208 protein-coding genes and 1 pseudogene are annotated in these 230,686 nt (G+C 43.2%); 168 read left to right on the forward strand and 41 right to left on the reverse strand.

What is annotated here, in order from left to right; translation table 11 throughout:
• Positions 1-46 precede the first annotated feature (46 nt).
• From V6W81_RS11855 to V6W81_RS12135, 57 genes are all read left to right on the forward strand, one after another.
• Complete coding sequence (locus tag V6W81_RS11855) at positions 47-481, forward strand: DUF6557 family protein (RefSeq protein ID WP_145048177.1); 435 nt, start codon at positions 47-49, stop codon at positions 479-481.
• Between the two features lie 165 nt (positions 482-646).
• Positions 647-1,303: a nucleoside deaminase gene (locus V6W81_RS11860; protein ID WP_338543341.1), complete on the forward strand. Its 657-nt coding sequence runs from the start codon at positions 647-649 to the stop codon at positions 1,301-1,303.
• Positions 1,304-1,325: 22 nt separating this feature from the next.
• Positions 1,326-1,874, forward strand: a complete 549-nt coding sequence (locus V6W81_RS11865) for a GrpB family protein (protein WP_338543986.1) — start codon at positions 1,326-1,328, stop codon at positions 1,872-1,874.
• Positions 1,875-2,099: 225 nt separating this feature from the next.
• Positions 2,100-2,609: a GNAT family N-acetyltransferase gene (locus V6W81_RS11870; RefSeq protein WP_338543343.1), complete on the forward strand. Its 510-nt coding sequence runs from the start codon at positions 2,100-2,102 to the stop codon at positions 2,607-2,609.
• 56 nt (positions 2,610-2,665) lie between these two features.
• Positions 2,666-3,139, forward strand: a complete 474-nt coding sequence (locus V6W81_RS11875) for an NUDIX hydrolase (protein ID WP_338543344.1) — start codon at positions 2,666-2,668, stop codon at positions 3,137-3,139.
• A 47-nt stretch (positions 3,140-3,186) separates the two neighbouring features.
• The gene (locus tag V6W81_RS11880) at positions 3,187-3,747 is read left to right on the forward strand and encodes an AAA family ATPase (protein ID WP_338543345.1); all 561 of its coding nucleotides are present in this window, start codon (positions 3,187-3,189) and stop codon (positions 3,745-3,747) included.
• Between the two features lie 169 nt (positions 3,748-3,916).
• Positions 3,917-4,441 (forward strand): HAD family hydrolase, encoded by a 525-nt coding sequence (locus tag V6W81_RS11885; protein ID WP_338543987.1) that lies wholly within the window; start codon positions 3,917-3,919, stop codon positions 4,439-4,441.
• A gap of 50 nt (positions 4,442-4,491) precedes the next feature.
• Positions 4,492-4,797 carry a hypothetical protein gene (locus V6W81_RS11890; protein ID WP_338543346.1) on the forward strand — a complete coding sequence of 102 codons (306 nt, stop codon included), beginning with the start codon at positions 4,492-4,494 and terminating at the stop codon, positions 4,795-4,797.
• A gap of 31 nt (positions 4,798-4,828) precedes the next feature.
• On the forward strand, positions 4,829-5,272 hold the full coding sequence (locus tag V6W81_RS11895) for a hypothetical protein (protein ID WP_338543347.1): 444 nt from the start codon (positions 4,829-4,831) through the stop codon (positions 5,270-5,272).
• 8 nt (positions 5,273-5,280) lie between these two features.
• Positions 5,281-5,796, forward strand: a complete 516-nt coding sequence (locus V6W81_RS11900) for a phosphotransferase-like protein (protein WP_338543348.1) — start codon at positions 5,281-5,283, stop codon at positions 5,794-5,796.
• Positions 5,797-5,860: 64 nt separating this feature from the next.
• Positions 5,861-6,433: a class I SAM-dependent methyltransferase gene (locus V6W81_RS11905; RefSeq protein ID WP_338543349.1), complete on the forward strand. Its 573-nt coding sequence runs from the start codon at positions 5,861-5,863 to the stop codon at positions 6,431-6,433.
• A 275-nt stretch (positions 6,434-6,708) separates the two neighbouring features.
• Positions 6,709-7,158, forward strand: coding sequence for a DUF1569 domain-containing protein (locus tag V6W81_RS11910; protein WP_338543350.1), 450 nt, complete (start codon positions 6,709-6,711; stop codon positions 7,156-7,158).
• 24 nt (positions 7,159-7,182) lie between these two features.
• Entirely contained in the window at positions 7,183-7,536 is a 354-nt protein-coding gene (locus V6W81_RS11915) for a phosphotransferase (protein WP_338543351.1), read from the forward strand.
• A gap of 107 nt (positions 7,537-7,643) precedes the next feature.
• Positions 7,644-8,222, forward strand: coding sequence for a histidine phosphatase family protein (locus V6W81_RS11920; protein ID WP_338543352.1), 579 nt, complete (start codon positions 7,644-7,646; stop codon positions 8,220-8,222).
• A gap of 24 nt (positions 8,223-8,246) precedes the next feature.
• Positions 8,247-8,666 carry a DUF4279 domain-containing protein gene (locus V6W81_RS11925; RefSeq protein ID WP_338543353.1) on the forward strand — a complete coding sequence of 140 codons (420 nt, stop codon included), beginning with the start codon at positions 8,247-8,249 and terminating at the stop codon, positions 8,664-8,666.
• A gap of 173 nt (positions 8,667-8,839) precedes the next feature.
• Positions 8,840-9,325, forward strand: a complete 486-nt coding sequence (locus V6W81_RS11930) for an AAA family ATPase (protein ID WP_338543354.1) — start codon at positions 8,840-8,842, stop codon at positions 9,323-9,325.
• A 218-nt stretch (positions 9,326-9,543) separates the two neighbouring features.
• Entirely contained in the window at positions 9,544-10,077 is a 534-nt protein-coding gene (locus V6W81_RS11935; RefSeq protein WP_338543356.1) for an SAM-dependent methyltransferase, read from the forward strand.
• A 43-nt stretch (positions 10,078-10,120) separates the two neighbouring features.
• Positions 10,121-10,702 (forward strand): hypothetical protein, encoded by a 582-nt coding sequence (locus V6W81_RS11940; protein WP_338543358.1) that lies wholly within the window; start codon positions 10,121-10,123, stop codon positions 10,700-10,702.
• A gap of 82 nt (positions 10,703-10,784) precedes the next feature.
• Positions 10,785-11,186: a nuclear transport factor 2 family protein gene (locus V6W81_RS11945; protein ID WP_338543359.1), complete on the forward strand. Its 402-nt coding sequence runs from the start codon at positions 10,785-10,787 to the stop codon at positions 11,184-11,186.
• 125 nt (positions 11,187-11,311) lie between these two features.
• The gene (locus V6W81_RS11950; protein WP_338543360.1) at positions 11,312-11,773 is read left to right on the forward strand and encodes a GNAT family N-acetyltransferase; all 462 of its coding nucleotides are present in this window, start codon (positions 11,312-11,314) and stop codon (positions 11,771-11,773) included.
• A 104-nt stretch (positions 11,774-11,877) separates the two neighbouring features.
• Entirely contained in the window at positions 11,878-12,849 is a 972-nt protein-coding gene (locus V6W81_RS11955; protein ID WP_145048214.1) for a phosphotransferase enzyme family protein, read from the forward strand.
• Positions 12,764-13,021, forward strand: coding sequence for a DUF4085 family protein (locus V6W81_RS11960; RefSeq protein ID WP_338543361.1), 258 nt, complete (start codon positions 12,764-12,766; stop codon positions 13,019-13,021). Before V6W81_RS11955 ends, V6W81_RS11960 begins: the two co-directional genes overlap by 86 nt.
• A 121-nt stretch (positions 13,022-13,142) precedes the next feature.
• Positions 13,143-13,682: a GNAT family N-acetyltransferase gene (locus tag V6W81_RS11965; protein WP_338543362.1), complete on the forward strand. Its 540-nt coding sequence runs from the start codon at positions 13,143-13,145 to the stop codon at positions 13,680-13,682.
• Positions 13,683-13,905: 223 nt separating this feature from the next.
• On the forward strand, positions 13,906-14,697 hold the full coding sequence (locus tag V6W81_RS11970; protein WP_338543363.1) for an aminoglycoside phosphotransferase family protein: 792 nt from the start codon (positions 13,906-13,908) through the stop codon (positions 14,695-14,697).
• 141 nt (positions 14,698-14,838) lie between these two features.
• Positions 14,839-15,024 carry a hypothetical protein gene (locus V6W81_RS11975; RefSeq protein ID WP_338543364.1) on the forward strand — a complete coding sequence of 62 codons (186 nt, stop codon included), beginning with the start codon at positions 14,839-14,841 and terminating at the stop codon, positions 15,022-15,024.
• A gap of 58 nt (positions 15,025-15,082) precedes the next feature.
• Complete coding sequence (locus V6W81_RS11980) at positions 15,083-15,643, forward strand: GNAT family N-acetyltransferase (protein ID WP_338543365.1); 561 nt, start codon at positions 15,083-15,085, stop codon at positions 15,641-15,643.
• A gap of 68 nt (positions 15,644-15,711) precedes the next feature.
• On the forward strand, positions 15,712-16,653 hold the full coding sequence (locus V6W81_RS11985) for a GNAT family N-acetyltransferase (RefSeq protein ID WP_338543367.1): 942 nt from the start codon (positions 15,712-15,714) through the stop codon (positions 16,651-16,653).
• A 40-nt stretch (positions 16,654-16,693) separates the two neighbouring features.
• Positions 16,694-17,347 carry a hypothetical protein gene (locus V6W81_RS11990; RefSeq protein ID WP_338543369.1) on the forward strand — a complete coding sequence of 218 codons (654 nt, stop codon included), beginning with the start codon at positions 16,694-16,696 and terminating at the stop codon, positions 17,345-17,347.
• 187 nt (positions 17,348-17,534) lie between these two features.
• Positions 17,535-17,774: a DUF3977 family protein gene (locus V6W81_RS11995; protein WP_145048233.1), complete on the forward strand. Its 240-nt coding sequence runs from the start codon at positions 17,535-17,537 to the stop codon at positions 17,772-17,774.
• A gap of 27 nt (positions 17,775-17,801) precedes the next feature.
• Positions 17,802-18,179, forward strand: coding sequence for a hypothetical protein (locus V6W81_RS12000; protein ID WP_186380935.1), 378 nt, complete (start codon positions 17,802-17,804; stop codon positions 18,177-18,179).
• 39 nt (positions 18,180-18,218) lie between these two features.
• Positions 18,219-18,764 carry a hypothetical protein gene (locus V6W81_RS12005; protein ID WP_338543372.1) on the forward strand — a complete coding sequence of 182 codons (546 nt, stop codon included), beginning with the start codon at positions 18,219-18,221 and terminating at the stop codon, positions 18,762-18,764.
• A 60-nt stretch (positions 18,765-18,824) separates the two neighbouring features.
• The gene (locus V6W81_RS12010) at positions 18,825-19,250 is read left to right on the forward strand and encodes a GNAT family N-acetyltransferase (RefSeq protein WP_338543373.1); all 426 of its coding nucleotides are present in this window, start codon (positions 18,825-18,827) and stop codon (positions 19,248-19,250) included.
• Positions 19,251-19,303: 53 nt separating this feature from the next.
• Positions 19,304-19,981, forward strand: coding sequence for a hypothetical protein (locus V6W81_RS12015; RefSeq protein WP_338543375.1), 678 nt, complete (start codon positions 19,304-19,306; stop codon positions 19,979-19,981).
• Between the two features lie 199 nt (positions 19,982-20,180).
• Positions 20,181-20,753 (forward strand): hypothetical protein, encoded by a 573-nt coding sequence (locus V6W81_RS12020; RefSeq protein WP_338543377.1) that lies wholly within the window; start codon positions 20,181-20,183, stop codon positions 20,751-20,753.
• A gap of 38 nt (positions 20,754-20,791) precedes the next feature.
• Positions 20,792-21,058: a hypothetical protein gene (locus V6W81_RS12025; RefSeq protein WP_338543379.1), complete on the forward strand. Its 267-nt coding sequence runs from the start codon at positions 20,792-20,794 to the stop codon at positions 21,056-21,058.
• 31 nt (positions 21,059-21,089) lie between these two features.
• Positions 21,090-21,830 carry an ATP-grasp domain-containing protein gene (locus tag V6W81_RS12030; protein WP_338543380.1) on the forward strand — a complete coding sequence of 247 codons (741 nt, stop codon included), beginning with the start codon at positions 21,090-21,092 and terminating at the stop codon, positions 21,828-21,830.
• Positions 21,831-21,849: 19 nt separating this feature from the next.
• Positions 21,850-22,389, forward strand: coding sequence for a hypothetical protein (locus tag V6W81_RS12035; protein ID WP_145048248.1), 540 nt, complete (start codon positions 21,850-21,852; stop codon positions 22,387-22,389).
• Positions 22,390-22,437: 48 nt separating this feature from the next.
• On the forward strand, positions 22,438-23,415 hold the full coding sequence (locus tag V6W81_RS12040; protein ID WP_338543381.1) for a phosphotransferase: 978 nt from the start codon (positions 22,438-22,440) through the stop codon (positions 23,413-23,415).
• A gap of 29 nt (positions 23,416-23,444) precedes the next feature.
• Positions 23,445-24,248, forward strand: a complete 804-nt coding sequence (locus V6W81_RS12045) for a GNAT family N-acetyltransferase (RefSeq protein WP_338543383.1) — start codon at positions 23,445-23,447, stop codon at positions 24,246-24,248.
• Positions 24,245-24,598 carry a hypothetical protein gene (locus V6W81_RS12050; RefSeq protein WP_338543384.1) on the forward strand — a complete coding sequence of 118 codons (354 nt, stop codon included), beginning with the start codon at positions 24,245-24,247 and terminating at the stop codon, positions 24,596-24,598. Before V6W81_RS12045 ends, V6W81_RS12050 begins: the two co-directional genes overlap by 4 nt.
• A gap of 66 nt (positions 24,599-24,664) precedes the next feature.
• On the forward strand, positions 24,665-25,147 hold the full coding sequence (locus tag V6W81_RS12055; protein WP_338543386.1) for a hypothetical protein: 483 nt from the start codon (positions 24,665-24,667) through the stop codon (positions 25,145-25,147).
• 25 nt (positions 25,148-25,172) lie between these two features.
• Positions 25,173-25,694, forward strand: a complete 522-nt coding sequence (locus tag V6W81_RS12060; protein WP_338543388.1) for a GNAT family N-acetyltransferase — start codon at positions 25,173-25,175, stop codon at positions 25,692-25,694.
• A 1-nt stretch (position 25,695) separates the two neighbouring features.
• A complete protein-coding gene (locus V6W81_RS12065; RefSeq protein WP_338543390.1) occupies positions 25,696-26,838 on the forward strand; it encodes a hypothetical protein in 1,143 nt (380 codons plus the stop codon).
• Positions 26,839-26,867: 29 nt separating this feature from the next.
• A complete protein-coding gene (locus tag V6W81_RS12070) occupies positions 26,868-27,560 on the forward strand; it encodes a hypothetical protein (RefSeq protein WP_338543392.1) in 693 nt (230 codons plus the stop codon).
• A complete protein-coding gene (locus V6W81_RS12075; RefSeq protein ID WP_338543394.1) occupies positions 27,557-27,859 on the forward strand; it encodes a hypothetical protein in 303 nt (100 codons plus the stop codon). Before V6W81_RS12070 ends, V6W81_RS12075 begins: the two co-directional genes overlap by 4 nt.
• Positions 27,852-28,178 carry a hypothetical protein gene (locus tag V6W81_RS12080; protein ID WP_338543396.1) on the forward strand — a complete coding sequence of 109 codons (327 nt, stop codon included), beginning with the start codon at positions 27,852-27,854 and terminating at the stop codon, positions 28,176-28,178. Before V6W81_RS12075 ends, V6W81_RS12080 begins: the two co-directional genes overlap by 8 nt.
• A 19-nt stretch (positions 28,179-28,197) precedes the next feature.
• Positions 28,198-28,758: a GNAT family N-acetyltransferase gene (locus tag V6W81_RS12085; RefSeq protein WP_338543398.1), complete on the forward strand. Its 561-nt coding sequence runs from the start codon at positions 28,198-28,200 to the stop codon at positions 28,756-28,758.
• The gene (locus V6W81_RS12090) at positions 28,755-29,258 is read left to right on the forward strand and encodes a DUF6886 family protein (RefSeq protein ID WP_338543400.1); all 504 of its coding nucleotides are present in this window, start codon (positions 28,755-28,757) and stop codon (positions 29,256-29,258) included. Before V6W81_RS12085 ends, V6W81_RS12090 begins: the two co-directional genes overlap by 4 nt.
• A gap of 45 nt (positions 29,259-29,303) precedes the next feature.
• Complete coding sequence (locus tag V6W81_RS12095) at positions 29,304-29,780, forward strand: GNAT family N-acetyltransferase (protein WP_338543988.1); 477 nt, start codon at positions 29,304-29,306, stop codon at positions 29,778-29,780.
• Between the two features lie 36 nt (positions 29,781-29,816).
• Entirely contained in the window at positions 29,817-30,290 is a 474-nt protein-coding gene (locus V6W81_RS12100; RefSeq protein ID WP_338543402.1) for a GNAT family N-acetyltransferase, read from the forward strand.
• A complete protein-coding gene (locus V6W81_RS12105) occupies positions 30,280-30,771 on the forward strand; it encodes an NUDIX hydrolase (protein WP_186380936.1) in 492 nt (163 codons plus the stop codon). Before V6W81_RS12100 ends, V6W81_RS12105 begins: the two co-directional genes overlap by 11 nt.
• A 154-nt stretch (positions 30,772-30,925) precedes the next feature.
• Positions 30,926-31,474 carry a glutathione peroxidase gene (locus V6W81_RS12110; RefSeq protein WP_338543404.1) on the forward strand — a complete coding sequence of 183 codons (549 nt, stop codon included), beginning with the start codon at positions 30,926-30,928 and terminating at the stop codon, positions 31,472-31,474.
• A gap of 147 nt (positions 31,475-31,621) precedes the next feature.
• Positions 31,622-32,473: an AraC family transcriptional regulator gene (locus V6W81_RS12115; protein WP_145048274.1), complete on the forward strand. Its 852-nt coding sequence runs from the start codon at positions 31,622-31,624 to the stop codon at positions 32,471-32,473.
• A 165-nt stretch (positions 32,474-32,638) separates the two neighbouring features.
• Complete coding sequence (locus V6W81_RS12120; protein WP_145048276.1) at positions 32,639-32,878, forward strand: hypothetical protein; 240 nt, start codon at positions 32,639-32,641, stop codon at positions 32,876-32,878.
• Between the two features lie 168 nt (positions 32,879-33,046).
• Positions 33,047-33,649 carry a nitroreductase family protein gene (locus V6W81_RS12125; RefSeq protein ID WP_128101566.1) on the forward strand — a complete coding sequence of 201 codons (603 nt, stop codon included), beginning with the start codon at positions 33,047-33,049 and terminating at the stop codon, positions 33,647-33,649.
• Between the two features lie 116 nt (positions 33,650-33,765).
• Positions 33,766-35,400 carry an S-layer homology domain-containing protein gene (locus V6W81_RS12130; RefSeq protein WP_338543408.1) on the forward strand — a complete coding sequence of 545 codons (1,635 nt, stop codon included), beginning with the start codon at positions 33,766-33,768 and terminating at the stop codon, positions 35,398-35,400.
• Between the two features lie 173 nt (positions 35,401-35,573).
• Positions 35,574-36,503 carry an NAD(P)/FAD-dependent oxidoreductase gene (locus V6W81_RS12135; protein ID WP_338543410.1) on the forward strand — a complete coding sequence of 310 codons (930 nt, stop codon included), beginning with the start codon at positions 35,574-35,576 and terminating at the stop codon, positions 36,501-36,503.
• A 135-nt stretch (positions 36,504-36,638) separates the two neighbouring features.
• On the opposite strand, the gene V6W81_RS12140 is transcribed toward V6W81_RS12135, so the two are convergent.
• Positions 36,639-36,824 (reverse strand): hypothetical protein, encoded by a 186-nt coding sequence (locus V6W81_RS12140; protein WP_338543412.1) that lies wholly within the window; start codon positions 36,822-36,824, stop codon positions 36,639-36,641.
• Between the two features lie 126 nt (positions 36,825-36,950).
• Here V6W81_RS12140 and V6W81_RS12145 point away from each other — a divergent pair, with 126 nt between their 5' ends.
• The 7 genes from V6W81_RS12145 (at position 36,951) to V6W81_RS12175 (ending at position 42,714) form a co-directional block, all read left to right on the forward strand.
• Positions 36,951-38,492 (forward strand): FAD-binding oxidoreductase, encoded by a 1,542-nt coding sequence (locus V6W81_RS12145; protein WP_338543413.1) that lies wholly within the window; start codon positions 36,951-36,953, stop codon positions 38,490-38,492.
• On the forward strand, positions 38,392-38,937 hold the full coding sequence (locus V6W81_RS12150) for an MFS transporter (RefSeq protein ID WP_145048282.1): 546 nt from the start codon (positions 38,392-38,394) through the stop codon (positions 38,935-38,937). The genes V6W81_RS12145 and V6W81_RS12150 overlap by 101 nt, the downstream gene beginning before the upstream one ends.
• Before the next feature lie 96 nt (positions 38,938-39,033).
• Positions 39,034-39,378, forward strand: a complete 345-nt coding sequence (locus V6W81_RS12155) for a DUF3243 domain-containing protein (protein WP_338543414.1) — start codon at positions 39,034-39,036, stop codon at positions 39,376-39,378.
• A 272-nt stretch (positions 39,379-39,650) separates the two neighbouring features.
• Positions 39,651-40,217 carry a hypothetical protein gene (locus tag V6W81_RS12160; protein ID WP_145048284.1) on the forward strand — a complete coding sequence of 189 codons (567 nt, stop codon included), beginning with the start codon at positions 39,651-39,653 and terminating at the stop codon, positions 40,215-40,217.
• 236 nt (positions 40,218-40,453) lie between these two features.
• Positions 40,454-41,311, forward strand: a complete 858-nt coding sequence (cyoE, locus tag V6W81_RS12165; protein ID WP_338543415.1) for a heme o synthase — start codon at positions 40,454-40,456, stop codon at positions 41,309-41,311.
• A 155-nt stretch (positions 41,312-41,466) separates the two neighbouring features.
• Positions 41,467-41,949 (forward strand): tetratricopeptide repeat protein, encoded by a 483-nt coding sequence (locus V6W81_RS12170; RefSeq protein WP_145048288.1) that lies wholly within the window; start codon positions 41,467-41,469, stop codon positions 41,947-41,949.
• Between the two features lie 24 nt (positions 41,950-41,973).
• Positions 41,974-42,714, forward strand: a complete 741-nt coding sequence (locus tag V6W81_RS12175; protein WP_338543419.1) for an AAA family ATPase — start codon at positions 41,974-41,976, stop codon at positions 42,712-42,714.
• 8 nt (positions 42,715-42,722) lie between these two features.
• On the opposite strand, the gene V6W81_RS12180 is transcribed toward V6W81_RS12175, so the two are convergent.
• Complete coding sequence (locus V6W81_RS12180; RefSeq protein WP_338543420.1) at positions 42,723-43,598, reverse strand: LysR family transcriptional regulator; 876 nt, start codon at positions 43,596-43,598, stop codon at positions 42,723-42,725.
• Between the two features lie 165 nt (positions 43,599-43,763).
• On the opposite strand from V6W81_RS12180, the gene V6W81_RS12185 reads away from it, so the two are divergent.
• From V6W81_RS12185 to V6W81_RS12195, 3 genes are all read left to right on the forward strand, one after another.
• Complete coding sequence (locus V6W81_RS12185; RefSeq protein WP_338543421.1) at positions 43,764-44,711, forward strand: DMT family transporter; 948 nt, start codon at positions 43,764-43,766, stop codon at positions 44,709-44,711.
• 221 nt (positions 44,712-44,932) lie between these two features.
• Complete coding sequence (locus V6W81_RS12190) at positions 44,933-45,958, forward strand: LacI family DNA-binding transcriptional regulator (protein WP_338543422.1); 1,026 nt, start codon at positions 44,933-44,935, stop codon at positions 45,956-45,958.
• Positions 45,959-46,206: 248 nt separating this feature from the next.
• Positions 46,207-48,753, forward strand: coding sequence for a beta-mannosidase (locus V6W81_RS12195; RefSeq protein WP_338543423.1), 2,547 nt, complete (start codon positions 46,207-46,209; stop codon positions 48,751-48,753).
• Positions 48,754-48,920: 167 nt separating this feature from the next.
• On the opposite strand, the gene V6W81_RS12200 is transcribed toward V6W81_RS12195, so the two are convergent.
• Both V6W81_RS12200 and V6W81_RS12205 read right to left on the reverse strand, forming a co-directional pair.
• Complete coding sequence (locus V6W81_RS12200) at positions 48,921-49,592, reverse strand: hypothetical protein (RefSeq protein WP_338543424.1); 672 nt, start codon at positions 49,590-49,592, stop codon at positions 48,921-48,923.
• Between the two features lie 55 nt (positions 49,593-49,647).
• Complete coding sequence (locus V6W81_RS12205; RefSeq protein ID WP_056701010.1) at positions 49,648-50,169, reverse strand: hypothetical protein; 522 nt, start codon at positions 50,167-50,169, stop codon at positions 49,648-49,650.
• Between the two features lie 342 nt (positions 50,170-50,511).
• Between V6W81_RS12205 and V6W81_RS12210 the strand changes: the two genes are divergently transcribed.
• The 5 genes from V6W81_RS12210 (at position 50,512) to V6W81_RS12230 (ending at position 54,808) form a co-directional block, all read left to right on the forward strand.
• Positions 50,512-51,189, forward strand: coding sequence for an SOS response-associated peptidase (locus V6W81_RS12210; protein WP_145048304.1), 678 nt, complete (start codon positions 50,512-50,514; stop codon positions 51,187-51,189).
• A 391-nt stretch (positions 51,190-51,580) separates the two neighbouring features.
• Positions 51,581-52,711: an NADH-dependent flavin oxidoreductase gene (locus V6W81_RS12215; RefSeq protein ID WP_310139144.1), complete on the forward strand. Its 1,131-nt coding sequence runs from the start codon at positions 51,581-51,583 to the stop codon at positions 52,709-52,711.
• Between the two features lie 184 nt (positions 52,712-52,895).
• Entirely contained in the window at positions 52,896-53,663 is a 768-nt protein-coding gene (locus tag V6W81_RS12220; RefSeq protein ID WP_338543426.1) for a DeoR/GlpR family DNA-binding transcription regulator, read from the forward strand.
• Between the two features lie 39 nt (positions 53,664-53,702).
• Positions 53,703-54,161, forward strand: a complete 459-nt coding sequence (locus V6W81_RS12225) for an OsmC family protein (protein ID WP_338543427.1) — start codon at positions 53,703-53,705, stop codon at positions 54,159-54,161.
• Between the two features lie 59 nt (positions 54,162-54,220).
• Complete coding sequence (locus V6W81_RS12230) at positions 54,221-54,808, forward strand: DUF2062 domain-containing protein (RefSeq protein ID WP_338543428.1); 588 nt, start codon at positions 54,221-54,223, stop codon at positions 54,806-54,808.
• On the opposite strand, the gene V6W81_RS12235 is transcribed toward V6W81_RS12230, so the two are convergent.
• Positions 54,786-55,715: an AEC family transporter gene (locus V6W81_RS12235; RefSeq protein WP_338543429.1), complete on the reverse strand. Its 930-nt coding sequence runs from the start codon at positions 55,713-55,715 to the stop codon at positions 54,786-54,788. The two genes, V6W81_RS12230 and V6W81_RS12235, sit on opposite strands and share 23 nt — an antisense overlap.
• Before the next feature lie 212 nt (positions 55,716-55,927).
• Here V6W81_RS12235 and V6W81_RS12240 point away from each other — a divergent pair, with 212 nt between their 5' ends.
• From V6W81_RS12240 to V6W81_RS12295, 12 genes are all read left to right on the forward strand, one after another.
• Positions 55,928-57,010, forward strand: coding sequence for a lactonase family protein (locus tag V6W81_RS12240; RefSeq protein WP_338543430.1), 1,083 nt, complete (start codon positions 55,928-55,930; stop codon positions 57,008-57,010).
• Between the two features lie 390 nt (positions 57,011-57,400).
• A complete protein-coding gene (gene hxlA / locus V6W81_RS12245) occupies positions 57,401-58,033 on the forward strand; it encodes a 3-hexulose-6-phosphate synthase (protein WP_056701023.1) in 633 nt (210 codons plus the stop codon).
• Between the two features lie 4 nt (positions 58,034-58,037).
• Positions 58,038-58,601, forward strand: coding sequence for a 6-phospho-3-hexuloisomerase (gene hxlB / locus V6W81_RS12250; protein WP_056701179.1), 564 nt, complete (start codon positions 58,038-58,040; stop codon positions 58,599-58,601).
• A gap of 334 nt (positions 58,602-58,935) precedes the next feature.
• The gene (locus V6W81_RS12255; protein ID WP_338543433.1) at positions 58,936-59,292 is read left to right on the forward strand and encodes a winged helix-turn-helix transcriptional regulator; all 357 of its coding nucleotides are present in this window, start codon (positions 58,936-58,938) and stop codon (positions 59,290-59,292) included.
• Positions 59,293-59,575: 283 nt separating this feature from the next.
• Complete coding sequence (gene pepF, locus V6W81_RS12260) at positions 59,576-61,378, forward strand: oligoendopeptidase F (protein WP_338543435.1); 1,803 nt, start codon at positions 59,576-59,578, stop codon at positions 61,376-61,378.
• A 127-nt stretch (positions 61,379-61,505) separates the two neighbouring features.
• On the forward strand, positions 61,506-62,000 hold the full coding sequence (locus tag V6W81_RS12265) for a DUF2500 domain-containing protein (protein WP_338543436.1): 495 nt from the start codon (positions 61,506-61,508) through the stop codon (positions 61,998-62,000).
• Between the two features lie 250 nt (positions 62,001-62,250).
• Entirely contained in the window at positions 62,251-63,744 is a 1,494-nt protein-coding gene (locus V6W81_RS12270) for a rhamnulokinase (RefSeq protein WP_338543437.1), read from the forward strand.
• Between the two features lies 1 nt (position 63,745).
• On the forward strand, positions 63,746-64,507 hold the full coding sequence (locus V6W81_RS12275; protein WP_145048322.1) for a DeoR/GlpR family DNA-binding transcription regulator: 762 nt from the start codon (positions 63,746-63,748) through the stop codon (positions 64,505-64,507).
• 18 nt (positions 64,508-64,525) lie between these two features.
• Complete coding sequence (locus V6W81_RS12280; protein ID WP_056701033.1) at positions 64,526-65,254, forward strand: (Fe-S)-binding protein; 729 nt, start codon at positions 64,526-64,528, stop codon at positions 65,252-65,254.
• Positions 65,251-66,765, forward strand: a complete 1,515-nt coding sequence (locus tag V6W81_RS12285; RefSeq protein WP_338543440.1) for a LutB/LldF family L-lactate oxidation iron-sulfur protein — start codon at positions 65,251-65,253, stop codon at positions 66,763-66,765. Before V6W81_RS12280 ends, V6W81_RS12285 begins: the two co-directional genes overlap by 4 nt.
• Positions 66,758-67,483 (forward strand): LutC/YkgG family protein, encoded by a 726-nt coding sequence (locus V6W81_RS12290; protein ID WP_338543441.1) that lies wholly within the window; start codon positions 66,758-66,760, stop codon positions 67,481-67,483. Before V6W81_RS12285 ends, V6W81_RS12290 begins: the two co-directional genes overlap by 8 nt.
• 719 nt (positions 67,484-68,202) lie before the next feature.
• Positions 68,203-71,379 (forward strand): bifunctional cytochrome P450/NADPH--P450 reductase, encoded by a 3,177-nt coding sequence (locus V6W81_RS12295; RefSeq protein WP_338543442.1) that lies wholly within the window; start codon positions 68,203-68,205, stop codon positions 71,377-71,379.
• Positions 71,380-71,587: 208 nt separating this feature from the next.
• Here the strand turns inward: V6W81_RS12295 and V6W81_RS12300 are convergent, their stop codons facing one another.
• Positions 71,588-71,986: a hypothetical protein gene (locus V6W81_RS12300; RefSeq protein ID WP_338543443.1), complete on the reverse strand. Its 399-nt coding sequence runs from the start codon at positions 71,984-71,986 to the stop codon at positions 71,588-71,590.
• A gap of 122 nt (positions 71,987-72,108) precedes the next feature.
• On the opposite strand from V6W81_RS12300, the gene V6W81_RS12305 reads away from it, so the two are divergent.
• Positions 72,109-72,453, forward strand: a complete 345-nt coding sequence (locus V6W81_RS12305; RefSeq protein WP_145048334.1) for a hypothetical protein — start codon at positions 72,109-72,111, stop codon at positions 72,451-72,453.
• Between the two features lie 61 nt (positions 72,454-72,514).
• Here the strand turns inward: V6W81_RS12305 and V6W81_RS12310 are convergent, their stop codons facing one another.
• On the reverse strand, positions 72,515-72,967 hold the full coding sequence (locus V6W81_RS12310) for a hypothetical protein (RefSeq protein WP_338543445.1): 453 nt from the start codon (positions 72,965-72,967) through the stop codon (positions 72,515-72,517).
• Between the two features lie 139 nt (positions 72,968-73,106).
• Complete coding sequence (locus V6W81_RS12315) at positions 73,107-74,051, reverse strand: glycosyl hydrolase (protein ID WP_338543447.1); 945 nt, start codon at positions 74,049-74,051, stop codon at positions 73,107-73,109.
• A 292-nt stretch (positions 74,052-74,343) separates the two neighbouring features.
• Here V6W81_RS12315 and V6W81_RS12320 point away from each other — a divergent pair, with 292 nt between their 5' ends.
• The 6 genes from V6W81_RS12320 to V6W81_RS12345 all read left to right on the forward strand — a co-directional run bounded on the left by V6W81_RS12320 (position 74,344) and on the right by V6W81_RS12345 (position 80,088).
• Positions 74,344-74,790: a RidA family protein gene (locus tag V6W81_RS12320; protein WP_338543448.1), complete on the forward strand. Its 447-nt coding sequence runs from the start codon at positions 74,344-74,346 to the stop codon at positions 74,788-74,790.
• 99 nt (positions 74,791-74,889) lie between these two features.
• Positions 74,890-75,702, forward strand: coding sequence for a phosphotransferase family protein (locus V6W81_RS12325; RefSeq protein WP_338543450.1), 813 nt, complete (start codon positions 74,890-74,892; stop codon positions 75,700-75,702).
• A gap of 33 nt (positions 75,703-75,735) precedes the next feature.
• Positions 75,736-77,871 (forward strand): class I SAM-dependent methyltransferase, encoded by a 2,136-nt coding sequence (locus tag V6W81_RS12330; protein ID WP_338543451.1) that lies wholly within the window; start codon positions 75,736-75,738, stop codon positions 77,869-77,871.
• A 7-nt stretch (positions 77,872-77,878) separates the two neighbouring features.
• The gene (locus V6W81_RS12335) at positions 77,879-78,466 is read left to right on the forward strand and encodes a histidine phosphatase family protein (RefSeq protein WP_338543452.1); all 588 of its coding nucleotides are present in this window, start codon (positions 77,879-77,881) and stop codon (positions 78,464-78,466) included.
• Positions 78,467-78,485: 19 nt separating this feature from the next.
• On the forward strand, positions 78,486-79,154 hold the full coding sequence (locus tag V6W81_RS12340; RefSeq protein ID WP_338543454.1) for a 3'-5' exonuclease: 669 nt from the start codon (positions 78,486-78,488) through the stop codon (positions 79,152-79,154).
• 16 nt (positions 79,155-79,170) lie between these two features.
• A complete protein-coding gene (locus V6W81_RS12345) occupies positions 79,171-80,088 on the forward strand; it encodes a type II CAAX endopeptidase family protein (RefSeq protein ID WP_338543989.1) in 918 nt (305 codons plus the stop codon).
• A 121-nt stretch (positions 80,089-80,209) separates the two neighbouring features.
• Here the strand turns inward: V6W81_RS12345 and V6W81_RS12350 are convergent, their stop codons facing one another.
• Together V6W81_RS12350 and V6W81_RS12355 are read right to left on the reverse strand one after the other, a co-directional pair.
• Positions 80,210-80,845: a TetR/AcrR family transcriptional regulator gene (locus V6W81_RS12350; RefSeq protein ID WP_338543455.1), complete on the reverse strand. Its 636-nt coding sequence runs from the start codon at positions 80,843-80,845 to the stop codon at positions 80,210-80,212.
• Positions 80,838-82,040 (reverse strand): MFS transporter, encoded by a 1,203-nt coding sequence (locus V6W81_RS12355; protein ID WP_338543456.1) that lies wholly within the window; start codon positions 82,038-82,040, stop codon positions 80,838-80,840. The genes V6W81_RS12350 and V6W81_RS12355 overlap by 8 nt, the downstream gene beginning before the upstream one ends.
• Positions 82,041-82,532: 492 nt before the next feature.
• Between V6W81_RS12355 and V6W81_RS12360 the strand changes: the two genes are divergently transcribed.
• From V6W81_RS12360 to infC, 8 genes are all read left to right on the forward strand, one after another.
• On the forward strand, positions 82,533-84,221 hold the full coding sequence (locus V6W81_RS12360) for a putative PEP-binding protein (protein ID WP_338543457.1): 1,689 nt from the start codon (positions 82,533-82,535) through the stop codon (positions 84,219-84,221).
• 132 nt (positions 84,222-84,353) lie between these two features.
• Positions 84,354-84,920, forward strand: a complete 567-nt coding sequence (locus V6W81_RS12365) for an HAD-IIIA family hydrolase (RefSeq protein WP_338543458.1) — start codon at positions 84,354-84,356, stop codon at positions 84,918-84,920.
• A 182-nt stretch (positions 84,921-85,102) separates the two neighbouring features.
• Positions 85,103-87,040, forward strand: coding sequence for an LTA synthase family protein (locus tag V6W81_RS12370; RefSeq protein ID WP_338543459.1), 1,938 nt, complete (start codon positions 85,103-85,105; stop codon positions 87,038-87,040).
• Between the two features lie 211 nt (positions 87,041-87,251).
• The gene (locus V6W81_RS12375) at positions 87,252-88,259 is read left to right on the forward strand and encodes an LLM class flavin-dependent oxidoreductase (RefSeq protein ID WP_338543460.1); all 1,008 of its coding nucleotides are present in this window, start codon (positions 87,252-87,254) and stop codon (positions 88,257-88,259) included.
• A gap of 168 nt (positions 88,260-88,427) precedes the next feature.
• Positions 88,428-89,165, forward strand: coding sequence for a metallophosphoesterase family protein (locus V6W81_RS12380; protein WP_338543990.1), 738 nt, complete (start codon positions 88,428-88,430; stop codon positions 89,163-89,165).
• Positions 89,166-89,264: 99 nt separating this feature from the next.
• Positions 89,265-89,588 carry a (2Fe-2S) ferredoxin domain-containing protein gene (locus V6W81_RS12385; protein WP_338543991.1) on the forward strand — a complete coding sequence of 108 codons (324 nt, stop codon included), beginning with the start codon at positions 89,265-89,267 and terminating at the stop codon, positions 89,586-89,588.
• Between the two features lie 170 nt (positions 89,589-89,758).
• Positions 89,759-90,691, forward strand: coding sequence for a manganese-dependent inorganic pyrophosphatase (locus V6W81_RS12390; RefSeq protein ID WP_145048366.1), 933 nt, complete (start codon positions 89,759-89,761; stop codon positions 90,689-90,691).
• Positions 90,692-90,794: 103 nt separating this feature from the next.
• Complete coding sequence (infC, locus tag V6W81_RS12395; protein WP_338543461.1) at positions 90,795-91,286, forward strand: translation initiation factor IF-3; 492 nt, start codon at positions 90,795-90,797, stop codon at positions 91,284-91,286.
• 16 nt (positions 91,287-91,302) lie between these two features.
• On the opposite strand, the gene V6W81_RS12400 is transcribed toward infC, so the two are convergent.
• The gene (locus V6W81_RS12400; RefSeq protein ID WP_338543463.1) at positions 91,303-92,127 is read right to left on the reverse strand and encodes a protein-glutamine gamma-glutamyltransferase; all 825 of its coding nucleotides are present in this window, start codon (positions 92,125-92,127) and stop codon (positions 91,303-91,305) included.
• A 273-nt stretch (positions 92,128-92,400) separates the two neighbouring features.
• On the opposite strand from V6W81_RS12400, the gene V6W81_RS12405 reads away from it, so the two are divergent.
• On the forward strand, positions 92,401-95,154 hold the full coding sequence (locus V6W81_RS12405) for a PAS domain-containing hybrid sensor histidine kinase/response regulator (protein WP_338543465.1): 2,754 nt from the start codon (positions 92,401-92,403) through the stop codon (positions 95,152-95,154).
• 118 nt (positions 95,155-95,272) lie between these two features.
• Here V6W81_RS12405 and V6W81_RS12410 read toward each other — a convergent pair whose 3' ends face one another.
• Positions 95,273-95,485 carry a hypothetical protein gene (locus tag V6W81_RS12410; RefSeq protein WP_056701081.1) on the reverse strand — a complete coding sequence of 71 codons (213 nt, stop codon included), beginning with the start codon at positions 95,483-95,485 and terminating at the stop codon, positions 95,273-95,275.
• Positions 95,486-95,623: 138 nt separating this feature from the next.
• The gene (locus V6W81_RS12415; RefSeq protein WP_338543467.1) at positions 95,624-96,358 is read right to left on the reverse strand and encodes a hypothetical protein; all 735 of its coding nucleotides are present in this window, start codon (positions 96,356-96,358) and stop codon (positions 95,624-95,626) included.
• A gap of 714 nt (positions 96,359-97,072) precedes the next feature.
• Between V6W81_RS12415 and V6W81_RS12420 the strand changes: the two genes are divergently transcribed.
• The 6 genes from V6W81_RS12420 to V6W81_RS12445 all read left to right on the forward strand — a co-directional run bounded on the left by V6W81_RS12420 (position 97,073) and on the right by V6W81_RS12445 (position 106,877).
• Complete coding sequence (locus tag V6W81_RS12420) at positions 97,073-98,767, forward strand: M3 family oligoendopeptidase (protein WP_145048376.1); 1,695 nt, start codon at positions 97,073-97,075, stop codon at positions 98,765-98,767.
• Positions 98,768-98,916: 149 nt separating this feature from the next.
• Positions 98,917-99,771, forward strand: a complete 855-nt coding sequence (locus V6W81_RS12425) for a GNAT family N-acetyltransferase (protein WP_338543469.1) — start codon at positions 98,917-98,919, stop codon at positions 99,769-99,771.
• Positions 99,772-99,987: 216 nt separating this feature from the next.
• Positions 99,988-101,139 carry an iron-containing alcohol dehydrogenase gene (locus V6W81_RS12430; protein WP_145048380.1) on the forward strand — a complete coding sequence of 384 codons (1,152 nt, stop codon included), beginning with the start codon at positions 99,988-99,990 and terminating at the stop codon, positions 101,137-101,139.
• 557 nt (positions 101,140-101,696) lie between these two features.
• Positions 101,697-102,866 carry a glucose-1-phosphate adenylyltransferase gene (locus V6W81_RS12435; protein WP_338543992.1) on the forward strand — a complete coding sequence of 390 codons (1,170 nt, stop codon included), beginning with the start codon at positions 101,697-101,699 and terminating at the stop codon, positions 102,864-102,866.
• Positions 102,867-102,892: 26 nt separating this feature from the next.
• A complete protein-coding gene (gene glgD, locus V6W81_RS12440) occupies positions 102,893-103,996 on the forward strand; it encodes a glucose-1-phosphate adenylyltransferase subunit GlgD (protein ID WP_145048382.1) in 1,104 nt (367 codons plus the stop codon).
• 448 nt (positions 103,997-104,444) lie between these two features.
• The gene (locus tag V6W81_RS12445) at positions 104,445-106,877 is read left to right on the forward strand and encodes a glycogen/starch/alpha-glucan phosphorylase (protein WP_338543471.1); all 2,433 of its coding nucleotides are present in this window, start codon (positions 104,445-104,447) and stop codon (positions 106,875-106,877) included.
• A gap of 155 nt (positions 106,878-107,032) precedes the next feature.
• Here the strand turns inward: V6W81_RS12445 and V6W81_RS12450 are convergent, their stop codons facing one another.
• On the reverse strand, positions 107,033-107,707 hold the full coding sequence (locus V6W81_RS12450; RefSeq protein WP_338543472.1) for a pentapeptide repeat-containing protein: 675 nt from the start codon (positions 107,705-107,707) through the stop codon (positions 107,033-107,035).
• Positions 107,708-107,917: 210 nt separating this feature from the next.
• Between V6W81_RS12450 and V6W81_RS12455 the strand changes: the two genes are divergently transcribed.
• The 10 genes from V6W81_RS12455 (at position 107,918) to V6W81_RS12500 (ending at position 129,594) form a co-directional block, all read left to right on the forward strand.
• Positions 107,918-108,784 (forward strand): AraC family transcriptional regulator, encoded by an 867-nt coding sequence (locus V6W81_RS12455; RefSeq protein ID WP_338543473.1) that lies wholly within the window; start codon positions 107,918-107,920, stop codon positions 108,782-108,784.
• 44 nt (positions 108,785-108,828) lie between these two features.
• Positions 108,829-109,293: a VanZ family protein gene (locus V6W81_RS12460; protein ID WP_338543475.1), complete on the forward strand. Its 465-nt coding sequence runs from the start codon at positions 108,829-108,831 to the stop codon at positions 109,291-109,293.
• A gap of 271 nt (positions 109,294-109,564) precedes the next feature.
• Positions 109,565-111,253 (forward strand): glycoside hydrolase family 13 protein, encoded by a 1,689-nt coding sequence (locus tag V6W81_RS12465; protein WP_338543477.1) that lies wholly within the window; start codon positions 109,565-109,567, stop codon positions 111,251-111,253.
• Between the two features lie 122 nt (positions 111,254-111,375).
• On the forward strand, positions 111,376-112,068 hold the full coding sequence (locus V6W81_RS12470) for a metal-dependent hydrolase (protein ID WP_338543478.1): 693 nt from the start codon (positions 111,376-111,378) through the stop codon (positions 112,066-112,068).
• A gap of 457 nt (positions 112,069-112,525) precedes the next feature.
• Positions 112,526-114,250 (forward strand): alpha,alpha-phosphotrehalase, encoded by a 1,725-nt coding sequence (gene treC / locus V6W81_RS12475; protein ID WP_338543480.1) that lies wholly within the window; start codon positions 112,526-112,528, stop codon positions 114,248-114,250.
• Positions 114,251-114,331: 81 nt separating this feature from the next.
• Positions 114,332-116,344, forward strand: a complete 2,013-nt coding sequence (gene treP / locus V6W81_RS12480; protein ID WP_338543481.1) for a PTS system trehalose-specific EIIBC component — start codon at positions 114,332-114,334, stop codon at positions 116,342-116,344.
• 271 nt (positions 116,345-116,615) lie between these two features.
• Positions 116,616-117,470, forward strand: coding sequence for a chemotaxis protein (locus tag V6W81_RS12485; RefSeq protein WP_338543483.1), 855 nt, complete (start codon positions 116,616-116,618; stop codon positions 117,468-117,470).
• Between the two features lie 26 nt (positions 117,471-117,496).
• On the forward strand, positions 117,497-117,751 hold the full coding sequence (locus V6W81_RS12490; RefSeq protein ID WP_338543484.1) for a YkgJ family cysteine cluster protein: 255 nt from the start codon (positions 117,497-117,499) through the stop codon (positions 117,749-117,751).
• A 1,020-nt stretch (positions 117,752-118,771) separates the two neighbouring features.
• Entirely contained in the window at positions 118,772-124,741 is a 5,970-nt protein-coding gene (locus V6W81_RS12495; RefSeq protein WP_338543486.1) for an ATP-binding protein, read from the forward strand.
• Positions 124,742-125,781: 1,040 nt separating this feature from the next.
• A complete protein-coding gene (locus V6W81_RS12500) occupies positions 125,782-129,594 on the forward strand; it encodes a hypothetical protein (protein ID WP_338543488.1) in 3,813 nt (1,270 codons plus the stop codon).
• A gap of 946 nt (positions 129,595-130,540) precedes the next feature.
• On the opposite strand, the gene V6W81_RS12505 is transcribed toward V6W81_RS12500, so the two are convergent.
• Together V6W81_RS12505 and V6W81_RS12510 are read right to left on the reverse strand one after the other, a co-directional pair.
• The gene (locus V6W81_RS12505; RefSeq protein WP_338543489.1) at positions 130,541-131,680 is read right to left on the reverse strand and encodes a hypothetical protein; all 1,140 of its coding nucleotides are present in this window, start codon (positions 131,678-131,680) and stop codon (positions 130,541-130,543) included.
• Entirely contained in the window at positions 131,673-133,610 is a 1,938-nt protein-coding gene (locus tag V6W81_RS12510; RefSeq protein ID WP_338543490.1) for an AAA family ATPase, read from the reverse strand. The genes V6W81_RS12505 and V6W81_RS12510 overlap by 8 nt, the downstream gene beginning before the upstream one ends.
• Positions 133,611-134,283: 673 nt before the next feature.
• Between V6W81_RS12510 and V6W81_RS29175 the strand changes: the two are divergent.
• Positions 134,284-134,424: pseudogene (locus V6W81_RS29175) on the forward strand (hypothetical protein); the annotation flags it as partial.
• 592 nt (positions 134,425-135,016) lie between these two features.
• Here the strand turns inward: V6W81_RS29175 and V6W81_RS12515 are convergent.
• From V6W81_RS12515 to V6W81_RS12525, 3 genes are all read right to left on the reverse strand, one after another.
• Positions 135,017-136,147 (reverse strand): AbrB family transcriptional regulator, encoded by a 1,131-nt coding sequence (locus V6W81_RS12515; protein ID WP_338543492.1) that lies wholly within the window; start codon positions 136,145-136,147, stop codon positions 135,017-135,019.
• Between the two features lie 167 nt (positions 136,148-136,314).
• Entirely contained in the window at positions 136,315-137,631 is a 1,317-nt protein-coding gene (locus V6W81_RS12520; RefSeq protein WP_338543494.1) for an MFS transporter, read from the reverse strand.
• 92 nt (positions 137,632-137,723) lie between these two features.
• Positions 137,724-138,413, reverse strand: coding sequence for an O-methyltransferase (locus tag V6W81_RS12525; protein WP_338543496.1), 690 nt, complete (start codon positions 138,411-138,413; stop codon positions 137,724-137,726).
• Positions 138,414-138,541: 128 nt separating this feature from the next.
• Here V6W81_RS12525 and V6W81_RS12530 point away from each other — a divergent pair, with 128 nt between their 5' ends.
• Positions 138,542-139,444: a LysR family transcriptional regulator gene (locus V6W81_RS12530; protein WP_338543498.1), complete on the forward strand. Its 903-nt coding sequence runs from the start codon at positions 138,542-138,544 to the stop codon at positions 139,442-139,444.
• Positions 139,445-139,452: 8 nt separating this feature from the next.
• On the opposite strand, the gene V6W81_RS12535 is transcribed toward V6W81_RS12530, so the two are convergent.
• Both V6W81_RS12535 and V6W81_RS12540 read right to left on the reverse strand, forming a co-directional pair.
• A complete protein-coding gene (locus tag V6W81_RS12535) occupies positions 139,453-140,175 on the reverse strand; it encodes a YoaK family protein (protein WP_338543500.1) in 723 nt (240 codons plus the stop codon).
• 83 nt (positions 140,176-140,258) lie between these two features.
• The gene (locus V6W81_RS12540) at positions 140,259-141,071 is read right to left on the reverse strand and encodes an alpha/beta hydrolase family protein (protein ID WP_338543501.1); all 813 of its coding nucleotides are present in this window, start codon (positions 141,069-141,071) and stop codon (positions 140,259-140,261) included.
• A 305-nt stretch (positions 141,072-141,376) separates the two neighbouring features.
• Here V6W81_RS12540 and V6W81_RS12545 point away from each other — a divergent pair, with 305 nt between their 5' ends.
• Both V6W81_RS12545 and V6W81_RS12550 read left to right on the forward strand, forming a co-directional pair.
• Positions 141,377-142,123, forward strand: a complete 747-nt coding sequence (locus V6W81_RS12545) for a GTP pyrophosphokinase (RefSeq protein ID WP_145048657.1) — start codon at positions 141,377-141,379, stop codon at positions 142,121-142,123.
• A 4-nt stretch (positions 142,124-142,127) separates the two neighbouring features.
• A complete protein-coding gene (locus tag V6W81_RS12550; protein WP_338543502.1) occupies positions 142,128-143,360 on the forward strand; it encodes a multidrug effflux MFS transporter in 1,233 nt (410 codons plus the stop codon).
• Positions 143,361-143,475: 115 nt separating this feature from the next.
• Here V6W81_RS12550 and V6W81_RS12555 read toward each other — a convergent pair whose 3' ends face one another.
• Entirely contained in the window at positions 143,476-144,078 is a 603-nt protein-coding gene (locus tag V6W81_RS12555) for a hypothetical protein (protein WP_338543503.1), read from the reverse strand.
• 395 nt (positions 144,079-144,473) lie between these two features.
• On the opposite strand from V6W81_RS12555, the gene V6W81_RS12560 reads away from it, so the two are divergent.
• The 6 genes from V6W81_RS12560 (at position 144,474) to V6W81_RS12585 (ending at position 151,785) form a co-directional block, all read left to right on the forward strand.
• Positions 144,474-145,469 carry an ABC transporter substrate-binding protein gene (locus tag V6W81_RS12560; RefSeq protein ID WP_338543505.1) on the forward strand — a complete coding sequence of 332 codons (996 nt, stop codon included), beginning with the start codon at positions 144,474-144,476 and terminating at the stop codon, positions 145,467-145,469.
• Between the two features lie 208 nt (positions 145,470-145,677).
• Complete coding sequence (tnpA, locus tag V6W81_RS12565) at positions 145,678-146,166, forward strand: IS200/IS605 family transposase (RefSeq protein WP_090915317.1); 489 nt, start codon at positions 145,678-145,680, stop codon at positions 146,164-146,166.
• Between the two features lie 219 nt (positions 146,167-146,385).
• The gene (locus V6W81_RS12570) at positions 146,386-147,006 is read left to right on the forward strand and encodes a flavin reductase family protein (RefSeq protein ID WP_145048421.1); all 621 of its coding nucleotides are present in this window, start codon (positions 146,386-146,388) and stop codon (positions 147,004-147,006) included.
• Between the two features lie 223 nt (positions 147,007-147,229).
• A complete protein-coding gene (locus V6W81_RS12575) occupies positions 147,230-149,404 on the forward strand; it encodes an MMPL family transporter (RefSeq protein WP_338543508.1) in 2,175 nt (724 codons plus the stop codon).
• A 110-nt stretch (positions 149,405-149,514) separates the two neighbouring features.
• The gene (locus V6W81_RS12580) at positions 149,515-150,540 is read left to right on the forward strand and encodes a dienelactone hydrolase family protein (protein ID WP_338543510.1); all 1,026 of its coding nucleotides are present in this window, start codon (positions 149,515-149,517) and stop codon (positions 150,538-150,540) included.
• Positions 150,541-150,609: 69 nt separating this feature from the next.
• Complete coding sequence (locus V6W81_RS12585; protein ID WP_338543511.1) at positions 150,610-151,785, forward strand: rhamnogalacturonan acetylesterase; 1,176 nt, start codon at positions 150,610-150,612, stop codon at positions 151,783-151,785.
• Positions 151,786-151,871: 86 nt separating this feature from the next.
• Here V6W81_RS12585 and mnhG read toward each other — a convergent pair whose 3' ends face one another.
• The 6 genes from mnhG to V6W81_RS12615 are packed head-to-tail and all read right to left on the reverse strand — an operon-like array spanning position 151,872 to position 157,780.
• Positions 151,872-152,264, reverse strand: coding sequence for a monovalent cation/H(+) antiporter subunit G (gene mnhG, locus V6W81_RS12590; RefSeq protein ID WP_145048429.1), 393 nt, complete (start codon positions 152,262-152,264; stop codon positions 151,872-151,874).
• Positions 152,248-152,532 carry a Na(+)/H(+) antiporter subunit F1 gene (locus V6W81_RS12595; RefSeq protein WP_056692373.1) on the reverse strand — a complete coding sequence of 95 codons (285 nt, stop codon included), beginning with the start codon at positions 152,530-152,532 and terminating at the stop codon, positions 152,248-152,250. The genes mnhG and V6W81_RS12595 overlap by 17 nt, the downstream gene beginning before the upstream one ends.
• The gene (locus tag V6W81_RS12600) at positions 152,532-153,008 is read right to left on the reverse strand and encodes a Na+/H+ antiporter subunit E (RefSeq protein ID WP_056692370.1); all 477 of its coding nucleotides are present in this window, start codon (positions 153,006-153,008) and stop codon (positions 152,532-152,534) included. The genes V6W81_RS12595 and V6W81_RS12600 overlap by 1 nt, the downstream gene beginning before the upstream one ends.
• Before the next feature lie 6 nt (positions 153,009-153,014).
• Positions 153,015-154,493, reverse strand: a complete 1,479-nt coding sequence (locus tag V6W81_RS12605) for a Na+/H+ antiporter subunit D (RefSeq protein ID WP_338543516.1) — start codon at positions 154,491-154,493, stop codon at positions 153,015-153,017.
• The gene (locus V6W81_RS12610; protein WP_056692365.1) at positions 154,486-154,824 is read right to left on the reverse strand and encodes a Na(+)/H(+) antiporter subunit C; all 339 of its coding nucleotides are present in this window, start codon (positions 154,822-154,824) and stop codon (positions 154,486-154,488) included. Before V6W81_RS12610 ends, V6W81_RS12605 begins: the two co-directional genes overlap by 8 nt.
• A gap of 1 nt (position 154,825) precedes the next feature.
• Positions 154,826-157,780, reverse strand: coding sequence for a Na+/H+ antiporter subunit A (locus tag V6W81_RS12615; protein ID WP_338543993.1), 2,955 nt, complete (start codon positions 157,778-157,780; stop codon positions 154,826-154,828).
• Between the two features lie 297 nt (positions 157,781-158,077).
• Here V6W81_RS12615 and V6W81_RS12620 point away from each other — a divergent pair, with 297 nt between their 5' ends.
• Together V6W81_RS12620 and V6W81_RS12625 are read left to right on the forward strand one after the other, a co-directional pair.
• Entirely contained in the window at positions 158,078-159,721 is a 1,644-nt protein-coding gene (locus V6W81_RS12620) for a sensor domain-containing diguanylate cyclase (protein ID WP_338543518.1), read from the forward strand.
• A 66-nt stretch (positions 159,722-159,787) separates the two neighbouring features.
• Positions 159,788-160,309 (forward strand): hypothetical protein, encoded by a 522-nt coding sequence (locus V6W81_RS12625; protein WP_310139289.1) that lies wholly within the window; start codon positions 159,788-159,790, stop codon positions 160,307-160,309.
• 140 nt (positions 160,310-160,449) lie between these two features.
• Here the strand turns inward: V6W81_RS12625 and V6W81_RS12630 are convergent, their stop codons facing one another.
• Entirely contained in the window at positions 160,450-161,508 is a 1,059-nt protein-coding gene (locus V6W81_RS12630; protein ID WP_338543520.1) for a GGDEF domain-containing protein, read from the reverse strand.
• 299 nt (positions 161,509-161,807) lie between these two features.
• On the opposite strand from V6W81_RS12630, the gene V6W81_RS12635 reads away from it, so the two are divergent.
• From V6W81_RS12635 to V6W81_RS12650, 4 genes are all read left to right on the forward strand, one after another.
• A complete protein-coding gene (locus V6W81_RS12635; protein WP_430701351.1) occupies positions 161,808-168,524 on the forward strand; it encodes a DUF7507 domain-containing protein in 6,717 nt (2,238 codons plus the stop codon).
• On the forward strand, positions 168,521-170,215 hold the full coding sequence (locus V6W81_RS12640; protein WP_338543523.1) for a DUF11 domain-containing protein: 1,695 nt from the start codon (positions 168,521-168,523) through the stop codon (positions 170,213-170,215). Before V6W81_RS12635 ends, V6W81_RS12640 begins: the two co-directional genes overlap by 4 nt.
• 197 nt (positions 170,216-170,412) lie before the next feature.
• The gene (locus tag V6W81_RS12645) at positions 170,413-170,673 is read left to right on the forward strand and encodes a YolD-like family protein (protein WP_145048441.1); all 261 of its coding nucleotides are present in this window, start codon (positions 170,413-170,415) and stop codon (positions 170,671-170,673) included.
• 95 nt (positions 170,674-170,768) lie between these two features.
• Complete coding sequence (locus V6W81_RS12650; RefSeq protein ID WP_056692350.1) at positions 170,769-170,888, forward strand: hypothetical protein; 120 nt, start codon at positions 170,769-170,771, stop codon at positions 170,886-170,888.
• A gap of 60 nt (positions 170,889-170,948) precedes the next feature.
• On the opposite strand, the gene V6W81_RS12655 is transcribed toward V6W81_RS12650, so the two are convergent.
• Positions 170,949-172,208, reverse strand: a complete 1,260-nt coding sequence (locus V6W81_RS12655) for an amino acid permease (RefSeq protein ID WP_338543526.1) — start codon at positions 172,206-172,208, stop codon at positions 170,949-170,951.
• 171 nt (positions 172,209-172,379) lie between these two features.
• Between V6W81_RS12655 and V6W81_RS12660 the strand changes: the two genes are divergently transcribed.
• The 3 genes from V6W81_RS12660 (at position 172,380) to V6W81_RS12670 (ending at position 174,996) form a co-directional block, all read left to right on the forward strand.
• Entirely contained in the window at positions 172,380-172,883 is a 504-nt protein-coding gene (locus tag V6W81_RS12660; RefSeq protein WP_056692344.1) for a ferritin, read from the forward strand.
• 392 nt (positions 172,884-173,275) lie between these two features.
• Positions 173,276-174,013, forward strand: coding sequence for a polysaccharide deacetylase family protein (locus V6W81_RS12665; RefSeq protein WP_145048444.1), 738 nt, complete (start codon positions 173,276-173,278; stop codon positions 174,011-174,013).
• A 56-nt stretch (positions 174,014-174,069) separates the two neighbouring features.
• Positions 174,070-174,996 (forward strand): hypothetical protein, encoded by a 927-nt coding sequence (locus V6W81_RS12670; RefSeq protein ID WP_338543528.1) that lies wholly within the window; start codon positions 174,070-174,072, stop codon positions 174,994-174,996.
• 145 nt (positions 174,997-175,141) lie between these two features.
• On the opposite strand, the gene V6W81_RS12675 is transcribed toward V6W81_RS12670, so the two are convergent.
• The 3 genes from V6W81_RS12675 to V6W81_RS12685 all read right to left on the reverse strand — a co-directional run bounded on the left by V6W81_RS12675 (position 175,142) and on the right by V6W81_RS12685 (position 178,077).
• Complete coding sequence (locus V6W81_RS12675) at positions 175,142-175,741, reverse strand: response regulator transcription factor (RefSeq protein ID WP_128102469.1); 600 nt, start codon at positions 175,739-175,741, stop codon at positions 175,142-175,144.
• Positions 175,738-176,886 (reverse strand): sensor histidine kinase, encoded by a 1,149-nt coding sequence (locus V6W81_RS12680; RefSeq protein WP_338543994.1) that lies wholly within the window; start codon positions 176,884-176,886, stop codon positions 175,738-175,740. Before V6W81_RS12680 ends, V6W81_RS12675 begins: the two co-directional genes overlap by 4 nt.
• A 132-nt stretch (positions 176,887-177,018) precedes the next feature.
• Positions 177,019-178,077 carry a fatty acid desaturase gene (locus tag V6W81_RS12685; RefSeq protein ID WP_338543531.1) on the reverse strand — a complete coding sequence of 353 codons (1,059 nt, stop codon included), beginning with the start codon at positions 178,075-178,077 and terminating at the stop codon, positions 177,019-177,021.
• Between the two features lie 391 nt (positions 178,078-178,468).
• Between V6W81_RS12685 and V6W81_RS12690 the strand changes: the two genes are divergently transcribed.
• The 11 genes from V6W81_RS12690 (at position 178,469) to V6W81_RS12740 (ending at position 194,073) form a co-directional block, all read left to right on the forward strand.
• Positions 178,469-179,308 carry a YitT family protein gene (locus V6W81_RS12690; RefSeq protein WP_338543995.1) on the forward strand — a complete coding sequence of 280 codons (840 nt, stop codon included), beginning with the start codon at positions 178,469-178,471 and terminating at the stop codon, positions 179,306-179,308.
• 165 nt (positions 179,309-179,473) lie between these two features.
• Entirely contained in the window at positions 179,474-181,057 is a 1,584-nt protein-coding gene (locus V6W81_RS12695) for a hypothetical protein (RefSeq protein ID WP_338543533.1), read from the forward strand.
• A 191-nt stretch (positions 181,058-181,248) separates the two neighbouring features.
• Entirely contained in the window at positions 181,249-182,442 is a 1,194-nt protein-coding gene (locus tag V6W81_RS12700) for an ROK family transcriptional regulator (RefSeq protein WP_338543534.1), read from the forward strand.
• A gap of 36 nt (positions 182,443-182,478) precedes the next feature.
• Positions 182,479-183,555 carry an ROK family protein gene (locus tag V6W81_RS12705; protein ID WP_338543535.1) on the forward strand — a complete coding sequence of 359 codons (1,077 nt, stop codon included), beginning with the start codon at positions 182,479-182,481 and terminating at the stop codon, positions 183,553-183,555.
• Positions 183,556-183,689: 134 nt separating this feature from the next.
• Positions 183,690-184,901 carry an MFS transporter gene (locus V6W81_RS12710; RefSeq protein WP_338543536.1) on the forward strand — a complete coding sequence of 404 codons (1,212 nt, stop codon included), beginning with the start codon at positions 183,690-183,692 and terminating at the stop codon, positions 184,899-184,901.
• A 96-nt stretch (positions 184,902-184,997) separates the two neighbouring features.
• Positions 184,998-187,238, forward strand: a complete 2,241-nt coding sequence (locus tag V6W81_RS12715) for a helix-turn-helix domain-containing protein (RefSeq protein WP_338543537.1) — start codon at positions 184,998-185,000, stop codon at positions 187,236-187,238.
• 468 nt (positions 187,239-187,706) lie between these two features.
• The gene (locus tag V6W81_RS12720) at positions 187,707-189,308 is read left to right on the forward strand and encodes an extracellular solute-binding protein (protein ID WP_338543538.1); all 1,602 of its coding nucleotides are present in this window, start codon (positions 187,707-187,709) and stop codon (positions 189,306-189,308) included.
• 117 nt (positions 189,309-189,425) lie between these two features.
• Positions 189,426-190,328: an ABC transporter permease gene (locus V6W81_RS12725; protein ID WP_338543539.1), complete on the forward strand. Its 903-nt coding sequence runs from the start codon at positions 189,426-189,428 to the stop codon at positions 190,326-190,328.
• A gap of 76 nt (positions 190,329-190,404) precedes the next feature.
• Positions 190,405-191,277 carry a carbohydrate ABC transporter permease gene (locus V6W81_RS12730; RefSeq protein ID WP_338543540.1) on the forward strand — a complete coding sequence of 291 codons (873 nt, stop codon included), beginning with the start codon at positions 190,405-190,407 and terminating at the stop codon, positions 191,275-191,277.
• Positions 191,278-191,302: 25 nt separating this feature from the next.
• Complete coding sequence (locus tag V6W81_RS12735) at positions 191,303-192,988, forward strand: hypothetical protein (RefSeq protein ID WP_338543996.1); 1,686 nt, start codon at positions 191,303-191,305, stop codon at positions 192,986-192,988.
• 119 nt (positions 192,989-193,107) lie between these two features.
• On the forward strand, positions 193,108-194,073 hold the full coding sequence (locus V6W81_RS12740; RefSeq protein ID WP_338543541.1) for a sugar phosphate isomerase/epimerase family protein: 966 nt from the start codon (positions 193,108-193,110) through the stop codon (positions 194,071-194,073).
• A gap of 116 nt (positions 194,074-194,189) precedes the next feature.
• On the opposite strand, the gene V6W81_RS12745 is transcribed toward V6W81_RS12740, so the two are convergent.
• The 4 genes from V6W81_RS12745 to V6W81_RS12760 all read right to left on the reverse strand — a co-directional run bounded on the left by V6W81_RS12745 (position 194,190) and on the right by V6W81_RS12760 (position 200,221).
• A complete protein-coding gene (locus tag V6W81_RS12745) occupies positions 194,190-194,825 on the reverse strand; it encodes a response regulator transcription factor (RefSeq protein WP_338543542.1) in 636 nt (211 codons plus the stop codon).
• Complete coding sequence (locus V6W81_RS12750) at positions 194,818-197,160, reverse strand: sensor histidine kinase (protein ID WP_338543543.1); 2,343 nt, start codon at positions 197,158-197,160, stop codon at positions 194,818-194,820. Before V6W81_RS12750 ends, V6W81_RS12745 begins: the two co-directional genes overlap by 8 nt.
• 145 nt (positions 197,161-197,305) lie before the next feature.
• Positions 197,306-199,327 (reverse strand): serine hydrolase, encoded by a 2,022-nt coding sequence (locus tag V6W81_RS12755; RefSeq protein WP_338543544.1) that lies wholly within the window; start codon positions 199,325-199,327, stop codon positions 197,306-197,308.
• Positions 199,328-199,636: 309 nt separating this feature from the next.
• Positions 199,637-200,221: an AAA family ATPase gene (locus V6W81_RS12760; protein ID WP_310139347.1), complete on the reverse strand. Its 585-nt coding sequence runs from the start codon at positions 200,219-200,221 to the stop codon at positions 199,637-199,639.
• Between the two features lie 252 nt (positions 200,222-200,473).
• On the opposite strand from V6W81_RS12760, the gene V6W81_RS12765 reads away from it, so the two are divergent.
• Both V6W81_RS12765 and V6W81_RS12770 read left to right on the forward strand, forming a co-directional pair.
• Positions 200,474-200,809, forward strand: coding sequence for a PadR family transcriptional regulator (locus V6W81_RS12765; protein WP_338543546.1), 336 nt, complete (start codon positions 200,474-200,476; stop codon positions 200,807-200,809).
• Positions 200,806-202,140: an FtsW/RodA/SpoVE family cell cycle protein gene (locus V6W81_RS12770; protein ID WP_338543547.1), complete on the forward strand. Its 1,335-nt coding sequence runs from the start codon at positions 200,806-200,808 to the stop codon at positions 202,138-202,140. Before V6W81_RS12765 ends, V6W81_RS12770 begins: the two co-directional genes overlap by 4 nt.
• A gap of 61 nt (positions 202,141-202,201) precedes the next feature.
• On the opposite strand, the gene V6W81_RS12775 is transcribed toward V6W81_RS12770, so the two are convergent.
• The gene (locus tag V6W81_RS12775) at positions 202,202-204,016 is read right to left on the reverse strand and encodes an ABC transporter substrate-binding protein (RefSeq protein ID WP_338543548.1); all 1,815 of its coding nucleotides are present in this window, start codon (positions 204,014-204,016) and stop codon (positions 202,202-202,204) included.
• A gap of 111 nt (positions 204,017-204,127) precedes the next feature.
• On the opposite strand from V6W81_RS12775, the gene V6W81_RS12780 reads away from it, so the two are divergent.
• The 3 genes from V6W81_RS12780 to yidC all read left to right on the forward strand — a co-directional run bounded on the left by V6W81_RS12780 (position 204,128) and on the right by yidC (position 207,020).
• Positions 204,128-205,747, forward strand: coding sequence for a DUF4153 domain-containing protein (locus V6W81_RS12780; protein ID WP_338543550.1), 1,620 nt, complete (start codon positions 204,128-204,130; stop codon positions 205,745-205,747).
• Positions 205,748-205,839: 92 nt separating this feature from the next.
• Positions 205,840-206,190 carry a hypothetical protein gene (locus V6W81_RS12785; protein WP_145048479.1) on the forward strand — a complete coding sequence of 117 codons (351 nt, stop codon included), beginning with the start codon at positions 205,840-205,842 and terminating at the stop codon, positions 206,188-206,190.
• Positions 206,127-207,020, forward strand: a complete 894-nt coding sequence (gene yidC, locus V6W81_RS12790) for a membrane protein insertase YidC (RefSeq protein ID WP_338543552.1) — start codon at positions 206,127-206,129, stop codon at positions 207,018-207,020. The genes V6W81_RS12785 and yidC overlap by 64 nt, the downstream gene beginning before the upstream one ends.
• A 68-nt stretch (positions 207,021-207,088) precedes the next feature.
• Here the strand turns inward: yidC and V6W81_RS12795 are convergent, their stop codons facing one another.
• Entirely contained in the window at positions 207,089-208,210 is a 1,122-nt protein-coding gene (locus tag V6W81_RS12795) for a helix-turn-helix transcriptional regulator (RefSeq protein WP_338543553.1), read from the reverse strand.
• 275 nt (positions 208,211-208,485) lie between these two features.
• Here V6W81_RS12795 and V6W81_RS12800 point away from each other — a divergent pair, with 275 nt between their 5' ends.
• The 10 genes from V6W81_RS12800 to V6W81_RS12845 all read left to right on the forward strand — a co-directional run bounded on the left by V6W81_RS12800 (position 208,486) and on the right by V6W81_RS12845 (position 220,240).
• Positions 208,486-209,199 carry a class I SAM-dependent methyltransferase gene (locus V6W81_RS12800; protein ID WP_338543554.1) on the forward strand — a complete coding sequence of 238 codons (714 nt, stop codon included), beginning with the start codon at positions 208,486-208,488 and terminating at the stop codon, positions 209,197-209,199.
• Positions 209,183-210,280 (forward strand): saccharopine dehydrogenase family protein, encoded by a 1,098-nt coding sequence (locus V6W81_RS12805; RefSeq protein WP_338543555.1) that lies wholly within the window; start codon positions 209,183-209,185, stop codon positions 210,278-210,280. The genes V6W81_RS12800 and V6W81_RS12805 overlap by 17 nt, the downstream gene beginning before the upstream one ends.
• Positions 210,281-210,357: 77 nt before the next feature.
• Positions 210,358-210,651, forward strand: coding sequence for a hypothetical protein (locus V6W81_RS12810; protein ID WP_056692285.1), 294 nt, complete (start codon positions 210,358-210,360; stop codon positions 210,649-210,651).
• Between the two features lie 154 nt (positions 210,652-210,805).
• Entirely contained in the window at positions 210,806-212,098 is a 1,293-nt protein-coding gene (locus V6W81_RS12815; RefSeq protein ID WP_338543556.1) for an amidohydrolase, read from the forward strand.
• A 213-nt stretch (positions 212,099-212,311) separates the two neighbouring features.
• Positions 212,312-213,694, forward strand: coding sequence for a dockerin type I domain-containing protein (locus V6W81_RS12820; RefSeq protein ID WP_338543557.1), 1,383 nt, complete (start codon positions 212,312-212,314; stop codon positions 213,692-213,694).
• Between the two features lie 50 nt (positions 213,695-213,744).
• Entirely contained in the window at positions 213,745-215,706 is a 1,962-nt protein-coding gene (locus V6W81_RS12825; protein ID WP_338543558.1) for an S-layer homology domain-containing protein, read from the forward strand.
• 425 nt (positions 215,707-216,131) lie between these two features.
• Positions 216,132-217,967 (forward strand): UbiD family decarboxylase, encoded by a 1,836-nt coding sequence (locus V6W81_RS12830; RefSeq protein WP_338543559.1) that lies wholly within the window; start codon positions 216,132-216,134, stop codon positions 217,965-217,967.
• 292 nt (positions 217,968-218,259) lie between these two features.
• Complete coding sequence (locus tag V6W81_RS12835) at positions 218,260-219,348, forward strand: HD-GYP domain-containing protein (RefSeq protein ID WP_145048497.1); 1,089 nt, start codon at positions 218,260-218,262, stop codon at positions 219,346-219,348.
• 200 nt (positions 219,349-219,548) lie between these two features.
• The gene (locus V6W81_RS12840) at positions 219,549-220,070 is read left to right on the forward strand and encodes an SRPBCC family protein (protein WP_338543561.1); all 522 of its coding nucleotides are present in this window, start codon (positions 219,549-219,551) and stop codon (positions 220,068-220,070) included.
• A gap of 14 nt (positions 220,071-220,084) precedes the next feature.
• Entirely contained in the window at positions 220,085-220,240 is a 156-nt protein-coding gene (locus V6W81_RS12845) for a hypothetical protein (protein ID WP_186380949.1), read from the forward strand.
• Positions 220,241-220,276: 36 nt separating this feature from the next.
• Here V6W81_RS12845 and V6W81_RS12850 read toward each other — a convergent pair whose 3' ends face one another.
• Positions 220,277-221,500, reverse strand: a complete 1,224-nt coding sequence (locus V6W81_RS12850) for an MFS transporter (RefSeq protein ID WP_338543562.1) — start codon at positions 221,498-221,500, stop codon at positions 220,277-220,279.
• A 219-nt stretch (positions 221,501-221,719) separates the two neighbouring features.
• Here V6W81_RS12850 and V6W81_RS12855 point away from each other — a divergent pair, with 219 nt between their 5' ends.
• Together V6W81_RS12855 and V6W81_RS12860 are read left to right on the forward strand one after the other, a co-directional pair.
• Positions 221,720-222,313 carry a TetR/AcrR family transcriptional regulator gene (locus tag V6W81_RS12855; protein WP_338543563.1) on the forward strand — a complete coding sequence of 198 codons (594 nt, stop codon included), beginning with the start codon at positions 221,720-221,722 and terminating at the stop codon, positions 222,311-222,313.
• 179 nt (positions 222,314-222,492) lie between these two features.
• A complete protein-coding gene (locus V6W81_RS12860; RefSeq protein WP_338543565.1) occupies positions 222,493-222,756 on the forward strand; it encodes a hypothetical protein in 264 nt (87 codons plus the stop codon).
• 35 nt (positions 222,757-222,791) lie between these two features.
• On the opposite strand, the gene V6W81_RS12865 is transcribed toward V6W81_RS12860, so the two are convergent.
• Entirely contained in the window at positions 222,792-223,826 is a 1,035-nt protein-coding gene (locus V6W81_RS12865) for a LacI family DNA-binding transcriptional regulator (RefSeq protein WP_338543567.1), read from the reverse strand.
• A gap of 366 nt (positions 223,827-224,192) precedes the next feature.
• Here V6W81_RS12865 and V6W81_RS12870 point away from each other — a divergent pair, with 366 nt between their 5' ends.
• From V6W81_RS12870 to V6W81_RS12890, 5 genes are all read left to right on the forward strand, one after another.
• Positions 224,193-225,242 (forward strand): 2,3-butanediol dehydrogenase, encoded by a 1,050-nt coding sequence (locus V6W81_RS12870; RefSeq protein WP_338543568.1) that lies wholly within the window; start codon positions 224,193-224,195, stop codon positions 225,240-225,242.
• 249 nt (positions 225,243-225,491) lie between these two features.
• Positions 225,492-226,811, forward strand: a complete 1,320-nt coding sequence (locus V6W81_RS12875; protein WP_338543569.1) for a hypothetical protein — start codon at positions 225,492-225,494, stop codon at positions 226,809-226,811.
• 536 nt (positions 226,812-227,347) lie between these two features.
• Entirely contained in the window at positions 227,348-228,733 is a 1,386-nt protein-coding gene (gene nagZ, locus V6W81_RS12880) for a beta-N-acetylhexosaminidase (protein WP_338543570.1), read from the forward strand.
• A gap of 88 nt (positions 228,734-228,821) precedes the next feature.
• On the forward strand, positions 228,822-229,526 hold the full coding sequence (locus V6W81_RS12885) for a response regulator transcription factor (protein ID WP_145048513.1): 705 nt from the start codon (positions 228,822-228,824) through the stop codon (positions 229,524-229,526).
• The gene (locus V6W81_RS12890; protein ID WP_338543572.1) at positions 229,523-230,506 is read left to right on the forward strand and encodes a sensor histidine kinase; all 984 of its coding nucleotides are present in this window, start codon (positions 229,523-229,525) and stop codon (positions 230,504-230,506) included. The genes V6W81_RS12885 and V6W81_RS12890 overlap by 4 nt, the downstream gene beginning before the upstream one ends.
• The last annotated feature ends 180 nt before the right edge of the window (positions 230,507-230,686 follow it).

The raw sequence follows: 230,686 nt of genomic DNA on the forward strand, positions 1-230,686 counted from the left end.
AGAGAAACTATTGAAAGCCGTCTGTTAAGAGTAGGAGTTTGATTACATGATTATTTTTAAAAAAATTTTAGATAATGTTAACTTTGAAGCAGTTTGGATTAAGTTGATTGAATATTATCCAGATATGTCTCAAACAAAGAATAAATACTTAATTGTGTATGAATCATTGCTATCACATAACCCAGCAAGGAATATAGAAGAAATGACTATTTATATAGATGCGGTTGATTCTGATGATTCTATCAATGATGGCAACAATGAATATCGTGTGCATGGTAAAAATAATTCTCTCGATTGGAAGGGATTCTGGGATCTTTCTGCGAGTAATTGGGAGGATTGGCTAGGATTTTATGTGGATCAGCAAGTACTTGATAATTTTTCAAGCGAACAAATTATGGCACTCTGTTTATATGAAATGACTTGGTTTGGTTTTTCTGAAGCACAAATAAAGCATAAGGCTGATAATTTTGAAAATAAATGACTGAGTGTATTCATGCAATCCAAAATTTGGTATCAAATGACATAACACTCAAGCTGCGGGAAGCCGATCTGATTCTGCAATAGCCGGGTACCCGGATACTTAATTTTCCCTGTTTCGCGTAATGTCATATGAAAGGCCTAATCCGTCAATTATGGGGTGTTGAGTGTGTGGGAGAAACTATCAGATTGCTGGAAAGCTAGTTTTGAAGAGGCATGGGAAGCTTATGCTCACGGTTCAATCCCTATCGGTGCAGTTATAGTTGATGCCAATAATAAAATAATTAGTCGAGGTAGAAATAGAATCAATGAAACAGCTGCTCCAAACAAGCAAACGTGCTCGAATAGATTAGCGCATGCAGAGATAAATGCTTTGTTACAAGTAGATAATTTAGATTCAGAAGATTACAAAGGCTATACACTTTATACAACGACAGAACCCTGTGTACTTTGTTTTGGTGCAATTATCATGTCAGGAGTTAGGAAAGTAAGATTCGCTGCAACTGATCCTATTGCAGGAGGAGCCAATCTAAATGATGCAGAAAATTCATTCATCAAGTCAAGAAACCTCGATATCAAATGTGCTGAGACATATTTAGGAGAACTACAACGCGTGTTAAGAACTGATCAGGTTATAAGGGCTTTAGGTGAAGAACAAGCAAGTAGATTTTTGGATAAGTACAAAATGAAATACCCTGAAGCTATTGATTTAGGAATAAAATGGAATAGAGAAGGCAGATTGCAAGAAGCACTGAGAAATAACGATCCCGTTGGAGTAATTATTAATAATATATCAGAAGAGATTAATATTTCTAAAGATAAATAACGTAGGAAAGTGGGGGATGAAAATGGAAGAGGTCAATATATCTGAATACAATCCAGATTGGAATATTGAATTTGAGGATGAAAAAAATAAAATACTACATGCTTTAAGTAACCTGGAAGTAGTTATCGAACATATAGGTAGCACATCAGTATTGGGATTAGGGGCAAAACCGACGATTGATATTATGGCGGGATTACCTAGCTTAGGTTTAATGGACGAATTCTATATTAAAAGCTTAGGTGATATTGGCTATGAATATGTTCATAAACCTGAATTTCCTGAGCGATTATTTTTCAGAAGAGGATTATGGCGAGCAGGAACACATCATTTACATATATATAAATTCCGAGAGCAAAATTGGAACGAGAATGTGTTGTTTAGAGAGTATTTAAAGCGATACCCTGAAATCTTGAACGAATATTATAATCTCAAAAAGAGACTCGAAGAACAATTTAAATATGATAGAGTCGCTTATACGATGGGGAAGGCAGATTTTATCCAAGAAGTGATTAACAAAGCTAGTAATGATGAAGAACTAATGAGGCTTCTCCAAGAAAGAGGATCACTTTAATAGAACCTTTTCTTGCATCAGTCATTTCCCTCACTTTCCAGTGAGGATAACTAAGATTAGAGGGCTGCCTTGGAAAAACAAATTAAAGGATTCTTAAAGATGTTCAGCAAGTACCCCGACATGAAATATAAAATATATTAAACATACTCCTTCTGGAAATCTAATCACTTGTTACAATAAGGTTCTGATATGTAAAGAAGATATTACAAATAAAGGAGCGTTAAAATGTTAGAAGTTTTGCAAGTTCCGTATGAAGACAAAAGTATCCTAAGCAATATGATTCAGTTCTATCGGTACGATTCGAGTGAATTTGATCAAAATGAACTGACTAATCATGGAATTTATCTTTACAAATACTTAGATCACCAGTGGACAGATGAATATCGAAAGCCATTTTATATAAAGGTTGATGGAGAGTTTGCAGGTTTCGTTCTTGTTTTAAAAGATATTCCCAAAGAATATGTAAAGGTAAGCACAGCAGTTCAGACAAACATAATTAGTGATTTTTTTATAATGCGTAAATTTAGAAATAAGGGATACGGACAACAAACAGCGAATTTCATTTTCAACACTTTTAGAGGTGCGTGGGAAGTAAGACAGACACCACAAAATAAACCAGCTAATTTATTTTGGAAGAAAGTAATTAATGATTTTACGGATGGAGATTATGAAGAATTTATTTTAGATAATGAGAAATGGAAAGGGTCTGTTCAAGTATTTGAAAATAAAGATTAATAATACGATCAAATGAGAACGCTTAATTTAGAGGTATATAGAAGGGATATGATTTAGTGAAAAGAGTTGACGTCGTTTACTCACTAATAACAGACCAGTTTAAAACTAAAGTTCTTGCAGTGAAAAATGCTGATCGAGCAAGTTGGTCTCCTCCTGGGGGAGCCGTTGATTTAAATGAAACATTAGATCAAGCTGCGATTCGCGAGGTAAAAGAAGAGACAGGACTTGAAGTTAAAGTCCATGGGATTGTTGCCATCAATGAGTGCAAATTTGAGGACATTAATGAACATGTCATTTTTTATACGTTTAGGGCAGAGATTGTAGGTGGCGAAGAACAGATCATTAGACCAAATGAAATTTCAGAAATTGCATGGTTGGATATTGAACAAGCAAATGAGTTAATGCCTTATTATAAAGGTGGATTTAAAAAGTTAATTCATGGAAATGAAAGTATGTATTTTAATGAAGGAAGAAAGGTACTGCAGGGTCGATTAGATTTGAATATGCCGAGAGATTGGTGTTTCTCATAGACACAAATTTACGAATTAGCAATAATATCTAAAGGAGGCATATTTACATGAAGTTAGTTATACTCTTTGGTCCTCAAGCTGTAGGAAAGATGACGGTGGGTCAATGTTTAGAAGCTAAAACAGATTTGAAATTATTTCATAATCACATGTCTATTGATTTTGTGTCTGCTTTTTTCGATTATGGGACACCTGCTGGAAAGCGCTTGGTAAATGTGATTCGGCATGAGATATTTGAAGAAGTATCGAAGAGTGAAATGGAAGGACTTATATTTACGTTTGTATGGGCATTTGACCTTCAGAGTGATTGGAACTATATTGAGCAAATTTCAAGCCTATTCGAATCAAGAGGCGGGACGATATATTTAGTTGAACTAGAAGCCGATTTGGAAGAACGCAAAAAACGTAATACGACTGAAAATAGATTGGCACATAAACCTACCAAACGAGATGTGAAATGGTCGGAGGCCGAACTGATTAAAACTTATGAAAAGCATAGGCTGAATTCAATGCCAGGGGAGATTACCAAACCCAATTATATGAGAATGAATACCATTGGACTAGAAGCAGATCAGGCAGCCGAGCTGATTAAAAAAGAATTTAATTTGTAAGATAGAAACTCTATTAAAAAGGGTGGAATATATGATTAAAGGAATCTTGTTTGACTTGGATGGAACATTGCTTGATCGTGAGCAATCATTAATTGCCTTCGTTCGAAATTAATATTATCGATTCCAAGCTTTTCAAAATGTTGAGGAACAATTATTTGTACAGAGATTTATTGAATTAGATCTGAAGGGTTATGTCTGGAAAGACAAAGTTTATCAAACGCTAATCAATGAATTTAATTTGGATCTGAACTGGGACGAATTATTGGAGGATTATATTCAATCATTTCAATATCATTGTATTGGTTTTCCAGGATTAATAGAGGTTCTTGATTATTTGAAAGGCAAACAAATGAAATTAGGTATTATAACGAACGGGTTTGGTAGATTTCAGATGAATAATATTAAAGGACTAGATATTGATCATTATTTTGACGGAATATTCATTTCTGAAATTGAGGGTTTGCGTAAGCCAGACATTAAGATTTTTAATAGAGCTTTAGATCGATTAGGATTAGAACCTCAAGAATCGATATTTATAGGAGACCATCCAGTCAATGATGTCGATGCAAGTATTCATGCGGGTATGAGAGGAATTTGGAAAGAAGATGATTACTTTGGTAAACCTTCAACAGATTATATGTCCATTAAGGACTTAGTAGAAATAAAGAGCATCATAGAACGTATTTCAAAGTGAATTATAATTATACCGGAGGGATACATATACAGAAATAGAGAGGTGACTGTTTGAAGGTATTTAGGAAGCAAGTTCGGAAAATAACTATAGACGGTGTTTTATACTTATATGTAGTCGATGAACAAGATTATAATATCGTTTTGCGCATCTATTCGAATCAATTTAAATCCACATTTGCTGAATATTTCATTCGTTGGGGAGATCGCTGGGATATTGGTGTTTACGAGCCAAAGTTGATTGCAAGACTAATCGATTATGCAGAATCAATCGGCTGGGAGAGTAATACAAGAAATAATAAAATAAAAATTGAGAACGCTTCAATACTTATAAGAGAAATGCTGAAAGAAAATTTATAATCTTTAAGGGAAATTAACAAGGAGCAAACCAATGAAAATGATCACTCTGGAAGAGGCAAAAAGCTTAGGTGTAGAAACAGCATACCACCTTATGGATAATGGAGAAAAGCGATTTAGATTAATCAATAATGATGGCAGCTCATATATCCGCACCGAAGGTTCCGAGAATGGCTCATGGCAGAACAGTCACTATCACCAAGCATTAAAAGAATTATATGTTGTACAACAAGGTTGGATTGCTTATGCAGAACTTGATGAACAGAATCGATATTCTTTGAGAATCTTAGAGAAAGACGACAGCGTCATGGTTCCTCCATTAAGACCGCATAACATCTACATGTCAGCGTTAGCCGTTACACATGTTATTAAATTTGGTGGAGATTGTGAGATTAAGCCAGATTGGTTTGCTTCACCTCAATTGGATCTTCTGACCAAGCATATTTCCGTGATAGACTTACTTACAAGTAAAGGATGATAAGAGAAATGGAAAAAGGAAAAATTATATTTTTGAATGGTGTAACCAGCTCAGGCAAAACATCCATCGTAGAAGCAATGCAATCATACACTGAGCCGTTTTTTTATGTTGTAGCTAATGATCTTTTTGAAAATACGATTGGGGATAAGCATCTCCAAACAGACTACTGGAAGTACTTAAGTGAAGCGATTATTATGATGTATCACACAGCAAAACTATTTTCAGATCATGGAAAGCACGTATTAATTGACGGAATACTGGTTGAAAGACCAGAGTTACAACCGCATTATGAACAAGTCCAAGAGATTTTTGCAGGGTATCCTCTGGATATCGTTGAGGTGCATTGTCCATTAGATCTATGTCGTAAGCGAAATGTCGAGCGTGGTGATCGTGGTGAAGAGCAATCAGATGAGCAACACAAATTAATGGCTAAAAACATTCATTATAGCTATTCCATAGATACAAGCTTGAACACGCCAGAAGAGTGTGCTGACAAGATTATCAAGCATTATTTCCACAGTTAAGTTATTATTCGAAAGATTTCGAGGAAATCTATGTGAATGAAGAGAAATAAAAGGAGCGAAGCATATGATAGATATCTCTCATATTGCATTAACAGATCCAATTAGAATAATTATTGGTGCTTCTTCACAAAGTTATGAAGGGTGGATACAAACTCAAGAGAATGAATTGAATTTGCTGCGATTGGAAGATTGGGTGCAAAGTTTCAAAGATCGAAGAATCGAAGCCATCTTATCAGAGCACGTCTGGGAGCACATGACTTACGAAGAGGGAGTTCAAGCCGCTAAGATCTGCTATAAGTATCTACATACGAAAGGGTATATTCGCTGCGCGGTTCCGGATGGTTATTTTGCAAATGAAGATTATCAGAATCTAGTTAAGATTGGCGGCCCAGGACCTCTCGATCATCCAGCGGCAAGTCATAAGATCGTACATAATTATAGGACAATCACCCAGATGTTTGAGGAAGCCGGCTTTGATGTTGAGTTATTGGAATACTGGAACGAAGATGGACGTTTTTATTTTCAAGATTGGAATCCTGAGAAGGGATTTATCTATAGGTCTAAGCGATACGATCATCGAAATCAGGATGGCAATTTAGGTTTTACCTCTCTAATTGTAGATGCAATTAAGAAATAGTTACTTTAAAGCTTGCCGTCTCCAGAGGGGTTATGGTTGTACCATCCTGTGATACATACCGTTCTTCATAGTAGTCATTTCAGGAAACCTCCCACTATCATAAATCTCCGTAATCTTCTTTACATTCATAGAATTCCTTAACTTTGATATTTCGTTATTTTTCAGATTTTAATTATAATTATGATTAAACCATAAAATGGATTTTTAACACTGTTTAAAATTGAGACGCTATCACGAATAAACATAGTAATAACGATGTTCTTGGGAGGGTTGAAATGAACAGCCTATTTGAACAAGTTCATGCTAATGAGATTGTGGAGCGTCTCAACCAATTACATCCGGATGCGCAGGCCCGATGGGGTAAGATGAATGTTTCACAAATGCTGGCTCACTGCTCAGGTTTTCAGGAGATCGCAATGGGGAACTCTACATCTGCAAGAAGCTGGCTAGGACTAGTCATCGGTAAACTAGTGAAACCCGTATTTTACAACGATAAGCCACTGCCGCAAAATATGTCCACGATCCCTGAGATTATGATTGTAGATGAGAGGGAGTTTGAATTAGAAAAGAAAATGTTAATCCAGAAGATAACTACGTTCCAACATGATGGGCCTGAGAAATGTACAAGAAAACCGCATCCTTTCTTTGGCAAGCTATCTCCTGAAGAATGGGGTAAGGGGCTCTATAAACATCTAGACCATCATTTAAAGCAATTTGGCGTGTAGGTAAACGAAAGAAGGGGCTATGTGATGGCGAATGAGATCCTGTTACGTAAATTTCCAAATGTTAAACTAACTGAACTTACAGGCGGGTACACCAATAAGACATTATTACTAGATGGTTCTGATCCACTTATGGTTGCGAAAATTTTTCATAAAAATAATAAGGATGCTAGGAATGAAATAAGTATTCTACATCTCTTGAACGGTTCAGATGTATCTCCCGGCATCCATGATTATTTTGAGGACGACACCTCGCTGTACATTATCATGGACTACATACAGGGGGGCAATGGGCAGCGATTTCTAGATTCAAATGACATGGATACTGCTAGAGAAATTTACAGGTTGCTGGGCATTCAGTTATCATCCGAAATTCATTAGATACAGTGGAAAGATCATGCATCATGGGATATATGAGCTGAAGACAAGGGCTTTTTAATGGTAGATCAATAGTGGACATTAAAAAATAACATGAAAGGGGAACTTCTATGACGGTATTTGGACTTATACGACATGGTGTAACGGATTGGAACTATGAATTTAGAGCGCAGGGACATATGGATATACCTTTAAACGACGAGGGAAGAAGACAAGCGGAATTACTTGCTAGACGAATGGAGAACGAAAAATGGGATGTTATATATTCAAGTGATTTATCTAGAGCACTCGAAACGGCAGAAATGGTAGGCAAACTGAAGAACATTGAAGTGAGAATCGACTTACGTTTGAGAGAAATGAATGGCGGACTTATTGAAGGCACAACCGAACAAGAGCGAGTTAATCGGTGGGGATATAGCTGGTCGAAGCTAGACTTAGGTATAGAGCCACAGGCTGATGTTATTGCAAGAGGAGTAGACTGCCTCGCGGATCTAGCTGAGAGACATCGTAATCAAAAAATACTGATCGTAAGTCATGGTGCAATACTTGGGTTGACCTTGAAAAAACTCATTCGGCATGTGGATACGGCAGAAAATCTTCATAACACATCGGTAAGCATAATAAATAAAGAGCAAGTGAGATGGAATTGTGAACGTTATAACTGTATATCTCATTTAGACGGTGCTTAACATTCATATGTATAGGGAGAGACGATGAATAAAACTCAGGTAAAGGCTTATTACAGCCTATTTGGTGATTATTTTGATCCGGATGAAGTGACCTCGAAACTTGAAATTACCCCAACCAGCGTTACCAGAAAAGGGGATATCATTAATGTGAAACATAGTCATCAAGAAACATCCTGGACAGTAGGTACTGAATATGAAGAGTCTCTCGATGTAAATGACCAGTTGATCAAAGTTATGAATGTATTAAAAGAGAAAACAGACGAAATCAATACAATCCAGGCACAAAATCAATTGAAGTCTAAATTTTATATTGTTATCGTGATGGAAGAGGGTTACACACCTGCTCTATACTTTGACTCTAATTTTATTAAGTTCGCTGATTCAATTCATGCTGAAATTGATGTCGATCTGTATGCAAATCCATACTCAGCGGATACAGTCTGAACGAAGGTGAAAGAGGAGATGAGTTAATAAACTTTGGGTCAAGACAGGATATTAATCTTAATCGAATGGGTTTTCCATCAGATATTACAGAAGAAGTAGGTGTTACGTTGATAGGGAAGACGTTATATAAAGGTTAGTTACATATTATTTTTTTACTGAGAGGATGAAGTTATATGAGTAAATTGCCTTTATTTGTTGTTACAGGTGCCAGCGGAACAGGTAAAACTACGATTTGTGCACTGGTGCGTGAGAGCCTTCCTGAATTTGATGTATTTGATATGGACATTATCGATAATGTCGACTGGCAAATTGCAAAAGCAAATTGGCTCAGAATTGCTTATAGTATTTCATTAAGTGGTCGCGGCACTGTGCTCTGTGGAACGATGGTTCCAGAAAACATTGAATCTGCTGACCACAAGGATAAGTTTGAGACAATTCACTACATTAACTTACATTGCGAAGACGAAACACGTGCAGCAAGATTGTTAGCGCGAGGCTGGGGGAATGAAGCTGTCCAAGAACATAAGAATTTTGCCAATTGGTTGGTGCAGAATGCAAGTATAGCTTTTACCCCTCCAATGCCAACAATCAACACAAGTGAACTTACACCTGAAGAAGCAGCAAAAGAGATTAAAGATTGGGTTTTAAGTAACTGGTGATTATGAAAATCCATCATTCCTTGAAAGTGAGTTGAGTAGCTATGGCTTCCTCTGGCATTGGACTTGATCTAGAACGTATCATTTTCATTGGAAGAACTTTTGAGGAATATAGGGATATATTTAATCTGTCCAACGAGGATATTCTCAATAACAAAATACTAGATTGCCCTGCTGGCGCTTGTTCCTTTACCTCTATAGCGAATCGGTTAGGAGGAAATGTGACAGCTGCTGATATTGCATATTCTCATCCGGTTCAGCAGCTTAAGAACAAAGGGCTGTTAGATATAGAACATGGCATTGAGAATATTGGAAAGGTTAAACAAAATTATGTTTGGAATTATTTCAAAACAGTTGATGAGCTGAGATCAAGTCGGATGAGAGCTTTGACAGACTGCACTGATGATATGTGTGTAAATTCTAACCGTTATCTTGCAGCAACTTTGCCGCAACTACCATTTCAGGATAATCAGTTTGATATCACGTTGTCGGCGCATTTCTTGTTTATGTATTCAGATCGACTAGACCTGAGCTTTCACCAAGCGACCACACGAGAACTTATGAGAGTAACGCGCAAAGAAATTCGAGTGTTTCCTATTGTGGATTTAGCAAGTGAAAGATCAGCACATTTGGATCCTATTATCAACTTGATCGAAGGTGCCGGATGGCATTACGAAATCCAGAATACAGGTTATGAGTTTCAGCGAAATGTGAATCAACTGTTGCGGATATACAATAAGGATAACAGCATTTAAATAGAGAACTTTAGTATAGTTCCACATGTTTGGAGTGTATACGATGTTAATGTCCTATCAACTAGAACGAGCAAAAGTACGGATGAAATCGAAAGAAATAACCGTCGTTGTATTACAGCAAAAAGATATAAATGTTGAAATAAGAGAAGAGCTAGGTCGAATATTGCTAATGGATGCTGCTGACTGCCAAGAGATGTTTCTCTTATCAAGTCTTTTTAGGCATAGTATGCAAACTCATGATGTTATATTTTTAGAACGTGATAAGGATTCGAATATGGATTTATTTATTTTCAACGGAGCTATCCACCCACTCACAATGAAGGATCTAAGAAAAATCAAGGCTTCTACTCGATTCACCAAAGCAGAGGTATACCGCCTAACTCTAGAAAATAGTCATGATGATTCAATGTGGGACACGTGGGAGCATTGGAAGTACGAAGAACAATTGAGGATTAAGACTGATCAAGATATCGGAGTCATCAATGCATCGCAACTGGGATTGGAACTTTTGTTTCATCAATGCGCCTATCTTGCGAGTTCATTTACGGGACATTCTCATATGGATTGGAATTCCACCCAATCCTCCATTGAATTAATCATTCGAAATATAGCTCGAAATGATTAATAGCGACGCTAGGTTGGATTGAACGCATAGAATCTGCAGGCAACACCATGATGTGTATCCGTTGCTTAAGGGGAGATAAACATTGGAACGAGAAACGGCAGTCGAAGTTATTAATCAATATTTCAGATCATGGGTTGAGAAGGATTTTAATCTCTTTGTCGGAAGCATTCATGAAGAAGCAATTGTAAGGGAGTGCACGGGAGAAGTAATTCAAGGTCGAGATGAACTGAATCGATGGTTTAAACAGTGGAACGGTAGCGACAATGAGGTTATGTATTGGGATATTCATAATATCGGCTTCGATTACGAGCAGATGACAGCTTTTGTTGAATGGAAGTTCAAATGCAAGTATAAGGGCACAACGTATGAATGGGATGGCACTAGTATAGTTTACTTTGAGAACTCATTAATTATAGAACTGAATGAATATGAGATGAAGAAAGATAAATCTTATCCATACAAACAAGATAGCGTTGCTATCTAGTAATCTGAGTTCTACTGAATTGTTTTGGAAATAAGCTCTCCGCCCTTAAAGCGTATGGGATTGTGAACTAGGGTTTTTAATAGATTGGACTGAACAATATAGTTTCATCAAAAGGAGGTCATCTATTGTCTTATTCAATAAATGAAATGACCGTAGGATTTGCTGAAGAGATACTGCATTGGAAATATGAACAACCGTATGATTTCTATGATAATGAACTTTCATTAGAGGCATTGGATGAATTAATAAATAGCTCCTATTACGTTCTTTTAGATATTCATGATGAACTGATTGGGTTTATGTGTATGGGGAGTTCAGCTCAGGTTCCGAATGAAACTTATGTTTATGGTGAAAATTACATCGATCTTGGAATAGGCATGAATCCAGAATTAACTGGAAAAGGGCAGGGAACTTTATTTTTCTCAAGTGTATTGAGTTTCATCGTGGATACATTTGAACATAGTGCTTACCGCTTAACAGTCGCAGCATTTAACCAAAGAGCAATTCATCTTTACCAGAAATTCGGATTTATTACTGTGGATCGATTTAGTAAAGGAGATTATGAGTTCATTGTCATGATCAAGTGAATAAAGACATTTAGTGCGTAATGAATAATTAAACGCAAGTTGAGTTGTTTTGAGAGAAGCAAGCACATGCCTTAGTGGAAAATCGAAAAGGAGCTTGATTTGAGATGACCAATGAACAGCTAATGCTTCTGCTAAATAATTACGATGTGGATCGGCCAGAACTGACGTTTCTAAGACATAACGAAAATAGGACTTACCGGGTTCAGGACAGCGCTGGCAAACAGTACCTACTTCGTATTCATGATCCCTTTGTGCAGGAGATGAAGGGATTACAGCACACTGAAGCAGGTGTTTTGGCAGAACTGGATATGTTGGAGCGATGGGGTCAATGGTACAAGGATGAAGTGCAGAAGCCAGTGCGGAACCAAAGCGGCCAACTTGTCACGACTTTTGAAGGAGATGGATACAAACTGAATGCATCGCTTCTTACTTGGATGGAAGGTCGTGATCTGACTAAGGAAGATACACAAAATGCAGCAGTTATCAAGAAACTGGGCACGCATATGTCAGAGCTGCATGCCTTTTTTAATCAGTACATTCCAGTCGGTATGGAAGCACGACCGAGCCAGGGGAAAGCCTACAACGAACGAATGGCACAGGTAATCTATTCAGGTGTTCCTCAAGGTCTTTTTACATCTGCGGATGCGGTAATTATTGATAATACGTTACGATTGATAAACTCTCGTTTGTCGGATGAAGGTGGGAATGAAGGGCCAGATCTTATTCACGGCGATGTAGGCTTGGGGAATGCGATTTGGACAGCGAATGGCGACTTACGGTTTATCGACTTCGGGTTCTATGGAAAGGGATACGCCCAAACAGATGTGGCAATGGGGGCTTTGATGCTACCTTCAGATCGCCGTGATGCTTTTCTTGAGGCGTATTATGGTGGAAAGGGTTGCTCAGAGAATGAGTTGTTGCAGTTGGAAGGTTTTATGCTCGCAGCGATCATCGGGTTCTATGTTTTTCAGTTTGGGAACGAGAAAATGCATGATTGGATGCGTGAGCGAATGCCGATATTATGTGCCGAACGCTGCAAACCTTTTTTACGAGGAGAACGGATTTTATATCAATAATGGATTTTCTAAAATACTTATTAAACAAGAGGGACAAATCGTAGGCAGTTACTGGATTTATGACGAATTGTATCGTACAGATCGTGGATATGAAGTGCATGTACTTTTTTCTGGTGTAGGAGATCCCGAATGCATTATTCGTTGTGAGGATATTATTATAGCAGAAGAGTGAACAACATTTTAATGATAAATTTTACATAAGCATGATCCAGATTTCATTAAATTCTACACCACCTTGGATATACTTAGTTTGCTTGAATATAGCGAATGAAAAGGACTAGGTGGTAGAAAAAATGTTGAAAAAACGTGACTTACACGAATGCCATTCACTTTATAGCTTGATGACAGATCCTATGGTGTTTCCTTACGTTCGTTATGCATGTCAGACCTATGAAGAATACTTGTTTGTAACGAAACAGTTGATTGCTGAAGAAGAACAAAATACATCTATTTCGAGAACCATTCTGAATGAAACGGGATCTCCTATTGGTACGATTGATCTATATCATATTGTGAATAAAACGGGCTTCTTGGCCACATGGATTGGTAGTCCGTATTTTGGAAAAGGGTATAACCAAAGAGCGAAAGAATCTTTTTTGGTTGAACTGTTTCTTGAACATCATATTGAGACGGTATTTATCAAGATTCGTGAGCAAAATATTCGTTCGAGAAAGGCAATAGAGAAATTACCTTACGTGAAGCTAGCGAATGAATTATATCCTGCTGTCTATCAAACGATTAATCGAACGGAGAAGATCTATGATCTATACCGTGTCGAGCGTGTAGATTTTATAGGAAACAGTAAGGAGATCCAGCACGAGATCGCTACGTAACAGCAATTTCAAAAACGCATAAGTAGCGAATAGAGCGGATCATAATAAAGTACCAAGGAGCGTCGTCAGAGTTGACGGCGTTATTTGCTTTTTCAACAAAATGGACGGTAATTCTATTAATATATGTGCTATAGGAAAAATTAGGTTTATAATAACATAAATATAAAAATCAATATGAAACTGGAATGTATGAGAGCCCTATTAATGGCAAGGAGGGTTAGTCTTGACGGATCATGAAGAGGTGCTTGCGGGTGGTAACGTGAACGAAGTGATCAAAATTGGGGACACCGTTCGCCGTAACTCACAAAATGCATACGTGAATGCATTACTGGTGCATCTTGAAAAGGTTGGGTTGCCTACTGTACCTAGATATCTAGGTGTAGATGTACTGGGAAGAGAAATCTTTTCTTATCTTGAGGGAGTAGTTCCCGGTAACCAGTATCCTGAGATGGAAAGGTATATGTGGTCAGACGAAGTTCTAATACAACAAGCGAAGCTTCTGAGGAGCTACCATGATGCAACTGTCGGATTTACAACATCACTGAAGTCTCAGAATGATTATCCTGATTCAAGCCAACATGAGGTTGTCTGCCATAACGACGCTACACCCTACAATATGGTGTTTCAAGACAAGCTTCCTGTGGGAATCATTGATTTTGATATGGCGGGCAAAGGGCCGCGGATATGGGACATCGTTTATACACTCTACACTTCTGTTCCACTTGCTGGGTTCTCGCCAGGTGAGGCTGATTGCATTGTGGTTCCCTATGACCCAGAAGAGCATGCCCTTATGCGGAAAAGAAGAATTATGTTATTTTTTGATACCTATGGTATAGATATACCAACAGACCTTAAACAGTGGGTTATACGGCGCATCCACACAATGTGTAATACACTAATTTCTCGCGCAGCATCCGGAGATCCAGCTTTTGTTAAACTCATTGAAGAAGGCCATCTAGCTCATTATGAGGAAGAAATACGATTTCTTGAAAAGCATTTTGATGACTGGAGCTAAATTAACAATTCATCAATCGTACAGGACAATTCATATCAGACTAACTCCTCTACAATCTTGTTTGTATTATGAGAATAATGAATGATGAATAAATACACAAGTGAAAGATAACTCCGGTAAAATAAGTAAGGAGTGAGAACAATGTACAATAAAAAATCTACAATGACATGGATCTGGATTATTGTATTAGCTGTAGAGTTGTTGTTGATGTCTGGATTGACTCAGCGAGTTCATTCGATGGAAGAGTTTATATTTCATATTACTTTAATTGTGGTGACTTTAGTGGTAGGTAGCGTAATTGTGTTGTCAACAGGAAAGAAATCATGAAGGTCTTTTAAACAACTATAATGATACAACTGCTATTTAAAATGAAGGAGCTAATCGTATGAATCCAATCTTAATGGAGTTCCCAGACCAATTTACTACCGAACGATTGTTGATTAGATGCCCTCTACCTGGGGATGGAAAGGTTGTCTATGAATCGATCATTTCGTCCATTCAGGAGTTGAGAGAATGGCTCCCTTTTGCTCATAAGGAGCAACGAGAAGAAGTGGTGGAAGCAAATCTGAGAGAAGCTCGGTTAAACTATTTGAAGAGGGAAGACCTTAGATTGCTTATTTTTCATAGGGAGACTAATGAATTTATCGGATCATCTGGGTTGCATCATCCAAATTGGGATGTTCCCAAATTCGAAATAGGTTATTGGATCGATAGTCGTCACAGTGGGAAAGGTTACATGACTGAGGCGGTAGAAGGCATTACAGAATTTGCATTCAATGAATTGAAGGCGAGAAGAGTACTTATACGCTGTGACACATTGAATAACAAGAGTAGAGCGATCCCAGAGAGGTTAGGCTTCACATTAGAAGGTATATTGCGAAATGATGATACAAGTGTAGATGGAAGTACTCTTCGAGATACATGCATATTTGCCAAAGTGAAATGAAGAGACTGGAAGTGGAAGATGATTCAGTTTACTCATCAATTTGCTTGGATGCTAGGGAGGAATGACTTATGCAATATAGAGGATGGTCTGGAGATATTCATGAATACGCTTTATCAAGTGAATACACTATTCAATTAGCGGATCCTGAAGAGTGGGGCAAGTTTTGCTCCGTTTATTATAACATTCGTTATATCGGTTTCTTTAGGGAAGAGGGCTTTAACTCTTCTCAACGAAATACGTACTGGATCTATCGAGGAGAGTCAAGAGTAGGTGGAGTACGAATAGAGCCTAATGTTATATATCATTTATTCTACATCCCTCCATTTCTCGATTCATTTAAAGTATTGAGTCTTCTTAAACAACTATTAATGAGTTGGTCTGACCGAACTAAACCTATTAAAACCTATGAAATTCTTTCGGATCAGGTTGATTTATACGCTAGAGCTGGGTTTTGGCCAGATGAATTCAGGTGTCGATGGATGCAGCGTCCCACGGAACAGTTCAACATCGTATGGGATCATAATTTTAGTATTGAAAGCCCACTGATTATTGACAATCAGCAGGGAGCTAAGAAATTTAGTAAAGAAGACGAAATTGCAAATTGTGATTTTAATAGCTTTGTAGGGAGCCTAGAGGCAGTAAGGAGAAAGAAGTTCTTGCTTGAAGATTTTGTCCCTCATGAAGATCCTAATTATACAAATGAGATATTAAATCAGGCGTCTACCCTTGTGTATGATCAAGAAACGGGTCAGCTTATTGCGAATTGTCGGCTTTGTTTGCAAGATAATCAAGCGGCTGTTTACAGTGTAGGCGTCATTCCTGCTTACCGAGGAAGAGGGATTGCTACACGTATGTTGCAACGAGCCTTGACGGTCATTAAAGATCATTATCCAGTACTGAGATTGTATGTGATGGAGGGTAATGATGCGGAGTCTTTGTACTACAATCTCGGCTTTGTTCAAGGCGAGTTGGAGGTACAAACGATGTACATACCTGCGATTGAATCATAGGTACATAATGATGCTGTCTACGAACATGAGGAGGAACGAAATGAACAGTAGATTGATTCTCATTGATGGGATGCCTTGTTCGGGTAAATCCACAACAGGACTTGCTATACAAGAGCAATTGAATGAGCTAAATATCTCCAATGTATTCTACCATGAATTAGATGATCACCACCCACTTCGCATTTACGACCGACAATTCACTTCATTTTCTATTGTAGAGGAGGCAGAATGGTTTATTGCAAAAGTGGAGCAGTTGTTTACTGACTTTGTCAATAATCCAATTCATCGTAATCAGATTACAATTGTGGAGAGCAGCACTTTTCAAAATACAATTGGCTTCGCATATAACATGCAAATGAGCGAAGATCGAATAATGGATCTGACCCGGAGGATTCAAAATATACTTAGCGCTCTTAACCCTGAACTTATCTATGTATATCAAGATAATGTAGAGCAACATTGGAGATGGATATGCGATGTTCGTGGACCTGAGTTTACGCAAGGTCGTTGCGGGCTCTATTCCGATGATGACTTTGTTGAAGCAGGGAAGTTTTGGACGAAAAATCAAGATTTCGTTTGTAATATCGTTCAGCATTGGGATATTCCCAAACTCATCATACAGAACAAAGGATATAAGTGGGATGAATACAAGCTCAACATATTTGAATTTCTAAAGTTAGCAGATTCTAAATAACAGTCGAGTCGATAATACAATTTCAGTAGGAGCATAGCCAATGAATTTAAAAGAAAAGTTAATCTTGATTAAGAAAAATGATTACGAAGCACCTCCAGATGCCTTCCTATTGGTACAAGAAATGATCAATTAACCAGCTTAGAAAGTGGTATAGCCAGCAGAGCTGAGCAAGTAAAGGAGAACCAGGTTGAAGAAATACATTGAAATTGGTGTAGGCAATACATGGTTTATTCGAACTGAATTGGAGCATGAAGATGGAACAGAAACGGAAATTAAGGGAATCTATTCGCCTTTCCAGCTGAAATCAATATATTTCCGAGTATGGTTCGGTAAACGAGTGTTCATCATGGATACGAGAGAAGGCATGAAGTTAGCAAAGAAAGATAAGAAGAAATACAAGCTCATTCTTGGGTTTTACGGCATATAGATCACGAATTGGAAAGGGGAAAAGATGATGAGAGCCATTAAACAATCGCTGCGGATCTGTATGGCACTTTTTCTCGCCATCATCGTAATTTCTGGATGCCGAGCAATGGATGATAGTACCGGTTCAATTTCTAGCTGGGCGTATTCGTTTGTTGTGTGGAACAATCACACGTATAGCATTACCAATGAAACACTACTAAGAGAAGAGATCGATCATGACATAGGTCAAGTGAAACATTATTCTGACAAAGAAGGGTCATATAGAGATGGCTTCTCCAACAAATATCCAGTAGGCACGAAGTTATATAAGATCAAGGATGTAGAGACAACCGAATATATAGCTGTAGAAATACAAGAAGATCAATTCATCAAAGCTACCAATGAAAATTTATCCGGGGATAAGTAGCGCTTGGAAGGAGAAATGAATACATTCGAGGAGTGGAAGATGAAAAGAACAATCATTGGATTATTCAGTGTAATTATTGCGTCTAATGTCGTTTGGGGCTGGCTGTACTTAAATAAGGTGAATGAGCAACCCAACCATAGTTCAAGTAATATAGCAAACAAAGCTGTACAAATGTATGAATTGAATGGAACAGGAGATATGTGGGACGTTTCGGACTATAAAATTATTATCACACCGAATCAGATCCAACGAGGTCATGCAAGCTTAACGTTTAAAGGTGACCCAAGAAGTATCAGTGACAGCAACTACTATAAATTAGATATACAGGAGAAAGATCCTGAAGGTAATTATAGTAAGATGCTTTCGCATGTAGCCACCTCTCACGATGGTCCTATTACAATTCTCAATAATGATAATCTTAAGAATATAGGCTATGTAACTAGTGATTATGCGTATGATGAGCTGAAGAAGGATCGACAGAATTATGCGAGTACGTTTCTTAGGGTCACATGGAATGATAATGACGGAAAGCTACATTCTGAGGATATTTACCTTACGATAGAAAATGAAATCATGCTGGAGTAACCAGTGGGAATGAAGATTATTGAACAGTCTATTACATTGGGGGAGAAAAGGAGAATAACAATGACGTTACATATAACCAATGTGAACAATGATGAAATGAAAAATTTTGTGAGAGACCATGTGTTCTATTATAACATGGATCATTTTCCAGACGAGATCAAAGGCAGATATCAAGAGATACACCTATTTCTTCAAGATGAAGAAGGTCAAGTCTATGGTGGAATCCTGGGTGAGACGTGCTGGAACTGGCTTGAGATTCATTATTTATTTGTCGAACCTAGCCTAAGAGGCCAGGGGTATGGGAGGAAACTGATTCAAGAAGTAGAGAAGATAGCTCTGGAGAAAAAATGTGATTTCATCAAAGTAGACACATTAAGCTTTCAAGCCTTGGATTTTTATAAAAAAGAAGGCTACGAGGTGTATGGCAAGATTGAAAATGCAGGAGGCTACACACATTATTATATGAAAAAAGAATTGAATTCATAAAAAATAGGTGACAAGTGCAGTTGTTAAAGCGTTCTAGTATAGAGGTGAAAAATATGAGAAAAGGTAAGTTCTTCATCATCGTTGTACTTCTATTCATATTATCAGGCACATTGAACGTATTTCAGTATGACCGAGCTAAAGAACATGAGAATTACGAAACGGCTGTCGAAATTGCCTTGAGTTATTTTAACTCACAATATAGGGTGGGAGCGCTTCACGAAAATTTAGCTTACGCAATATCTAACAACAGGTTATACATTGGTGATCGGGGCGGATCTAGCAATGTCGTGTCCAGGGATTTGCAACACTTAAGTGTGATGCACCGTGAATTAACACTACTGTACGGGCCGATCAGCTCTTACACGAATTATAATGATGTTAGTAGTTTCAGGGAGAATAGTATATTTAGTATGTATGTCGATTTTTCATTATTTTTTGAGTGCTTAGGTGTGCAGCAAGAATGGATTGTATCGGACACTGGTGGGCGGTATATCGACCTAGAAGGACTGAGTAATGAATTATATCGTGGAGTACGGATTATAGAAGAAATTACGGGTCAACTCGAATCGATCCGAAGTCGTAGCTATGAGAACCAAACGGGCAGTGATCAAGAGGCATTAGCAGATTATTTAATTCAAAGCGCAGCATACTTCAAGTCCCAAGAAGTTCAGGAGCATTATCAATCCATCCTAAAGATGAATAAAGAATTGATTGCGATAACGAGTAGTTAATTGATCCGAGCATAACATCAGTAATCTGATAGCTAGAGGATTAAGTGCGGATGAAGCCAAGCGACAATATGAGGCTGAACTCGCCTTCCCTCCGTTTTCAATCCAGATTCTTGGTTGATGTATGCACCGAATATGAAAATTTCGTTTGGTACGGTGATGAGTTTAGAATGAAGAAAAGAATTGAATGAAGGAGTTAGTTATGAACCTTCCATCTAATAGCAATCAAGAAAAACGCAGTGATTCTCAATTAAATCTGTTATATCGAGCACAAGAAATGATACCTACTAAACCGCCAGAGCCTTGGCGTAATGAAGTGGTGATCCAAGCGGCAGGTTGTATAGCTTGCGGTTGGAACTCAGATGAGAACCTAGTGTTGATTAGTAGTTCAGGCTACAGCTTGAATGATTCTGATACAGGTCTAACCATCCATAGGGATCGAGATGCCAACAACACCTATGACAGTATGAGTCCAGATCAGTTAACATTCCGTATCCCATATAATGACGAATGCATTTCTATTTTTGGATTTGACTCCGGCGATGGGAATCACGTCACTCATGACGGTTGGAGTGTGGAAGTGATCTATCCTTGGTGGCCACTAGCATCAGTCATTATAGAAAATGTATTTCACCCTAACTATAACTATCTAGAGAGTGCCACGATGATAGATTTGAATCGACTGGATGGCTCGGTTAAATGTGGTTTTTCCCCTTCTGGGAATAAGCTCGTCATTCTGGGTTCTGGTGGAGCGCTGATCTATACAAGAGAGTAATGGATTAAACAGGTCAGAGCAGAAGATTGGAGCAGGTGATGTTTACAATCGAAGTTGAAGATGTTTTTGAAGCCCAAGGTAAAGGTGGAGTGATTGCGGGTAGAATTTTGAACAAGAGTTCGATACTGAAGGTTGGAGATAATCTGATTAGTTCAGAGGATGATGGAGTCAGCATTCCCGTAAAACAAATCCAATTGATGAATTATGAAGTAGGCATACAGAATATAAAACATATAGGTATTTTAACCAATGTGTCGGTTACTAGTTTGAGAGAACATGTTGGAAAAAGGCTTCATAAGAAATAGGAAAACGAACAACATGAAGGACGTGACAAGGGTGAGAGCATATATACAGGTGAATCAGGATGGTATGTTCTACAATGTGAATGCATTTATTGCATATGAAGGCTTTGCTTCATTGGGATGGGAGATTGTTAAGTTCAAAGATATCCAAGAAGTTGATGAGAAGAATCCAGAACATATCGTTGTAGGTGGAATTGGTAATGTTAGAAAACGTCTTGAGTTATTGGGAATCGAGAGAAAGCAAGGAGAAATTGATTATCCACCGTCCTTATCCAAGTATTATGGTCGAAAAATATGGAGCACAACCATCCAAGACATTTTTGCCAATCCTCAGAATTGGAATGTATTTATTAAACCCAAGGATACAACGAAAAAGTTTGCTGGAAAAGTAGTGAGAGAATACAAAGATTTTATAGGACTTGTTGAAGAAAACGAAGATACGACCATTTGGTGTTCGGAGATTGTGGATTTCAAAACAGAGTGGCGTTGTTTTATCCGATACGGACAAATTCTTGATATTAGACAGTACAAGGGTGCATGGGATTCCACATTAGATGTAAGTGTGGTGCAACGTGCGGTTAAAGATTTTGTGGATGCGCCTGCTGCTTATGGAATGGATTTTGGTATAGATCAGTATGGACATATGAAACTGGTCGAGATAAACGATGGGCATTCTCTAGGATCATATGGGATCAGCTCGTTAAATTATGTGAAATTTCTTGCAGCTCGATGGTCAGAACTGACAGGCACTACGGACGAATTGAGACATATGTAGATTGGTAGGTGGTATGGAAGTGCAACCTGATAAACTTATTCCGATAATACAGAGGTTGGAAGAGCACGATATCATGTATTCGCTTGGTGGCAGTGGATTATTGTACTATTTGAACCTGGTTGAATCCATCAATGATTGGGACATCACGGTAAATTGCCCTAAACAGGAATTAATGAAAGTGCTCCATGGTTATGAATGTTTAGAGTTAGAAAGTGGGGATTATCCCTTTGCGAGTCAATATAGGATGAGTATTGAGACACATCATATAGACTTTATTGGTGGATTTGCCTTATATGCCGAGAAAGGAATACTTCATTTACCACTGGAGCGTATGGGAGAATGGGACGGAATTCAAATGGCAAGTCCTGAGGTGTGGTATGTAGCTTATTATTTAATGGGGCGACAATCCAAAGCAGATTTACTGTTACATTATCTTCAAAATAATGCTTGCAAAATAAACTATAGTTTAATTGAAGATCTTCTAAATAGTACTTCACTAGGTCATGAATTGAGACAATCTCTTATTTCGCTTGTTATAGAAGCTAAATCATATAAATAACTGATTGAATCGTTTGAAATTTTGCTTTGCTAAGTAAGGAGAGTGTTCATGGAACTAAAGTCATCGGATGAAATATTAAACGAGATAATAGCGCAGGTTGAAAAGATTTATGGCTGGACTACGTATCGTGCCGAACCTAATCATTTTGGATACGCCAATCTCAAATGGAAGTTACATACGGATGCAGGAATACGCTTTGTGAAGCAATATAACGCAGTACGATATTCAGATCAATTGTTGCATTCAGTTGAAACGGCATTAGGATTACAAGATAGATTACATCAAATCGGAATTCCGTGTCCTAAGATTTTCTCTGATCAAGGGCGTTATATTCAACGAACTCCATCTTGTGAACGATTCATGGTCACAAATTATTGTGATGGCTATATGGTAAACCCAGGAGAGGTAAATGTAGATCAGATGTATGATTTAGGTCAAATTACAGGTAGGCTGCATCAATGGCTCCGTTTATATGCTCCATCCAATTTTCCTTTGCATTGGCAACCAGAGTCTAAGGCATCCACGTTAGCGACTTGGGAGAAGAACTGGAATGATGCCCATACTGTAGGGGCGAATAAGTACATTTCTGCATTAAAGACACAGCGGAAAATTATAGATGGATTTAACCTCAATACGTTTCAATCGTGTGAAGAGGGTTGGGTTCATTGGGATCTATTTGTAGATAATATTTTGTTCCATTCCAATCAGGTTTCTGCCATTTTGGATTTTGATCGAATGCACTATATTTATCCGGAGTTTGATATTTCGAGAGCTATTCTATCAGGTGCTATATTAGAGAATAACATCAATGTAGAATCAACAAAGGCATTTGTAGTGGGGTATCGTGAGAGCAGTCCGTTAACTGTAGCCAAACTCATTCGATCTATCCAGTTGACGTGGTGGAAGGAAGCATCCTGGTTAAGTATTAAGTCGGAGGAACATCGAACCTTACGGAGATTTGCCCATGAGTTAATGTGGGTGAGTGATAACTGGTTTGCTCTAGAAGAGATATTTAATGAGATATAGTAGAGCATCACTAAGAAAGTAGGGAAAGCATGTACGAACTTCGTAAAGAACAATTTACCCTTGTTCTACCCTGGTTAGAAGATATTCGAAACAAAGCAGTGTATGCGTTCTCGGTTATTGAACTGATCCAAGAGGGCAGGGTGTTTGTGAATCATCTAGACAATCCGACAGCTTGTTTTATAACAAATTCAGGTGGCTTTTATTGTTTGGCTGGTAGAGAAGATGATGCCCTTTTCAATCAAGCAGTTATTTGTTATATGAACAATTCCGTGCATCACAACGGATTTTTTGCATTAGGTGTGTTTACGGATGCTTGGGAATTTGAAATAAGTAAATATACAATACATCATTCGATTCGAATTTCACGATCTTACTTCAGTTTTAATCGGGATAAATTTCTTCATACATATCCAGATACAGATATGCCACTTAATAAAGACTACGACTATATTCCTCTGAATGAACAGATTTCAAAAGAATACAGGGAGCACTTCTATCCATATTACAAGCTAGCCTGGAGTTCCAATGCCCAATTCTGTGATTTTGGAGTAGGACATTTTCTTAAATATAAACAAGACCTAGTCAGTGTGTGCACGTCACCATACATTGGAGGGGGATTTGCTGAGATTGATATCATTACAATTGAATGCTTCAAGAGAAGAGGTCTTGCAACATGGATGGGAATTGAGTTTATTAAAGATTGTCTCCATAAACAATTGACACCTAACTGGTGCTGTCATTCAGATAATGTGGAATCTAATCATCTAGCTGTTAAACTATGTTTTGACAAAATAGATGAGAGTCCCATGTATTGGTACCATAACGAGTCATGAAAGAAAAAATAGTTATAGACTCCATAGACGAATTGGTCAGCCACATCATCAATGCCGGATTAACAGATATCGACAAGAATGAGTTGATTAACCGGACCGACTCAATTGGGTTACACTTCACATTAGGAATGTATATTCGTAATCATTATGAGTTGTTCGATCCTATGACAGTACCTAATTTAATTCGAGAATACAAAATACTCAATCACATTCCTTTAAGTTATGAGGATGTAGCTGAAGAGGAAAGAGGATTTCACGAATTTATAGACAATATGAATGTCAGTGAGGATGCAATCTCTCACTTCATCGTAAATGTAGTTTGGCAAAAGTTAAAACAGCTGGATAATTGAAATGAGTAAGATCTCCATGTTTATGGATTGAATTACTCATTTCGTATGGTAAAGGGGGAAGATTCCATGAACCAAAGGATGTGTATTCTCCTTCTATTTTTACTACTGTTGGGTTGCGATACCTCGAAAACAATTGGAAACGATCTCATGGTTGAACAATATGTACTTGATCGAGGGTATGCGATTGTTCATAATGAGGGCATTGTCCATGAATACACGTTACATAAGAAACAACTGGTGGAGATGCCTTATGTTCAATATTGGAGCGTTCAGGATGTAGATCCCTTAATGTATGTTGGTGAGAAGATTAGCACAAGTAAGTTCATAGTGTCGGGTCATCCGCTAGATAATAATAGTAAGAACGAGAACCAACAAACTAATGTTTATATTATAAGTTCAGCCACGGGGATCATTGGTGGGTATAGCTATCCTGCGCACAGTGAGATGAACGACGGATGGGTATATACCATAGATGGTCAAACACTTGAGCAGCACACGGAAATATCTTATAGTGCCTGGTTAGAACAATGGCAGGATAAATATAAATAATGTTTAGTAGGAAAGAAGGTAAGTAATGAAAGACTACGCCCAGATCGTCAAAGTTTCAGAGGATGAGAAGTCCATACTAAGGCAACTTATCGAATTATATGAATACGATTTCAGTGAATTTAATGGAGCTGATGTGAACGCTCAAGGCTTCTATGGGTATAGCTATCTGGATCATTATTGGACGGAAGAGAACCGACAAGCGTACTTTGTAAAAGTTGATGGACAGTATGCAGGTTTTGTACTGGTCAATGATTTTTGCTATCTAATTCAGGATCATGCTAGATCCATTGCTGAATTTTTTATTATGCGAAAGTACCGTCGGAATGGAGTAGGCCAACAGGTTGCTAGATTGGTTTTTGATACACATAAGGGGAATTGGGAAGTTCTTCAGCATGGAAATAATGACGCTGCACAACTCTTCTGGAAACGAGTCATTCAAGAGTATACGAACGGTGACTACCGTGTGGAGGATGTGAGAACAGAGTATTGGGAAGGTAAGGGGATGGTGTTCAACACATCTGCAGAACTAGGGAAAGGCGACGATTAGAATGGGACTCGACTATCGTTATGTGCTTGTTATTCAAGAAAATCAGCAAGCAGAGTTGCTGAAGTATGTCAGTGAACATGGAGTTATTAATGGGACAGATTGCTTATCCATATGTGTTGAGGTAGATTCTTCTGTTCTGAAATATGTAGAAGGTGGGTTCGGTTGGAAGCCTAAGGATGATCAAGATGAGGTTAAGCATTATTTCAATGCAGATCACCAAGCCCAAATAGGTTGTATCTATTATTCTATTGAGAAGATGGATACGAACTGCAATGAGCTCATCGTTAGTTTCACCGCAGCAACAACGGATATGAGTCTATTATTTGAAGATTCGAAGGTAGTACAAAAATGGTTTATCGCCTTAAGTCAATATCTCGATGCTCGAATTGCTTACTTAGATATGGAATCTGAGGGACATAGAATCCTCTATCTGAATGGCAGTGAAACATGGTTGGAATTTAAGGGTGAAGGTTTCTTTTACATGAAAAAAGAGAACTACCTCAGCATTATGGATGAGTTTAGTATGCATCTCCCGGGTATGCTCCGCTCTTATGTAGAGAACAATTACAAGTTTGAAAAGAAGTATTCAATCGTCATGAGTAAAGATCATGTTGACCAGTTGTATCACTATATTGAGCAGCATGGGCATTGGGACCAGGAACAGAATCAGCTTGGGCTGAAGGTAGATGTAGACTCTACCATACTCAAATATCTGGAAGATGTTCACGGGGAAAGGGAATATGGTATATCTCAAGGGGTGATCCCCCGTTTCCGCAAAGAACTCGTCTATAAATACATCGATTCCAATCATCAAGTGCAGTTAAGTGCAATTGAATGTACTCAAGAACTCGTACCTGAGGATGAAGAGAACATCGTTGTACATTTTACACCAAAGAAATGGCAAGTGGATCAATTGTTTGAACAATCCCTGTCCATTCGCCAATGGTTTGTAAATCTCAGTCTCGCCGTTTCAGCCAAGATGACTTTCCAAACTTTATGGCTAGATGGATATGCTCATCGAATCATTGTTTATGAAGGTGAAGAGACGGATGTTGCATTCACAGGACATTACGATCTAGAGGTTGAAACTTTCAATGGGATCTACAACGCACTGGCTAATGTAATCAAGCATTTCCATGACTAACAGTGGCGACAACCAAATAAGATAATGAGTTGGAAGAAGGCGGTGAAGTACTCATTAACAGTCTGTTGAATCCAATTAGATCGGTGCAACCAGCAACAACTAAGAAAAAAGTGGTTTCTATCCTGTATACAATCCTGTTGGGCGTTATTATGGGTTTAACAGCCAAGCTTGTTGATGCACCAGGAATTAATCCGATATTTGACGATATCGGTGGACGTCTTGGCATATGGGTATTCGTAGCAACGCTGTTATCGGTGTTCAGTTATTCTCCTCGCGTGGCAGCAGTTAAAGTCTTTGCATTCTTCGGCTCTATGCTTACGGTGTATTATATTTATACCGTATGGATTCTACACTTTTTTCCAGAAAGGGAAATGCTATTCTGGGGAATATGCATGGTGATCTCTCCGCTTTGTGCCTATCTAATGTGGTATGCACGTGGTCATGGTTTATTTTCAACAATCATCGCTTCTTTTCCGATCACCGTTATATTATCCGAGGGATATCAATTGCGCTACGCTTATCTCCCTATTCACACACACTACTACTTAATTCCATTTCTAATGGGAATCTATCTGATCATGATCGCTGTATTACTATTACTCATTCCAAAGGACAAAAAGAAAGGAATTTTAATCCTAACTTTGACTATAATCTTATCCAGTATCTTTATCTATTTTAATGTGTTAGGAAGGATATTTGGTGGAATGAATGGATTTTTATGAAGAGTGATGATTTGGTAGACCCAAAATATGTGTGCGGCGTATGGTTGGAGAATGGAATTTTGGCACGGTATATTAAACAAAACCTGGGTCTGGAGCATTGTGATTATAAACCGGATTTAGCCATGCTAAAAATGATGTATACATGGACAAGTAACTTTGAACATAATAGGCCTGCTTTTGAAGCGAAGTTGAATCTCTACAGTCATAAAGTTACGAGAGTCACGAATAGTGAGGCATTAGATAAGGTACTGCGGAATGAAAGAGTCGTAGAAGACAGTGAAGGAGTTATACATGGATGATCTAAAAGTAAAGGCATATAAGAGTATTTTATTTCAAGCATTGCTGGACATCAGACAGCTTTCTGGAGGAATCGTATGGGACGGGCAACTAGAACCGGAAGAGGGAGTACAGCAATCTACGGAAAATGTAGTTCAACATGCTCAGGAAATTTTCCATATCAGCAATGCTTATCACAACTTAGCCGATGCATTGATTGATGATTTAGCTCATTTTAATGAAGAGAATTTTTGGAATCAGATTGATCATTTAAGCAACACCTTTGCAAGCTTCAAGCATTATAAGTTGTTGTATGAACAATATTTGATGAAGCAAAAATGATAGTTTAGGAGGTTTCGGTATGCGTAACTTACCCACAGTGACACTTGAGCGACTCTTATTACGTCCGTTCCAGCTGCATGATGCAGATTCCGTTCAACAGTTAGCAGGGGATCCTTATATCGCGGAAATGACACTCTATATCCCTCATCCGTATGAGTATGGTGTGGCTGAGGAATGGATTCGCACACATCATGATCAATTTATTGAAGGAAAATCAGTTACATTAGCTATTGTACACAAAGAGGAATCATATCTAATTGGTGCAATAACGATAGCGCTCCATACTAAGTTTAATCACGGTGAACTGGCGTATTGGATTGGTGTTCCATTTATGAATAATGGCTATAGTACAGAAGCGGCCAGAGGCGTGATGGGGTATGCGTTTGACGAATTAAAGTTAAATCGTGTGTACGCTCGTCACCTAGGTAAGAATCCAGCTTCAGGTAAAGTGATGGAGAAATTGGGCATGAAGTTTGAAGGATGCTTAAGGCAACATGTTACAAAGGGAGATACGTATGAGGATCTCGCATATTATGGTCTACTTCAAGAGGAGTATCTGACCGAAAGGAGATCAATATGAAGCTTTATCATTTTAGTGAAGAATCTGATATTACATTATTTGAACCAAGAACGATTTATAATCAGACGGATGCCAAAGTGTGGACAATTGATGCGGATCATGCTGCACATTATTTTTTCCCAAGAGAGTGTCCGAGAGTGTGTGTATGGTCTAAGGAAGATGCAGAAGAACTCATTTTAGCTCGGGAATTAGGCTTAACTTCCACCAAACGTATGATTGCGATTGAATCGGATTGGTATGACCGGGTGCGCGAAGGACAGATCTATAGATATACTTTCGAGGATGAGCGTTTTGAGTTAGAAAACGAAGATGCAGGTTATTACACTTCGAAATGTACAGTTCAACCAATCGCTGTGGAACGCATGGATGATTTAATCGGTGCAATTTTAAAAGAGGATATTGAGTTCAGAGTCATGCCTTCACTGATGCCTTTGAAACAAAAAGTGCTTGAGTCGAATGTACAATTTTCGATGATACGAATGAGAAATGCAAAGGAGTGATTACGAATCGTTAACTTTCCAAGGATTGAAACGGATCGATTAGTACTGCGAGAACTGACTATGTCGGACGTTCAAGCGGTGTTCCAGCATTTCTCGGATGCAACGGTGACTCAATTCATGGATATTGAGCCTTGTGTGAGCCTTACTGAAGCAGAAGAGATCATCCAATTTCATATTGACGATTCAGGTTGTAGATATAGTCTGTTTCATAAGCTGAACCAGAAGCTTGTAGGCACGTGTGGGTTCCATTGTTGGAATCAAGGGCAGCCTTCCAAAGCGGAGATTGGCTTCGATTTGTCTGCATCCTATTGGGGTCAAGGTCTAATGTATGAAGCACTGACCGAGGTCGTCAAAATCGGCTTTGACCTCATGAAAGTTGATTATATTGAGGCAACGGTGGAGCAAGAAAATGCTCGATCCATTAGACTCCTGCAGAAGATGAATTTTCATAAACATGATGAGCTTGTTGACAAGCTACTCTATTATACGTTAACTATGAAAGAAGCAGCAGGTACTTCGTAGCACACGAATCTAATAAAAAAGGAACAGGTGAAAGTTATGAACTCGCCCAATATCACATTACGACGTATTACAAAAGAAAATGAATTAGCTTGTATAGCTCTCAAACCGCGAGAAGATCAATTATCACTCGTTGCTACTAACGCTGATTCACTTGTACATGCGGTAAAAGAGGTTACTTCGATACCTCACGGAATCTATGCAGATGATCTTATGGTCGGGTTTGTCCTATTTGACAACGAAATGTATTCAGATGGATACTATTGGATTTTGCGGCTGATGATTGACGAAAAATATCAGGGGCAGGGTTATGGTAGAAGTGCGATCAAGGAAATTATGAATCAATTGAAAGATAGAACGGATTGTAGACAAATTAGAGTGTCACATGTGCCTCACAATACAGTAGCTAATCGCTTATACAAGCGGTGTGGATTTCAAGAAACAGGTGAGTTTGAAGACAATGGAGACATCATTTTGAGCTATTCATTTGAGGTGAATGGACATGGTGATTAGAACAGTTTCGCTATGTCTAATTCGTAAAGGGGATAACATTTTAGTTCAGGAAATCGTTGATCCAGTTGTTAAGCAAACCTTCTATAGACCCATTGGCGGAACCGTAGAGTATGGTGAGAACAGCAAAGATACAATTATCCGAGAAGTAAAGGAAGAAATAGATGCGGAGATCAAAGAGCCAAAGTTGCTGTTCGTTATCGAAAATATTTTTGCATACTTAGATAATGTAGGACATGAAGTTGATTTTATATATGAAGCGGAATTAGTTGATCGAAGTTTGTACGATAATAATGAAATTCAAGGCATAGAAGGGACTACTCCGTTTAAAGCGGTATGGAAATCGATCCATGAACTCTCATCACTTACGTCACATGCACAAGCGAAACTTGTCCCCGATGGGTTGTTAGATTTACTGTTATCGGGTACCTCGGATCCAAGAAATACTGTTGAACATTATAGAAGTAGCTCAATAAGGACTTAACCAGATTATAAACGAATATGTGTTAACTGCATTTTCGACTATGGCTAACGGTGTATCCATACGATATTTAACCAACACAAGTGATTGGGTTTCATATATAATGAAACTGTATTCCAACATACATATACTATCAATCGCGAGGAGCACCACACACATGCCAACCATCTATGATTTTACTGTGACCAAAACGAGCGGGGAACGTTTCCCACTCTATCAATATGAGGGTAAGCCTGTGTTGATCGTGAATACAGCAAGCAAATGTAAGTATACCCATCAGTTTGATGATATGCAGAAGCTGTTTGATCAGTACAAAGATCAGGGCTTACAAATTATTGGTTTTCCTTGTAATCAGTTTGCAGAACAAGAGCCGGGAAGTAGTGCAGAAGCAGAATCCTTCTGTCAGATTAATTATGGTGTGAAGTTCCCGATGTTCTCCAAAATGGACGTGAACGGTGAAGCGGCTCATCCATTGTATGACTTCCTCAAAAAGTCGGGACCATTCGCAGGTTTTGATGAGACAGATGTGCAAGCGAAGTTGCTGAAGCTAATGGTTGCGGATAAGGCTCCAGAGTGGCTACATGGAGATGCGATCAAATGGAATTTCACTAAATTCCTGATTGATAGCGAGGGTCGTGTTGTTAAACGTTTTGAGCCGATTGATTCCATAACTGATATCCAGACTAGCATTGAGCAACTTCTGTAATTGGACAAGGGGCAGAGTGCGTTAGCATTAGTTTATAATACATGCTGTTCCATAGAGGCCATGACACGTAACGTATTCATTATATGTGTTCATGGCTTCTGTTCGCTGTAAGGAACCAAAACCTCTCTCCAACAGGAGGTATTATTGATGCCACGAATGATGCATTTTACGAACCCGCTTGAATATAGTTATCGCTCTACCAGTTTATTTAACGTGGGGAAGTCGGATGGATTCCATGCGCACGCTCAGTATGAGATCTATTATTTTCACGCTGGGGAGTGCACGTACATCATTGGAGATCGTGTCTATGTGCTAGCGCCGGGAGACTTAGTTCTAATGCATGGCATGACGCTCCACAGACCCCATCCTATTGCGGGTAAACGCTATGAACGAACGACGCTGCACTTCGATCCCTCGGCAGTTCGCAGCCATTTACATCCAGATCGAATGGATGAAGTGCTTCAGCCTTTTGAGGAGTTAGGGAATTGCCGTATTAATCTAAAAGGGGAAACCCGAGCAGAGTTTGAACAATTGTTATTGCAGCTTCATCAACTTTCATTGCTTTCAAGCTCCTTCGTACAGGAACGGTTGAACATTCGATTATGCGAACTCTTATATGTTATTGCTGGCATCTGTCAGGGTAATCTGGAGGAGCATCGCCCTTCTTCGGATAAAGAACGACATGTTCAACATATCATTCGATATGTAGACATGCATTATATGCATGATATTAGTCTAGATGATCTGGCGAATGAGCTTCATTTATCGAAGCCTTATATGGCGGGTTTGTTCAAGGAAACGACAGGCAGTACGATCTTTAAATATCTGTACGACCGCCGGATCAACCAGGCAAAGGTATTATTCCAATTTCAACCCGGCATTAGTGTAACCGAAGCTGCACGACTGTCTGGGTTCAAGCGCTTGTCTCACTTTAGTCGTATCTTCAAACAAAGTGTAGGTTGTGGCCCGGATCTGTACCGGACTCGTTTACATCAGTGACATAGTTAAGGTCGGTCAGCTTATGCTGGTCGGCTTTTTTTTGTTATAGATGATGATGCTCACTAAGCTGCAGATACGCGATTGCATTTGTTTAGAAGACAAGCAGAAAAGGTAAAGAAAGGATAAAGAGAAGATCAGCATCTCAATTCGAAGGAGGCGTTTAGAATGGAAAACAACAAAGTGGGCGATACTACATCATCGAAACAGAAATACACGAGAGACCATCCAGAGCAGTATGCCACCGAAAAGGAAAGTTTGTTCGATAAATATGAAGAGGAACAGACGGTAGATCCGATTCCGATGGAGGATCTGAATATGGAGAAGCAGGAAGAGAAACGCAAGGATCAGACGAAGAGCAATTCGTCCACAGAAGAAAAATACCGCGCAGATTATCGGAAATCGTAAGGTTTTGATGGATGTTATAGCTTCGAGAATATGCATTGTATTGTAATGAGGGATCACAGAGTTTGTATATTTAGTGAAAATAAAATAGTTTATTGACTAATGTTTGTTACTATATTATAGTTACTAATGTTGGTATGATGAATGACAAATTTAGGAGGCGAATGTGTAATGTCTACAACTTTCTTTGACGCATTGAAAAACAGAAGATCTTATTATGGAATCAGTAAAGAATCCACTATCTCGGATGCTAAAATCCAAGAGATCGTAGAAGAAGCGGTGAAATACACGCCAACTTCATTCAACTCACAAACATCCCGCGCAGTGGTATTGCTGGGCGAGCAACATGATAAATTGTGGAATCACACAGAAGAAATTTTGCGTGAGGTTGTAGGTAACGAAGAAGCATTCAAATCTACAGCTGAGAAAATGGCAGGATTCCGTAGCGGTTATGGTACGGTTCTGTTCTTCGAAGACAACAACGTAATCGCACAACTTCAACAGAACTTTGCAGCTTATGCGGATAACTTCCCAATCTGGGCTAACCAATCCAACGGTATGTTGCAACTGGTGATCTGGACAGCATTGGAACAAGAAGGATTGGGCGCTTCTCTGCAACACTACAATCCACTGATCGATGAGAAAGTTAAACAAGAGTGGAACATTCCAGAAAACTGGAGACTGATTGCTCAGATGCCATTTGGTAAACCGACAGCTACACCAGGTGAGAAGGAATTCCAACCGATTGAAGAGCGTGTAAAAGTACACAAATAAGCTACATTACTTTTAGCTGCTTTCAATCCAATTCCCAACATTTAACCACATACGGCCTCGCTTCAATTTGGTACGATGATCTATGATCGTACTCCAATGAAGCGAGGCTTTTTAATTTGATAAATGGAAAAAAGAAATTAACCTATAAACGGATATTAACGCTGGTATTGAGTGGAGTGGTTCTACTTGGCTCGGTGACGAGCTACAACATTAACGCGGCTCAAGCTGCGGGTGCTACGCAGCAATTTCAAGACATCAGTAATAGTTATGCTCGTGTTGCTATTATGAATCTAGTAAACAAGGGAATCGCCGCGGGTACCACCGACCGTACTTTTGAGCCTAAGAAAGCAGTGACCCGAGCAGAGTTTGCCACTTTTGCGGTTAGAGTACTGGGATTGAAGCCAGTGAAAAACAATCTAAATCCTTATCAGGATACGAGTTCAAATGCTTGGTATTATGGCAATATCTCTGCGATGACAAACCTTAATATTATGGAAGGAAAGGGTCAGGGGATATTTCAACCTAATGCCAACATTACGAGAGAGGAAGCAGCAACACTACTCGTAAGAATGCTGAAGCAACAGGCAGGCTCTACAGGAATACTTCCTTATACTTATGCAGATGCATCTCTTATATCAAGTTGGGCCAAACCTTATGTACAAGCAGTCTACCAATTAGGTTTAATGCGAGGCAGTGATGGATACTTCCGACCACACGATCAGGTGACTAGAGAAGAAGCGGCGGTTATGCTTGATGCGATTCTGCAGAATAAAGCATGGTCTGAGCAGCTGCAAACACCAGATCAATTGGGGATTCAACTTGGCTGGCAATATGACTCAACGACAGCAGAATTTAAGCAACAGGTGCAACAATCGGAAGTGAACACACTCGTGCCGCGATGGTTCTTCCTGAATAGCAGTATGCAGGTGACCGACCATACCGATTCAACATTGTTAACGTGGGCAAGGTCTACGGGACGGGAGGTATGGCCTCTTCTGGGGAACCGTTCGAATCCGACACTGACCCATCAGATGTTATCTAGTGCTACGAATCGAGCTAATGTGATATCCCAGGTGGTTGCTTATGTGAAAAAATATGATTTACATGGCATTAATGTGGATTTTGAAAATGTACAGCCTGCCGACCGAGAGGGGTTGACTTCGTTTGTCACATCCCTGGCGGCATCTCTACATGCCATAGGTGCGGTTATATCTGTGGATGTGTCCCCTAATCTCGGAACCGATTGGACAGCGGCATTTGATTACGCTAGGTTAGGGGCAGTATCTGATTATATGGTGCTGATGGGATATGAAGAGCATTGGAATGGTGACCCCATTGCTGGTTCGGTTGCATCGCTATCATGGGTAGAACAAGGATTAGACACCATGCTTACTGATGTTGTACGCTCCAAAGTAATATTGGCACTTCCGCTCTACACACGGGATTGGTCATCACGGAACCCGGCTACAAGTTCATGGGATATTACGCTCGGGGAGCAAGGCATGCGAGCCAAGGCCCAAGGCTCTGTGAGACAATGGAATGCTAGTTTGGCACAGTATGTTATTGGTTATTCAAGCAGCGGTATTCCACGATATATCTGGGCAGAAGATAGCCGATCTTTAACTGCGAAAGTGAGGATGAGCACAGCAAGGAATATTGCTGGTTTAGCGTACTGGTATATGGGTGGAGAAACCTCAGATGTATGGAACGCCATCTCGAATGCTAATCGCTTTGAGTCATATGTATTTTGAATATCTACAAACAACCCAAATGAACCGAGTTGCTCGCGGACGGTTTGGGTTGTTTGCTTTGGAACAAACTATAGGTAGGCGTTTGAGTTAGTGTAGTTAGTTTAATGTATATAAGGGTTTTATGAAACTACACATAAAAGAATAGAAGATGATAGCATTGGAGGAGAGAGAGCATGCAGAATTATGATTGCATTATTGTAGGCGGAGGAATTGCAGGGCTTCAGGCAGCGATCCAGCTGGGACGCTATAGCTCACATCGCGTGCTTGTAATTGATGCGGGAGAAGGACGATCCACCCTGTGCCGTACCTATCACAATATTCTTGGTTATCCTGACGGCGTCTCTGGAGAAGAGTTACGTGCCAAAGGTAGAATGCAGGCAGAACGAACCGGAGTTGAATTTCAAAAGGGGCGTGTGATCGAAGCTAAGCGGAAAGGGGAACGTGTTCAGCTTATCAGTGATAATGGGATGATCTTTGAAACGAGCACCGTTCTACTAGCAACTGGACTTTCTGATCGAATACCGGATATTCAGGGGTTAAATCCAACACTTGGCAAGACGGTGTATGTGTGCCCAGATTGTGATGGCTATGAAATCCAAGATCGTAAGACCGTCTTATTAGGTTCTGGAGAAGCTGGTGCGAATATGGCACTAGTATTAATTGAACGAACCAACGATCTGTTATATGTGAATCATGAACATAAGCAGATCTCGGCTGATCTTCATCGTAGAATGAAGGAAGAGGGAATTCGTTATCTGGAAGCCACTGTACAGGAAGTGCAGCAATCAGAAGAGGGTTATATTACAGGAATTCTAACAGATGATGGTCAAATGTATGAATCTGAGCGCGGTTTTATCGCTTTTGGAGGCAACCGGGTACACTATGAATTAGCAGAGCAATTGGGTGCAGAGATTGCTGACAATAGACATGTGAAAGCTGACCCACGTACAATGATAGCAGCTCCGAATGTTTGGATTGCAGGGGATCTCGGTGTGCACGCCGAACAAGCGACAGTAGCGATGGGAGAAGGAGCCATTGCGGCGATCTGGATTCACAAGGAATTGCAGCGTATTGCTAAGGAATCAAAGGTAAGCCAGTTCTGATCAGGTGAAAATTCCTGTAATTGATATCTCAAAAATCTGTAATCGATATCGCAAAATAATCAAGAAGAAAAAAAGAAAAAGTCCTTTTACCCTGGATAGGATAGAAGGGCTTTTTCGATTCTGTAGCCAGTTTTATCAATCTTTTTTATCAATTTGTTCATTTTTGGAATTCTTTTTGGGGTGAGCTATATTGTCTACAATGTCCCCAACAGCATTCTCGATCATGTCCGTTGGCCCCGGATTATCTTGGTCTGGGTGTAAGATGGTGTTTACACCAGGTTTGAGATTGTTATTCGTTTTATCTTTTTTTGACTCACTCATCATTTGTTCCTCCTTCTGATATGAAGTACAAGGTATACCTAACATCTGCAATTGTTGTAATCTATATGTAAACGATTAACCAATTCGTTTCATTTGAAACGTGGTAAACGGAGGGATCGAGTGTAAGTGGTCAAAAAAGGTATGATACTCCTATTACTGGCGATGTTATGTATTTGGTCTTACTGGAGAACGAGTGGAAGTGATCAAGACCCTTATCTAATCACTGATTATAGTCGTCTGCATCCTGTAAAGGTGGAGCGTATTGTACCAGGACAAGAGGAAGAGCAGCTAATTCAGCTACTACAGGACGCCAAAAGGCATAATCTGACCGTATCGATTGCTGGACAACGACATAGTCAGGGAGGCCATACTTACTACGAGGATGGAATTGTTATTGATATGACATCGTATAATCGGGTGCTTGAGATTCTGCCTGATGCGAAGAAAATGACAGTACAGGCGGGAGCTACCTGGGCGGATGTACAACGGGCGATTAATCCCTATGGGCTATCTGTGAAAAGTATGCAGTCCCAAAACATATTTACGGTGGGTGGCTCGATTAGTGTAAATGCACATGGACGTGAACTTCGTAATGGAACATTGATGGAGAGTGTTGAATCCTTTCGGTTGTTAACAGCAGATGGCCAGATTCGCGAAGTCAGTCGTACGCATAATGAAGAACTCTTCTCTTTGGCCTTAGGTGGATATGGGTTATTTGGTGTAATTCTAAACGTCACGTTAACGTTAACTGATGATGAATTGTACCGTTTGACCACAGATCAGGTTCTCGTTGAAGATTATCCGGCGTATTTCCGTAAAGATATCTTAGGGGATTCGAGTATGCGGATGCATCTGGCACGCATTTCGTTGATACCGGGTGAAGGCTATTTTCAGAATATGTATGCCATCAATTACGCTTTAGATTCTGAAGGTGACTTGAATGATTACAATCATCTTGCCAAGCGAGAGCAGGGTGTATTACCAGCCAAAGTCCTGTTTAATCTAAACCGAGAATTTCCGTGGGCAAAGGACTGGTTCTGGCAATTACAGCAACGATATTTTGAGTCTCAGGATGGTCAGCGGATCAGCCGCAATAATGCCATGGCATCTCCGTCCGCATTTATGGAGTATCATCAGCCTGGAAGTAATGACCTGCTTCAAGAATATTTTATCCCGATTGATGAATTTCCGGCCTTTGTGCAAGAGATGGGGAAGATTGTAACCGAACAAGAATTAGACTTGCTCAATATAACGGTACGTTACGTGAAACAGGATGAAGAGGCTATGCTCTCGTATGCGACACAGGATATGTTTGGTCTGGTCTGTCTTTTTCACGCTTCATTATCGGAGGAAGAACAGACTACGTTCAAATCTGGTCTTCAGCGGATCATTGATGCAGCTATTGCGCACAACGGTACATATTATTTGCCTTACGAGGCTTATGCCACGTCAGAACAATTCGAACAAGCCTATAAGCATAAGCAGGCTTTTTTTGCGGCCAAAGAACGATATGATCCTGAGCATCGGTTTATGAATTATTTTATGGAGCAGTATGGGGGGAACGTAAATGAGTATTCAATGGCTTGTTCGCTCACAGAGCATCGTCACCTTGGCATCAGGCATGATCTACCCGTATTATTTGCTTTTTCTCAAAAATCTAGGCAATAGCTTCTCGAAATACGGTTTAGCCTTTGCCGTTTTTACGATCAGTTCCGCTGCTGCTTCCCAATGGCTCGCACCTCGTCTAGATCAACATGCGAAGCAATGGCTTATTGTCAGTTCACTAGGCATGGCGGTCGCCATGATCGCTTTTCCATGGGTCTTGTCGTATATATGGGTATTGATATTACAGATGGTCATGGGCTTGTGTAATGCAATGCAACGTATGAGTGAGCGTACATTACTAGCGGATCATACCTTACCGGGTCAGCGTGGACAGGCTATGGGGAACTATCATTTTTGGACATCGGCGGCTTCAGGCTTTGCTGTCATTTTGGGAGGCGTGCTGATTGATTGGCTCACGATTGATGTACTATTTTATCTGAGCGCAGCATTATACGTAGGTGGGGCATGGGCTGTGGGGAGATCCACATCCTCCGTGGAAACGAAGTGATGGTAAAAAGTAGCACGTAGCACTGGCTGATTAATCTTTGAGCAGAGGTTTATATTATAAGTAGTTATATTAATCACACTCAAGGAGGAATTCCGAATGACTGAAAACAACCATGTTATTCATAAAGATGGGCAGGTCGCTACAGAACAAGTAGAAGGTGCAATCAACAAAATTCCTTCCGAACAGAGGGATAACATTTTAGAAAACTTTGATGCCTTTAAGGAATACCTTGGAAAACGTATTGCCGTTGGAGAGTCCATCGGACTGGGTGAAGAACAAATGGCCAAAATCGCTGAGAAAGTAGCCGATTATCTGGCTGCGAAGGAAGAGCCCCGCAACCGGGAAGAGAAATTGCTGCAGGAGCTATGGAATGTGGGTAAGGAAGAAGAACGTCATTTGCTTGCTCATATGCTCGTCCGCTTAGCGCAGCATGCACAATAGTCGATAACAATAGAGACCTTGGATGAGAACATCCAAGGTCTTTCATTATTCTGACTTCATTACCGTTCTCAGTATTGTCCGTTCGTTATCGTAACTAAGGAGAGCAGTGGTAACGTTCATTGTAACTATTTTTCATCTGGTTGATACTTTTGCAATATCGACTTCACGTATGATATAGAAAGTTAGAATCAACCGATTAACTCATGTAGCGTTTGAGATGGAAGGCTTACGGTTAAGGAATAGTAACGTTCATATAAGGAGAGATGCTGCCTATGAAGAACGCGGCGAAACAATGGAAACTACGAATGCTGGGTATTGCGGTTGCGGTGCTGGGCATGATTGTGATTGCTACATATGTATTAACACCTGCTAACGCAGAGGAGAATGCAACTGCTACTCCGGCTGCTGCCAAGCAAGTTCAGGCTAACAATTCTGAGATGTTTACAGCATATGTAGACGATCTACAGCAGGAGAACGGCAAACTGTATCTTGTGGTCGATAAAATTGGCTGGTATCAAGGTGAAGAAGCAGATAAAGTGTTTGAACAACGCAATCCGAACTCGGGTCTAGACGGTGCTCCGGATGGGTATTATATCGTCAATGATAATGAGGAGCAGGAGAAGTTTGAAGTGAGTGCAGATGCTGAGGTATTGATGCAACTGTATGATCGGGATGGAACAATTCAGGGTGCTGACATTCAATGGAATGAGCCAATTGAACTGAGTAAATTCGAAGCTCTGTATGATAAAAAAGATATTTTGGATCTTGCTGTATTTCCATATCACCTGACGGTGCAAGACGGCAAAGTGGTGAAAATTGTTCAACAGTATATTCCTTAAAGGTAAAGGACAAGATTGAAGCATTCCTTCCGTTCGACAAGAGCGGTTAGGAATGCTTTTTTGGTTGGAACCATTCTAAAATACCTTCAGCTACTTCCAAGTCGTTACAAAATCAATGATAAATACGCAATAAAATGGATTCAGTTATGACAAATAATCGAAGAAGATTGTAATTCATTGTAGGTACAGTTATCATTAGAAGAATGGTTTTTTTACATATTTTCAGGGGGATGGTCATGCTTAAAGACATGATTGCTTTAACAAAACCAGGATTGCTGCGGTTGAATGTATTTGCGGTAGCCGTAGGCTTCTGGGTCGCTTCAAAGTGGGATATTTCTTGGTTATCCTTGTTCATGGTCGTGATTGGATCTACATTGGTCATTGCCTCAGCTTGTGTTATTAATAACTATTGGGATCGAGAACTTGATCAGAAGATGGAACGGACGAAGAAGCGGATTGAGTATATCAATCATCTGAGGCCGGCATTTGTGCTCTGGTACGGAATTGTACTTGGTGTCGCAGGGTTCATTGTATTGTATATTATGGTTAATCCGTTGTCGGCATGGCTCGGCCTGGGTGGATGGTTTGCTTACATTGCGATCTATACCATCTGGCTGAAACGCAGCTCGACCTGGAGTACATCCCTTGGGGGAATCGCAGGTGCAATGCCACCCGTCATTGGTTACTGTGCTGTTACGAATCAGATTGATATCGGTGCATGGTTGCTCTTCGCTCTGTTATTTCTCTGGCAGCCGCCCCATTTCTGGTCACTTGGCATTCGGCGGGTGGAGGAATATCGCGCGGCTGGATTCCCCTTGCTGCCTGTTGTCAAAGGGGTAAAGCGCACGAAGCTACAGATGATTCCTTATGTATTGCTGCTGTTACCCTCGGTGTTTCTACTGTACTACTATAACTATGTAGGGTTGGTATTTCTGATCGTAGCTCTAGGCGGCGGACTTCTCTGGTTAATTCATACGTTGAGTGGTATTAGAACGAAGGATACAGAGAAATGGGCGAAAATCAATTTTTTGATCTCGGTCAATTACCTGATGGTGGTATTTATCGTGATGGTGGCTAATACGACTTGGTCGTAACATAGATCCCAGGTGAACAACCTTTAAAAGCATTCTATGGAGAATAGATGGACAACCTTTGTTGTCTTGAGATACTCCTTGGGGTGCTTTTTTAGTATATGATATAATGATAAGATGTACATAAAAGGATGTTTTTGGGAGAATGGAGTATCGAGATGAACGAATTACAGCAGGCTATTGCGTTAAGACAAGAGGGGAAAGCCGAAGAGGCGATTGTGTTATTAAAAATAATAACGGATCAGGAGCCGGCTCATGCTCAGGCATGGTATCAGCTCGCATGGGCACATGACAACCTAGGGTTGGAGCGGGAAGCTGTTCCTTACTACGAAAAGGCGATACAACTCGGACTAGATAAGGAAGATCAAGCTGGTGCTATTCTTGGTTTGGGGAGTACCTATCGAACATTAGGGGAGTACACAGAGGCTGAGAAGTGGTTGGCGCAAGGGATCAAGTTATTCCCTGAACGGCGTGAATTTGAAGTGTTTTATGCCATGGTTTTATATAATCTCGGTAAACATACCGAAGCAATGCAACGTCTGCTCATCCAATTAGCAGATACGTCTAACGATACCAATATCGTTGATTATCAGAAAGCTATTCGTTACTATGCAGATCAGCTTGATCGCGTGTGGGAGTAATACTTAAATTCGGGAGGTATTCGCATGCCTTTTCTTAAAAAAGTCGTAATTCGCTGGCACGATTGTCCACCGGAACAACAAAACGTGTTTCCCTATCAAATTCCCGCATTACGTCATCTTGATGAACTGGAATTCAGACATAATGTAACCTTCTTGGTGGGGGAGAATGGTTCAGGCAAATCGACACTGCTCGAAGCAATCGGCGTAAGCTGTGGTTTTAGCATTGTTGGTGGCAAGGATCTGGTTATTACGAAAGAAAAAGACGATGCCTCGTTATCAACTATTCTGAACCTGCAATGGATGCCGAGAGTTAAACAGGGGTTTTATTTTCGAGCTGAAACCTTTGATACATTTGCCAAGTATATCGATGAACTCGCTGATGATCCTGACGTTGGCAAGAGCGCATACGCGCCGTACGGGGGGAAGTCTCTGAATGTGCGATCACATGGGCAGGGATTTCTTGAATTTCTGACCAATCGTCTGAGTACAAAAGGATTATATTTATTGGATGAGCCCGAATCTGCTCTATCGCCTCAGAACCAGCTTGTCTTGTTACGGATGATCCATGAGATGGAGAGTAGTGGGTCGCAATTTATCATCGCGACGCACTCCCCTACATTAATGTCTTATCCAGGTGCTTGCATATACGAGTTCAGCGAGGAAGGGATTATGGAAGTGGCATATGAAGATACGGAGCACTTTCAACTGACCCGTGACTTTCTTAACTACCGAGAACGGTACTATAAGCAGTTGTTCGAGGACTAGGGCATGTCCTAGTTGAATTGTGGCAACCATTCTTGTACCGTTTCGATAAACCGACGTGATGCGGGTGCAAGATTACCGAGTGAGGTACAGGCGATGCCAATGGTGCGATAAGGCTCACCTGTGATGGGAACAAGAGCGAACTCATCGGTGTGACCTTGTACCACCATTTCGGGCAGCAGGCTGATTCCAAGCCCATTTCGAACCATTGCCATGATGGCTTGATCCTCGGCTACTTCGTAGATCACGTTCAGTTTCACGGCATGCATGCGAATTAAACGTTCAATTTCGTTGTCACCGCCCCACTTCGGCAGAATGAAAGGTTGTTCCTGTAATACATCGAAACTAACAGATGTGTTGTGAGCCAGGGGATGATCTAGAGGCAGGATGCACATCATCCTGTCTTTTTGTAATGGGATCGTTTCATAGGGTGTAGTTTCACCAAGGGACAAAAATCCAAGATCAATCGCTCCACCGGCAAGCCAGCCCTCGATTTCTGCATAATCACCCTCCCATAGCTTGATCTCAATTCCGGGGTGACGCAGCCGAAATTGCGTAAGGATTCCAGGCAGCCATTGCGTTGACACACTGGCGAATGTTCCAATGCGAACGGTACCCACCTCAGCCCCTCGGATCAGGGAAATCTCTTGATTCATTAATTCTGTCCAGCGCAAAATCTCACGTGTATATCCTAGAACTCGTTCACCCTCAACTGTAATTCGAACCCCTGACCGTCCTCGAGTCAGTAGAGGGAATCCACATTCTTTCTCAAGACTAGCGATCGCATGACTAACTGCCGATTGCGTGATATTCAGTGCTTCTGCTGCTTTGGTAAGGCTGCCATATTCCACGATGGTATTGAAAATTTCGTATTTAATTAACGACATGAGCACATGATTCCTCTCATTTCAAATTACATGAAATTAATTCATGTATATCATTATAATTATTCATTTTAATAATGCAAAGAGATCGTTTATACTTGCCAAGGCGAATTCATTTGCACTGACAGATAAGCATATAAGATCATACAGAATGAAGGTAGACGTAGAATGAGTAGAGTTAGCACTAGACCCATTAATGGTGCGAGAAGAGCTGACATTCAGATGTTGCTTGCAACCGTTATTTGGGGATCATCGTATTTATTTATGAAATCTGGACTGGAATCGATGCAGGAATTAAATTTAGTTGCTTTCCGGTTTGCAATTGCATTTATTGCCGCCGCCGTTATTTTTCACCGCAGGTTATTCCGAATGGATGTCGGTACACTTGTAGCAGGAGCGGTTATGGGAACAGCATTATTTGCAGCATTTGTGTTCATTACATATGGTGTTCAGCGAACAACGACATCACAGGCTGGTTTTTTGATTAGTTTAGCTGTTATTTTTGTACCGATTCTAACAACCATTATTCATAGACGTATGCCAGATAGACGTCTCATGATGAGTATCATTGTTGCCGTTACTGGGCTGGGATTGTTGACTCTTCAGCACGAGCTCAGCTTACATACAGGAGATATTCTATGTATTGTTGCAGCATTGATCTACGCGATCTACATCATGATTGCTGGTAAATTCACACCGAAGCATGATCCTTTAACGCTGGGAACGGTGCAACTAGGGGTTGCTGCTATATGGGGGATCGCGGCAACCTTGTTGTTCGAGAGTCCTCGTCTGCCGGATTCACCTGAGTCTTGGGCGGCCATTCTAGGATTGGGTGTGTTGTGCAGCGGTATAGGTTATATATTGCAGACATTAGCACAGCGTCATGCTTCACCGACTCGGACAAGTCTAATATTCTCTTTAGAGCCGCTATTTGCCGCTGCGTTTGCTTTTAGTTTTCAAGGTGAAACCTTAACGCTACAAGGATACACGGGAGCAGCACTCATGTTGGTTGGGGTATTAATTACCGAGATCAAAGCCGTTGAACTGATGTTCTGGCGTCGCAAGCAACCTAGTATACCCACAGAATTTGGAGAACGGGGAGCACCTGGCGTGTAGGATCGTATCATTAGCGATATATAAGGAGTGGGGAATCTTTTCGTTCAAATGAAGAGAGCCCCACTTTTTTTGTTTTGCATGTTCAATCTAATAATGGATTATTAAATATGCTTTTTCGAAAAAAATATTACCCTAACAACCAAACAAAATAATAACTTGTTTTGTTGAATCTTAGTTTTTGTGCTACACTGGATGAAAATAAGGGAAAACGGGTGAGTCGTATGGCTAAAAAGGTAACGATGCAGCAAATTGCCGATGCTGCCGGGGTATCGAAGTTTGCTGTCTCTCGTGCTCTAACAGGCAAGCCGGGGGTAAGTGAGTATACACGGGAGATGATTATTAAGACGGCAGCTCAATTAGGTTACTTCAAGGCTGAACCGAAACGTTATCCGATAGAACAGGCAGTGGAGCAGGATCATATTGCAGATAACACAGGAACCATTTTGGTGCTGTTCCCTAATATTCGATCACAGAATCGCTCTTCCCTCTACTGGGGGCCAGTTTTCGACGGTATTTCAGCTCGCTTGAATGAGAAGGGGTTAGACATATTAACCCTAACGGAACCTTCATCGGATCGGATGTTCTCTGTGCTGAATCCAGAAGCAATCAGAGGAATTATCACGGTGGGTGCAATCTCTACTTCTGTATTACTGGAGATCTATCGGTTGCGAATTCCGCTTGTGATGGTGGATCATGAGGAACCGGCGGTTCATGCAGACACTGTGTTCACGGATAATGTGAAATGTATGAGGGAACTCGTGCTTATGCTGATTGGCAAAGGGTACAGGCACTTTCAGTTTGCTGGCGAGCTGCCTGATGCAGCGAGTTTCAGAGAGCGCTGGTTTGGCTATCGTTCCGTGCTGGAAGAGATGCAGATTCAATCCAATCAGCAGCCTGGACTGCTTGGGCCAAACAATGAACATATTCGCAAAGCAATTGAAGAAATGGAGATTGAAGATCTTCCCGAGGTCTTTGTCTGTGCCAATGATTTTACAGCTGTGGTCGTGCTACGTGCCCTTAAGAATAGAGGGATTGATGTCCCAGAACGCTGCTCTGTTACTGGCTTTGACAATACAAGGGCTGAGGAGCCAATAATGGCTTCTATCCATATTGATAAGGAGCATCTGGGTAAGAGAGCGGTTGATCATTTATTATGGCGGATTGAACACCCTGATCAGCCTTTTGAGCGCAAGTTAATTTACTCAGAGTTAGTTGTACGTGATATGCATCAGACGAAACTACTGTAGAATAAGCGCATAGGCTTTACAGCATAAATGAACAGAAGTTCCACAAAGACATAGGCATGTTGCAGCCTAATGTCTTTTTTTGTTTGCCTGAATTAACCTAATGTAGACCAATCACAAAACCACTGTTGACTATTCTGAGGTTGTCGTGTTATTTTTGTTTTGTAAGTTATTCATTTTATAATAACAAAACCTAACAAAATGTTTTTCTAATGTTTGCAAAAAAAACTTTATTCATAACGGAGGCCATGATGAGTACAATACAATCACAGGTTTTTCAGAACTGGACGTTTAAGGCATGCGAGGATCAAGAATGGTTACCCGCACAGGTGCCGGGCTGTGTACATACGGATTTGCTGAAGCTGGGGAAGATTCCAGATCCGTTCTATGGAACAAATGAGAAAGAGGTTCAATGGATTGATAAGAAAGATTGGGAATACCAAACGAAATTTGATGTTCAAGAGAAGTTATTTGCACAGGAGCATCTGGAGCTTGTATTCGATGGACTAGACACCTATGCCGATGTGTATGTGAATGAGCAACATGTGTTGTCTGCTGACAATATGTTTCGTGTGTGGAACGTTGATGTGAAAGCGGTTGTCAAAGCGCAAGATAATGTACTTAGAATTCGTTTCCGTTCTCCGATTCAGGAAGATCTGCCTAAGCTTGAGAAGCTTGGATATGCACTGCCAGCAGCGAATGATCAATCCGATGTAGGCGAACTTGGAGACAAAAAGGTGAGTATTTTTGCTCGGAAGGCTCCATATCACTATGGATGGGATTGGGGTCCACGGTTCGTAACAAGTGGCATCTGGCGTGAGGCTCGGTTGGAAGGCTGGTCTGAGGTGAGAATTAATGATGTATTTATCCAGCAACAGGACGTGAGCGCTTCGGTCGCTTCATTAACCGCTGTAGTAGAGATCGATGCAGACCATGCGGGTGATACCGTCATTCGGATCAGTACAGATGGTCAGGTCTGGGAACAGACTGTAACGTTAAAGGCAGGCCTACAGACCGTAGAAGTTCCTGTTACGATTGATCAACCGAAGTTATGGTGGAGCCGCGGACTTGGTGAAGCACATTTGTATTCTTTTGTGACAGAGGTGCTTGCTGGAGAGCGTGTGTTGGCGGAGTCAACGGTTAAGACGGGGATTCGTTCGATTCGTTTGGTTCGTGAGAAAGATGAGGTTGGGGCATCCTTTTATTTTGAGTTAAACGGCGTGGCGGTTTTTGCCAAAGGAGCTAACCATATTCCGAACGATAGCTTCATTACCGAAATTACGGCTGAACGATATCGCCATGAGATTGTCTCCGCTGCGGAGTCCAATATGAATATGTTAAGAGTATGGGGCGGGGGTATCTACGAAGAGGATGTATTCTACGATTTGTGTGATGAATACGGTCTATTGGTATGGCAGGACTTCATGTTTGCGTGCAGTATGTACCCTGGAGATGAAGCGTTCCTAAATAGTGTGAGACACGAAGCTATTGATAATGTTAAACGTTTGCGTAATCACCCTAGTATCGCATTATGGTGTGGTAACAATGAGATCGATTCGGCGTGGGCTCACTTCAATGAGAATGGTGGCTGGGGCTGGAAGAAAGACTTCAATACAGAGCAACGCGAGAGCATCTGGGCAGATTACAAAGCCGTTTTCCACGATCTATTGCCAGAAGTAGTGGAAGCCTATGCACCTGGTATTGATTATTGGCCATCTTCACCGCTAGTATCTCTGACAGATGATGAGAAACAACATGCTCATCCTTCTACATCCGAAGGAGATATCCATTACTGGGGCGTATGGCATAGTGTTGAACCATTTGAGAACTATAACGTTCACGTTGGCCGCTTCATGAGTGAATACGGATTCCAATCCTTCCCTGAATATAAATCAGTGCGTACTTATGCCGAGGAAGAGGATCTGGCTCTTGAATCCGAAGTGATGCTGGCTCACCAGAAGAACGGAGCAGGCAATCGTCTGATCAAACAATACATGGATATGTACATGCACGAACCGAAGGATTTCCCATCCTTCCTGTATATGAGTCAAGTTCTTCAAGCAGAAGCGATGAAGACAGCTATTGAAGCGCATCGTCGCCGCAAACCTTACTGCATGGGCACGCTCTACTGGCAAATGAATGATTGTTGGCCTGTAGCTTCATGGGCAGGTATGGACTATCTCGGTCGTTGGAAAGCATTACAGTACTACGCGAAACGTAGCTTCAGTGATGTACTGATTTCAGTAGATGGTACCAAGGAAGATACAACGGATATCTACCTAATCTCTGATCAATTAGAGGCAGTGGAAGGAACATTGCAACTACGGCTCATCGGATTTGATGGAACTGTGCATCGTGAAGAAGAGCATGAGGTAACGCTTGCGCCGAATTCCGGCCAACAGGTGCTTTCGCTCAATCAAGCAGAATGGTTACAAGGGCATAGTCCAGCGACAACGTTACTACGACTTGATCTGAAGCAAGAAGGACAGGCGGATATTGTGCAAGAGCACTATTTTGCTCCATCGAAGGATATCGGCTTGAAGCAGGCTGAGATTCAGGTAAAAGAAGTTAAGGAGAACGATGCGGTGTATCTCGTACTTGAAAGTGATGTTCTTGCGAAACAAGTATGGATCTCGTCAGAAGCAGAAGGCGTTTTCTCGGATAATTTCTTCGATCTCATTCCAGGTATCCCTGTTAAGGTGAAGTTTACGTCGAGAGCCGGACTACAAGATTCAAGTGCAGTATCGTCTGCGGGTACCATTCAGGTTCGTTCGATGGCTGATTTTATTAAGCTATAATCACATGAATAAAAATTATTCAGCTTCAGTATTCAATGTTAAAAACGTGCTGCTTCGTTTTCACCGGAGCAGCACGTTTTCTTATATGTAAAACTCATCGTGTGGGGGAGAGAAAGTATCCGCCGTAAAAGAACATTAGGCAGGACTTAGCGCTTGCAAGCCTGCAGTTATTTACTCTGTTCTTCACTTTGAATTTGGTTCAATTGATCGAGACTTAATGTAAGGTCATTTTCGGGATTGGCACTTACAATCACTGGAGATGAGGTCTGTTCTGTAGACTGACTGGATTTGCTCGCCGGTTTGATCACATACAGACTTTGAATGGAGTTCAGGAGACTGGCGGGTGTGTCTTCATAGGTTTCGAGAAAGAGTACATAATCCTTCGTAGGAATAAGCGAGACGTGGTCATCATTGATAATCTCTGTGTTATTCAGTTGTCCTCCCAGTTGTTTAACTTCAAGCGTATCCCCCGCTACGAATGCACCTTTGTAGGATTCGGCAACTTGAATCGTATGAATGGTGTAGATTTTGTCAAAAGCAAGCTCTTCATTTCCAGCATCTAACGTAACCTCTTGGCTATTCTCCTGATCAGCTTCGGAAGCTTGTACCCTATCATTCAATGCTTCTACACGAGTTTGGATCACATTACCCTTAATAATAGTATCCGCTCGATCAGAGAGGTCGTTGATGCTTGGATAGTTGGGAAAGTCTTCAGAAGCAATTACAGTGATCGGAGCCTGAGGCGTTGATGCCGTTTGGGTCGTGACAGAAGAGCAACCTAGTGTGGACAGAATGAAGATTGAAGAGGCTAACAGGGTTAATATTTGGATTTTTCTCATGGATATCGTTCCTCCTTGGAATAGGTTTAGTAGAGAGAGGTATTAGAACGAGGCGTTAGTATCTGGATCTAACATTGTTGATATCAAAGGTCTGCGGCTTGGTCATAGAATTGCGATTACGGGTGTAGGACATGATGGAAGGGCTAGACGTAGTGGGGTTATCTCCAAGCCAAACGGAGTGGCCTAGTTCGTGCACGAACACGCTCTGAATGAAGTTAGATAAGTTGGTTGCGTCTGCTGATATGGTAGAAGCGTTGAGTTCAATTCGGAAGCTTACGACTTGACTACCTGATACAGAAGCATAATTGACACCATAAGCAGTGTTATTGAAGTTTCCGGCGGTGATGGTATTAGGGGAATTGTTTGATTTGGTGAACTGTACTTTGGCACCTGCGTTATTCCAGTTGGTGATAGAAGCGTCCATCGGGGCTTGCCATGTAGAGGTGTAATTATAAGGACGAATAGGAATAGTGGAGCTGGGATAGCCATAATTCAAGAAGGTTGCGGCATAGATTGTACTGCCAAACATCGCAAGGGCTGAGAACAACATGATGCTCATAAGAATTTTCCTTTTCATACTTAAAACCTCCAATAAATGTATTATTTTACTCTATTAGAGTAACAGGGAATTCAGCTATTGAAATGAGTCTCAAGTCATTGTTTTGAAGGATAAATCTCTCTTTTTTTCATTAAAATTAAGCTTATTTCGTCTAAATATCTGGATTGTTGTCGAATCATAACAGGCGTAGAAACATGGTGAGGGACACCGAAACTGTGATTATTAACAATCGATGTAAGCTAGAAGTTCAAGAAGAAGCATGAAAATAAGACGAGTATTTTGTACAGTTATACATGCATAATTTCCCTCCGAATACAAACAATACAAACAACTTAGAGAGGGAAAGGAAGTGCCTTGAGCATGTGCAACCGATTTTCGTTGGCAGCAGATTTAGATGAGGTTAGAGATCATTTCAAAATACAGCGAGTGATGTATTATTACAAAAACCGTTATAATATCAGTCCTACCCAGCATACGCCAATCATTCTTCATCAGGATGGGGAGCGTGTATTGGATGAGTTTCGTTGGGGGTTCATTCCATTTTGGGGACGTGATGCGGTGAATGCGAACCTGATGACTGTGCATGATAATCCTTCGTATTACAAACTGGTGGAAACGAAGCGGTGCGTTATTCCATGCAACGGTCTCTTTTACTGGCGTCAAGAAGGTAAAAAAAGCTTTGCTGTGCGTGTTGTTATGCCAGATCGCGGATTGTTCGGCATTGCCGGATTGTATGAGATCTGGAAAGACACACGAAAACAACCGCTTCGCACCTGCACAATGCTAATGACGGGAGCCAACATGGTTACGCGGGAGTTCGGTAGCAAGATGCCTGCGATCTTGTCCGAAACAGAGATTGATACATGGCTAGATCCGGCTAACACTCGTGTAACGCAACTTCTACCACTCTTGAAATCTTACAATAGTTCAGACATGCATCTATACCCAGTGACACCAATGGTTGCGAACGATGAACATGACTGTTATGAATGCGTAGAAGAGGTAGAACAGAAGCTTGCGTATGTGCGCAGCTACTAAACCAGCTCAACCAATATAGAGCCCATTAAAGGCGGAAAGTCTCTAAGGTGTGCCTGATAACTCCGAAGGACGCAGAATTATCCGAATTTTCGTTCCAAGCAAGGAAGTTTTCTGAAGACGTGCCGGGGCACGTCAAGGGAAAATGACGAAGCAGGGAGCCAAAATATGGTGAAAGATGCACTTCAGCGAGTTTTGAGATACGTCCTATGCTTTCCGCCTTTTGTTGAGGTTTGAGAGACTGAATTTCCGTTTAATGGAGAGGGTGCTCGTTCTGCTGAGAAAAGAAAAGTTGAAATGCAATCGAATAGTAACTATAATAATTACAGTAAAAAGAAATACGTATTCATATATCTATTAAAAGAGATATTTATATTCAGGAGGGAAACCCAAAATGAATCCAAAATTCAACAAAATGTTTGAACAAGTCTCTCTACCCAATGGCATTGCTCTCAAAAACCGGATTGTATTGGCACCAATGACACATATGTCTTCCAACGCCGATGGCACCGTATCCGATGCGGAGCTTGAATATTATGCTCGTCGTACAGGTGGTGCCGGCATGTCTGTAACAGCTGTAACCTATGTCACACCGAACGGTATCGGCTTCCCTGCACAATTTGCAGCTTATGATGACAGCTTCATTCCTGGACTGAAACGTCTGGCAGATACAATTAAACAACAAGGCTCCAAAGCCGTATTGCAAATCTTCCACGCAGGTCGATTGACTCCTGAACAAGCTGTTCCAGCAGGTCAAGTGGTAGCTCCAAGTGCAGTTGCCAGTGAGCGTCCAGGCTCTCCATTACCAAGAGAACTATCCGATGAAGAGATTACGTCAATTATTAAGGATTTTGGTGAAGCTACACGTCGCGCGATTGAAGCTGGATTCGACGGTGTTGAAATTCATGGTGCGAACGGATATCTGATTCAACAATTCTTCTCGCCACATTCGAATCGCCGTGAAGACCGCTGGGGCGGTAGTGTTGAAAAACGTCTGACGTTCCCACTTGCGGTGGTTGATGAAGTTCAAGAGGTTGTGGCAAAACATACCAAACTACCATTCATCGTTGGTTATCGTTTCTCACCAGAGGAACCGGAAACACCGGGTCTGACAATGGAAGAGACGTATGCACTGATCGATGCATTGAAAGAGAAAAACTTAGATTATTTGCACGTATCCCTGAACGAGTTCTGGTCTAAACCAAGACGTGGTGAAGCAGATACACGCTCTAGAATGGAGTTTATCCTTGATCGTGTAGGCGGGAAATTGCCAGTTATCGGTGTAGGTTCAATCCATACAGCGGATCAAGCAGCTGAAGCGCTCGAGAGTGGTGTACCTTTGCTTGCCATTGGACGTGAGCTGATTATCGAGCCAGATTGGGTAGAGAAGATTGAAAGTGGCCGTGAGGAAGATATTGAGACCATTCTGACCAAATCGGATCAGGAGCGTCTAGTCATTCCAGATGGCTTGTGGAATGCTATTATCCATACACCGGGATGGTTCCCAATGGCTGATGACAAATAATGACCGATTTCATTAGAATCGATCATAGTTGATTCTGTCCAGTAATGCAGGACACATGAAGATTAAGGGGGAGCAGAGGCTCCCTCTTTTTTGACATGGTTTCGAAATTCTCCTTCGAAGAGCACTGTGGTATGATGGATGAACAGAAATGTCTTGGATAATCAACGGTTTGGAGTGAAGGAATATGCTCGTTGCGGAACGGTATGAGAAAATAGTGGAATGGGTGGACGCCCAAGGGAGCATGCGCGTTACAGAGCTAAGTGAGCGCTGCGGTGTAACCGAAGAGACGATACGGCGAGATCTGGACAAGCTGGAGCAGGCGGGCAGACTCAGGCGGTCACACGGTGGAGCGGTTACGATTAAATATAAAGATGAGGGACAGCCGGAGATTCCATATCCGGAGCGGGCTGTAACCCATGCCGAGGAGAAGCGTAGAATTGCAGATGAAGCAGTCAAACTGGTCGAGTCTGGCGATCGAATTGCCCTCGATGCGAGTACGACAGCTTGGTATATGGCGGCCGGATTACCGAATATCCCACTCACAGTTCTAACGAATTCGATTAAAGTGGCGGCAGAGCTTAGCAACAAGGAACAGATTCGCGTGATTGCGACAGGAGGTCAATTAGCCTCAAAGTCCCTGTCTTTTGTAGGGCCGCTGGCTGAGCGTTCATTGGACGCATATCATGTGGACAAGGTGTTTTTATCATGTAAAGGTGTGCATCTAAGCAAGGGCATTAGCGAATCGAATGAATTGCAGGCTTTGGTGAAGCAAAAGATGATAAGTATTGCGGATGAGGTCATTTTGCTGGCAGATTCGAGCAAGTTCAATATACAGGCGTTTACTCGGGTCGCACAGATTGATAGTGTGTCGAAAGTAATCACGGATCATGGTTTGGATCCAGAGCAGGTTAGTATGCTAGAAGAACAAATGATTGAATTAATACGAGTCTAATCGTTGACAATAACTATTGTTGAAAGGAATGAATGTGTAATGAAGCATCCTTTTCATTTAAAGGCTGTATGGAATGGTGGACGCAACAGTGAGGGACATATTGATGCTGGCGGATTGAAATCCGTCATCTCCATTCCGCAGGAGATGGGTGGCCCCGGAACAGGCACGAACCCAGATGAAATGCTACTCGGAGCGGCCGCTACCTGTTACGTCATTACGCTGGCGGCGATGTTAGAGCGTTCTGATATTACGCCTCATGAATTGACTCTGGAATCAGAGGCAACGGTGGATGTAACGAATAACATTTTTACGTATGAGCGTATTGTGCATCGACCTAGAATTGTACTGCAAGCAGATGCCACCGAGTCTGATGAAGTGAAGGCAGAGCGACTGGCTCACAAGGCGGAGGAATCTTGTATGATTTCAAGAGCTGTAGCAGGAAATGTAATCATTGAAACAGAGCCCGTAATTGTTAAAGCAAGTGTTGGCCCGATGTGACCAACTGAAGAATAGACGGCAATAGCCGTCATTTTGGGTAAGATGAAGGGAAGTTCAGTATGAGTATACAGAAAAATAAAACCACCCGATTTGCACGGTTGCGACGTGCCATGAAGCTGAATTTCCTCAAATTGTTACGTGCTCCAGGTGGTGCTCACAAAGTATCGACGGGGTTCGCCATAGGCTTTGGGCTGGAACTGATCGTTATTTCTACCGCATCCCTAATTTATCTGGTGTTCTACCCGATTGTTCGGCTATCTGGTGGGTCTTTGCCAGCCGCAATTGTAGGGAATGTTGTTGGTAAGCTTACATTCTTACCCATCATTCTAATGCCGCTCGCGAAGCAGATTGGTTCTTGGATCCTACCAGCACATAGCATGGGGAACGGGATTGTGCATGAGAGTGCATGGATGGAATTGTTCCGTGGGAATTGGTCAGCACTGAGCGAGCTGTTATTAGGTGGACTTGATATTTTGGCAGGCATGTCGATCTTTGGGGCAACGCTGGGGTTGATTTCTTATTTTATCGTGAAGTTCTTCTATGTAAGAGCGCTAAAGCGTCGGTATGAACGCCGATTGGAGAAACGCCATCAAGCGGCGTCATCTCCATCGACTGCCGTACTAATTAGGAAACCATCACAATCATGATAGGCAGTATGCCCATGGAAGCGACGGTTGTCCACAGAATGCAGCGCGACACAAACTGAGGCGAGGCATTGAATTGTTCTGCGAGTATGACTGCGTTTACTGCCGTTGGCATAGATGACAGGATTAGCAGAACGCTGAATAACGTTCCCTCAACTTGAAGCGCACGAAGGATCAAGTAGGAGAGTACTGGTGCTGCGGCTAGGCGCACGACAAGTCCTGTCCAAAAAGCGCGGTGAACGTTCGAAGGCCATGGTTCCGTTGATCCACGTGGACGTAGCATTTGGGCTCCAAGGATGGCGAGCACAACGGGAGCGTATCCTGTTGCAATCAGGGAGATTCCTCCATCTAACGCTTCGGGCAATCGAAGATCGGATGTACGAAGGAGAATAGCGATGGTTGCCGCATAGATCGAAGGCATACGAAAGACGGACAACATAGCCTTTTGGACTGTGAATTCAGATCGTGCTGCAAAAAAGATACCTACCGTATTTACAATAATCATCTGTCCAATCACATAAACCGAAGCCTTATCTAGTCCAAGCTGGCCAAAGGCTAACAGTACAAGCGGGAGCCCGTAATTCACACAGTTCGTAAACGTGGAGACGAGGGTAAGTCCCGCTTTTTCGCTTGCCCCAAGCTTAAAGACACGGCTCAGTAACTCGGCAAGGAGCCAGAGTGCGATAAGATTAATAATTGAAAACCAGAGGGTGCTTGTAACGTCTGTCCATGTAATTTCGGCGTGAAGCAATGTATCAAAGATAAGAGCTGGGCTCAAAATATAGAGGGAAAAGGTGGATAGTGGCCTTGTGTCCCAATTCTTGAATCGTTTGAGTAGAAGACCTGCAATAACAGGAAGTGAGATCGGGAGAAATACGTGATATAGCGTCAACATAAATGAATGCAGCAACGTTGTTCAGTCCTTTCTAGATGTCAAACCTCTCTCATCATATCAGAAATGCATCTTAGGATGAATGGATTGGCTATAATCCATGGAATGTGGGTACTGTAATATGGCTTGTCTCCAGTGTATGGAGAGAGGGTGGATTGCTATTTTGATATGACAGATTTATTATAGAAGAGGTGCAACAAGATTACATACACATAGAGGAGGAAACTATAATGAGTGAATCTAAACGCTTGATCGTACTGACTGGCTCTTATGCCGAAGCTGAGAATGAGGGCATTTATGCATATGAATTGAATGAGGATACAGGAAGTCTGGCGAAGCTAGACGGCATCTCTGGGGTGAAAAACCCAACGTTTGTTAACGTTGATGCAGAAGGCAACAAGCTGTATGCGATTGGTGAAGCAACTTCTGCTGAAGGCAACAAAATGTCTGAAGCGGTAGCACTGAGCATCGATCCTGCGACAGGCAAGTTGTCCTTGCTGAATCGCAAAAACTCCATTTCCGCTCCTCCTTGTCATATCCAGCGCGACCCATCCGGACGTTACTTGATTCTGTCGAGTTACCACGGTGGATTGGTTGGTCTGCAAGCTGTTACGGATAACGGTGAAATCGGTGAGCTATTGGATGAGAAGAAACATGAGGGTCAAGGCGCACACCCTGAACGTCAAGACAAACCACATGTACACTCTGCATTCTTCAGCCCTGATGGCAAATATATGATGGTACAAGATCTCGGTGCAGATAAAATTGCAATCTATTCCATTGATGCAGACAAGAATGAATTGGTACTGCACAGTGAAACGAAAACTCACGCGGGTGCAGGCCCACGTCATTTGGCGTTTCATCCAAACGGTCAATTCGCTTATGTAATCAATGAGGTGGATTCTTCGATTACATCTTTCCGTTATGATGCCGCTGCGGGTACGTTGACAGAAGTATCTACGGTATCTACATTGCCAGATGGTTACGACGGTAAGGAGAATACAACAGCTGAAATTACGGTTTCTAACGATGGACGTTTCGTCTATGGTTCCAACCGTGGTCATGACAGCATCGTTGTGTATGCTGTGGATGCTGATGCTGGACATCTGAAACTGGTGGAGCACGTATCGGCAGAGGGTGAACACCCGCGTCATTTCGCGTTGACTCCAAACGGCAAATTGCTGATTGCAGCTAACCGTGACACAAACAACATTGTGACGTTCACTGTAGATCAAGAGAGCGGACGTTTGAAATACACAGGACACAGCACAGGTGTATCCAAGCCGGTATGTGTGAAGCCTATATATCTGTAAGTTTCCTTTAAGCTGATAATCCTATCGAGGCATTGGTGTGATTTATCATTTCGCATGCGGTGCTTTGTCATATCACAGGGTTGTCCAAGAGATCACTTCCTTTCAATAGAGAGGAGTGATCTCTTTTGTGTTTTTTAACCCGATAGGTAAGTAGGAATACCTAATATAGTTCTTATAACAACATAAATGTATCATTAGTTTCGTGCAAGTAACTACCTCACTTCAAAGTGCGTACTTCCAGAATGGATAGTCAGGGTCTACAATAAACGAGTAGCCACAACCAAACTTTGCATGCATCGAAGCAGATGGAATAGTGCAAGTTAAACATTTAGAGTCGCTTTACAGGAAGTACGCCATACTCATATCTGAACAACAAAGGAGAAATAAATTATGAAATTACAACTCGCACTGGATCTCGTTAATATCCCTGATGGTATCGCACTTGTTAAAGAAGTTGAACAATATATTGACATCGTTGAGATTGGTACACCAATCGTAATTAACGAAGGATTGCACGCTGTTAAAGCAATGAAAGAAGCTTTCCCTAACCTGCAAGTCCTTGCTGACCTGAAAATTATGGATGCAGGTGGTTACGAAATTATGAAAGCTGCTGAAGCAGGTGCAGATCTGGTAACTGTCCTTGGTGCAACCAACGACATGACGATCAAAGGCGCTGTGGAAGAAGCTAAAAAACAAAACAAACAAGTTCTGGTTGATATGATCAACGTGCCTGACCTTGAAAAACGCGCACGTGAAATCGATGCTCTTGGCGTTGACTACATCTGTGTACACACAGGTTATGACCAACAAGCAGCAGGACAAAGCCCATTTGAAGATCTGCAAACGATCAAACGTGCTGTGAAAAACGCAAAAACAGCTGTAGCGGGTGGAATTAAGCTCGATACGCTTCCAGAAGTAATCAAAGCACAACCGGATCTCGTAATCGTTGGCGGCGGAATTACAGGTCAGGATGACAAAGCAGCAGTTGCATCTGAAATGCAACGTCTTGTACGCCAAGGCTAAGCATATGAGCACAAACCAATACGCAGCAGATATCTTGAAGGAGCTGGAGCGTACACTGAGCCAGATCGACGATGCAGAAATGCAGACGATGGCTGAGCATATTCTGGCCGCTGAACAGATCTTTGTCGCAGGTGCAGGTAGATCTGGTCTGATGGGTAAAGCTTTTGCCATGAGATTAATGCAGATGGGTCTTCGGGTCTATGTGGTAGGCGAGACCGTTACACCGGGTATTAGTCCGAAAGATTTCCTGCTATTATGCTCAGGCTCAGGGGAGACGGGCAGTCTAGCAGCGATGGCTCAAAAGGCTAACAAAGCTGGAGCACCTGTCGGTCTGATTACCATTAAACCAGAGTCTACAATTGGACAAATCGCAGATTCAGTAGTACGCATCCCGGCTTCAGCCAAAGAGGATACCGCCACTGCTGGAGCGGCAGTAACGATTCAGCCCATGGGTTCCTTGTTTGAACAGGGATTGTTACTAGGCATGGATGCACTGGTTCTTACGTTGATGGAAATGAAGAGTATGACCGGAGCAGACATGTTTGGACGCCACGCTAACCTAGAATAGTATATTTGTCATCGTGTTCGATGAATGTAATAAATAGATCAATGGAAGACCGGAAACCTTTGAATGCAAAGGCTCCGGTCTTTTTTCATGGAAGTGAACCGGCAGTCTGATTTTTCGTCTGACTTTGCATCTTGCCCCTGCTGTAGTAGAATTAATAACAAGCTTTATTTTATATAGGTTGTTCAAAACTTGGCACTGAAAACCACTCTTTTGAACACTTATTTTATAGTATGTACTTATTATGATGTATGAAACGACGAGCTTACTTTGTGTGCATTGTGCATGTGATAGGTGTTGTTCGCGATATACGATTAGGAGATAGGGGGCTCGGTGAATGGCATCCGAAGTCAAGGAACGGATTAACCTGAAAGAGATCAATTGTGAGAAGGAATTAACGCTAGCTGTTATTGGCGGCAAATGGAAATTGATCATTCTATGGCACTTAGGTTTGGAAGGTACTAAACGATTCAGTGAGTTGAAACGACTGATCCCTCATATTACGCAGAAAATGCTGACGAACCAGCTGCGCGAATTAGAGGAAGATCAATTAATTGAGCGTAAAGTATACGCTGAGGTACCTCCACGTGTGGAGTACACTCTGACAGATCATGGACAGAATCTGATGCCAGTGCTACATGCAATGTATAACTGGGGTAAGAACTATGGTGAGAATGTCATCTGGAAGGCATAATTGCCTCCGTAAGCAATATCATCTGGGATCGCTCAATACTTACGTCGAATATATTTAATTTAGAAAATAGTATAGCAATTACTTCAATCGCAGGATTCGTATGGGACACACTCCATAACCTGCGATTTTTTTACGTTCTGAACATAGCTTGAGAATTGATGTTGCTTTTATAAATTGAACAAAATTTGAATCAAAAGTCTCAATTTAGGAGATGTCAGGTATACTTGCTCTCAATATGATAGGATGAGAGATATTGTAAATGTTAGGAGGATGACGAATAACGATGGAAAAAATACGTACACGCGCTGAAGTCGCGGAGGAAACAACCTGGAATTTGCAAGATTTATTTGCCACCGATACAGAATGGGAAGCAGAGCTTGGCGCTCTCCCTGAAGCAGCTGCACATGTCGAAACATTCAAAGGTCGCTTAGGTGAAGGTGCAGAACAGCTATTGGCTTGTCTCGACGCCTTAGAAGCGCTTCAGGAACGGATCGTGAAGACCGCTTCGTATGCTCGACTGAAGCAGTCAGAAGACAGTACGAATCCTGTAAATATTGAGAATTCTGCAAAAGCAGGGGACATCCTCTCTCATTTGTCATCCTCGTTGTCCTTTGTTCATTCTGAGATTACAGATCTTCCTGAAGGTACAGTGGAACGATATACGGAGGAGCTTCCAGGTCTCCAGCCTTATGCTCGCAGTTTGAATCGATTAATCAAAGACAAGAAGCATCGCTTATCTCCCGAGACCGAGAAGGTACTGGCTTCACTTGGAGAGGTATTGGATTCGCCGTACCGTATCTATCTGCGAGGTAAATTAGCGGATATGAAGTTCGATGATGCACTCGATGAGGAAGACAACAATCGTCCACTTTCTTGGTCTTTCTATGAGAATAATTATGAAATGTCTTCGGATACGAAGCTACGTCGCTCAGCCTATGCGGCATTCAGTGCCAAGCTGAACGATTACAAAAATACGTTCGCTGAGGGTTATGCGGCAGAAGTGAAGAAACAGGTCGTGATGTCCCGGTTGAGGGGCTATGACGATGTGACGGAGATGCTCCTTAATTCACAACAAGTATCCAAAGAGATGTACAACAATGTGCTGGATATTATCCAGAAGGAACTCGCTCCACATATGCGAAGACTTGCTGCGCTTAAGAAAAGAGAGCTCGGTCTAGACAAGCTGATGTTCTGTGATCTGAAGGCTCCTCTTGATCCAGAATTCAGTCCAGCGATAACCTATGAAGAAGCATGTAAGTTAATTCAAGAAGCACTTGCTGTTCTTGGGCCAGAGTATGGCGAGATTGTAGATCGGGCATTCAATGATCGCTGGGTAGACTATGCGGATAATGCAGGTAAATCCACGGGAGCGTTCTGTTCCTCGATCTATGGTGCACACTCTTATATTCTCATCTCTTGGGCAAATAACATGCGCGGAGCCTTCACACTTGCTCATGAAGTGGGACATGCTGGACATTTCATGCTTGCTGGGCGCTATCAGCGACTGACGAACACACGACCTTCTTTATATTTCATAGAAGCACCTTCGACAATGAATGAGATGTTGCTTGCAGACCATCTATTGCAACGTTCCGACAATCCGAGAATGCGCCGCTGGGTTATATTGCAGCTTCTCAATACGTATTATCATAACTTTGTTACCCATCTATTAGAAGGGGAATTACAGCGTCGTGTCTATGCTCTAGCGACTAAGGATCAACCGATTACAGCCCAAACCTTGAGCCAGCTCAAAGGTGATATTCTCTCCGAGTTCTGGGGGCCGGAACTGGTCATTGACGAAGGTGCGAAGCTGACCTGGATGAGACAACCTCATTATTACATGGGATTATATCCATATACCTATGCGGCAGGTCTAACTGCATCTACTGCCGCCGCTGTACGTATACGTGAAGAAGGACAACCTGCAGTGGATCGCTGGCTCGAAGCACTTAAGTCGGGTGGAAGCCTTGATCCGCAGGAACTAATGAAGCTTGCTGGTGTGGATATGTCCGGGCCAGAACCCATTCGCTCGGCTGTAGCTTATGTTGGCAGTCTGGTCGATGAACTCGAACGTCTGTATTCCTAACTAGGGTCATATAGTATATGGACGGACAAGGTAAGTAGGTTAATTACATGCACCGTCTCCTTGCAATTGGAGGCGGTGTATCTCATTTCTAGCGAAAGGAAAGATGATGAATGAGTTTACAACGTAAATGTTCATCTCTGGTGCATTAACTATGGATGGGTTCGGTGTCTTTGACGACATGAATGGTGTACCAGGATTTGAGGGCAGTCAAGGCGGTTTCTTTTCAGGATTTGGCTCATTCGAGATGCTGAGCGCATGGATACCAATCATGTTTGGCGTGGTGTTTGTGGGAATTGCGGGAATTATTGCTTATGTGATCATTTCTAACTTACGCACCTGGTCAGCCAACAATGCTGCTGCATTGCTCACATTACATTCCACAATCGTGGCGAAACGGACGCAGGTAAGAGGAGGAGGGAACAGCAGAGCTTCAACGTATTATTACGTGACCTTTGAACTGGATAACGCGGAACGTATTGAACTGATGGTTGGAGGCAGTGATTATGGAGCCTTGGTCGAAAGAGATCAGGGAATGCTTACCTATCAGGGAACTAGATTTAAGCATTTTGAACGAGATCTACAACAGCAGTCTGGGATCAGTACTGGACGTTTCTATACGTAATATGAGAATGGTGGCTCCTTCTAGGCGAAAGGAGTCTTTTTGTATTCAGGAAAAAGAAAGAAACACAGGGTATTCAAACGCTTACAACAATGATATACTCGTAAAATAAAGCCAAACAGTATAAAACAAAAATAAACAAACAACAAAACACATGCCAAAGTACAGAAAAATGAAGTCAGCGATTGACAGAGAAACGACAGATAAAGAAATGCCTCATTATACAATGATATAGAAAGGTGGGTATATAGCCGTGAGTGTACTAGCGTATGATCTTGGCGCAAGCAGTGGCAGGGCGCTGCTTGGGCATCTGAATGATCAAGGCATCGAAACGCTCGAAATCCATCGATTCAAGAATGAACCGGTGAAGGTCGGAGAGCGAATGCATTGGGATATCCTACGGTTACATCATGAGTTGTTGGCAGGACTAAATCTAGTGAAGCAGTCGGGAGAGCAGCCGGAGAGCTTGGCTATCGATTCTTGGGCTGTGGATTATGGGTTGCTAGGTAGTAATGGCGAACTGTTAGGTAATCCGTATCATTACCGTGATGCACAGTTTAACGGCATGATGGAGCAGGTGCGTGAAGAGTTAACATCAGAGGCAATATTCGAACGTACGGGAATTCAATTTCTTAGTTTTAATACGATATATCAGTTAGCTACACTTCGTCGCCATCAATCGCCGTTGCTTAATGAAGCAGAACGCTTTCTGATGATTCCAGATATCCTTCGTTACTTTTTGACAGGGGAAGCTGTGAATGAATTTACGAACGCTACGACGACTCAGCTATATAACCCTACAAAGGCTCAATGGGATCATGAGCTGTTAGCCCATATTGGCATATCCGATAAGTTATTCGGTGAGGTCGTGATGCCAGGAACGCATATAGGTCAGGTTCGAGACAGCATTTGCGGTGATCTGGGGATCTCCGCCATTCCGGTGATTGCGGTTGCAGAGCATGATACAGGTTCAGCTGTTGTAGCGGTACCTGCTACGGATCGTTCATTTGCTTATCTTAGTTGTGGAACGTGGTCATTAATGGGCACTGAGATTGATCAACCGGCCATCAGCGCAGAGAGCTTGGCGTTGAACTTCACGAATGAAGGCGGGGCTGGAGGGACGTTCCGCTTGCTCAAGAACATTATGGGTCTTTGGATATTACAGGAGTGCATGCGTGAGTGGGAGCGTCAAGGACAAGCAATTAGTTATGCTGAATTGTTAGCGAAGGCAGAACGTTCGACGCCATTTGCGAGTCTTTTTGACCCAGATGATGATCTGTTCCTTGCTGCTGGCGATATGACCACTCGCATACAAAAATATTGCCAGGATACGGGGCAGACGCAACCTCAAGATCAAGGTGCAATTGCTCGTGCGATTTTGGAGAGTCTTGCACTGAAGTATCGAAGAGTGTTGGGGTGGACTGAACAGCTCTCCAAACAATCTTTTAACGGATTGCATATGGTGGGTGGCGGTATTCAGAATCGTTTATTATGTCAGTGGACAGCGAATTCAATTGGCAAACCGGTATGGGCCGGCCCCGCAGAGGGCAGTGCAATCGGAAATATGGCGGTGCAGTGGATGGCAAGTGGTGCTTTTAAAGATATTTGGGAAGCTCGTAGAGCCATCCGTGATTCATTCCCGATTACAACGTATGAACCACAAGACAGGACAACTTGGGAAGAAGCGTACGGCAGATTCATACGCATCACAGATGCATTCCGGGCTCAAGCTGAGAGCGAGGTGTAACATGCTAGCAGCAGAGCGGTATGACCGGATTGTGGAGTTGGTTAATGCAACCGGCAGTATGCGTGTATCCGAACTGAGTGAACATTGCCGTGTGACGGAAGAAACCATTCGTCGAGATCTGGATCGCTTAGAACAAGCCGGACGGTTGAAACGTTCTCATGGTGGGGCGGTTAGCATCAAGGAGGATCAACCAGAGATTCCATATCGGGTAAGAGAAACGACGCATGCGGAAGAAAAGAAACGGATTGCTTTGGCAGCGGTGTCCATGATTCGCCCCGGTGATCGCATTCTGCTAGATGCAAGTACAACGGCAGGTTACATGGCCGCCAATATGCCAGATATCCCGCTTACGGTATTAACAAACTCGATTCAAGTAGCGACAGAGCTGAGTAGCAAGGATCGAATCGAAGTGATCTCCACAGGAGGACAGTTGGCTGGACGTTCGTTGTCTTTTGTAGGGCCACTTGCGGAGCGTTCCTTGGAGACATACCACGTTGATAAATTATTCTTGTCTTGCAAAGGCGTTCATCTGGAGAGCGGAGGTATTAGCGAGTCCAATGAGCTTCAGGCTAGATTGAAGCAGAAGATGGTTGCTATATCGGATCAAGTTATTCTGCTCGCAGACACAAGCAAATTCGGTGTCCGTGCCTTTGCTCGTGTAACTGAGCTTAGCACTGTTCACGCAATTATCACGGATCAGCCGTTAGCCGACGACCTTATGGATCGGATGAGTGGATATAACATAGAATTAACGATTGTTTAAGAGATGGAGGGCGTAATCATGAAAGTCTCCTTGTTTATTACCTGTCTAAGTGATGCCATCTATCCTCGTGTTGGAGAAGCGATGGTTAGATTACTTGCCGCTCATGGCGTTCGATTGCATTTCCCACCTGTCCAGACGTGTTGTGGTCAGCCTTCTTATAATAGTGGCTATTGGGATGAGACACGGGTCGCAGCCAAAACGATTTTGGAAGCGTTTGATGACAGTGATTTTGTTGTGTGTCCTTCAGGCTCATGTACGTATATGATTCATCATTATCCTGAACTATTTGCCGATGAACCAGAATGGCTGGAGAAGGCCAAAAGACTGGAAGCGAAGGCGTATGAATTCACACAATTCCTTGTCCAAGTGTTAGGGATTACCGATGTCGGAGCACATTTCCCACATAAGGTAACCTATCATCCATCCTGTCATGGTAGCCGTCTACTCGGGGTAAAAGATGAACCGATGGCGCTGTTATCTGCGGTAAAAGGTTTGGAGTTTGTTCCGCTTCCGTTCAGTGAAGATTGCTGCGGGTTCGGGGGTACATTTGCCATCAAAATGTCTGATATTTCCGGGGCGATGGTGACAGAGAAGGTGGATCATATCAAAGAAACAGATGCTGAAGTATTAGTTGGACTTGATATGGCATGTCTAATGAATATCGCAGGCAATCTGCGATACCGCAACGAACCGGTGCGTGTGATGCATTTGGCCGAATTGTTGTATGAGGGGGTGCAGACCGGATGAGCCAGCCAGGTGTAATGGATGTTACGGTAAAGGAACGTGCTGAACTAGCATTGAACGATGATTTTTTACGTAAAGCCGTAAGGTTCACGACCGAACGTTTACGTAATGGGAAGAAGTCAGCATCCGAGGAGCATGGTAACTGGGATGAATGGCGCGAGCGCGGACGTCAGATTCGTCTGCATACAATCGCTCATTTGGATTATTATCTGAATGAGTTCGTAAACAATGCACGAGCAAACGGGGTTCATATTCATTTTGCAGAATCCTCCGCACAGGCTGCTGCAATTGCCCTTGATATTGCTGCTCATAATGATGCTGCGTCTGTTGTGAAGTCAAAGTCCATGGTCTCAGAAGAAGTTCATTTGAATCATGCCTTGGAATCGGCAGGAATCGAGGCGATTGAGACGGATCTAGGTGAGTACATCATCCAGTTGGCTGGTGAAGCCCCATCTCATATCGTTATTCCCGCCATTCATAAGAATCGATACCAGATTGCTGAACTCTTGTCCAAAGAAGCAGGCGAAATTCTAGAGCCGGACACGACCGTGCTTGCTGGCTTTGTTCGCAAAAAGCTGCGTGAGAAGTTCCTTGAAGCTGAGATTGGCATGACAGGCTGTAATTTTGCCATCGCAGAAACTGGATCCATGGTGCTATTCGAAAATGAAGGTAATGCTCGGATGGTATCCACGGTACCCAAAACACAAATTACACTGATGGGCATGGAACGGATTATTCCTTCGTGGACAGACCTAGAAGTGATGGCTACGCTATTGCCACGTTCGGCAACAGGTCAGAAGCTTACGATGTATATGTCTGGTATAACCGGTCCTCGTCGTAGTGAAGATGGGGATGGCCCAGATGAAATGCACATTATTATTGTAGACAACGGTCGTTCCCTCCAACTCGGTGACCCAGAATTTCAAGAATTGCTGAACTGTATTCGCTGCGGTGCTTGTCTTAATGCTTGCCCGGTCTACCGTCATATCGGCGGTCACGCCTATGGGGGAACATATAGTGGGCCAATCGGTGCTGTGCTGACACCTGCATTGAATGGCAACATTGATGAATGGAATGATATTGCAAGTGCTTCGAGTTTGTGCGGAGCATGCTATGAGGCGTGCCCAGTCAAAATTCCACTCCATGATATGCTTGTGTATTTGCGTAGACGCAAGGTGGAGGAAGGTCATGGCAACAAGCTTGAAAGTGCAGGCATGAAAGGGTTCGCCGCGGTTGTATCCAATTCCAAACGATTCAGCGCGGCCATACGTCTCGGACAGTTAGGTCAGAAGGCGGTTGTACGTAACAACGGTATCTCACTGAAGCTCGGCCCGCTAAAAGGATGGAATAGTTACCGGGTTGCACCGAGTCTAGCGAAACGTTCCTTCCGGCAACAATGGAACAAGCTGGATCAAGAAATGAATCTGGAGCCGAAGAAGATGGATGCATCCGTCCAGAATCGCATGGAGCAGATCCTGCGTGAACGTACGGAAGGAGGCGGCAAGCATGAGTAGCGAACACCAGCAGTGGTTGAATCAATTAGAGAAGAAGTCTCGTGAGCAGCAAGAGCATTTCATGAATGACATTGCTTCCAAATTGAGAAGACCCAGACAGAGACATGCTCCAACGCAGCCATTCCGTGGTGCGCCTTCATTCTGGAATGAGCTGGAGTGGGACGAGGAGAAGCGGATCCAGGCGTTTACTGAAAACTTTGTGAGTGTGGGAGCGCATATTGCACGCGTTCAGAATTTAGAGGAAGCCTCACAGTTTATTTCTACAAAAGCAAATGAGCTTGGTGCCAAATATCTCATTAGACAAAATGAGCAAGCGATGACCGATTTGGGACTCGAACAAGCCCTCCCCGATGTGCAAATATCTGTCTGGAACACGAAACCGGATGAGAACTGGCGAGCACGTGCGGCGGAAGCGGATATTGGCGTTGTTATGGCAGATTATGCGACAGCTTATACTGGCTCAGTGACCGTGCTATCTTCACCTGAAAAAGGAAGATCGGTTAGTCTGCTTCCTACGGTTCTAATCATTATTATTCCGGTGGAACGCTTGTATACAAGACTAGGTGAAACGCTGAATCGATTCGATTCCGTTGGACGAGAAAATCTTCCCGCGGGTATTCATTTTATTTCTGGCCCGAGCCGTTCCTCGGATATTGAAAATGATCTGACCATCGGTGTACATGGAACAGGTATTGTCTATGGACTTATTATGGGCTAACTGCTATTGACCCCAGTATATCGAGCTTTATAAAGTTATTTCGGAACTGCCCGGAAGCGGCTCATCGTCGGCTAAGGGCAGTTTTTGTTTTCCTATAGAGGTTGTTCAAAAAGTCCGCTTTGAATTGCGAAGTATGCCTGACAACATCTTAGTCCCCTATATGGAATTTATCCGTTATCTTCTATATAAATTGAACTTAACATTTACACGAGAACGGAGAGGACAGAAATTATCTGAAGAAGCGGAGCGTTCGCCTTTATCCCCGGATTTCCCTTTAGGAAAGAAGAATCAAAAAATCTGGGGATAACAGCGATCGGAAGATTGTTCTGTCATTGGAGTGGCAAGTGTAAATATTCTTTAGTTCAACTTATATAGGTACTGAAAACCGTCCTTCCTGAACACGCACCTATAGTCCTATGACTTTGAGACTGTTGAAGATTAGGACTGGAAATGTTAGGGTAAAAGAGAGAAGGAAAGGGCATTTATCGAATCGGTTCATAAATACCCTGAGTGACGACTCATTTTTTTTACTCTAAAATGACCGTTATACCAATTTGGTCAGTCGGTCTAAATGTTGTTTTTCGGTAATTTGGATTAAATGTGAATATTTGCAGAGAATGAAGTTATGTGGCTATACCTAATGTATGAATCGTGAGTTAGGTTTGTCTAAGGAAGTCATTATTTCTTGTAGTACTCATTACTTGGAAAGAGGAGTGAGCATGATGTCATCAATTTCAGTACCACAACCCAAAACCTTTGGTCCACTGGGGAATCTGCCACAATTAAATTTTGATGAGCCGGTACAATCTTTAGTCAAAATAGCCGAGGAGTACGGCCCAATCTTCCGTATGGATTATCCCGGACGAAGCGAGCTATACATTTCAGGCCATAAGCTCGTAGCCGAGGTAACGGATGAATCCAAATTTGATAAAAGAGTGTGGGCACCACTGGCGAAGGTGCGTGCTTTTGCAGGAGATGGCTTATTCACGAGCTGGACGGAGGAGCCAAATTGGAAAAAGGCTCATAATGTGTTGCTTCCAAGCTTCAGCCAACGTGCCATGCAAGGGTATCACAACAAAATGATCGATCTAGCGGTGCAGTTAGTTCAGAAATGGTCACGTCTGAATCCGGATGAGACGGTAAATGTTCCTGATGATATGACACGCTTGACGCTGGATACGATTGGATTGTGCGGTTTCAACTATCGGTTTAATAGCTTCTACCGGGAAGAGCCTCATCCGTTCATTACAAGTATGGTGCGTGCGCTGGATGAATCCATGAGTTCACTCCAGCGTCTACGTCTACAAGACAAATTAATGATTACGAAGAAAAAGCAGTTCGAGCAGGACATACGCTCCATGTTCTCACTGGTGGATCATATCATTGCCGAGCGCAAAGAACAGCCACAAGAAGGAGCAGACGATCTGTTGTCTCATATGCTCAGCGGCAAAGATCCCGAGACTGGGGAGACACTGGACGATGAAAATATTCGGTACCAGATCATTACGTTCTTGATTGCTGGTCATGAGACAACTAGTGGTTTGTTATCCTTTGCAATCTACTATTTGATGAAGAATCCGGATAAGCTGGCCAAGGCTCAAGCGGAAGCCGATCAAATATTGAAAGATCCAGTTCCCACGTACAATCAGGTTCGTAATCTGAAGTATGTACGTATGGTATTGAACGAAGCACTGCGACTGTGGCCAACGGCTCCAGCGTTCTCCTTGTATGCGAAGGAAGATACCGTTCTAGATGGGCAATATCCGCTACAAAAAGGAGATAGTGTGAGTGTTCTAATTCCGAAGCTTCATCGGGATGTGGAAGCGTGGGGAGAAGACGTCGAGGAGTTCCGACCAGAACGTTTCGAAGATCCAAGCAAGGTACCACATGATGCCTACAAACCATTTGGTAATGGTCAACGTGCGTGTATCGGCCAGCAGTTTGCGCTGCAAGAGGCAACGTTAGTGCTGGGCATGGTCTTGAAACATTTTGAACTGATCGATCATGCGGACTATCAATTGAAAGTAAAAGAGACGCTGACACTTAAGCCGGATAACTTCACGATTCGTGTTCGTGCCCGCGGAGGACAACCAGTGATGGCTGTGCCAGGCGTGGTTATGGAGGAAACGACGACTCAAGCGAAGAAAAAAGAGCCAGATGCTGTTAATACTCATCACACACCTATGCTTGTGCTGTATGGCTCTAATCTGGGTACTGCTGAAGGCATTGCACGCGAGATTGCAGATAATGCTAGATATCAGGGCTTCCGAAGTGAGGTTGCTGCGCTGGATGATCGAGTAGGCAAGCTGCCTAAGGAAGGCGTCGTTGTCATCATTAGTGCATCCTATAACGGACAGCCGCCGAGCAATGCCAAAGCCTTCATTGATTGGATTGAGCATGCTGATGTAGGTGAATTTCAAGGTGTGAAGTTCACTGTGCTTGGTTGCGGAGACCATAACTGGGCGAGCACATATCAACGGATCCCTCGTTTAATCGACGAACAACTATCTTCGAAAGGTGCAGAGCGTTTATCCCCACTTGGCGAAAGTGATGCGAGCGGTGATTTCGAGAAACAGGTTGGTGATTGGTCTGAACAGTTGTGGCCTGATCTTGCCCGCACGATGGATCTTAAATTGAACACAAGCTCAAATAGCGAACGTAGCTCGTTATCTGTGCAGTTCGTCAGCGGTCTCGCTGTTACGCCACTTGCCGAAACGTATGATGCTCATGTTGCTCAGGTGTTAGAGAATCGGGAGCTCCATGATGCAGGAAGCGAGCGGAGTACACGCCATTTGGAGATTAAACTGCCAGAAGGAATCACTTATCAAGAAGGCGATCATCTCGGTATTCTGCCACAGAATCCGCCAGAGCTCGTAGAACGTGTACTTCGGCGATACGGATTCACAGGCACAGAGCATCTGGTTCTGGATGCATCAGGTCGGAGTGCAGCACATCTTCCATTGCATCAGCCAGTTAACTTGTATGATCTATTGAGCCACAGTGTTGAGCTTCAGGAAGCAGCAACGCGAGCACAATTGCGAGAGTTAGCTGCATATACGGTGTGTCCTCCTCATAAGAAGGAGCTTGAGGCACTATTGGATGAGCTCGTATACATGAAAGAAGTACGGAATAAACGGATTTCAATGCTGGATTATTTGTTAAAATATGAAGCTTGTGAATTACCTTTTGAACGATTCTTGGAACTATTACCGTCCTTGAAAGCCAGATATTATTCCATATCCAGTTCACCACGTGTGCAGCCTGAACAAGCAAGTATTACGGTTAGTGTGGTACGTGCGCCAGCGTGGAGTGGACAAGGAGAATACAAAGGCATTGCTTCGAACTATCTTGCAAACCTTCAACCAGGTGAAGAGGTTGTGATGTTCGTTAGAACACCTGAGTCAGGATTCAGATTGCCAGAGCGTGCGGAGGTTCCTGTGATCATGGTTGGGCCAGGTACAGGAGTTGCGCCATTCCGCGGCTTCCTTCAAGCACGTCATGTTATGAAGCAGCAAGGGCAACAAGTCGGTGAGGGTCATCTGTACTTTGGATGTCGAAATCCAGCGCATGATTATTTGTACAAGAATGAACTTGAAGAGGCTGAACAGGAACAATTGGTTAAGCTGCATACAGCCTTTTCCCGCGTGGATGGGCAAGAGAAATGTTACGTGCAGCATTTAATGCGGGATGATGCCCATCAGTTAATTCCTCTGTTGGAACAAGGTGGACACTTGTACATTTGTGGTGATGGTAGTAAAATGGCTCCGGATGTAGAAGAGACGCTGAAGAAGGCATATGCTGAGGTGGGTGGTCATACAGCAGCAGAAGCTGATGCATGGCTCGATCGCTTACAGCAAGAGGGGCGCTATGCGAAGGACGTATGGACAGGAATTTAAGGCATCTGCACTATAATTAGATTTAAATTGTAGTCGTGCAGGTTCGTATGACTTATGTACAGGCGGTGGGTCAGAGAATACTCTGTTCCTCACCGCTTTTCTTTATGACATATGAACGAAACGCACAAACCTCAGAAGTGGGTCGATATTCTAGGTTTGGATAGCAAACCGCTCTTGTGTTTATCGTTTGAGTTTCAGCCAGCAGTAATTATTTTTTTCTGTGTGTTGTTGACCGATAAATGGACTCTACTTGGCTCAGGGGAAACAGAATGCGGGAAGGAAATTTTCCTTTGCCCTGTAGTTCTAGATAATCTCGGCCTATACCTACTAGTCGGATATTGTTGAATTCATTTCCTGACGGAAAAACCGTACGAATTCCTACACGAACACCTCGACAAGTTGGAGGAATATCAAATACACGAATGGAATAAAGACTAAGTGGAACGAATAACTGCCGATTGACTTTAATAAAATGTCGTGTGTACACACGGGAGATGCGACCTGGCTCTAGACCAGACAGGGGAGTATTAAGCTCCGCGAGCTTTCCTTGAAGTTCAGACAATCGTTGCTGAAGGCTTTTACCCGTATGAAGCGGTTTCCTGTTCATAAGTAGTCCTCCGTTCTCCATTTATACCTAATATATGAATGGATGGGGGCAAGGGGTGAGTAACGGTTAGCCCATGTTCATTAACAACCTAATTGGATAACAGACATAAGGAGTGATTAGAAATGATCGTGGAAATGTACAAAGATCTGATTCGAGATGAACGTGGAAATTATTATATTGCTGTGCAGATTGAACAGAATGTACTTACACTTGTGAATGCCTTTGTGGAGGCATCCTTCACACCCGAACTGATCTACAATGAAGAATTCCGTACAAAGTATAAGGAACTTGACGGTGGTTTTGTTGGAAAAATTGCAATGGACCTCCTTCGACATGATGTCGTGATGGGCATGAAGGAGATCGATCGTAAATTGCTGAATCTCGCGGAGGTTGAAGAGCAGTATACGGTGAACTTTATCGATACCATTGAATTTTATCGTCATCCGGCATGGGAACGTAAAGCATAAGGCATAAAACTTTCTTCCCTGTTTACAATGCAGTAGAGATAGAGCAAACCAAACAATTATTTTAAGGAGTATCTTGTCTGAGACGCTGGAGCTCTCCAATAATGATTGTTGTTTGCTCACTAAGATATCTCAGTTCCTGCAAGGAACACTCCGTATAATTCAGTGGTAACAGTTGTAAGAACAATTTGAACAAGGAATGCTGCTCCAGGTACAGCTTTTTATCCGTGCCGTCAATTAAATTAATCGTTACGCCATAAGTAGAGAAGATGTTTTTGATATTGTTTTCGAGAATGTAGAGGTTTGTATCGTTAGTGGAATCATGACTATGAATGTAATGATCAAGCTCTTGATGATAAGCAGTCATGGTTAGGATGATGTTATGATATGAAAGGTTTGCAGATCCTTCGATATGGTTTCGAAGCTCATGATAATCATAGACGTAGCTTGCCAGGATAATCAGGCTTAGTGCAGACAATAACACGATCATATATTTTGAAGATCTTATCTTATGCATGTTAATTCCCTTATATATGTATTCTCGTAGATGGATAGAGTTATTGATCATAACATAAGAAGCTTATCGGAGATAATGGATAAAAGAGGAAGAGCCTAAACGTGCCTGTAGTCAGGTTCGTTTAGGCTTTTGTTGTCATTTATACGGAGCTATGTCGCAGCTCATTTTCTGGCCGCAAACGAATGTTTAGTTCCTCGTCTCTTGGGCATATGAGCTTGCCATCAACGAGATCTAGCCTAGCAGCTTGAATCGAAGAACGACGAGCCGGCTCACTAGCATGGGCGACACCTTCAACACGGTCAGGATGAGTAAAATAGAAAATATAGGCTTCGTTATCCTGAACAACCACATCAGCATGCAGACCGATTACACCATCATCCATTCGAACTCCGGGTTGATCCAGAATCCGATTGTTCCACTCCCACTGCTCTAGATCATCCGAGCGATAAACGGCTTGTCCCCGCCACTCGTCCACAATCATCCAATACGAATCGCGGAATCGAAATACATTAGGGCCTTCATGAGCCGAACCTGTTATTACAGGGCCAATGACATCCCAGTGATAGAGATCAGAGCTGTCAGCTGCATAGGTATGAGCACCGTTGGCTTCGTCTTTGTACCACATGCGAAAGCGTCCATCAGGAAGTGGGTAGATGCAAGCGTCAATGACACGATCAGAGCTAAGCTTCAATGTGCCATGGAATGTCCAGGTCAACAGATCAGGACTAGTGTAATGCAAAAGGTGACGAGAATGCCCTGGCCAATCATGAGGTACGCCTTGGATGTAGCTGACATACATATGATATATTCCATCATGCCAAAAAATCTCTGGTGCCCAGAACGTATTATGTCCCCACTCATGCTCTAGCCCGGTTAAGGTACCTCGATATGTCCAAGACTGTCCTCCATCCAATGAGGAAGCTACGCCTAGATCTGTACCGTGAACCCAAGCGAACTTGGGGCCGCCTGCCGTAGCTCTGCGATTGGTGTAGATCATCCACCACGCTTGTTCTACATGATTCCATACCACAACGGGGTCGGCAGCACCGTCATAAATGGGATCTCGAAATAAAGGTGCACTCATCATTACGCCTCCTATCGAATAAAAGCAGAATAATTTCAATCAACTAAGACATGTCTTCAATCTATCCTATTAGAAAATAAATGGAATTACAATATCAATACTCCAATTGTAAAGAATTAATACTTATATTAATTCGAAGTTATGATGAAATTACATATTATGTACTAGTCCTTCTGGATTTCTTTTAGTAAAACATCGTGTACGATGGAAAGGAAAAATATGCTAATATTTATTTTAGTTAGGAAATGAGCAGATGTTTATCTATCATTACGATGCCATAGGAGAGATGAGAATGATTCAGACGAGATTGAATGAATTAGGTATTGTATTGCCACAAGCAAGTGCACCCGCAGCTAAGTATGCAAACGCAGTCATTGTGAATGGAATCATGTACGTATCAGGCAAAGGGCCAAACACGGAAGAACGCGGCAAGCTGGGAGCAGATTTTACAACAGAGCAAGGATATGATTTTGCTCGAAATGCAGGCATTGAGGTTTTGGCTGTCGTTCAGGACGTGCTCGGCTCACTTGATCGCGTCAAACGTGTCATTAAAGTGCAAGGTTTTATTAACGCGACTGCTTCTTATCAGGAACATCACAAAGTGCTGAATGGCTTTTCGGATCTCATGATGGATGTATTTGAAGAACGTGGGGTTCATGCTCGTTCTGTATTTGGAGCCGTGTCTGTCAGAGATAACTTGCCGTTAATTATTGATTCTATTTTTGAGGTTGAGCAATAAAGGTTAACGAAAGCGACGAATCATATTCTTAGCTGAAGCCTGTAGTCTTACATTTTAATGTAAACGGTTCATAACATGGTTAGTTGGGGAGAGACGCTCATGAGGCTACTAGGTCAAGGTAACACCGCTGATGTATATGAATATTCACCTACTCAGATTATGAAGCTGTACAAAATGGATTATCCATTGGATGCGGTTCAAAGAGAGTTTCGAATTACAAAGTTAGTTCGTGAAAAGGGAGTAAACGTACCTCAAGTTGAGTCGTTTGTGGAAAGTAAGGGACGTAACGGCATCGTATTCGAGCGAATTGAGGGTAGTACAATGTTGTTACTTATGATCCAGCAGGCTCAATTAATTGAGGAGCTGTCAGCGCGTTTGGCACGTTGTCATTATGATCTACATTCTCTAGCTGATCATGAGGGAACGCTCCCAGTACACAAGGAGATATTGATAGGTTCGGTTCACCGTGCTCCACTCCTATCAGATCAAGATAAAGAACGAATTATTATGTATATAGCGAGCCTACCTGAGCGCCAGCATATTTGTCATGGGGACTTTCACCATGATAATGTCATGTATAGTGAAGCCAAAGATCAACTTTGGCTGATTGACTGGATGACAGGTATGTCAGGCGATCCAGCGGGTGATGTCGCTCCGAGTTGGGTAATATTAATGAGCGGTTCATTACCTGAAGATGTCGATCCCAAGATGAAGTTAGGTTTCGAGGCATCTCGCAATACATTGGTAGATCGATATATCCAACATTATCTACAAATCTCCGGCTTACGTTGGGAGGAAATAGACGCGTGGATCTTACCTGTTGCAGCTGCTCGACTGGATGAGCATTTATCGGAACGAGAGGCTGAGCGAGTGCTTACTTTTATACACGATCGTCTGATTCTGTTAGACTGATTCATTGACATTACATAACGAGGTGAAAGTTGTATGCTGCAATCATTAGAAGCCATTCAATTATTCAGATCAGAACACATCATAGAGGCAGAACAGCAACCCTGGCTGAAACTGCTTGTGGAAGCAGAGCAAGTGAACATTAATCTTGAACGTATTCATTCGATAGCGGAGCTTGAAGAAACGAATCTCGTTTTGGATTATGTGGAACGCACACTTGAGGTGCTGGATCGACTTGAAGTGTCGTTTTGGGTGCGTGAAATTGTGGAGGAAGTGCTGGCTTGGTCAGAAATTGCCAAAGCGGGATCGATGAACCAACGCCGTGCATGGCAGAGAGCAGGTATCAATCTATTCGTGCATAACATCGGTTCTGCACAATTGTACGATCTATACCACAGCAAGGGTCACAACACCAATCATCACACCACACGATATAAGATTATTCGAACGTTAATTGCAACCCACGGACTCGTGGGTCAGTATATCCGTGGGGAAATTCCTTTTGCAGAGAACGCACCGCTGCATGCGTTTATTACAAAAGGGTGGCTGTCCGAGAATGAGCTTCATACCATACTCATGACATTAAACGAATGCATTATTGCTGGCGTTAGTTCTGAATTGTGGCAACAGGTGGGTAGCGAAGTGCAAGAAATTATAGGCTGGATCGTGACGGAGCCAGATCATCCGGATTGGGTAATGAAGGAACGGTTGTCTCGTTTGAGAAGTGCTTCAATCCGCAAAGGTGAGGATGTTTATTCCGCTTATCAAGCAATACAAGCTGAGTGGGATATAGAACAGGCACTGTCGCCATTAGAACATCGAACCTTGTGGTATGTAGAGTCCTCGTTGCAGGACTTTTCATTGCAGGAGATGATTAAGGTTCTGTTGCTGACCATACATCGAGTCCCGACCCAATCACTAGTGCCTAATGGTACGGCGGCTACCAATGAACGTCCTGCTTCGCTAGTTCAACACATTAGCTTTGAACCCTTGATGAATAGCATGTATTACGACTACAAAGGGCTTAAGAAACTAAATGTGTATAAGAAAAGAATGATTGAAAAGTATCTGGAACAGTGGTCATGGGCGCAGATTGAATCAGATCAAGAGATCATATATCCTCATTTGACGCATCGGGTAGAGCATAACCCTGAATTACCGGATACCGTATTTGTAAATTTTGAATTTTCGCCGGCTGCAGAGAAGTTAATTGCCTTCTGTATTGAAGCAGAGAAGTCACCCTTGTATGACAAGGCTGTGCTGCTGTTATTTGATCTGTTTGGATTACGGCGTGATGCTTATGATCGATTTCATAATGAAGAGACGTATCTTGCAGATATGAATAGCTCGGGTGACTACAAAAAAGTTCTGCTCGATTATATGGTAGGCAAACGGGTGTTAGATATCGGCCCAGGTGGTGGAGTGTTACTGGACTTGATTGAACAGGAGAAGCCTGAGCTGGAGCCGATCGGAATTGATATCTCAACAAATGTAATAGAAGCGTTAGAGCGTAAGAAGCAGTTGGAAGGTCATCGTTGGCAGGTCATGAAAGGGGACGCACTTCAGTTGCATCAATACGTCCAGCCTGGAACCGTGGATACTGTGATTTTCTCATCCATTCTCCATGAATTGTATTCTTATATTGAACAGAATGGTCGAAAATTCAATCAGGATACGGTGATTGCTGCTCTTCAAAGCTCGTTTAACGTGTTATCTCCCGGTGGGCGCATCCTCATCCGTGACGGCATCATGTCCGAACCTGTTGATCAGATGCGTCGCATTCGGTTTCTTGAACCTGACGGGATACATTGGTTGGAACGATACACGCAGGACTTCCAAGGACGGAAGATAACGTATGAAGCATTGTCTGAGGATGAGGTGCTGCTTCCGATCAATGATGCGATGGAGTTTCTGTACACATACACTTGGGGTGAGGAAGCCTATGTGCACGAGATTCAGGAGCAATTTGGCGTATTTACGCCATCTGCTTATGAGCAATGTATTCGTGAAGCGTTGGGCGACGAAGCACAGATCATTACATTGCAGCATTTCTTGCAACAGGGATACACAGAAGCACTTAGCGGACGAATTGAATTCATGGATGAACAAGGGCGTGAGACTTCACTGCCAGATAGCACCTGCCTAATCGTGATCGAGAAGAGAAGGGATTGACACATGCATGAGCAACGAGGTCTTGACGACGTTGTATTTTGTAAGACACGCAGAATCAGAGTATGTGGAAGGGCTAGAGCGTGAACGTGGATTAACAGAACAAGGGAAGCATGATGCCGAGACGGTCTCATGCTTACTTCTTGATGAGAGTATTAATCTATTTTATTCAAGTCCATATAAGCGTGCGCTGGATACCGTGCAAGGGCTGGCAGACCAAGTCGGAGCTGAGATCGTAACCAATGAAGATTTGCGTGAGCGTGCACTATCCAGTTCCAATGTGCGACATACCAACTTTCAATCAGCTAAGCGTAAGCTGTACGAAGATCGCTCATTCGCCTTTCCAGGTGGTGAATCCAGCATTCAAGCTCAGCAGCGTGCAGTTCAAGCTATATCCGACATCTTGGAACGGCATTCTGGGCAAAAGATTGTGATCGGCACACATGGGGATGTCATGACCCTGATCTTCAATTATTATGACGAATCCTATGATTATGGCTTCTGGGGGAGTACCTCGATGCCAGATATTTATAAGCTGGAGTTCAATGAAAATCATAAGCTCATGCACGTAAGCCGGTTATGGGAGCCTAATACTTAGAAGTAGAGAGGAGACAGGAATGAAAACTACATTTTTTAATCATACATACACCATCGAAGATCTACACGTTTCGCCTTTACAGGGACAAACCTATTGCATATTTGATCTCGAAGGCACAGGCATTCTATCCGATCGAGAAAGTGTGACGCAATTTGGAGCGATGTTATTTAACAATCGTGACCAACTACATGAGACATTCTCGACACTATCACGAGCAGAAAAACCGATTCCGCAACCCGTTGCGCAATTAACGGGCATTACCAATGAGGATATGATAACGGCTCCCTCATTTATAGAAGCCTTTCATGCCTTTACCGATTTCATCGGAGATCGTGTGCTTGTGACACAAGCGGGATATGAATATGATTTGCCGATTTTAAGACGCCATTGTGAGCTGTATGGACTGCCGATGTTTAACAATGATGTACTGGATACCAAAGCTATGTTTACATACATCCATCCTGAGATAACAGAAGTGATCTCCACGGATTTTCTGATTCAATACTATAGCTTGGATACGGAAGGCATTAAGAGACATGATGCACTCGCAGATTGCACCATTATCGCACTCATATTCGAACGTATTTTAGAAGAATACCAGGCGCTTGGTCTGAACCATTTTACAGCCGATCCTGCTCGCTCAATGAAACGGTTCGTGATACCAGAGATGTATCTGAATGATAACTAGGGGACGAACTGAAGTGATGAACCAACTGACGATGAGAAGTGCGGGATGGATCTTTTTTGTGTCCTATGTCATGGGCATTTTGTTCACGGCGTGGATTAGTTCGAAAGGCAGTCCACATCACGATAATCTAATGTTATTTCTCGCATATGTAGCAGTTGGTCAAATCGTACTCAACGTGATACCAGCTGTGATCTGGTGTCGATACCGAAAAATATCTCTTCGAACTGCATTTAGGCTACATAAAGTTTCTTTGCGGAATATCATCCTGTCTTTGTTGATATTTGCTCTAAGTCAGATTATCTTGCTGTTTTTCCACCAGATTACCGAGGTTGTCTCTCAATGGTTAGGGGTTTCATATGCAACATCGCATTATCCGATTGCGGACTCTCTGTTTTCCTTAGGTATTCTCTTATTAAGCATCGGGATCATTCCTCCGATCTGTGAAGAGTTGTTGTTTCGGGGCGTTTTGCTGAGCGGTTATGGCAAACGGGGGTTGTGGTTCGCAGCAATGGTTAGTTCTTTTCTGTTCGCTTTGTTCCACGACAACCCCTACCGATTAATTGAACTATTCGGAGCGGCTCTCGTTTCAGCTATCATCGTCATTCGCTCAGGCTCCATCATCCCAGGCATTATTGTTCATATGATCACGAACTCCACGTATGTAATTAGCTCATACATCCAGGGAGGAGATATGCTGGAGGGGATTACTACTTCTGAAGGACCGAGCCTATCCATCCTGCTGTTGACGGGTTTTGCCTCATTCATTACTTTCATGATCTGTAGATGGTTGTATGCACGGTTTGATCGTCCTGAGACGGAAGTAAGAGCGAAGAGGATTGCTTCTGCCGGAATCCGTTCGTTGGCTTGGATTATACCGATCCTGCTATCTATAGTCGTGTTTGTTATCAAGTTTTGGATAGGACAATCTGCTTGATAAGAGTGATTTGATTAAATTGAATAAAGGCTATCAGAACCTACCTGATAGCCTAAATAACCTTATGTCTGTTTACTAAACTTTTCAGACTCAAATATCTTTATTCGGTAAGTCCTCCAAGTTAGTCCTCATTACAAGCGTAACGCAACAGCATGTCCACCAATTGCTCCGTCATCTGCTCATTCGGTGGAGAAAGTTCGGTTGAACGCCTTGTGACCATCTTCTGAAGTGCACCCATCATCACCGTGAATATAAACTGAGCAAGCTGAAGTAGAGAAGAGGCATGCTTAATGCTGCCGTCAGCGACCCCTGCGTTAAGCACATCTAACAAAAAGTGATTTTCTTTACCCATCTGATTGAATCGATCATACGTTTCTCTCAATTCAGGAGTGAAATCATACACCTCATAGTTGATGTCAAATAGTTGAATGAATCGGATATGATCCGGATGGTTCCGCGCAAAGCTGATCCAGGCATGAAGCATGGCTTCGAGCTGTTCACGACCATTTAACTCTGTACTGCCTGAGAGACTAACATGATCCGTTAAATTCACAACCAATTGCATTTGAATAGTGAGAAGCAGCTCATCGAGCGACTGAAAGTGCTTATAAAAGGTTACGCGGCTTAGCTCTGCCTTGGAGCAAACGTCCTTGATCTTCACCTGAAGCAGTCCGTGCTTCAAAAAGAGCTCTTTGCCTGCTGCGATCAGGTCATCACGATGTTTATTTCTAATCTGTTGATGCCAGTTTTCATTCACTAGTAGTTTGTAATCCTTTCTTGGACCGACGTGCATTGAGCGTTAGCGATAGTGCAGCAAGAAGCATAATTGCACCAAAAATATACGGGAAGTTCAAGTTTTTGTCAAACAATAGTCCTGCAACAAGTGGCCCAAATACAGTACCCAAACTGGAATACGTCGTATTTAAACCCGAAGCGTATCCTTGTCGATCCCCAGCGTTTTTGGAAATGAGTGTACTGACTGACGGTCGTAAAAATGCATTAAAAGCAAAAAATAACGCAGAGGCGAACAATAGATACACTAAGTTAACCTTAATTAACATAAGTAGTAGTGCAATCGGTGCCATGATTAGAGAGAGCCGAATAAGCTTAATTTCGCCGATTCTTCGCACTGACCAATCAAGCAGCCAGATCTGAACGACGATACCGATGATGGCTCCCATCGTAATAATAATGGAAATGGTTGCAGCGTCGAAGCCATATTTTTGCTCTGCAAAAAGAGAGAATACGGTCTCATAACTCATCAGACCAAAGGTCATCACGAGAAGCAGAAGCAAATATTTGAAGTAAGGGACTTGAAATGAGCTCCAGATGTGCTTGCCCAGATGATTACCTTTCTTCTTCGTCTGAGGAAGGGTTCTTTTTTCCGGAGGTAACGTCTCTGGCAGAAGTAGAGTAAGCATACCTGCGACAAGCCCTAGACCAGCCGCGAAGAAATAAGGCATACGAATGCCCATCTCAGCGATGAAGCCGCCAAGACCAGGTCCGAGTACCATACCCAGATTCATGGCTGCGCCGAAATAGCCCATACCCTTGGCGCGTGTCTCTGGGGTCGTAATATCGGCGACATATGCGAGGTTGGCAGGAACCATCAAACCTAAGCTGATTCCACCGATAAAACGTGCGATGTATAGGAGCGGCAACGACGTGGATAGGGCAAATATGATATCCGAAACAACGGAGAGAAACATGCCGGCCATGATTAATTTTTTGCGACCAAAGCGATCAGCCCATTGTCCACCAAGCGGTGAAAATAAAAATTGAGCGGCCCCAAAGGCAGCTACCAAAAATCCAGCGACTGTACCTCCCGCATGAAATAACTTCAAATACTCTGGCAGTATGGGAATGAGCATACCCTGACCTAATAAAGCAATAAACAGATTTAACATCAGAATCAAAAGCGGGAAACGAACAGATTTTGGCAATGTACCCATGAACGTATATTTCTCCTTTGTTTACACGGTGTTAACCTTTACGATATGTAAACCATAATAATGCAATATAATTGATTTTGTAAATCATTTTTTTGGGGGAAGGGTGAGTCTTATTGATCAATCACAACAACCTGAAGAGTACCGAGATCCAATGAATTATGACCTTGAGTTCGGCGATGAGACGAACAGACACATTCTTATCTGGAGATGGCAAGATCTAATCCTAGCAAAGTGTTAGATCATGCATTGGGTCACAATTCGAGATTGGGGTAGCATCCACTCCTCTCGGCTAAGTCTCATATTCGATGCTGAGAGGCCGCAAGGCACCCTTTGTAATCAAAAGCGGACTTTTTTCGAACAATCTCTTACATAGAAAATACTCAAGCAGATGTCCTTGATTGCAGGAGTGCGACATATCTTAGAGTGAAGGACGATTCGCAAGGGTCAAATGCCTTTAAGCACAGCCATATCATGGCAGATGGGAGAGCTGTAATGACGAAACGGGTAGTTCTGTTGGAGGATGGTACGGCAGAGATGAAGGGACTTATAGGCAGTCAAGGAGCCGGTCTTTCCGAGTTACTTCATGCTGGCTGGCCTGTTCCAGCCGGGTTCGCTGTAACAACGGAATGCTGTCGCGAGTTCAGTACCCGTCTTGGACATTGTTCAACTGATGCAGCTCAGGAGGTGGAAAGTGCGATCCATCATTTGGAACAGCGCACGGGTAAGCTCTTCGGTGATGCCAAGACACCGCTTCTACTTTCCGTTATGCCGAATGAAGTTCGTTCCACAAGGAATGAACGGGAGTCGTTCCTTTATGTTGGCCTTAACGATGTGACGGTGGAAGGGCTCGCTGACCAAACGCAAGATCGTTGCTATGCACTTCATTGTTATCGAAGCTTATTGCAGGACTTTGGTTATTTGGTACATGGAATTCCATATGAATTATTTGGTGAGTTCATAAGTGAGCCGGAGATACAGGACGAATTTGAATTAGAACGCATTATCACCGAACACAAAATAATAATTGAAATTCATGGTAGGACACCATTTCCTCAAGATGTGAAGTCTCAACTCCATGAAGCGCTGGGAGCCTTCTCCCATTCACATTGCAGTCCAGTCCTGGTACAGGTAATGGTGAGTGAGGAATATGGAGAGCATATGAGTTCAGAAGCAGCATGCAAGACGGCTGTCGATATGGTGAGTGAAGGTTTGATTACAAAAGAGGAAGCTTTATTGCGAATAGAGCCATCACAAGTGACGGAATTAATCGAATTCATAGAGCAGCCGTCACAGCAATCATTGGACGTGCAACAGTTGCTTGAATGGGCTGATGAGGTGAGGTCTGTATTGGTGCTTGCCAATGTAAACCATCCAAGGGATGGTGTCCTCGCACGAGTGTTAGGAGCAGAAGGGATAGGGCAATGTCAGATCGAGACCATGCTGTTATCACCATCCCGAATACCTTTTGTCCAGAAGATGATCACAGCTGACAACGAATACGAACGTCGACGTGGGGTAGAACGTTTGCTTCCGATGCTGCAAGCGGACTTTGAGCATTTTTTCGAAGTGATGGATGGTTATCCGGTAACGATTAATCTGCTGGACCCGGCATGGGATGAACGATTGCTTCATGTTGAAGCTGATATACTTGATATGCAGATTGAAGCGATTTTTCGCGCAGCCTTAAAAACTATTCGTCAGGGACTATGGGTACGACCCGAAATTTTGATTCCACCTGTAAGCGATTCCAATGAATTGCAGCGATTGAGGGAGCTGGTGGATCATATAGCTGACCAGATTTTGGGCGAAGAAAAAAGGCATTGTCTATATAAAGTAGGTACAACTATAGAAATTTCTAGAGCGGGTACAATCGCAACTCAAATGGCTCGCCATGCTGACTTTTTCTCATTCAGAGCGTTGGATGTTCAAGAAAATAAACATCTTGTGGAAATGAGCGTTGTTCAGGGTAAAGCCCGTAAACCGTATCTCAGGTCAGGGGTCTGTGGAGAACAAGCTGCGAATGCAGATACGATTGCTTACTGCCATCGCATAGGATTAGATTATGTGAGCTGTTCCCCCGAGCAAGTTCCGTCTGCACGAATTGCGGCTGCGCAAGCGGCGATTAGAGAACAGAAGCAGGGCAAGAGCATACAGAATCATGACATTTCAACGACAGCGTAAATATCAAATATGAACGATTGAGGGGTATGCGTAACACTACATGTTATAATGTGGCTGTTCGCATATCTCTTTTTTATCGGAGAATGAATTAAGCTGTACACGTCATTTATACATAAGAGGGGAGACAGTAACATGACCACTCCGAACATACGAAACGTTCCAACACAAGCGGTGTTTATAGATCGTGATGGCACAATTGGAGGTTCAGACAAGATTAAATATCCTGGCGAGATGCAATTGTTTGATGGTGTGGCGGAATCAATCAGCACATTATCACAGCATGGATTCAAATTATTTGGCTTTACGAACCAGCCTGGTATAACAGCAGGACATTCCACAGTCGAAGCTTTTCAACAAGAGATGAAGGACTTCGGGATCGAGCATACGTATGTGTGTCCTCATCCGGCTCATGAACAGTGTAAATGTCGCAAACCGAGACCTGATATGTTGATCCAAGCAGCAGAAGATCATCAACTGAAGCTCGAACAGTGTATTGTCATTGGCGACCGTTGGTCAGACATGGTTGCGGCAAGTGTTGCAGGGTGTCTATGCATACTCGTTATGACGGGTGCAGGTATGCGTGCATTGGAAGAAGACCGGTTTCGATGGAACACCATGGAAGCAGACTATGTAGCCACTGATTTTAACGATGCGGTAAAGTGGATTGTGCAGCGAAGAGTTCAACCTATGCAAGAATAAGTAACGAAATAGAGCATTACAGCTTGCGTTTGTATACATCAATGCAGATTCTGTTGACATTGTCAGCCTTATCCGCAGTTTTGCGCCCGAACCACCATGGAATACATACCGCGAAACTGTTATACTGAAATATGCGTTTTGTAAACAGAACGTAAAATTTCGGATAAGGGTTGAAAACGACCATGTATAATTCTAAATACGAACGGATATCATCACGAACATTATTTGTCGTGTTATTTATCCTCTTGCTGCTGAAGCTCACGCTTTTGCGGTATTTCTTTTTCCAAGGCCTTTCTGGCATTGGATTGCTCACCGATACGCTGGGTGCTCTAACCGTGGTCTGTGTGCTTGATTTAATTGTACCTAAGCGCTGGAAACGTATGGTGTACGGGGGCTTTAATCTGATTTTCTCGCTCGTACTGTTTGCGGCAACGTTATATAACGTGCATTTTAGCTCAGTACCCACGTACACAGCACTAAGTGAATTAGGTCAGGTGGCTCAAGTACGAGGCAGTATCGGACCTCTCATTCGACCTGTTCATTTTATGTTTTTTGTGGATATCGTGCTTGCACTGCCACTTTGGTTTATCCTGCGCTCCAGACGTACTTCCCGTAGTCAAGGAAGTTATAGCAACAGTGGACTAAGTTTTGGAAAAAGTCGTAGAAGATATTGGGGGAAGGTCGGAGTCGCACTTACGGCTGCATTTAGCATCGTTCTGTCAGGTAGCTTTATTGTCAAAGGAGAAACAATTGATAATGAGCTGGTTCGAGCGGAGAATCTTGGTTTTCTTAACTACCAGGTGTCCTCAGCGATTTTGACGAGCAAAGAAAACGAAGCCATTGCTAATGGCAACATTAATGAGACCATTGCGAAGATCAATCAGTTAGTGAGTCAATATCCATATCAAGATAAAACAAGTCAGGGCTCTCCAGTTAAAGCGAAGTATTTTGGTGAAGCCAAAGGCAGTAATCTGATTGTGTTACAACTAGAATCTTTTCAGAATTTTCCGATTCACGCTTCACTGGGTGGTCAGGTGTTAACACCCGTGTTGAACGAATTAGCGAGTGAAAGCTATTATTTCCCTCATTTCTTCCAACAAATTGGTCAAGGTAATACATCGGATGCTGAATTTATGTCGAACACATCAATCTATCCTACAGGCGTAGTTCCAATGTCTGCCGGATATAGTGACCGTGATTTACCTAGCTTACCGAAACTGCTTCGTGAGCGCGGATATCAGTCAGAGACGTTTCATGGCAATGATGTGACGTTCTGGAATCGGAACAAGATGTACCCTGCGATTGGATTCGATCGGTATTTTGACAAACCAAGCTTCAAGAATGACCGATTTAATGATTTTGGTCCATCTGACGAAGAATTGTATCGTGTCGGTGTGGAGAAAATGACTGCACATCAAGCTGCGAACGAACCGTTCTACGCACAGTTTATTACAGCATCGAGCCACTCACCGTTCAAGGTTCCTGCTGATCGGGCACGAATTACTGTCCCTGAGACAATTACGAACACATTGCTGCATGATTATTTGCAGGCTATCAATTATACCGATTATGCGGTTGGGCAACTGATTAATGAATTAAAGGCTAGTGGACTGTGGGACAACACAACGTTAGTCATTTACGGTGATCACTTCGGTCTGCCAGCAAATGATGAAATCACAAAGCAGATTCAAGACAATTTGAATGTGCCATACGATGGGAATGTGAGTCGTTTTAATATCCCGCTAATCATCCACACACCGCAGCAGTCTAAAGGGCAAGTGGTTGAACAGCCTGGAGGTCAGTTGGATATCATGCCAACGGTACTGAATTTGATGGGCGTATCGTTACAAGAAGAGCAGTTTACGGCCTTTGGGCATGATCTGCTTAATATGGATCATAATGCATTTGGCATTCGCTATTATTTGCCGACAGGCTCATTTGTTAATAATGAGATCATGTTTGTTCCTGGTGCGGGTTTCGATGATGGGAAGGCATATTCGATTAAAACGTATGAACCTGTCACTGATCTGGAGCCGTATCGGGCCGATTATGAGCATGTGCTCAGCTTAATGAAGCTGTCGGATGAGTATGTGAAGCTATTGCCTAAACGGGCACCCTAATATGTAGTGTTCGGTATCATGCCAAACGTCACCTGTATTCATATGGGTGGCGTTTTTTGGTTACTTTCATTCATCCGAATAACGGATAAGGAAGAGCTTTATTTTGAAACTGTAATTATTAATGTTACAATGGTATAAGAATGAATTTGGCGATACTTGGTTTAGATCTAATTAGAGACCCATATAGACACAATGAGAGGAATGAATAGATATGAAATTAAGCGTGCTTGAACATGGACATATCAACGAAGGACGTACGGTGCAGGATACGCTTCAAGAGACGGTTACGCTTGCGAAGCATGCTGATGAACTTGGTTTTTCGCGTTTCTGGATGTCAGAACATCATGGTGGCGGTGCACTTTCCTTTTCAAGTCCTGAAGTCATGATTGCGCATGTCGCTGCTCATACCGAACATATTCGGGTAGGATCAGGTGGCGTAATGCTGCCACATTATAGTGCATACAAGGTTGCAGAGAACTTCCGTCTCTTAGAGGCATTACATCCTGGTCGTATTGATCTTGGGATTGGTAGAGCACCTGGTGGGATGCCGATTGCAAGTCGAGCTCTCAATGAGGGAAAATCCTCTAACGTACAATTTTTCCCGCAACAGATCGCAGATCTGGGTGGTTACTTTCATGAGCAATTGTCGGAGGATCATCGCTTTGCCTCTCTGGTAGCTGCTCCATCCGTGCCGACAGTGCCAGAGGTATGGCTGCTTGGCTCTAGCTCCGAAGGTGCAAGAATTGCAGCCGCGCAAGGAACGGCTTATGCGTTTGCTCAATTCTTTGGCACACCAGGCGGGGAAGAGGCCATGAAGCATTATCGTCGACATTTCAAACCGTCGATCCTGAATGATCGACCTCATTCTATGATTGCTGTCTCTGCGTTCTGTGCGGAGACTGAAGAGGAAGCGGCTGAGCTTGCTCGAAGCAATGAACTTTTCTTCTTACGCTTAGGCCGTGGGTTGGAACAGAGCTCATTCCCATCATTAGAGACGGTTCATAATTATCCTTATACCGCTATGGAAATGGAGCAGATTCGCCAGCGTCGTTCATTCTCGATCGTAGGGACACCGGATCAGGTGAAAGAGAAAATTACAGCAATGGCTGAGCGTCATGAAGCGGATGAAGTGATCATCGCCTCAGCGATTCATTCATTTGAAGCACGCCTTCGCTCATTTGGTTTGATTGCAGAAGCCTTCGGCTTAAAGAAGGATTAAGCGATTATGTCGGGAATGTTATAGTGTAGTATGTGTTTCCAAAGTCCGGTTATTTCTGCTGAATTCCATCTCTGATCATGAGATACCGTCAGGTATTCAACACAATCTCAATCGGGCTTTGGTAACAACCTCTATAAGAGAGGAAGGATTCACATTCGTAGATGTGTTATAAGTGATATTCATGGCTGTTACGACGAATTCAATGCTCTACTTCAACAGGTGAGCTATGATTCGGTTCAGGATGAATTAATTTTACTTGGAGACTATGTAGATCGGGGACCTCAGAGCAGACGGGTCGTTGATCAGATCATGAAGCTCAAGGAACGTCATTCTATCATTGCGCTGAAGGGAAATCATGATGCGATGATGGTCAAAGCGTTGACCAATGATATCAAGGAATACGATAGCCACTGGATTCGCAATGGTGGGTTACAGACACTTGCTAGTTATGTGGACCATGTCACAACATGGGACGAGAGTGAATTGGACTGGGACGCCTATCATGAAGCCAAAGTGTGGGTGCGCAACCACTATAGCCATCATCTTCAGTTTTTGGATCAACTTCCGTTGGTATATGAAATTCCGGGCTACGTGTTTGTACATGCAGGGATTAATCCTGACGTACCGGATTGGCGCAAACAGCCGGAGAGTGACTTTATGTGGATTCGGGAACCTTTCTACTCCAGACCTACGGCAATTGAGGAAACGGTGGTCTTTGGGCACACGCCTGTGAAATATCTGCACGATGAGATGGGCATTTGGTTCGCTTCAACGGGAGACAAGATTGGCATCGACGGTGGATGCGCTTATGGTGCTCAATTGAACATGCTTATGATTAGGGAAGATGGTAGCCTGCAGACGTTCTTTGTGGAAAAAGCAGAGAACATAGAGGACGTGGAACTTTAACAGGTGAGCATTGCTTATCTAGGTTCCATATGCTAATTTATAAGTTTATGTCATGTCATTATACATACGATAACGAAGCTGAAGGGAATGAAATACATTTTGGCTATTTATAATTTAGATCAATTGCAACATCATATTTTACTCTGTAATGGTGGTACCTGTATGCGCAACGACGGGGAGGAAGTTACCCAGGCTGTGCGAGATGAGATTAAAAACCTTGGGGCGAGTGAATTTATTCATACGACACGGACACGTTGCAACGGACGCTGTGATGATGCATGTGTGACGATTGTGTACCCACAAGGGGATTGGTATGGCAAAATGACACCGGATTCAGGTAGAGCTCTTGTTCAGGCTCTGTGTGAAGGTGAGCGTTTGGAGAGCCATCTCATCGCGAATGTGGCGACAACAACTGCAAAATAGAGACCAATGATCTATATCATTGGGACTTGAATGATTGTCTTGAGAATCATTTGCAATGAATACGGTGTAAGGGGATTGGAATTAAGCCCTTTTAACGCTATAATCAGTAAGGGTATGAATTATAAACGACATTGATTATTCTAAATCAGAATTGACGGAGGGCTATCAATATGGAAAAAGCGTTAATCTTCGGACACAAAAATCCTGACACGGACACGATCTGTTCAGCAATTGCTTATGCGGATCTCAAAGCAAAATTAGGTCATGAGGTTGAAGCGGTTCGTCTCGGAGAAGTGAATGGTGAAACTCAGTTTGCACTCGATCATTTCAAAGTGGAAGCACCTCGTTTGATCAAAACGGCAGCGAATGAAGTAAACAAAGTCATTCTGGTTGACCACAATGAGCGTCAGCAAAGTGTTAGTGATATCGAAGAAGTAACTGTGGTAGAGGTTATTGACCACCACCGTATTGCTAACTTTGAGACAAGCCAGCCATTGTATTTCCGTGCAGAGCCTGTAGGCTGTACTGCTACAATTCTAAATAAAATGTACAAAGAGAACGGTGTAGAGATCAGCGCACCAATTGCTGGACTTATGCTATCTGCTATTATCTCTGACTCCCTGCTGTTTAAATCGCCAACTTGCACGGAGCAAGATGTAGCGGCTGCACGTGAACTGGCTGCTATTGCTGGTGTAGATGCAGACAGCTACGGATTGGACATGCTCAAAGCAGGTGCTGATCTGAGTCAAAAAACGATTGCTGAATTGATTTCTTTGGATGCCAAAGAATTCGTAATGGGTCAAGCAAAAGTTGAAATTGCACAAGTCAACGCTGTTGACGTTAACGATGTACTTGTGAAAAAAGCTGAATTGCAAGCTGCAATTGAAGCAATCATCTCCAGTAAAGGTCTTGACCTCTTCGTATTTGTTGTAACAGATATCCTCAACAACGATTCTGTTGCTCTTGCATACGGCGCTTCCACGAATGCAGTGGAAAAAGCGTACAATGTATCGTTGGCTGATAGCCAGGCTCTTCTGAAGGGCGTAGTATCTCGTAAGTCACAGATTGTTCCGGTTCTGACAGAAGCATTCAACAGTCTGTAATAACCGTCTGATGTATGGTACATGAGGATCATGTACATCAATCAAGCCTGTTCTGATCTCTCATGGATCAGGACAGGCTTTTATTATGAAGGAGGTCATAAATGTGATTAAAAATGAGAAGATCAAAGCAGCGGAAGTCCATGTCACTGGAATAAACGGAGAGGATCTGGGAATCATGTCCACACGTGAGGCACTCGCCTTAGCGAAGCAATACAAAGTGGATCTGGTCTGTACTTCTCTCATGACCAGTCCACCACCGTGCAAACTTATTGGGGCTGGTGCAGCGAAGGCAGAGGCGCAACAGGATAAGAAGAAATCAGGTAAATTACCGGATAAACGAAAGGTGAAAGAGATCCGCTTAACATTGCAAATGGAAGACCATGACCGTGATACGAAACAAGCACAAGCAGAGCGTATCCTGAAAAAAGGAGATTCCGTGAAGCTGGTCATTCAGGTTCACGGAAGTAAAGAAGGCGCAGCCGGTAAAGAATGGGCAGAGCAGCTATGCCAAGCTTTGGCTGAATTCGGCACCAAAACGACGGGGGTACAAGTGAGCGGTAAACAAGTTGTTGTTCAGTTGGATCCAAAGATTTAACCCTTCACGTGAAGCATCAGGTACGCAAATAACGACTACCACCTACACGAACATATAATTGTCCAGGTAATACAGGCGTCGATGGAGAACCTGGATTGGCATTATTGCTATTCGCAAAACGTGACAGATAATAAAAATCAGGGTAGATGACCGTATCCATCAGATAGGCGGAAGTGCGGCTGCCTGGGAAGCGGAATTGGTTCAAGGTGCGTATGATTTGTTCACCACGAGCAATACCGATTCCGTGACCGTAATACCAATCCTCACGAAGTTTAATCGTATTCTCTCCTTGCCACTCTGGGGTTTCGGGAGATACATCCGGATTTTTGAAATAGAGTACATCTCCAGGGAGCGCACTGTTACTGCCGTTCTTCTCTGTTAAGCGTAGGTCGCTGTCATAGTGCCAGTCGAAGAGAAGCAGGTTGCGGAATAACGAATTAAAAGCATCTTCACGGATGCTAGCCAGCACGCCACCATATAATACAATGACAGTTGCTGTTGCGCATTCAAAAGCGTACAAGGATCCGTTTCTCCAAATATCACGAATTCCTTCTGCGGGGGTAACGTTAGGTCTTAACTCAAAACCACCTTGGGCATTCCGGTTCCAGTAAACGGGATTACATCTGGATTGTTCGAACGAGGCAAAGCTAACACCGCTGGCATTAAGTCCCTCTGCTGCTTCGACAAGAGAAGAACGCAGTTTCCACTCAAAACGAAGATGCTCCATGGATTGGTACGTATACACTGTCGAACTATTCTGGAGTTGTTGGAGCCAGTTCCATTCAAAGGGCGTCCAATCTGTGGGACTTAATTGGAGAGGTTGATTTGCAACAATAATCATAATTGATACCTCCATGTCGTTGGGATGTACAGAACATATTCAGATGAAATCGCCTAGGTTTGTTTGAGAATATGGTGTAGCCTATAGGGGTCGAGTTAGTGGTTTATTGGCTTGATGGGGTTACAAGATAAAAGATGTCGATACTTGCCAAAATTTCGTGCAAAAAAATCGTTATCAATGATAGGATTTGGGGTACTACTCTATAGAAGAAGTTATGTATTGAAGTAAGCTTTCATTACGAAATGGTTGGATAACTGAAAAGGAGGATAAGCGGTGTCGAATCCAATTACACAGAACCGTTTGCTGTTCGAACAATTATATACTCATGCGCCGATCGGCATTGCTGTTGCTTCACATGTGAATGGTCGTTGGCTCCAGCTCAATCCCGCCTTTTGTGAGATGTTGGGGTATCGTGAAGATGAATTAATTGATAAGTCAATCATACATATGATCTATGAGCCTGATCTGGATATGGATAGTTTCCGGTCTGAATTTTACGATATGACCAATGGTGTTACCATGATGTACGAAACGGAGTTCCGCTTGAAACGCAAGAATAATACGCTCCTATGGGCATGTGTACGGGCATGTATCGTCAAAGATGAGATAACGGATGAGCCTTTATATTTACTTGTACAAGCAGCTGATATTTCGAAGCAAAAGGAAGCGGAGGAGCGTCTGATCATCCAACGCCAAAAATTGGAGGAGAGCAGCCAAATCTCTCGTATGCTCACAGAATCATCCTTGGATATGATTGCTATCCATGATGCGGATGTTGAGCGAACTTTCAAATATATTTCACCTGCCTGCGAAGTCATGCTTGGTTATAAACCGGAGGAATTAGTAGGTCACTCCGGCTTATCTGTCATATACCCAGAGGATATTCCTTTAGTGAAGGCATATGTTACGGGTCAGATTCAAGGCCTTGCTCCGGATCGAATCAGTTATCGTCTCAGGCATAAAGATGGATCGCCAGTGTGGGCGGATACGTTAACACAATACGTGTATGATGAGCAGGGTAATCTTCAGGAGATGATTGCTGTAACCAGAGATATGACCGCTAGACAGCAAGAAGAGCTTCGTCAGCAGGAATATCAGTCACTATTTGACTACAATCCATTGGGGGTAGCGTCTCTTGCTCCAGATGGGAAACTGCTTAAGGCGAACTCCGGGCAGGAGCAGCTTACTGGACATACCAAAGAGGAGCTCTTAGGTGGATCGTTTGAACATCTCATTGATCCGGTTGATCTAGAGAAGACCCGTTACTATTTTGAGGAGAGTGTGAAGGGGAAAGCTCAGAGCTACGAGATTGGATTAATTCATAAAGATGGGCAGCGTATTGAAACAAATGTAATTAATGTTCCGATTATTCTTGAGGGACAAGTCGTTGGTGTATTTGGAATTACGAGTGATATTACAGAATCTAAACGATACGTTGAGGAAATTGAAAATTTAAGTTATGAACGTGCCCTCATATTAAATGCAATGTCTGAAGGGGTTATTGGACTGGATCGAGATGGTCATATCATCTTCGCCAATCCGGCTGCAACAGAGATGATGGATTTCTGCCCGAGTGCGACAAATGGCATGCCGTTTGAGGAGATTATTTTGCAAATGCAAAGTGAAGGCATTCCTTATCCAACAAACGAAACACCCATTGTGAAGGCTGTTCGTGAAGGACGTAGCCTACCAAGGTCAGAATCCGTTTTCTGGAGACAAGATGGTTCCAGCTTCCTAGCAGAATTTCAACTGAAGCCTATTATGGATCAGGGAAAAACGAGGGGAGCCGTACTGGTCTTTCGTGACATGACAAGTGTGAATGAGATCATTCGGGCGAAGGAAGTAGCTGAGCATGCCGACAAAGCCAAGTCTGAATTCCTAGCAATCATGAGTCATGAGCTGCGCACACCTCTGAATGGTATTATGGGAATGGCACACTTATTAAAGGAAACAGAACTCGATGAAGAACAACATGGATTTGCCGAGATCATTATTGATAGCGGGGAATCATTACTGCATATTCTCAATGAGATTTTGGATTTTAGCAAGATTGAAGCTGGTAAAATGGATCTTGCACGTGAAGCGGTTGATCTAAGAGAGATGACAGCGGGTGTCATGGAGCTGTTTGCACTGCGAGCATCCGAAAAAAATATTGAATTATACTGTGAAATATCGGACCAGGTTCCTGAGCGTATAAGAGGGGACGAAACGCGTATCCGCCAAGTGCTCATTAACCTAGTTGGCAATGCGGTCAAATTCACGGATAAGGGCAATATTCAGATCCATATGAATGTAAGTCCAGCAGAATGCGAGAATGAGGATCGGCTCACACTGGCATTTACAGTGAAGGATACAGGAATCGGTATACCTCTTGAGAAGCAGCATCAACTATTCCAATCGTTCTCTCAGCTGGATCCTTCCATTAATCGCAAGTACGGAGGCACAGGTCTGGGGCTCGCGATCAGTAGGAAGCTAGTGGAGCTAATGGGCGGTGCGATTGGCGTACAGAGCGATGCTGGCGAGGGAGCAGAGTTCTACTTCACATTGTCGCTAGAGCGCTGGAATGACGAATCTGGGGATCTTATAGAGGAATCCAATGAAGTGAGTGAACTCACTGATCAGTCACGTCAAGCTGCGGGGATTAAAATCTTAGTGGCAGAGGATCAACAGTTGAACAGTCACCTCATGGAGGAAATGCTGCGTAAGCACGGCGGTGTATGTGACATTGTAGAGAATGGTGAAGAAGCTGTGAAGGCGCTGGAACGGGAGCATTATGATCTGATCTTTATGGATATCAAAATGCCGATCATGGATGGCCTCGAAGCCACCTGCAAGATTAGGAAAACACATCCAGAAATTCCGGTCATTGCTGCCATCACTGCATTTGTTGGTGCTACAGATCGTGAAGCATGTTTGAAGTGTGGCATGCAGGATTTCATTAGCAAACCGTTCAGTTCTCAGGAGATACGTCGTGTCATGAATACATGGATCCCCTTTATCCGAGCTCATCAAAAAACGTTAAATTAAAGATTTTGAAGTAACCTAAGTGAATAACCCATAATTGAAACAACCTGCCCCTAAGCTTAGAGGCAGGTTGCATTTCGTTTTTGTAGGAGAACTATCCATCCGAGAAGGGCTTAAAAACTTAAGACCATCCTCCGATTAACCCAGAGAGGGTTACACACTCATCATCTTCCAATTCTGCAATTAGCGTAAGTTCCTCTTGGTCAGTTGGGTCAACCGAGAACAATTCACGGCGTCCATCTTCGTGCACAATAATAACCAGTTGGTTGCCGCTTTTTGTATCAAACTGGTACTTAACTCCAATACCAGGTAAAGGACATTCCCGGATATTCATGAAATACTGTCACCTCTTTAGCTTTTCCGTAATAAGTTTAACCGTTCACACAGTACGGATGTATTCTACTATCCCTAACAACGTTTGGCAAGTCATGATTCAAATTACCGACAATTATTTATCCTTACGCTATATATTTTAGCCATTTCTGCGCTGTCTGACACGTCTGCGACGCAAGAAAAACCAGATCAGCAATGCGAAGAGTAACATAAGGCCAATAACAGCTGCGATAATAATATTACGAATGTTCGGAATCTGTACAGTCAAATCCAGTGTATTCCGGTTGAGTGGGGAAATGTGCCACGTTAGTGTTTTACCCCCATCGTCCACAACATCTGCGTTTGAATCCTTCGCTTTGATGGGGAGAGATAACTTGAAGTCGAAATTAACATCCTTTAATAATAGGTTTTTAAGAAAACTCGGTACTTTGTTAATCTGATCTTTGATGTTACCATCCGGCATGGATTCCATGACATCCGCTTCTGCAGTAAGGTGTAGTGTTGACGAGAACAAACCTGGTGTTTTGGATTGCTCGACCTTAATGCCTTGAGGTAAGCTTGACATATCAAAGTCGGTTGTGTTGCTTCTCTCATAGTGAGTGGTTGCGGTAAGCTGCTGCGTTTCTCCTTGCTTGGTAACTTCAGCTTCGAAATTGTTCTTCTTCAACGTATCGGCCAGCAGTGCCATCAGATTATCCTGTCCGATTTTGCCTAGCGCAGCATCGGTTACACTGAGATTCAGATCTAGATCGGATGATCCATCTAGATTGACGGTTACATGGGCTTCTCCGTCTGCGCAAGCCGTTAACACGGATAACATCAATGTTAGTAAGATAGCGCTAAATAAGTAACGTAAAGGCATACGAATCGACATCTAGTTCAACCTTTCAATGTAAAATCTTATTTCTATTTCATAGATTTATAGTATACACCGGATGTATAACAGATGAAACGTTGGGCATGGATTGCATTTTGTGATATGGTATGATTTGATCTGCATGCAAGGGGTGTCATTAAATCAGTACATAAGGTTCAGCATCGTTTGATGAGGTGTGGATGCAGATGCCTAGAACGTGGAATAATGAATAACATATCATCCCGTATACAAATCCATTGATTAAAATTAAAGATTTCGTATTTTTGTCAATGTTCGGTCAATTCAAATGGTGTTTCACCGTGTAAACTGGTAGTAGTGTGTAGAATATTCGGAAGCAGGGGGGGTTACATTCATGACTTACATTATTATTTTGGTTGCAATTATGGTCGTGGGAATGGTCGGAATGGGCTGGTTTTATATGGTTGTGGACAAAGACAAAAATTAGTCTGAATTATTGAATAGCATATGTAAGTAAGACAAGCTCATAAGCTGGCTTCGCGATAATGCGGCGCGGGCTTATTTGCGTTTGCGTATGTATCTAAGTAGACCTAACATGATTGTGTAACATATATGACCTTACATGTTCTTCAATTTGACCAATGGACAAATATTTTTCGTAAAGTTGGGATTTTTAGGCTGCTCTTTTGTATAATAGGTTTAGTTTAACACGGGAATCTCCCGAATCTACCAAATAGGAAAGGGTGTACATAAATGAAGTTTAGTGAATACACGTATACACGTCCCGATCTGGAACACATCAAGACCTCTTTCGGTGAACTGCTGAAGGGATTCGAAGCGGCGGCTTCAGTGGAAGAGCAAAGTGATTTTATGGACAAGATCAATGCCTTGCGCAGTGATTTCGAAACTCAGGCACAACTGGTCTATATCCGTCACTCCATTGATACCAATGATGAGTTTTACAAGGCAGAGAATGAGTTCCTGGATGAAAGTCAGCCTGTTGTTCAAGAGTATATTACTGATTTTTACCGTGCGCTGGTGAATTCCAAGTTCCGTGCGGAACTGGAGCAAAAGTGGGGAATCCAACTGTTTCAGCTCGCTGAGCAAGCTTTGAAAACATTCAGCCCGGAGATCATTGAGGATCTTCAAAAGGAAAACAAACTTTCTACGGAATATAATCAGCTGATTGCTTCAGCCAAAATTCCGTTTGAAGGGGAAGAGCGTACACTGCCTCAACTGCATCCATTTGAGCTGTCCACGGATCGCTCGATGCGGGAACGTGCTTCAGAAGCGCGGTATACGTTTATGGCGGAGCATGAAGCAGAATTTGACCGGATCTACGATGAACTGGTGAAAGTGCGTACACAGATTGCGAAAAAGCTGGGGTATCCAAGCTATGTGGAACTTGGTTATGACCGTATGAATCGTACGGATTATAACGCGGAGATGGTAGCGAATTTCCGCGCACAAGTCCGAGATTATATCGTACCTGTTGCAACCAAGCTGAGAGAACGTCAACGCAGCCGGATTGATGTGGATACACTCTATTTCTACGATCAAGGCTTTAGTTTCAAAACGGGTAATCCAACACCAAAAGGTGATCCAGACTGGATTGTGGAGAACGGGAAACGGATGTATGCCGAACTATCACCAGAAACAGATGTGTTCTTCCAGATGATGACGGACAACGAACTAATGGATCTGGAGAGCAAAAAAGGCAAACAGGGCGGTGGATATTGTACGTTCCTGAACGATTATAAAGTGCCGTTTATTTTCTCCAACTTCAATGGTACGTCGGGTGATATTGATGTGTTGACGCATGAAGCGGGACATGCTTTCCAAGTATACGAGAGCCGTAACTTTGCTGTGCCTGAATATAACTGGCCGACTTTTGAGTCTGCGGAAATTCATTCCATGAGTATGGAGTTCTTTACTTGGCCGTGGATGGAGTTGTTCTTCAAGGAAGATACAGACAAATACAAGTTCGATCATCTGTCCTCCGCGCTGCTATTTATTCCCTATGGCGTATCTGTGGATGAATTCCAGCACTTTGTCTATGCTAATCCTGATGCAACTCCGGCGGAGCGCAAGCAAGCATGGCGCAACATTGAGAAGACGTATCTGCCACATATTAATTACAAAGATAATGCGTATTTGGAACAAGGCGGATTCTGGCATAAACAGGGTCATATTTTCTCGTCACCGTTCTATTACATTGACTATACGTTAGCTCAAATCTGCGCATTCCAGTTCTGGAAACGCAGTAATCAGGATATGAAGTCTGCTTGGGCAGATTATTTGACGCTGTGCAAAGCCGGAGGAAGCCTGTCCTTTACTGGATTGGTTGAGCTTGCGGGACTTAAGTCTCCGTTTGAAGACGGCTGTGTCTCTTCTGTAATTGGAGATATTGAAGCTTGGCTGGATGGCGTAGACGACAAGGCACTCTAAGAGAATTCGAAGAGTAGCTTAAATGAGGTGAAATGGTACGAAGAATAATCCGCACTTGATCGGTATCGCATTCTGAGGTTAGAGCTAGCAGGACAGATTGGGATGTCTGTACTTACGAATACTCTTAGACAGAATGCGAGGGTTATATCATGCTGTACTTAGTTCAAGATTCAACTTTACTGAAACGTGTACAGGATCTTGTAGGTGATCGACAGGGGCATGTCGTTATGGGTGGAGTGCTTGCTGGACTTCAAGCCGGACGAGTATATGTCGATCACCCAGATACCCTGGGAGGCGTGTTGATCTGGGCGAGACACGAGATGTTTTATTGGATTGGTGATCCAGACGGTTCATTATTTCATACACAGGTGAAAAAGCTATTGAGAGAGGATCTTCTGCCCGAAGCTCTGCGGGTTGGTGAAGAGATGTTGAATCTTGAGTTGCTTCCGACTCATGGAGGCAGTTGGGATTCTACCTTACAGGTGACCTTTGCAGGCAAATTAGGCAAAGGTTATCGAATTCCATTCACCTTTGATCAGATGAAATTTCATCATTGGCTGCAGCAATATGCTTGTTTGGATATACCTCCCCAATATCAGGTTAGCGTGATCGATGCTACAGTGCTGGAAGAGGACGCGAGCGGTGTAATCCAAGAAGAGATTTTGAAATTCTGGTATAGGGTCGATGACTTTATCCGATATGGTCTAGGAACCTGTGTCATGCTGAATGGTCAAGTCGTAGGTACATGTATGTCTGTATTTGTGAGCGATGAGCATCACGAGATTGGCATTCATACGTACGACGCATTGCATCGAGGTCAAGGCTTGGCAACAGCTATGGCGACTTCTTATATACGGTTATGTCTTGAACGTGGTTATGTACCTCATTGGACAACCGAAGATTTTCGTAAGGATTCGATTGCGATTGCTCACAAGCTGGGCTTTGAGCAGGGAGAGGCATACCGTGTGTACTACGCGCCTATTCAAGAGCTGCTGAGAACCTGAACTGAATCATCAAAATTTGAGTAAAGACTAAGAATTAAAAGCGATAACTAAGAAAGAGTTAACCCTTGGTGGTTAGCTCTTTTTTTATAACTTTATTGCAGATAATCTGTAATGTAACATTTGTTAGTCTTATTGTGATTAATTTCACTATATCTGAAAACGGATTCAGTTACAATGAAGTCAGTTACAAATCAGGGTAACAGGAGGCTGGTTCAAATGGCAACACATGCTTATTATGTACCGCCCGTGAACTTGATGGGGAGAGGCTGTATACAAGAAGCGAGTAAAATGATTCAAGACATGGGGATTCGCAAAGCATTGGTCGTCAGTGACCGTCCACTAATTGCTTCAGGCGTTACGGAACAGGTGCTGTCTATATTAAGAAAATCTGGGCTAGACTATATCGTATATGATGATGTTCAGCCTAATCCGACATGTCAGAACGTACATGATGGGCTTCAAGTGTATCAAGAACATGGGTGTGATGCGATTATTTCGATTGGTGGTGGTTCACCACAGGATGCTGCGAAGGCTATTGGTATTGTAGCTACGAATGGTGGCCATATCCGCGATTATGAAGGGCTTCATCAATCGCAACATAAGTCAGTACCCCTCGTTGCGTTTAATACAACGGCTGGTACGTCAAGTGAGGTGACTATTAACTACGTGATTACAGATGAGGAACGTAAAGTGAAAATGGTGATGGTGGACAAAAACAGTCTCGTTTCCCTTTCAGTAAATGATCCAGAACTGATGTTAAGTAAACCTTCTAGCTTGACTGCGGCAACAGGGATGGACGCATTGACCCATGCCGTGGAAGCGATGGTCACACCAGGTGGGTTCACGGTTACAAGTGCGACAGCAGCGGCGGCTGTTGAATTGATCTTCGAATATTTGCCGAGAGCTGTAAGAGACGGCAGTGATCTAGAAGCAAGAGAGCATATGACATATGCGTGTTTTCTTGGGGGAATAGCGTTTAACAATGCTGGTTTAGGATATGTTCATGCGATGGCGCATCAACTAGGTGGTGTATACGATCTCCCGCACGGTGTATGTAACGCGATGTTACTCCCCTATGTGGAAGAGATGAATGCAAAGCATGTACCAGGCAAATTCCGTCATATCGCTAAAGCGATTGGTATGAATGTGCAAGGGAAAAGTGATGAGCAATGCTCTGAATATGTCATTGAAGCCATTCGCCAGCTTTCCAAAGAGGTCGGTATTCCGGAGAAGCTGTCCGAACTAGGCGTTAACGACTTGGATATCGAACTACTCGCTGACAATGCGATGAAGGACGCCTGTGCACCTGGGAACCCCTATCAACCTTCCAAAGACGAAGTGATGGAGCTGTTCCGTAAAATTATATAATGAATCGTGCACACAAGCCGGGAATATAAGTTCTCGGCTTATTTGTCGTTTGACCCTGTAATTAAATTACTTTATTTTCCATATTATATTTCCTTACAAAAACAAAAGGAGTTTGATTCCTTCTTAGCGAATACAATTCCTAAGTAACATCAAAGTGGGTTGGAGGGAGTGAATGTGCACGAGAGAGAAGTAGTTAAGCTTTTAGGATCAATGACACTGTAAGTTTCGTGTTTCTTGTTTGTGTTTAATGTTTACTTAGGCAAGAAACTCATTTTCTACGCAACAATATCGATTGCCACCCTGCATAATACACCTCAGTTTAACTAGTTAAATGACTCTTCACTTTTTATTTTTCATTTTAATTTCATTTCTGACATGGCAGTGATGCCAGCTTATTTACAATTTGAGTCTTCACCACTTTTGTATACGTAATGTACATGAACACGGTTTATACAGCATGCTCCTGATCATGACAACAGTGTCCACTCATCCACAGAATAAGAACTTGGGCGACTGAATGAAAGAGAGAATGAAAGCAAGTGGAGGAGGCTGTAATGATGGCGAAAAAAGAAGTTGTCGCAATGCTGTTAGCCGGAGGCCAAGGCAAACGGTTGAAGGGACTTACCAAATCACTGGCTAAACCCGCCGTCTATTTCGGTGGTACGTATCGAATCATTGATTTTCCTCTAAGTAATTGCTCTAACTCCGGCATTGACACCGTTGGTGTGTTAACTCAATACGAACCTCTTGTGTTGCATTCCTACATTGGAATCGGCAGTGATTGGGATTTGGATCGCAAAAATGGTGGTGTATATGTACTGCCTCCACATGAACGCGAGGATGGAAGCAACTGGTATCGTGGTACAGCAGACGCCATCTATCGTAATCTCAACTTTATCGAACAATTTGACCCTGAGCATGTACTCGTTCTATCAGGGGACCATATTTATAAAATGAATTATGAGAAAATGCTTCAGTATCATAAGGAAAAGGACGCAGATTGCACGATTTCAGTCATTGATGTACCACTGGAAGAGGCAAGTCGGTTCGGGATACTGAACACTCATGATGACTACCGTATCTACGAATTCGAAGAAAAACCTTCTCAGCCTAAGAGTACACTCGCATCTATGGGCATATATCTCTTCAAGTGGGATGTACTGAAACGTTTCCTGATCCAGGACGAACAACAGGCATCCACCTCTTATGATTTTGGCAAAGACATCATCCCCTTATTGCTTGAACATGAAAAATCACTTTATGCATATCCATTTGAAGGCTATTGGAAAGACGTTGGTACGATTCGTAGTCTGTGGGAATCCAATATGGATCTGCTGGACGACGAGGCACCTTTTAATCTGAATGACCCAGACTGGCGTATCTATACACGCAATCCGAATCAGCCTGCACAGTATATTTCTCCAACCGCGAAGGTGCGCAATTGCATTATTAGTGAAGGCACGGTTGTCCACGGTGAGGTGAACCATTCGGTGTTATTTTATGGCGTCGAGGTTGGTCAGCACAGTGAAGTTATTGATGCTGTTGTGATGCCAAAAGTGAAGATTGGGCACAATGTGCGCATTCGTCGCGCTATTATATCGGAAGGACTCGTCATTCCTGACGGTGCACACATTGCCCCCTTACCCGGAGACGATAGTGATATTGTACTCATCGATCAAGAAGAACTGGAGCGTCAGCTCCGCGAGGGAATGACAAGCAAAGCCTAATCTGAGGGTAAAGGACGGTGCATGCGATGAAACCATTGATCGGAGTTATTAACCTTGACCATGAGCTTGAAGAATTGAAGGAATTGACGTACTTTCGCTGCGGAGCTGCGGTGCCCTATGCCGGACGTTACCGTCTAATTGATTTTGTATTGTCTAACATGATGAATGCGGGCATTGAAAGCATTGGTGTATTTGTAAGGCGTAAATATCGTTCACTCTTAGATCATTTGGGTGATGGGAAGCCATGGGATCTGGATCGTAAACATGGAGGTATGTTTATTTTGCCGCCGGATTGGAATGATCCAACGGATACCTCACAGGGCGATTTACAGCATTTTCACAATAACTTAGACTTCTTTCATCGGGGATCGGGAGAATATGTTGTTCATGCCGGTAGCCGTCATGTAACCAAGGCGGATCTGCAGGATGTCTACAGGTATCATAAAAGCACAGGGGCGGACGTTACGCTGGTCTGCAAAAAAGTAGATCAATTGTTGCCTGAGCATAATGCTTGTGTCAAAGTTGAACATGACGGGTACGGTAATGTGGTAGACATTCACCAAAGTGCCGATCACCCGAATATATATACAGAAATTTTTATCATGGAAAAACAACTGTTCTTGCGCCAAGTACAGCGCTGCATCGATCATGGCGAGAGTCATTTTTTCCGTGATGTGATCCAGAAAAATCCAGATGGTTTGAAGATTGCTGCCTATGCGTACGACGGATATCATGCCGTAATCAATTCAATCGAAAGTTATTATCGGAATAGTCTGGAACTGTTGAACAAAGGGCTGTATGAACAACTGTTCCAAGAAGAGCCTGTTCAAACGAAGATTAAATATGAGGCACCAGCTAAATATCTCGATACAGCCGAGGTGAAACATTCCTTACTCGCGAATGGGTGCATTGTTGGTGGAGAAGTCGAGGATAGTATTCTGTTTCGTGGAGTGCACGTAGCTAAAGGTGCCAAAATTAAGGGTTCCATTATTATGCAGAAGTGTTACATTGGTGAGGGAGCTGTACTGGAGAATGTTATCCTCGATAAAGATGTGAAGCTGACGGGTGGGCAGACGTTGATTGGTGACCCATCAAACCCGTATATTTTGGCAAAAAGCACTATTATCTAATCGGATCGCATAACCGATATCATCTATAAATACACCTATTTCAGTATAGATTTCCTTGATTTAATTAGGAGTAGATGAGATCAAAAGGGCAATTCGCCGCAATTCATCATTTAACTAGCTATAGCTACCATCATCCTCATTTGATGAGAGATGAAATTTCTATAAATATATAAAATAAAAATCCTGTAGGATGGATTCAGGTTCATGGATAGAAGTTATTTTGCAGAAGAGCTCAACAGTAAGTGAAGGGGACGAAATCAATTCTGAAGAAGCGAAGCGTTCGCCTTTGTCTCCAAATTTCAACCTATTAAATAGGTTAAACAAGAAATTTGGGAGACAACAGCGATCGAAAGAATGATTCGTCACCGTAACGCCAACATGCTCGAACCAAAATATGCAGGACATGAGCATTAACATTCTACAGGATTTCACCGGGAGGAACCTACTTTTGTTTGACAACAAAGAAACGTTCAAGAGCATATTTCAACGGAATCTGGTCAGCAAATTGGGCAAACCGCTTGAAGAAGCAACGCAGGAAGATGTCTATCACGTACTTGGAAGTATGATTCGCGAATATGCGGGGCAAGATTGGGCGACCTCGAATCAAGGATTTAAGCAGCGGCAGGATAAACAGGTCTATTACTTCTCGCTCGAATTCCTGATTGGACGTCTGCTCGGCAATAACCTACTCAATGTCAATGAATTGGAACTCGTCCGTGACAGCCTGGCTGATCTAGGTTTCTCGTTAGAGGAAGTGGAGGAACAGGAAGCGGACGCTGGACTCGGTAACGGTGGATTAGGACGGCTCGCAGCCTGTTTTCTGGATTCATTAGCCTCTCTCGGTTACGCAGGTCATGGCTGTGGTATTCGTTATAAATATGGTCTGTTTGAACAAAAAATTATTAACGGCAACCAGGTTGAGCTGCCAGACAATTGGCTGGAGAAGGGCAATGAGTGGGAAGTTCGCCGTCCAGACAAGAAAGTCGAAGTAAAGTTCTGGGGTCGCGTAGAAACGCACGAAGAGAATGGACGTTATCAGTTCGTAACGAAGGATGCCGAATCCGTCGTGGCCGTTCCCTACGATGTGCCGATCATCGGATATGGTCATCCTCACGTGAATACTTTGCGACTGTGGAGTGCTGAGCCGAAGCGCGAAAGTTCGCTGGATACGCCTTCGAACTATTACGGATACCTCGATTACAGTCGTTCGGTCGAGTCGATCTCAGAGTTCCTGTACCCTGACGATTCTCAGTATGAAGGTAAGCTGCTGCGTTTGAAGCAACAGTATTTCATGTGTTCGTCTGGGGTACAGAGTGCCTTGCGGACATTTAACAAACTAGGTCTGTCCTATGACCGGTTGCCAGATAAGGTTGCATTCCATATTAACGATACACATCCAACACTCGTCATTCCTGAGCTGATGCGCATCTTAATGGACGATCAAGGGTATGGATGGGATGAAGCATGGGACATTACGACCCGCACGGTCTCGTACACGAACCATACTACACTCAGTGAGGCACTTGAAAAATGGCCTGTATCCATGATTAGCAAGCTGTTGCCACGGATCTACATGATTATTGAAGAGATTAACAAGCGCTTCTGCAGCATGCTTCTGGATCGATATCCCGGAGATCAGGAACGTATAACGCATCTGGCCGTTATTGCGCATGATCAGGTTAGAATGGCACATCTCGCTATCGTGGGCAGCCACAGCGTCAATGGAGTAGCGGCGCTGCATACCGAAATTCTCAAAGAACGTGAGATGGCTCCGTTCTATGCACTTTATCCAGAGCGCTTCAATAACAAAACCAATGGAATAACCCATCGTCGCTGGTTAATGCATGCCAATCCTAGATTATCTCATCTCATTACGGAGACGATCGGGAATGCTTGGATAACCGAACCCGGTAAGTTAAATGAGCTGACAAACGTTGCGCAAGATGCATCGTTCCAAGAGCAATTCCGAGCCATTAAACGAGGCAATAAGGAACGACTTGCAGCTTATATTTTAGATCATACCGGAACACCGGTGAATCCCGATTCTATTTTTGATGTGCAGGTGAAACGATTGCATGGGTATAAGCGGCAATTGCTGAACATTCTGCATGTCATGCATTTATATAATAAACTCAAGAATGATCCGACTTTTGATATCGTGCCGCGGACATTCATCTTTGGCGCCAAGGCTGCACCAAGTTATTATTTTGCCAAAAAAATCATTAAGCTCATTAACAATGTAGCAAGCACAATCAATCAGGATAAGGCTGTTAATGATCGTCTAAAAGTATTTTTCCTTGAGAACTACTCTGTTTCCCTGGCAGAGAAAATTATTCCGGCTGCGGATGTCAGTGAACAGATTTCGACGGCGGGTAAGGAAGCTTCTGGCACGGGCAACATGAAATTCATGATGAACGGAGCTTTGACCATTGGAACGATGGACGGAGCCAATGTCGAGATGGCAGAGCAGGTTGGAGAGGATAATATGTTTATCTTCGGACTACGCGCTGATGAGGTGTTAAACTATGTTCATTCCGGTTCCTATCGTCCTGGTGAGCTGGTCAGTCAGGATAACCGAATCCGTGAAGTAGTAGAACAACTCATCCATCCGGGAGCATTTTGCCATCGGGAAGGGGAATTCTGGGATATTTATGATTCGCTGGTTGCCCATGGCGATGAATATTTTGTACTACGTGATTTTGCTGCGTATGCTGAAGCACATGCCGCGATTGACGTAGCATACCGTGATATACCGGATTGGACTCGCAAGGCTGTGCTGAATACAGCACAATCAGGCATATTCTCAAGTGATCGTACCATTAGCGAGTATGCTACAGATATCTGGGGCATTGAACCGGTATCTGGATATTGGAAAGGGTAATGAAATGGAGAATCCCCTCGGTCAATCGAGGGGATTTTGTCTATGTATAGATATCCTTCGAGTTGTCTTCAACTCATATTATCCGTATGCGTGTGAGGAATATTCTCTTTGTTAAACGCGTGTAAGGTTACTATAATCTAATAATGTAGTAAACATCACTCGTCTTTTACCACAAGTCCGAAAATTTTAGTGAACAAAATCGCCTGCGGAGCAGAGATGATACAGCCTTGAAGATCCTCCATCGTCACGCCGAGATTGTGAAAATCACAAGTACTGATATCAATGCCATTCAGCGATGTGCTTGAGAATTGAGCTTTATCAATGTTGCTCTGCTCAAGTCTGATTTTGCTAAGGGTAGCACTATAAAAGTCTGCATGAGCGAAGGAGCTACGCTCGATCTCAACCTGCTTCAGATTAGCAAAACGGAGGGTAGCGTATTCGGCCAAGCACTCACTAAACCGCACGTTGCGTAAAGTCGAACCGAGCAGGTCAAGGCCTACCATTTTACAATGGAGAAATGTCGCTCGGTGAATAATGGCCTCACTCCAGTTCACGTTGGATAGATCGCAATGCTCGAAGATTGCGTCTGTAATTTCTACACCGGGCAGAGCCATGTCTTCAAAAACAACATGTTTAAAATGCACCTTCTCCAGCAAAACTTTATTCGCCTCACAACCAGATAACGATCCATTCTCGTATAATCCTTGTTCAATAGTCTGCTCATCATGGAGCTGTAATGTCTCTACAGGTACTGCTTCAAGCTGACGTGGGAGCTTGGGTAGCGCAAGCTTGAATTCGTTGGTCACGGTTAGACGGGATTCGCGAGTCATGATTACCTCCTAATGAGAAATTATCGCTTTAATAACACCTTATCAGTAGAACGAATGTTTGCCAATAGGGAGCAGACACATGAACAACGAGTAGGCATGAGCGAAATGTCCGCACAGAAAATCAAAAAAAATCGTGTTAGTTCAGTCATAATAAGCGAGAAATCGTTTATATCATATCTGCAACATAGCGTAGAAAGGAAAGGATGCAACATGGATCATTACACCCGTATCCAACTTGCGATTACATACCTAGAGGAACATTTACAAGATGAATTTAATGTGAAGCAGACAGCTGCATGCGCTGGCTTCTCTGCGTTTCATTTCCAGCGTTTATTTCAGGCTATAACAGGGTACACCGTGTTGGAGTATGTGCGCAGACGTAGGCTTAGTGAGGCGGCTCAGCATGTAAGGAATACGAGCGCAGGTATACTCGACATCGCCTTGAACTGGGGGTATCAATCACAAGAAGCATTCACACGGGCGTTTGCGACGTACTGGGGAGTGACACCTGCCAAATTTCGCAAGTTGGAGGTTAATTCCTATTCCTCGAAGCTCCAGCAGATGATTGATTTCAACGATTATCGCACTCAGCTTGGAGGAGATTTTTATATGAACACACCACGCATCGTAACGCTTGAAGCAATTCGCATTATCGGGTATGAGTACAAGACGAATTTGAATGACAATCAGCATTATGGAGAAATTCCGGGCTTTTATCATCAGTTTGGAACAGAGCAGAAATTCATGGATATTCCAGACCGTTCACGTCCGGATCTAGCGTATGGCATTGCCTGCCACTTTCAGGAGGATGGTCAATTTTCTTTTATCATAGGTGAGGAGAGCGCTAGTGTAACGCCATTGTTGGAGCCAGGGTACGTGGAGTTTGAAATTCCCGGTGGCGTGTATGCAGAGTTCAAGGTTGATGGTTCGGGTCAGGATATTCGCAAAATGATCTATGGTAGCTGGTTACCCCAATCCAATTACGAGCGAGGGGAAGGAGCAGACTTTGAGGTGACCGATGTATGGAAGTCATCCCCTGAGCAGTTGGACATGAAGATCTATATTCCGCTAAAATAAACAGAACCGCTCCGCGGTAATAAAAGCCGGAGGGCTTCAGGAATATGAGTGGAGATTCATGGATTAACTCCAGACAGTGTAAGATCATTATGGCAGTGTTCACCGTGATCTATGTACTGTTTATGGGCAATTTATTATTTTTCAAAGGCAGAACGGTAGGCTTAAGCTATCAATATAACTGGATGCCTTTTGAAACGATCAGACCCCTTCTCTTGGAGAGAGAAAAGTACACCACAGAAGCTTGGGTAAAAAATCTATTTGGCAATATTGTATTATTCATTCCCTTAGGCGTGTGCATTCCCGTGTTGTTTCGCAAATGTCGATCCTTCCTGAAGCTTACAGTAACCGTTATCCTAATTTTATTTGCGGTAGAACTAACGCAGCTAGTAACCCGGGTTGGGACGTTTGATGTCGATGACATTATACTGAATACAGTAGGCGCATGGATCGGATATGTAGGCTTGCGGATCTTAGTGCATGTTGAGAGACTTCGTCAACCGTCTATATAGATTGAACAGCGATCGAAAGGTTATTATGCCATCGGAGTGGTCAGTGTAAATATGTATAGTTCAATCTATATAGTAGGCATAGTTCAGAGTTTAGGTAAATCACAGGTTGAATAGCGGGATCGGTATAGCGTGTACCTACCATAGGGACACGCTATACCGATCCTTTTTGCGTGTAATTGAGTAGCGGGTGTTTATCAAGAGTGCATTTCGGATAAAACATATTAACGGGATATTGAACGACCTTCATAAATTAGAATATTAGAGAAATGAGGTGGCTGACATCGTCTGGTGGAAAGAGAGTGTAGTGTATCAGATCTATCCGATCAGCTTCATGGACTCGGACGGAGACGGTCATGGTGATCTGCGAGGAATCTATGATAAGCTCGATTATCTTACGGATCTTGGAATCGATGTAATCTGGATCTGTCCGATTTATGAATCACCGGGTCATGATAATGGCTATGACATTAGCGATTATTACGCGATTATGCGTAAATATGGCACGATGGAAGACTTTGATCGATTGCTGGAAGAGGCACATAAGCGTGGTCTTAAAATCATGATGGATCTCGTGCTGAATCATACTTCGGATGAACATCCGTGGTTTGCAGAATCACGTTCAATGAAAGACAATCCGAAACGGGACTATTATATCTGGCGATCGGGTAAACATGGTCAGCTTCCGAACAACTGGGAATCTTATTTTGGGGGTTCAGTGTGGAAGCTTGATCCGGAGACGAATGAGTATTATTTACATTTGTATTCTGAACATCAGCCTGATCTCAACTGGGATAATCCACAGATGGCGGAAGAGATGTATGAAATGGTTCATTGGTGGTTGGAAAAAGGGGTCGATGGCTTCCGTTTCGATGCAGTTGCTCATATTGCGAAGGCAGAGGGTCTGCCCAGTGCGCATAATCCTGATAATCTACCTGTTGTGCCTGCATATCAGCTATTCTCGAACCTGCAACAGGTTCATTCCATCTTAAACAAGCTGAACGATATGATTCTGAAACCATATGGACCGATGACAGTAGGCGAAACATCAGGCCTTGGCCCTGAGCAGGCTCTTGCTTATGTGGGAACGGATCGTAATGAGCTTAATATGGTGTTTCAATTTGAACACATGTTTGTAGACGCTCAATCCTCAGGAATCGGGAAGTGGAATTACCGAGCGTGGAAGTTACCTGAGCTAAAAGAAATTATGAGTCAATGGCAGACCGTCCTGCATGGACGCGGGTGGAATGCGAACTACATGGGAAACCATGATCAGCCTCGGCCGGTATCCCGTTTTGGGGATGATGGTAAATATAGAGTGCGCTCAGCCCAGATGCTCGCGACCTGGATGATGACCCTTGAAGGTACACCATACATTTATCAGGGCGAAGAGATCGGCATGACCAATATTGCTTTTCCGGACATCGAACAATATCGAGATATTGAAACGATGAACTATTACAGACATCATATCGGTCAGGGGAGATCGAAACAGGATGTCATGGAGGCTATCTGGCTGAAAAGTCGGGACAATGCGCGAACTCCCATGCAATGGGATGACAGTGAGCATGCTGGATTCACAAAGGGTGAACCTTGGATTCAGGTGAATGATAACTTTACAGAGATCAATGTCGCTGCTGCTGAAAGTGATCCACAGTCCATTTTGCATTATTATCGGAAGTTGATTTCACTGCGCAAAAAAAACAAGGTGTTGATCTATGGGGCGTATGAATTACTTCTTGCCGATGACCCTGATATCTATGCATATACACGGACACTAGATGACGAGAAAGTGCTAGTGATCCTTAACTTTAGTTCAAATGAACCTGAAATGCATTGGCCCGAGGGATGGGCAGCAGAACAGGCCAAACTTATGATCTGTAATGTGAACAAACGTTACTCGACAGATGAAGGCACCATTCTATTACAGCCTTATGAGGCGAGAGTTTATCGGATGCTCTAAATTGTTCTAATTTTGATTTGTATGCAGGCTATGGACTATACTTATAAACGTAAGTTGCGAAATCATGGATGTGAAGTAAACTACATTAAGGTTGTATATTAACTTGTCAGGAGGCTGCCGAGATGCTGCAGATTACTTATCATGGACATTCCAGTGTCCAACTGGGCACAGAAGAAAAATCGCTGATCATTGATCCTTTTCTACGTGGCAATGAACTGGCTGTTACTAAACCCGAGAACATTAAGACAGACGCTGTGCTGTTGACTCATGCACATATGGATCATATTTTGGATGCTGAACCGATTGCGAAGGCGAATAACGCCAAAGTAGTTGCTATCGTGGAGTTGGCTACATACATGTCATGGAAAGGGCTTGATACGCTGGGTATGAACATGGGCGGAACTGTGGATCTTGATTTTGCGCAGGCGAAAATGATTCAAGCCTTCCATACATCAGGAATTGTGCTGGAAGAGGAACAACGCATTATGTACGCAGGATTGCCTGCAGGATACATCATTAACATTGGTGGCAAAACGATATTGCATGCGGGTGATACAAGCTTATTCGGTGATATGAAAATGATTGGAGATCGTCATAAGATTGATGTTGCCTTCCTGCCGATTGGTGGACATTTCACCATGGGGCCTGAAGATGCACTTCAAGCCGCAGAGTGGTTTAATGCCAAACTGACCATCCCTGTACATTATGATACATTCCCAGTGATTCGTCAGGATGCCGAAGAGTTCGTACAGCAGCTAGCTTCCGTAGGATTGGAAGGTCGCGTGATGGCGCCAGGGGACTCCTTTAGTTTATAGAGGTTGTTTTCAATCGCCCACTCTGGATCGAGCAATGAAGAAGGTGAGTAACACGTTAGGTTGGATGACGTGTTGCTCGCCTTCTTTTTGTTTTGAAAATTAAATCGCAAGTTGGATGTAGGTTCATGATACCGAGCAATATGCATATCTTTAGGTTGAGGCGAGGTAGGGTATTCATTTTGGATGCAAATCACCGATATCATGGCGTTTCCGAACGTTAGTTTCAAAATAAATGTTACATAGCAAACATTTATGGGGAATGTGTAGAAAGGGTATGAATAGCGGTTTTTCACCAAGCTTCATCTGAGTCGCTCAGGTTAGCAAATCAAAGTCGTTAACACGAACTTATAAGAAAAATATAGTTTCAACTTGTATATACATGTTTACTTATGTAATATAGACATGAAGTTAACTGATGAGATAGACCAATACGTATTTAAATTTTGGAGGCGTTAACATGAGTTCAACCGACACAACTTCCTCATCGTGGTGGAAAACGTCCACGGTGTATCAGGTATATCCCAAGAGCTTCAACGATACGACGGGAACAGGCACAGGGGATATTCGAGGCCTGACGGAAAAACTAGACTATTTGCAGCATTTGGGTATTGATATCGTATGGCTGCAGCCGGTCTATGTTTCTCCTCAACATGACAATGGTTATGATGTGGCTGATTATTACAAGATTAACCCTGACTATGGCACAATGGAGGACTTCGACGAACTGTTGAAGGGGCTCAAATCGCGAGATATGAAATTAATGATTGATATTGTGGTGAACCACTCGTCCACGGATCATGAGTGGTTCCAGCAGTCGAGGTCTTCCAAGGATAATCCGTACCGGGATTATTATATATGGAAAGATCCAGCTCCAGATGGCGGTGTGCCGAACAATTGGCAGTCTAAATTTGGTGGGCCGGCATGGCAATACGATGAGCATACAGGTCAATACTTCCTAACCTTGTTTGACAAAACACAGGCTGATCTGAATTGGGAGAATGAGCAAGTACGTAAAGCTGTGCGCGATATGATTAAATTCTGGGCGGATAAAGGGGTAGACGGCTTCCGAATGGATGTCATTAACCTGATCTCCAAGGATCAGCGTTTTCCAAACGATGACGGCAGTGTACCTCCGGGAGATGGTCGTAAGTTTTACACCGATGGACCACGTGTACACGAATACATCACCGAGATGTATGAAGAGGTGTTCGGTCCCTACAATATGGTCACGGTGGGAGAGATGTCTTCCACAACGTTAGAGCACTGCATTCAATATTCCAACCCGAATTCGCGGGAATTCTCAATGACCTTCAATTTTCACCATTTGAAAGTGGACTATCCGAATGGTCAGAAATGGGAACTGATGCCGTATGATTTCGAGGCAATGAAGCAATTGTTCAGTGATTGGCAGACAGGCATGCAAGCAGGTGGTGGCTGGAACGCCTTGTTCCTCAATAACCATGATCAGCCTCGGGCATTGTCCCGTTTCGCGGATGATGGTGATTATCGTGCCGAAAGTGCCAAAATGCTGGCAACTACGATTCATGGCATGCAGGGAACGCCATATGTGTATCAAGGAGAAGAAATTGGGATGCCAAATCCCGTATGGAACGATGTAAGTGAGTTCCGCGATATTGAATCAACCAACATGTATCGATTGCTACAGGAGGAACGAGGTAAAACGGCTGAAGAAGCTTTTGAGATCGTGAAGCAGCGCTCACGTGATAACTCAAGAACCCCGATGCAATGGGATGCAAGTGAGAATGCAGGATTTACAACTGGCACACCATGGATCAAGGTCGATGAGCGATATCCTTCCATTCATGTGGCTGAGCAGCTGGCTAATCCAGATTCAATCTACTATCAATATCGCAAACTGATTGCTCTTCGTAAGCAGGTGCCTGTATTGATCGACGGATTGTATGAACGTCTTGATGATGCCCATCCAGAAGTATTCGCATATGCACGCACGAATGGAAGCGATACGCTGATTGTGGTATCTAACTTTAGTCAGCGAAGTACGAACTTTACATTCTCTGATGCGATCTGGAAAGAGCATATTGCCGGCAAAACCCATGAATTGCTGATCGGCAATACAGAGCAGGAACCTGATCTGAAGCAGGAATTATCATTAAGCCCTTATGCTTCTTATATGTGGATTGTTCCACAAAAGAATGTATAAAGGTTGTTCCAAGAGTCCATTTTGAAACTCAGACTTTTGGAACATGCACATATACACATTAACTAAGTGGGAAGTGACATTATGGCAATGGATAGAAAACAGGTAGAGGAGATTGTACGCGCAGTCGGCGGTAAAGAGAATATTGAAGCTGCAACGCACTGTGTTACACGTCTCCGGTTTGCCTTGGTTGATGAGAGCAAAGTTGATGCGGCAGCTTTGGACCAAAATGATCTGGTTAAAGGTCAATTCTCATCCCAGGGTCAATTTCAGGTCGTCATCGGGCCAGGGCTAGTTGATAAAGTCTATGATGAGATGATCCAGATTACAGGTGGTGACCGGTCTTCCAAGGATGATGTGAAGGCGGCAGCAGGGAAGAAACAAAATCCGATTCAACGTGCCATCAAAACCCTTTCGGATATTTTCATTCCGATTCTGCCTGCAATTATTACAGCAGGTCTATTGCTCGGGATCAACAACATCCTGACAGGGCCGGGAATATTCTTTGATAAAGAATCGTTAGTAGATGTGTATCCGGCATGGAAGGATTTAGCTTCTATTATTAACACGATTGCAAGCACGGCCTTCACATTCCTGCCTGCACTGATTGGTTGGGCAGCTGTTAAACGATTCGGCGGCAGTCCGCTGCTCGGGATTGTGCTCGGGCTAATCCTTGTACATCCTGATCTGCTGAGTGCCTATGGCTATGCTGATGCAGTGAATGAAGGTACGGTACCTACGTGGAATTTGTTTGGTTGGCATATTGAGAAGATCGGTTACCAAGGGCAGGTTCTGCCGGTACTAGTATCAGCTTATCTGCTTGCCAAGATGGAAATCTTCCTTAACAAAAGAGTGCATGATTCCGTTAAATTACTTGTAGTGGCACCCGTAACATTACTTATTACTGGATTTTTGGCATTTACAATCATTGGACCAGTTACATTTGCAATTGCGAATGCTATTACATCGGGTCTGATCTATATCTATGATTCATATGCAGCACTGGGTGGATTAATCTATGGTGGACTATATGCATTGCTAGTTATTACGGGAATGCACCATACCTTCCTTGCAGTAGACGTACAATTAATTGGTAGCCAGGGCGGTACATTCCTGTGGCCGATGCTGGCGCTATCCAACATCGCACAAGGTTCCGCGGCACTTGCAATGATGCTTGTACTGCGTGAACAGAAGATGCGCGGTCTCGCGGCAACATCCTCGGTATCCGCCTTCTTGGGGGTAACGGAGCCGGCAATCTTTGGTGTTAATATTCGTTATCGTTATCCGTTTATCTTCGGTATGATCGGTTCGGCTATTGGTGGTGTGTTACTTACAATGAATAATGTTCAAGCTACCTCAATCGGGGTAGGGGGCGTACCTGGATTCTTATCCATTTTCCCGAACAAATGGGGCGTCTTCTTCATCGGTATGGCGATTGTACTGATCGTACCGTTCCTGTTAACCGTTATTTTCGGAAGAGCCAAAATGAGAAAGCAAGATCGTGAGGCAGGCAGTGGTTCTGTGACAGAAGATCATGTATCCACGTCAACTTCTACTTCCGAGGTTAACCGCACTACGGCAAATAAAAACACAGCTTCTAGCGGTGCACCTGCGGATGCGCAAACTTCGATTAATGCGCTTGAAGTGATGGCTCCGTTAACGGGTAAAGCCGTATCATTGGAGCAGGTTCCGGATCCAGCCTTTGCAGAGAAACAAATGGGAGAAGGGATTGCCATTGAACCTTCTGGCAACAAGGTTGTTGCTCCATTTGATGCACAGGTTGCCCATGTCATTAAGAGCAAACATGCTGTCATCTTGGAGCATGCGAGCGGTGTTCAGATCCTTATCCATGTCGGTATAAATACCGTGTCACTGAAAGGTGAGGGCTTCAACATGCATGTAGAAGCTGGGGAACATGTGCGAGCAGGGCAAACCTTGCTTGAATTCGATCGTCAGACGATTGAAGCAGCAGGTCACCCACTAATTACGCCAATTATCGTTCCTGACGGTCAGGACGTGGTAGACCGAGTTGAAGTTACAACAGGTGATGTTACATCCAATCGTAACGGCGTGTTGAAAGTATATCTGAAAGGATAACTTGATGATCCGATTAGAAGGGAAGTTCAATTTATTGAGCTTCCTTTTTTATTTGGATTTATCCCATAGAGAATAAACGATGTAGTTTAATACAATTTTCTCTATATGTTACATTTTGTTATACGGATGTTTCAATTATCCTTTATACTCGTCTTAGTTCAGGTAATATGAGAGAATTGAATAAGATAAGAACCCCCGCATACCTTCAATTTATAGAATAGCTTGAGGAGATGAAGAAATAGGTATCTGGTCAAGAATGAGGAGGGGAACCATGGCACGTATTGCGGTGATGATCATTCATGGACTTGGTAGGCAAAAAGAAGACTATGCGGATCAGCTTATTTTACGATTGCAGCATGAATTCGATCAGGTCATGGTCATGCCGGGAGCAGCTAAGCAGTATCTCGATATTGAGCCTGTATTTTGGGCCGATGTATTTGAAGAGAGGGAAGAAGAACTGTTCCAGCAGCTTGTAGTTTCGCCTCAATTGAATTACCAGGTACTGCGCCGATTCGTCATCCATTATCTCGCTGATGCTGTTGCTTATCAGCCTGTGGAACAGCAGGGACAGCATTATGATGCTGTACACCGTACACTAAGCGAAGCGATGCACAGGCTCTCTTACCGTAACGGACCAGAGACACCCCTGTGCGTGCTGGCTCATAGTTTGGGTGCAGTCATTGCGAGTAATTTCTTCTATGATCTTCAATATCCCTCCAGTCGAACACCTTGTATAATAGATGTGACATCAGCTTTGGAGCGGGGAGATACTTTAACTAGCTTTTATTCATTCGGAACGACACTGCCGCTGTGGAGTTTACGTTATCATGATTTTAGTCAGCCTATTCAGGTTCCAGCGAAACTAGCTCATCAGTTTTTCCCGGGGTTAGAAGGGGAATGGGTTAACTTTTATGATAAGGATGATATACTTGGTTATCCCTTACGTCCGATTGATCCGGCCTATCGAGTAGCCGTGAAGGAAGATATCGAGATTAACTCAGGTAACTGGGTACAGAGCTGGAATCCGCTCAGCCATGGTGGTTATTTTCACAATAGAACCATGAATCATAGAATAGCCCAGGGGTTGGCTCGAATGTGGACCTGGGTGAATCGTGATTTACCATAAGACATCGTAATGAAGGAGACATTATTTTGGAATGCAGAACAGGTTGTGCCGCGTGTTGTATCGCCATTTCAATATCTTCACCGATTCCTGGAATGGAGAATGGCAAGCCGGCAGGTGTACGCTGCGTACAACTTACGGAAGATAATCGTTGTAGTATTTTTGGACATCCAGACCGTCCTGATGTGTGTAGTGAGTTACAGGCTTCATTCGATATGTGCGGTAGTACAGATCAAGAAGCTTTTCGTATCCTTAGCTGGCTCGAACAGGAAACGAATCCTTAAAACTAGGATGAAGAGAATACTACTGGCCTGTATGATGATAACACTGATGCTAGCATCGGCTTGTGGAAATGTTGAAACGGCACGAACATCAAATGTATCATATAAGACTATATATGAAGCAGAAGAGTCATTTGTTCCAGAGGACACATCTTACTGTACTGCAGATCCTAGGTTTGGATAGTGAGACTTAAGAATATTTCAATGGCATTGGGAAAGTGGAGAAGCTCCTAGGATTTGCAAGCTCGTATAATGATGCTTCTGAATATCCAACTGGGCAAGAATTTATTGGAGATGACCTTATAGTTTAAAAAAGACTTCTTCTCATCTAAAGGATTAAAAAACTATAGAAATTATTAATATGAGCTGAAGGATCCATTATATGAAATTACAACAACGTGCGAAAAATCTGACGCTTTCAATTGACTATATAAAAAAGATATTCCTGATCTGAAAGCTAATGATGTAGTCAAAGCCATCGATATAAGTGATTATTCAACTAAGCGCAGTATACCTTTCAGAGTAGTTCTTTTTTGTTATTAGTAACGATAGACTCATCTTAACATCAGAGGGAAAGATTTTTGAGCTTGAAAAAATAGCAGATTAAGCGCCTTAGCTAAGGTAATAAAAGAATGATCAGCATAAAAGCTTACCGTTCTTGTTTGTGTATTAAAAGATTAATTATATATACTGGGTATTTATGTATAGCCCACGCCTTTACAAAACGCTTCAAAAAGAACATCGCTCCTGTGTTTTATCATATAAATGATAAGCTAAAAGTCATAAAATCGTGAAATAAGTTAAGGATAGTGCATAAAGATTAAGAATCATTTTTATTGACTTATTATGTGAACGAATGGACAGAAAACTTGGAACCAAAAGACTCCCTATCCGCTAATCCTTGTGAAAGTCAAAAACCATCAGATCAATGCCTTATACCAACTGTAGACCTATCCATTCTGATCAATTCTTTAACGAATTGATCCGCTACATTAAACCTTTATTTTAGGAGATGATTCCAGATTGAAAAGCTATAATGCAGGTGATCATGATCCGTATTGGTATGAATCTTTTATAGGTCTTAAACATGTACTGGAGATGCTCGAAACGGATTCCGGTATTGAGGCAGTCGCTTTTCAATCCACCATCATAGATAAGCTGGATGATGTTGTTGTGAAATATACAGACGGTAGATTGATCTGTATGCAAATTAAGCATACGAGAGTGGAAAACAATTTGACACTGAGTGATCTTATTAGACCTGCTAGTAAAGGTTCGGCCTCCTTGATTGGAGGCATCGCTGCAGCATGGAGAGAAGGATCGAAGGCTAAACTGAATTGCATTCCGGTGCTTTATACAAATCGAAGTTTGGGAACGAACCCCTCTATCATATCGAATGGGTCCGTCTACCCTCCGCTTGCTACATTTTGGACCCAGATCCAAAATGAAATGAAGCGATCAGACAAGCTTTCTGATATTCAGTTGGATCCCACTTTAGGTGAAGCTTGGAATGAACTTCTGATACAATTGGATATTGTTGGATCGGACACAAACAAATATGAATTCCTAAAAAATCTCCAGATTAAATCCAACCAGCCCGAGCTGGATCAGCTGGAGAAGCAAATGATTGAAAAGATCGGCCAGATATTTGGGATAGCGTACCCATCCATGCAGAGTGATATTTTCGATAAGCTTGCGGGCAGTTTGCGACACTGGACAACATCGATACATGGGAAGATGGATTTCGTCAATCCAGAGGAAGTCTACCGCCGACTGTCTTTGTCTCTAAAGCTTGAAGACAATGAGCATCGACTTCCTCCACCGGTACCTTTTTTTAAATCGAGAATGCTTTTTATGGAGCGCTTAATAGAAGAATTGGCCTCAAACAAACAACCTGTTATTTTCTTGAAAGGTAGCCCTGGATGCGGGAAGAGTAGTCTTGTCAGCCAACTGGCTGACGAAGCATCGCCGGTAATAGATCTTCGTTATCATGCTTTCAAGCCAATTACACCTGATATGAAAGAAATTCCTGCTGATGCAAATCGTTTAGTGGGAGCAGAGACTTTTTGGACGGCGATGCTTGATCAAATTCGCATGAAGTTTGAAGGCAAGCGGTTCCGCTACCGTGTTCCAATTCGTAGTAATTATCTAACCGTGGCACAAATAAAGGAACATGTCTTGCGGCTGGCGCAAGAGTTATCGATTATTCAAAATAAGCCAACAGTTATTGCAATTGATGGAATTGACCATGCAGCAAGGTCGGGTTACATTTCCCATAAGCATGAGAATACATTTCTCCATTCGCTTGTCCATCCCGAGGAGGTTCCTGACGGAATTGTATTCTTACTCGCCGGACAGCCTCCAGAGGGTTATCCGGCATATCCGCATTGGTTGAGGGAAGACAGGGACGATGTCCTCCACCTTGAAGTGCCAACAGTTACAGAAAGCGATATTCGTCAGATGCTAACTCCCCATTTCCCAAGGGATTTCATGAATCCTGCCATAAAGGTGATAAGGGAAACAGCCGCGGACAATACACTTGCTGTTGTATTCGCAGTTAGAGAAGCAATGGGCTGTAAGTCGGTCGAAGAGCTTGTAGAAAGACTTCAGTCTAAAAAGCTGCACGATGGCATTCATGCCTATTATGATCATATTTGGATCCATGCGGTACGCAAAATCCAGGAAAAGGTAAGCCACGAAATTGCATACCTTAACGAGAAGTTATCGGGCTGCTTTTCACTGTCTAGCGAACGGCTGGACGGAATTACGCTTCAAGGGATATTCTCAGATTCGCAGCTTACAGCAGTTGATTGGAACTATCTATTGAAGGATTTGGAGCCTCTTGTCACGGAACAAGAGAAAGGGAAGTTTGTATTATTCCATAACGATGTACGGGTGTATTTCATGCGCTATATTCGAACCCGCCCCGATATTGTGAAGGATATTGCAGGATCACTTGCGGACTTCTATTTGGCCGAATCTGAATATAAGATAGCACGTCATGCCGATTTGTTTTCCTTACTAAACTTAAGCAAGCGCAGTAAGGAAATTGTCTCGATTTTTAACCCGTCCTACATTATGGAGGCGTGGGCCATCCGAAGGCCGATTGATGAGATTAGAGCTCAGTGCGGGGAAATACTGGCTACTGTTAAGCAACAACGAAACTGGGACGATATGGGAGTAACACTTGAAGCGATTCGTACGGTTCAACAGCTATTAAACTCTCATAATATGGCCAATGAGCGTAATTATATCATAGAAGAAGATCTTCGCGATCCTGCTTTCCTCCCGTCGGAGGGAGTTGTGAATCCGATCAAAGAATGGAATATACACTTGTTGAAGAATGTACTGATAGACATCCGAAAGCTTGTCAAACATAATAAATTTGACCGCGCACGGCAAGTGATGGAAAGATGGTTTCAGCGTAATGGCATCACGCCATTTAAACTGATGGAACTTTTGAGTGAATACGAGGTATACGAATCTATCTCTAACCACGATAAGCCTGGCAAACGTTTTCTTGAATGGGTTAGTGACTATGGAGAAGTCGCAGGTTTAATATCAGCCGAAGTTTGGCGGATTCAAGCTGTGGAGTTAGGGAACTTTGCTAAAAAACAGGTGGCGAGTACTTATTGTGATGGATTTCTCCAGGAATCGCTCCATTTATGTCGCTTCTCCTTTTTTAGATATCTGAGAAGTTACTTGCCCCTTCTTGAACCGGAGAAAAAAATTGCTTTAGCCGAACGAATGGTAGATAGAGAGAGATGGACGGAGATTCGATACCTGCTGAAATATACAGAAGCTCATTCTTTGTCTTTTCAACATCGAATCATGCTGGGCATGTTCAGTGCCATCGTGAATTTTGAAACAGATCGATTTGTAATCCCCGTCGTTGATCAGGGTTTTGACATCTTGGAACACATGGAAATGACTTATGCTTCCGATGCTAAGCTCTATTCTTATATGTGTTTTCTCTGTGGCTGGACTAGCCCCGAATCTAATCTGGAGCAGCTCGCTAGTGAAGCAATGGAGGCTTATAATTCCGTGGATCGGGACCCGAGGGCGATGAATATGGTTCATGTTCTGGTTCATAGCACCTGCCGTATGGGAGCATACTACCGTTTATCCATGGAAGCAGAGTTCAAACTGTCAAAATTCGATATGAACATTATTATTTACTTGATAGAACAACTCTATTTAATGGATCAAAATATTTATGTCCATTTGGTGGGATATATCGAAGTGCGCTCATTTTTCATGAAAATGGCCATATATCTATCCGGTAAAGATGAGGAATTCGATAAGGTTCTGCACCCCGTCATAAGGGATAGTATGATTGCAGGTGATGTGTTTTATTTAGATATGGATCTTGTTTGGGGGTATCTGGATCTACATGGCGATAGAAAGGCGATGGAGATCATTTTTCATCGTTGGGTAGGAGAAGAGGGGACAATTTGGGGAGACGACATCCAAAAGGGTGTACCTTGGGTCGAAAATTTTATTGCCCTTGCAGATAAATATCAGATGGAGGAGAGAGCCCGATATCTCAAGGACAAGCTTGCCTGGAGATGGTTTGGTATGACAGCCAGACGCTCGGTGTCAGTAGGACATCTTGTGCGTTGGGTAGAACTCCTGATTAAAACTAAACCGACATCGTGGAAGAAGCAAGGAATGGATTTATTGGGTTTATGCAAGCAGCTTGGTAATGAGCCTAATCAAGTTACTGATAGTGCGGTGAGTATAGTAATGGCGGCTGCAGCAAAAGACGGGGTGGAGACACTTTGGTCTGTTTTCAACGAAAATGACATGCTTGATGTTAGTAAATTCGCACATTATAAGGTGATTTTTGATGTGTTAATCCTTATGCTTAAGGATTGTACGATTACAGAAGATGATTTGACAGCTATTTGGCTGTTGACTATTGGAGGATTAAGCTGGAGAGACCGTAACAGCAGAGCGTACATTGAGGATATGAGAAAATGCGTTCTAAAGGCTGCTCATCGGCTTGGATATACCAATCTCGCTGTATATATGAAGCAAGAGACCTCATATCATTTTGACATCCACAATGACAGAGACAGGGACAATAGACCGGTAAGATGGTTTGAAACACGCCGGAAGCATTTATCGCATTGGGAAAGCACCCGCAAACTAGCTGAGAATAAGGTTAGAAAGTTATCTCTGGAAGAAGCATTTAGTGACTTCCATCGTTTTGTCAGAACTTTGGATTCAAATGGAGGCCTCATGGATCATGTGGAGGCTTTCTATTATGCGGAGATTTTAGTTCGTAAATTAAGTAAAGAACCTTCCCACAAATATAAGGAATATAGTGAGATATTGTTCGAATTCGCTGGGGCTCACGCAGCAATATTAAAACACAACAGAATGGATAGCTATATTGAAGAATTTTATTCCACATTTATTAGTTTTCCCTTGGACGATGAAACCAGGTGGAGAGTACTTGAGCCACTTATTCCAGAAACAATTGAGGTAACAACATTATCATACTTCATAAATAAGCTGGAAGAAATGCTTCAGGTACGTGCAGAGGAAATCGGATCACAGAAAATTGAGGATTCAACAAATCAAGTGATTGATACTTATGAGCGATGGTTCAGAGGGGATGTGAAAGTGGCATCGACCATTAATTATTCCACGGAAAATTCAATGAATCAGATGTCATGGAAGCAGTTCACCGTGAATATTCTGCTTAGGAATTTATCGAGTGGTAACGAACATCAAATTGAAGCCGCATTACAAGGACTATGGCTGTGTGTAAAGCGAGACAATCAGGTTATCCATAACCTGATCTCTGAATGGGATACTATTGGCGAGTCAGCGAGAGAATGGATACTACTATTGTTTGAACGTATTGCCTCGGAGTTCCCATCATACTATGAATCGATGAAACCGCTACTGCTTAAGTTAAAAACCGAAGGAATGATGCTGCGCACGCAGTCCAATCTGATAATAGAAACGTTTGAACGTGGACTGAATGTTACGGGGAGGTCAACTTCTCCTTGGCTTCTGCGAAAAATTAAAGGATTCAAGTCGTATTTTTCCAAAGTTAAAGAAAGAACCGAAATGCAAATTTTTGATTACCCCTTATCTGAAGACCGCTTCTTTAATCAGCGACTCTATCAAATTGCTAGTCTATTTCCGGAACTTGTAACGGAACTTCTTGTTGAGTTTGATGCTTCAGAAGATGCGGATGTAGATATGGAAACAAAGCTGCTGCAGATCATAGAGAGTCGGATAGAAAAAGAAACATGGGAGCGAACTTCCGTATATAACGAGGTGCGGGCTTATCTTCCTTGCGATGATCCCTTTCTGTTATTAAATCCTCCAAGTTCATTCAGAAGATCCGATGGGTGGCTCAAAACTGGATTGATAGCAGCTTCGAAATTTGATGCAGCCTTGAAATTTGATGAGGATGATGCCATCGCGCAATTCATGAGTCAAGCTGAGAAAGGGCTGAATAAGGACCACATACTGCTCGGTGCTGCTATGTTCCACTTCAACCTCATCGAAGGGTACTACTTTACGAGTAGATTATCAGAAAGTAATGGGTATAACAGATTCACATCCAGCGGAAGATCATTCCTATTCTACAATTCTGAACCAATCAAAAAAAGGGATCTTAGTCAGGAGCTATTCTATACGTTTAGGCATATTAATGGACAAAAAATTCCTTACAGCAGTACTGTTCTCTTGGTACCAAGCACAGTCTTCCGTTCACTCGGCTGGTTACCGTCAACCGCTAATCCATTAGTTTGGGAAAAGCAGGGGAAGCGGATGATGTGGATGGAGCAGATATTTAGTCCATATCTTGAGGAAGTACAGCCGTTTCTCCAACGCTGGGTGTGTACAAGAGAAGGGTATCAGGAAATCAATAGGGTAAAAAGAAACCTTAATTATATAGTGACATTAGAACCTTTTCTAAACAATTTTTCTATGATGGATTTGCCGAACAATATTAGGGTTTACCAATGAATATAAATAAAAAAATATCTGTTATTTGTTAGCTAAAGGAGAGTTAACTTATACCTTTTGAACGAGATTGAAAGCTTTCAAGCATGGGCATATTAGATAATCGTTATCCGCAGATATTGCGTTCTTATGGATCTAACCGAGCACCTATCCTATGGAATGGTTGAGATTGTTGATTATTAAAAAGAAGGCTAATTCAGGTACGAACCCCAAGCGCATATGATTTCCGAGGGATGTTCGCACCTCGAATATACCTTTTGGCAACATTGATATTGAGCTTTTTCACGGCTGTGGTTTATAATGAGAAAAATAGTTGTTAGAAATACCGGAATTACGCTAAGGTATGATGATATATCCTTATTACATGTATTTCCCCTGTCGCACTCTGTACGGAGTACATAGATTGAAATAAGACTGCTCTTTTACCAATTAGAGTAACCTTCCAGCCGTACTCCGTGTATGGAGTTCGTGGATTTAATTGATGCAGTTAAGGCAATAAATCTCAATTCCAAGCGATTACTGAAAAATGTATTTCGCTATTATTTTGAGCAAACCATTTCTTTACTCTAATAGTGTAAGCAATCTGAATAGTATTGTTTAAGAAAGTGTCGCTCAATCGAGCGACATTTTTTGTGGGTTAATAATCGATTCCATATGTGGAACAGAGTTATGGCTCGGTTAGGAGTAGCGGCCATTGATGTTTTCGGCACATCGGCGACTTACCATGAGCACCTATAGACGAACGGCGAGCATCTGAAGCCATGCTTCAGGATCTACAGCTTGCAAAGTTCGCATATAAGTTCTCGCTAGATGGTGCATGCTATACTGGTAAGACGAGAGGGTTTCTAAAGTACGCTAGATAATATTCATAGATGGATACGTTGAGTTTAAATCTATAAGCGCATGTAGAAGACAATGGACTAATCGTCCGGGGTACATGGATCTCAAGCAGAGAGAAAAAGAGCAGTCGAAATTTTAAGCCGTCTTTATAAAAAAATTGTACAATATAGTTATCATACCTAGACTAAAGGAGTATTCTCACGATGTCCATTGAGGTAACAGGAACACAAGGTTACGATTATCAGTACTTACAAACTGTCTATCTAGTTCTCCTTATGTGGGGACGAGATGGTCTTGAACTCATCGTAGAAAAGAAAGATGGTGAAGATGCAGAGCTTCACTTTTCATTTGAAGGGAATATAGTTACGATCGAAATCCAGGTAAAAAGTGAACAAGGCAATCTTGAAATTGATTCCCTTGCTAAGTGGGTTGGACACTTTCCTGAAAAAAGGGAAAATGGTAATTTACTGGAGCGTATTGAAAACGATACACAGCGGAAGGCGTTATTCATTACTAGAAGTCGCTGTTCGGATTCTACAAAAACCTTTCTAAGTCCGATTGGGACTATTGATGAGCATTCAATTTCTCCGCTTCAGGGTCAACTAGCGGACACGTTCTTAAATGCATTTTCAAAAGCATTTGAAGAGAAAACTCCAACACCATTAAAGAAAAAACGAGATGACTTTTGTAAACATCAGGCTGGGCATTTGAGTAAAAATAAAGGAAGGCTTCGTGATATTGCCCAGCGTATCTTGATTTGGGAGCGTGCAGACGTGATCTCAATCCAAAATGAAGTGATTCGTCTGCTGAAGCTTCAGCATATCCCAGAACAAGTAGCTCCTACAGTAATTTCCCAGATGGAAAAAGCGGTAAGAATAGCTCGGGATGTAAGAGGAGATGTTGTTCCTCTTATACGAGAAATATTGAATAACTTTGCAGGTAACCGTACATTTTTGCGGCCTCTTCACGTGCCCAGGGAGAATATAGACCTATTAGACCGAGATTTAGAAGAAAAAAACGTATTACTTCTTACGGGAATTTCTTTCTGCGGGAAATCACATATGGCCGAGTGGATAGCAGAACAATTTCGTGCTGATCAAGGATTTACCTATGTAAAAGAAAATCAGTTGGATTCCGCTTACAGGTATCTTATGGTAGCAAGTAGCGAAAGCAGAATTTGTTTTCTTGAGGACCCTTTCGGTCACACAAATCTTAATCCAGATGCTATGAATACGTGGTCTCGATTGTATGATCTCACAACAAAACTGGCTCCGCATCGAAAACTCATTGTTACTTCAAGGAAGGACCTAATTCAATCTCTCAATGGAAGTTCATCTCTTGAAGCCTGGTCGCTTGGAGAATGTCAGTGGAGGGACTTAACTGTATCTGATGCTAATTACGCTATTGATGTTTGGACTGCTTATTCTAATACAAAGCATCTGCCAGATAATGTGGAGGAACTTGTAGTGGACGGAATGAGAATGAACACATCAGCTGTGTTGCAACCAGGCCAACTCCGTCATTTGGCATATAGTGAGCAGGCTAAATTGATAGATAGAAGTTTCGAGGAATTGGCTAGTCTGGCTAGATTCGATGCTGATCAACTTGGGCAGTCCTTTCTGATCCGGAAGCCAATTGAACAGATATCACTAATGACTATGGTGCTCGGTAACCGTGTAGGTATCGGAATGGTGGAAGAGGCCTTTTTTTCTCATTTGCAATCTGTATATGATGAATTGAGACTAACGGAAGGGATAGGGGAGGCTGAGGCTTTCTGCGAAGAACTGGAGCGGGCAGGATACATTCAATCTGTAAATGGCCACTGGATGTTTTCTCACCCTACATATTATGAAGCGGCCATGCATGTGGTAGAGAATCAACAAAGATTTGGACAGAAACGTTTACTAGTTATCCTCAGACATCTGCTTAGTAGCGAATCTGTCGCTATTATGCTTAATGTTATCCGTAGTTTAGAGCGGATATATGAAGCTTATGCGGTAAAAGACATTCGTAGTGAGGTCAGAAAGATGGCATTACAAGCATTAACAAACTCTTACCCGACCATGAGAGACGAAGCCCTCGTTTTATTGGCTTCTAGGTTTAAAGAGCTGCCACCCAATGACATACAAGTGATCATGAGCTACATCAAAAGCTATCATTTTTCAGACTATAGTATCGAATGGCAAGATGGTATTCCAAAACTGAAAGAACATACACAAAACATAGTATGGCAAAGAATGATTGAACACCAGAATGAAGGTATCACAAAAGAGCTGTTTTTAGCTATTGCGGAACGTCTTCAATCGCCGGATGAAGCATTCAAGGTCATCCCCGAAGAAGCATGGCAACTTGCTCGCTATTTGGATGTACATGAGTTGGATGCTCAAATCAAACTACCGGTACTTAAGCAGTTGTTAACCTATAAAGATGCGTTTATTCGTGAGGCGGCGGCCTTTAGTCTTGTTCACGAGTATGGTGAGGATCGGAGACACCTTGATTTAGTTTTAAGCGATCCTCATCCTTTCGTGGTACTCCAGGGAATCCAAGGTTGCTTTCAAGGATGGAATCGTTGGAGTTTGGGGGAGCGTGATTGGGTTCGAAAGAAACTTCAGGAAGCGCTGATGGTAAAAGTAAACTGCGTGGCGGCCCATGAGTTCATAATCCAATTCTCTCAAAAGCCACATCGGTTTCGTTTGAATTGGGAGGTCATATCTTTGGAAGAAAGGGAGGATTTACATCGTCTTTGGGGCACACTTCTTCCCGTTTTCCTTGAGAATGTACCTGACGAATTTCTTGAAATTGATGAAGCTTATTTATTTGAAACAACATCAAGAGAAGCATCGGCGTTTACCGAAGATCAGGTTGTACAGATAACTAAGGCGTGGGTAGAATGGGTGGAGCGGACAATCTCGCGCAAACGTCCTAATGACTATGGAATGGGCTATCTTGATTTTTTACTGAATCATACAAACCGAAGTTTTACTTACAGAGAGCAGCTGTCAATACGTCTATTGAGCCATCAAAATTCTTATATTGTATCTATGTCACTCGCGGAGTACGTAAATTACTGGCCACACCTTCATCAACAAGAGCGAGCTCAAGTCATAAAGTTATTACAGAGCGACCGTAGTGATGTTCGCTGGCTTAAAGCTATTGCTCTGACACGAGAGGAGGTATCCTCAGAAATATGCCTTCTACTACTTGGTGAGGCGAATGCACTATCTTTACCTCTTGCCATTACTGAACTGATTTCAAAGACAGACTCACAACTATTAATGGACTGTGTAGAGGTGTTTGATGCGGAGCGTGGAGAATTTTACAACCTGGTTGGTACATCTCGGGATTACAGTTGGACATCTATAGCCTTGGAAATATTAAGGTATCCCGAGCATCCTGCATTCGCTAATGCACTCGCTTATGCGTTGAAACGTGTAATTAGTACATCTGCCACCAAGAGTTTTAAGAAATTTGTTCTACAAGAATGCATTAATATATGTAAATATGGGTCAAAGAACACCGTGCGCTTAATGGTGGAAATTATTCTTGAATGGACAGTAAGAGTTAGTGGAGCAGAAAGCCGGGAATTATGGGAGATCGTTTTCCAGAATCTCGAAGAAACGGAGAGAGAGGAGATCACAGTTAAATTAGCGGATGTCATTGAAGCTATAAGCAACAATTGTGATTCACCAGTCGAATTAATTGGAAGTCATGCATATTCACTTTTGCTCACTCATCATCTGACTTCTGACCATATCATATGGTATCTACACAAGAATAACGGTTTTATAGGAGACGGAATGGTTACCTTTTTAGATTTCATATTTAACCAAGATCCACCACCAAGGGTACACAAAAGTTATCTAATTGTACAGAGTCATTTTAGAGATAATGAGGATGAACATATGCTAAACTTGTTAAATAAGGTGGAGACATTGCGAAAAAAATTGATCAAAACATCTTCCGACAAGAAGTATGTTTATCATTCCAGGGAACCGCTTGAGGGATGGAAAGAGTAATTAAAGCCATAAGTACTAATGGTATTACCCCCTCTAAGTAGACACTTGGGGGGATATTTTTATGGCGAAAAAGGGACAAATATTTCAGACGTATACCGAAGAACTCAAATTAAATGAAGTTAGATCGCATATCGAAGGTTCTGCAAGTTAAAAGATGGTTGCTGAGCGAGAATGAATTCGAAACTATTGACAGTTAAGGGTGTGGGTAAAAAAGTGGAAAAATGGAGAATCGTTTGATGAGAGCAAAAATAGTTTTTCTAATCTACTGAAGGGACACCCTCTTACGAGTTTTGGCAGAGGAAGAACGAGATTATCTTCAAGCAAAGGTGAATTATTTAAAAAGCGGTATCCAAATCTAGTAAAGGAGAAGCTTTTGAGCCAGCGAGAGAACTACACTATCTTAGATAAACTGCTTTCTTCGCTTCTTCAATATACTGAGTAAAGGTTTGGCTTTTCTGCGCTGGCTCCGCAAAGATCCCTCTGGGTTTTTTAGTGTTGAGTTCATGTTAACATGACTCTTATTTCACTTGTCTACCTTTGAGATTACTAGAGCAGGCTACTATTCTTAAGTTAAAGTTTAAAGGAGCTTTTATTAAGAGATAATTTTGTGGAATTCACAGTAGTGTTACAGTACTTGGTACTCTTGTTTTTATTTGTGAACAAAAAAAAGGGGAATATTTCGTGTAATGAATGCTATGAGCCGAACAAGCCAAAATACTCTTTTCCACTCTGGAATTAATCTCCATACACAAACAACCACTTAAGATGATTCATTGAATATGTGACTCGTTCACCATGACTTAATTAATAAAAAATTTGAGACAAATATTGTTCCAAATATGGATGCGAACAATATTTGCCTTTCAAACGTACATCTCTCGTCCGAATGATCGTCAATTCCTTCTTCCTCAGGAGAAAGTATTTTGATTTGCTGACCTGTTTTTGCTCAACTACGTGTGATAATATCGAACGCCAGCTTGCTTAGGGGGGAATTTCCGAGCTTATCTTCCTGCAGCGCGTGTCCGTAGAGGAAGAGCTGAATTTCTTGTTCTGTCAGCTGCATATTGTCAAAAAGAGCGGTCAAATCCTTTTTATAGGCGTCCTTGTATACGTATTGTTTGTAAAGTAATTCTCTTACATATTCCTTATGGCTCTGGTAAACCTCTTGTAACTGAAAAAGCCGAATGCTGCCTTCCAATTGATCAGCTCGACTTCCAGTATGCGTTTGATGCAGTTTAATATTAAAAAGAGTATTACCACCGATTAAAGAATCGCTGTTTGAAGAGGGGGTAAGCGCGACATCAAAATAAGTATCACGGTCAAAACCGGACTCGTATGGATATAATATCTCAGACCCTTTTGCAAGCTTGAAGCGTGAGTTGCATATCTGACAGGAAGGCACGAAATTATACAGAGACAAAGATAACAGTTTGAAAATGGAATTTGGATAAAAATGATCCAGATCTGCCGTTGTTTTTTTTGCTGTACCGTCTTTGTAAGACGTTATATACTGCCGGTTGCAATAGGGACAAACTTCTATACCGATCCGGTGCAGGAGCTCATGACGTAAGCCTCTACTTATGTTAGAATAGTCGATTATTTGAGCGATAAGAGCGTTTAATTGATCCATATCAGCTTTGACATCATGAACGAACTGACTGTAATTTTTGTTCGAACTGAGAAAAGAACGATGGTCTGGTGCATTGGTGTGTTTGTTGAGCCATGGATTGCTGTACTTGTGCACATGAGCTCTACGAATGGAAATACGATCTGCTTTTTTCTTGCCGGGTAGCTTGGCATCCACCTGCTCAAAGCTGAAGTGTAGAAATTTGCAAGTGAGTAAATAGTATTCAATTTCTGGAATCTCAGCTATTATCTCGTCAAATGTTCCAGTTAACAATATTTTAAGGAAGCTTTCATTCAGATTACCGGTCGTCCGGGTTACAAACCAAGTACGAAGATTTTTGCCCGTAAATGGATTTATGCCCAGAGTTGCCGCATGGAAGCATGTACTGACAGTGCTGTAAATTTCTTTATAGTAGTAATCGCGGACGTTTAACAAACGCTGAGAATCAATTTTAATCATTATTTTGTCTACCTTCGCGCTGTCTATTCAGCTTTTCCCGCTCTATTTTAAGTTCTTTTTCCATTTGCTCTATTTTTTTCATTTGTAGAAGTTCGGGTTCAAGTTTGAGAAGTCGTTCGTTCAGCATTTGCGTCAGCTTTTTGCGCAGCACATCTTCGCCTATACCGTTAATCAGGCCGCTGATTTGCTCCACCTCACTGGGATTGTACGAATCTAGACGCTCAATCCTGCGAAGAATCCGCTTGAACACTTGCGTCGCAAATTCACCAACTGGAGCCCCAATGAAAAAATCGCTTTTCATAATATCGTAAATATTACTCATCAATCCAAAATCTGCTTGTTGTACTTCGCGTTTGATTTTCCCGCTATCATTTATAATTTTAATGCAGTTAATATGTTCCTTTGGTACGTCAGAAACCATAAATGGCGAATGAGTAGTCAATAGTATTTGAAATTTGACCGCTCGTTCAAAATAGCCTTGCTCAAGAAACTTGACCAGGTTCGCGATATAGCGTCTTGACCATTCTGGATGGAAGGAGGCATCGGGTTCGTCAATAAGTAGCAGAATAGTTTCGACTTTCGAGTCATTCAATGCGAGATGAACCGCTTTGAACAGATTAGCGAAGCCATTGATGAATTCCAACTCACCTTTGCTCATGCGCTGATACGTTACATGTAAGGTAGAACCGCCAAGTCGTGGATTCTCATCGTCATAAAGGTGCAAAAAGCGAACCAACTGAGGATCAAAGTCTTCTTTTAAAGAGACAGTAGCTACTAGTGAAGAAATGAAGTAGTGTTCATCGAGATCAATAAGAGCCGAAATGATTTGTTCAAGAGCATCCAAATCAAGGAGGGGATCGAACTTATGCATGACCAGGGTCATCGTCTTCTGAAGCACTCGCATCGCCTGTAATAAATATTTTGTACGACCAATTAAGTCGTCACTGTCTAAATCAATTTGAGCAAGCACCGAGTGAAAAGTTTGAATGTCTTTTTTATCCCGGCTTTGTTTGAGCATGATCCAAAGCGAAGCAAGAATCGCTTCTAAATGACGAATAATAAACTTTTCTTTAGAGGTCCACCGGTCTTGTGGATCTGCAGCTTGGTAAAGACGAATAGGAGCGATGGGTTTAAAAATTAGCGCTTCAGCTTTTTTTCTGTACAGGTTGAAATTGAGTAGATGTTTTTTTTCTTCAAGTGTGCTGTATGCAGGGAAAATTTCTTCCTCTCGTTTCAAAGAAAGCAAGGCATTCTCAATCGTATAATCCTGCTCCAGCAAGAGAAATTCTTTTGTCATAAACTGATACAAATTGGCATAGAGTGGCTGGCTTAAATACTGCCTTTGAAAACCGACATAGGTTTCGTGTACGAACTGGTTTGACTGTCCGCTGTACCAATGCTGCTTGACATCATTCGCCAGGTAAAGAGGTAAAAGTCGCTCTCTAATTAAAGATATTTGGTTGTTTTCTGTGTAGGCTTGCTGTATATATTCGGAGGCGATAAGCCCCTCAGTTTCTTGTTCATACTTGACCGTAATACAGTACTCGACGTGAATATCAAGCGGTAGACCTTGAACGTTACCGAGCAACTCAGAATGATAGCCTTCAATCAAAAAAGTATTTGTATCGACATGATAGATCGCGAACCAACTATTTTCCTCAAATGGAAAGCGTTTAACCCGGTTTTGCTTGACTGAGCCAAGCAAATCGAGTAACGTGCTTTTCCCGGCTCCGTTTTTACCGATAACCAAATTAATATTATGAATTCGCTCGCTCCAAAGTCCGTCGTATGAATCTTTTTTTGGAGTAAGCTTAATTTCTTGGGATGACGGATTATATGAGATGTCAAATGAGTTGGTAAAGTTAAAATCTTGTTTTTCGTAGCAAGTGTCAAGTTTATGAAGGTAAACGTACAATAGCTTTGCACTCATTCTCGAAAATTTCTCTCCTTTGGAAGTAACATAGCGTTCCTATTTATTATAAGTGCTCTCTCGTTTTTTTGCGAGGAGCACGTTACAAGCTTCCTTGAAGCATACTTGAGAACTGAGGCATTTTAATTGATGTCGCAGATTTAGCGACTTTATAATTTTATCAGTATACTTAAGTATTATTTTAGCCAAGGACAAGCCCTTATACCCTTGCTACAAGGGCTGAATCCGAACTTGGTATAAAAAGGGTTATTGACTTGTCGGACAACTCTTACTTGCTCTCTATCTATGGTAATTATCTGTCTCCAAAAGAATTATTCTCAATAATTGAACATCATTCAACAACAAAACGATTGAGGGGCAGTTTATACTGACTGTAGTTACTATAATTTAATGACCATTACACGAAGAGTGGCTTATAATAGATGAAGGAAGGAATAACATGTTAAAACGGAAAAGAGAAGATAAAAGGAAATAGAGCAAGAGAATTTGCAAAGGGCAGAGTTTAAAAGGCTTGCAATGTGTTCTCTGGTGCATCAAGCCAGTCACCCCATTCTCGACAACCATAACTCTCCCATCAGGATCATTAAAAAGGTAGAGCAGACACTTCAATTGTTCGCTGGAACAATGTAGGATCTGGGTCAATACCATGTGGGTCTCTTAATGTGCAGGACATTCCGATGAAAAGTGGATTTCCAATAGTACAGATGGATGGGGCTGGGGAGTGACCAGAAAGGTGAATATGATTCAAACTGACTATTCACATGAACTGCTTGATTATTTGGAGAAAACTAAGAGTAAGTTAGCGAAAAAATGATGGAAAGGGGCAAATGCCCCTTTTTTACATATGAATAGACCTTGAAGAAGGATGAACAGCCCTGATAACTTAAAGTTTGTCATCATGAACACCAATATGCGTGATTCATTATGCTACTTTTTCCAATCGGATAGGTCGAACACAGAGCCAATCTTTATGATCTAACAAGGCTGTACAAGTCTGCGAATGAAGAAAAGTCTTACCGGTTTTTCGGTAGTAGAGTCTCTTTTTTGTCTTTAAAGTTACTAATGAATAATATCAAATTATATTACTCGATAAAATAGGAGGGTGATGATTATTTTGTTAATGTAGAATGACATTAAGTTACCCACCACGCTGGAATTTGACATAAGGTTCTCCATACCCTGGAGAAAATATAAAAGGAAATTGTCTGGAATAACATAGATTTTCGTAATTTAGCTCATCAGTAAGGAATACTTGGAAATAGTGATGCAGAGTAAAACTAAAATAATCGAAGGAAAGGGTGTATTCATATTTCAATTAGATATTTTAAAAAATAAAAAATTGAATCATCAAGAGTACCTCTGGTCAGATGCCGGGGTACTCTTTGGTGTGAGATGAATGGTCTCATTTAATTGGATGATCGTGAACATGACTCTGAATTGCCTTCTTTCTGTCTCAGCAATCGAGTGAGCACGATCTTCAGAACAGAAGAGACGATGAAGAAAATAAATAAAATTCGGAACAGCTGATATCCTGAGACGACCGATAAATTGGCGTGTACCTCATGAGCCATAATACTCATCTGATCCATGCCTCCAGGAGCCATACTAAGTAAGGAAGTTGCGGCTGATAGGGAGTATACATGCATAAGGATATAACCTAGCCCCAGAGAGCCAGCAATGAGCAGTACACTACTAAGTAAAGCAAGAGTGACGGTTTGCGTCTTGCGCTGTAGCTGCTCGGGTCGAAGCATCAAACCGACATGACTGCCAATCATCAACTGCGATAGATTGAGTATAGAAGGGGGCAGTGCAGGTGTATGCATCGAAGTGGTCAATTGAATCACACACATGACAATCATCGACCCAAGCATAAACGCAGTGGGAAAACGCAGCTTACGTGCGATCCAAGCGCCAATGACGCATAGTGGGGCATAGATCCATATTTCTGGGAATAACGCTGTCCATAAGGCATTTGTCTCCAGCACAGGGTCTGTTCCTACAACAGTAGCTCCACCGACCCATGGACTGAACAGGAGAAAAGGAACACAGAACACGATCATGATTAACCGAGTCACCTGCAAAAAGGTAACCAGGGTTAGATTAATGGATTTCATCTCCTCAGCTAAAGAAACCATCTGGGATAATCCGCCCGGGATACTCCCAACAAGCAAAGACGGAAAGTCAAATGGAGTAAGCTTCGAAGCGAGATAGGCCGTTAATGTACAGAATCCAATGAGTAGTATGGTCATGAGCAGCATCATGGGAAGCTGGTGCAGAATTCCTAGCAACGCATCCTCTGTAAGGGTGAGGCCGATCGAATAACCAACAATCAGAATTCCGTAATCGCGTACGCTTGAAGGCCACATTAAGGGGAGCTTAAGCACTTGTGCACCAAGAAGCATGAACACCATTGGCCCTAGTAGCCAAGGGATTGGTGTGTGGATCGCAGTGAATGCGATACCTCCCAGTACGGAGACGCTTAAACTGAGCAAAAAACGAAAAACAACGGAGGGACTATGCTTACGCATTAATCCCATCCGTTCCATTTCCTTATATTAGTTGGCACGAGCCCTATACGTGAATCGGTATATAGGTTTAAGTTGCAAATTTGATTCATGTAAGATCACTCCTGGTGAATAGGTGCTTATTTTACTTCAAGGAATCTTCGACCCTTCAACTCATCTCATTCTACCTTACTCGCATATCAATGCGTTGTCACCTGTGCAGCAGGTTTGGCTTCCCTAAACATCACATAGTACATCAGGGACGAAATAACATACAGGCTGCCTGTAATACTGAACGTGATCGCATAACCCCAGTACGTTCCATAGGTAGTAACCAGATAAGATTGTACAGGACCCATGGTAGCCCAGCCGATCATGAAGGCCGTCTGCATTAATGAATTCGCAATCCCACGTCGTTTATCAGAGATTTTATCAACCAGAATGGCGGAGTGAATCGGATTAGCCGCATTCATTAGTGCTTGCCTAAACAGGAAGCTGATGGAGGCGATCACCAGTAGATTCGTGAATCCCGTAAGCAATAGGAAAGGCAAGGACATGATCTGGAAAATGACGACGGCTCGAACGCTCCCCACCTTTGCTGCAAGCGTAGGCCCGATAAGCATCGAGACAATGGTCATGATCTGACCTAAGGAGATGAGTAGACTCATCCCGCTGAGAGAAACAGAAAAACGGTTCGTGAAGTATAGATTCAAATAGGGTACGACAAGACCAGAACCGAATCCAATCAATAATTGAGTGATAACAAACTGACCGATCAGTCGGGAATCTTTCTTTTTGAGCTGAACATCAGATTCACGAACTACCCCAGAGGATTCAGAGATAACTCCTTCAACGCTTTCGTTAGATTGAGTGGTTGTAGGCATTGGGTGAGTTGCTTGGGATGTAGCTGAATGATCGTTGATAAATAATAAAGGAATAAATGCGGCTAGCGTAGCCACGCCTCCAATAATTAACACCGTTTGTAAACCTGTGACCACCGCGAATCCTACTGAATGGAGCAGATCCGCAAATACGCCGCCTCCCAGACTTCCTAGCACCTGAGATGCAAGAACAAGAGAAGAATAGTAACTGAACATTTTCAAGCGCTGACTCTTCTTCACATTTTCAGCCAGGAAAGGGATCGCGAGAACTTGGAATACCCCGGCAAAAAGTCCGGAGAACACGGCAAACCAGATTAACCCGCTGGTGGAATAGTCGAACGAGCGTCCAATCAAGAATACTCCGCTGAACAAGGCTCCAACGATGAGCAACCGTTTGCGACTGAAGCGATCACCGCCGAGTCCTATAGGCACGAACATAATCGCGGTTGCCAGCGATTGAATACTGACAATCTGACCATTCATGGTGTCGTTGTAGCCAAGACCCTGAATGTACAGATTATACAGGACAGAGAACATGCCATTACCGATCTGATACAGAATACTAGCTAGAAAAAAAAGTTGGATATTGCGGGACCAGCCCCGAATTTCCGAAACGATCTGTCTTAGAACTTTCAAGTGGTTTCCCCCAGTCGATGCTGTGCAGTGTTACCAGTTTAACAGGAATGGGGAAATTTCGGAACAATTGACCACTGTTTATTTTTTTGGGTTTATGGTAAAACGCGTGCAAGCATGAATCCATCATACCCTTTGCTGCCTACCGTTTGGAGTGCTGTTGCTTCAAGTTTAGGATGGTTTGCGACCATATCTAGGAAGGTGCGTACACCTTGGACTCTCTCATCTGTGCTGCTTGGATTGACCACTTCACCATCTCGTACAATGTTGTCGCCAATGATAAGACTTCCCGGACGTGCTAAGCGTAGAGCCCATCTGAGATAATCAGGATTGCTTGGTTTGTCAGCATCAATAAAGATGAAATCGAAGGGTTCACGATACTCTTCTTGTATGTCCGGGAGAGTCGTCAAGGCTGCCCCAACACGTAGGTCGACTTTATCCATAAGCCCTGCTTGGTTAAGATTATGACGAGCGATCTCCGCATGATGTGGATCGGCTTCAAGAGTTACGATTCTACCTTGATCGGGCAACGCACGAGCCATCCAGATCGTACTGTAACCGCCCAGTGTTCCAATTTCGAGGACTCGTGTTGCTCCCTGAATCTGAAGCAGGAGTTGAAGGAATTTACCCTGATTGGGTGTGACATCATGGGCAGGCAATCCAGCAGTAGCATTGTGGTTTAAGGCTTGCTCGAGCAGTGGATCGGCGGGAATCAATCGTTCATTCAGATATTGATCGACTTGAGTCCATGTGTGTAGTAAGGACGAAGAATTCACATTTTTCATTAAGCATGTTCCTTTCCGGATAAGGTTTTGGGATTTCTTAATTCCACTATACGACTTGCAAGAATATAAATAAAATATATATATTATATTTAGTCATACATTTTAGTTATGGTTTGAAAGGGGATCACATGAATCTACATGGACTTAGGTTGTTTCATGCTATTGTGCGATATGGTGGGGTAACACGAGCTGCTGAAGAACTCAATATTAGTCAGCCGGCCGTTTCATCCCAAGTGAAAAAGTTTGAACGAGAGCTGAACATTCAGCTATTTGTCTCGGAGGGAAGAAGGCTTGTTCTTACGGATGCGGGTACACAGCTTATCAGTTATGCAGAACGGTTATTTATGCTGGAACAAGAGGTAGAGCATTTTGTGGACGATTTTCGGGCAGGTAAGAAAGGCATGATCCGGATTACAGCAACATATCTCCCGGCTAATTTTCTGCTTCCAGCATGGATTGCTCGATTCAAGCAGATGCATGAAGAGGTTGAGGTCGTTGTGAATACAACGAATACACGGATGGCATTTGATCAATTGCTTCGATATGAAGCAGAAATTGCGGTATACGGTGGAAGTGGGATCACACATGACGGGGTTCACTGGGACGAGCTGTTTGAGGATGAGATGTGGTTTGTCGTTCATCCAGAGCATCCTTATGCGGGACGGAAAATAGAATTGAAAGACATGATGGCAGAGCCATTCATCATGCGTGAAGAGGGAAGTGTAACCAGAGATCGACTCGTATCACTCTGTACAACTAATAATTTGCCTGCACCTCGGATCGCTCTTCAATTCAATGGGCTGAATGAGACAATCAGTGCAGTAAAAGCAGGATATGGAGCTAATTTTATCTCTTCACTGGTTGTGAAGGAGGATGTTCGTGAAGGCAGACTGGCACGCGTATTCGTCCAGCATATGCAATTGAAGAATATACTCGCGGTATGTACACGAGCAGGAGAAGTATTATCACCTGCTGCTCGCAAATTGGTTGATCTAATGAAGCAGGAAGCTTCAAACATGCAATCTAACTGACAGTCTTCTTAACTACCACTAGTTGTATCCCGTACATCGCTGAACTGAGTCCGAGCATACAAGGTGATGCCTCCCACGAGCAGAACAGGAATCCACACAGAGATTAGAGGCCAATGTTGGAACAGAAGTGCGGCAGCAATGATGCCGACCAAATAAATCAGAACCGCACCAGCACGTAGATATACATCGCCGGATAATGATTTAAATAGGGATTTGGCAGAGGTGTGTCTCATCCTGTACATAATACTTACGGTATCTTCCACAACGGCGGCTAGATTATTCGTTAGAACGGTTGTGGATATACCAGCAATGCCAATCCGGCGAGCTGCTGTAGTTTGTATTCCCATCGCAGCTGCTAATACGAGGATCAATAGATAAGATAGTTGTTCTGCATAGGGACTGATCATGGCGACAGCAAAAAAGAGCAGTAAGCTGCTCTCAACAACAAATACAGTTGTAATTCGCTTCGTCCAGCCACTTTCGCTCCGTCCCCATCCAATCATGCGAGCTGCTATTGCATTTCCGATGATAAATCCGATAAGTGCGATTAACGAACGGAGTACAACAAACTCCTGAGCGCGAGCAATAGCAATACCCAGCAGAACGATGTTGCCCGTCATATTTGCGGTTAGTACATGACCTAAGGCTAAATATCCGATTAAGTCTACCATACCGGCAGCCATGCAAAGAATGAGCAATGCGTACTTTTGGAGGGTTATCTGATGATGCATGTGACTTTCATCCTTTCACGAAAAGGTACCCCTCTAGTATACAGTAACATTTGCCCTGATGAATACCGCAGTGACGGATTGGATCACGATCGTGTCCCGAGCCATTTAAACATATGGCTGATCGCGGTCTGCTGAACTGTGCCTTGGAAATGATGATTCTCTCCCCCGTAGGCGTGAAACGTAACATCCGCACCGCTGCGTTTCAATTCGTTATACATTTGTGTACCGTGACTGTACTTCACCTGAGTATCCTCAGTTCCATGCATGATTAGGACGGGACAGCGAAGCTCTGAAACTTTGAAGAGCGGCGAACGGGCAGTGTACGCTTCAGGAACGCGATGCGGAGAATTGCCGAGAACCCGTTTAAGTGTTCTTCTCAGGTCTGTACGTTCCATATAAGTTTGAGCCACATCTGCGACACCACTCCATAACACGAGCTTGTGAACACGATGAGGCTGTATATTGTAAGTCGCTGCTGCGTGTACAGCATTGATCGCGCCTCTCGAGAAACCCATGATAGAGATCCGTGACGGGTCGGCAAAAGGCAGTCCGTGCACCAATTGATAAGCGGATACAACATCTTGCAGATCACTGCCGCCATACTCATCACGCCCTTCGCCACCTTCATTACCGCGATATGCCGGAGCGAACACGATATACCCGTAATTGACAAATTGTTCGATCCAAGACGTATTAACCCCACCATAATTACCGAGTCCACCTCGGCAGTAGATTAGTACTGGCCATAATGTGTTCTGATCGATGTGTATCTGATTCGAATGGGCTCTGGAATAACGACTAGCCAGTGCAGTCAATTTCACAGGTTGGAGCGTGGAAGATAAGGTTGGCGAAGATGGTAAGTTATCGACCTCTGTTGGGACGGAGAAGGAAGACAACGAGCAGCCATCGGGAAGACCGAGATATGCTTTTACACGATAAGAATCGGAAGAATAAGTAACATGATAGAGAATCAGTATCGCTCCCTTTCTTCGAGAGTGTCTTTGTTGAGTGGTGGAGTAGGTTTAGCATATGTCAAAATATAGATCTCATTCACCGTCTTCGTTAGACCGTCATCGTGTAGAAATTCGTTTATTGGCTCCAGATGATTTATAATGAGTACAAAGGCATGAGGATGAACCCATGTTATCTTCACATTTCATAAATTTACTTTAGTGTCCACGGAGAAAGGAAGAACATAATGATGAACGCACCACACCCAATTGATCAATTCAAGAAATTTAAATATGAGATTACGCGGTTTATGATGATCTATAAATTTGCACTTGATCAGATGGAAACGAAGATCGAAGTGCTTAAGGAAGAATTCCAGTCCCTGCATGATTACAGCCCTATTGAACATACAAAATCCAGATTGAAGTCACCTGAAAGTATTATGAATAAGATGTTCCGCAAGAATCATGAATTAACCTTCGAAAGTATTAAGAAAAACATTAAGGATATCGCTGGTGTTCGCATCACCTGCTCGTTTATTTCTGATATTTATCGTATTAAGGATATGCTCTGTAATCAAAGCGATCTACGTGTTCTAGAAGTGAAGGATTACATCCAAAATCCGAAGCCTAACGGGTACCAGAGCCTGCACTTGTTGGTCGATGTGCCTGTGTACATGTCCAATGGGGAAGAGCGAGCTTGCGTGGAAATACAGATCCGCACGATTGCGATGGATTTCTGGGCGAGCCTCGAGCATAAGATCTTCTACAAATACAACAAGGATGTTCCCGAACATCTGACAAGAGAGCTGAAAAGTGCTGCGGATTCTGCGAATGCGCTTGATCAACAGATGGAGCGATTGCACCGAGAGATCCAGGAGATCAAGGATGCTGAGAATGATCGGACAGAAGAAGAGCTACGCCGTATCATCATCAACAATCAGCAATTTACGTTACCTTCCAATCTGCTCAAGTTACTAGGAAACGGAGAGCAGTAACATCATGCGTACAAAATCGACATCGGCTTCATTAACCACCCATTCAACATCGCGCATACGTATGGCGCTAATTCTCGGGACATTGTCGGCCTTCGGGCCGTTGTCCCTGGATATGTATCTGCCTGCACTGCCTACGCTAGCAGCAGATTTCGAATCTTCAACGTCTTATGCACAGCTCAGTCTAACCGCTTGTATGGTGGGACTTGCTCTAGGACAACTGCTCGCTGGACCATTGAGTGACGTTCGAGGACGCCGTACTCCGTTGATTGCTGGATTGTTACTCTACACGATAGCCTCTATTCTGTGTTTGGTTAGCCCAACAATGGGTTCTTTTGTAGTATTACGCTTTATTCAAGGTGTTGCAGGAGCGGCAGGTATCGTAATTTCTCGTGCAGTCGTTCGAGATGTCTATGACGGACCGGAATTAACACGATTTTTCTCACTTCTAATGTTAATTAACGGTGTAGCACCAATTGCTGCGCCAATTATAGGTGGTCTATTACTCGAATATACGTCATGGCGAGGCGTATTTATTTTATTAAGTCTTATCGGGGTACTGACATTATTAGCTGTCATTTTTGGCTTAGGAGAAACCCTGCCAGCAGATCGAAGATCTAGTGGTGGATTGAAGCAGACACTGGTCACGTTCCGCCAAATCGCAAGTAATCGTTTATTTATGGGTTATGCTCTGACTCAGGGATTTGTAGGTGCAGGTATGTTTGCGTACATATCAGGTTCACCATTTGTGTTGCAGAAAATATATGGGATATCACCACAGATGTTTAGTCTCTGCTTCGCTATTAATGGCTTGGGAATTATATTAGCTAGTCAGATTGCAGGAAGGCTTGCTGGAAAGGTATCCGAGACACGTTTGCTGATTGCTGGCCTAATTGTTGCCGCATTGGGAGGAACTTCTCTATTTATCGCAATTCTAGCGGAAGGCAACCTGATATCAATACTCATTCCATTATTCCTAGTGGTATCGAGTGTGGGTCTTGTTAATACAGCTTCATTTGCACTGGCGATGGCTAATCAATCGAAGTCTGCGGGAAGTGCATCCGCACTGATTGGTGTAATGACCTTTATGTTTGGAGGAATTGTGGCCCCGCTTGTTGGACTAGGTGGTGAGGGAACGGCTGTACCTATGGGGATTGTTATACTCTGTGCTGATCTCGGCGCAGTACTTATCTACCTCATGATGGTTAGAAAAACAAGTAAACGGCAAGTGGCACACTAAGACACGTGGCAACGCCCCACTCGGAGAGATGATCTCACCGGGTGGGGCGTTTGTTTTTTAGGGCATATCGTATAACTCCGTAAGAAGCAAATGTTCAGAACATTTGAGAAACGTCCTAACAGAGGGAGAACAAAATTTGTGTATTCAACAATATACCTGGAGTCTGGAATGGATAGAAGTAACCAACCACGAACCCGAACAGGTTAATGGCAGGCCACATCAGATAGACATCATTGTAAGTGAACACGAGAGACCAACGGTTGTAACAGAACCGATTCAGCACGCGCTCTTCGTTGTTCCGAGGTGCCGATACGCCTGATTGCGCAAATTGCACAGCTTGGGTCAGGCTTTGTGGTTGCTGCTGAATGAATAGTGGAAGTAGACCGGGACTGCTTTTAATTAAATTGTACAAGAAAACCATCTCTGCTGGAGGCTGGCCCACTGGTCGAGGGTACGCGCTCAGTAAAGTGGGCAAATTACCTTGTGCAAGTTGGGCAGGAACACCTGGCGCTGTACCTGGAACCCCTCCTGGAAAGTATGGTGGCTGACCACCTGTGCCCCCGCCTGGGAAAAAAGGAGGTAAGCCCCCGGAACCGCCGGGGATTCCAGGGATCGGTTGGCCTGGAATCCCACCTGGCGTGCCTCCCGGGAAAATGGACGGAAATTGAAATGAGCGATTGTCCTCATAGGCAGAATACGTGTTATATGGGTAACTCATGATCGAACATCCTTCCTGTCTGCTTAGTCTGAAATCAGCATATGAAGGCATCTGCCTATAGGTGATGAAGGATGCGAAATTTAACATAATCTGAATCCATTTCATCATACCTTTAGCTGCTTCAATCCAAACGAGAAATAGATCAAAACGATTCAATTTGTCTATATCTCGTTACATCTATTCCCTTTTAGTGAGTTATGAATTGATTATTCTTATGATTAAAATTGTTGCCAACGACGGTAACGATGTTGACTTCTATGTTGATAACGATTATCATTGTCGATGGATCGCATAAAATATACGTATGTATAATATGTGCTGATGTTTAGGAAAGATCGGATGTGTCCGATATATTGGGTTTGTTAGAGAGGTACATATTGAAAGGGGATATTTTCGTGTTTAACAAGAACAAAAAAATGATCATGCTTCTGATTACGGTGATGGTCATGTCCATCTGGTTGGCAGCTTGCGGAGCAAAGTCTACAGACCAACAGCCGTCAGCAGCAGGAGAGAATACAGCAGCGGAGTCTGAGACGCAGACAGAAGCACCAACAGAACGAACCATGACAGACGCGATGAGCCACGAAGTCCAAATTCCTGCTAATCCGGAGCGTATTATCGCTTCTTATCTAGAGGATCATTTAGTTACGCTTGGTGTTAAGCCAGTAGCTCAATGGTCTGTAACTAAAGGGGTTCAACAATATTTGCAAAAGGACTTAGAGGGAATTCCACCTATTGCATCTGATCTTCCCTTTGAAGCTGTAGTCAGCTTCAGTCCCGATTTGATCATCATTGGTACTGAGGACATGGTTGAAGGTGAGAAGTATGAGCAATACAACAAAATTGCGCCTACCTTTGTGCTGGGTGAAGAGGTTTATAAAGACTGGCGCAAGACGTTACTAAAAATCGGCGAAATTCTGAATAAGAGTGACGAGGCACAACAAGTGCTGGACAATTACGATCTCAAGGTAAAAGAGGTTAAGGAGAAAATAAACACCGTTACAGGTGGAACCAAATCAGCTGCGGCCATCTGGTTAGTCAACGGGAAATTCTTTATGGTGAGCGATAACGTATCCAGTGGAGAAGTGATGTACAATGAGCTTGGACTAGCTAAGCCTGAGGTTGTAAAGGAAATATCAGCTACAGCAACAGGTAACTGGTCAGCTATTTCCTTGGAGAAGCTTGCGACTATGGATGTTGATTATCTGTTCTTTGTCAACAGTGATGTAGGTACAGGAGCAGAAGCCTTGAAAGATCCAGTATGGCAGAACATACCTGCAGTGAAGAACGGTAACCTGTTCGAATTCACTCGTGAAAGTAGCTGGTTGTACAGCGGAGTTCAGGCTAACACGCAAATTATGGAAGACATTCAAAATAGCATTGTTAAATAAAAATAAAGTACGCTACGGCTAGGTTGCTAGCCTAACCAGACTCTTTGGCATGTAAGATGCCAAAGAGTTTTTGTTGTTGTGAAAAGAAAACCATACGCTATGCGTATGGTTCAGGGGAGCTTTCAGCGATGTATCAAAAAAAATTCCTCCTAATGTTACAATAAATTTGGTTCGCCAACCGAATTTATCGACAATAGGAGGAATACAGATGTCATCTGATGTGAACAGTTTAGCACATACAAAATGGAATTGTAAGTATCATATCGTGTTTGCTCCAAAGTACAGAAGACAAGTGATTTACGGAAAATTGAAACAAGACATCGGAAAGATATTGAGACAATTATGTGAGCGAAAAAATGTAGAGATTATTGAAGCGGAAGCGTGTAAAGACCATATTCACATGTTGGTGAGTATCCCACCAAAACTTAGTGTGTCAGCATTTATAGGATATTTAAAGGGAAAGAGCAGCCTAATGATCTTTGACAGACATGCTAGTCTAAAGTATCGATATGGAAATCGGAAGTTCTGGTGTAAAGGATTTTATGTAGATACGGTCGGAAGGAACAAGAAAGTGATACAGGAATATATCCAAAATCAATTGCAGGAAGACATCGTCGCAGAACAAATAACCATGGCGGAGTACATCGATCCATTTACAGGCGAAGAAACAAAGGAGCAACGAAAGAAGAAGAAATAGAGAACCCTTTTAAGGGTGGCCGAAAAAGTAGTGCGGTTGGCGAATCCTTCAACGCCCTTTTAGGGCTGGCCAGTAACAAAGGCTTTCAGCCGCAGAGCAAACCACCCGTTATACGGGTGGTTTTGATTTATTCTTATACCGAGCGTTATATAATAACGGAGCAGAATATATGAAGTTGTTTTAAATAAACGATAGATATAGAGGAGAGGCGATGACAGCATGTATACATTAGATCCACAGCAATTAACGGCTAAAGATAATTATAAATTTATGAGTGGCTCCGTTGTGCCACGGCCAATCGCATTTGTTACGACGTTATCGCAGGAAGAGGGAATTGTGAATGCTGCGCCGTTTAGTTTTTTCAATGTAGTCAGTTCAGATCCCCCATTGTTGTCGATTTCAATTGGACGCAAGGCTGGTGAGATGAAAGATACTGCTCGCAATATTTTGTCAGGTAAAGAACTGGTTGTACATATCTGTGATGAGGCGATTGTAAGCGACATGAATGAAACGGCAGCAATGCTGGAGCCACATGAGAGTGAACTTGACCGCACAAACCTTACAACTGTGCCAAGTACTATGGTCGCTGTACCAGGTATACAAGAGGCGCTTATTCGAATGGAATGTACATTGTATCAGCATATCCCCATCTCTAATGATGAGGGTGAACCTGTCAGCGATCTCATATTAGTACGGATTGTGCAATATCATTTCAGTGAAAACGTGTATGATCCAACCACAAAGTACCTATTGATGGATCAACTGAAACCGGTCAGTCGACTGGCAGGCAATGATTATGCCAAGCTTGGGGAGCGCTTTACCGTAATTCGACCTCTGTAGTATGGAAAATGCATTTAAGAAGACATAAGGTTAAGTGATATATACTAATTAGGCGGGCATCATGTGCAAATGTACATGGTTGTCCGCTTTTCGTTGTTTGCCAAACATAAAGAGATTTCGATCCGAATAGACTTGTACTATATTCTGTCATATGTGATTAGAACTTGCGGAACCGACTTCTGTCAAAAAAGGGTTTCCAATCTGATATTAGAGGAGCATGGGTATGGGGTATCGCAGCCTAACTGTGCTTGTGAGCCGTTATCCCCGGTTCATGATATGGTGCTGGCTTATTATTATTGGGATGTCTGTCACTTGGGCAATGAAATTACCCAGTGTCGTTGAAGATCATGGATTGAAGCTGATGCATGGGGATGCCCATCAGGTTGAGCTTATGTTGCAGGAGCAATTCAATATCCCCGTTGATCCGGTCGTGGTTGTATTGGAGAAGAATAAGGAGACACAACGAGCTGAGTTCCGAGCATGGATTGAGGTTCAGTTAGAAAAGGCACGGCAAGTTCCGGGCGTCCATGCGATTATCTCTCCGCTCGAAACACGTGGAGCACTCATGCTGCGTGAAGATATAGCTTACGCGTTGCTGGATCTGAATACTCCAACTCATCAGATAAAAGATGTCATTCAACGATTGCGCTCCGTGTTAACCGAAGATAACCTGGGAACCGTGCAATTGACCGGCAAGCCGGTCGTACAGCAGGACGTGAACCGTTTGAGCTTTCGTGACCTGGAGCACGCTGAAGTGGTTGGTGTGCCACTAGCCCTAATGATTCTGTGGTTTGCCTTCAGAGGATGGAATGTTGCTCTGATCGCAGTCATGATGGGGATTTCCAGTGTAGTAATCGCCATGGGAGCAACGGCTCTTATGGGTCATCAGGTGGAATTGTCTAACTTCATTATCAATGTCATTCCAATGGTGGGTATGGCGCTAAGCATTGATTTTGCTCTCATTATCCTAAGTAGATATAGAGAAGAGTTACGTAAGGTTCGAGAAGTGAGTTCCACAGTATCCACGGTATATGCTGAAGTCCTTCAACGAACCATGCAAACGGCGGGTAGAGCTGTGTTATTTTCTGCTGCTTGTGTATTTCTCGGCTTACTTGGTCTACTCTGGATTCGTTTACCTATGTTCATGAGTGTTTCTTTTGGAGCGATAACCGTTCTAATCGTCGCTGTACTTCTTAATATAACGCTATTACCTGCGATTCTCTCGTTATATGCTAGACATATTTTTAAACATATCAACATCTCGTCATCTCATCTCTCGAATCAAGGGAGTAGTATGTGGCGTCGATGGTCAGGGATCGTCATGAAGCGACCCATTCGGATGGTTATTCTTGGAACAGCGGCCTTGTTGCTGTGTGTTTTACCCGTTTCTAAACTAGACATGGCAGTTCCAGATGCAACATCCTTACCCATTCAGACGGAGTCACGGCAAGCGAGTGAAAAGGTGAAGAGTGTATTTGGGCAGCGAGAGGTCTCTTCGGTAGATCTTGTCATTGGTGGTACGGATCAGCGATTAAGTAAAAACCACTGGAATACTGCCTTGTATAAACTTCAGGAGCTTCGACAAGATCCGGATGTTATTGATATTGATTCACCGTGGAAGCAGATCAACCCTGGTATGGTGAATTCAGTTTCAACCTTGGCGGAGCTGGGCTATGTCTCGGATCATGCGATTCGGATGAAGGTAACCGTGAAGGGAGAACCCGGTTCAGATCAGATTGCCAGCTGGATTGAACGGATGTATCGACATGATGCTGTCTCTAGTGTGAAGCAGAGCCTGCCAATCCATTATGGTGGAGAAGCAGTTGACCAGTACGAAATTATGAAAGAGATTATGGATAAGCTGCCCAAGGTGATTGTTTTTGTAGTGGTATCGAACTATTTAGTTATGCTTGTTGCTTTCCGATCATTAATTATTCCTATCAAAGCGATTGTAATGAATATACTTAGCTTGATAGCTTCCTTCGGTATTCTGGTCATGATATTTAACCAAGGACACTGGGGCATGGAGCCTTCGTCCGTTGCCATTATGATCCCTGTTTTTATTGCTGGCTTAGTATTTGGAATATCCATGGACTATGGTGTATTTATGCTGACGCGTATTCAGGAAGCCTATCGACGAACAGGAGACAGCGACTTGGCTGTGCAGGAGGGTCTTTCCTCAACAGGACGACTGATTACGTCAGCAGCAGCTATTTTGCTTGCGGTGACCATTCCGTTTGCTTTTGGCGATGTAGCGGGAGTGAAGCAACTTGGAATCGGGATCACGGCTGCAGTTCTAATTGATGTAACGATCATCCGTCTATTGCTTGTTCCTGCATTAATGAAACTGATGGGGAGATGGAATTGGTGGCTTCCTGGTCAAACGAATAAGTTATAAATAGCATGAATTGGTGATAAAGGAACAATAATGTTCAACTCCCAAGCTAGCATTGTGATTTATAATGTAGGCAAGAATGATAAGCTGAGTGTGGGAGGGAGTATTTGGAAATGTCTATGATTGAATCCTATTTGAAAGAGCGAACAAGCCAGCAGGGACGTTCAACATATCAGCCAGGTGATTCGCTAGAGCAGTGGAGTCGTCAGCTACGATTACGGATAAAAGAAAGACTGGGTGGGTTTCCAGATATCGCATCTGCATTAAACCCTGTACGACTGGAGCATACCGTATGCGACGGATACATTCGTGAGCGAGTTGAGATTACAACGTATGAGGGGTTACGTATGCCTGTATACATGTTATTTCCCGCCGAAAGGGATGCTTCCTCTGAAAACAGTATTCGACCTGCAGTCATTGCTTGCCATGGTCATGGGTACGGCAGCCGAGAAGTGACTGGAATGGAGCCGGACGGTGCTCCGCGCGCAGGTGATCCGGGATTACACAAGGATTTTGCAGTCTCTCTTGTGAAGCGAGGGTATATCGTGGCCGTTCCAGAATTGCTCGGTTTTGGCGACCGTAGATTAGAAGAAGACCGCGACGCAGCACCGGGCGTAAGCTCCTGTACGAAGATCGCTGCTCATCTGTTGATGGTTGGAGAGACGCTGGCTGGACATCGGGTCTACGAGATGATGCGAGTGTTCGATTATTTATCCGAGAGAGCTGACGTTGATTCGGAGCGGATCGGAATGATGGGTATTTCGGGCGGAGGGCTTGTGACGGCTTTTACAGCTGCACTGGATGAAAGATGCCGTGCCGCGGTTGTGAGTGGGTATGCGAGTACGTTTCAGGGTAGCATATTAGATCGCAATCATTGTTTGGATAATTACATTCCAGGAATTTTGTTAGAGTCAGAATTACCAGATATCATCGGTTTGATGGTACCTAGACCCTTATTTATTGAAGCAGGCAGTGATGATCGGGTATTTCCACTATCCTCTGCGAAAGAAGCTTATGCTCGGTTAACCGAGATTTACGAGCAACAAGGAGCAGCTGAGCTGCTGGATGCAGATTTTTTTGCAGGTGGACATGAGATAAGTGGTGCCATAGCCTATGACTGGTTAGAGAGATTTTTGTAAGAGCTACTTCTAAGAGTGTGTTAGCTTGTGATGAAGATGAAAGCTACTATGCCCGGGAGGAGATATTCAATGAATAGATGGTCAAGAACGGTAAGAGTTCTGCTCAGTGTTACTTTGCTTGCTGGGGTGTTAGGTAGTGGTGTCGGATCAAGCGAGAGAACAGTTGCGCATGCGGCGGGTAATGAATACAAATTCGATTTTGGTGCTGGATCTGTTGAGAGCGGTTACACCGGCGTATCTGCCTCGGATGCGTATACGTCAACAAGAGGATATGGCTTCAATACCCCGTCACAGATGCGTAACGTGTCAGCATCAGGTACAGGTGTCGCAAAAGATGCAGTACAATTTCTCACATACGGCACGAAGAGCACCAATACATTTAATGTGGATCTGAGCAATGGTCTCTACGAGGTGAAGGTAACACTAGGCAATACAGCACGAGCAAGTGTCGCTGCGGAAGGGGTCTATCAGATCATCAATATGACAGGTAATGGAGCCACTGACCGGTTCCAAATACCGGTGACAGACGGTCAGCTTAATTTGCTCGTAACGGAAGGCAAGGAAGGCACTGCATTTACGCTGAGTGCACTTGAAATACGGAAAATCTCAGATCAGGCGGTAACGAAACGTACCATTTATATTGGTGGCGATTCAACGGTAGCTAACTATTATCCCTTGAGCAGTAGCGTTCAAGGTGGATGGGGACAGTTATTGCCTGCCTACGTCAATAATAATACGTTCCAGGTGCGTAACATGGCTTCTGGAGGGCAAATCGCACGAGGATTTCGTGACGATGGACAGATGGAAGCGATTCTGAAGTACATCAAACCGGGGGATTACTTCATCCTACAGCTCGGGATCAATGATACCAATGCGAAGAACAATACCACGGAAGCGCAATTCAAAGAGATCATGCGAGACATGGTGGTGCAAGCCAAGAACAAGGGAGCTACGGTTATTTTATCTACTCCGCAAGGAAGAGCCACGGACTTTAATTCAGCTAACGTGCATAGTGCTGAGAATCGGTGGTATAACCAAGCTACACGAGCACTGGCTCAAGAAGAGAACGTAACACTCGTAGAGCTTAACAAACTAAGTTCAGCCTACTTCACCTCCATTGGTCCTCAAGCAACGCTCGCGCTCTATATGACTGGAGATAGCCTGCATCCCAATCGCCAAGGCGCATCAGAGCTAGCACGCATTCTAGTCCATGATCTGAAAAGACAAGGATTGAACGGCTTCTAGAATTAGACAATAGAACCTCAGACATTATCATCCTGGAACTAAAAAAAGACCTGCATCATCGCAGGTCTTTTTTGTATGCTAAGAGGTTACTCCATCATATCCTTCTCTTCGTGGTTAACCTTCTTCCCTTTCAGTAATGGCTCAAGCTCATCTTGAATGCTCTGTTCCCATAGAGGTACATCCGTACGATAGGCAGCACGCCCGTTTAGATGCCCTGCGACAGGCGCAGTGATAAATACAAACAAGATACCTAATAATACGCGTGCACTAATGTAGTTATCGAAGATCCAGAAGAAGAAAAAGGCTCCGCTTAACACACACAGGACTCCAAGAGTCATACTTTTGGTCGCGGCATGTGCTCGTAAGTAGACATCAGGTAACCGAATGAGACCAAATGCACTAAATGCACTCAGTAAAGCCCCCAGCAGAACGAGCAGACCAATGGTAGTTTCAGCGGCTGCATTAACGATCTCCATCATTTTTGAACACCGCCCCCCGTTCGATATAACGTGCAAAGGCAACGGTACTTAGAAATGCGAGAATACCAATCAATAAAATAATATCCAAATAGGCTTGTGTCTTAAGCATCATGGATAATACAGCGACAATGGCAATGACATTAATGCCTATCGTATCTAGGGCTGTGATCCGGTCAGCCATTGAGGGTCCACGAAGGACACGATATAGACAGCCGAGAATAGCCAGAGATAGAATTAGCAATGAAATAAACAGTAGTGAGGACAACATTAACGTGTCACCTCCATGATTGCTTTTTCGAACGTGTTCTTGATATCATCTCTCAACTTTTGCTCATCCTTAATATCCAGTGCATGGATAAACAGCTTCCGTTGATTCCCTGAGATTTCGAGTGGCAAGGAACCCGGTGTTAGCGAGATAAGCAGACAGAGCAGGGTAACTTCCCAATCGGAAGATAATTCTGTTCGATAGGTGAAAATACCTGGTCGAATATCAAGCTTAGGTTTAATGATCTGACGGATGACCTCAATACTGGCACGCACCAATTCCCTAAACAGCAGTATAAGCAACTTAATAATTGCCCAAACGCGTACAACATACAACCGTTGCGGGAAGAAACGTCGCATGCCTCCAATGAGCAACAAACCGAGTAAATAACCAGTAATAAAACCAACACCGTTCCAGGCATTGTTCAGAAACATCCATACAAAAGCGATAATAAGATTGAGTATTATCTGAAAGGCCATACGCATCTACTCCTTCAATACGGCATCTATATACAGATTCGGATGCAGTAGAATGTCGCCTGCGCGCGAGGTTAATTGGAACATGCCTTCAGCCCCCACACCCATCACGATGATAAAAATAAACAGGATACCCGCTGGAATCAGCAAACCATTCACCGGATAAGGTCGACGGACAACGCCCGCAGGTGGCTCACCCCAGAACGCTTGGATGAAGATACGTAGTACAGAGTAGAGCATTAACAAGCTGGAGAGTACCGCAATTCCGGTCAGTCCGTACAAGCCTGTCTGCAAGCCGCCCTCGAACAGCAACAGTTTACCTGGGAATCCACTGAATGGCGGTATACCCGCCAATGCAAGTGCACTGATGAAGAACATCCAGCCGAGCATGGGATAGCGTTTAATGAGCCCGCCCATATTGTCGAGTTTAGATGTGCCTGCGACTGCAATCAATGCACCGCCTAATAGGAAGAGCAGTGTTTTGATCAGCATATCATGCAACATGTAGAAGAGCAGACCCTCAAGTGCCGTACGACTGGCCGATGCCATACCGAAGGCGACAAAACCGACACCTGCGATAACGTTGTAGATCAAAATTTTGTTCACGTCACGATAGGAGATTGCCCCAATAACCCCCAGGATCATGGTAGCTCCGGCCATCCAACCAATTAAAGCGTGGAAGAAATCCGGATCATGATAGAAGATGAGTGTGAACGTACGCACAATCGCATACAGTCCCACCTTGGTTAACAATCCAGCGAACAGTGCCGTGACTACGGCTGGTGGAGCTGCATAGGAACCGGATAGCCAGAAGAATAGGAACAATCCGGCCTTAATACTAAATACAATCAAGAACAATACAGCAATAAGTGTTACGACACCGCTTTGACCGATCTCAGCAATTCGAACTGACAAATCCGCCATATTTAATGTGCCAGTGATGGAATACAAGAAGCCGATCGAAGCAACAAAGAGTGCAGAAGAAACGATGTTAATCAGGACATATTTGATCGTTTCCTGTAATTGTCGTTCCGTTCCTCCAAGCACGATTAAGGCATAGGAAGAGATCAGCATCAATTCAAAGCTTACAAATAGGTTGAAGATATCCCCTGTAAGGAACGATCCGTTTACCCCAGCAATCAAAAAGTGAAAGAAAGGATAGAAGTGGTGCTCTTCCCGTTCCTTATTGACACTTTGAAAAGCATAGAGAAGACAGGCTAACGCTATGATCGAGGCGGCAACAACGAGCAGTGCAGATACCATATCAGCAACAAGCGCAATACCATAAGGAGGTGCCCAGCCTCCCACATTCAATGTTTGAATACCTGATTGTGCAACTTGAGTAATTAACATGGTTGAAGCAATTGCGGTTAACAAAAGTCCTATCACACTTATGATTCGCTGAATGCTTACGTTACGGAAGAAAAGGATGGCTACAATACCTGTAACCAAGGGCAGCAGAATAGGTAAGACAACAAGATTATTCATATGGCCGCCCCCTTACTTCTTCCATATCGTCGGTTTTCAGTTTCAGATAGGAACGATAGGAGAGTACAAAGAAAAAGGCAGTTAAACCAAAATTGATAACGATTGATGTCAATATAAGCGCTTGGGGCAGCGGATCAACATAACTCTCCGCCTGCTCGCCAAGTAGAGGTGGAGCTCCAGTCTTGAGACGAGACATCGTAATTAACAAGAGATGCACGCCATGCGTGAGAATCGACATACCAAGTACAATCCGGAGCAGGCTCCGCGATAAGATTAAGAAGACGGCGACCGCAAACAGAATGCCAACGGCTACACACATCAATATTTCCATATCAGCGATCCTCCCCGATCTGTAGAATAATAGTCATGGTGACGCCAAGGACGGCTAGATACACGCCTATATCGAACAGCATCGCCGTGGCAAGTTCAGTCTCTCCGAGTAAAGGAAGTTCAAAATAACCGAAGGTTTGACTGAGAAACGGAGCACCGAACAAAAATGAACCCGCACCTGTTAATAAGGCAATTGCTAGACCAATCGATGTTAACATACGAAAATCGATAGGTAACGCTTTGCGTATCGTATCTGTACTGAACGCAAGGGCAATGAGTACCAGTGCAGCAGCTGTAACGAGACCGCCGATAAATCCGCCGCCTGGGTTGTGATGCCCTGCGAAGAACAAGTGCAAGGCGAAGGTCAGAATAATAAATACGACAACCTTGGTCGTGGTTTGCAGTAATACGTCATTACTTTGCAAAGGAACCGTATCCCAGGAAGATGAAGTTCCTTCCCGATTCCCATATTTCTTCGTGTTATCGTCTTTATCGTCAAGCTCGACGTCATTTTCATCTGTGGTTTCTTTCTTACGGAATTTCAATCGTGCGCCCAGATCTTTGGCTTCTAGATTCAGATTGATCATGGAGTAGATGGATAATGAAGCCACACCAAGCACCATAATTTCAAGTAACGTATCGTAACCACGGAAATCGACGAGCAATACATTAACGACATTTTTACCACCAGCCGAGTTATAAGCTTCTTCTAGGAAGAAGGTCGAAATGCTCTCCAATGAGGCTGTTCCGCTCGCTGCTAATGCAACAAACGTCATGACAATTCCCACAGCAATTGCCACAATACCATTTACCGTGAGGTATCGTCGACTCGACTTACCCCGCTGAAGCTCAGGCAAATGATAGAAGCAGAGTAGGAACAGGGCAACCGAAACCGTCTCTACGATCATTTGTGTCAATGCCAGGTCTGGTGCTCGGAACAGAACAAAGAGCAGGGTTACGAGGTATCCGACGGCTCCAGTCATGATAACCGCAGATAACCTATTCTTGGCAAAAGGAATGGATACTGCAGCCGCAATAAGCGTAATCAATAAGACGGCTTCATAGAACGAGAAGGGCGCGTTACCCTGGAAATTCCAAGTTATATTTTCACCTGAACGGAAGAAGGCATACACAAGAAGTGCAACTGTGAACGAAAAGATATAAACCAGGTAATTGCGCACAGAGCCATTCATATATGCTTCCGTCCATTTGCGAGCATAATGCTGCAAGTTATCAAGCACGACATGATACATATTGTTAATGGTTAAACCTTGTGGATAATGCTCATACAGGTTTCTCCATTTAGGCAACAGTTTATATAATGTAACACCGAGCACAACGACACCAGCGGTCATGATGAGTTCTGGTGTGAGACCATGCCAGAGGGAGAAATGTACATCGAATCGTTCGTTACCACTCAGCAGTTGAGGCAATACTGCAGCCATCGCAGGTTCAATCAGTGTCATTGCGACCAGGTTCGGGAAGAGACCAAACACAATGACCAGAATGCCAAGCGTGACAGGTGGAATGAGCATGCCGATCGGAGCTTCATGCATTTTCTTGGCAGGTAGCTCACTGCGGGTACTTCCTAGGAAAGTTTTGAAAGCAATAATCAGTGCATAAATTAAAGTGAACACACTCGCCAGCCAAGCAAACACGGGTAATAGGATGCTCCAAGAGCCAAGTCCAAAAATTTGCAGATGTGTGATCTCAACCATGGCTTGGAAGAACAATTCCTTGCTCAAGAAGCCGTTGAATGGTGGAATGCCAGCCATAGCAAGTGAACCGATAAGAGCAACCGTGAACGTGATCGGCATAAACGAAGCGAGCCCACCGAGCTTGCGAATGTCACGTGTACCGGTTTCATGATCGACAATACCAACGACCATAAAGAGAGCTGCTTTGAATGTGGCGTGATTAAACAAATGCAGCAAGGCCGCGGTTGTTGCCACCGTATACATCGCGGAGGAGTCACCGTATCCAAAATACAGAGCGGCTGACCCAACACCAAAGAGGGACATAATCAATCCAAGCTGAGATATCGTAGAATAAGCCAAGATTGCTTTTAGATCGTTTTTCTTTACAGCCAAAAAGGAGCCATAACAGAGGGTTAGGATACCCACCCCTGTGACGAGCCAAAACCAGAGTCCTTGCCCGCCAAAAATAGGAGTAAACCGAGCAACAACATAAATACCGGCTTTAACCATCGTCGCGGAGTGTAGATAGGCACTGACGGGTGTAGGGGCTTCCATCGCATCCGGTAGCCAGATGTGAAATGGAAACTGCGCCGATTTGGTAAACGCACCAATCAGGATGAGGACTAATGCAGGCAAAAATAATGCGTTCTCCTGAATCTGTCCCCAGTCTGCAATGGTGGCACGAATGCTGAACGTACCTGTCATCAGATACATCAGCATGAATCCGGCAAGCATCGCAAAACCGCCAAATACAGTAATTAAAAATGATTTTTGTGCACCCGAAGTAGATGCCTTACGTTTGTAATGAAAGGCAATCAGCAGGAACGACGTAATACTGGTCAATTCCCAGAAGCCATACAGCACAATCATATTGTCTGATAGAACTACGCCGAGCATGGCGCCCATGAACATTAATAGATACAGGTAGAAACGATTCAAGGCTTCTTTCTGATCCATATAATAAATCGAGTAGAGTACAACGAGTATGCCGATTCCAGTGATTAGAAGTGACAGCAGGAGACTCAGACCATCCAGATAAAAATTAAAACCGATATCAAGTGATGGGATCCAGGGAATTAATCCAGACACGCTGTTACGTTCAGACACGTTAGAGATAAGACTTACAAAATAAACAAATAATGAAACTGGAACGAGTAGAACTGCCCATCCCATATGTACTTTTCGGAAAAAGCGATGTAGCATGGACAGCAACATACCTACAACAAAAGGCAAAATAACAGCAACATGAAGCAGGCTCAACATTACACCCCCAAATTCTAGTTGAAGTTCTTCTGTGTGTGACAAACATGCTGAATGAACATTGTATTACATGCTTGCTCTCTAAATACATAACCCAAGTATGTATATACAGAATCGTGACTATTTTTTGAATGGAAGAAACTCGTAAGAAATTTCGCAACATATTGTATGGGTATGTATAATAAAAAAGCACACCGATTCCGATAAATATGAAAACAAATAGGTGACATCCCGTGTGTCTTTTGCAACATGATCATGTTATAAAAGCAAGATGGTTTCACCGCGTTATTGGAGGCAATGATGTCATTCAAACTTAGAACCGTACTCACTGCAATTTTTGCTACGTTATCTCTACTAGTATCGTTAACCATCGGTTATATTTTCAGTCAAAAATCGTTCCTTGCCGTGGAGACGGAGATTGGACACTCGTTAATGGGTACTGCTTCACAAGCATCTGACAAATTAGATCGATTTATGTGGTCACGTTCAGGTGAACTGGATCTGTTAGGTCGAATGGCTGCGCTGGAGAATCGATTCGAACCGGCTGAAATTCAGATGTTATTGGATCAGCTTCAGGATAGCTTTCCCTCTTACTCCTGGGTAGGATACATGAATCCTGAAGGAAAAGTTCTTGCTGCAACCGATGGTATCCTGTTAGGGGAAGATTTATCCGAACGACCTGTGTATCAGGAAGGCATTAAGGGTAAATTTATTGGAGATGTTCATAATGCGGTGCTACTTGCCAAGTTATTGCCTAACCCTACAGGTGAACCACTGCAATTTGTCGATATCAGCTTTCCGGTAAAGGATAGTGATGGCAAGACGCGAGGAGTTCTCGCTGCACATTTAAGCTGGGCATGGGCGAAAGAAGTCGAAGAATCTATTCTTGCACCTTTATTTCATGAGGAGAAGGATATTGAATTTTTTATCGTGAGTAAGAAAGAAAACACGGTGCTCTTAGGTCCGAAAGATTGGATGGGTAAACCGTTAACACTTCCGGGAATCGAACAAGCGCAATTACACAAGAGCAGTTGGACTATGGAGAAATGGCCGGATGGCAAGGAATATGTGACTGGAATTGCATACAGTCAGGGGCATTTGGATTACGAAGGACTTGGATGGACGGTGGTAATTCGTCAGGTTCAATCGACCGCCTTCGCTTCTGTGTTGGATATGCTCTGGTTCAACATTTGGTCTGGGCTTGCGGTGACTGTACTCTTTGTCCTGATCGGATGGTGGATCTCCCGGAAAATTGCTGCTCCATTGATGCGACTTACTCAAGTAGCGAATGAGCTTCGGGCAGGAGAGCAAGTACAGATTCCAGAGAACAAAGGATTTAGTGAAATTGAGGAGTTATCACGTTCTCTTAGGGAAATGGTCGTTTCACTTAAAAATAAAGACTCCGAGCTTGTTGTGATGCAGAACCTAGCGCACTACGATCAATTAACTGGATTGCCGAATAGAACGGCACTTGAATTTTATCTGGAAGAATCGCTGGAGACAGAAAGCGTGAATCATACGCTCACCTTCCTTTATCTTGATCTGGACGGATTCAAACGTGTGAATGATTCCCTCGGGCATCAAACCGGAGATGTCTTATTGCAAAAAGTAGCTCAACGTCTCAATGCATTAAGTCAGGATAAAGGCATAACCGTCAGGTTGGGCGGTGATGAGTTTCTGATCGTGCTTCGTTCGGTGGGAAGCAATCCACGAGAGGAAGCAAAATTGTATGCCGAGGAGATTATCCAAAGCCTGAACAAACCTTTTGTGATTGAATATGAACGTATTCAGATTGGGTGTAGTATCGGTGGTGCGGAGTATCCAACCAATAGTGGCAATCCTAGCGAAATTATTCGTATGGCTGATGAGGCGTTATATGAGTCCAAACGTGCAGGCAAAAATCGGATGACATTTTATTCGGATTTGAAAAGTGATGGGTAGTCCATAATAATAAGCACATAGATGCTTGCTTCAGTGAAACAATTGATAAAGGAAGGAGGGGTGAGAATGGCCAATTCACATACTAACGTGCCATACGGCTATGAACCCCCGGCGGCAAGCCGCAAGGGTACACTCATTTTCTATGATACATTCGAGCAGATCACAGACGAACAATTGGAGAATGCATTGAATCTAACGAACAGTCGTGCTTTTGCACAATTGGTGTTATATCCCCTTCACGAGAGTACATTCAAACGAATGAGATCAGGGAATATACAGCCTTACTTCAAACGTGAGGATCGCCTCCATGACTGGAAACGGGAACATCCAGATGCCCGTATACGTGTAGAAGGGCTGGAGGGCAAACGCAAGAAGTATACACCGATGGATACCGCCTTACGACATATCAAAGCAGAGTATCCAGCACCTCATTTCTTATATCTAACTACTGAAATGGCAAATCTATTTGCTTCCTTTGACTCCTTCAAGGAATGGATCAAAGAAGTACGAATCGTTATAGATGGCCCAGCTACTGAGCTGCATCCCAGATTGGAGCAAAACAAGAATCGGTGGGATTGGGCGGAATAGCCCCCAACCTTCGAATTGAAAGATCCAAATAAATGCCAAAAAAGTTGTGTTGTTCAACCGTTTCGCGGTTAACAGCACAACTTTTTTAATTTTGATCATGTTGATCCCCCCTTTACACGTGATACGCGGGGGATGACGGATTATACTTTGGGCAGATCAAGGGAGGTAACAGTTTTGTTTTTGCCTGTCCGCTTGGCCGCATACAAGCAGGCATCCACTTCTTCGAACAACTTGTCCTTCGAAAGGTGGGGGCTATAGCTCTTGAGGCCAACACTAACGGTAACGAATGCACCATCGAGTTCCAGATGTCCCATATGTGCAATTTTTTGCCGAATCTGCTCTACCATAGCATAAGCTTGCTCAAAAGATTGCTCGAACATTAATATGGCGAACTCTTCTCCACCATATCGAGCAGCAATATCACTTGAAGTTATATTTTCTTGAATAATCAAGGAGACTTTCTCTAATATAACATCGCCCACGCGGTGTCCATAGGTATCATTAATCGCTTTGAAATCGTCAATATCGATCAATGCAAGGTGAAGGCTCATGCCATTATTGGCGTATTCATAAGCTTTATCGTAGTAATCCTTGAATGAACTTTGGTTATACAGATTGGTTAATCCATCCGTTTTGGATTGTTTGGTCATAATGGCATTCCTGACGATCAGATCCTGTTTAGCTAACATGCTGTCCTTAAGATCATCCAGAACCTCAATACTGCTGGTAACAATGACTTGAGCAACATAGGTGCCGGCAAGCAGAAACACAGGTATGGAAACGATATCAAATGAACTTAAAAATTGACGATAGCCAGGGACGCCGAGTAATAGAAAATACCCTATCATTTGCATGGCAAAAGAGACCCATACTCCCTTTTTGTTGAAGAACAACACAGAGGAAAATATAGGCAACAAGCATGCGGCCATAATAATCCGAATGTCATAATTGACGTGTATGATCGTCCAAGCAATGATGGTGCTGGCTGCCGACATGGCATACGAGGAATAGGAGCTAAATCGTCGATCTATCCAACTAGCGAAGAGAATATCTGCACTTCCTGCCGCGGTAGGCCAAATGACTACATTCACGATAAAATCCGCTGGAGTGCGATCATAGACGAGAAATACGTAGCAAGCAATCTGAATGAGTGCATGGAGGCTGATAACAAGCCAGTAGGCTCGTAATATTTTCTTCATCCACTTGGAATGTTTGAACTCATAATCTGTAGGGATATGACTATGTTGTGTAAAAGGAATTTTCAATATATCACCGCTGACTGCATCATAATGATACGAAACTTCTGCTCTCGTATATGATGATTATAAATCACATTGGACAAAAGGCAATCATTAAATTTGAAATAAAATGTACAAGTATACACCAAAAGAAAGAAATTTTCACCATAGAATAAACAAATTTTTAGAGGGTGCGTCATAGACTTCTATAAGGCTCCATATCAAGGAATATGATTTTGGATGAAGGGGAGGTGAACTCCATTCCTCTTGTCGTTCGCTCAACCGTTAACGCTACAGGAGCAATCACTTTTACGGGCAATACCCTTGGTTTAAGTCGTTCGGATACGACAGGGGTACCTGGAACGCAAGACAGTATCGGAGGTTTTACGACAACGAATGCGGGTGTGCAATTCGGAACATATCCTCTCGGGACTACAAGTGCATACCAGAGCAACAGTTCCGCGGCCATTCTGAATCTTCCTGCTGGCAGTACAATCTTGTACGCAGAATTAATCTGGGGAGGAAGCTATATTAATGGCACGGTCAATCTAAGTGCAGCCATTAATAACCCTGTAACCTTTACAACACCGGCGGGGACTTTTAGCGTTACTCCCGATCCACTTACGTACAATCAATTTGATCTAGGAAATAATGCTGCGGGGTACGTACGTTCAGCGAATGTAACCACATTAGTGGCAAATGGTGGGGCAGGTACATACATCACCGGGGGAGTCGTAGGCACGATTGTCATTACTAATGACGCTACAGCGAATCACGCGGGTTGGACACTAGGGGTTATCTACCAGAACGGAAATCTTCCGTTTCGTAACATGTCTCTTCGGGCTGGTGGTGTTCTTGTACAATCCACTTCCCCACCAGTAGTTACCACACTAACTGGTTTTGCTACGCCACTATCCGGTACGCTTGGGGGCAGGGCTTTATTCAGTGCACAGGAGGGAGATGCCAACCGAACCGGAGACCAGGCGCTCTTTGGTCCGACATCAGCGACTTCGGTCGCTTTATCTGGCCCGAACAATCTGGCAGCGAATTTTTTTGCGTCTCAAATTAACGGGGATACCGGAGCGCTGAACACCACAGGTACGTTTGGTACACGTAACCAGGTAAACGGAGCTCCAGGTTCTAACATCGTTGGTGGACGTCAAGGCTGGGATATTACGAATGTAGACGTCTCGGCTAGGCTGATTAATAACCAGTCCTCAGCGGTACTTACGCTTACCACTTCAGGAGATGCCTACATTGTTAATGCCAATGCCATACAGGTTGATATCAATGCACCCCGAATTACAGTTGCTAAGGCTTCCGTCGCCACCGGAGCTGTTGCAGGGGACAGCATCCTGTATACAGTAACGATTAGTAATGGAGGTACAGCTAGTGCCGCTAGTGTGGTGCTTTCAGATACATTGCCACCGGGTCTCACCTTTATTCCAGGCAGTGTCACTGTGGCAGGTGTATCTCGGCCAACGCTGGATGTGACAACCGGTATACCTCTAGGCTCATTAAATCTATCTAGTAGTATCGTCGTCACATATCGCGCATTAATCGGACCCGATGCTAATATTTTGCAGCTAGTCAATTCGGCTAGTGCGGCCTTTACTTTTCAGAGTGTAGCAGGTGGTTCGGTCATCACGGGTGTAATTCCATCCAACAGTTCTGTGTTACCGGTATATTCTCCTAACCTGTCTATTGTGAAATCAGCGAGTACGACCAATGCTACGGTTGGGGATCAGGTGACTTACACTCTTCAAGTGAACAATGGAGGCAATGTAGCGGCAAACGTGACCCTCACGGATAACATTCCTGCAGGCAGCTCTTATGTTGCAGGCAGCTTTCGTGTGAATGGCAATGTCGTGGCAGGAGCCAACCCGGCAACAGGTGTGAATCTTGGAAGTCTTGCAGCAGGGAGTGTAACGACGGTAACCTTTCAGGTGCTTGTAACGACTCTGCCTTCGCCCCCGACACTGGTGGATCAAGCAACGGCTGCCTATACCTTTAATTCGCCTGACGGACGGACGATCACCGGTTCAGTGGCTTCTAACATTTTATCTATTCCTGTTACGTTACCAAATGTATTTGTGGTCAAATCAGCAACGATTACCGACGTTGCCGTTGGCGAAACGTTTACGTATTCCATCGTTACAACGAATGGTGGCATTCAGGCGATCAACAACGTTGTGCTTACGGACATTCTTCCCGCTGGCACAGCATTTGTACCTGGCAGTGTGGTCGTTAGAGGAACGAGTGTGCCATCTGCAAATCCAGTCAGTGGGATAACGCTTGGCACGCTGGCAGCAGGCACTTCGGCAACAGTTACGTTTCAAGTTAATGTGCAGTCCTTACCTGCATCGGGCTCACTAGGTAATCAGGCAGTAGTGTCGTATAGCTCCGGTGCGTTCTCAGGGATTTCGAACTCCAATTCAATAAGTACACCTGTATTTCAGCCTGTAATTTCAATCAATAAGTCGGCTAGCACAACAAATGCAACGTTGGGTGATCAGATTGGGTATACGTTGGTTGTAAGAAATACAGGAAATCTAAGTGCTCAAGTGAATGTAGCGGATACGATTCCGGCAGGTCTTACCTTTATTGCTGGATCTGTAACCGTGAATGGAACTGCTCGACCAGGAACGAGTCCAGCAACAGGAATTTCATTGGGAACTCTTGCACCGGGAGGAACCTCGACGGTTGTTTTCCAAACAACATTGAGCTCGATTCCTTCACCACCTACACTACAGAATCAGGCGACAGCCAGTTACACGTATCAACTACCAAGTGGTCGGAGTCTATCGGGAAGCGCAGTGTCTAATCAAGTGCAGATCGCTGCCTCTGCTCCCAATGTGACCATCACCAAAACCGTTAATGCGCCTGATGTTACAGTGGGTGAGATTCTAACCTATACGGTGGTAGTTACGAACGCAGGCATCGCTGCTGTACAAAATGTCATTGTCTCGGATGCACCATCCACAGGTTTAGAATTTGTGTCAGGCAGTGTAACCATTAACGGGACTGCTGCGAGATCAGCAAGTCCGATTGCCGGAATTGCGATAGGCACATTAGGTAGCTCCAGCAGTAGCTCTAACAGTGCAACCATCACATATCAGGCAAGGGTTACAGCGGTACCGACCACAGGTTCTGTTAGCAACCGAGCAGGAGCTGCATTCACAACCGGAAGTTTTAATGGCGTATCTTCCTCCGTTGTTGTCACAACCCCAGTATTTCAACCGATCATACAATTGGTGAAATCTGCGAGTACAACAAATCTGACGGTAGGAGATTCGTTTAACTATACAATTCAAGTTAATAACAGGGGGAATATCGCTGCAGTAGTGACGATAAACGACCCTGTACCCGCCGGTGCAGTATTTAACACCAACAGTGTCATCATTAACGGTGCTCCAGCCCCAGGCGTAAGTCCGAATACCGGAATTAATATAGGGCAAGTCCCAGCCGGAGGCAGCGCTACGGTAACCTTTGTTGCCACCGTAACAAGTCTGCCAAGTTCAAGGCAATTAACGAACCAGTCAGGAGCGGTATATAACTTCACTCTCCCTAGCGGAAGAGTCATTACAGCTACTTCCTCCTCCAACACAGTTACTGTTCCGGTATCTCTTCCCAATGTAACGGTTGTAAACAGCGATAATCTAGATTATGCCGTGTCTGGTGATACCGTTATTTATACGTCAGTCATTCGAAACAATGGAACGGTTGCGGTCAACAATGTTGTATTTAACAACCCACTTCCAGCGAATACCCCGTTTGTACCCGGAAGCGTCATTGTGAACGGGATTTCATTCCCGCTCTCCAATCCGTCAGCCGGTATTCCAATCGGTACTCTGGCTCCAGGAGCGGAAGCTACCGTAACATTTGAGGTGAGGATTACTATGCCGGTTCCTTCGCAGATTAGCAATCAGTCTACGGTTAGCTTTACATCAGGTACATTCTCGGGATCATCATCCTCCAATACAACAGTGACCCCGGTTATACAACCGCAGATCTCGCTAGTGAAAACGGCCAACACAGTTAATGCAACTGTAGGGGATACGATTGTCTACACCGTAACTGTAAGTAACACGGGAAATCTTGAAGCCATCGTCACGTTAACGGATGCAATTCCTGCGGTGACTACCTTTGTACCCAATAGCGTCGTTGTTGCTGGAGTACCGCAACCCGGAACTTCACCTGTAACGGGAATCCCGGTAGGGAATGTGGCTGCGGGAGTAACAGCTACTGTAACGTTTGCTGTGATTCTATCTTCATTGCCAACACCTCAACAGCTGAGCAATTTTGCTACAGCATCATTTACATTCACTCCGCCGGATGGACGGACATTAACGGGATCGGCCACGTCCAACACACTAACATTCCCTGTATCTGCTCCAAATGTGGCTGTGGTGAAAAGCACAGCATCTACAGCAGCAGCAGTAAACGATACGGTCACTTATTCTGTTCTTATCACGAATAGTGGTATTGCGCCAGTAAGCAATATTCAATTTTCTGATCCGATCCCAGCAGGATCTTCCTTTGTTGCAGGAAGTGTTACGGTCAATGGTGTTGTCCAACCTACAGCTAATCCGGCGGGAGGCGTAGCGCTTGGCACACTGGCACCAGGAGCAAATGCTACAGTTACCTTTAATATTAGAGTCAATGAAATTCCGCCAGGAGGCCAGTTAAGCAATCGATCGACAGTAAGTTTCACCTCAGGTGCATTCTCGGGTACGACTTTTTCCAATACGGTAGTGACGCCCGTATACCAGCCCATATTGTCTGCCGTCTTGACCGCAAGTACACAGAATGCAACAGTAGGAGACACGGTCAGTTATACGGTAACCGTGAGTAATCAGGGAAATTACGGTGCTCAGATTAACTTGTCTGCAGCATTGCCAGCAGGTACGATCTTTGTTCCCAACAGTGTAATTGTGAATGGTCAGCCACTACCTGCAGCGAATCCTGCAACAGGTATTCCAGCAGGGAATGTGGCTGCTGGAGCAACAACAACGATTACGTACTCGGTTGTCGTTGATAGTCTGCCAACACCGCAGCAATTGGTTAATCAGGCCACTGTAGCGCTTGCCTTTACACTTCCAGATGGAAGAAATATTACGGGTTCTATTCAATCCAATGTCGTTACGATTCCTGTGTCTGCCCCAGATATTGCTGTTGTTAAATCAACAACGTCTACGGCAGTCTCCGTTGGAGATGTTGTGACCTATAGCATCGCTGTCACAAATAACGGAATTGCCAGTGTCAGCAATGTCATATTTACGGATGCGATCCCAGCCAGTACAGTACTGGTGGGAGATAGTGTTTATGTGGACGGAGTGTTGCGTCCCGGAGCTAATCCATCAACGGGACTTACATTAGGTTCTATTGCACCAGGAGCAACGGTAACTGTTGTATTTAGCATAAGAGTGACGGCTCTTCCAGCAAGCACGGTACTCAACAATCAATCCACGGTCAGCTTCACTTCGGGAGCTTTCTCTGCAACAACCTTCTCAAATACGGTAACGACACCGGTATATCAGCCAATTTTGACTGCGGTCAAAACAGGTGATCAGGCTCTTGCAACCGTTGGGGATACGGTCGTGTACAGCATTGCCATCTCTAACGCCGGAAACTATGGAGCAACAGTGACACTTACCGATACGATTCCTGCAGGGACTGAACTGGTTCCGAACAGTGTCATCATTAATGGAGCAAGCGCACCTGGGGCAGATCCTGCATCAGGTATTCCTCTAGGCGTCGTTTCTACAACAACGATGGTCATGTTTTCGGTTGTCATCGTAACATTGCCGCTCAGCCAGTCAATTGTTAACCAAGCTTCCGCAACGTTTTCGTATACGCTACCTGATGGTAGAACGCTTGGAGGAAGTTTGACTTCTAATTCACTTGCGATTCAGGTATCGGCTCCTGATGTTACTGTTGTCAAAACAACGCCTGCGACGGACGCTGTAGTGGGGGATACCATTGTGTATGAGATGGTCATAACGAACAACGGAATAGACCCCGTTAACAATGTGTTATTAACAGACCCTATTAGTCCAGCTGTAACCTTTATTACAGGCAGTGTGTTAGTAGACGGCGTTGTTAGGGCATCGGCAAACCCTGCGTTAGGCATAGCTATAGGCACGCTTGCACCAGGAGCTTCTGCAGCAGTGTCTTATGCGGTACGAGTTAATACTTTACCTTCACCGCCTCAGGTGAGTAGCCAGTCTTATGTAAGCTTCACATCTGGAGTCTTCTCTGGTGCTTCATATTCCAATACAGTCTTTACGCCAATCTATCAACCCATTATTGCTGTAACCAAAACAGCCAGTACTTCGAATGCCACAATTGGTGACACCATTATTTATTCATTCTCCTTAACCAATACGGGAAATCTCCCTGTGGAATTAACACTGACTGATTCCATCCCTGATGGGACAGTATTGCTTCCGAATAGTGTGTTGATTGATGGGGTACCACAACCTGGAGCTAATCCGGATACAGGTATTGTCGTCGGTACGCTGCCTCCAGGTGCATCTGTAAATGTAACGGTTACCCTTGGCGTAACGGTGGATTCATTACCACAGAATCAGCAACTTGTTAACCAAGCTGTCGCTGACTTTACGTTCAGCCCGCCAGATGGTCGCCAATTGTCAGGAAGCGTAGTTTCCAATGTTCTTGTTATCCCTGTGTCTGCGCCGAATGTGGTCGTTGTCAAGAGTACAAGTGCTATAGATGCAGTAGTGGGGGATGTCATCACGTATACAATTGTTGTAACCAACAGTGGTATTGAAACCGTCAATAATGTTGTTATGGTCGATCCCGTGCCAACAGGCAGTGTTTTTGTGCAAGGTAGCGTAACCGTGGATGGAGCGGCTCGTCCAACTGCCAATCCAAATAACGGAATTACGCTGGGATCTATTGCCGCAGGCGCTTCAGTCACAATTACATTTAGGGTTGAGGTTGTGGTGATATGAGTTCGACTTCCGATTCGTGGTCGCATTGGCTGCAGAATCAATCATTGGTTCGATTCAATTCAGGTACAACAGAACAGGAGCAGGTCGCTTATTCGAATACGGTCGTTACACCGTGGGTAGGGCCAAGACTGGAAGTTTATAAGCAATGCAGTTCCACGGTAGCCACATTGGGTCAGTCCTTAATCTATCTTATTGAAATTGTAAACTCTGGCAATCGCACGGCTACCGTATATGTCACAGATCAGCTATCAGCTGAGACTGCTTTATTGCCCAACAGCGTGCTTCGTGATGGAATTCCATTGCCTGGTTCATCGCCAGAACAAGGCTTGCCACCGAGTGAGATAGCGCCTGGAGCGAGGCTGCGGTTCCATTTTCAAGTGATGATCATTCGTTTACCCGAAAGTTTGAAGTTACTGAACCAGGCACTTGTTCGTTATGAGTTTGTAACATCGGAGGGGAGAGCGTACAGGGGGGAGGAGAGGTCGAACACGGTGGAGGTCAGCCTCGTCTCTCCGCGTCTTGAGATTGCTCTGCAAGCAGACCGTGTTCAGACCTTTCCAGGTGATATCGTAACGTATAACATCATTGTGCGTAACCCTGGATTCGTAACCGCGACAGATGCTCAAGTAACGGTCGAATTACCTTCAGGCATTCAATTTATTCCTGGAAGTGTTGTTGTGAATGACATGTTCATTCCTCAGATGACACCAGATTCGGGAATCCTGATTGGGAATGTGTTACCAGAACGTTCGATACAGATTCAATATCGCGTCCAAGTGACAGCTGTACTGGACACAGAAGGGATTACCAGTCAGGCGAATCTAAGTTACATTTCAGCGGGACAGCGAGAAACGGTCTCCTCCAATGTAGTTACACTTGAGGTCATTCAGCCTCGAATTTCCATTAGCAAAACGGTGACTCCAGATCTTGCGACGGTGGAGGAGACGGTGTGTTATGACATTACGGTTGCAAACGAGAGCCGTTACGCTGTAGATGCAACGATGCTGGATGTGCTGCCCAAGGGAGTGAGATTTGTTGAAGGCAGTCTTGGCTGGAACGGAGTCAAACGACCTGGTGCCAACCCGACTCAAGGATTCAATCTAGGAACGCTGACAGCGCGGTCTACCATGCATATTCAGTTCGAGGCACAACTTATGGGGGCAGATCACGTAAATCCTCAGCAGTTGGAGATTGTTAATCAGGCTCGTCTGCTCTATACGTTTCGATTGCCTGATTCGCGAAATGTGCAGCGGACAGTGATGTCGAATGATGCAACCATTCAATTAAAGGTTCCCATAATTACAGTCTATGTGGAGGTGTCTCCGACACTTGTTGAAGCAGGTGGGGAGGTCGTCTTCCATGTTCGAGTTACCAATATTGGCAGTTGGCCTGCGCGCGTACAATTGACGGATATATTGCCGCCGGGCGCTAGGTGGGTTGGGCGCGCCCAGGGAGAGCTACAATTAAATATTCCCGAATATTCCACACCACGGAATCTACATGTAGGAGATTTGGAGCCTGGCAAAGAGAAAGAGCTTTCGTATGTTGTTCAAATTACCTCTGATGAAGGTATAACGAAGCAGCAAGGTTCGCTAACTGCGAATTACGCTTATGAATGGAGAGGACAGCGCAGAATAGGACAGTCTTTTTCCAATGAGTATACGATTTTAGTTGAAGAAACAGATGAATAGCACCAACGAGGTTTTCATACCCTTGTTGAGTAATTTTGAGTAAGATGCTTGCTTCCAGAACTTGTTCAACATTTGTAACCTTCGAATCTTCGCCAAAACATTACACGAGCGTAAATGAATGGTATACTAATTGAATATGCCTGCAGTAATTACCCTGCGGATCGGGATACCGGATTAGTTGTAGAGGAGGTCGTATTTTGGCAAAAGCAAAGGTTGCAAAGAGACCCACGCGGGATGAATTTGAACTTGAGGAGCTAGGCAATCAATTGGTCGAAGCCTACCATGAGCGTTCAGAGGTATTGTTGACGGTATGGGGGAAGGAAGAGCAGGTTCGAGGCGTTATTGTCAAGCTTGATTCACGTACAAGGCTGGTGCATGTAGAGCATACCGAAGAGGAGTTTATGGCTAAGGTTCCTTTCTTGGATATTATGCGTGTAGATTCACCCAGGTTTATGTAAAATAGCCCAACATTTAAAATTAGGGATATTCGCCTTGTCAAAACCCTCCATCCTGCATAAGATAACCCATACCTGTTGCAGAGGAGGTACGGTCAATGAGCGAAGTATTAGGTGGAGACACTAGAGGCTACGGATACGGAGGTTTCACTTCTGTAGGTGCCATTTTGGTTCTGTTCATCCTGTTGGTTATCATCTCCAAAGCGTTCTTGGTATAATTGCATAATGGAATGAAGTAAGCTCTGCCGCCGAGGCAGAGCTTTTTTTGTATACTGGATTTATTGGATTACCTTTCGATTACGACTAAGCAGCCCATAGAGAATGATGATAACTACCGGATATAATACCGCCCAGCCAGCAAAAGGAAAAATGATCGCTGTAGCGATGAAAGAGACCCAACTTATGACGACTCCAGTACGATTGCCTCTAAGTAATCGAATCCCTGCTGCGCAACCTCCGAGATAGGATAGGATAAAGGTTGCGTTCGGAAGCTGGATCAATGTGGTCAAGGAAACCAGTCCCGACCCATAAATGCCGAGAACGAGGATAAAACAAATGGCCAGAAAACCGAGTGCTGCAATTGGCGTATGGAAACGATTCGATAGACGATTTAACCATTGCGGTGCAGCGCCTTGTCTCGCTAGTGCAAATGCCACGCGGGAAGCAGCACCGGTATAAGCGATGACCGTAGCTGTGCAGATAAATACTCCCGTTAAACCTGCGATTAAGCTCCCCCAAGAGCCAAGCGCTTGACTAATAATCCACACAAGAGAAACGTCTGCTCCTCCATGCAGATAACTCCGAGTACCTACTGTGGCAAGAGCCGTTAGGAAATAGAGTATGCCGACCACAATGGCGGCTATGGTCACACCTTTGATCGCGGCCTTTCGGGGATCGGTGAACTCCTCAGAGAGATGAGATACAGCCTCCCAGCCGATGAAGCACCAGAATAGTATGGCTCCTGCTTGTCCTACACTTATCCACCCATGGGGCACAAAGGGTTTAAAATGATTGGAATCCAGATGAGGCACAGCGAGAATAAAGGTCATGATGAGTACGGCGACAATTGCGATGACAACGCCGATTTGAACTTTGCCGGCGAGCTGCATACCGATGATGTTAATGAGGAGCCCTACCGTTAACATTATGGCTGCAATGGCGATACGAGCACCTTCACCCAGTCCAAGAGCAGCCGTCATATAGCCTGCACCGGTTAATGAAGCGACTGGAGCACCGATGGGCACGGACATGAGGAAAAACCAGCCGATCATCGTTCCTGCCCGTGAGCCAAAAGCAAGTGTAACGAAATGGGACACACCGCCTGCATTCGGATAACGGGCGGAGAGAAGACCCATGGACAATGCGAGTGGAAGGATAAGCAGAACCATCCCTCCCCAGGCTAATAGCGAAGCCGGTCCAGCTAGATCAGCAGCAAGGCCAGGGACAATTAAGACACCCGAACCGAGTACGGCACTAACATACAGTGCAACAGCTTGTGGCATACCAATGGTTTTTTTGAGCTCGGTTGGTGATTGCATAAGAGAGATGTACCTGCTTTCTAGGTGGGAATAGTGAACATGTAACTATGACATTATATAGGAGAAACCAGCGTCTAGTCATTGACGAATTTTGTAGAAAAACAATGTTAGTCCTATGCACAATATGGTAAGATAGGAACATCCCGAGAGAAAGTAAGAGGTGTATTCACGATGAGTAAAGAACTGACAGAAGCGCTGAATGAACAGATGAATTTCGAGTTTTATTCAGCTCATGTATATCTTGCAATGGCTGCATACTGTTCCAGCAAAAGTCTAGACGGTTTTGCTAACTTCTTCATTGTACAAGCAGAAGAGGAACGTTTTCATGGTATGAAAATCTACAAGTTCTTGAATGACCGTGGACAACGTGCAACACTTGCGGCATTGCCTGAACCGAAGAATGAGTATTCTTCCATGTTGGATGTATTCGAACATGGTTATGCACATGAACAACAAAACACGAAAAAGTTCTACAACTTGGCGGACATTGCATTGAACGAGCGTGAACACGCAACAATGTACTTCCTGAAATGGTTCATTGATGAGCAGGTGGAAGAAGAGGCGTTGTTTGACAATATCATTCAAAAGCTTCGTCGTATCGAGAAAGACAGCAATGCATTCTATATGCTAGATGCTGAATTTGCTAAACGCTCATTTACAGCTCCAGCAGAGTGAATGGTTCGGCACATTTGGCTCAAGTGATGTGGGAATGATATGAATCCGTCTGAGCTTGAGCAAACATAGATTTACATACAAGAGGCCTGCGCTATGCAGGCTTCTTTGCGTTGTGTTCTAATTTAATTTTACTGAGTCTATCAAATGGGTCAAATTAGGTTAATAGAATAATATGTAATTATTTATTTATCCTGCAGGGCATTATTCAACTCAAATCTATCATTTTCGTTTTATTTTTTCGGTTAATCTGACAAAAGTGTAACTCGAACGTAGCATTTAAAGCGAGATTGATAGGCATCTTTCTTGATAGAATTGGTGTTAATCGCCAAGGGATGCAGTGAGAGAAATTTCGACACCCGGGGAAATACAAGACACAAGGGAGACTTCAATTTATGTTACATATCCGCAGATCATGGATCACCGCACTTGCTATTCTACTTATTATTCCATTACTTCTACCACAGTCGGTTTCTGCCAAAGCTTCTTCGAAGGATAACGGAGCTAAGGCTAACAGCAAAATCATATATCTAACGTTCGACGATGGGCCAACGGCACATACGGGTCAGCTCTTAGATATTCTCGATCAATATCATGCAAAGGCAACGTTCTTCATGCTCGGCCCTCACATGGAAACTTATCCAAAAGCGACGAAGCGTATCGTTGCTGACGGGCATGGCTTAGGTCTTCATGGCGTAACACATGTTCCGGGCAAGTTTTACAAAACACCTTATACTGCTCTGAAAGAAATGCAACAGGCCAACGTCAGTTTGAATAAAGTGGCTGGTGTCAAAACAAGTTTGGTACGTACACCCTATGGCAGTAAGCCATATATGAAAGCTCCATATCGAAATGTAATGCTTGCACAGGGTGGATTTCATATGTGGGATTGGAATGTAGACTCCGAGGATTGGAAATACAAGAAAGACCATCAGAGAGTATACAACAGTGTAATGAAGCAGATTCATACGGTGCAAAAGAGTGGAACAACTCCAATTGTGCTGATGCACGATCAGGAGGCGACTTTGAAGGTGTTACCGAAAGTGTTGCAAACCCTCAAATCCGAGGGGTACCAATTTGAAGTATTGAACAAGAGTGTGCAACCGGTGAACTTCTGGAATGACAAACGATAAGACATACTAACCTTTAAGGAATGACATTCACCAACGGATTAGAGGAGGAACACAACATGAGAAAACAAAAACGATGGGTCATTATTCCTGTTACGACAGCAGTTCTTCTTGCGCTTGCAGGATGCGGAGGTCAAGACACCAATACATCGGCAGCAGAGCAGACATCTTCAACAACCGCTGGGGAACAAGTAGGCTCAGGAAATAACAGCACGGCTCCGGCGGCTAGTCAAGGAGATGCGGGGGGAGCAACGAGTAACAATTCTACTTCTAGTGGAGATGTTTCTACTACATCTGATACAGAGACATTAGGAACGAAGACTGGAAGCACAGGGACTACACAGTATGAAGCTGGCATTAGCGATGTGGTGAAGGAAGTACGTTCTCAAGCGAAAATGAAAAATGTAGTAGTGCCAACGGCATTCAACTTAGAAAAAGGCAAACACTTGGGAGCATATATCGAGACGAATACGGCTGCTGATTTTCAAGTTAACTTTTATGCTACGGATAAGGCTCTACCCGTTAATGATTCATCGCTTTCCTCCAGTAGTGGTCTAACACCGCTGGCATCCTACGAAGTCAAGACTTACAAGGATCCAGATTCCACAGGAATTTTCCCTGAAACGGATCTGAACAACATTCCGCAAGAGATGACAGTTGATCTTGGTCACGGTATCAAGGGCATGGTCGAAGGTGCAGCTGGCAGCCAGTATTTGACGTGGATGGAAGGTAGATGGACACTACAGATCCGCTCTGTATCAGAGGATAACATGAACAATCCTGGCATTGCGAAGAAGATGGTGGAATATCTAGAGACACATACCTTACCAGCTCCAAAAGACAAGGGATTCGTTAGCGTGAATTATCCGAGTGGCGGGAAATCGGTGAATGTCGTTATTTCATGGCAGAATGGTCAGCAGATTCACCAATTGAAGACTTCTTTGGTACCTAATGAAGCACTAGGTATTGTGGCATCTGTGAAATAAGATCGTTACTCAGGTATCCTAAAAGGCATGGGTAAGAATGCTTGTAATCAGAAAAGCCATAAAAAAAAGCTTGGCAGGAATTAGGGGACTAACCCGATTTCCTGCCAAGCTTTTATTTTGTTTTTAATGGGTTGAAGCGGTGCTTTCATTTAAACCATCCCTTTTCCTTGGATCGAGTAATGGCTTCAATGCGGTTGCTTGCATTCAGTTTGTTAAGAATAATGGAAATATAGTTGCGTACCGTTCCTGTTGTTATAAATAAATGACCTGCAATTTCCTTGGTATTCTTCCCATCTGCCATCAGACCAAGTACAGCGTGCTCACGTTCGGTTAGTGGATTCTCTTCTACATATGCCTCGTCCACCAAATCGGGTGCAAAGATACGTCGTCCGTTCATAACTTGGCGGATGGCTTCAGCCAGCTCCTCAATTGGACTATCTTTCAGTAGATAACCACGGACGCCGCCTTTCAAAGCACGTTCAAAGTAGCCGGTTCGCGCAAACGTCGTCAGGATAATAACTTTACAGTTCAGACCTTTCATTTCTTCAGCGGCTTCCAGACCGCTTTTGACAGGCATCTCGATATCCATCAGACAGATATCCGGTTTCAGTTCTTGAACAAGACCAAGGGCTTCTTGACCATTGCCCGCTTGTCCGACAACCTCCATATCCTCCTCCAGATTGAGCAGGGAAGATAAGGCGCCTAACATCATACGCTGATCTTCGGCGATTACGATACGGATCATTGCTCTTCCTCCTTTATCGGTTTGCGAACCAGTTTCGGTACTTGGATGGCAATGCGTGTTCCTTCCATGTCCTCTCCAGATTGAATATCCAGACAGCCATTGACGAATTCTAAACGTTCTTTCATGCCTAAGATGCCAGTACCGCGCCGATCCTGTTTACGTGTTCGTTCTATACCTACGCCATTATCCTGAACCGTCAGAATGTTGGCTGAAGGGGTCTCTTGAAGACGGATGGTACATTCCGTTGCCTGACTATGCTTAACCACATTCGTAACAGCTTCCTTCAGACACATGCCCAGCACATTTTCGTTAAGCTGAGAGGTATCCTGCAATTTAGGATTGCCTTCCAATACAAAATCAATGGAGGCCGCCTTGAGAATTTGCTCGGCTCGGAATAATTCGTCAACCAACTGAGTGCCGCGCATCGTTGTAACCATCTCACGCACTTCCTTGAGGGCTGTGCTTGCCGTCTGCCTCAGATCATTCAATTCAATTTCAGCTTGATCTGGATTCATACGGAGCAGACGTTTCGCCAAATCGGATTTGAGGCCGATTAAGGAAAGCTTTTGTCCAAGGGTATCATGCAGATCACGTGCGATCCGTTGGCGTTCTTCCATTTTGACTAGATCATCTAAACGTTTATTGGCATTTTCCAATTGGCCTTCCAATTGTTCACGTTTATTTTTGTTATACGTACTTACCGGAAGTAGGATAGAGGCCATGAGACAGATGAAGACAAACGGAAATTGACTAAGCAGCAATGAGCTTTGATTGATAAAGCCGTAATTAATCGTCAGAAAACTGGTTCCTAGATTGACCGAATATAGTGTAATGAATCCCGCTTTATTTTTAATATTTCCAATAAAGAAAGCAAGAAACAAAGAGAAATAAGCATAGTCATAAGCGATAGTCATCGTAATGGAAATGGCAATTAAAAGTCCGATCCACATGTAGACCTGCCAGCCCTTAGTGATGAAGGCGAGTAGATAACATACAAAGAACACCAGGATGATGACAATCCCTGTAACTAAAGTCCACAACTTAGAATATTGGGAAATATAATAGAACGGCAGAATGAAGAAAACAAGCCATACATAGGGGTTTAATCCCGTGTTTTTATAAAAAAGTTGCGACCACTTCTGAATGGAAATTCTCCTCCTTGAACTATAAGGCACTGCACAACACACTGATTATTGAACAGCGTCTATAGTGTACTCAAACTTAGCCTGACTGTAGCACGACTTTGGCTTGAATACAAGAAAACGAATCCGACAGAGTTAAGGCTTCTCTGTCAGACCCGCTTGGTTAGTTACACGAATCGTTGGTTGAGCATAAGGCTTGCGGGGAAGACTCTTGATCTGTTTGAAACTAATAAATTGCTTAGATTCTTCATCCCACAGGCGGAATCGCAAAGCAGCTAGACTTGAACGTAAAGTAATTGTCGTCGCTTTTTGCAAAGGTGGTGTTGAATTATGCGCCTCTTCCAGATAATAGTTCGGTACACGAGGACTCAGGTGATGCACATGGTGGAAACCGATGTTACCGCTGATCCATTGAAGCAGTTTGGGTAGTTTGTAGTACGAGCTTCCTTCCACAGCAGCTTTGACATAACTCCACTCATCTTCATGCTCGAAGTAAGTTTCTTCAAACTGATGTTGCACGTAGAACAACCAGATGCCGAAGAAACCAGAGAAGAAGAAAACAGGTGTCTGTACCAAGACAAAAGCCTGCCAGCCAATCAGCCAACACATGAATGCATAAAGACCAATGATCAGTACAGTTGTAAGGTGTGTATTGATGCGTTCTTTGCGCCTTGCTGCCTTACGATTAAATCGGTAAGCAACGAGGAACACATAGAAGGGACCAATGCCAAACATCACAAGTGGATTGCGATAAACACGATAGAACAAGCGAACCCAAGGAGAAGCAGCTTGGTATTCCTCCACAGTCATAATCCATATATCACCTACACCGCGTTTATCCAGATTACTGCTGGTAGCGTGGTGAATAGAGTGCTCGTTTTTCCATTGCAGATAAGGTGTCAGGGTCACTACACCCGTAATGGTTCCCAAAATGTCGTTTGCACGTTTGCTTTTGAAGAATGAACCATGGCAGCAGTCATGGAAAATGATAAACGTTCGGAGTACAAATCCTGAGGCTACGAGAGCGATCGGTAACGTCAGCCAGTAGGATATGGATAAGCTATAATATGCTGCAGCCCATAGCAATAATAATGGGATCAACGTATTAATCATTTGTTGGATACTTAATTTGAGATTGTTTTTTTCATAAGGGGTGACTTCTTTTTTTAACGCCATTTCTTTCGTTTTGCTCATTAGCGAATGTCCTCCTTCAATCATTACAACTTCACGAGTATGAACTCGGGCTTTAAGTTGCAATCCTCGTCTCCCGTTACAATCTGTATGGGAAGCGTTTTTATTATTGTAAGAGAATCAGCGCGTGACAGTAAGTCATAAATGTCATGCTTCATCATGATAAATATCAAGGATCAACCATGACATTTATCATATACAGATAGGATGTAAAAGCTTTGTATGGCGGGGAACAAACATATTATTAAAATCCTTTGTACAATTTGTGCAACAGTTTGTATTTTGTATACAAATTTTGGCGGTGACATGGTAGAATCTATTTTGGAGTAAATCATGACAACTTATGAGATTGGAAGTATAGGTTGAATTTTTGATGGATTGGATGGAGTGCATGATGAAAAAAAGAATAACGGATATTTTATTTATTATGGCGGGTGCATTTCTATTTGCGCTGGCTGTTAACCTGTTTGTCATCCCGAATGATCTGGCTGAGGGTGGCGTAACAGGGATTACGATTATTTTGTATTATCTCTTTGAGTGGTCACCTGGCTTAATGAACTTGCTACTTAATGGGGTATTATTAATTGTCGGTTATAAATTTCTGGATAGAACAACGACGATATATACGATTGTTGCCGTTGTATTTAACTCGTTATTTCTACATTTAACTGAGAACTGGACGATTGATTCGCATGAGCTCTGGATTAATACGATTTTTGGTGGATTATTTGCCGGTCTAGGGATTGGATTGATTGTAAGAGTAGGGGGAACTACAGCCGGTACTGTAATATTAGCTCGTCTGGCTAATAAGTACTTGGACTGGAATATTAGTTACGGGTTGTTGTTCTTCGATCTGATTGTAGCGTTCTCGTCTTTCTTCATTATAGGACCACAAGGATTGATGTGCACGATCGTGATGCTCTTTGTAGGTACCAAAACGATGGAGTTCATTATTGAAGGTTTGAATCCGAAAAAAGCGGTCACGATTATTTCGACCAAACAGGATGCGATTGCCAAGCAAGTGATTGAGAAGATGGATCGCGGGGTTACTGTTTTGTCCGGGCATGGTTATTATACGAAAAACCCAAAAGAAATCCTCTATATTGTTATTAGTAAACAAGAGGTATCCATGTTGAAGAAAATTGTACGTGCAGAGGACGAAATTGCTTTTATTACGATTCACGATGTACGTGACGTATTTGGTGAAGGATTTATTGAATTGTCTAAATCATAATGAATTAAAATGAAAATAAGTGAGAGCTGTGGTGTCTATACACTACAGCTTTTTCTATTGTGAGATACAGAAGATCGTAATAAATCACAGACTAATTTACATATATCTGTATAATTTAATCTTAATTGATAACGAAAGGGGATATGCAACATAACGAAACGTAGCGTGATAATCGTTGCTTCAGCTATCATTTTGGTGTGTATAGCATCTGTTTCACTAATATTCTTCCAATCGAAAGAACCTTCTCAAAAATTCAGCTTCGAGCCGGTAGATTCTATCGATTCCACCTTTGGCTATGTATCTAAGACAAGGACAGAGAGAGCTATTTACTATTTTTCATCAAATGATGAATCGTATAACAATGCACTTGTCAATAAAAATGAACGTGTCATTGAACTTGCCAAGAAACATCTTGATCTCCCGCGTCAAGAAAAAGAAATTAAGATATATGTTAATGCTAATAACGAAAAGCCATTAAATGATGGTCATTTAAATAGGATTGTTTTGTCTAAGGATTCTGAACCTTCGATTGGAGCGATAGTAAGCAACTTAAGTGATTATCAATTACCTGCATGGTTATGTATAGGTCTGGAACTGTATTGGCAACGTGATGAAGAGAACGATTCTTCTAAGATTCTAGGTCAGTCTGATGTACTGAACTCTTTCAAAAACATCATATACAATGCAAAGCCTATGAGTCTACCTGACTACGGGGATGCGTGGGTTATTCCTGGATATTTGGATGAAAATTTAGTTCGAGTGGGTCACCAAGTCGCATTGTTATATGTTCAACACCTTGCACAAAAAGGTGAGCTTAAACATGTTGTAGATCTGTTCATGCAGGAAGGGGCAGACATACAAACGGTTCTAGAACAAAATTGGAGTGAATTGATGGAAACCCCTTACCTTCATATGGACTCTCGTTATCGTTATTTCTACTCATATAATGATGTCTGGTTTGAAGTTCATACGGAGAAGCTAAAAACAAAATATAAACAAGCGAATTGGGAACCTCAGCAGATTGAAGAATATCAGAATTATATGGAGTTAGGTATACGATATGTGGAAGAGTGGTTGGGTTATGGGCTGGAACGTCCGTTATCAATTGTGATGCATCCCGACCCACATCCTTCCATTGATTACGGAGGACGAATATATCGCAGCAATGATGACTTTGAAATTGAACTGTTTCAAGTGTATAAGCTTCCACCCTATAAAGCCGTTCATGAAGCAGTTCACGCACTTACCTTCAAGAAGGAGTTGTATTCACCATTTTATCCATTTACCGAAGGGATTGCTGAGTACGTGATGTATGAGTTTGAAGCAAACTACAAGCAATATGTGTATAACAAATTTAAGCAGGATCTGGAGTCTTCTTACCAAAGAAAAAATGAAGATTTAGTGGATATGACGGTCATTAAAATGTATGAAAGGTTTACCAAAACGCCATATATGCCTTCGAGTGAATTTAATCTCATGGAGTTATTACATGTAAATGCTGCAATGTCATTCGTAGAAGAAGGCTGGGCAAACCGCTTTGATTCCTACAAGTTCCACTCCAAATCATATGGATTCACTGAAGACCTCGACGAATACAATAAAGCAGGTTCGTTTGTGCAATATTTGATTGCTACATATGGCAAAGATAAATTTTTACATGTGTATACTAATGTAGATGAGATTGAACGTGTATACAATAAAAGCTTGAAAGACTTGATAGATGAATGGAAACACTTTTTAAATGTGTGATCGTTAGACAAACCAACATGTCGGGTTAATTGCCATCGTGTTGGTTTATTTTTATGGAAAATAGTTGTATGAGCTTGGTTAAAATCCCTATCTAAATACCTAACACAACGCTGTACACACCCCAATCCCGATGCTATATTGAATACAATTAGTTAATAAACTTAACTAACTATGATAAGGAGGTGATTCAGGTGGCTGGTACACCGCAATACATACGCAATCTGAACGAGAATCTAATTCTTGATGCACTGATTGCTCATGGGATGTTGTCTAGAGCGGATATCAGCCGGCAGACCGGACTGAGCAAACCTACGGTATCGTCGGCAGTAGAACATCTAATTACACGAAATCTCGTGTTGGAAACGGGAAGAGCAGATAATGCACAAGGACGCAAAGCCACGCTCATTCGTTTCAATGAACTAGCCTATTACATCTGCGGGGTTGATATCGGAGCTACCCGAATTCGCATAGCTCTATCTAACCTGAATGGAGAGATCTTAGATTACCAAACCTATCCGATGTCTATTCAGCAGTCAGAGCCTGGGCAAAGGGAACAATTACTCCAGACTGTTCGGAAGCATATGGATGAACTATTGCGGCAGAATCATCTGAACTGGAACGAGATTCAGTGTATAGGGTTTGGTATTCCTGGTGTTGTTCTGCCTGGCTCTGGAGAGATCAGTCGGATTGTAGACCCTCTAGCTGAGCTAGAACAAGCGTTGTCCCTGGAATCCCTATCCGCCACTTTTCCCTGTGAAGTGATCTTGGATAATGACGTCAATCTAGCTGCGTTAGGGGAATACAGGGATGGGGCAGCATCCGATTCAGAACTGTTTGTATTTATTTCTCTTGGCGTGGGCACTGGTGCGGGTATTATGGTGAATGGTCAATTACTGCGTGGCATGAGAGGGCTAACTGGAGAAGTAGCCGAGATGATGCAGGAGGGTCGAAGATTAGAGGACGTTCTGTCTGCTGGCGGTTTGATAGACATGGCTGCCAATCTACTCGATGAAGCTCAGCTTCAGCATAACGACCCAAGGATCATAGAGCTGCGTAGTCAACTGACTCCCGAGAAGTTGTTCGAAGCGGCTCGTCAGGGTAACAGCTATGCTGTGAAGGTCATCAAAAAGTACTGCCAGATGCTGGCATTAGCATTGCGGAATATCAGCGTGTTTCTTGCACCACATTTAATTGTACTTGGTGGAGGGATCGGAGGTAATGGAGATGTGTTGCTGCCTCACCTGCAAGAGATGATGAACGAACAATTTCCTGTTCAACCTGAATTAATCTGCTCCAAGCTTGGTGAACGGGCAGTTGTGACTGGAGCGGTGCATATTGCGCTACAGCAAACCATGCTAAAGCTGCAACACGAGTCAGACCAATGATGGACAAACAACAAGGACGAGAGGTAGGGACAGAGAATGAATAATTTTGACGGTAACGCCGAAGGGAATAGACTCGAAGAACCTCTTCGCGCATCAAAGCCAGTACGTTCCCATGATCAAGCTGATGCTTTAGATCGTTGGATCATGGGAATTGATATTGGTGGTACCAAAACATTGATGTTATTGTCATCAGAAAAACCAGGCAGCGAAGTACGGGAGCGGAAGATTCCAACCTCTGCGGCAGAGCAACCGGATGCATTTTTTAAGTGGTTATTTGATGAAGTATCAAAATTCTGCAGAGATAGTGGAATTGAAATAGGATTGGTAGCTGGAATAGGGATGGGCTTTCCAGGTGTTATCCTTAATGATGAAGGAATTCTTCGCAGTGCGCCAGTGTTCCAGTGGGCAGAAGAAGATATCAGACCTGTGATTGCTACATATTTTGAAGGAGAAGTTTATCTCGATAACGATGTGAATATGGCAGCCATGGGAGAATTCGATCGTGGAGCAGCCCAGGGACATCGACATTGTGTGATGGTGACGGTGGGGACAGGAATTGGTTCTGCACTTATTCTTAACGGACAATTATATAGTGGACAAGATGGAGCGGCAGGAGAAATAGGGCATTTTATTGTTGGAGACGAGGGCATTGATCATCAATACAAGGCATCCTCAGATACATTTGGTGCGTTTGAACTGAACACGTCAGGCACAGGCATTACGCAACACGCAAGGCGTTATTTCACAGATGGATCTGGTAATACACACTCGTTACTTCATAGTCTCGCTGATGGAGACATAAGCCAGATTGAGGCTCGGCATGTATTCAAAGCTGCTGAAGCTGGGGATGCAGCTGCTCTTGAGATTCTGGCGCTACCCTTACAATATATGGCGAGAGGGTTGGCTAATATCGTCGCATTACTTAATCCATCCATTATTGTTGTAGGCGGCGGAGTAGCTGCTTCGAATCCCGATTATTACTTAAATGAGCTTCGCAGCCGTCTAAGTCGATATACCGCACTGGCTATAGAGATCGTGGTTGCAGAACTGGGTAATACGGCAGGTGCCTTTGGTGCATTGGCAGCCATCCGTCTGAGACTGCAACAACGATAAGAAATGAATCTAATTAGCAGCAAATGGAATGTTATTCTATCATTGGAGTGGTTAGATAAGCGTTCTTAGGTTGAACTTATATACAATTTATACAGAAAGAGATGCCATTACAGGATTAAAGGATGGAGATCCGGATGAGAAGACATATGAAGGCATACAGAGAGAAAGAAAAAGCCGATTCCAACGAAGCAAGGCATGTTTTAATGAAACTGCAGGGTCTATATTTGTTTATGGGGCTTGCTGGAGGGATATTCAATCCCTATATTAATCCGATCTTGGTTGCACAAGGCTTCTCTAGTAAAGAGACCGGATTTATTATGGCGTTTGGCACACTTATATCCATAATCCTTCAACCGATATGGGGGATTATGGTAGATAAGTTTAAAAAAACTCGCTTTGTGTTAGTGTTAAGTTTGCTAGTTCCTGCGTTGTTAGCGTACTTCTACAATATTGAAGTGTACATTATATTAATATTGATTTATACTTTATGCACTATATTTCAAGTGACTCAGATCCCTGTTGCTGACTCTTATGCAGTTACCGCAGCTAAGGCAGCCAATACTTCCTATGGTATGATTCGATTGTTTGGAAGTTTAGGAACAGGGCTTGGAGGATCTGCAGCCGGGATATATCTCTCCCAATTCTCCATTCATATGTTATGGCTGCCCTTTCTAGTATTTAATGTGCTAAGCGCCATTCTGGCCAGCACACTTCCCCGGCAAACCAGTATTTCTTCTTCCTCGGTGACCTTCTCCGTAGGATTAGCAAGATTGTTGCGTAACCGAACATTCCTTCTATTTTTAATCGGCTGTTTCCTAGTAAATCAAACGCTAACGGCGTTTAACTCCTTTTTTGTAATTTCATTTCAAATGGCAGGTGGATCTGTTGCTATGACAGGCACAGCACTGCTCCTAGCCTCTATAACGAATGTGCCATCAATGCTCGCTGCTGCATTTATTCTCCGAAAATGGGGACATGAACGAACCATGTTATTGGCTGCAGGCGCTTATATGCTTCGTTGGGGAATACAATGGCTCTGGCCAACACCCGAAGTAATGATCGGAATTCAAGTATTACATGGGCTATCTTTTGGGTTCTTTTATATCGCAGCCGTTGAATATGTAGCTTCCGTTACAGGACGGGAAATGCAAGCGACAGGTCAAAGCCTATTTAATATGGTATTCGCAGGACTTGGTGGTATTGTAGGCAACATGTTAAATGGTTATTTATTAGATTTAGGTGGGCCTTCACTTATGTATTTGGCTTGTACAATCAGCGCTGCGCTGGGAGCATTTATTTTGTTTTTCGTTAGCAGACAGGCCAGCACTCAACAATCGTTGAACTGATGTAGAGGAAGAGAGCTCAACAATGGAGCCAAACCAGCGGTCAGAAGCATGTTCTAAATTTGTAATTAGAGCATGAGGTGGAAGGAGAGGATGCTTTTGAAAATACATTGGAAACGGAACTGGTATTCTAAACTGTTATATTCGTATTTTCCTATTTTTTTGCTGACAATCTCCGTCTTGATTTTTCTCTCCTTCCTGATCGTGAATGAACTCTCACGCAACGAAACCAAAAAAGCTGATCTGATCTCAACACGTTATATTGTGGATACATTGGAACGCCAACTGGGGGATATCGAACTTCGTTTACTTGAAGACATCGGCTCGAATAAGCTATATAGTCGCTTTCTAGAAGCGGGTCAAGGACAACAATCAACACAATTTATTTACGATGCTGCAAGTGGACTAGCCCAAAAGACGGATCAACAGGATATGATCCAATCCATTTACCTGTATCGCACGTCTGATTCTCAGATTTTGACCTCAAGAGGTTTGGTTCGTGTGGAGGACTTCGAAGATCGTGAATATATCAAGCAATCGTTGAACAGTCGCCAAAATCTGAATTGGAATCTGCCCCGAGATTATAAAGAACGTTCATTCGATACGCCAACCCAGGTCATTAGCATGAATAAGTGGTTACCTCTGCCGTGGGGTGGTGAAGGTTTACTCGTTATTTCAGTAAAAATGTATGCGGTAGAGCGTCAGATTGAAGCTATGACGAATGAACAATTATCTTTTATTCAGATAAAAGATCCCAGTGACCGTATCATTTATAAGACACATGCAACAGATGGCTCTGTTGGTGAAGTTCTGAATCGGGTGTCTGCTGACAATCTTGGCTTAGTCTTTGAGAGTGGTGTTCAATCCGGGCAATTGTATGCTTGGGTATCCTTAATCTCTTATGTGTGGATTGGCATCGGAGTACTTACTATTGTTGGCGCTATCGCTGGGATTATCTATATTACTCGCCGGAATTATAAACCCATTCAGTTGATGATGAACCGAATTCAGGCGTTGCAACCACGTGTAGAAGAAGATGAAGCAACACCTTCGGTTAAGGATGAATTGGCTCTCATTGATCGGGCGTTGGAACATCTTATCACGCAGACGGTGGATTATGAGAAGCAGCACCATGAAAACCTGCTTATTCACCGTAGGCAGCTACTCGTCGATCTGATGGAAGGCGAACGAATGGATTCGTTTCGCCAAAGACTGCGTCACCTGGGGCCACTTGATGAACGTTTCATGGAACCTGCAAGCGTTGCAGTATTGATTGCTGAGATGAATAGTGAGGATCTGTCATCAAATCAGAGTATATTGAAACTCGCAATCATGAATGTCGTGGAGGAGCTTGTACACAACGAGCCCAACCTAGGTGCATGGGCCGAGTGGTTTGGCAATCGTAAACTCGTTGTGGTCATTACCTCGGATGAGAGGGGAGGGTTAGACCGAGAGATGCTGATGGAGCTGGCGAAACAGCTACATATGTGGATCGCGGAACATTTCCGCATTCGATTTACGTTCGGGATTGGACGCACTGTTGCGGGATGGGAGCAGATTGCGCAATCGTATACAAGTGCGGACGCGGGCTTACAGCATCGACTGACCTTGGGGAAAGATGCCATCGTGTTAAGTGAGCAATTGCCAGATCGTGCGGAGCTGCAATCCTACAGGTATTTGCAAATGCTGGCTGACATTGTTCGAGAATTCAGGTTAACCGGTGATGGTTGGCGTGTACAATTGGACGAAATGTTTATTGCCTTTAGTGAGGATCAGATCCAGGATAATGAGATTCGTATGATGCTTCAGGCTCTAATACAGATGTTATCGCGTGAATTTGGTGATTGGTCTGAACGATTACAGGGTCAGTTTAATGAGGAAGTTCTAAATACACTGCGCAGCGAGATTCAGCAGGCAGATACGTTAGTTCATATCCGAGAGATTTTATTAGGCTGGCTGAAAGAGCTCTATCGGAACTATGTGTCTGTTCATGAGACGAAGAGCCATCGAGCAATGATTAATGAGCTGCGAACCTATATTGAAGAACATTTTGATGATCCTGATCTGTCTCTTAAACATCTTAGTGATCGTTTTCAAATCTCCGGCAAGTATGCAAGTTATCTGTTCAAAGAAGAATTTGATATGAAATTTGTTGATTTTCTAATGAAGTTGCGAGTTGAAAAGGCATGCCGACTGCTGACCTCGTCCGATACAACCGTTCAAGACATTGCACAGCAGGTGGGATATGCAAACGCCATTTCGTTCGGGAGAGTTTTCAAACGGATTACAGGGGTTACTCCTGGCGATTACCGTAAGCAACAGGGTAAACATGAAAGCTAAGGTCTTTCCAGGCTATGCCGCTGATACGTTAACGAGGACAGATATGAGATTAAACTTAATATAAACCAAGATGTACTTACAATGTACATCTTGGACAATGGAGACCACGGGTGAAGGTGGTCATTTTTTATGGAAATAAATCCATTTAGGCTAAACCAAATAGGAAAAGATAAATATTATATGCCTTGATGTATTACATATTAATAACGTTACAAGTTAATTTAATGAACATACATATTACATATAAAACGAGAAAAATGTATATTTGCAGGATTTCAGTTTATTTTCACTGCTAAAATACCATTTGGAAGCGTTTGCTTACATTTGAAAATAGTTTATTGTGCTTTTCATGATTTCGATGTAATAATTAGTGACATTCACAGGTGCAACAAACGGGGAGTGGACATCCGAGTTGGCATGTCATTGCTGTGAATCTAATCAGAGTGTGTGCGAAAGGGGAAAGGTCAGATGAAGTTATTACAAAAACGTTGGGGTAAAAAGTCTAGTTCGGTTCTTGCAGTGGTAACAGCCTTCACTCTATTATTATCCGCGTGTTCGTCAGGGAGTGAATCCGCATCGTCAACAGGAGGAACAGGCGCGGGGGCTAAAACAACGTTAAAAGTAGAAATATTTGACCGTGGTAATACACCAGCGGGTTACACCATCTCAGATAGTTATCTAACCCGATTCATTCAAGAGAAGTTCGGCACACCGAATAATATTGATGTTCAATTCGTTCCGGTTCCACGCTCCGAGGAAGTACAGAAGCTTAATGTTCTGATGGCGAGTGGCTCAGAAGTTCCTGATATTGTATTCACGTACGATTCGGGCACGTTCAATCGTTACGCTCAACAAGGCGGGCTAACAGAGCTTACGGAACTGATTGATCAGCATGGTACAAATCTGAAGAAGCTACTTGGAGATGAAACGCTGGCTTACGGTCAATATGATGGTCAGCAGTTCGCAGTTCCAGGCAAACGTCTAGTGTTGGGTAAATACGCTTCTTATGTTCGTCAGGACTGGTTAGACAAGTTAGGCTTGCCTGCTCCGCAAACGGCAGAAGAATTGCACGCAACGTTGAAGGCATTCAAAGAAAAAGATCCAGGCAATATGGGGTCGAGCCTGATTCCCTTCGGGATGTCCATTGCCTCTGCACAGTATGAGCCGTTACTCTGGTCTTTCATTGAACCATTGACCGAAGAACAGCGGTATACATTAACCCAACAACTCGGTTCTAATGATTATCCAACACTGTTACCTGGTTTCAAAGAAGGTCTTCAATATATGAATACACTCTATAACGAAGGATTGATGAGCAAAGACTTTGGGCTCGACAAAGACAAGAAGAAGCTGTGGGAGGATGTATCGAACGGGAAAGTTGGTTTTTACTCTGAAGATGCAGGGGAAATCTATATCTCCGGCACTTACAAGAACCTGCAAACCAATCAGTCTGATGCTGTCATGACACCGATCGATGCATTCCAAAACTCAGAAGGTAAGTTTGCTAAACCAGCATACGCACCCAATGCGATGTATGTCATGATCCCAAAATCAAGCCAGAATGCAGAAAATGCAATGAAATATCTGGATTGGATGGCTTCGGGCAACAATCTGTTCGATCTGCAATTCGGTGTTGAAAATGAGAACTATGAGCTCGTAGATGGTGTGCCGTTGATCAAAGACGACGCTTCACCAGAAATCTCCGGTCGGATCTACAATGCAGGTGACATCGCCATTATCGTTAACGGGAAGTACGTTGGAGACGATAAGAAAAATGAAGAAGCCTATGTTGTTCAGGTGGAGTCGAAGTATCGTGATGATATGCGTAAATCAGTAGCGATCTCGAACATCGATACGATCCAGCCCGTACGTTTCCCTAAACCTATTGAAGCTGAAGCGAAGTATGGCAATGGACTAAGAGATAAGTTCCAGGAGTTTATCGTAAAAACAACCATTGCTAAGCCGGCCGATTTTGAAGCGACGTATGAGAATATGATGAAGGATTATATGGCAAGTGGTGGTCAGGCTATTCTGGACGAGCGTACAGCAGCCTACAACGAGATGAAATAATTCGAGCATATTACGACTGAGATATAGATGAAGAATGATAGAGGCACGGATCCGGAGAGCGGTGTTCCCACAAGATGCTGACTTTCCGGAACATGTCTGACATGGGGGGAAGAGTTGATGAGAAACGGTACGTATCTCCGTAGAAACTGGCAATTGTATGCTTTGCTCCTGCTGCCCATGATTTACTTCATTATTTTTAAATACGGGCCAATGTATGGAGTGCAGATCGCTTTTAAAGATTTTAACTTCTTTCAGGGTATTGCTGGTAGTGAATGGATTGGACTAGAAGCATTTCGAGAAGTGTTCGAAAATCAGGATTTCTTCGATGCTCTCCGTAATACCATCATGCTGAACTTTCTAGATCTTATTGTGTCATTCCCGGCACCATTAATATTGGCGATTCTACTCTTCGAACTGAAGAAGGCTTGGTTCAAAAAGATGGCTCAAACGTTGCTGTACATCCCACACTTTATCTCATGGGTTATTATCGGAGGAATTGTACTTCAGGTATTCGGCACACAATCCGGGTTCATTAACAACGTACTGATAAGCTTCGGCTTGGATCCGCTGCCTTTCCTGAGTGACAAAAACTACTGGCTCTTCACGTACCTGGCTGTTGGTGTGTGGCAAAGTGCAGGCTGGGGAACCATTCTCTATCTAGCGTCCTTAACGGGAATTAATCGGGAACTGTTTGAGGCAGCGGAAGTGGATGGTGCAAGTCGTCTGCGCCGAATCTGGCATATCTCGCTTCCAGGTATTAAAACAACAATTGTTACCTTGCTCATTATCAATGTCGGTAACATGATCTCTATCGGTTTTGATCGTCCCTTCATTATTGGTAACGTTGCTGTACGGGAATATTCGGATGTGCTCAGCACATTTGTATACCGTATTGGACTCCAGTCCGGTCAGGTCACGCTTGCGACTGCGGTAGGTTTGTTCCAAGCCATTGTAGGACTTGTCTTCATCTTAGGAGCTAACTATGCATCGAAGAAACTGACAGATGAGAGCATTATGTAATTGGTGGAACAGTTGAAGTATCTTATGAATTGTTATAGTTCGTTTACTTATAGCTGAACAGTAAGGGGTGGCAGGCATGTCTGAGAACACAGCCAATCGGATTTTTAACACGGTGAACGTTATTCTTATTATCATTGCGATGGTACTGTGTCTTGCGCCATTCATTCACATTATTGCGATCTCACTTAGTTCGAACCGGGCGATCGGTTCAGGGGAAGTTTCATTTTTTCCAAAAGAGTTATCATTCGAAGCTTACGCCAAAGTGTTTGCCGATACGTCGATGATTCGTTCACTCTTATACACGGTATGGTTAACGGTATTAACCACAGTGCTCAGTATGGTTATGACGATTGCAGCAGCATACCCGCTTGCTAAGAGCAGTCTTAAAGGACGGAAATGGTTCATGCTTGCCATCGTCGTTACGATGTTTTTTAGTGGCGGGATTATTCCAGAGTACATTCTGATCAAAAACCTTCACTTATTGGATAGCACTTGGGGACTTGTTCTCCCGGGTCTGATTAGTCCATTTTATATGATCATCTTGATTGCGTTCTTCAAAGGCATCCCGGAAAGTCTGGAGGAGGCAGCCCAGATCGATGGAAGTACACATTTTGGCACATTATTACGAATCATTTTACCTCTGTCCTTGCCGGTCATGGCAACGTTAAGTCTATTCTATGCTGTGGGACGCTGGAACGGTTTCCAAGATGCGCTGATGTATATTACCAAACCTGATCTATTTCCATTGCAATTAAAAATGTATCAGATGATCCAGCAAAACCAAATCACTGAATTGATGCAGAACGAAGGTATAGGTTCCGTTAAAGTTCTTCCAGAAAGTCTGAAAGCAGCCAGCGTCATCTTCTCTACATTACCGATTTTGCTCGTGTACCCTTGGTTGCAACGGTATTTTATTAGTGGAGTTATGGTAGGTGCTGTAAAAGGCTAAATTTTGAGGGGGATGCGCATTGAAGATGACAGAACAGGTGTTAGAGCATATGACCCAAGCGCAGCAACATCTTGTGAATCAATCGATGACTTACATGGATGGTCTTTATGTTGATGATGCCAGACTCATTCAAAGTTACGAGAACGCTGGACAGCTTGACTCCCGTGGAAGTGCCCACTACGCACTCGGGCTCCTTCTTCGTAACGGCGAAGGGGATGTGCATCGTGCAGAGCATGTGATTCGAAGTGTGCTGTCGATGCAATATGATGCTCCAGATGAAATATATCATGGGACATTTCGAACTCGCCCGGATGTGAGTGATCCACCGAGGGGTAACTACAATTGGAAAGAGTTCGCGCCAGGGACTGCCTATTTTTTGGAGCGTACGTTCGAAAAGGTATCAGCCAAGTTTATTGATGCATTATGGAACCAAGAATCAATACTGAATGAATCTGCAGAGCGAAAACAAGTGAAGAAACTGTTCCAATCCGCGATGGACCAGGTTTTACCTCCAGTATGGACAAGTTATGATCCCAACTGGCGCGAATTTATTGCCTCTGCTTTTGCAGTGATTCTCGCTGAATTCTCTCACCGCTTACCGCAGCAGTTAGTAGAGCAGATGGAGTATGCGATGAAACTGGCTGTCGCGGCTTCAATGGATCGCTTTAAGTCGGATGTCATTCCGATGAATACGAATATTGAACTCATGCATATTTTTATCACGCATTTCTACGGACATCGATTCAATCATGCAGATTGGATCGCCCATTCGGATGAGCAGGCTGACCGTATGTTGAATGAATTCTTGGTGCATGACAGCTTCGCTGAATTCAATTCGACCACCTATTACGGAGTGGATCTCACGGTACTCGGGATGTGGCGAACATATGGAAGTACTGCACAGTTTATTGAGATTGGTCGTATGGTCGAAGCGGGGCTTTGGAACAATATTGCGCTGTTCTACAATGCTAATTTGGAAAATCTGTCCGGTCCCTTCGCCCGGGCTTATGATATGGAGATGACAGCACACAGTTCGGTGGGCATGTTCATTTATCTCCTATTAGGTGAAGCGTATGTACATTTGGCTGATGTTAATTGTGAAGTGGAGCATGGGCCTTTAATTGCATTAGTCGGGGGAGAAGCGCCATTAGAGGTGATCCCTTATTTGAAGGAACATCAAGGAAATCGGCTTGTACAGAAGCAGTTCATTGAATTGTGTGAACGTAACGAACCTACGTCGAATCGTAATCTATGTACCGCTACAGCGTGGATCGGTGAGAAGCGAATGATTGGGGCAATGTCAGGTAGCCGCAACACCAATGGACAGATGTTTCCTGCTACGATCCATTGGCAATCGGATCAGGGCGACCGATATGATCTGCGATTAACGCGCCGGGAGGTGGGAGAAGGCTGGAATACACATCTGCGGGGAATCGTATTTGAAGCTGATCTGACGGAAGATTCCTTAATGATCGAGGTTAGTCTAGAGACACCGGATGAGATTGAAATTTATTTTGAGATCAGAGGCTCATTTATAGAAAAGGATAACATTCAAGATCATCAGTGGAGCTTACCGGGGTTGCTATGTGCAGTGACGGCTGAAGCGCCTGCTCCATCGGTACTTAACTATCCTGAGTATACCGAGATCATCTATCGATATGTACCCGGAGTAAGTTCCAATACGATGCGATTTAAGTTGAACTTTCAATAACGAAGTATTGTAACGTGATCAATGTTCAGCTGAACGTTATTTCGTTGAAAATGTACTGCTTAAGCAGGAATATAGCGCATTCGCACTAGAAGCGAATCACATCAATTGGAGGGCATGACATGTATATCGACAAACAGGAATATTCCTTCTCGACGTGCTGGAATATTAAACGTCATACGACTGGATCAAGCATGATTCAGGAGATCAAGTCGTTAGGATTTAGACGAGTGGAATTAAACTATAATGTTACGGCTGATATGCTGCAGACGATTGAACCTATGATTGAGCGGGGCGAGATTGGTATCTCCAGTGTACACAATACGTTTCCTCATGTGGCTGATCCGGATTATGGCACAGATTCTGTACTGCTTGGTTTCGATGATGAAGCTCGCCGGCAGCGAGCTATCGAATTATTGCTCCGTTCAGCTGAGTATGCACACCGTTATGGCGCACAGGCTGTCGTAGTACATCCAGGGGAAGTTCCATTTGAATATAATGTGGATGAAGAACTCAAAAAAATCTATCATGAACAGGGGAAAGACTCTCCTGCATATCAAGCTTTGTGGCAGGACATGCTGGAAAAGCGGGAAGCGGGTAGTGCGCACTATTTGAAACGAATTCAAGAGAGTCTTGAAGAGGTATGTGAAATTTCTGAGCAGCGTGGATATGGAGTGAATTTTGGAATTGAGACCCGATCACGCTGTTATCAGATGCCTACTTTACATGAAGCAGCAATCTTGATCGATAATCTGAAAGGTGCCCCCCTTGGACTTTGGTACGATATTGGTCATGGTATGATGATGGATCGCATGGGACTGTACGATAATGTACGTGAAGCTAATGCGTTGGTCAAGCATGTAGTTGGCGTACATATCCATGAGACGGTTGGTTTGTCGGATCACTGGTGTCCATATGTACATAGTAACGATCTGTCATTCTTTGATTCATTTCTGGATATCATTGAACAGTCCCCGGTAAAAGTATATGAGCTCAAATCCGCTTGCACACCGGAAGAGATTGACGCAAGTCATGAGTTAATCACGAATCGTATTACACAGCGCCAAGCAGCGCGATTCTCTGAATAAGAATATTCTGATAAAGCATATGAGTGTCCAAATCAATAGAGCGGTCAGAACCTTCCTTTTGTTGGACTTTTGGAAGTTCTGCCGCTCTATTGATGTTACAGTTACAATCGCTGTGCTTAATTTTTGGGTGGGAGTATGATATCTCCGAGAATTCCGGCCTGATAGCCTTTCACTACCGCTCCTATTCTTGATTTGACTCCAAACTTCTGCGTAATGGAAGTGATATGATACTCCACTGTACGCGGGCTGATATTCAAATCTTGTGCAATTTCCTTGTTAGTCATCTCCATTGCAATGTGATTAAGAACTTCACGCTCTGTTGGTGTGAGGGATTCTTCCAAATTAGCAGAAAGCATTTTCTCAGGTACAAGCACATGACCCAACATGCTCTGGTGGATGGCGTTTATAATTTGTCCGTATGTTGCTTGCTTTGATAGATAGGAATGAACGCCAAGATCATAAGCCTTTAATTGAAATTCGTGGTAGTTGTAACCTGAGAGTAGTATGATTTTGACGGATAAGCCGTACTGCTCCTTCAACCTTTTTGTTACTTCAAATCCGTCAAGCTGAGGCATGCGAATGTCCATCACAACCACGTCTGGTTCCAACTTCTCTATTTCAGATAAGAAAAGCATAGGATCATTAAATGTTTTTAGCACCTGTATGCCGGGTTCTCGATTTAGGCGATTATTGAGACCTTCCATGACAAGAGGGTGATCATCAAGTAATACGACAGTTATAGGTTCACTCATTGTTATGTAGCTCCTTTGCTCGTAAAGGCAAACCAATGTTTATCGAAGTTCCTTTACCAGGGGAAGAATTTATAGTGATTTCTCCAGAGAGATGCTGGATATTGCTGTGTATAGAAATTAAACCAAAGTGGCCTGATGTAGCTTTTGAAAAATCAAATGTGGAATGAACATCGAAACCTAAGCCATCATCCTTAACTTGGCATATCAAATCATTATCCCTAATGTACACTTGAATAGAGCAGCGCGAAGCCTGGGAATGCTTCATCACATTAATAATGAGTTCACGTATGGTTCGAAATACAGTGGATTTCAGAGGTTCCTGCTCCACTTCAGCAGAAAGAGTGCCACAGCTCAGTTCCAAAATGATGTCACTCTTCACTTGAAGTGTGCGAACAAGCCATTGCAGAGACTCCTGAAGCTCACTACGATCTATGATATGAGGGTACAGATCATCACATAACTGGCGAATATCTTTCTGGGAAGTATATAGGCAATCTAGCCAAACGGCGGTCTGTTCCGTATTTGTCTCACCTGTATCATGGAATTCTTCCAAATCACGTGACAGAAATATTAGGTTTTGAAGTAGTTGGTCATGGAGAAAATATGAGGTCTTTATTCGTTCAGCCTGCTGGGCTTCCATTAAAATATCATTAAACTCACGATGACGACGTATCTGATGTTCATGGAGCGCGGTTTGACTCACACGATGTTCATAACGCTTCTGCAGATCGGAGAGAAGCTTGCTGTTCACGAGCATTCGTATTGCTTCGAGCCTACCTTGATCAATGATATCCTGTTCTTCTGCCGAAAAAAGAGTATGATTTCTTTTGTGACCAATCCCCAAATATCCAGCTACCTCTGCTTCTGGTTCCCCTGACAATTCCCAAACCTGGGCAAATCCATATTGTTGTAGTAAACTCTCAACATTCAAAGTGTCGTTGTTTATATCTCCAATGGTAGCGTATGTACCTGTACCTTCTTGAGAGAATCTATTATGATCATCTGCCCAAATAATAGCTACACCTTCAATATCCAACATTTTGTGAAACATCTCGGCAAATAGGCGAAACATATCTCGCATGCTCTGCTGCTCGGCCATACGAACGGTTATCCGTAGTTGTTGACGTTCGAGCCATTCTTTATTGAGTTTATTCTTCCTACGGGAGTAGGTTTGGCTATACTGGTAAACCCAAGTGATTAGGAGAAATAAGACAAAGAGCATGCCGATTTGAATTAATTTATCTAGCTTTGAAGCAATCACGAGTAATGCAAATACGCTTAAAGCATACATCACATGGACGATTAGACGTGGCATCACCAGCTTGAAGTCGAGCATACTTCTCTGTACAAGTACATACGTGAACATCCATGATAAAGGAATGAACCCGATTAATGTATATTCAACAGGTAACAGCGGATCACCTTGCAGCAGAGTCGGAACAGCAAAACCAAAGATGAAGGGTATCAGACTAGCGATTATACCTGTCGACATAAGCAACAGCTGATTCTGCTCCTTGCGACTATAGTTTTTGCGATTAAACCATGTAATCCCGATCACAATCAGAAGCGTCATGCAAAAAATGAAATTAAGTAGGTTTGTAGGGCCAGACTGTGCAATTGATGTCTTAACAATGGTCATCCCGTGATTCAGCTGAATTTCGGACAATAGCCAACGTTTAATATATAGGAAAACTAAGCCAGCGCTGTACGCAATAGCGACGCATTTGCTAATGAACAACAGTAACCGGAAGCGATGTTGTTGGGTGCGGAATGCAAATGATAAATAGAAAGCGATCAGCCAATAAGGTAACCATGCTGCACAAAAAGCCAAGATATAATTAGATAAGGACAGTTGAGAGGTATAGATGGTGAGTATACATATCGCCATAGACAGGTTCAGAAGATAGAAGAGACGCATCACTCGTGAACCAGGCTGGCTAAACAATGCATAACTTCCAGTAAACAAAAGCAGCAGCTCCATGGTAGATGAGAACAAAATGTTGAACAGTTCTCTAAAGCCGGGCTTCATGGAGTATTGTACTGTCTGACCGAGAGGATTCTCTACATGGATCGCAGAGGCATCACTAACAGTATAGATGTCATCCTGATTCAGCAATTTAGTTGTTCCTTGTGGTTCAATAGAGACAACTATCTCACCTGATCTGATCCCTGATGAAGAAGCTACACCTTCCGGGTCTACCTCGTGTACCACCCATTGATTGGTGTGAGAGAGTTTCAGAGAAAGTCCTATATACGGATGAAGATAAGAAGAGGTATGGAGATAAGTGGCTGTCAGCACAAAACACAATATTGTTGCAAACCATAACACGCTCACTTTATGCCTTATGAATCTATGTAATGAAGAGGTTGGGCTCATTGAGAGAAATCATCCGTTCTTATCATGTAGATTGGTTATTCATAGAATATATGAAAAAAGCAAGCCATGCTGCAATGGCAAGGCTTGCGATTGCTCACGCTCTTTAATGTAGCAGAGTCCCTAGCATTTTGTACATCAAAACCGAGGATTCCTGTTTCAACATGGGCTGTTTTGCTTTGTAATCGACAGCACCGCTGCTCGATACCTTTACTTCTGGCCCATACAGACCAAGAGCGACAACGAATTGAATGCCCTCCGCTGCCCATGCATCATGTGAACCCATAAGGTTTGCCTGCTGGGAGGGTGCTCCAAGTAGGAGAGATGCTGTCCTCCAGATCATTAGTGCGGCTTCCTGTCGGGTTATGGGTTGATTGGGGCGGAACAAACCATGGGGATCTCCTTGCACAATCCCAAGTTCAAGAGCCGTTTGAATATAGGCGGCATAAGGGCTTGTTGCTGTATCTTGTAGTTTTGGAGCTTGAGTGGATAGCGTTATTCCTGTTATACCTACAATCTGTGCGACAAATTCTCCTCGGTTTACGGGTTTCTCAGGTTCAAAGAGAGCATGATCTTGTGAGTATAGACCAATCTGTGCCAAACGATAGATATATGGAGCATATGGATGGTCTGTGGGAACGTCTTGATAATTCTGGGCTTCGGGTAGTTTTTCAGACCAGCTATCTGGTTTGTTATAGTAGAAATAGGCAATATGGCCCGAAATATCTTTCTTAAAACCTGCAAGTGTGCCGTTCTCATCACGGAACAGCATGTCCTTCACAGGTGTTAGTATGTGTACGCCATAAGCATCGGTAACTTGTAACTTGTTCTCTGTTGCTGAAATTTCATATAACCATGCTGGCAGTCGGATATCACGGTACAGCCCTTCATAGGAACGGAGCGTAGCTTCAGGTACGTTGTAATCGACATAATCGCTCTTGGTATTGGGATAATAATGTTCCATAAATGCCCGGAAGAGCGCTTCTCTAAGATCAGGACCATCACTGTTGAATACGATGAATAGTCCAGTATGTTGGTCGGGGAGTAACCACATATTGGAATGGAAGCCAGTAAGGTCACCTGCTTTACTCACAACCTGATGTCCGTGATTATGCTGTGAGTAACTGGATTCGAATCCGTAGCCCGTACCTGGTATATCAGGGTGTATCGACACATCCAGGGATTGCATGGCCTGTACAGAAGATGGTTTAAGTATTTGTGACCCTTGGTAAGAACCTTGGTTAAGCTGAGCAAGCATGAAATGCGCCATGTCTCGTCCCGTTGTAATTAATCCGCCTTCAGGTGAACTACTGGGTACATTAGGGTACTGAGGCAATTCTTTTCCTTCGGCATCATAAGGAGTAGCGAGTTTTGCTAACATTTCCGAAGTAAGAGAGAAACTACTATTGGACATTCCGATCGGATCGAATATATGTTGCTGTACATAAGTCTCAAACGGAATACCAGATAGCTTTTGAACGATGTATCCTTGAAGGGTGTAAGCGTAATTGTCGTAACGGAACACTTCTCCGGGACTTCGAACAATTGCCGGTTTATTATCCTTAACAAATTGTTCAAGCGAATAAGAATCGTTCGGTTCGCTAACCGAAGTTACGGGATCGGTGTAATCAAACCCGCTCGTATGGGTCATTAGATGTTTCAGCGTCAACGGAGTCTTCGTGTTGTTGGTAATGTTAAGATCATCAGTATACTCGCTTATATCTCGATTGAGATCTACCTTACCTTCTTCAACTAATTGCATGATGGCGGTTGCGGTGAATGTTTTGGAGATGGAAGCTACTCGAAACAGGGTTGAGTTGGCATCGACAGGAGTGTTTTTTTCTACGTTGGAATAGCCGTAACCTTTATTAAGAACAACCTGATTGTTGTGAACTACGGTGACGACAGCACCTTGTAGTACGGACTGTACTTCAGGTTTCTCCATAAAATTATCCATAAATGCTTCGGTTTCTTGGGGATTCGAGGGGTCATTCAGTGATCCGTGTTCTGCTGATACATGTGCCAATGGTGTTAAGCTCATGGATACAACCAGCATCAAATGAACTACTTTTCGTTTCCACATGGTATTACATTTAGAACCTTGGTTAGTTACAAAAATAGATTTCATGAAATACTCCTTTGAGTTGAGATGTGGTTAAGCTCAATAATATTCAGCCTACATTTGTAATCTATCACTTAGACAGAATTAGCGATTCCGTAGTAAGCGTGAAATATTGAGGTGCTTCCGCAATCGTTTTGCGTGATTCCGCAAAGTAATAGTTGAAATCGTATGATGCAAAAAAAAGGATAGGTTCAACACGAGCATCTTAGCTCGGCGAACCTATCCCTTAAATTTTTGTTTTGCTGCGTGAAAAAGAGAATTAGAATTATAGGAAGAGAAGAATCAAGGTAAGATCATCCGCATAAGGTACGAGCGTTACTCGTATATGTCTTGTTCGAGTTTTGCAAAAGCAATCCATGGATCATCCGCCGAGTTATCAATATACGTCACGGATTTAGCGGGAAGTGGCCATGCCACTTGTTTTCGGGCGAGGGAGGCTACAAAGGCATCCCAATTGGCAAGTTTCCAATCATCTAACGGAGACTGCCTTGCCATAATTCTTTCACGGTATAATGCTTCGTTCTTCAAATAAATGTAAGCTACACGCACATCAGTATCCTGAAGTGAACGACCGATCTTGGCAAGTTCCTGTTCGATCCAATCAGGTGTATCGGTTTCTTTGGTGAAGGGACCCACAACAACGCTGTCGATACCCAGTTGCACATTATCGAGCACAGCATCCATCGTAATACGATACCCGAGATCCCGGCAGAGCCGCTTGTATTCAGGTGAATCGCGATCGGAAGGGTCAAGCCCTTGCAGTGTCATAATAGCTTCAGCGGCAGGGCGAAGCAGGATATCCATATCGAAGAAAGCGGCTTTATATTTACGAGACAGGGTTTTGGCAAGTGTTGTCTTGCCGCTTCCAGCCCCACCTAGGAAGAAAATAAGTTTGCTCACAGACGTTAGCCTCCTTGTAATCAACAACATATGTAATTTAGTAGTTAGTCATATGTCTCTGTTGTTACGGATGGAAAGTGTAACTGCAGACACATGGATTATTTTATCATAAAAGATCGGGTTAAAAGGATAGACAATAAAGGAAGAATTAGGTAATATAATACCTAGATTATCTATGCATAGATTTCCGATGTATATAATTTGGAGCTTATTTAAGAGGTGTGAATCTAGTTGGAAAGGGGGTAGAACGTATTGCAAGTCAATAAACAAATGATTAAAGGAAGCACTGAAACGTTGATTTTGACATTACTTCAGGAAAAGCCACTATACGGGTATGAACTAATTAAGGAGCTTCACCGTCAGTCGGAGGGTGTGTTCAACCTGAAAGAGGGAACATTATATCCTATTTTGCATGCGATGGAGATTGAACGTTGGGTTGAGTCGTATTGGATGGAGGTAGAGGGCAGAAAACGTAAATATTACTCTATTCGGGGTGAGGGAATTCAAGCGCTGAAGAATAAGAAAGAAGAGTGGCGTCTATTCCGCCGTGCTGTGGATCAAGTTCTTGGAGAGGGGGGACTAACGTGAAGGAGCCTAATCGTGATGTAGAGCATTACTTGGATGAGATATGCAGTCAAGTTAAAGCACGTGAAGTACATAAAGATTTGCGTGATGAGTTAGGTAATCATATGGAGGAAATGATGCTCGACAGAGAGCAAGAGGGGTTCAGCCGTAGCGAGGCAGCCGAATATGCGATTGAGCAGATGGGTAATCCAGAGGTAGTAGGCAAACGACTGCATCGACTGCATCGACTGCACCGTGAACGAATACACTGGGGGCTACTGACAGGGCTTTTAACTATGGCGTTGATTAGTTTATTAACGATGTGGATCTATACGACGAATGTTCTACAGGAACCCTATCAATTCTTATACAGTGATCATATTGTTCGTACCATAAAGTGTTTACTGGTTTTAGGCTTTTTTATCTGGTTTGATTATCGGAAATGGAGAAAGCTTGCTTGGCCGATCTATATCTTGTTAAATTTAATGATGTTTATAAGTGCGATTTATCCATTGATGGAAGGTCAGAACCGTTACTTTAACGTTCTCGGTTTCGCTTTTGATCTGAGTAGCGCTGCTTTATGGATATTACCGCTTGCTATAGGTGCAATCATGTTGGATAAGTTGCGGTCTGAAATTACAATAAGATCTTTACTAACTTATATTGGGCTTGTGTTGCTCCCAGCAGTGTTGTTCTTCCAACTAGTTGATTGGGTGAGATTGGTACTATTTGTGGTTGTTATGGTTATATTATTTGCGTGGTTTACGAAAAAATGGCTTTACACTACCGTGACAGTAATTTTTATTGCAATTCCAACTTCAATTTTAATGTTTGCCAATGATAACTTCCACCGCTTAGAGAAAATATGGATTGTTTTTGATCTCCAGAATGATCCTTATGGCATGGGATATTACAATCGTTCAATTATTGACATTGTTCAGTCTGCTGGATGGTGGGGCAACGGGCTAGAATCGACATTCACTACATTTGGAATTAGGTACCTTGATTATCCTCTAGTCATGCTCATTGATGTATTTGGTTGGTCAGCAGGTGTCGTATTTGTCCTAGGCATTGTCTGGTTTATCGCTCACATGATTAAAATGATTCCCAGCATACGAGATGAATTTGGTCGCATGATGATTGTAGTGATTACTATGATATTTGGAATACAGATGTTCTATTCCGTTGTGATGACCACAGGCTACGTTCCTATCGTAAGTGTGATCTTTCCTTTTCTTAGTCACGGTAGTCATCTGACCTTTGAATACGCAGTGCTGGGGTTGGTTCTTGGCATATACCGTCGCAAAGATACCATTTCTATTCGGAATGAAAAGATTGCTGGATCACAAGGCTGAGACTAGTTTGAAATCATGCCCTGTATGTGCTCGGTCTGGAATGACAGAGGCTTTAACTACCTCATGACTTTACTGTGACTTCATCTAAACTTGTAGGAAACCAGATATGACGGAGATCCACCCAACCTTGGCTATTGAAGGATACACCGCGAACAGAAGGCAGATAGGCTGTTTCTATCGGTTTTTCGGTTAAATGCATGAGGAGAGACTGATCCTGTAAAAATTGTTCGATCTGATCTAAGCCTAACGTTCGATCTATGGGGTGTCTGGCAGAAATCACGCGGGTCAGCATAATCTGCACCGTTTCCTTGCTTCGTTCGTCCAGGTGTTCAGATAGCGTGATGTACAGATCGTATCTGCGCAATTCCACATCTCGATCTCGGATGAGAGAGAACAGAATGAGATCGCATTGGAGCCGCAGATCGCCCTTGAATTGTTCCATCGTTCCGGTCCGAATCGTACAGGTATATCCGTGACGCTCCAGAGCCTTCGCTAAGCGAGCCGCATCTTCACGATACTGAGCAATGGTTGCGATCTGGAGCGTTTTGGGGTTGATGGGCGTAATTCTATCTAGAGAGTCATTAGCATGCTCTCGATTGGTTGATCCGCTCTCTAACTCATGTGAAGAGGTTGCGACAGTCCCTTCTTTGAAAAGTGAATGACCCTCGCTCGCAACACATGCTTGCACGTGAGCTCTTATCGTCGGATCGCTGAGCGGTCCGATTTTTTGCGTATTACAGGTAATTAATTTGCGAACTGTCACACCAGCGCTAATCTGGCTCCAGGCTGCTCCCGTAGAGGATAAAGGGTTATGGACAAGATGGAAGAAAGGTGACTCCATTGCTGTGTGGTCGTTCCAATTCGTAGGTGCGCTCCATGGAATTTGCAAAATCTCTACCCGATCTAACTGAGCTCTACCTTGAAAATAAGCCGGATGTGCGTCAAGTCTACACAAATGCTCGTCCCACACACTAACCTTGAACGGACCAGTTCCCACAGGTTTTAATGCCGGATAAGGCTCTTCTTGTACTACTGAATCGGATGAGTCAGACATGGGGTGTAGCCTTGGAGATACAATGGATGCCCGGCTGGTTGTGAGAAAATCGATAAACATTTCATGTGGTTTGGTGAGCCGGAAGCATACCGTTAACGAATCCCTTGCTTCGATGGATAAGATATGTCTACTCACATCCTTGTATAAATTCCTCCGCTTCGTAGATTGTAATCTCTCAAATGTGTAGACCACATCCTCAGCGGTGAGATACTGACCATCATGGAAGCTCACGCCTTTACGCAAATAAAAAATCCAAGTCATACGATCCTCACTTACATCCCAAGTGTGCGCCAAACAAGGTTTAATCTCTCCCGCTTCGTTGCGTTGAACCAATCCATCAAATACATGACTGGTAATGAAAGATTCAGCTAACAGATTAATATACATAGGATCAAGGGCATGAATCTGTTGTCTAATGGGCAGTCGTAGGGTATCAATTCGTTCATTATGTATTCCTTCTTCGGTATGATGTCCGGAATAACCGAGCAACCACTGGTTCAGATGATGCTGCATCGTGACCGAGCTCGAGAATGCACCAATGTGCTCTGCTGCCTGCTGGAGTTCACGACGGTTCATGGCTTGCATCATGTATTCTGCCGCAATTTTCTCAGCGGGGATGAGCAGGGTAAGCGTGGATCTTCGTCCACGTCCACGCTGGGACATCCAATCGATCCAGTGGAGTCCGATCATTTTTTTGACAATGGTTAATGTGTTTCGGTGTGTGCAATCCAGCAATTCTCCAAGTTCAGCGAGTGTGACTTCATGTTCAGATAAATGGCCAAATTGTTGATGTAACAGCAGATATTGTTGATGCAATTTCATTGTAATTTATTCCCTTCCTAAAATAAGAACTTTTCCGATTTGATATTTCTATTTATCTTCCTATTTTATCATCTAGAATGAAACGTAGAAAGTTTAATGGAGGTAATTCCCATGATTAAGAAAATATTGGATTCACCCAATCGTGCGTTAATTACGCTATGTTCTGCGTTGGTACTGGCTATTGTGCATCAGTATCTATTTTTTGACAAAGGGGTAGGTGTATCCTATCCACTGTTTGTTGTGCTTTTCTATGGTTATATGTTTGTATTTGCGAGAGATCGAGTAAAGGCATTTGCTTGGGTAGATCTGTTCATCGCGAGTGTAGTGTTGTTATTATCTTTAACTTTTGCGTTGTTCGATAATGAACTGTTTCATGCGCTCAATTTCCTAACTGTACCGGGATTAATTATTTTACATATGGCTTATCTGATTGGCCGGAAGCAGACACAATGGTGGAAGATTAGTTTAATTGGTTTAGCTGTGGATCATCTGCTGCCTCAATCTATACGCCATTGGCCGACCATCGGAAGAACTCTGATGAAAAAAGGTGGACGCAAGCTGGCTAACAAGCAGAAAGTTGTTGTTACCAAAGTATTCATTGGTTTAATCGTATCGCTGCCCATCCTAATCGTCGTAGTGGGGTTGCTAACCTCTGCCGATGGCATCTTTAATCAATATTTATCTGGAATTCCAACATGGCTGAACGATTTAACGTTGACACCCGGTCTACCAAGGGTGATCTGGATTATCATTGCAAGTGTGTTCTTCTTTAGCTACGTATGGGGATTTGTACAACCGATGGAGTATGAGTCGGAGAGGCGAGAGAACGCTCATTGGAAAAATCAGTCCGTAGCACTTCCGCTCGCGCAGCGTGATGATGATGGAGAGAACTCGGATTCAGTCCTGGTGAGCCCATCCTATGAAGGAACAACACCGGATTCGAATCTTTCGAAACCTCACCTCGTGGAACCGTTACGGCTAGATCCAATCATTATTGGAACCGTGTTATTCGTGATCAACAGTGTATATCTGTTATTTGTTTTTGTTCAATTCTCTTATCTCTTCGGGGCAGGCGTGGGTAATCTGCCTTCAGAATTGTCGTATGCGGAGTATGCCAGAAGTGGATTCATTGAACTTGTTCTGGTGACAGGCATTAACTTCTTCATTCTCGTTATTGCACTGCAATTTACACGATCAGGCGGCAAAATAAGCACCATCGTACATCAGGTATTGCTGACGTTGTTGATTGTGTGTTCTGCTGTCATGCTGTATTCGGCCTTCATGCGCCTTAGTCTCTATGAAGAGGCGTATGGATATACGTATATCCGATTCCTTGTGCATGCATTTATGATCTTTCTTGCACTCTTGTTGTTGATCGCGGGTTTACGTATTCGGTACACAACGATTCCTCTAATCCGCTGTTATATCATACTGACACTCACAGCATATGTGGCAATGAACTACGTGGGGATGGATAACCAGATTGCAGAACGTAACATCGAGCGCTATCACCAATCGGGTCAGATTGATGCAGATTATTTGGCTAATCTATCAGCAGATGCGGTTCCACAATTAAAGCAATTTGCTGATGAGAGTTACCCGGAGCTTCACGAGCTGCTGCTGTTGAACCAATCACAGTATTTATTAGAAAAGAATGACCGCTCATGGTCTTCGTTTAACGTATCGAGATACACCGCGTCACGTGAATTAGCAGAGCTTCGGAAGCAGTAAAATAAGGTAACGCTCTTTACCGATCCAGTACATGCAAATTCAATATGTAAGTGTTATAATATAAAAATAAACCTATAAAGGGGGTGAATCCCTTGTTTGAATTACATGAGTTGTTACCTTACATTTTCTCCATCGGGCTCATCTTCACAGTAAGTTATGCATATATTGCACATCTACACTGTGGCATGACCGAGTATTGGATTGGAGATCGAGCTGGTGATGGACTAGATCCCATTCTTCCGGCACTTTCTCTGCATAGTCAATACAGAACAGAAGATCTAAGTCGCATGGTCAGACGAAGAGAAGCGCCAGATGAAGATGAACCGGATTGTGTGTCCTCGTTGATTGAACGTCGTACAAATCAACGAGGAGGATATATATGGATCAACAATCAAACAAGGGATTCACTTTTACATCGGGCAGGGGACGGACGTATGGGCTGATTGCGATTTTATTCGCAGTTATGTTATTGGCCGGATGTAGCAACAATGTATCGGAGATTAATTCGACGACACCGGGATTCTTTAATCACTATATCGTGTTCCCGCTGTCTTACCTGATTCAACACATCGCAACGATCTTTAATGGGAGCTATGGAGTTGCCATTATCGCGATTACACTGATCATTCGATTAGCCTTATTGCCTCTGATGATGCGTCAAGCGAAGTCTCAACAAGGCACACGTGTTATCATGAACGCCATGAAGCCAGAGCTTGATGCGATTAAGAAGAAGTATGAGGGCAAGAATGATGCGGTTGATCGTCAGAAGTTATCCCAGGAGACGATGGAGTTATACAAGAAGCATAAGTTCAATCCACTGAATATTGGCTGTCTACCACTTCTGATTCAGTTGCCGATTCTGTCAGGGATATACACTGCAATTCGGCTTACGCCGGAACTGTCGTCACATTCCTTCTTGTGGTTTAAGCTTGGTGCACCAGACTATGTACTTGCTGTTGTTGTAGCGGTCATTTATCTCATTCAAGCGAAGGTATCTCAAGCAAATATGGCACCTGAACAGCGTAAGCAGTTCGCCATTATGGGTTACCTCTCTCCGTTGATGATGGCGTTCTTCTCCTTATCAGCACCTGCTGCAATGCCGCTGTATTGGACGATCGGTGGCTCGTTCTTGGTATTACAAACGTTATTGTTCCGCAAACTGTACCCAGTTGAACATCCGCAGGAGACACCCGTTGCTCCGGTGAAGAACGTTCATAACAAAAAGGCGAAAACGACCAAAACCGTTAAACCTGCGAAACCAGCAAAATCATAATGATCGGGCATGAAACCTATGCTTGATGAGTAAGAAGCCTATTCCAAGAGCGGAGTAGGCTTCTTTTTTTAATTCATTTGATTGTCGCTTAGATGAAAACGGGAAACGAAAAACCAGATTAGCTCACGGCGTGAATAGACACCTGTTTTCGCAAAAATAGATTTTAGATGATCCTGTACGGTATACGCCGAGATGAACATCGCGGCAGCGATTTCTTTGGAGGAATAGCTGCGAAGAACGTATCCAAGTAGCTCACGTTCACGATCAGATAACCCGTGACTGTCTGCCAGTAAGGGGAGTAAATCCTGTGGCATGGCTTGTTCCAAACGGATAGCAATCTGTCCAGAGCCGTCTAGTGTCCGCATACGGCTAGCATGAAGCACGAGATACCGACCATCCAACAGTTGGATGCAGGCCTTGGACTGCGAGGTAAAGGCTGCACGAGGTTCGGAACTCGTATTCAGATTAGATGGACGAAGTAGTCGACTTAGTAGATGAGAACTGACAGCACGGACTGGACGGGGAATGACATTATCGTCTAATTGCTCCAGAGCACGTAATTGTGTCAGCCAATGTTCGGCAGCTTCATTCAGCGACAACAACTTAAAAGCATCCGAGACTACCATAATCCCCGGTTCTTGAGGACTCCCGCTCAGAATCTCATCCATAAGACTCTGCTGAGTCTTACGAAGCATTCTTGCAAGAGAGCCTGTCCAGTCCTGCAAAAGTACACGTTCCTCCTCCGTAAATAGGGCAGTTTCCGTCCTGCGATATAAGGTTAGGTATCCCCAGCAAGCCCCATCACAGATCAAGACAGCACGTAGCTCATCACTGAATCCCGCTGGTTTCAAAATCGTTTCGTAGCGAGCACTTCGTTCAGTTGTTTCATCCAAAGCGGCGCGAAGAATAGCCGTATGCTTGCCTGAACGAATCATATCCGCATATTTATGGAGGTCTTCTTCAGTATATTCATTCAAGAAAAGATGATCGTGTATGGCCTCAATGCCATCTTCCGTAACGGCACCTGTCGAGAGAAGGGTATGGGGATCAACCGTTGTGAAGCAATATGCATCATAAGGGATCCGAGTTAGGATATGTTGGAGAGCAGCCTCGCGGTAAGTACGAGAGGTCCAGGTTTCTTTTTCAAGATTGGTGATGGATTGCTCTTTACGTCCGATATGTATGTTCATTCTTCTTGCTCCTTTCCCCTAAGAATCCCAATGTTCTGGGATAGGAGTGCGTGGATCACGCTTCTATAATGAAAGTATATCAGTTAACGCCATATTTAACACGAGAACGAAGAGAGCAGGGATGACGGGAAGAAGCTAAGCTAAGGACTTCTTAAGTGAGTAGGCTACTTGAAATGCATGCGTTTCTCCTGAACGTTTACTTCATAAGCTATGTGGATGCAACGATCTTCCTCGTTTGTTAATTATAGATTCACCACAAGGAGTGTAAAGCACATATGAGAGAAAAAGATGATCCACAACGAATGAGCTGGGATACAGCGGACGAGAACCGTTACGAGCAATCAATAGCGATGAAAATCCCAGGTTATGCACACATGCATGACCTAATGGAACGGCTGCTTGCTGCTTCGCTAATGAATCAACCACAAGCTAGATTGCTTATTGTTGGAGCCGGCGGTGGGAAAGAGTTGACGCTGCTTGGAAGTCGTCATCCTGAATGGTCTTTTACAGGTATAGATCTATCAGAACCAATGCTTCAACTTGCTGTAAGACGGGTCGCTGAATTGGAGTTGGAATCTAGAGTAGACCTTCGCATGACTTCCATTGAAGCGATGTCGGAAGAGGCGATGTACGATGGCGCGACCTGTATGCTAATGCTTCATTTTGTTCAGAGCCTGGAAGCAAAAAAACGGTTACTGCATAGTCTTGCAGCTAAACTCAAGCCAGGATCACCACTCCTTATTGCTGCCGTTAATGCTGACCTGCATTCACCAGCCTATGCAACGATAATGAACGCTTGGCGAGAACATATGCTTTTTGCCGGAATAACAGTGGATGAATGGGAACGATTCGCTACATCCTTAGGCCAAGAGTCAGATCCTATATCATCTGAGGTGATGATTCAGTTGCTTGGAGAATGCGGGTTTACCGATATTACACGATATTTCGGGTCGTTCTGGGTGGAGGGTTATTATGCAAGACGTATCTAAGGTTGCAACGGTTAAGGATCAAATCTGGGTAGTAGGCGGGTATGGACAGGTTGGGCAAATGATATGTAATCAGCTAGGGCAAGCTTTCCCTGGAAAGGTGTGGGCTGTGGGTCCGAGGTTGAATCGGGCTGAGGAATTCAGTCGATCTACGAATGGAGCTGTCCTTCCGCTCCAACTTGATGTAAGAGAGCATATCGATCCTGTGATGTTAGCTAAGGTTAAGCTTGTGGTGATGTGCGTAGATCAGATGCATACTCATTTTGTCGAAGCATGTGCGGAGGCAGGAACAGATTATATGGATATTACAGCGAAATACGATTTTTTGGCTCAGGTAGAACGATTACAGGAACAGATGCAGGCCAAAAAAGCAACGGCGATGTTAAGTGTTGGGCTATCACCAGGAGTCACCAATCTACTCGTTCGTGAAGCTGTAGATGGCATGGATCAGACGGATGAAGTAAATATTACGGTGATGTTAGGTCTTGGTGAGAAACATGGAAAAGCAGCCGTGGAGTGGACGGTGGATCAGATGAATACGACATATCAGGTTACGCAGAAGGGAGAACATGCGGAGGTAGCTAGCTTTGACGATGGCAAATGGATTGATTTTGGAGAGGAACTTGGACGCAGAAAGTCGTATCGATTCAACTTCTCCGATCAGCATGTCGTAGCTCGTACATTACAGATTCCAACGGTTTCTACCAGGCTGTGTCTGGACTCTCGATGGATCACAAGAGCGATGTCACTTGCCAAACGGTTAGGGATATTCCGATTGTTGCGTATTTCTTCGATTCGTAATGCTACGGTTAAGGCATTTGGTCTGATTCCAGGCGGCGAAGAAATGTATGCTGTTAAGGTGGACGCAAAAGGATGGACGAAAGGGAAACCTATTGTAATGGAGCAGCTTATTGTTGGACAGCGCGAAGCGGATGTGACGGCAGCGGTTGCAGCAGCTACGGCGGAGAAGATGTATCAAGAGAAGCTTTCCCCCGGTGTATTTCATATTGAGCAGGCGCTCTCCATTCAGGATATACAGCGTGTGCTTCATACACCACTCCAGATTACAACGAGGATTAGTTAATATATAGGGCGATTTTGCTCACCCCCTTAGACTTCTGTTATCATAACTTTAAGATGATGCGAGGACGGAGGAAGATTATGAGCACGATTGCTGTATTACCTTATTACAAAATACAGAGAGAATTGACGAGTCTCGCACAGGAAATCGTATCTAGTGACCGTTCGATGATCCTATACGAAGACAAGATTGTAACTCAGTATCGCGAGTTTAAGATTACAGAAGTGTTCGACATGTCCTTTCGCAGAATGGGGAATGAGGGTGGTTTCTTTTATCTGCATACAAGCACTGGGGTTTATCCATATATGGTCAAAATCGATCCCAAGCCCTTCATTCAGAAATTTCGGACAATAACATCTAAGCGATTAACCTAAGAAAAATTTTATTGGCGTACTTTCACAAAAGACCGCAAAGTGAGGAATCGTCGATGATTGCTCGTATCCTATTTCTCTCTTGACCTTCACGTTACGTTAAGGCTTATCCTCAGTTTGGAAGATCAACACCAAACGAAGAGGAGCTGTAAATAGAATGAGTATCTTGATTAAGCAAGCGATGATTATGACCATGAACGATAATGATGCCCCCTTTATGGGGGATATTCGTGTTGAAGGAGATCGGATTGTTGAGATTGCGACTCATATCACGAGTCAACCGGGAGATGAAGTGATTCATGGAAAAGATATGTTGGCTATGCCTGGCCTAATTAATGCGCATCAACATTCCCCAATGAGTTTGTTGCGCGGTTTCTCGGATGATCTGAAGCTTATGGACTGGTTAGACCGCAAAATGCTGCCTGCAGAAGCGAATATGACTCCTGAAGATATATATTGGGGCGCGCAGTTGTCCCATGCTGAGATGATTAGGTCTGGCACAACAACCTATGCCGATATGTACGTACACATGAATGAGATAGCAGAGGCTGTGACGTTAACGGGAATTCGAGCTTCGTTAACACGGGGTATGGTGTTTATGGAGGATGATGGTGGGCGCAGGCTGCAGGAAGCCATTGATCTAGTACAGCGTTGGTCCGGTAAGGCAGAGGGGAGAATTACAACCATGTACGGGCCGCATTCCCCTTATACCTGTGCACCGGAACCACTGCGGGATGTGATCACCATGGCAGAGAAAGAGAATGTCCCTATCCATATACATCTGGCTGAGACAAGAGAAGAAGTGATCAAGATACAGGAACGATACGGTGTAACACCAACCGAATATCTTAAGAATCTAGGGATGTTCGAACAGGCTCATGTGCTGCTAGCTCACGCTGTTCATCTGGATCGACAAGATGTTGAACGGTTAAAAGGAATGCGTGGAGGGGTATCTCATAACCCGGTAAGTAATCTGAAGCTCGGCTGTGGCATTGCCCCTATTACCGAGATGATGACGCAAGGGATTCAAGTTGGACTTGGCACGGATGGGGCAGGAAGTGCAACAACGGTCGACATGTTCGAGGAGATCAAGGCAGCGACCTGGTTGCAAAAACTGGATTATGGTGATCCTACGCGTTTACCAGCACGCAAGGTACTACAGATGGCTACCCGTGGGAGTGCAGGATTGTTAAATCTGGAAGAGCAGGTGGGGGTATTGGAAGTAGGACGCAAAGCGGATATCATTTTAATAGATCTGTCAAAACCACATCTGCAACCTGTGCATAATCTGGAGTCCCTAGTGGCCTACAGTGTGAATGGTGCGGACGTAGATACAACCATTGTAAACGGTAAAATTCTGATGAAGGGCAGACAGTTGCTTACGATTGATGAAGAAATACTATTTCACGAGACTCGTACACGCGCTAAACGGATTGTTGAAGGAATCTAAAATATCTACTGGAAAAATAATTTAATGGCAATAAATACCTTTTATAGAACCTGGATTATAAATTAAGCGTCTCGAACATACTGTTCGCGGCGCTTTTTGTCGTTATTGGTTGGAAAATGTAGAAATTTGATGTTCAGAATTGGTCCAGAATTGCTCACTATACTGAACATATAGTTGTTCAAATTTGAAGGTAAATCAAGGAGGAACATGAACGTGAAGGGGAAAATAGACAAAAAACAACTTGCTCCGTTGATGAAAAAAAGCATGTTAACTGTGCTTGGATTGAGCATAGCTTTACCGTTAGGTGGATCACTTCCTCAGGCTGCTGCTGATGCTGGTGGAAACGGAATCATTATTTCTCAACCGGTTCTAAACGATGATATTAGCTGGCTTAATACATCATCTAAAGCTTTGAATAATACAGACTATATCATGAACCATGTTCCTATCAACGTACTCAATGATGAAGTTATTTCTATTGATCTGTCTAGTCTTTTTCCAGATGAATTTTTTAACAACATAAGTGCTTCTACCGAAGACTCACATGTAGCAAGAGTGTTTGAATCCTCTGGTAATTTAATTGTAGAGCCTCTACAAGACGGTGAAATTACGATTTCACTAAGTGCAAATTATATTGATTCAGAAGAAACAGTAACGGATCAAATTAAACTGTACATCAGTAAAAAAGGTGATGCCAACTATGATGGCAAGGTTAACTCAACCGATGCAACTCAAATTCTCTCTCACATCCGTAATGAGATATTCAGACGTTCTTATAACCAAGTGGAATTGAATCGGATGGATGTTAATCGAGATGGAAAAGTGATGTTAGACGATGCACATGTATTGATGCAAGGTTACACCAAGAAAGAGCTTGGGGCAAAAGATAACCATTATATCTTCACATTCCAGCAGATTGAAGATGGACCATATGCACTTCATGCTCGACTTTTAGGTGATCTGAAAGTAGGGAGCACAGTAACTGGGAACTACGAATATTGGGATTTAGAAAATAGTGATGCTGAGGAGTCTGGTACAGCGTTTCAATGGTATTGGACGGATGATCAAGGAGTAGAGCATGCAATTGCTGAAGCCACATCGAGGGAGTATCATATTCTACCAGAAGATGAAGGGAAACAACTTTCATTAAAAATCACGCCTAGATCAAATTATGGTGGAGAAGGGAAACCTGTGACCGTAAAAGCGTCTACTACGGTAAGTAAGCCGGAGTCAAGCGTCAAAGTGCAAAGTTTATCGCCTGCAAATGGGACGGAAAACGTGAGTACCTTTGGAATGATAGAAATTACTTATGACAATATGATTCTTACTCATCAACCTTTTATTGGATTTGTGATTAAAGATGCAACTACAGGTGATGTAGTAGCAAGCTATAACTCGACCGAAGAGTATGTAATAAATGGTGAAAAGTTAATTATTTTTCTAAAGGATTTGGAGCCTTATACAAGATATTCAGTTGAAATTCCCGCAAATTTCCTATACTTTGACAACGGTGATGGTTCACTTGTTGAAGGTCCGACAATCGGGATGGGATCAGGTAAGGAACCTTGGACGTTCAGAACGTGGGCACCAATCTAAGCAGAGTATACAATTCTTTCAATTCATAAAATAATCACGGAGGTTATCATATGGGTCATCCGAATAAAAAGCGTGTTAGAGTCAAAAGAACAATGTCTAGTTTAATCGCTTTATCGCTCCTATCCTCACTCGCATTGCCGAGTATCGCAGGAGCAGCACCATCAGAGACGTTCAAGATTCAAATTGATAGTGTCAGTGTACAAGCAGGACAGTCAGTTCATGTGCCTGTAACTTTGAAGAAACCAGAACGCAATGAGGTAACCAGCTACAATATGCAGGTTGACTATGATTCAACCGCTTTGGAAATTGTTCGCATCACCCCGAAATATGGGAAGACGGAATACCCAGGCTGTGCGGAAAATACAGAAGGCTGCTTCCAGTATCATTTCGATAATGAATCAGGCTGGGTACGTATTATCTGGGCAGATTTTACGGCCGGAAATCACAACATTTCATCTGAACAGCAACTATTTGATATCGAATTTAAGGCGAAGAGCAATGCCACCTCAGGTGTTAAACAGCTCACCATTCAAAATGACTCCGAACATTGGAACTTCAGTAACTCAATCTATCAACAACCTGCTGAATGGTCCGGCGGAGCAATTACGATTACAGGTGGAGGTTCATCTGGTGGTGGGAATTCAGGCACGCCTACACCGTCCAACCCGTCTACACCACCTACATCTTCTACAGGTGGAACACCATCTACAAGTACATCGCAGGCAGCTACGACGACTCCTTCGACGCCTGCAGTAACCAAAGGTGTAGATATTTATGTCAATGGACTGAAACAGGAGCAGTCGGCAACGGCTTCCACATCGACGATTGGTAATCAGGTGACGACTACCGTGAAGGTGGATAATGAGAAGGTTATTACTCAAATCGGCAGTGGACTAAGATCGGTCATGCTCCCAATTACAGGCACAGGTGCTGACAAAGTAGTTGGTGAACTGAATGGTAAACTGGTGAAAGCGATGGATGGAAAAGATGCAGAGCTTATCCTCCAAACGGATTTTGGTACCTATACACTTCCGGCGAACCAGCTGCAAATTGATCGACTTGCGTCTGAACTAGGAGCAGGTTCATCACTAGACAATATCGTTATTCAGCTGACGGTTTCCAAAAGCTCTGAAACCACTAAAGCCATTGTGGAAGCAGCGGCAGCCAAACAAAGTAACACAAGCATCGTTGGTTCACCTATCGATTTTGAAGTTAGAGCAACTGTAGGTGAGAAGCAAGTTCAAGTGAATCAGTTCGACACGTATGTAGAACGCACAATTACACTACCAGATGATATTGACCCTACCAAAATCACGACCGGAGTAGTGCTGCTATCTGATGGAAGTGTGTTACATGTACCTACCAAAGTAAGTAATACAGACGGTCACTATTCGGCTGTTATTAACAGTCTGACCAATAGCACGTACGCATTGGTGTATCATCAGGCCGCATTTGACGATATCGCATCACATTGGAGTCGTAACGATGTGGAGGATCTTGCGTCCCGTATGATTATCCAGGGAACATCAGAAGGTACTTTTGCGCCAGATCGCAGCATTACACGTGCGGAGTTCACGGCAGTTCTTCTGCGTAGTCTTGGGTTGCATACTCCAAAAGGAACAGAAGCGATTGCATTCTCGGATGTTTCGGAGAGTAGTTGGTATGCGGGTGAAGTGCAGACGGCGGTTTCCTATGGTCTAGTAAACGGTTATTCAGATGATAGCTTCCGTCCTAGTGGTGTTATTACACGTGCAGAAGCGTTAACGATCATATCTCGTGCCATGAATTTAGTGGAATTGGAACAAGCTTCCTCATCTGAGACGGCAGCGTTGTTAAGTTCCTATACCGATGGAAATAGCGTACAGACGTGGGCTGCAGATCCGGTGGCATCAGCCATTAAACAAGGCTTGGTCGAAGGCAGTGACGGCAAAATAAAAGCGAATTCATCTATTAGTCGTTCTCAAACTGTAACAATTGTTAAACGCCTCTTGAGCAAGGCAGGGCTTATTTAAGTAAAAGAGTATGCTTAATATACTTGATAGAATTTAAAGAGAGTGCTCGTCCCGATAGGGGCGAGGCTTTTTTTGTTCCGATGTAGCTTAGAGCCTCAGTTACACTGTTGCCCAATCATATTGCGTTTGTCGAAGCAGCAGGACATCTGATAATATAGAGTAGGTGAATCCGATTCACAACTCTTATGAATTATTTGTATGTAAAGAGATAGATAGAATCATTCCGATGAATATCAATCCCTGATTAAATCAACTATAGAAACTGATAAATGGTTTAATATGGAGAGCTTTGTAGTAAAGCTGCTCAAAGCACATCGTGCATTCAGGCTGTGCCAGGTACATGTCTGCTAATGTATGTGAATAGTTGAACATAACAATACTTATATAATCTTATCTCAGAATCTATTGAAGAATGGAGCCGTCCGATGAAATATCGCAATATGGAAGATTGTATTAACGATCTGGAGCAGCATGGACATCTGATTCGTGTGAAGGAAGAGGTTGATCCGGATCTAGAGATGGCAGCGATTCATATGAAAGTGTTTGAAGCTCAAGGGCCTGCATTGTTATTTGAACAGGTAAAAGGTTCTAAGTTCCGGGCACTTTCCAACCTTTTTGGCAACATGGAACGTAGTAAATTTCTATTCCGTGAGACGCTTGAAGGTGTGCAACGTGTCATGGAGGTACGGGGAGACCCGATGAAAGCCTTGAAAAGGCCTTTTGCCCATATGGGGACAGCTCTCGCTGCCTGGCAGGCTTTGCCTAAGCAAAAATCGATTAGCTTGCCGGTGTCTGCTCAGGAAATTCAAATTTCAGATTTGCCATTGATTAAACACTGGCCGATGGATGGAGGCGCATTCGTAACACTGCCTCAAGTTTATTCGGAAGATCCGGACAAACCAGGCATTATGAACTCCAACTTAGGGATGTACCGTGTACAGCTTAGTGGTAATGAGTATGAAATGAACAAGGAGATTGGACTGCACTACCAGATTCACCGGGGAATCGGAGTGCATCAGGCAAAAGCAGTCAAAAAGGGTGAGCCGTTAAAAGTTAGTATTTTCATCGGTGGACCACCTGCGCATACGTTATCTGCTGTAATGCCGCTGCCCGAAGGACTTAGTGAGATGACCTTTGCCGGACTGCTTGCCGGACGCCGTTTCCGGTATAGTTACAAGGATGGTTATTGCATCAGTAACGATGCTGATTTTGTTATTACAGGAGATATTTATCCTGGGGAAACGAAACCGGAAGGACCCTTCGGTGACCATCTCGGATACTACAGCCTTACGCATGAGTTCCCGCTAATGAGAGTGCACAAGGTGTATGCTAAACCTAATGCAATTTGGCCATTTACTGTCGTTGGTCGTCCGCCGCAGGAAGATACGGCATTTGGTGACTTGATCCACGAAATAACAGGTGATGCGATCAAGCAGGAGATTCCAGGTGTGAAAGAAGTCCATGCCGTCGATGCTGCGGGTGTGCACCCGCTCTTGTTTGCAATCGGAAGTGAGCGTTATACACCGTACCAAGTGGTCAAACAACCAACAGAGCTACTGACCATCGCTAACCGCATTCTGGGTACAGGACAGCTTAGTTTAGCGAAGTATCTATTTATTACAGCCGAGGATCAACAACCGCTGAGCACCCATCGGGAGGTTGAATTCCTGACTTATATCTTAGAGCGGTTAAATCTGAAGAGAGATATCCATTTCTATACGAATACAACAATTGATACACTCGATTATTCGGGCACGGGCTTGAATAGCGGGAGCAAGGTTGTTTTTGCAGCTTATGGAGATCCAGTTAGAGAGTTGTGTAAGGAAGTGCCTGAGACATTGAAGGGAATCCGTGGCTATGACAATCCTCAGCTAGTCATGCCGGGAATTGTGTCCTTGCAGACGTCGCCGTTCATTAGTTATGAAGACACTGTGAAGGAAATGGACGCATTTACGGCATTGCTGAAGGAGAAGGGGGACGTGTCTTCGTGTCCAATGATTATTTTGTGCGACGATAGCACATTCATCAGCGACAATCTCAGCAATTTCTTATGGGCAACATTTACCCGCAGTAATCCATCCCATGATATGTACGGGGTCAATAGTGGATATGAGAACAAGCACTGGGGTTGTGACCAGATCATTATTGATGCACGTGTGAAGCCACATCAAGCTCCGCCACTCATTGCCGATCCAGCGGTAGAGAAAAGAATAGAACGTTTATTTGCCAAAGGTGGGAGCCTGGCTTCCATTAAAATCTAATCAACATAATTGAATTCGATGAGCAGTCCAAATACTTCATTTGGGCTGCTTTTCACATACATAAATGAAGGCGCTTAACATTATATAGCTCATTCACTGTGAATTAGCATTTTTAGCGTAATGCGCATGAGAATAAAGTCTTAGTTATTCGTGTTTCCCGTTGTGATTAAGGTCATAAGAACTATGGATAAAATGGTCGAAAAACTCGATATAAAGAAGTAGAGGGATTTTTGGAACCCATGTTACGTGGGAGCCGTTGACTATAAATGAAACATTCAGGGGGAATACCGAGTTGAGAATCCATATTATGAACCTGCAAGACGGAGATCGTCTAACTGCTGACACGTTTAGCGATGCAGGATTACACGTTTTGGGTCAAGGGACTGTACTAAAAAGTGAGGATATTACCTTACTGATGCAGCACCGTGTGGACTATGTGGATATCGAACCACGCGAGGAAGAAATTACAGAAGCTGAATTTTTTGCAGCCGCTGCGGTACATTCGACTAGAATGAATGGAGATATACCTCCCGAAGAAGAAATGAAATCGCAATTTGTGCAAACCGTACATAATTATCAATCTGCATTTCTTGAGGCGCTCACTGTGGGGAAATTTAACGCCACGATGGTAGACGATGCGCTACAGCCAATGGTTGAAGGTTTGGATGAGCAAAAGGACGTTGTTCACTTGCTGATGATGCTGGAGCGGGACGATGTAAATAACTACACACATTCCATTCAAGTTGGACTATTGTCCTTCTATATGGCTACCTGGTTGGGATACTCTCCGAAGGAGTGTTATCAAATTAGCCGCGGAGGATACCTGCACGATATCGGGAAATGCAAAGTATCTCATCGCATCCGGAATAAAACGGAGCCTTTAACACCAGATGAGCAGTTAGAGTACCAGCGCCACACCATCTATGGGCATGACATTATTAAGAGCTCCATGAGAGATGAGGCTACAGCCCTTGTTGCACTCCAGCATCATGAACGTGAAGATGGCTCAGGATATCCAATGCAGATCAAGAAAGACGAGATACACCCATATACCCAAATCGTCTCCGTGGCGGATGTTTATATCAGTATGAGATCAGGGGATTTCGGAAGTAGTAATCCAAACTTGATCAACAATCTGCGCGATATTTATTCCATGGGCTTCGGTAAATTGAATGAAAAGCCAGTTCAGGCGTTAATGCAGCATTTATTGCCTAACTTTATTGGTAAACAAGTGTTGCTTAGCAATGGAGAGAAGGGGGTTATTGTTATGAATAATCCATCTGATATCTTCAAGCCATTGATTAAAGTGGAATCAGAGCAGTACCGCGACCTGTCCAAGGAACGTAGTCTCTCAATCGACGACTTAATTATTAACAGCTAGTCTCAGCAAATTAGGAATGATAGATAAGAAGTTGAAAGAGTCTCCTGTACAACCGGGAGGCTTTTTTTGGCATCATATATCATCTACTACATTGTTCTTCCAACCGAGGAACGGTATACTTTCCCTGAACCCTATGATTCTATCAACGAAGTTCATCCTCGTCAGTGTATTACTGTGAACATCCAAAAGGGGAGATTTACTTGATTCAAGTTGTAACGGAGATAACCATTAACGCGCCAATTGAACGATGCTTCGATGCTGCTCGTGACATTGATTTACATACGCAGACCGTATGGAGACATACCCGTGAACAAGCAGTTTCGGGGGTGACTACAGGTCTTATTCGGGATGGAGATACGGTAACTTTCGAAGCGACACATTTAGGAGTGCGTCAGAGATTGACCTCTGAGATTGCGGAGTATGAGCGTCCCTATCGCTTTGTTGACCAGATGCTGAACGGTGCTTTCAAAAGTATGCGTCATGAACACAGCTTCACCCAGCTGGATAATCACACTACACGTATGACCGATACGCTTAAATTTGAGGCGCCTCTTGGTATTCTGGGTTGGATTGCTGAACGAATTGTATTGAAACGATATATGACGGCATTCTTAGAGAGTCGAAATCGGAAGTTGAAGATGATTGTGGAGTCAGGTTATGTCAGACCTGTCTATAATGACAATAGTCAAAATGTGAATATACAGACAAATAAAAATAACTAAAGGAGCGATCTCTTATGGAAAATGGATATTTTGTCGGCTGGGGAACACTTGCCTTAATTAATGCTGGACTTGCACAAGGAAAAAACAGAAGTGGTTTAAACTGGTTCCTGCTTTCCCTTTTGCTTGGCCCGTTAGCAACGCTATTTCTCGTTTTATCGAGTAAATATTAGACGCCAAGTAGTCAGTCAAGATAAAGCGTATTACTTTTAACCATGAGCGGCTTGCCTTGTTACGAAACGATCCCATATCCAAAATACGAGAGCAGCGGCGCTCACCCCTGCACCTAACCAGCATACACCGATCCAGCCTGTTAAGGCGTACATCTGCGTAGAAGCGATGGAACCGACGGCACTTCCGATGGAATAAAAGATCATATATGCAGCAGTTAAACGGCTCTGTGCCTCAGGACGTACTGCATAAATGAGACTTTGATTCGATACATGTACGGCTTGCACGGATAGGTCAAGAAGAATTACACCTACGATCAGATACCCTAGCGAATGATGGATATAGCTAATAGGCAGCCAGGATGCAAGCAAAATAAGTAGCGAAATTCCAGTGGTCTTTTGCCCAAGACCTTGGTCTGCGAGCTTACCAGCCCGTGTAGCTGCAAGTGCACCGGCTACACCCGCCAGCCCGAATGCGCCAATCGCCGTGTGAGAAAGGTTGAACGGTGAATCGCTTAGAGGCAAAACCATGGAAGTCCACAATATACTAAAGGCTGTGAATACGAGCATGGCTAGCACTCCGCGTACACGCAAAATGCGCATATCCCGATACAATTGAAGGACAGTCAACAGCAACGTGCCATAGCGAAGTGTCGCTGTGATGGATTGCTGTCTGGGCATGATCAAGCTCATAGCAACCACTCCCAGCAAGGTTAAACTGGCAGAGACGAGATAGACTGATCGCCAGCCGAGCCAATCGTTTAACACGCCGGCAACCGTTCGAGCCAACAAAATACCAATAACAATTCCGCTCGTAACCAAACCTACAATATACCCGCGCTCCGAAGGGGAGGCAAGGGAAGCCGCAGAGGCAACGAGAGTTTGTGTAACGACAGCCAACAGACCAACGATGGCCATGCCAATAAATAAAACAGAGCTTGACCCAGCTGTTCCAACAACAACTAAAGCGAGTATAGATAGGGACATTTGCACGATGATTAGTTTTCGTCGATTCAGAAGATCTCCTAAAGGTACCAGTAACAACAAACCTATGGCATAACAGATTTGCGTTACTGTAACTACAATGCCTATGGAAGAAGTCGCGATGTTAAACTCTTGAGCCATGGAATCGAGTAGAGGCTGAGCATAGTAGATGTTTGCGACCGCAAGACCGCTGCATAATGCAAATATTACAGCGACCATTCGGGAGATACCGGGTTGTTTCTGTGAGGTGAGCTGAATTAGTTGAGCTGAGGTATTCATAAAAGACTCCTTTTTGAGATAGTAAAGTATGTATTTAACATAATGTACCGATCGATACATAATTATTACGTAAAACATACTCCACATTTCAGAAGGAAGTCAATTGATTTATTATTTTACTGTGAATTGAATTAGACAAAATGATGACCTTGTTTGACATGTACTACAGTGAAAGATATATTTTTATTTGTACTTATCGATATTAAAAGAGGTGTTAAAATGGCAAGACAGCGGGAATTTGATCTCGATCGAGCACTTGACGCTGCAATGCATATTTTTTGGGATAAAGGATATGAGGCTGCGTCACTTCGTGACCTTACAACAGGCATGGGTATTCAGCGCCCAAGCTTGTATGCTGCGTTTGGAGATAAGAAGGAATTGTTTGAAACGGCACTACGCAGGTATACAACCCAGCATGCAGCGAAAGTTCGGTCGATGCTCCAACAGGGAGAGAGTGTGATAGAAGCGTTTCGGAGACTCTTTGAGCATATTGGGTCTGAGGGGGACGTTACTGATCCTCGGCATGGTTGCTTTTGCATTAATACGATGGTTGAACTCGCGCCTCATGATCCGAAGTTTGCGGTTCTGACACGAGAGCACCAGATGTATCTAGCTGTGCTTTTCCAGGAATTGATTGAGCGTGGTCAGCGTTCCGGGGAGATCTCCAGTCATCTACATGCCACTTACATTGCACAGTCACTCGTTGTATCAATGATTGGTTTGACCGTCATGATGAAATCAGCACCTGATCGTTCATTTGTCGAGCAAAGTATTGAGGCCACATTATTATGTTTGAAGAGTAACGGGGGCTAAACTCAGGCTGCTTGTAGAAGGGATATCCCGGTGTCTTATGCAGAAATGAAAAGAAACCACACCCAAAAATGGAATAATATGAAACCATATGTATAAATAAACGTAAATATATACATAGACACTCGGTTTACTTGTCGAACGATTCAACAGAGTAATTACATACTAGAGGGAGTGATAAGATGCAGGTGGTCTGGCAACGAAGTCTTCTTATTGCGTATTATTTGATCTGGGTTCTATTGCTCAGTACAGGAAAAATGGGCATACTGTCATTTATTTTAACGACATTTTCGGTGGTTGCATTCATCGTAATACTTATTTCATTAACTACAACTGACCAATATAAGGTAGACCAGTTTGTATTCAAATTACGTGGAGTAGCTCAGATGACAGTAGCGGTTGTTTTGACGACTCTGCTCATCAAATTAATATTCCTGTTCGTGTGAGAGTCGGAAGCATATTCCGACTCTTTGTTCTGTGGTTATCTTGTGGGGGGCTCAGTCGAACGAATCATGGCAAGACTGGATTCTCGCACGATTAGACGTGGTTCAAATTGAATATGTTCATATTCCTCGGTATGGCGATCTCGAATTCGTTTTAACAACAATTCAGTCGCAAGTCTAGCAACCTCCTCACCCATAATGGAAACAGAACTAATCTGCGGTGATGTCACTGTAGTCCATTGATTATTATCTATACCTACAACAGCAACATCCTCTGGTACGCGTACTCCTAACTCTTTAAAGCGATTCACAAGTCCGATGGCAACCATGTCATTAATGGCATACACCGCATCCGGCATATGAGTTAATCCATAGAAATAGTCTGCCGCATTGGCTCCTGTGTTCAATGAAAAATCTTCTCCGAAATATACGAGAGAGATATCCACTTGCCCAAGTGCCTGTTCATAAGCTCGATAACGTTCCTCAATAATATCTTTGGGTGCTCCGGCATATGCAATTCGTGTCCGACCAATCTTGATCAGATGCTCCATCACGAGTTTTCCTTCAGGCTTGGAAAGTGAGACGATATCTGCTTTCATACCTGGTTCGAGTTTTTTGCCATAATTGATCAGAGAAATAGGCAGTGGAGCCTTATCAATGAGATTAGGCAAGGTTTTGGGATAAGCGAGTGGCATGAAAATAAGTCCGTCAACATGCAGTTTTTTGATCGTGCGAATCGTTTCTAGCTCTGTGCGTGCATTACCGGCGGTATTAATCTGAACAACATGGTAGCCGTGCTGCTTCGCTGTTTGTTCAACCGACCAAGATATTTCAGGAATGATTGCGTTGCGGATATCAGGCACAACGAGTGCAATCTGATTCGTCTGACGAATCTTCAGACTTTGTGCAGACGTATTCGGAACAAACCCTAATTCTTCAATAGCTTGCATGATCCGATCTCTCGTCTTGCTACTGATGCCTTCGGAGTTGTTAATGGCTCTGGATACCGTCGCGATGCCTACACCTGCGTGTTCGGCGACATCCTTAATCGTGACTTTTTGATCTTTACCCATGATGATATGACCTCACTTTAATTACCGGAAACGATTCCTGATATATGATCAATAAACGATATTTTTTTGCCTGCTTTATAATTATATCACTTGTACGTAGGTTGCAATACATGCTTGCAGAGAAGCTATGCTGTAAAATGGATTCCATCCTGGTATAACTAATGGTATAGCTGATTGAAAAACAGCTTATAGTCACGGACAAGTTACCGATACCTGAGATGTGAGTTAATTTAAAACGCAAAAAAAACATGAAATCGACATATTTCTGGGCAAATATGTTTGACAGCGTATTTAAACTATGACATATTTAACTACGGAAACGTTTCCGATTATAATATATAATTTATCATCTAGGAGATGAACAAAATGAAAGCACTACGTTGGCATGGTGTCAAAGATTTACGTCTCGAAAAAATTGAGGAACCTCGTCCTAACCAAGGACAGGTAAAAATAAAAGTTGAATGGTGCGGAATTTGTGGTAGTGATCTGCACGAATATACGGCTGGACCTATTTTTATACCTGCTCAAGCACCGCATCCGCTAACAGGGGAACAAGCTCCTATCGTTATGGGGCATGAGTTCTCAGGACAAGTTGTTGAAGTGGGTGAAGGAGTAACCCGTTTCCAAGCTGGAGATCGGGTAGTGGTTGAACCAATTTATGCATGTGGTCATTGTGAAGCATGCAAACAAGGTAGATATAATCTTTGCGATCAAATGGGCTTCTTGGGTCTTGCAGGTGGAGGTGGAGGATTCTCCGAATATGTGACTGCGGCCGAGAACATGGTGCATTCTATTCCAGATGCGATCTCCTATGAGCAAGGGGCTTTAGTAGAACCTTCCGCTGTGGCTCTGCACGCGGTTCGTCAGAGTAAACTAAAAGTAGGGGATACTGCCGCTGTATTCGGCGCGGGTCCGATTGGGCTATTGGTGATCGAAGCTCTCAAAGCATCGGGTGCCTCCGATATATATGTAGTGGAGTTATCAGCTGAACGCAAGGCAAAAGCTGCAGAACTTGGTGCGATTGTGATCGATCCTACCGAGTATGATGTGGTGTCCGAGATTCATTCACGCACAGCAGGTGGAGTCCACGTCGCGTACGAAGTAACGGGAGTTCCGAAGGTACTTCAACAAGCTATGGACACGACTCGAATTGGCGGGGAATTGATGATTGTTAGCATTTTTGAACAGGAAGCACCGATTCAGCCTAATTCTATCGTAATGAAGGAACGTACAGTGAACGGGATTATTGGTTACCGTGATGTATTTCCAGCGGTAATTAGTCTGATGGAGAAGGGTTTCTTCCCAGCAGAGAAACTGGTTACCAAACGAATTTCACTTGATGAAGTCGTCGATCATGGCTTTGAAGCATTGTTAAAAGAGAAGAATCAGGTGAAAATTCTAGTCAAGGCTGAATAAAAAAACATTACAATTTTCCAGCAGCGATTTGTATTAATCGATAAGCAACTTTCGGTTAGTGCAATATTGCTCCCGCTCAATGCTCCGGTTAAACGACGTATGGACAACCCATCTCAGTATGTGGTTGTCTATTTTTTTGCACAAAACGGGCGGAATTTGTTGCGTAGGTGTATACTTCAACATAATATACAAAGATACATTTTGTATCATCATAAATTGAAGATATTTAAAATGAAGGAGGAAGAGGGTATGCAGAGTGGAACGAAATGGACAGCTCTGATTCTATCTGTCGTCGCAGGTGTAGGTGGAATGATTATCGGCAGCACAAAATTGAAAAATAATACTTCTGCAAGTGTACAGCCAAGAGCTGAACGTGCCGTTACCAATGCAACGAGCAGAACCACAGCAGCTGTAATGTCGACAGATGTAACTGCTGTAGTTGAATCCCTAGGTAAGCCATTCAAGAAAGCACCATATGCTAACAATGTCTGGGATCTGCAGCTCTACAGGGGGAAGATTTATATGGGACATGGAAACAGCAGTAACGTAGGAGTAGCCCCTAATGCTGGACCAATCCCTATCATCTATTATGATACGATAACTTCAACCTTCCAAACTCAGACGGTGAGTAGTAGTAATCCAGGCATTCTACCCACGACGAAGATGTTCGTAGACGAAGAACAGATTGATATATACAAAGTGCTCGATGGTAAGTTGTTTATCCCAGGTAATGATTCGGACGGAGAGAGCTGGGGGCTAGGTAACTTCTATCGATTGGACGGCGAGATCTGGACTAAATATCGTAATTTACCACTTGGCGTACATGTGTATGATCTAGCCTCGTATAGAGGTAAACTGTTTGCTGCCTTGGGTACAGAAGATAAACCGACGGTTCTCATTTCACATGACCAAGGAGAGAGCTGGCAGCATTACGGAACAATTAATACGTATGGGTATAGAGCGTATACGTTGTTTCAAATCGGTGGCAAGTTATATGCATCAGGCATGATGTATCCGGCGAACAATATTTGGGGAGATAGAACCTATATTCTAGAGATTAATACAAATCTTCAAAAGAGAGATGTTGTTATCTATGGAAGTAGAATGTTGCCTGGTCTAACGTATCAACTTGGAACAACCCCATACAATCGAATAGGGAAGAATGTAAACTTCGATAACAAATTGTTGTATATCGCAGGTCAGGTCTTCAATGACGGACAATTGACGCCAAGATCATTAAATGTCATGACAGCGATTAATCAAGCACGACGTGTTATTTTGCCGGATACTGCTGCATTGCCAACAGACGTACTCGCGCGTGAGGGTAAGGCATATGTGCTGACGTATACTAGACAAAATTTGAACTATATTAATCGTATATATGAGACGACGGATCTAGTGACGTGGACTGAAATTCTATCTTTTGAACAGGATACGTATGCGAGGTCGTTTGAGGAGAGTGAAGGAGACTTTTACTTTGGCCTCGGAACTGATCCAGACGTACTCTCTGCTTCTTCGGGTAAATTGCTTAGAGTGAGACGCGACAATATTGCTATCAATTCTAATTAAATCATTAACAGGGATATTATGGATTATATAATATGCTTCATCCACATTATTGGTTACGGGAGAACAGCCGATAATCCAAACAGCGAGCAGGTATATTACAGCAGATCTACGTAAGATGGACAAATTGCTGTGAAGTCTGCTCTATTTTTTATTTCAAAAAATAGCAATCAACGAGCATAAAAGCGTGAACGAACGAAATAACGAAATAACGAACAAACCAAAAGAAAGCGGGGTTACATCCCTCTATAATAATTATTTCAATATATGAAAAATTCACAATAGAAAATGATAATCGCTCCGCACTTTCTTATTCTCATCACCTTCCATCGCACACGCGCATTGAAAAAATACAAAAAGGTACCATACCGTACCTAGTTATGCAAAGCTTTTTTTGTGGCAACTTGTTCTTGGACAACCTATTTGAATCGTTGGTACGATTTCTGTCCACGGTATTTTGAAAATGGTACACCTTATGATAAGGTTATGCCTGAAAAGCAATGCAGTACATACCACTTATCTAGGGAGGATGAACATCCTTGAATCACAGTAAATCACACTCCAACACCATACTCACACATCTAGCCAAACGATATATGTTATTGCTAATCATCAGCTTATGTGTGCTATTAACCGCTTGCGGACAAACGAATACATCGGCTACATCACCAGAATCGAATTCGGGAACTAGCGATAGCGCATCACCTTCGCCTGAATCAAATAACAATCCGACAAATGGAGAGGGAAATGGAGCCGACTCGGACACAGACGAGAATACGCAGACTGAATCTGATCAAGTGACTCCACCGCAGGAGGAACAAGACCCGGTGAAAGAACAGCTTAGCCAACTGTCATTAGAAGAGAAAATTGGGCAGATGATTCTCGCAGGAGTACAGGGTACGGAGCTTGATGATCAAGGCAAGAAAATGATCTCCAATCAAAAGGTAGGCGGCATTATCTTCTATGCCAATAACGTTACAACTCTTGATGCCACAGCTAAGTTTATACAGTCCATTAAGCAAGCCAATCGTTCCAATCCAGTAGCAATCTTCATGAGTGTGGATCAGGAGGGTGGCAAAGTGAGCCGTATGCCCGATTCTGTGGAGTCCATTCCTTCGAATCGTACAGTTGGAGACACCAATCAGGCCAATCTGGCAGAAACGATGGGTCAATTATTAGCTAGACAAGTAAAACTCGTTGGCTTTAATCTTGATTTTGCTCCAGTGCTTGATGTGAACAGTAATCCGAAGAACCCGGTTATCGGGGATCGTAGCTTCGGTAGTTCTGCAGATCTTGTCGCTAAGATGGGTGTGGCGGAGATGAAGGGGCTGCGCAGTGAAGGCGTCATTCCCGTCGTGAAACATTTTCCTGGTCATGGGGATACGTCCGTAGATTCTCATCTGGATCTGCCGGTGGTGAACAAAACGTTGAAACAACTTGCAGAGCTTGAATGGATTCCATTCCAAGCGGCCGTGAAAGAACAAGCAGAAGCCGTTATGGTAGCACATATTCTATTCCCTAAGCTTGATCCAGATCATCCAGCTTCCTTGTCAGATGTCATCATCGGTGAACACTTACGAGGCAAATTCGGCTATGATGGAGTAGTAATTACGGACGATCTCAGTATGGGAGCGATTGCTAAGAACTATAAGCTGAATGAAGCTGCAATAACGACAGTACAGGCCGGAAGTGACATTTTGCTTGTGGCTCACAGCTATGAAAGTGCCAAGACGATTTTTGATACACTTTTGAATGCAGTACGAAATGGTAAAATTTCAGAGTCCCGAATTGATGAGAGTGTATATCGGATTTTATCACTGAAGCAACACTACAAACTTTCGGATGAACAGCAAGCTTCTGGCAACCTGAAGCAATTGAATGCAGACATCAAGGATTGGCGCAATGAGGTCGATATGCAGAAGTGAAGCTAAGCATTAGATAAGGAAAGGGCAGTGATCGCAATAAGCCCTTTCCTATTTATAATTTGATTACTCGTTAGAGGTGATGCCCAATATGTACACGGTATTAATTATTGAAGATGATCCCAAAATCGCTGGTCTGTTGAAATCTCATATTGAGCGATATGGAGATAGAGCAGTCATTGTTGAGGATTTTGAACAGGTGTTACAGCAGTTTGAGCTGCTCCAACCTCATGTTGTTCTAATGGATATTAACTTACCGAGTTATGACGGATATTACTGGTGTCGACAGATCCGTTCACTCTCGACTTGTCCAATCCTGTTCATCTCGGCGCGGAGTGGCAAGATGGATCAAGTGATGGCACTGGAGAATGGTGCTGACGATTATATTACGAAGCCATTCGAGCATGAGATTGTAATGGCTAAGATTCGAAGCCAGCTTCGCCGGGTGTATGGGGATTACGCTACACGCCATGAGGAACGCAAAGTGGAGTTGCATGGTTTAACGATTTTCTTAGAAAGTATGGAAATGCAGTTAGGTGAACAGAAGGTGCAACTGACGAAGAAGGAGACGATATTGCTCGAAACGTTATTGCGCCGTAGTCCAAAATTAGTCAGCAGAGAGACGATCTTGGAGAAGCTGTGGGACGATTCCTTCGTAGATGATAATACGCTTAGCGTTAATGTTACCCGTGTACGGAAGCGATTGAATGAGCTTGGCATTACAGATGCGTTGGAAACTGTACGTGGGTCGGGTTATCGGCTGAATAGTAATTGGAAAGACATCGCACAACCATGAAATTATTCATTAAAGAACATATTGTGTTAACCTGTTGGGTAGTTGGGATGTTACTCACTGTGGTGGCGGTATTCTGGTACGATGGTTATGATCATGGGTTGACCGCAACTTATGCCGTATTTCTTGGTCTCATCGTGTATATCGGTTATTTAACATATCGCTATATGTCTCATCGTGCATTTTACACTCGGTTGTCTCAGCCGATGGATTCGTTAAAAGAGTTCGTTCCGCTTTCTTCATCGGTGCCTTTGTCAGCCGCATTGGCCAAATTACTAGATTCGCAATATAGTCATTATCATACGGATTTGCACCGAATGGAGAAGCGTAAGCAGGAATACGTGACGTTCATGAACCAATGGATTCATCAGATGAAAACTCCGCTGTCTGTCATCGAATTAACAATTCAGGATCATGAGGACGATGACCCACGTCTCAGAAGTATTCGGGAGGAAGCGGATCAGATGAGACGCAGTCTGGAAAATGTTCTATATGTTGCTCGTCTCGAAACATTTGAACAGGATTTTACGGTAGAACCTGTATCGCTTAAAGAGGCAGGGGAAGCTGCAATTCACGAGTTAAAGCGCTTCTTTATTCGCAATCATGTCTATCCGGAAATGCAGATGGATCCATCTATTGTGGTACAATCCGATGCCAAATGGATACGGTTCGTTCTCGTCCAGCTATTATCCAATGCGATTCAGTATTCCACGGGCAATGGGCAGAAGATATATGTACGAGCTTACGAGCTCGAAAGTTCAATCATGCTTGAAGTGCAAGATCATGGGGTGGGCATTCCCACATCAGATCTCAAACGGGTGTTCCAGCCTTTCTTTACAGGAGAGAATGGCCGACATTTCAAAGAATCCACGGGTATGGGGCTATATATCGTAAAAGAAGTGTTGACCCAGATGAATCATCAGATTGAATTGCAGTCTGTTCAAGGAGAAGGCACAACCGTGAAGATTATATTTAATTCATGAAGCTATGGAGCTCAATATACTGGATTTCATATCAGAACTAATAAACATGTGTGAAATGAAAAGACGTCCGAAACTCTGTGAGAGGAAACGGCGTCTTTCTTTTTATTTTCTGAATGAGACGGTATTGAACCGTAACCTTACATTATTGTCATGTAGATGAAAGGTTAAGCCATAGGAGAA

Origin of the sequence: Paenibacillus tundrae (genome assembly GCF_036884255.1) — a bacterium.
Classification (GTDB): domain Bacteria; phylum Bacillota; class Bacilli; order Paenibacillales; family Paenibacillaceae; genus Paenibacillus.

What these genes read in the sequence shown, in the direction of transcription:
- V6W81_RS12340 (WP_338543454.1), top strand. Translation starts at nt 78,486, where the DNA reads ATGAAAACTACATTTTTTAATCATACATACACCATCGAAGATCTACAC.
- V6W81_RS12090 (WP_338543400.1), top strand. Translation starts at nt 28,755, where the DNA reads ATGAAGCTTTATCATTTTAGTGAAGAATCTGATATTACATTATTTGAA.
- V6W81_RS11985 (WP_338543367.1), top strand. Translation starts at nt 15,712, where the DNA reads ATGCAATATAGAGGATGGTCTGGAGATATTCATGAATACGCTTTATCA.
- V6W81_RS12575 (WP_338543508.1), top strand. Translation starts at nt 147,230, where the DNA reads ATGGGGTATCGCAGCCTAACTGTGCTTGTGAGCCGTTATCCCCGGTTC.
- V6W81_RS12665 (WP_145048444.1), top strand. Translation starts at nt 173,276, where the DNA reads ATGTTACATATCCGCAGATCATGGATCACCGCACTTGCTATTCTACTT.
- V6W81_RS12205 (WP_056701010.1), bottom strand. Translation starts at nt 50,169, where the DNA reads ATGAAAAGGAAAATTCTTATGAGCATCATGTTGTTCTCAGCCCTTGCG.
- V6W81_RS12860 (WP_338543565.1), top strand. Translation starts at nt 222,493, where the DNA reads ATGCAGGTGGTCTGGCAACGAAGTCTTCTTATTGCGTATTATTTGATC.
- V6W81_RS12325 (WP_338543450.1), top strand. Translation starts at nt 74,890, where the DNA reads ATGAGGCTACTAGGTCAAGGTAACACCGCTGATGTATATGAATATTCA.
- V6W81_RS12400 (WP_338543463.1), bottom strand. Translation starts at nt 92,127, where the DNA reads ATGATTATTGTTGCAAATCAACCTCTCCAATTAAGTCCCACAGATTGG.
- V6W81_RS12775 (WP_338543548.1), bottom strand. Translation starts at nt 204,016, where the DNA reads ATGAAATTGCATCAACAATATCTGCTGTTACATCAACAATTTGGCCAT.
- V6W81_RS12120 (WP_145048276.1), top strand. Translation starts at nt 32,639, where the DNA reads ATGGAAAACAACAAAGTGGGCGATACTACATCATCGAAACAGAAATAC.
- V6W81_RS12675 (WP_128102469.1), bottom strand. Translation starts at nt 175,741, where the DNA reads ATGATCCGTATCGTAATCGCCGAAGATCAGCGTATGATGTTAGGCGCC.
- V6W81_RS12370 (WP_338543459.1), top strand. Translation starts at nt 85,103, where the DNA reads ATGTATAATTCTAAATACGAACGGATATCATCACGAACATTATTTGTC.
- V6W81_RS12605 (WP_338543516.1), bottom strand. Translation starts at nt 154,493, where the DNA reads ATGAATAATCTTGTTGTCTTACCTATTCTGCTGCCCTTGGTTACAGGT.
- V6W81_RS12525 (WP_338543496.1), bottom strand. Translation starts at nt 138,413, where the DNA reads ATGAAAAATGTGAATTCTTCGTCCTTACTACACACATGGACTCAAGTC.
- V6W81_RS12735 (WP_338543996.1), top strand. Translation starts at nt 191,303, where the DNA reads ATGACAGAACAGGTGTTAGAGCATATGACCCAAGCGCAGCAACATCTT.
- V6W81_RS12485 (WP_338543483.1), top strand. Translation starts at nt 116,616, where the DNA reads ATGGCACGTATTGCGGTGATGATCATTCATGGACTTGGTAGGCAAAAA.
- V6W81_RS12085 (WP_338543398.1), top strand. Translation starts at nt 28,198, where the DNA reads ATGCGTAACTTACCCACAGTGACACTTGAGCGACTCTTATTACGTCCG.
- V6W81_RS12535 (WP_338543500.1), bottom strand. Translation starts at nt 140,175, where the DNA reads ATGCATCATCAGATAACCCTCCAAAAGTACGCATTGCTCATTCTTTGC.
- V6W81_RS12600 (WP_056692370.1), bottom strand. Translation starts at nt 153,008, where the DNA reads ATGGCCTTTCAGATAATACTCAATCTTATTATCGCTTTTGTATGGATG.
- V6W81_RS11965 (WP_338543362.1), top strand. Translation starts at nt 13,143, where the DNA reads ATGTTGAAAAAACGTGACTTACACGAATGCCATTCACTTTATAGCTTG.
- V6W81_RS12200 (WP_338543424.1), bottom strand. Translation starts at nt 49,592, where the DNA reads ATGAGAAAAATCCAAATATTAACCCTGTTAGCCTCTTCAATCTTCATT.
- V6W81_RS12865 (WP_338543567.1), bottom strand. Translation starts at nt 223,826, where the DNA reads ATGGGTAAAGATCAAAAAGTCACGATTAAGGATGTCGCCGAACACGCA.
- V6W81_RS12580 (WP_338543510.1), top strand. Translation starts at nt 149,515, where the DNA reads ATGTCTATGATTGAATCCTATTTGAAAGAGCGAACAAGCCAGCAGGGA.
- V6W81_RS12830 (WP_338543559.1), top strand. Translation starts at nt 216,132, where the DNA reads ATGAAATATCGCAATATGGAAGATTGTATTAACGATCTGGAGCAGCAT.
- V6W81_RS11920 (WP_338543352.1), top strand. Translation starts at nt 7,644, where the DNA reads ATGACGGTATTTGGACTTATACGACATGGTGTAACGGATTGGAACTAT.
- V6W81_RS12870 (WP_338543568.1), top strand. Translation starts at nt 224,193, where the DNA reads ATGAAAGCACTACGTTGGCATGGTGTCAAAGATTTACGTCTCGAAAAA.
- treP (WP_338543481.1), top strand. Translation starts at nt 114,332, where the DNA reads ATGGCAATGGATAGAAAACAGGTAGAGGAGATTGTACGCGCAGTCGGC.
- V6W81_RS12435 (WP_338543992.1), top strand. Translation starts at nt 101,697, where the DNA reads ATGGCGAAAAAAGAAGTTGTCGCAATGCTGTTAGCCGGAGGCCAAGGC.
- V6W81_RS12595 (WP_056692373.1), bottom strand. Translation starts at nt 152,532, where the DNA reads ATGTTGTCCTCACTACTGTTTATTTCATTGCTAATTCTATCTCTGGCT.
- V6W81_RS12230 (WP_338543428.1), top strand. Translation starts at nt 54,221, where the DNA reads ATGAGTATACAGAAAAATAAAACCACCCGATTTGCACGGTTGCGACGT.
- V6W81_RS12225 (WP_338543427.1), top strand. Translation starts at nt 53,703, where the DNA reads ATGAAGCATCCTTTTCATTTAAAGGCTGTATGGAATGGTGGACGCAAC.
- V6W81_RS11975 (WP_338543364.1), top strand. Translation starts at nt 14,839, where the DNA reads ATGTACAATAAAAAATCTACAATGACATGGATCTGGATTATTGTATTA.
- V6W81_RS12690 (WP_338543995.1), top strand. Translation starts at nt 178,469, where the DNA reads ATGAAAAAAAGAATAACGGATATTTTATTTATTATGGCGGGTGCATTT.
- V6W81_RS12300 (WP_338543443.1), bottom strand. Translation starts at nt 71,986, where the DNA reads ATGAACAGGAAACCGCTTCATACGGGTAAAAGCCTTCAGCAACGATTG.
- V6W81_RS12375 (WP_338543460.1), top strand. Translation starts at nt 87,252, where the DNA reads ATGAAATTAAGCGTGCTTGAACATGGACATATCAACGAAGGACGTACG.
- V6W81_RS12255 (WP_338543433.1), top strand. Translation starts at nt 58,936, where the DNA reads ATGGCATCCGAAGTCAAGGAACGGATTAACCTGAAAGAGATCAATTGT.
- V6W81_RS11955 (WP_145048214.1), top strand. Translation starts at nt 11,878, where the DNA reads ATGACCAATGAACAGCTAATGCTTCTGCTAAATAATTACGATGTGGAT.
- V6W81_RS12160 (WP_145048284.1), top strand. Translation starts at nt 39,651, where the DNA reads ATGAAGAACGCGGCGAAACAATGGAAACTACGAATGCTGGGTATTGCG.
- V6W81_RS12275 (WP_145048322.1), top strand. Translation starts at nt 63,746, where the DNA reads ATGCTAGCAGCAGAGCGGTATGACCGGATTGTGGAGTTGGTTAATGCA.
- V6W81_RS12010 (WP_338543373.1), top strand. Translation starts at nt 18,825, where the DNA reads ATGACGTTACATATAACCAATGTGAACAATGATGAAATGAAAAATTTT.
- V6W81_RS12355 (WP_338543456.1), bottom strand. Translation starts at nt 82,040, where the DNA reads ATGGGTACATTGCCAAAATCTGTTCGTTTCCCGCTTTTGATTCTGATG.
- V6W81_RS12110 (WP_338543404.1), top strand. Translation starts at nt 30,926, where the DNA reads ATGCCAACCATCTATGATTTTACTGTGACCAAAACGAGCGGGGAACGT.
- V6W81_RS12220 (WP_338543426.1), top strand. Translation starts at nt 52,896, where the DNA reads ATGCTCGTTGCGGAACGGTATGAGAAAATAGTGGAATGGGTGGACGCC.
- V6W81_RS12420 (WP_145048376.1), top strand. Translation starts at nt 97,073, where the DNA reads ATGAAGTTTAGTGAATACACGTATACACGTCCCGATCTGGAACACATC.
- V6W81_RS12310 (WP_338543445.1), bottom strand. Translation starts at nt 72,967, where the DNA reads ATGCATAAGATAAGATCTTCAAAATATATGATCGTGTTATTGTCTGCA.
- V6W81_RS11900 (WP_338543348.1), top strand. Translation starts at nt 5,281, where the DNA reads ATGGAAAAAGGAAAAATTATATTTTTGAATGGTGTAACCAGCTCAGGC.
- V6W81_RS11855 (WP_145048177.1), top strand. Translation starts at nt 47, where the DNA reads ATGATTATTTTTAAAAAAATTTTAGATAATGTTAACTTTGAAGCAGTT.
- V6W81_RS12060 (WP_338543388.1), top strand. Translation starts at nt 25,173, where the DNA reads ATGAAAGACTACGCCCAGATCGTCAAAGTTTCAGAGGATGAGAAGTCC.
- V6W81_RS11980 (WP_338543365.1), top strand. Translation starts at nt 15,083, where the DNA reads ATGAATCCAATCTTAATGGAGTTCCCAGACCAATTTACTACCGAACGA.
- V6W81_RS12850 (WP_338543562.1), bottom strand. Translation starts at nt 221,500, where the DNA reads ATGAATACCTCAGCTCAACTAATTCAGCTCACCTCACAGAAACAACCC.
- V6W81_RS11905 (WP_338543349.1), top strand. Translation starts at nt 5,861, where the DNA reads ATGATAGATATCTCTCATATTGCATTAACAGATCCAATTAGAATAATT.
- V6W81_RS12630 (WP_338543520.1), bottom strand. Translation starts at nt 161,508, where the DNA reads ATGAAGAAAATATTACGAGCCTACTGGCTTGTTATCAGCCTCCATGCA.
- V6W81_RS12180 (WP_338543420.1), bottom strand. Translation starts at nt 43,598, where the DNA reads ATGTCGTTAATTAAATACGAAATTTTCAATACCATCGTGGAATATGGC.
- V6W81_RS12295 (WP_338543442.1), top strand. Translation starts at nt 68,203, where the DNA reads ATGATGTCATCAATTTCAGTACCACAACCCAAAACCTTTGGTCCACTG.
- V6W81_RS12335 (WP_338543452.1), top strand. Translation starts at nt 77,879, where the DNA reads ATGAGCAACGAGGTCTTGACGACGTTGTATTTTGTAAGACACGCAGAA.
- V6W81_RS12025 (WP_338543379.1), top strand. Translation starts at nt 20,792, where the DNA reads ATGTTTACAATCGAAGTTGAAGATGTTTTTGAAGCCCAAGGTAAAGGT.
- V6W81_RS12140 (WP_338543412.1), bottom strand. Translation starts at nt 36,824, where the DNA reads ATGAGTGAGTCAAAAAAAGATAAAACGAATAACAATCTCAAACCTGGT.
- pepF (WP_338543435.1), top strand. Translation starts at nt 59,576, where the DNA reads ATGGAAAAAATACGTACACGCGCTGAAGTCGCGGAGGAAACAACCTGG.
- V6W81_RS12740 (WP_338543541.1), top strand. Translation starts at nt 193,108, where the DNA reads ATGTATATCGACAAACAGGAATATTCCTTCTCGACGTGCTGGAATATT.
- V6W81_RS11895 (WP_338543347.1), top strand. Translation starts at nt 4,829, where the DNA reads ATGAAAATGATCACTCTGGAAGAGGCAAAAAGCTTAGGTGTAGAAACA.
- V6W81_RS12390 (WP_145048366.1), top strand. Translation starts at nt 89,759, where the DNA reads ATGGAAAAAGCGTTAATCTTCGGACACAAAAATCCTGACACGGACACG.
- V6W81_RS12320 (WP_338543448.1), top strand. Translation starts at nt 74,344, where the DNA reads ATGATTCAGACGAGATTGAATGAATTAGGTATTGTATTGCCACAAGCA.
- V6W81_RS12885 (WP_145048513.1), top strand. Translation starts at nt 228,822, where the DNA reads ATGTACACGGTATTAATTATTGAAGATGATCCCAAAATCGCTGGTCTG.
- V6W81_RS11925 (WP_338543353.1), top strand. Translation starts at nt 8,247, where the DNA reads ATGAATAAAACTCAGGTAAAGGCTTATTACAGCCTATTTGGTGATTAT.
- V6W81_RS12075 (WP_338543394.1), top strand. Translation starts at nt 27,557, where the DNA reads ATGAAGAGTGATGATTTGGTAGACCCAAAATATGTGTGCGGCGTATGG.
- V6W81_RS12610 (WP_056692365.1), bottom strand. Translation starts at nt 154,824, where the DNA reads ATGGAAATATTGATGTGTGTAGCCGTTGGCATTCTGTTTGCGGTCGCC.
- V6W81_RS12470 (WP_338543478.1), top strand. Translation starts at nt 111,376, where the DNA reads ATGCTGCAGATTACTTATCATGGACATTCCAGTGTCCAACTGGGCACA.
- V6W81_RS12430 (WP_145048380.1), top strand. Translation starts at nt 99,988, where the DNA reads ATGGCAACACATGCTTATTATGTACCGCCCGTGAACTTGATGGGGAGA.
- V6W81_RS12315 (WP_338543447.1), bottom strand. Translation starts at nt 74,051, where the DNA reads ATGAGTGCACCTTTATTTCGAGATCCCATTTATGACGGTGCTGCCGAC.
- V6W81_RS12150 (WP_145048282.1), top strand. Translation starts at nt 38,392, where the DNA reads ATGAGTATTCAATGGCTTGTTCGCTCACAGAGCATCGTCACCTTGGCA.
- treC (WP_338543480.1), top strand. Translation starts at nt 112,526, where the DNA reads ATGAGTTCAACCGACACAACTTCCTCATCGTGGTGGAAAACGTCCACG.
- V6W81_RS12570 (WP_145048421.1), top strand. Translation starts at nt 146,386, where the DNA reads ATGTATACATTAGATCCACAGCAATTAACGGCTAAAGATAATTATAAA.
- glgD (WP_145048382.1), top strand. Translation starts at nt 102,893, where the DNA reads ATGAAACCATTGATCGGAGTTATTAACCTTGACCATGAGCTTGAAGAA.
- V6W81_RS12800 (WP_338543554.1), top strand. Translation starts at nt 208,486, where the DNA reads ATGAGAGAAAAAGATGATCCACAACGAATGAGCTGGGATACAGCGGAC.
- V6W81_RS12550 (WP_338543502.1), top strand. Translation starts at nt 142,128, where the DNA reads ATGCGTACAAAATCGACATCGGCTTCATTAACCACCCATTCAACATCG.
- V6W81_RS12670 (WP_338543528.1), top strand. Translation starts at nt 174,070, where the DNA reads ATGAGAAAACAAAAACGATGGGTCATTATTCCTGTTACGACAGCAGTT.
- V6W81_RS12755 (WP_338543544.1), bottom strand. Translation starts at nt 199,327, where the DNA reads ATGAAATCTATTTTTGTAACTAACCAAGGTTCTAAATGTAATACCATG.
- V6W81_RS12155 (WP_338543414.1), top strand. Translation starts at nt 39,034, where the DNA reads ATGACTGAAAACAACCATGTTATTCATAAAGATGGGCAGGTCGCTACA.
- V6W81_RS12545 (WP_145048657.1), top strand. Translation starts at nt 141,377, where the DNA reads ATGAACGCACCACACCCAATTGATCAATTCAAGAAATTTAAATATGAG.
- V6W81_RS12170 (WP_145048288.1), top strand. Translation starts at nt 41,467, where the DNA reads ATGAACGAATTACAGCAGGCTATTGCGTTAAGACAAGAGGGGAAAGCC.
- tnpA (WP_090915317.1), top strand. Translation starts at nt 145,678, where the DNA reads ATGTCATCTGATGTGAACAGTTTAGCACATACAAAATGGAATTGTAAG.
- V6W81_RS11930 (WP_338543354.1), top strand. Translation starts at nt 8,840, where the DNA reads ATGAGTAAATTGCCTTTATTTGTTGTTACAGGTGCCAGCGGAACAGGT.
- V6W81_RS12855 (WP_338543563.1), top strand. Translation starts at nt 221,720, where the DNA reads ATGGCAAGACAGCGGGAATTTGATCTCGATCGAGCACTTGACGCTGCA.
- V6W81_RS12460 (WP_338543475.1), top strand. Translation starts at nt 108,829, where the DNA reads ATGAGTGGAGATTCATGGATTAACTCCAGACAGTGTAAGATCATTATG.
- V6W81_RS12810 (WP_056692285.1), top strand. Translation starts at nt 210,358, where the DNA reads ATGAGCACGATTGCTGTATTACCTTATTACAAAATACAGAGAGAATTG.
- V6W81_RS12190 (WP_338543422.1), top strand. Translation starts at nt 44,933, where the DNA reads ATGGCTAAAAAGGTAACGATGCAGCAAATTGCCGATGCTGCCGGGGTA.
- V6W81_RS11865 (WP_338543986.1), top strand. Translation starts at nt 1,326, where the DNA reads ATGGAAGAGGTCAATATATCTGAATACAATCCAGATTGGAATATTGAA.
- V6W81_RS12265 (WP_338543436.1), top strand. Translation starts at nt 61,506, where the DNA reads ATGTTCATCTCTGGTGCATTAACTATGGATGGGTTCGGTGTCTTTGAC.
- V6W81_RS11870 (WP_338543343.1), top strand. Translation starts at nt 2,100, where the DNA reads ATGTTAGAAGTTTTGCAAGTTCCGTATGAAGACAAAAGTATCCTAAGC.
- V6W81_RS12500 (WP_338543488.1), top strand. Translation starts at nt 125,782, where the DNA reads ATGTCCATTGAGGTAACAGGAACACAAGGTTACGATTATCAGTACTTA.
- V6W81_RS12585 (WP_338543511.1), top strand. Translation starts at nt 150,610, where the DNA reads ATGAATAGATGGTCAAGAACGGTAAGAGTTCTGCTCAGTGTTACTTTG.
- V6W81_RS11960 (WP_338543361.1), top strand. Translation starts at nt 12,764, where the DNA reads ATGATTGGATGCGTGAGCGAATGCCGATATTATGTGCCGAACGCTGCA.
- V6W81_RS12365 (WP_338543458.1), top strand. Translation starts at nt 84,354, where the DNA reads ATGACCACTCCGAACATACGAAACGTTCCAACACAAGCGGTGTTTATA.
- V6W81_RS12620 (WP_338543518.1), top strand. Translation starts at nt 158,078, where the DNA reads ATGATGTCATTCAAACTTAGAACCGTACTCACTGCAATTTTTGCTACG.
- V6W81_RS12845 (WP_186380949.1), top strand. Translation starts at nt 220,085, where the DNA reads ATGGAAAATGGATATTTTGTCGGCTGGGGAACACTTGCCTTAATTAAT.
- mnhG (WP_145048429.1), bottom strand. Translation starts at nt 152,264, where the DNA reads ATGATGGAGATCGTTAATGCAGCCGCTGAAACTACCATTGGTCTGCTC.
- V6W81_RS11880 (WP_338543345.1), top strand. Translation starts at nt 3,187, where the DNA reads ATGAAGTTAGTTATACTCTTTGGTCCTCAAGCTGTAGGAAAGATGACG.
- V6W81_RS12710 (WP_338543536.1), top strand. Translation starts at nt 183,690, where the DNA reads ATGAGAAGACATATGAAGGCATACAGAGAGAAAGAAAAAGCCGATTCC.
- V6W81_RS12795 (WP_338543553.1), bottom strand. Translation starts at nt 208,210, where the DNA reads ATGAACATACATATCGGACGTAAAGAGCAATCCATCACCAATCTTGAA.
- V6W81_RS11940 (WP_338543358.1), top strand. Translation starts at nt 10,121, where the DNA reads ATGTTAATGTCCTATCAACTAGAACGAGCAAAAGTACGGATGAAATCG.
- V6W81_RS12305 (WP_145048334.1), top strand. Translation starts at nt 72,109, where the DNA reads ATGATCGTGGAAATGTACAAAGATCTGATTCGAGATGAACGTGGAAAT.
- V6W81_RS12720 (WP_338543538.1), top strand. Translation starts at nt 187,707, where the DNA reads ATGAAGTTATTACAAAAACGTTGGGGTAAAAAGTCTAGTTCGGTTCTT.
- V6W81_RS12210 (WP_145048304.1), top strand. Translation starts at nt 50,512, where the DNA reads ATGTGCAACCGATTTTCGTTGGCAGCAGATTTAGATGAGGTTAGAGAT.
- V6W81_RS12175 (WP_338543419.1), top strand. Translation starts at nt 41,974, where the DNA reads ATGCCTTTTCTTAAAAAAGTCGTAATTCGCTGGCACGATTGTCCACCG.
- V6W81_RS12455 (WP_338543473.1), top strand. Translation starts at nt 107,918, where the DNA reads ATGGATCATTACACCCGTATCCAACTTGCGATTACATACCTAGAGGAA.
- V6W81_RS12730 (WP_338543540.1), top strand. Translation starts at nt 190,405, where the DNA reads ATGTCTGAGAACACAGCCAATCGGATTTTTAACACGGTGAACGTTATT.
- V6W81_RS12020 (WP_338543377.1), top strand. Translation starts at nt 20,181, where the DNA reads ATGAACCTTCCATCTAATAGCAATCAAGAAAAACGCAGTGATTCTCAA.
- V6W81_RS12505 (WP_338543489.1), bottom strand. Translation starts at nt 131,680, where the DNA reads ATGATTAAAATTGATTCTCAGCGTTTGTTAAACGTCCGCGATTACTAC.
- V6W81_RS12725 (WP_338543539.1), top strand. Translation starts at nt 189,426, where the DNA reads ATGAGAAACGGTACGTATCTCCGTAGAAACTGGCAATTGTATGCTTTG.
- V6W81_RS12185 (WP_338543421.1), top strand. Translation starts at nt 43,764, where the DNA reads ATGAGTAGAGTTAGCACTAGACCCATTAATGGTGCGAGAAGAGCTGAC.
- V6W81_RS12655 (WP_338543526.1), bottom strand. Translation starts at nt 172,208, where the DNA reads ATGCAATCACCAACCGAGCTCAAAAAAACCATTGGTATGCCACAAGCT.
- V6W81_RS12240 (WP_338543430.1), top strand. Translation starts at nt 55,928, where the DNA reads ATGAGTGAATCTAAACGCTTGATCGTACTGACTGGCTCTTATGCCGAA.
- V6W81_RS12055 (WP_338543386.1), top strand. Translation starts at nt 24,665, where the DNA reads ATGAACCAAAGGATGTGTATTCTCCTTCTATTTTTACTACTGTTGGGT.
- V6W81_RS11910 (WP_338543350.1), top strand. Translation starts at nt 6,709, where the DNA reads ATGAACAGCCTATTTGAACAAGTTCATGCTAATGAGATTGTGGAGCGT.
- V6W81_RS12415 (WP_338543467.1), bottom strand. Translation starts at nt 96,358, where the DNA reads ATGTCGATTCGTATGCCTTTACGTTACTTATTTAGCGCTATCTTACTA.
- V6W81_RS12195 (WP_338543423.1), top strand. Translation starts at nt 46,207, where the DNA reads ATGAGTACAATACAATCACAGGTTTTTCAGAACTGGACGTTTAAGGCA.
- V6W81_RS12015 (WP_338543375.1), top strand. Translation starts at nt 19,304, where the DNA reads ATGAGAAAAGGTAAGTTCTTCATCATCGTTGTACTTCTATTCATATTA.
- V6W81_RS12625 (WP_310139289.1), top strand. Translation starts at nt 159,788, where the DNA reads ATGGCCAATTCACATACTAACGTGCCATACGGCTATGAACCCCCGGCG.
- V6W81_RS12685 (WP_338543531.1), bottom strand. Translation starts at nt 178,077, where the DNA reads ATGAGCAAAACGAAAGAAATGGCGTTAAAAAAAGAAGTCACCCCTTAT.
- V6W81_RS12005 (WP_338543372.1), top strand. Translation starts at nt 18,219, where the DNA reads ATGAAAAGAACAATCATTGGATTATTCAGTGTAATTATTGCGTCTAAT.
- V6W81_RS12000 (WP_186380935.1), top strand. Translation starts at nt 17,802, where the DNA reads ATGAGAGCCATTAAACAATCGCTGCGGATCTGTATGGCACTTTTTCTC.
- V6W81_RS12555 (WP_338543503.1), bottom strand. Translation starts at nt 144,078, where the DNA reads ATGAGTTACCCATATAACACGTATTCTGCCTATGAGGACAATCGCTCA.
- V6W81_RS12290 (WP_338543441.1), top strand. Translation starts at nt 66,758, where the DNA reads ATGAGTAGCGAACACCAGCAGTGGTTGAATCAATTAGAGAAGAAGTCT.
- V6W81_RS12345 (WP_338543989.1), top strand. Translation starts at nt 79,171, where the DNA reads ATGAACCAACTGACGATGAGAAGTGCGGGATGGATCTTTTTTGTGTCC.
- V6W81_RS12745 (WP_338543542.1), bottom strand. Translation starts at nt 194,825, where the DNA reads ATGAGTGAACCTATAACTGTCGTATTACTTGATGATCACCCTCTTGTC.
- V6W81_RS12640 (WP_338543523.1), top strand. Translation starts at nt 168,521, where the DNA reads ATGAGTTCGACTTCCGATTCGTGGTCGCATTGGCTGCAGAATCAATCA.
- V6W81_RS12805 (WP_338543555.1), top strand. Translation starts at nt 209,183, where the DNA reads ATGCAAGACGTATCTAAGGTTGCAACGGTTAAGGATCAAATCTGGGTA.
- V6W81_RS12515 (WP_338543492.1), bottom strand. Translation starts at nt 136,147, where the DNA reads ATGGGATTAATGCGTAAGCATAGTCCCTCCGTTGTTTTTCGTTTTTTG.
- V6W81_RS12285 (WP_338543440.1), top strand. Translation starts at nt 65,251, where the DNA reads ATGAGCCAGCCAGGTGTAATGGATGTTACGGTAAAGGAACGTGCTGAA.
- V6W81_RS12045 (WP_338543383.1), top strand. Translation starts at nt 23,445, where the DNA reads ATGTACGAACTTCGTAAAGAACAATTTACCCTTGTTCTACCCTGGTTA.
- V6W81_RS12125 (WP_128101566.1), top strand. Translation starts at nt 33,047, where the DNA reads ATGTCTACAACTTTCTTTGACGCATTGAAAAACAGAAGATCTTATTAT.
- V6W81_RS12105 (WP_186380936.1), top strand. Translation starts at nt 30,280, where the DNA reads ATGGTGATTAGAACAGTTTCGCTATGTCTAATTCGTAAAGGGGATAAC.
- V6W81_RS12360 (WP_338543457.1), top strand. Translation starts at nt 82,533, where the DNA reads ATGACGAAACGGGTAGTTCTGTTGGAGGATGGTACGGCAGAGATGAAG.
- V6W81_RS12890 (WP_338543572.1), top strand. Translation starts at nt 229,523, where the DNA reads ATGAAATTATTCATTAAAGAACATATTGTGTTAACCTGTTGGGTAGTT.
- V6W81_RS12410 (WP_056701081.1), bottom strand. Translation starts at nt 95,485, where the DNA reads ATGAATATCCGGGAATGTCCTTTACCTGGTATTGGAGTTAAGTACCAG.
- hxlB (WP_056701179.1), top strand. Translation starts at nt 58,038, where the DNA reads ATGAGCACAAACCAATACGCAGCAGATATCTTGAAGGAGCTGGAGCGT.
- V6W81_RS12780 (WP_338543550.1), top strand. Translation starts at nt 204,128, where the DNA reads ATGATTAAGAAAATATTGGATTCACCCAATCGTGCGTTAATTACGCTA.
- V6W81_RS12115 (WP_145048274.1), top strand. Translation starts at nt 31,622, where the DNA reads ATGCCACGAATGATGCATTTTACGAACCCGCTTGAATATAGTTATCGC.
- V6W81_RS12510 (WP_338543490.1), bottom strand. Translation starts at nt 133,610, where the DNA reads ATGAGTGCAAAGCTATTGTACGTTTACCTTCATAAACTTGACACTTGC.
- V6W81_RS12705 (WP_338543535.1), top strand. Translation starts at nt 182,479, where the DNA reads ATGAATAATTTTGACGGTAACGCCGAAGGGAATAGACTCGAAGAACCT.
- hxlA (WP_056701023.1), top strand. Translation starts at nt 57,401, where the DNA reads ATGAAATTACAACTCGCACTGGATCTCGTTAATATCCCTGATGGTATC.
- V6W81_RS12100 (WP_338543402.1), top strand. Translation starts at nt 29,817, where the DNA reads ATGAACTCGCCCAATATCACATTACGACGTATTACAAAAGAAAATGAA.
- V6W81_RS12530 (WP_338543498.1), top strand. Translation starts at nt 138,542, where the DNA reads ATGAATCTACATGGACTTAGGTTGTTTCATGCTATTGTGCGATATGGT.
- V6W81_RS12425 (WP_338543469.1), top strand. Translation starts at nt 98,917, where the DNA reads ATGCTGTACTTAGTTCAAGATTCAACTTTACTGAAACGTGTACAGGAT.
- V6W81_RS12450 (WP_338543472.1), bottom strand. Translation starts at nt 107,707, where the DNA reads ATGACTCGCGAATCCCGTCTAACCGTGACCAACGAATTCAAGCTTGCG.
- cyoE (WP_338543415.1), top strand. Translation starts at nt 40,454, where the DNA reads ATGCTTAAAGACATGATTGCTTTAACAAAACCAGGATTGCTGCGGTTG.
- V6W81_RS11990 (WP_338543369.1), top strand. Translation starts at nt 16,694, where the DNA reads ATGAACAGTAGATTGATTCTCATTGATGGGATGCCTTGTTCGGGTAAA.
- V6W81_RS12825 (WP_338543558.1), top strand. Translation starts at nt 213,745, where the DNA reads ATGGGTCATCCGAATAAAAAGCGTGTTAGAGTCAAAAGAACAATGTCT.
- V6W81_RS12050 (WP_338543384.1), top strand. Translation starts at nt 24,245, where the DNA reads ATGAAAGAAAAAATAGTTATAGACTCCATAGACGAATTGGTCAGCCAC.
- V6W81_RS12660 (WP_056692344.1), top strand. Translation starts at nt 172,380, where the DNA reads ATGAGTAAAGAACTGACAGAAGCGCTGAATGAACAGATGAATTTCGAG.
- V6W81_RS12065 (WP_338543390.1), top strand. Translation starts at nt 25,696, where the DNA reads ATGGGACTCGACTATCGTTATGTGCTTGTTATTCAAGAAAATCAGCAA.
- V6W81_RS12280 (WP_056701033.1), top strand. Translation starts at nt 64,526, where the DNA reads ATGAAAGTCTCCTTGTTTATTACCTGTCTAAGTGATGCCATCTATCCT.
- V6W81_RS12080 (WP_338543396.1), top strand. Translation starts at nt 27,852, where the DNA reads ATGGATGATCTAAAAGTAAAGGCATATAAGAGTATTTTATTTCAAGCA.
- V6W81_RS12330 (WP_338543451.1), top strand. Translation starts at nt 75,736, where the DNA reads ATGCTGCAATCATTAGAAGCCATTCAATTATTCAGATCAGAACACATC.
- V6W81_RS12040 (WP_338543381.1), top strand. Translation starts at nt 22,438, where the DNA reads ATGGAACTAAAGTCATCGGATGAAATATTAAACGAGATAATAGCGCAG.
- yidC (WP_338543552.1), top strand. Translation starts at nt 206,127, where the DNA reads ATGGATCAACAATCAAACAAGGGATTCACTTTTACATCGGGCAGGGGA.
- V6W81_RS12650 (WP_056692350.1), top strand. Translation starts at nt 170,769, where the DNA reads ATGAGCGAAGTATTAGGTGGAGACACTAGAGGCTACGGATACGGAGGT.
- V6W81_RS12135 (WP_338543410.1), top strand. Translation starts at nt 35,574, where the DNA reads ATGCAGAATTATGATTGCATTATTGTAGGCGGAGGAATTGCAGGGCTT.
- V6W81_RS12875 (WP_338543569.1), top strand. Translation starts at nt 225,492, where the DNA reads ATGCAGAGTGGAACGAAATGGACAGCTCTGATTCTATCTGTCGTCGCA.
- V6W81_RS12815 (WP_338543556.1), top strand. Translation starts at nt 210,806, where the DNA reads ATGAGTATCTTGATTAAGCAAGCGATGATTATGACCATGAACGATAAT.
- V6W81_RS11915 (WP_338543351.1), top strand. Translation starts at nt 7,183, where the DNA reads ATGGCGAATGAGATCCTGTTACGTAAATTTCCAAATGTTAAACTAACT.
- V6W81_RS12215 (WP_310139144.1), top strand. Translation starts at nt 51,581, where the DNA reads ATGAATCCAAAATTCAACAAAATGTTTGAACAAGTCTCTCTACCCAAT.